Source organism: Kribbella sp. CA-247076 (genome assembly GCF_050942445.1).
In the GTDB taxonomy this organism is placed as follows: domain Bacteria; phylum Actinomycetota; class Actinomycetes; order Propionibacteriales; family Kribbellaceae; genus Kribbella.
Map to the genome: position 1 here is coordinate 3,033,455 of NZ_CP192051.1, position 228,554 is coordinate 3,262,008.

The 228,554-nt window shown below is 70.1% G+C and carries 205 protein-coding genes, 1 tRNA gene, 2 pseudogenes and 3 riboswitches (2 of these 211 running past the window's edge); of the genes and pseudogenes, 150 read left to right on the top strand and 58 right to left on the bottom strand.

Translation table 11 applies throughout. From position 1 onward, the window contains the following. From ACQPYZ_RS14400 to ACQPYZ_RS14420, 5 genes are all read left to right on the top strand, one after another. A protein-coding gene (locus tag ACQPYZ_RS14400) for an ATP-binding cassette domain-containing protein (RefSeq protein WP_433168311.1) crosses the window boundary here: on the top strand, window positions 1-753 show its final stretch. Its footprint begins 930 nt before the window's first position; the window shows 753 of its 1,683 coding nt (coding positions 931-1,683); its start codon lies off the left edge, out of view; its stop codon occupies window positions 751-753. 71 nt (window positions 754-824) lie between these two features. Further along, window positions 825-2,648, top strand: coding sequence for a hypothetical protein (locus ACQPYZ_RS14405; protein ID WP_433168313.1), 1,824 nt, complete (start codon window positions 825-827; stop codon window positions 2,646-2,648). A gap of 68 nt (window positions 2,649-2,716) precedes the next feature. Then, complete coding sequence (gene dapB, locus ACQPYZ_RS14410) at window positions 2,717-3,463, top strand: 4-hydroxy-tetrahydrodipicolinate reductase (protein WP_433168315.1); 747 nt, start codon at window positions 2,717-2,719, stop codon at window positions 3,461-3,463. Window positions 3,464-3,519: 56 nt separating this feature from the next. Next, entirely contained in the window at window positions 3,520-3,960 is a 441-nt protein-coding gene (locus ACQPYZ_RS14415; RefSeq protein ID WP_433168317.1) for a hypothetical protein, read from the top strand. A gap of 130 nt (window positions 3,961-4,090) precedes the next feature. Next, on the top strand, window positions 4,091-6,598 hold the full coding sequence (locus ACQPYZ_RS14420; protein ID WP_433168319.1) for an ATP-binding protein: 2,508 nt from the start codon (window positions 4,091-4,093) through the stop codon (window positions 6,596-6,598). A 430-nt stretch (window positions 6,599-7,028) separates the two neighbouring features. Here ACQPYZ_RS14420 and ACQPYZ_RS14425 read toward each other — a convergent pair whose 3' ends face one another. Next, window positions 7,029-8,753: an alpha/beta hydrolase gene (locus ACQPYZ_RS14425; RefSeq protein WP_433168321.1), complete on the bottom strand. Its 1,725-nt coding sequence runs from the start codon at window positions 8,751-8,753 to the stop codon at window positions 7,029-7,031. Window positions 8,754-8,889: 136 nt separating this feature from the next. Here ACQPYZ_RS14425 and ACQPYZ_RS14430 point away from each other — a divergent pair, with 136 nt between their 5' ends. From ACQPYZ_RS14430 to ACQPYZ_RS14440, 3 genes and pseudogenes are all read left to right on the top strand, one after another. After that, the gene (locus tag ACQPYZ_RS14430) at window positions 8,890-9,462 is read left to right on the top strand and encodes a DinB family protein (protein ID WP_433168323.1); all 573 of its coding nucleotides are present in this window, start codon (window positions 8,890-8,892) and stop codon (window positions 9,460-9,462) included. Further along, window positions 9,449-9,493: pseudogene (locus ACQPYZ_RS14435) on the top strand (hypothetical protein); the annotation flags it as partial. The gene ACQPYZ_RS14430 and the pseudogene ACQPYZ_RS14435, both read left to right, overlap by 14 nt. Before the next feature lie 34 nt (window positions 9,494-9,527). Beyond that, a complete protein-coding gene (locus ACQPYZ_RS14440; RefSeq protein WP_433168325.1) occupies window positions 9,528-9,884 on the top strand; it encodes a VOC family protein in 357 nt (118 codons plus the stop codon). Between the two features lie 9 nt (window positions 9,885-9,893). Here ACQPYZ_RS14440 and ACQPYZ_RS14445 read toward each other — a convergent pair whose 3' ends face one another. Next, entirely contained in the window at window positions 9,894-10,499 is a 606-nt protein-coding gene (locus ACQPYZ_RS14445) for a GNAT family N-acetyltransferase (protein WP_433168327.1), read from the bottom strand. An 18-nt stretch (window positions 10,500-10,517) separates the two neighbouring features. Then, window positions 10,518-11,702: a DUF418 domain-containing protein gene (locus tag ACQPYZ_RS14450; RefSeq protein ID WP_433168328.1), complete on the bottom strand. Its 1,185-nt coding sequence runs from the start codon at window positions 11,700-11,702 to the stop codon at window positions 10,518-10,520. Window positions 11,703-11,894: 192 nt separating this feature from the next. Between ACQPYZ_RS14450 and paaA the strand changes: the two genes are divergently transcribed. The 5 genes from paaA to paaE are packed head-to-tail and all read left to right on the top strand — an operon-like array spanning window position 11,895 to window position 15,391. Continuing rightward, on the top strand, window positions 11,895-12,815 hold the full coding sequence (paaA, locus tag ACQPYZ_RS14455) for a 1,2-phenylacetyl-CoA epoxidase subunit PaaA (protein ID WP_433168330.1): 921 nt from the start codon (window positions 11,895-11,897) through the stop codon (window positions 12,813-12,815). Then, window positions 12,812-13,093: a 1,2-phenylacetyl-CoA epoxidase subunit PaaB gene (gene paaB, locus ACQPYZ_RS14460; RefSeq protein ID WP_360146066.1), complete on the top strand. Its 282-nt coding sequence runs from the start codon at window positions 12,812-12,814 to the stop codon at window positions 13,091-13,093. The genes paaA and paaB overlap by 4 nt, the downstream gene beginning before the upstream one ends. After that, window positions 13,090-13,830 carry a 1,2-phenylacetyl-CoA epoxidase subunit PaaC gene (gene paaC / locus ACQPYZ_RS14465; protein ID WP_433168332.1) on the top strand — a complete coding sequence of 247 codons (741 nt, stop codon included), beginning with the start codon at window positions 13,090-13,092 and terminating at the stop codon, window positions 13,828-13,830. Before paaB ends, paaC begins: the two co-directional genes overlap by 4 nt. Further along, window positions 13,824-14,303, top strand: coding sequence for a 1,2-phenylacetyl-CoA epoxidase subunit PaaD (paaD, locus tag ACQPYZ_RS14470; protein WP_433168334.1), 480 nt, complete (start codon window positions 13,824-13,826; stop codon window positions 14,301-14,303). The genes paaC and paaD overlap by 7 nt, the downstream gene beginning before the upstream one ends. Then, window positions 14,303-15,391, top strand: coding sequence for a 1,2-phenylacetyl-CoA epoxidase subunit PaaE (gene paaE / locus ACQPYZ_RS14475; protein WP_433168336.1), 1,089 nt, complete (start codon window positions 14,303-14,305; stop codon window positions 15,389-15,391). The genes paaD and paaE overlap by 1 nt, the downstream gene beginning before the upstream one ends. Before the next feature lie 273 nt (window positions 15,392-15,664). Here the strand turns inward: paaE and argG are convergent, their stop codons facing one another. Continuing rightward, on the bottom strand, window positions 15,665-17,098 hold the full coding sequence (gene argG, locus ACQPYZ_RS14480) for an argininosuccinate synthase (protein WP_433168338.1): 1,434 nt from the start codon (window positions 17,096-17,098) through the stop codon (window positions 15,665-15,667). A 210-nt stretch (window positions 17,099-17,308) separates the two neighbouring features. Between argG and ACQPYZ_RS14485 the strand changes: the two genes are divergently transcribed. The 4 genes from ACQPYZ_RS14485 to ACQPYZ_RS14500 all read left to right on the top strand — a co-directional run bounded on the left by ACQPYZ_RS14485 (window position 17,309) and on the right by ACQPYZ_RS14500 (window position 21,955). After that, window positions 17,309-17,899, top strand: a complete 591-nt coding sequence (locus tag ACQPYZ_RS14485; RefSeq protein WP_433168340.1) for a metal-dependent hydrolase — start codon at window positions 17,309-17,311, stop codon at window positions 17,897-17,899. Between the two features lie 389 nt (window positions 17,900-18,288). Continuing rightward, window positions 18,289-19,203: a 4-hydroxy-tetrahydrodipicolinate synthase gene (dapA, locus tag ACQPYZ_RS14490; RefSeq protein WP_433168342.1), complete on the top strand. Its 915-nt coding sequence runs from the start codon at window positions 18,289-18,291 to the stop codon at window positions 19,201-19,203. Next, the gene (locus tag ACQPYZ_RS14495) at window positions 19,200-20,894 is read left to right on the top strand and encodes a ribonuclease J (protein WP_433168344.1); all 1,695 of its coding nucleotides are present in this window, start codon (window positions 19,200-19,202) and stop codon (window positions 20,892-20,894) included. The genes dapA and ACQPYZ_RS14495 overlap by 4 nt, the downstream gene beginning before the upstream one ends. 29 nt (window positions 20,895-20,923) lie before the next feature. Further along, window positions 20,924-21,955, top strand: coding sequence for a LacI family DNA-binding transcriptional regulator (locus ACQPYZ_RS14500; protein WP_132315415.1), 1,032 nt, complete (start codon window positions 20,924-20,926; stop codon window positions 21,953-21,955). A 1-nt stretch (window position 21,956) separates the two neighbouring features. Here the strand turns inward: ACQPYZ_RS14500 and ACQPYZ_RS14505 are convergent, their stop codons facing one another. Continuing rightward, on the bottom strand, window positions 21,957-23,036 hold the full coding sequence (locus tag ACQPYZ_RS14505) for a fatty acid desaturase family protein (RefSeq protein ID WP_433168346.1): 1,080 nt from the start codon (window positions 23,034-23,036) through the stop codon (window positions 21,957-21,959). Between the two features lie 165 nt (window positions 23,037-23,201). On the opposite strand from ACQPYZ_RS14505, the gene ACQPYZ_RS14510 reads away from it, so the two are divergent. Then, a complete protein-coding gene (locus ACQPYZ_RS14510; RefSeq protein ID WP_433168348.1) occupies window positions 23,202-24,725 on the top strand; it encodes an alkaline phosphatase D family protein in 1,524 nt (507 codons plus the stop codon). A 129-nt stretch (window positions 24,726-24,854) separates the two neighbouring features. After that, window positions 24,855-26,936: a prolyl oligopeptidase family serine peptidase gene (locus ACQPYZ_RS14515; RefSeq protein ID WP_433168350.1), complete on the top strand. Its 2,082-nt coding sequence runs from the start codon at window positions 24,855-24,857 to the stop codon at window positions 26,934-26,936. A 10-nt stretch (window positions 26,937-26,946) separates the two neighbouring features. Here ACQPYZ_RS14515 and ACQPYZ_RS14520 read toward each other — a convergent pair whose 3' ends face one another. Then, window positions 26,947-28,311 carry an aminotransferase class V-fold PLP-dependent enzyme gene (locus ACQPYZ_RS14520; RefSeq protein WP_433168352.1) on the bottom strand — a complete coding sequence of 455 codons (1,365 nt, stop codon included), beginning with the start codon at window positions 28,309-28,311 and terminating at the stop codon, window positions 26,947-26,949. A 16-nt stretch (window positions 28,312-28,327) separates the two neighbouring features. Further along, a riboswitch (SAM riboswitch) is annotated at window positions 28,328-28,441 on the bottom strand. Between the two features lie 100 nt (window positions 28,442-28,541). On the opposite strand from ACQPYZ_RS14520, the gene ACQPYZ_RS14525 reads away from it, so the two are divergent. The 9 genes from ACQPYZ_RS14525 (at window position 28,542) to ACQPYZ_RS14565 (ending at window position 37,738) form a co-directional block, all read left to right on the top strand. Beyond that, window positions 28,542-29,057, top strand: a complete 516-nt coding sequence (locus tag ACQPYZ_RS14525) for a DinB family protein (RefSeq protein ID WP_433168354.1) — start codon at window positions 28,542-28,544, stop codon at window positions 29,055-29,057. Window positions 29,058-29,192: 135 nt separating this feature from the next. Beyond that, window positions 29,193-29,981 carry a DUF4184 family protein gene (locus ACQPYZ_RS14530; protein ID WP_433168355.1) on the top strand — a complete coding sequence of 263 codons (789 nt, stop codon included), beginning with the start codon at window positions 29,193-29,195 and terminating at the stop codon, window positions 29,979-29,981. Window positions 29,982-30,032: 51 nt separating this feature from the next. Next, window positions 30,033-32,648 (top strand): DNA translocase FtsK 4TM domain-containing protein, encoded by a 2,616-nt coding sequence (locus ACQPYZ_RS14535; protein WP_433168357.1) that lies wholly within the window; start codon window positions 30,033-30,035, stop codon window positions 32,646-32,648. A gap of 1 nt (window position 32,649) precedes the next feature. Further along, window positions 32,650-33,216 carry a hypothetical protein gene (locus ACQPYZ_RS14540; RefSeq protein WP_433168359.1) on the top strand — a complete coding sequence of 189 codons (567 nt, stop codon included), beginning with the start codon at window positions 32,650-32,652 and terminating at the stop codon, window positions 33,214-33,216. A gap of 108 nt (window positions 33,217-33,324) precedes the next feature. Then, complete coding sequence (locus ACQPYZ_RS14545; protein ID WP_433168361.1) at window positions 33,325-34,083, top strand: helix-turn-helix domain-containing protein; 759 nt, start codon at window positions 33,325-33,327, stop codon at window positions 34,081-34,083. Window positions 34,084-34,190: 107 nt separating this feature from the next. Beyond that, on the top strand, window positions 34,191-35,909 hold the full coding sequence (locus ACQPYZ_RS14550; RefSeq protein ID WP_433168363.1) for a MiaB/RimO family radical SAM methylthiotransferase: 1,719 nt from the start codon (window positions 34,191-34,193) through the stop codon (window positions 35,907-35,909). Beyond that, window positions 35,906-36,523: a CDP-diacylglycerol--glycerol-3-phosphate 3-phosphatidyltransferase gene (gene pgsA / locus ACQPYZ_RS14555; protein WP_433168365.1), complete on the top strand. Its 618-nt coding sequence runs from the start codon at window positions 35,906-35,908 to the stop codon at window positions 36,521-36,523. The genes ACQPYZ_RS14550 and pgsA overlap by 4 nt, the downstream gene beginning before the upstream one ends. A gap of 293 nt (window positions 36,524-36,816) precedes the next feature. Next, on the top strand, window positions 36,817-37,287 hold the full coding sequence (locus ACQPYZ_RS14560) for a CinA family protein (RefSeq protein WP_433168367.1): 471 nt from the start codon (window positions 36,817-36,819) through the stop codon (window positions 37,285-37,287). A gap of 163 nt (window positions 37,288-37,450) precedes the next feature. Next, window positions 37,451-37,738, top strand: coding sequence for a helix-turn-helix domain-containing protein (locus tag ACQPYZ_RS14565; protein WP_433168369.1), 288 nt, complete (start codon window positions 37,451-37,453; stop codon window positions 37,736-37,738). A 179-nt stretch (window positions 37,739-37,917) separates the two neighbouring features. Here ACQPYZ_RS14565 and ACQPYZ_RS14570 read toward each other — a convergent pair whose 3' ends face one another. From ACQPYZ_RS14570 to ACQPYZ_RS14580, 3 genes are all read right to left on the bottom strand, one after another. Further along, the gene (locus ACQPYZ_RS14570) at window positions 37,918-38,415 is read right to left on the bottom strand and encodes a DUF4262 domain-containing protein (RefSeq protein ID WP_433168372.1); all 498 of its coding nucleotides are present in this window, start codon (window positions 38,413-38,415) and stop codon (window positions 37,918-37,920) included. Window positions 38,416-38,628: 213 nt separating this feature from the next. Beyond that, window positions 38,629-39,438 carry a DNA-formamidopyrimidine glycosylase family protein gene (locus tag ACQPYZ_RS14575; RefSeq protein ID WP_433168374.1) on the bottom strand — a complete coding sequence of 270 codons (810 nt, stop codon included), beginning with the start codon at window positions 39,436-39,438 and terminating at the stop codon, window positions 38,629-38,631. A 3-nt stretch (window positions 39,439-39,441) separates the two neighbouring features. Beyond that, window positions 39,442-44,145, bottom strand: coding sequence for an ATP-dependent helicase (locus ACQPYZ_RS14580; protein WP_433168377.1), 4,704 nt, complete (start codon window positions 44,143-44,145; stop codon window positions 39,442-39,444). Window positions 44,146-44,244: 99 nt separating this feature from the next. On the opposite strand from ACQPYZ_RS14580, the gene ACQPYZ_RS14585 reads away from it, so the two are divergent. Further along, window positions 44,245-45,492: an LppM family (lipo)protein gene (locus tag ACQPYZ_RS14585; RefSeq protein WP_433168379.1), complete on the top strand. Its 1,248-nt coding sequence runs from the start codon at window positions 44,245-44,247 to the stop codon at window positions 45,490-45,492. Further along, window positions 45,489-45,683, top strand: coding sequence for a DUF3046 domain-containing protein (locus ACQPYZ_RS14590; RefSeq protein WP_433168381.1), 195 nt, complete (start codon window positions 45,489-45,491; stop codon window positions 45,681-45,683). The genes ACQPYZ_RS14585 and ACQPYZ_RS14590 overlap by 4 nt, the downstream gene beginning before the upstream one ends. A gap of 16 nt (window positions 45,684-45,699) precedes the next feature. On the opposite strand, the gene ACQPYZ_RS14595 is transcribed toward ACQPYZ_RS14590, so the two are convergent. The 3 genes from ACQPYZ_RS14595 to ACQPYZ_RS14605 form a co-directional block, all read right to left on the bottom strand. Next, the gene (locus ACQPYZ_RS14595) at window positions 45,700-47,817 is read right to left on the bottom strand and encodes an MMPL family transporter (protein ID WP_433168382.1); all 2,118 of its coding nucleotides are present in this window, start codon (window positions 47,815-47,817) and stop codon (window positions 45,700-45,702) included. Window positions 47,818-47,982: 165 nt separating this feature from the next. After that, on the bottom strand, window positions 47,983-48,546 hold the full coding sequence (locus ACQPYZ_RS14600) for a GrpB family protein (RefSeq protein WP_433168384.1): 564 nt from the start codon (window positions 48,544-48,546) through the stop codon (window positions 47,983-47,985). A 28-nt stretch (window positions 48,547-48,574) separates the two neighbouring features. After that, entirely contained in the window at window positions 48,575-49,366 is a 792-nt protein-coding gene (locus ACQPYZ_RS14605; protein WP_433168386.1) for a hypothetical protein, read from the bottom strand. Between the two features lie 248 nt (window positions 49,367-49,614). Between ACQPYZ_RS14605 and recA the strand changes: the two genes are divergently transcribed. The 3 genes from recA to ACQPYZ_RS14620 all read left to right on the top strand — a co-directional run bounded on the left by recA (window position 49,615) and on the right by ACQPYZ_RS14620 (window position 53,202). After that, the gene (recA, locus tag ACQPYZ_RS14610; protein ID WP_433168388.1) at window positions 49,615-50,688 is read left to right on the top strand and encodes a recombinase RecA; all 1,074 of its coding nucleotides are present in this window, start codon (window positions 49,615-49,617) and stop codon (window positions 50,686-50,688) included. A gap of 1,273 nt (window positions 50,689-51,961) precedes the next feature. Continuing rightward, window positions 51,962-52,456: a regulatory protein RecX gene (locus ACQPYZ_RS14615; RefSeq protein WP_433168389.1), complete on the top strand. Its 495-nt coding sequence runs from the start codon at window positions 51,962-51,964 to the stop codon at window positions 52,454-52,456. Window positions 52,457-52,809: 353 nt separating this feature from the next. Beyond that, on the top strand, window positions 52,810-53,202 hold the full coding sequence (locus tag ACQPYZ_RS14620) for an MmcQ/YjbR family DNA-binding protein (protein WP_433168391.1): 393 nt from the start codon (window positions 52,810-52,812) through the stop codon (window positions 53,200-53,202). A gap of 417 nt (window positions 53,203-53,619) precedes the next feature. Here ACQPYZ_RS14620 and ACQPYZ_RS14625 read toward each other — a convergent pair whose 3' ends face one another. Continuing rightward, window positions 53,620-54,585, bottom strand: a complete 966-nt coding sequence (locus ACQPYZ_RS14625; protein ID WP_433168392.1) for a helix-turn-helix transcriptional regulator — start codon at window positions 54,583-54,585, stop codon at window positions 53,620-53,622. A gap of 62 nt (window positions 54,586-54,647) precedes the next feature. On the opposite strand from ACQPYZ_RS14625, the gene ACQPYZ_RS14630 reads away from it, so the two are divergent. From ACQPYZ_RS14630 to rny, 4 genes are all read left to right on the top strand, one after another. Continuing rightward, window positions 54,648-56,909 (top strand): ATP-binding cassette domain-containing protein, encoded by a 2,262-nt coding sequence (locus ACQPYZ_RS14630; protein ID WP_433168394.1) that lies wholly within the window; start codon window positions 54,648-54,650, stop codon window positions 56,907-56,909. Window positions 56,910-57,110: 201 nt separating this feature from the next. After that, a complete protein-coding gene (locus ACQPYZ_RS14635; protein WP_433168396.1) occupies window positions 57,111-57,944 on the top strand; it encodes an Rv0909 family putative TA system antitoxin in 834 nt (277 codons plus the stop codon). A gap of 223 nt (window positions 57,945-58,167) precedes the next feature. Further along, window positions 58,168-58,662 carry a hypothetical protein gene (locus ACQPYZ_RS14640; RefSeq protein ID WP_433168399.1) on the top strand — a complete coding sequence of 165 codons (495 nt, stop codon included), beginning with the start codon at window positions 58,168-58,170 and terminating at the stop codon, window positions 58,660-58,662. A 434-nt stretch (window positions 58,663-59,096) separates the two neighbouring features. Beyond that, on the top strand, window positions 59,097-60,761 hold the full coding sequence (rny, locus tag ACQPYZ_RS14645) for a ribonuclease Y (protein WP_433168401.1): 1,665 nt from the start codon (window positions 59,097-59,099) through the stop codon (window positions 60,759-60,761). Window positions 60,762-60,780: 19 nt separating this feature from the next. Here the strand turns inward: rny and ACQPYZ_RS14650 are convergent, their stop codons facing one another. Next, on the bottom strand, window positions 60,781-61,152 hold the full coding sequence (locus tag ACQPYZ_RS14650) for a nuclear transport factor 2 family protein (protein ID WP_433168403.1): 372 nt from the start codon (window positions 61,150-61,152) through the stop codon (window positions 60,781-60,783). Window positions 61,153-61,230: 78 nt separating this feature from the next. On the opposite strand from ACQPYZ_RS14650, the gene ACQPYZ_RS14655 reads away from it, so the two are divergent. After that, window positions 61,231-61,719 carry an N-acetyltransferase family protein gene (locus ACQPYZ_RS14655; protein ID WP_433168405.1) on the top strand — a complete coding sequence of 163 codons (489 nt, stop codon included), beginning with the start codon at window positions 61,231-61,233 and terminating at the stop codon, window positions 61,717-61,719. A gap of 52 nt (window positions 61,720-61,771) precedes the next feature. Here ACQPYZ_RS14655 and ACQPYZ_RS14660 read toward each other — a convergent pair whose 3' ends face one another. From ACQPYZ_RS14660 to ACQPYZ_RS14675, 4 genes are all read right to left on the bottom strand, one after another. Next, on the bottom strand, window positions 61,772-62,065 hold the full coding sequence (locus tag ACQPYZ_RS14660; protein ID WP_433168407.1) for a DUF6458 family protein: 294 nt from the start codon (window positions 62,063-62,065) through the stop codon (window positions 61,772-61,774). Between the two features lie 132 nt (window positions 62,066-62,197). Further along, window positions 62,198-63,361 carry an acyl-CoA dehydrogenase family protein gene (locus ACQPYZ_RS14665; RefSeq protein ID WP_433168409.1) on the bottom strand — a complete coding sequence of 388 codons (1,164 nt, stop codon included), beginning with the start codon at window positions 63,359-63,361 and terminating at the stop codon, window positions 62,198-62,200. A gap of 100 nt (window positions 63,362-63,461) precedes the next feature. Then, window positions 63,462-64,040, bottom strand: a complete 579-nt coding sequence (locus ACQPYZ_RS14670; protein WP_433168411.1) for a DUF1707 SHOCT-like domain-containing protein — start codon at window positions 64,038-64,040, stop codon at window positions 63,462-63,464. Continuing rightward, window positions 64,037-64,777, bottom strand: a complete 741-nt coding sequence (locus tag ACQPYZ_RS14675) for a type 1 glutamine amidotransferase (RefSeq protein WP_433168413.1) — start codon at window positions 64,775-64,777, stop codon at window positions 64,037-64,039. Before ACQPYZ_RS14675 ends, ACQPYZ_RS14670 begins: the two co-directional genes overlap by 4 nt. 87 nt (window positions 64,778-64,864) lie before the next feature. Here ACQPYZ_RS14675 and ACQPYZ_RS14680 point away from each other — a divergent pair, with 87 nt between their 5' ends. From ACQPYZ_RS14680 to trxA, 7 genes are all read left to right on the top strand, one after another. After that, window positions 64,865-65,704, top strand: coding sequence for an FHA domain-containing protein (locus ACQPYZ_RS14680; protein ID WP_433168415.1), 840 nt, complete (start codon window positions 64,865-64,867; stop codon window positions 65,702-65,704). A gap of 25 nt (window positions 65,705-65,729) precedes the next feature. Further along, window positions 65,730-66,974 carry a 1-deoxy-D-xylulose-5-phosphate reductoisomerase gene (dxr, locus tag ACQPYZ_RS14685; RefSeq protein ID WP_433168416.1) on the top strand — a complete coding sequence of 415 codons (1,245 nt, stop codon included), beginning with the start codon at window positions 65,730-65,732 and terminating at the stop codon, window positions 66,972-66,974. Then, window positions 66,971-68,281 (top strand): M50 family metallopeptidase, encoded by a 1,311-nt coding sequence (locus ACQPYZ_RS14690; RefSeq protein ID WP_433168418.1) that lies wholly within the window; start codon window positions 66,971-66,973, stop codon window positions 68,279-68,281. The genes dxr and ACQPYZ_RS14690 overlap by 4 nt, the downstream gene beginning before the upstream one ends. Window positions 68,282-68,305: 24 nt before the next feature. Then, complete coding sequence (ispG, locus tag ACQPYZ_RS14695) at window positions 68,306-69,457, top strand: flavodoxin-dependent (E)-4-hydroxy-3-methylbut-2-enyl-diphosphate synthase (RefSeq protein ID WP_433168420.1); 1,152 nt, start codon at window positions 68,306-68,308, stop codon at window positions 69,455-69,457. A 115-nt stretch (window positions 69,458-69,572) separates the two neighbouring features. After that, window positions 69,573-70,061 (top strand): nucleosidase, encoded by a 489-nt coding sequence (locus tag ACQPYZ_RS14700; RefSeq protein WP_433169684.1) that lies wholly within the window; start codon window positions 69,573-69,575, stop codon window positions 70,059-70,061. Between the two features lie 69 nt (window positions 70,062-70,130). Beyond that, on the top strand, window positions 70,131-70,499 hold the full coding sequence (locus ACQPYZ_RS14705) for a MerR family transcriptional regulator (protein WP_433168422.1): 369 nt from the start codon (window positions 70,131-70,133) through the stop codon (window positions 70,497-70,499). Then, window positions 70,496-70,828, top strand: a complete 333-nt coding sequence (gene trxA, locus ACQPYZ_RS14710; protein ID WP_433168424.1) for a thioredoxin — start codon at window positions 70,496-70,498, stop codon at window positions 70,826-70,828. Before ACQPYZ_RS14705 ends, trxA begins: the two co-directional genes overlap by 4 nt. Before the next feature lie 52 nt (window positions 70,829-70,880). Here the strand turns inward: trxA and ACQPYZ_RS14715 are convergent, their stop codons facing one another. Then, window positions 70,881-71,249: a VOC family protein gene (locus tag ACQPYZ_RS14715; protein WP_433168426.1), complete on the bottom strand. Its 369-nt coding sequence runs from the start codon at window positions 71,247-71,249 to the stop codon at window positions 70,881-70,883. Window positions 71,250-71,302: 53 nt separating this feature from the next. Here ACQPYZ_RS14715 and ACQPYZ_RS14720 point away from each other — a divergent pair, with 53 nt between their 5' ends. The 9 genes from ACQPYZ_RS14720 to ACQPYZ_RS14760 all read left to right on the top strand — a co-directional run bounded on the left by ACQPYZ_RS14720 (window position 71,303) and on the right by ACQPYZ_RS14760 (window position 79,116). Beyond that, entirely contained in the window at window positions 71,303-71,467 is a 165-nt protein-coding gene (locus ACQPYZ_RS14720; protein WP_433168428.1) for a ribbon-helix-helix domain-containing protein, read from the top strand. Beyond that, window positions 71,464-72,105 (top strand): VOC family protein, encoded by a 642-nt coding sequence (locus ACQPYZ_RS14725; RefSeq protein WP_433168429.1) that lies wholly within the window; start codon window positions 71,464-71,466, stop codon window positions 72,103-72,105. Before ACQPYZ_RS14720 ends, ACQPYZ_RS14725 begins: the two co-directional genes overlap by 4 nt. Then, entirely contained in the window at window positions 72,102-72,584 is a 483-nt protein-coding gene (locus tag ACQPYZ_RS14730; protein ID WP_433168431.1) for a GNAT family N-acetyltransferase, read from the top strand. Before ACQPYZ_RS14725 ends, ACQPYZ_RS14730 begins: the two co-directional genes overlap by 4 nt. 18 nt (window positions 72,585-72,602) lie before the next feature. Beyond that, a complete protein-coding gene (locus ACQPYZ_RS14735; RefSeq protein WP_433168433.1) occupies window positions 72,603-73,934 on the top strand; it encodes an MFS transporter in 1,332 nt (443 codons plus the stop codon). Window positions 73,935-73,961: 27 nt separating this feature from the next. Then, entirely contained in the window at window positions 73,962-74,786 is an 825-nt protein-coding gene (locus ACQPYZ_RS14740; protein WP_433168435.1) for a GNAT family N-acetyltransferase, read from the top strand. Window positions 74,787-74,840: 54 nt separating this feature from the next. Beyond that, entirely contained in the window at window positions 74,841-76,133 is a 1,293-nt protein-coding gene (locus ACQPYZ_RS14745; protein WP_433168437.1) for a M14 family zinc carboxypeptidase, read from the top strand. Window positions 76,134-76,156: 23 nt separating this feature from the next. Beyond that, complete coding sequence (locus ACQPYZ_RS14750) at window positions 76,157-76,528, top strand: DoxX family protein (RefSeq protein WP_433168439.1); 372 nt, start codon at window positions 76,157-76,159, stop codon at window positions 76,526-76,528. A 115-nt stretch (window positions 76,529-76,643) separates the two neighbouring features. Then, window positions 76,644-78,407, top strand: coding sequence for a proline--tRNA ligase (locus ACQPYZ_RS14755; RefSeq protein ID WP_433168441.1), 1,764 nt, complete (start codon window positions 76,644-76,646; stop codon window positions 78,405-78,407). 400 nt (window positions 78,408-78,807) lie between these two features. Next, complete coding sequence (locus ACQPYZ_RS14760; RefSeq protein WP_433168443.1) at window positions 78,808-79,116, top strand: hypothetical protein; 309 nt, start codon at window positions 78,808-78,810, stop codon at window positions 79,114-79,116. Between the two features lies 1 nt (window position 79,117). On the opposite strand, the gene ACQPYZ_RS14765 is transcribed toward ACQPYZ_RS14760, so the two are convergent. Continuing rightward, window positions 79,118-79,918, bottom strand: a complete 801-nt coding sequence (locus tag ACQPYZ_RS14765) for a GNAT family N-acetyltransferase (RefSeq protein ID WP_433168444.1) — start codon at window positions 79,916-79,918, stop codon at window positions 79,118-79,120. Between the two features lie 130 nt (window positions 79,919-80,048). On the opposite strand from ACQPYZ_RS14765, the gene ACQPYZ_RS14770 reads away from it, so the two are divergent. Beyond that, window positions 80,049-80,825: a TSUP family transporter gene (locus ACQPYZ_RS14770; RefSeq protein ID WP_433168445.1), complete on the top strand. Its 777-nt coding sequence runs from the start codon at window positions 80,049-80,051 to the stop codon at window positions 80,823-80,825. Here ACQPYZ_RS14770 and ACQPYZ_RS14775 read toward each other — a convergent pair whose 3' ends face one another. Next, on the bottom strand, window positions 80,826-81,302 hold the full coding sequence (locus tag ACQPYZ_RS14775) for a GAF domain-containing protein (protein ID WP_433168447.1): 477 nt from the start codon (window positions 81,300-81,302) through the stop codon (window positions 80,826-80,828). Between the two features lie 74 nt (window positions 81,303-81,376). Between ACQPYZ_RS14775 and ACQPYZ_RS14780 the strand changes: the two genes are divergently transcribed. Then, the gene (locus tag ACQPYZ_RS14780) at window positions 81,377-82,138 is read left to right on the top strand and encodes a methyltransferase domain-containing protein (protein ID WP_433168449.1); all 762 of its coding nucleotides are present in this window, start codon (window positions 81,377-81,379) and stop codon (window positions 82,136-82,138) included. Here ACQPYZ_RS14780 and ACQPYZ_RS14785 read toward each other — a convergent pair. Then, window positions 82,122-83,315 carry a cytochrome P450 gene (locus ACQPYZ_RS14785; RefSeq protein ID WP_433168451.1) on the bottom strand — a complete coding sequence of 398 codons (1,194 nt, stop codon included), beginning with the start codon at window positions 83,313-83,315 and terminating at the stop codon, window positions 82,122-82,124. The genes ACQPYZ_RS14780 and ACQPYZ_RS14785 overlap by 17 nt on opposite strands. A gap of 123 nt (window positions 83,316-83,438) precedes the next feature. Between ACQPYZ_RS14785 and priA the strand changes: the two genes are divergently transcribed. The 7 genes from priA to ACQPYZ_RS14820 all read left to right on the top strand — a co-directional run bounded on the left by priA (window position 83,439) and on the right by ACQPYZ_RS14820 (window position 91,537). Next, window positions 83,439-84,176: a bifunctional 1-(5-phosphoribosyl)-5-((5-phosphoribosylamino)methylideneamino)imidazole-4-carboxamide isomerase/phosphoribosylanthranilate isomerase PriA gene (gene priA, locus ACQPYZ_RS14790; protein WP_433168453.1), complete on the top strand. Its 738-nt coding sequence runs from the start codon at window positions 83,439-83,441 to the stop codon at window positions 84,174-84,176. After that, on the top strand, window positions 84,173-86,464 hold the full coding sequence (locus tag ACQPYZ_RS14795) for an HAD-IB family hydrolase (RefSeq protein WP_433168455.1): 2,292 nt from the start codon (window positions 84,173-84,175) through the stop codon (window positions 86,462-86,464). Before priA ends, ACQPYZ_RS14795 begins: the two co-directional genes overlap by 4 nt. Beyond that, window positions 86,461-87,660: a zinc-dependent alcohol dehydrogenase gene (locus ACQPYZ_RS14800; protein ID WP_433168457.1), complete on the top strand. Its 1,200-nt coding sequence runs from the start codon at window positions 86,461-86,463 to the stop codon at window positions 87,658-87,660. Before ACQPYZ_RS14795 ends, ACQPYZ_RS14800 begins: the two co-directional genes overlap by 4 nt. Window positions 87,661-87,705: 45 nt before the next feature. Further along, window positions 87,706-89,286 (top strand): lactate racemase domain-containing protein, encoded by a 1,581-nt coding sequence (locus ACQPYZ_RS14805; protein ID WP_433168459.1) that lies wholly within the window; start codon window positions 87,706-87,708, stop codon window positions 89,284-89,286. Next, the gene (locus tag ACQPYZ_RS14810; protein WP_433168461.1) at window positions 89,286-90,218 is read left to right on the top strand and encodes a lysophospholipid acyltransferase family protein; all 933 of its coding nucleotides are present in this window, start codon (window positions 89,286-89,288) and stop codon (window positions 90,216-90,218) included. Before ACQPYZ_RS14805 ends, ACQPYZ_RS14810 begins: the two co-directional genes overlap by 1 nt. Before the next feature lie 90 nt (window positions 90,219-90,308). Beyond that, window positions 90,309-91,070 carry an imidazole glycerol phosphate synthase subunit HisF gene (gene hisF, locus ACQPYZ_RS14815; RefSeq protein WP_433168463.1) on the top strand — a complete coding sequence of 254 codons (762 nt, stop codon included), beginning with the start codon at window positions 90,309-90,311 and terminating at the stop codon, window positions 91,068-91,070. Then, complete coding sequence (locus ACQPYZ_RS14820) at window positions 91,067-91,537, top strand: MarR family winged helix-turn-helix transcriptional regulator (RefSeq protein ID WP_433168465.1); 471 nt, start codon at window positions 91,067-91,069, stop codon at window positions 91,535-91,537. The genes hisF and ACQPYZ_RS14820 overlap by 4 nt, the downstream gene beginning before the upstream one ends. Before the next feature lie 26 nt (window positions 91,538-91,563). Here ACQPYZ_RS14820 and ACQPYZ_RS14825 read toward each other — a convergent pair whose 3' ends face one another. The 3 genes from ACQPYZ_RS14825 to ACQPYZ_RS14835 are packed head-to-tail and all read right to left on the bottom strand — an operon-like array spanning window position 91,564 to window position 96,179. Next, window positions 91,564-93,087 carry a right-handed parallel beta-helix repeat-containing protein gene (locus ACQPYZ_RS14825; protein ID WP_433168467.1) on the bottom strand — a complete coding sequence of 508 codons (1,524 nt, stop codon included), beginning with the start codon at window positions 93,085-93,087 and terminating at the stop codon, window positions 91,564-91,566. Continuing rightward, on the bottom strand, window positions 93,084-94,568 hold the full coding sequence (locus ACQPYZ_RS14830) for an O-antigen ligase family protein (protein WP_433168469.1): 1,485 nt from the start codon (window positions 94,566-94,568) through the stop codon (window positions 93,084-93,086). Before ACQPYZ_RS14830 ends, ACQPYZ_RS14825 begins: the two co-directional genes overlap by 4 nt. A gap of 6 nt (window positions 94,569-94,574) precedes the next feature. Further along, the gene (locus ACQPYZ_RS14835) at window positions 94,575-96,179 is read right to left on the bottom strand and encodes a Wzz/FepE/Etk N-terminal domain-containing protein (protein WP_433168471.1); all 1,605 of its coding nucleotides are present in this window, start codon (window positions 96,177-96,179) and stop codon (window positions 94,575-94,577) included. A 211-nt stretch (window positions 96,180-96,390) separates the two neighbouring features. Here ACQPYZ_RS14835 and ACQPYZ_RS14840 point away from each other — a divergent pair, with 211 nt between their 5' ends. Together ACQPYZ_RS14840 and ACQPYZ_RS14845 are read left to right on the top strand one after the other, a co-directional pair. Continuing rightward, window positions 96,391-96,903 (top strand): MarR family winged helix-turn-helix transcriptional regulator, encoded by a 513-nt coding sequence (locus tag ACQPYZ_RS14840; RefSeq protein ID WP_433168473.1) that lies wholly within the window; start codon window positions 96,391-96,393, stop codon window positions 96,901-96,903. Next, window positions 96,900-98,480 (top strand): MDR family MFS transporter, encoded by a 1,581-nt coding sequence (locus ACQPYZ_RS14845; protein ID WP_433168475.1) that lies wholly within the window; start codon window positions 96,900-96,902, stop codon window positions 98,478-98,480. Before ACQPYZ_RS14840 ends, ACQPYZ_RS14845 begins: the two co-directional genes overlap by 4 nt. Here the strand turns inward: ACQPYZ_RS14845 and ACQPYZ_RS14850 are convergent. Together ACQPYZ_RS14850 and ACQPYZ_RS14855 are read right to left on the bottom strand one after the other, a co-directional pair. Continuing rightward, complete coding sequence (locus ACQPYZ_RS14850; protein ID WP_433168478.1) at window positions 98,477-99,733, bottom strand: MFS transporter; 1,257 nt, start codon at window positions 99,731-99,733, stop codon at window positions 98,477-98,479. The genes ACQPYZ_RS14845 and ACQPYZ_RS14850 overlap by 4 nt on opposite strands. A 2-nt stretch (window positions 99,734-99,735) precedes the next feature. Then, the gene (locus tag ACQPYZ_RS14855) at window positions 99,736-100,320 is read right to left on the bottom strand and encodes an ArsR/SmtB family transcription factor (RefSeq protein ID WP_433168480.1); all 585 of its coding nucleotides are present in this window, start codon (window positions 100,318-100,320) and stop codon (window positions 99,736-99,738) included. A 144-nt stretch (window positions 100,321-100,464) separates the two neighbouring features. On the opposite strand from ACQPYZ_RS14855, the gene ACQPYZ_RS14860 reads away from it, so the two are divergent. Then, window positions 100,465-100,977, top strand: coding sequence for an RNA polymerase sigma factor (locus ACQPYZ_RS14860; protein ID WP_433168482.1), 513 nt, complete (start codon window positions 100,465-100,467; stop codon window positions 100,975-100,977). Then, complete coding sequence (locus ACQPYZ_RS14865) at window positions 100,970-101,581, top strand: hypothetical protein (RefSeq protein WP_433168484.1); 612 nt, start codon at window positions 100,970-100,972, stop codon at window positions 101,579-101,581. The genes ACQPYZ_RS14860 and ACQPYZ_RS14865 overlap by 8 nt, the downstream gene beginning before the upstream one ends. A gap of 55 nt (window positions 101,582-101,636) precedes the next feature. On the opposite strand, the gene ACQPYZ_RS14870 is transcribed toward ACQPYZ_RS14865, so the two are convergent. After that, window positions 101,637-102,038 (bottom strand): DUF6326 family protein, encoded by a 402-nt coding sequence (locus tag ACQPYZ_RS14870; RefSeq protein WP_433168486.1) that lies wholly within the window; start codon window positions 102,036-102,038, stop codon window positions 101,637-101,639. A gap of 246 nt (window positions 102,039-102,284) precedes the next feature. Here ACQPYZ_RS14870 and ACQPYZ_RS14875 point away from each other — a divergent pair, with 246 nt between their 5' ends. Both ACQPYZ_RS14875 and ACQPYZ_RS14880 read left to right on the top strand, forming a co-directional pair. Then, window positions 102,285-103,424: a sensor histidine kinase gene (locus ACQPYZ_RS14875; protein WP_433168488.1), complete on the top strand. Its 1,140-nt coding sequence runs from the start codon at window positions 102,285-102,287 to the stop codon at window positions 103,422-103,424. Continuing rightward, on the top strand, window positions 103,421-104,077 hold the full coding sequence (locus ACQPYZ_RS14880; RefSeq protein ID WP_433168490.1) for a response regulator: 657 nt from the start codon (window positions 103,421-103,423) through the stop codon (window positions 104,075-104,077). Before ACQPYZ_RS14875 ends, ACQPYZ_RS14880 begins: the two co-directional genes overlap by 4 nt. Before the next feature lie 282 nt (window positions 104,078-104,359). On the opposite strand, the gene ACQPYZ_RS14885 is transcribed toward ACQPYZ_RS14880, so the two are convergent. After that, on the bottom strand, window positions 104,360-105,289 hold the full coding sequence (locus ACQPYZ_RS14885) for a GNAT family N-acetyltransferase (protein ID WP_433168492.1): 930 nt from the start codon (window positions 105,287-105,289) through the stop codon (window positions 104,360-104,362). A 90-nt stretch (window positions 105,290-105,379) separates the two neighbouring features. After that, window positions 105,380-106,912 carry a D-alanyl-D-alanine carboxypeptidase/D-alanyl-D-alanine endopeptidase gene (gene dacB, locus ACQPYZ_RS14890; protein WP_433168494.1) on the bottom strand — a complete coding sequence of 511 codons (1,533 nt, stop codon included), beginning with the start codon at window positions 106,910-106,912 and terminating at the stop codon, window positions 105,380-105,382. 188 nt (window positions 106,913-107,100) lie between these two features. Between dacB and ACQPYZ_RS14895 the strand changes: the two genes are divergently transcribed. The 4 genes from ACQPYZ_RS14895 (at window position 107,101) to ACQPYZ_RS14910 (ending at window position 112,007) form a co-directional block, all read left to right on the top strand. Further along, window positions 107,101-108,390: a family 43 glycosylhydrolase gene (locus ACQPYZ_RS14895; RefSeq protein ID WP_433168496.1), complete on the top strand. Its 1,290-nt coding sequence runs from the start codon at window positions 107,101-107,103 to the stop codon at window positions 108,388-108,390. A 142-nt stretch (window positions 108,391-108,532) separates the two neighbouring features. After that, window positions 108,533-110,653: an alkaline phosphatase family protein gene (locus ACQPYZ_RS14900; RefSeq protein ID WP_433168499.1), complete on the top strand. Its 2,121-nt coding sequence runs from the start codon at window positions 108,533-108,535 to the stop codon at window positions 110,651-110,653. 3 nt (window positions 110,654-110,656) lie between these two features. Next, window positions 110,657-111,427, top strand: a complete 771-nt coding sequence (locus tag ACQPYZ_RS14905) for an MBL fold metallo-hydrolase (protein ID WP_433168501.1) — start codon at window positions 110,657-110,659, stop codon at window positions 111,425-111,427. After that, window positions 111,417-112,007, top strand: a complete 591-nt coding sequence (locus ACQPYZ_RS14910; RefSeq protein ID WP_433168504.1) for a DedA family protein — start codon at window positions 111,417-111,419, stop codon at window positions 112,005-112,007. Before ACQPYZ_RS14905 ends, ACQPYZ_RS14910 begins: the two co-directional genes overlap by 11 nt. A gap of 4 nt (window positions 112,008-112,011) precedes the next feature. Here the strand turns inward: ACQPYZ_RS14910 and ACQPYZ_RS14915 are convergent, their stop codons facing one another. Beyond that, a complete protein-coding gene (locus ACQPYZ_RS14915) occupies window positions 112,012-112,653 on the bottom strand; it encodes a TIGR03085 family metal-binding protein (RefSeq protein WP_433168506.1) in 642 nt (213 codons plus the stop codon). Window positions 112,654-112,749: 96 nt separating this feature from the next. Here ACQPYZ_RS14915 and ACQPYZ_RS14920 point away from each other — a divergent pair, with 96 nt between their 5' ends. Then, a complete protein-coding gene (locus ACQPYZ_RS14920) occupies window positions 112,750-114,600 on the top strand; it encodes an ABC transporter ATP-binding protein (protein WP_433168508.1) in 1,851 nt (616 codons plus the stop codon). Window positions 114,601-114,676: 76 nt separating this feature from the next. Next, complete coding sequence (locus tag ACQPYZ_RS14925; protein ID WP_433168510.1) at window positions 114,677-116,473, top strand: ABC transporter ATP-binding protein; 1,797 nt, start codon at window positions 114,677-114,679, stop codon at window positions 116,471-116,473. A gap of 151 nt (window positions 116,474-116,624) precedes the next feature. On the opposite strand, the gene ACQPYZ_RS14930 is transcribed toward ACQPYZ_RS14925, so the two are convergent. Both ACQPYZ_RS14930 and ACQPYZ_RS14935 read right to left on the bottom strand, forming a co-directional pair. Beyond that, window positions 116,625-116,945 carry a Fe-S cluster assembly protein HesB gene (locus tag ACQPYZ_RS14930; RefSeq protein WP_132325801.1) on the bottom strand — a complete coding sequence of 107 codons (321 nt, stop codon included), beginning with the start codon at window positions 116,943-116,945 and terminating at the stop codon, window positions 116,625-116,627. A 375-nt stretch (window positions 116,946-117,320) separates the two neighbouring features. After that, window positions 117,321-118,325: a hypothetical protein gene (locus tag ACQPYZ_RS14935; protein ID WP_433168512.1), complete on the bottom strand. Its 1,005-nt coding sequence runs from the start codon at window positions 118,323-118,325 to the stop codon at window positions 117,321-117,323. A gap of 249 nt (window positions 118,326-118,574) precedes the next feature. On the opposite strand from ACQPYZ_RS14935, the gene ACQPYZ_RS14940 reads away from it, so the two are divergent. Further along, window positions 118,575-119,441 carry a GNAT family N-acetyltransferase gene (locus ACQPYZ_RS14940; RefSeq protein WP_433168514.1) on the top strand — a complete coding sequence of 289 codons (867 nt, stop codon included), beginning with the start codon at window positions 118,575-118,577 and terminating at the stop codon, window positions 119,439-119,441. A 33-nt stretch (window positions 119,442-119,474) separates the two neighbouring features. Here ACQPYZ_RS14940 and ACQPYZ_RS14945 read toward each other — a convergent pair whose 3' ends face one another. Then, window positions 119,475-120,575, bottom strand: coding sequence for a dipeptidase (locus ACQPYZ_RS14945; protein WP_433168516.1), 1,101 nt, complete (start codon window positions 120,573-120,575; stop codon window positions 119,475-119,477). Window positions 120,576-120,639: 64 nt separating this feature from the next. On the opposite strand from ACQPYZ_RS14945, the gene hisI reads away from it, so the two are divergent. From hisI to ACQPYZ_RS15020, 15 genes are all read left to right on the top strand, one after another. Beyond that, complete coding sequence (gene hisI, locus ACQPYZ_RS14950; RefSeq protein ID WP_433168518.1) at window positions 120,640-120,969, top strand: phosphoribosyl-AMP cyclohydrolase; 330 nt, start codon at window positions 120,640-120,642, stop codon at window positions 120,967-120,969. Then, window positions 120,966-122,456: an anthranilate synthase component I gene (locus ACQPYZ_RS14955; RefSeq protein ID WP_433168521.1), complete on the top strand. Its 1,491-nt coding sequence runs from the start codon at window positions 120,966-120,968 to the stop codon at window positions 122,454-122,456. Before hisI ends, ACQPYZ_RS14955 begins: the two co-directional genes overlap by 4 nt. Next, window positions 122,456-122,977, top strand: a complete 522-nt coding sequence (locus tag ACQPYZ_RS14960) for a Trp biosynthesis-associated membrane protein (RefSeq protein ID WP_433168522.1) — start codon at window positions 122,456-122,458, stop codon at window positions 122,975-122,977. Before ACQPYZ_RS14955 ends, ACQPYZ_RS14960 begins: the two co-directional genes overlap by 1 nt. Before the next feature lie 68 nt (window positions 122,978-123,045). After that, on the top strand, window positions 123,046-123,300 hold the full coding sequence (locus ACQPYZ_RS14965) for an HGxxPAAW family protein (RefSeq protein ID WP_433168524.1): 255 nt from the start codon (window positions 123,046-123,048) through the stop codon (window positions 123,298-123,300). Between the two features lie 14 nt (window positions 123,301-123,314). Then, the gene (gene trpC / locus ACQPYZ_RS14970; RefSeq protein WP_433168526.1) at window positions 123,315-124,121 is read left to right on the top strand and encodes an indole-3-glycerol phosphate synthase TrpC; all 807 of its coding nucleotides are present in this window, start codon (window positions 123,315-123,317) and stop codon (window positions 124,119-124,121) included. A 78-nt stretch (window positions 124,122-124,199) separates the two neighbouring features. Continuing rightward, window positions 124,200-125,411 carry a tryptophan synthase subunit beta gene (gene trpB / locus ACQPYZ_RS14975; RefSeq protein WP_433168528.1) on the top strand — a complete coding sequence of 404 codons (1,212 nt, stop codon included), beginning with the start codon at window positions 124,200-124,202 and terminating at the stop codon, window positions 125,409-125,411. Beyond that, a complete protein-coding gene (gene trpA, locus ACQPYZ_RS14980; RefSeq protein WP_433168530.1) occupies window positions 125,404-126,231 on the top strand; it encodes a tryptophan synthase subunit alpha in 828 nt (275 codons plus the stop codon). The genes trpB and trpA overlap by 8 nt, the downstream gene beginning before the upstream one ends. A gap of 7 nt (window positions 126,232-126,238) precedes the next feature. Continuing rightward, window positions 126,239-126,901: an SCO family protein gene (locus ACQPYZ_RS14985; RefSeq protein ID WP_433168532.1), complete on the top strand. Its 663-nt coding sequence runs from the start codon at window positions 126,239-126,241 to the stop codon at window positions 126,899-126,901. After that, window positions 126,898-127,395 carry a MauE/DoxX family redox-associated membrane protein gene (locus tag ACQPYZ_RS14990; protein ID WP_433168534.1) on the top strand — a complete coding sequence of 166 codons (498 nt, stop codon included), beginning with the start codon at window positions 126,898-126,900 and terminating at the stop codon, window positions 127,393-127,395. Before ACQPYZ_RS14985 ends, ACQPYZ_RS14990 begins: the two co-directional genes overlap by 4 nt. Further along, window positions 127,392-128,111 (top strand): DsbA family protein, encoded by a 720-nt coding sequence (locus tag ACQPYZ_RS14995; protein ID WP_433168536.1) that lies wholly within the window; start codon window positions 127,392-127,394, stop codon window positions 128,109-128,111. Before ACQPYZ_RS14990 ends, ACQPYZ_RS14995 begins: the two co-directional genes overlap by 4 nt. Before the next feature lie 72 nt (window positions 128,112-128,183). After that, window positions 128,184-129,380, top strand: coding sequence for a prolipoprotein diacylglyceryl transferase (lgt, locus tag ACQPYZ_RS15000; protein ID WP_433168538.1), 1,197 nt, complete (start codon window positions 128,184-128,186; stop codon window positions 129,378-129,380). Next, the gene (locus ACQPYZ_RS15005; protein ID WP_433168540.1) at window positions 129,373-130,095 is read left to right on the top strand and encodes a VIT1/CCC1 transporter family protein; all 723 of its coding nucleotides are present in this window, start codon (window positions 129,373-129,375) and stop codon (window positions 130,093-130,095) included. The genes lgt and ACQPYZ_RS15005 overlap by 8 nt, the downstream gene beginning before the upstream one ends. Before the next feature lie 185 nt (window positions 130,096-130,280). Next, window positions 130,281-132,284, top strand: coding sequence for an MMPL family transporter (locus ACQPYZ_RS15010; protein ID WP_433168542.1), 2,004 nt, complete (start codon window positions 130,281-130,283; stop codon window positions 132,282-132,284). A 28-nt stretch (window positions 132,285-132,312) separates the two neighbouring features. After that, entirely contained in the window at window positions 132,313-133,488 is a 1,176-nt protein-coding gene (locus ACQPYZ_RS15015; RefSeq protein WP_433168544.1) for a sensor histidine kinase, read from the top strand. Further along, entirely contained in the window at window positions 133,485-134,129 is a 645-nt protein-coding gene (locus ACQPYZ_RS15020; protein WP_433168546.1) for a response regulator, read from the top strand. The genes ACQPYZ_RS15015 and ACQPYZ_RS15020 overlap by 4 nt, the downstream gene beginning before the upstream one ends. Before the next feature lie 42 nt (window positions 134,130-134,171). Here the strand turns inward: ACQPYZ_RS15020 and ACQPYZ_RS15025 are convergent, their stop codons facing one another. After that, window positions 134,172-135,182: a 1-aminocyclopropane-1-carboxylate deaminase gene (locus ACQPYZ_RS15025; protein WP_433168548.1), complete on the bottom strand. Its 1,011-nt coding sequence runs from the start codon at window positions 135,180-135,182 to the stop codon at window positions 134,172-134,174. A gap of 157 nt (window positions 135,183-135,339) precedes the next feature. On the opposite strand from ACQPYZ_RS15025, the gene ACQPYZ_RS15030 reads away from it, so the two are divergent. After that, window positions 135,340-136,569, top strand: coding sequence for a serine hydrolase domain-containing protein (locus ACQPYZ_RS15030; protein ID WP_433168550.1), 1,230 nt, complete (start codon window positions 135,340-135,342; stop codon window positions 136,567-136,569). Between the two features lie 19 nt (window positions 136,570-136,588). On the opposite strand, the gene ACQPYZ_RS15035 is transcribed toward ACQPYZ_RS15030, so the two are convergent. Further along, complete coding sequence (locus tag ACQPYZ_RS15035; protein ID WP_433168552.1) at window positions 136,589-137,395, bottom strand: phosphotransferase family protein; 807 nt, start codon at window positions 137,393-137,395, stop codon at window positions 136,589-136,591. Between the two features lie 249 nt (window positions 137,396-137,644). On the opposite strand from ACQPYZ_RS15035, the gene gltB reads away from it, so the two are divergent. From gltB to pyk, 4 genes are all read left to right on the top strand, one after another. Then, entirely contained in the window at window positions 137,645-142,183 is a 4,539-nt protein-coding gene (gene gltB / locus ACQPYZ_RS15040) for a glutamate synthase large subunit (RefSeq protein ID WP_433168554.1), read from the top strand. Then, window positions 142,183-143,649 (top strand): glutamate synthase subunit beta, encoded by a 1,467-nt coding sequence (locus tag ACQPYZ_RS15045; RefSeq protein WP_433168556.1) that lies wholly within the window; start codon window positions 142,183-142,185, stop codon window positions 143,647-143,649. Before gltB ends, ACQPYZ_RS15045 begins: the two co-directional genes overlap by 1 nt. Window positions 143,650-143,764: 115 nt before the next feature. Then, window positions 143,765-145,315 carry a metallophosphoesterase family protein gene (locus ACQPYZ_RS15050; RefSeq protein WP_433168558.1) on the top strand — a complete coding sequence of 517 codons (1,551 nt, stop codon included), beginning with the start codon at window positions 143,765-143,767 and terminating at the stop codon, window positions 145,313-145,315. A 99-nt stretch (window positions 145,316-145,414) separates the two neighbouring features. Further along, on the top strand, window positions 145,415-146,869 hold the full coding sequence (gene pyk, locus ACQPYZ_RS15055; protein WP_433168560.1) for a pyruvate kinase: 1,455 nt from the start codon (window positions 145,415-145,417) through the stop codon (window positions 146,867-146,869). Window positions 146,870-146,922: 53 nt separating this feature from the next. On the opposite strand, the gene ACQPYZ_RS15060 is transcribed toward pyk, so the two are convergent. After that, the gene (locus ACQPYZ_RS15060; protein ID WP_433168562.1) at window positions 146,923-147,633 is read right to left on the bottom strand and encodes a transcriptional regulator; all 711 of its coding nucleotides are present in this window, start codon (window positions 147,631-147,633) and stop codon (window positions 146,923-146,925) included. Window positions 147,634-147,704: 71 nt separating this feature from the next. Then, a tRNA-Leu gene (locus tag ACQPYZ_RS15065) sits at window positions 147,705-147,779 on the bottom strand. A gap of 162 nt (window positions 147,780-147,941) precedes the next feature. Here ACQPYZ_RS15065 and ACQPYZ_RS15070 point away from each other — a divergent pair. The 6 genes from ACQPYZ_RS15070 (at window position 147,942) to ACQPYZ_RS15095 (ending at window position 154,657) form a co-directional block, all read left to right on the top strand. Next, window positions 147,942-148,475 carry a response regulator gene (locus ACQPYZ_RS15070; RefSeq protein ID WP_233712257.1) on the top strand — a complete coding sequence of 178 codons (534 nt, stop codon included), beginning with the start codon at window positions 147,942-147,944 and terminating at the stop codon, window positions 148,473-148,475. Window positions 148,476-148,668: 193 nt separating this feature from the next. Beyond that, window positions 148,669-149,898 (top strand): branched-chain amino acid ABC transporter substrate-binding protein, encoded by a 1,230-nt coding sequence (locus ACQPYZ_RS15075; RefSeq protein ID WP_433168564.1) that lies wholly within the window; start codon window positions 148,669-148,671, stop codon window positions 149,896-149,898. 85 nt (window positions 149,899-149,983) lie between these two features. Beyond that, complete coding sequence (locus tag ACQPYZ_RS15080) at window positions 149,984-151,300, top strand: branched-chain amino acid ABC transporter permease (protein ID WP_433168566.1); 1,317 nt, start codon at window positions 149,984-149,986, stop codon at window positions 151,298-151,300. After that, entirely contained in the window at window positions 151,297-153,012 is a 1,716-nt protein-coding gene (locus ACQPYZ_RS15085; RefSeq protein ID WP_433168568.1) for a branched-chain amino acid ABC transporter permease, read from the top strand. The genes ACQPYZ_RS15080 and ACQPYZ_RS15085 overlap by 4 nt, the downstream gene beginning before the upstream one ends. After that, window positions 153,009-153,944 (top strand): ABC transporter ATP-binding protein, encoded by a 936-nt coding sequence (locus ACQPYZ_RS15090; RefSeq protein ID WP_433168570.1) that lies wholly within the window; start codon window positions 153,009-153,011, stop codon window positions 153,942-153,944. Before ACQPYZ_RS15085 ends, ACQPYZ_RS15090 begins: the two co-directional genes overlap by 4 nt. Further along, complete coding sequence (locus ACQPYZ_RS15095; protein WP_433168572.1) at window positions 153,941-154,657, top strand: ABC transporter ATP-binding protein; 717 nt, start codon at window positions 153,941-153,943, stop codon at window positions 154,655-154,657. Before ACQPYZ_RS15090 ends, ACQPYZ_RS15095 begins: the two co-directional genes overlap by 4 nt. A gap of 51 nt (window positions 154,658-154,708) precedes the next feature. Here the strand turns inward: ACQPYZ_RS15095 and ACQPYZ_RS15100 are convergent, their stop codons facing one another. Then, window positions 154,709-155,425 (bottom strand): DUF554 domain-containing protein, encoded by a 717-nt coding sequence (locus tag ACQPYZ_RS15100; protein WP_433168574.1) that lies wholly within the window; start codon window positions 155,423-155,425, stop codon window positions 154,709-154,711. Between the two features lie 149 nt (window positions 155,426-155,574). On the opposite strand from ACQPYZ_RS15100, the gene ACQPYZ_RS15105 reads away from it, so the two are divergent. Continuing rightward, window positions 155,575-156,204, top strand: coding sequence for an N-acetyltransferase family protein (locus ACQPYZ_RS15105; protein ID WP_433168576.1), 630 nt, complete (start codon window positions 155,575-155,577; stop codon window positions 156,202-156,204). Here ACQPYZ_RS15105 and ACQPYZ_RS15110 read toward each other — a convergent pair. Beyond that, window positions 156,167-156,556, bottom strand: coding sequence for a hotdog fold thioesterase (locus ACQPYZ_RS15110; RefSeq protein WP_433169686.1), 390 nt, complete (start codon window positions 156,554-156,556; stop codon window positions 156,167-156,169). The genes ACQPYZ_RS15105 and ACQPYZ_RS15110 overlap by 38 nt on opposite strands. 137 nt (window positions 156,557-156,693) lie before the next feature. Between ACQPYZ_RS15110 and polA the strand changes: the two genes are divergently transcribed. Beyond that, window positions 156,694-159,396, top strand: coding sequence for a DNA polymerase I (gene polA / locus ACQPYZ_RS15115; RefSeq protein ID WP_433169688.1), 2,703 nt, complete (start codon window positions 156,694-156,696; stop codon window positions 159,394-159,396). A 226-nt stretch (window positions 159,397-159,622) separates the two neighbouring features. Here the strand turns inward: polA and ACQPYZ_RS15120 are convergent, their stop codons facing one another. Beyond that, entirely contained in the window at window positions 159,623-160,096 is a 474-nt protein-coding gene (locus ACQPYZ_RS15120) for an NUDIX hydrolase (protein WP_433168578.1), read from the bottom strand. 221 nt (window positions 160,097-160,317) lie between these two features. On the opposite strand from ACQPYZ_RS15120, the gene ACQPYZ_RS15125 reads away from it, so the two are divergent. Genes ACQPYZ_RS15125 through ACQPYZ_RS15135 form a run of 3 tightly spaced genes read left to right on the top strand, consistent with a single transcriptional unit; the run spans window position 160,318 to window position 163,983 of the window. Then, the gene (locus ACQPYZ_RS15125) at window positions 160,318-162,072 is read left to right on the top strand and encodes an extracellular solute-binding protein (RefSeq protein ID WP_433168581.1); all 1,755 of its coding nucleotides are present in this window, start codon (window positions 160,318-160,320) and stop codon (window positions 162,070-162,072) included. A 50-nt stretch (window positions 162,073-162,122) separates the two neighbouring features. Next, window positions 162,123-163,004, top strand: a complete 882-nt coding sequence (locus ACQPYZ_RS15130; RefSeq protein ID WP_433168583.1) for a carbohydrate ABC transporter permease — start codon at window positions 162,123-162,125, stop codon at window positions 163,002-163,004. A gap of 4 nt (window positions 163,005-163,008) precedes the next feature. Then, a complete protein-coding gene (locus ACQPYZ_RS15135) occupies window positions 163,009-163,983 on the top strand; it encodes an ABC transporter permease (protein WP_433168585.1) in 975 nt (324 codons plus the stop codon). A 4-nt stretch (window positions 163,984-163,987) separates the two neighbouring features. Here the strand turns inward: ACQPYZ_RS15135 and ACQPYZ_RS15140 are convergent, their stop codons facing one another. Then, window positions 163,988-165,250, bottom strand: a complete 1,263-nt coding sequence (locus ACQPYZ_RS15140; RefSeq protein WP_433168587.1) for a polysaccharide biosynthesis protein — start codon at window positions 165,248-165,250, stop codon at window positions 163,988-163,990. Between the two features lie 40 nt (window positions 165,251-165,290). On the opposite strand from ACQPYZ_RS15140, the gene ACQPYZ_RS15145 reads away from it, so the two are divergent. Both ACQPYZ_RS15145 and ACQPYZ_RS15150 read left to right on the top strand, forming a co-directional pair. Continuing rightward, window positions 165,291-166,961, top strand: a complete 1,671-nt coding sequence (locus ACQPYZ_RS15145) for a hypothetical protein (RefSeq protein WP_433168589.1) — start codon at window positions 165,291-165,293, stop codon at window positions 166,959-166,961. A 46-nt stretch (window positions 166,962-167,007) separates the two neighbouring features. Continuing rightward, window positions 167,008-167,106, top strand: a pseudogene (locus ACQPYZ_RS15150) (DUF2613 family protein); the annotation flags it as partial. Here ACQPYZ_RS15150 and ACQPYZ_RS15155 read toward each other — a convergent pair. Beyond that, window positions 167,060-168,259: a glycosyltransferase family 4 protein gene (locus ACQPYZ_RS15155; RefSeq protein ID WP_433168591.1), complete on the bottom strand. Its 1,200-nt coding sequence runs from the start codon at window positions 168,257-168,259 to the stop codon at window positions 167,060-167,062. The pseudogene ACQPYZ_RS15150 and the gene ACQPYZ_RS15155 sit on opposite strands and share 47 nt — an antisense overlap. A gap of 116 nt (window positions 168,260-168,375) precedes the next feature. Between ACQPYZ_RS15155 and ACQPYZ_RS15160 the strand changes: the two genes are divergently transcribed. Then, entirely contained in the window at window positions 168,376-169,122 is a 747-nt protein-coding gene (locus ACQPYZ_RS15160) for a methyltransferase domain-containing protein (RefSeq protein ID WP_433168593.1), read from the top strand. After that, the gene (locus ACQPYZ_RS15165; RefSeq protein ID WP_433168595.1) at window positions 169,119-173,192 is read left to right on the top strand and encodes an alpha-(1->3)-arabinofuranosyltransferase; all 4,074 of its coding nucleotides are present in this window, start codon (window positions 169,119-169,121) and stop codon (window positions 173,190-173,192) included. The genes ACQPYZ_RS15160 and ACQPYZ_RS15165 overlap by 4 nt, the downstream gene beginning before the upstream one ends. On the opposite strand, the gene ACQPYZ_RS15170 is transcribed toward ACQPYZ_RS15165, so the two are convergent. After that, window positions 173,081-174,304, bottom strand: a complete 1,224-nt coding sequence (locus tag ACQPYZ_RS15170) for an acyltransferase family protein (RefSeq protein WP_433168597.1) — start codon at window positions 174,302-174,304, stop codon at window positions 173,081-173,083. The two genes, ACQPYZ_RS15165 and ACQPYZ_RS15170, sit on opposite strands and share 112 nt — an antisense overlap. Continuing rightward, window positions 174,301-176,067 carry a hypothetical protein gene (locus ACQPYZ_RS15175; RefSeq protein ID WP_433168599.1) on the bottom strand — a complete coding sequence of 589 codons (1,767 nt, stop codon included), beginning with the start codon at window positions 176,065-176,067 and terminating at the stop codon, window positions 174,301-174,303. Before ACQPYZ_RS15175 ends, ACQPYZ_RS15170 begins: the two co-directional genes overlap by 4 nt. 111 nt (window positions 176,068-176,178) lie before the next feature. Here ACQPYZ_RS15175 and ACQPYZ_RS15180 point away from each other — a divergent pair, with 111 nt between their 5' ends. Beyond that, window positions 176,179-177,282 (top strand): DUF3068 domain-containing protein, encoded by a 1,104-nt coding sequence (locus tag ACQPYZ_RS15180; protein WP_433168601.1) that lies wholly within the window; start codon window positions 176,179-176,181, stop codon window positions 177,280-177,282. On the opposite strand, the gene ACQPYZ_RS15185 is transcribed toward ACQPYZ_RS15180, so the two are convergent. Next, complete coding sequence (locus tag ACQPYZ_RS15185) at window positions 177,241-178,032, bottom strand: class I SAM-dependent methyltransferase (protein WP_433168603.1); 792 nt, start codon at window positions 178,030-178,032, stop codon at window positions 177,241-177,243. The genes ACQPYZ_RS15180 and ACQPYZ_RS15185 overlap by 42 nt on opposite strands. Before the next feature lie 9 nt (window positions 178,033-178,041). Next, window positions 178,042-178,794 carry a MerR family transcriptional regulator gene (locus tag ACQPYZ_RS15190; RefSeq protein ID WP_433168605.1) on the bottom strand — a complete coding sequence of 251 codons (753 nt, stop codon included), beginning with the start codon at window positions 178,792-178,794 and terminating at the stop codon, window positions 178,042-178,044. Between the two features lie 83 nt (window positions 178,795-178,877). Here ACQPYZ_RS15190 and ACQPYZ_RS15195 point away from each other — a divergent pair, with 83 nt between their 5' ends. Both ACQPYZ_RS15195 and rpsA read left to right on the top strand, forming a co-directional pair. Further along, window positions 178,878-179,765 (top strand): phosphotransferase family protein, encoded by an 888-nt coding sequence (locus ACQPYZ_RS15195; protein WP_433168608.1) that lies wholly within the window; start codon window positions 178,878-178,880, stop codon window positions 179,763-179,765. A 259-nt stretch (window positions 179,766-180,024) separates the two neighbouring features. After that, window positions 180,025-181,503: a 30S ribosomal protein S1 gene (rpsA, locus tag ACQPYZ_RS15200; protein ID WP_433168610.1), complete on the top strand. Its 1,479-nt coding sequence runs from the start codon at window positions 180,025-180,027 to the stop codon at window positions 181,501-181,503. A gap of 446 nt (window positions 181,504-181,949) precedes the next feature. Here the strand turns inward: rpsA and ACQPYZ_RS15205 are convergent, their stop codons facing one another. Then, a complete protein-coding gene (locus tag ACQPYZ_RS15205) occupies window positions 181,950-182,660 on the bottom strand; it encodes a hypothetical protein (RefSeq protein ID WP_433168612.1) in 711 nt (236 codons plus the stop codon). A gap of 56 nt (window positions 182,661-182,716) precedes the next feature. Here ACQPYZ_RS15205 and coaE point away from each other — a divergent pair, with 56 nt between their 5' ends. The 8 genes from coaE (at window position 182,717) to ACQPYZ_RS15245 (ending at window position 191,672) form a co-directional block, all read left to right on the top strand. After that, window positions 182,717-183,334 carry a dephospho-CoA kinase gene (coaE, locus tag ACQPYZ_RS15210; RefSeq protein ID WP_433168614.1) on the top strand — a complete coding sequence of 206 codons (618 nt, stop codon included), beginning with the start codon at window positions 182,717-182,719 and terminating at the stop codon, window positions 183,332-183,334. A 133-nt stretch (window positions 183,335-183,467) separates the two neighbouring features. Beyond that, on the top strand, window positions 183,468-184,673 hold the full coding sequence (locus tag ACQPYZ_RS15215) for a PrsW family intramembrane metalloprotease (protein ID WP_433168616.1): 1,206 nt from the start codon (window positions 183,468-183,470) through the stop codon (window positions 184,671-184,673). After that, entirely contained in the window at window positions 184,670-185,779 is a 1,110-nt protein-coding gene (locus ACQPYZ_RS15220) for a hypothetical protein (RefSeq protein ID WP_433168618.1), read from the top strand. The genes ACQPYZ_RS15215 and ACQPYZ_RS15220 overlap by 4 nt, the downstream gene beginning before the upstream one ends. Beyond that, window positions 185,776-186,687: a hypothetical protein gene (locus ACQPYZ_RS15225; protein WP_433168620.1), complete on the top strand. Its 912-nt coding sequence runs from the start codon at window positions 185,776-185,778 to the stop codon at window positions 186,685-186,687. Before ACQPYZ_RS15220 ends, ACQPYZ_RS15225 begins: the two co-directional genes overlap by 4 nt. A gap of 31 nt (window positions 186,688-186,718) precedes the next feature. Beyond that, window positions 186,719-187,573, top strand: a complete 855-nt coding sequence (locus ACQPYZ_RS15230; RefSeq protein ID WP_433168622.1) for a hypothetical protein — start codon at window positions 186,719-186,721, stop codon at window positions 187,571-187,573. Window positions 187,574-187,620: 47 nt separating this feature from the next. After that, on the top strand, window positions 187,621-189,726 hold the full coding sequence (gene uvrB / locus ACQPYZ_RS15235; RefSeq protein WP_433168624.1) for an excinuclease ABC subunit UvrB: 2,106 nt from the start codon (window positions 187,621-187,623) through the stop codon (window positions 189,724-189,726). Window positions 189,727-189,831: 105 nt separating this feature from the next. After that, on the top strand, window positions 189,832-190,176 hold the full coding sequence (locus ACQPYZ_RS15240; RefSeq protein WP_433168626.1) for an MmcQ/YjbR family DNA-binding protein: 345 nt from the start codon (window positions 189,832-189,834) through the stop codon (window positions 190,174-190,176). A 350-nt stretch (window positions 190,177-190,526) separates the two neighbouring features. Further along, entirely contained in the window at window positions 190,527-191,672 is a 1,146-nt protein-coding gene (locus ACQPYZ_RS15245; protein WP_433168628.1) for a TerC family protein, read from the top strand. Window positions 191,673-191,893: 221 nt separating this feature from the next. Here the strand turns inward: ACQPYZ_RS15245 and ACQPYZ_RS15250 are convergent, their stop codons facing one another. Genes ACQPYZ_RS15250 through ACQPYZ_RS15260 form a run of 3 tightly spaced genes read right to left on the bottom strand, consistent with a single transcriptional unit; the run spans window position 191,894 to window position 194,615 of the window. After that, on the bottom strand, window positions 191,894-192,757 hold the full coding sequence (locus ACQPYZ_RS15250; protein ID WP_433168630.1) for an NlpC/P60 family protein: 864 nt from the start codon (window positions 192,755-192,757) through the stop codon (window positions 191,894-191,896). Further along, window positions 192,754-193,815 (bottom strand): mandelate racemase/muconate lactonizing enzyme family protein, encoded by a 1,062-nt coding sequence (locus ACQPYZ_RS15255; RefSeq protein ID WP_433168632.1) that lies wholly within the window; start codon window positions 193,813-193,815, stop codon window positions 192,754-192,756. Before ACQPYZ_RS15255 ends, ACQPYZ_RS15250 begins: the two co-directional genes overlap by 4 nt. Further along, window positions 193,812-194,615, bottom strand: a complete 804-nt coding sequence (locus ACQPYZ_RS15260; RefSeq protein ID WP_433168634.1) for a serine hydrolase — start codon at window positions 194,613-194,615, stop codon at window positions 193,812-193,814. Before ACQPYZ_RS15260 ends, ACQPYZ_RS15255 begins: the two co-directional genes overlap by 4 nt. Window positions 194,616-194,659: 44 nt before the next feature. Between ACQPYZ_RS15260 and ACQPYZ_RS15265 the strand changes: the two genes are divergently transcribed. The 5 genes from ACQPYZ_RS15265 to surE all read left to right on the top strand — a co-directional run bounded on the left by ACQPYZ_RS15265 (window position 194,660) and on the right by surE (window position 201,843). Further along, window positions 194,660-195,595, top strand: a complete 936-nt coding sequence (locus tag ACQPYZ_RS15265; protein ID WP_433168636.1) for a cobalamin biosynthesis protein — start codon at window positions 194,660-194,662, stop codon at window positions 195,593-195,595. Further along, the gene (locus tag ACQPYZ_RS15270; RefSeq protein ID WP_433168638.1) at window positions 195,586-196,266 is read left to right on the top strand and encodes a histidine phosphatase family protein; all 681 of its coding nucleotides are present in this window, start codon (window positions 195,586-195,588) and stop codon (window positions 196,264-196,266) included. The genes ACQPYZ_RS15265 and ACQPYZ_RS15270 overlap by 10 nt, the downstream gene beginning before the upstream one ends. After that, window positions 196,257-197,225: a DUF3500 domain-containing protein gene (locus ACQPYZ_RS15275; protein WP_433168640.1), complete on the top strand. Its 969-nt coding sequence runs from the start codon at window positions 196,257-196,259 to the stop codon at window positions 197,223-197,225. The genes ACQPYZ_RS15270 and ACQPYZ_RS15275 overlap by 10 nt, the downstream gene beginning before the upstream one ends. Before the next feature lie 2 nt (window positions 197,226-197,227). Continuing rightward, a riboswitch (cobalamin riboswitch) is annotated at window positions 197,228-197,337 on the top strand. 33 nt (window positions 197,338-197,370) lie between these two features. Next, window positions 197,371-201,057, top strand: a complete 3,687-nt coding sequence (gene cobN, locus ACQPYZ_RS15280) for a cobaltochelatase subunit CobN (protein WP_433168642.1) — start codon at window positions 197,371-197,373, stop codon at window positions 201,055-201,057. A 12-nt stretch (window positions 201,058-201,069) separates the two neighbouring features. Further along, on the top strand, window positions 201,070-201,843 hold the full coding sequence (gene surE, locus ACQPYZ_RS15285) for a 5'/3'-nucleotidase SurE (protein WP_433168644.1): 774 nt from the start codon (window positions 201,070-201,072) through the stop codon (window positions 201,841-201,843). Here surE and ACQPYZ_RS15290 read toward each other — a convergent pair. Continuing rightward, the gene (locus tag ACQPYZ_RS15290; RefSeq protein WP_433169690.1) at window positions 201,834-202,520 is read right to left on the bottom strand and encodes a 3-keto-5-aminohexanoate cleavage protein; all 687 of its coding nucleotides are present in this window, start codon (window positions 202,518-202,520) and stop codon (window positions 201,834-201,836) included. The two genes, surE and ACQPYZ_RS15290, sit on opposite strands and share 10 nt — an antisense overlap. Window positions 202,521-202,579: 59 nt before the next feature. Then, a riboswitch (cobalamin riboswitch) is annotated at window positions 202,580-202,705 on the top strand. 64 nt (window positions 202,706-202,769) lie between these two features. On the opposite strand from ACQPYZ_RS15290, the gene ACQPYZ_RS15295 reads away from it, so the two are divergent. The 9 genes from ACQPYZ_RS15295 (at window position 202,770) to ACQPYZ_RS15335 (ending at window position 211,947) form a co-directional block, all read left to right on the top strand. After that, window positions 202,770-204,947, top strand: a complete 2,178-nt coding sequence (locus ACQPYZ_RS15295) for a magnesium chelatase subunit D family protein (RefSeq protein ID WP_433168646.1) — start codon at window positions 202,770-202,772, stop codon at window positions 204,945-204,947. Next, on the top strand, window positions 204,947-205,561 hold the full coding sequence (gene cobO / locus ACQPYZ_RS15300; protein ID WP_433168648.1) for a cob(I)yrinic acid a,c-diamide adenosyltransferase: 615 nt from the start codon (window positions 204,947-204,949) through the stop codon (window positions 205,559-205,561). Before ACQPYZ_RS15295 ends, cobO begins: the two co-directional genes overlap by 1 nt. Further along, the gene (locus tag ACQPYZ_RS15305) at window positions 205,555-206,895 is read left to right on the top strand and encodes a cobyrinate a,c-diamide synthase (protein ID WP_433168650.1); all 1,341 of its coding nucleotides are present in this window, start codon (window positions 205,555-205,557) and stop codon (window positions 206,893-206,895) included. Before cobO ends, ACQPYZ_RS15305 begins: the two co-directional genes overlap by 7 nt. Next, on the top strand, window positions 206,892-207,254 hold the full coding sequence (locus tag ACQPYZ_RS15310; RefSeq protein WP_433168652.1) for a cobalamin biosynthesis protein: 363 nt from the start codon (window positions 206,892-206,894) through the stop codon (window positions 207,252-207,254). The genes ACQPYZ_RS15305 and ACQPYZ_RS15310 overlap by 4 nt, the downstream gene beginning before the upstream one ends. 72 nt (window positions 207,255-207,326) lie before the next feature. Then, a complete protein-coding gene (locus ACQPYZ_RS15315) occupies window positions 207,327-207,953 on the top strand; it encodes a hypothetical protein (RefSeq protein WP_433168654.1) in 627 nt (208 codons plus the stop codon). A 139-nt stretch (window positions 207,954-208,092) separates the two neighbouring features. Further along, window positions 208,093-209,196, top strand: coding sequence for a LolA family protein (locus ACQPYZ_RS15320; RefSeq protein WP_433168656.1), 1,104 nt, complete (start codon window positions 208,093-208,095; stop codon window positions 209,194-209,196). Between the two features lie 2 nt (window positions 209,197-209,198). Next, the gene (locus ACQPYZ_RS15325) at window positions 209,199-210,140 is read left to right on the top strand and encodes an ATP-binding cassette domain-containing protein (RefSeq protein ID WP_433168658.1); all 942 of its coding nucleotides are present in this window, start codon (window positions 209,199-209,201) and stop codon (window positions 210,138-210,140) included. Continuing rightward, the gene (locus tag ACQPYZ_RS15330) at window positions 210,127-211,101 is read left to right on the top strand and encodes an ABC transporter permease (RefSeq protein WP_433168660.1); all 975 of its coding nucleotides are present in this window, start codon (window positions 210,127-210,129) and stop codon (window positions 211,099-211,101) included. Before ACQPYZ_RS15325 ends, ACQPYZ_RS15330 begins: the two co-directional genes overlap by 14 nt. A 12-nt stretch (window positions 211,102-211,113) precedes the next feature. Continuing rightward, window positions 211,114-211,947, top strand: a complete 834-nt coding sequence (locus ACQPYZ_RS15335; protein WP_433168662.1) for a putative RNA methyltransferase — start codon at window positions 211,114-211,116, stop codon at window positions 211,945-211,947. 75 nt (window positions 211,948-212,022) lie between these two features. On the opposite strand, the gene ACQPYZ_RS15340 is transcribed toward ACQPYZ_RS15335, so the two are convergent. Further along, entirely contained in the window at window positions 212,023-212,676 is a 654-nt protein-coding gene (locus tag ACQPYZ_RS15340; protein ID WP_433168664.1) for an FMN-dependent NADH-azoreductase, read from the bottom strand. A 125-nt stretch (window positions 212,677-212,801) separates the two neighbouring features. On the opposite strand from ACQPYZ_RS15340, the gene ACQPYZ_RS15345 reads away from it, so the two are divergent. Continuing rightward, a complete protein-coding gene (locus tag ACQPYZ_RS15345; RefSeq protein WP_433168666.1) occupies window positions 212,802-213,374 on the top strand; it encodes a MarR family winged helix-turn-helix transcriptional regulator in 573 nt (190 codons plus the stop codon). A gap of 71 nt (window positions 213,375-213,445) precedes the next feature. On the opposite strand, the gene ACQPYZ_RS15350 is transcribed toward ACQPYZ_RS15345, so the two are convergent. Further along, the gene (locus ACQPYZ_RS15350) at window positions 213,446-214,102 is read right to left on the bottom strand and encodes a response regulator (protein WP_433168668.1); all 657 of its coding nucleotides are present in this window, start codon (window positions 214,100-214,102) and stop codon (window positions 213,446-213,448) included. A 1-nt stretch (window position 214,103) separates the two neighbouring features. After that, window positions 214,104-215,453, bottom strand: coding sequence for a sensor histidine kinase (locus tag ACQPYZ_RS15355; RefSeq protein ID WP_433168670.1), 1,350 nt, complete (start codon window positions 215,451-215,453; stop codon window positions 214,104-214,106). Window positions 215,454-215,830: 377 nt separating this feature from the next. Here ACQPYZ_RS15355 and ACQPYZ_RS15360 point away from each other — a divergent pair, with 377 nt between their 5' ends. From ACQPYZ_RS15360 to ACQPYZ_RS15420, 13 genes are all read left to right on the top strand, one after another. Next, entirely contained in the window at window positions 215,831-216,847 is a 1,017-nt protein-coding gene (locus ACQPYZ_RS15360) for an ABC transporter substrate-binding protein (protein WP_433168672.1), read from the top strand. 10 nt (window positions 216,848-216,857) lie between these two features. Then, on the top strand, window positions 216,858-217,661 hold the full coding sequence (locus ACQPYZ_RS15365; protein ID WP_433168674.1) for an ABC transporter ATP-binding protein: 804 nt from the start codon (window positions 216,858-216,860) through the stop codon (window positions 217,659-217,661). Then, window positions 217,658-218,437, top strand: coding sequence for an ABC transporter permease (locus tag ACQPYZ_RS15370; RefSeq protein ID WP_433168676.1), 780 nt, complete (start codon window positions 217,658-217,660; stop codon window positions 218,435-218,437). The genes ACQPYZ_RS15365 and ACQPYZ_RS15370 overlap by 4 nt, the downstream gene beginning before the upstream one ends. Before the next feature lie 34 nt (window positions 218,438-218,471). Continuing rightward, window positions 218,472-219,560, top strand: coding sequence for an Ldh family oxidoreductase (locus tag ACQPYZ_RS15375; protein ID WP_433168678.1), 1,089 nt, complete (start codon window positions 218,472-218,474; stop codon window positions 219,558-219,560). Further along, window positions 219,560-219,955, top strand: a complete 396-nt coding sequence (locus tag ACQPYZ_RS15380) for a RidA family protein (RefSeq protein ID WP_433168680.1) — start codon at window positions 219,560-219,562, stop codon at window positions 219,953-219,955. The genes ACQPYZ_RS15375 and ACQPYZ_RS15380 overlap by 1 nt, the downstream gene beginning before the upstream one ends. 18 nt (window positions 219,956-219,973) lie before the next feature. Further along, window positions 219,974-220,828: a fumarylacetoacetate hydrolase family protein gene (locus ACQPYZ_RS15385; RefSeq protein WP_433168682.1), complete on the top strand. Its 855-nt coding sequence runs from the start codon at window positions 219,974-219,976 to the stop codon at window positions 220,826-220,828. Beyond that, window positions 220,825-221,544 (top strand): GntR family transcriptional regulator, encoded by a 720-nt coding sequence (locus ACQPYZ_RS15390; RefSeq protein WP_433168684.1) that lies wholly within the window; start codon window positions 220,825-220,827, stop codon window positions 221,542-221,544. The genes ACQPYZ_RS15385 and ACQPYZ_RS15390 overlap by 4 nt, the downstream gene beginning before the upstream one ends. Next, the gene (locus ACQPYZ_RS15395) at window positions 221,541-222,290 is read left to right on the top strand and encodes an SDR family NAD(P)-dependent oxidoreductase (protein WP_433168686.1); all 750 of its coding nucleotides are present in this window, start codon (window positions 221,541-221,543) and stop codon (window positions 222,288-222,290) included. The genes ACQPYZ_RS15390 and ACQPYZ_RS15395 overlap by 4 nt, the downstream gene beginning before the upstream one ends. Window positions 222,291-222,293: 3 nt before the next feature. Next, window positions 222,294-223,868 carry an FAD-dependent monooxygenase gene (locus ACQPYZ_RS15400; protein WP_433168688.1) on the top strand — a complete coding sequence of 525 codons (1,575 nt, stop codon included), beginning with the start codon at window positions 222,294-222,296 and terminating at the stop codon, window positions 223,866-223,868. Beyond that, a complete protein-coding gene (locus tag ACQPYZ_RS15405) occupies window positions 223,868-224,260 on the top strand; it encodes a cupin domain-containing protein (RefSeq protein ID WP_433168690.1) in 393 nt (130 codons plus the stop codon). Before ACQPYZ_RS15400 ends, ACQPYZ_RS15405 begins: the two co-directional genes overlap by 1 nt. A 1-nt stretch (window position 224,261) precedes the next feature. Further along, window positions 224,262-225,161 carry an amidohydrolase family protein gene (locus ACQPYZ_RS15410; protein ID WP_433168692.1) on the top strand — a complete coding sequence of 300 codons (900 nt, stop codon included), beginning with the start codon at window positions 224,262-224,264 and terminating at the stop codon, window positions 225,159-225,161. A gap of 67 nt (window positions 225,162-225,228) precedes the next feature. Further along, on the top strand, window positions 225,229-226,167 hold the full coding sequence (locus tag ACQPYZ_RS15415; protein ID WP_433168694.1) for an alcohol dehydrogenase catalytic domain-containing protein: 939 nt from the start codon (window positions 225,229-225,231) through the stop codon (window positions 226,165-226,167). Between the two features lie 143 nt (window positions 226,168-226,310). Beyond that, entirely contained in the window at window positions 226,311-227,003 is a 693-nt protein-coding gene (locus tag ACQPYZ_RS15420) for a GntR family transcriptional regulator (protein WP_433168696.1), read from the top strand. Here the strand turns inward: ACQPYZ_RS15420 and ACQPYZ_RS15425 are convergent. The 3 genes from ACQPYZ_RS15425 to ACQPYZ_RS15435 all read right to left on the bottom strand — a co-directional run. Next, complete coding sequence (locus ACQPYZ_RS15425; RefSeq protein ID WP_433168698.1) at window positions 226,966-227,652, bottom strand: PIG-L family deacetylase; 687 nt, start codon at window positions 227,650-227,652, stop codon at window positions 226,966-226,968. The two genes, ACQPYZ_RS15420 and ACQPYZ_RS15425, sit on opposite strands and share 38 nt — an antisense overlap. A 42-nt stretch (window positions 227,653-227,694) precedes the next feature. Then, the gene (locus tag ACQPYZ_RS15430; protein WP_433168700.1) at window positions 227,695-228,159 is read right to left on the bottom strand and encodes a PPOX class F420-dependent oxidoreductase; all 465 of its coding nucleotides are present in this window, start codon (window positions 228,157-228,159) and stop codon (window positions 227,695-227,697) included. A 112-nt stretch (window positions 228,160-228,271) separates the two neighbouring features. Then, window positions 228,272-228,554: the 3' end of an MBL fold metallo-hydrolase gene (locus tag ACQPYZ_RS15435; protein WP_433168702.1), read on the bottom strand. 527 nt of this gene lie beyond the right edge of the window; the window shows 283 of its 810 coding nt (coding positions 528-810); its start codon lies off the right edge, out of view; the stop codon is at window positions 228,272-228,274.

Below are 228,554 nucleotides of genomic sequence, written 5' to 3' on the forward strand. Positions count from 1 at the left end.
TCTGTGCCGGCGCAGGACGAGCAGAGCCTGGTGCCGAGCGTGCTGTCGGTCGCCTTGGACCACGTCAGTTTCAGTTACCGCGGCGAGCCTGCGTTGCGGGACGTCTGCATCGAGGCGAGGCAGGGGGAGCTGATCGCGCTCGTCGGCGCGAACGGAGCGGGCAAATCCACAGCGATCAACCTGCTCGTGGGCAGTCTGACGCCGGACCGGGGCCGGGTGCTGATCGACGGCAAGGACGCGGCGGATCTGACCGAGGGTGAGCGGCTCGGGCACTTCGGCCTGCTGGTGCAGGAGTTCGGGCGCTTCGAGTTCACCCTGCGCGATGCGGTGGCGCTGGGGTCACCGCAGCCGGTGTCCGATCGCGACGTACGGGCGGCACTGGCAGGCACGTTCGCCGCGGAGCTGGCGCTCGACACGCAGCTGGGACAGCAGTGGGGAGGAACCGGGATCTCCGGTGGTCAGTGGCAACGGCTCGCGCTGGCGCGGATCCGGTTGCGCGACGCCGGGGTCTGGATCCTCGACGAACCGACGTCGGCCATCGACGCCGAGGCCGAACAGGAGATCTTCGCCGAGTTGCGCCGTACCAGCGGCGGCCGCATCACCATCGTCGTGTCACATCGAGCCTGGACGTTGCGGGAGATGGACCGCATCTACGTCATCGATCACGGTGCTGTGGTGCAGCAGGGCACCTACACGCAGTTGATGTCCCAGCCGGAGGGCCGCTTCGCCCGGCTGTTCGCCGCGTCCGAGTGAGCCGCTGGCGCCGTTCGGGGTACGCACGCTCGCGACAGCTGTTGGTTTGGTGATGGCTTAGGGTGGCGGCCGTGGATTCGGTGGGTGGGGTGCGGCGGCGGTGGGGGCTGCTGGGCGTGCTCGTGGTGGCGGGTGCGGTGGCGGCGTGGTGGATCGTGAGCGCCGGCCGAGTCGCCAACGAGGGCTTCGACATCACCGATGAGGGTTACTACCTGCTGTCGTACCGGTGGTGGGACAGCAACCCGCTCGCGTTGACCGGGGTGCAATACCTGTACGGCCCGGTGTTCGAGCTGCTCGGGTACGACATCGTGCGGCTGCGGTTCTTCCGGTTGCTGACCGTGGTCGTCGTCCACCTGGCCTTCGGCTACAGCTTCATGCGCTGGCTCCGGGGGCGCCGGCCCGGCGCACCTCCGACGAGGCTGTGGGAGCTGGCCGGGATCGCGACCATCCTCGCAGCCGGTGGCATGTGTTACAGCTGGCTGCCGATGTCGCCCGGGTACAACGACGTCATCCTGCTCGGGTCGCTGACTCTGGTCGCCTGCGTGCTGTGGATGGCGACCGCGGTGGACCGCGACCGGCCGGCGCCGTTCTGGGTGCTGATGGTCGCCGGAGCGGTCATCGGCCTGATGGTGCTGGCGAAGTGGACGTCGGTCGTGGTGATCGGGCTGATCGTGGTCGCGGCGCTGGTCGTGCTCGCCGGTCAGGGTGCCCGGGCCGTCGCCCGAGGCATCGGGTACGCCGTCGCCGGCCTCGGGGTGGTCGCGCTCCTCGTCCAGGTGTTCGTGGTCAGCCTGGAGGTCGCGATCCCGGGGATCATGACCGTCAACCAGTTCATCGCGGAGACGTCGTACACCCCGACCGCGTTGCTGCACGTGTATTGGTCGACCGGTCTGGAGCTGGTGGAGACCACCCTCCGCCATCATGCGGTGCTGCTGGTCGCGGCCGCCGTGGCGGTGGTCGGCCGTTGGCCCTGGCTCCGGATCGTGGCCGCGGTCCTCGTCGCTGCCGGGTTCGTCCTTTCGGTACGGCGGGTTGTCGCCGACGACGCCGCGGTCGGGGGATCGGTGCACATCGCCGACTACACCGTGACGCTGCTGGCCGCCGTACTCGTGGCTCTCGTGACGGCCGTCGCGGCTGTGGTCGCGGGACGGTACGGTCTGACGCGACCATCGGCGTTGAGCCGGGAGAAGGCCCGGGGGTGGGTCGTGCTCGGGCTGCTCGTGGTGCTGCCGATGGTGCAGGCCTTCGGCACGAACAATCCGCTGTACACGATCGGCTTCAACGCGTTCGCCGCCTGGGCCGCGGTGATGATCGCGGTGGTGACCGGCATCTGGGCGGTCCCCGTGCTCGCCCGGCTCACCGTCGGCCTGGTCACGGTGGCGTCGCTGGTGGCGGTGGCGTCGATCTCGTACACCGGGATGTTCCTGCACCCGTACCGCTCGGTCGGCCACGCGCAACTGACCGAGCCGGCGAGCCCGGAGCCGCTGAAAGGCCTCTACGTGCAGCCGGCCGCGGCCCGCAACTACGCCGCGCTCGAGGCCGCGCTGCGGCCGTACCTCCAGCCGCCGGGCCGGCCGGTCCTCGCGTTCGACAAGATGGCCGGCCTGGTCCTGCTGCTGCAGGGCAAGCCGGTCGGCGAGGCCTGGGTGGCGCCGAAGGAACGCAACCGGACGGCGGCCGGAATCGAGGAGGCCTGCCGGACCGGGCAGCCGTGGAGTCCCGGCCGGCCGCCGGTCATCCTGCTGAACCGGCGGATCTCGGAGGTCGAGATCACCGCGCTGCGGGCGTGCGCGCTGGACTTCGCCGCCGACTACGAGCTGCTCGCGCCGCCGAGCCGGACGATGAACCTGCAGGTCTACGTACCGCGCGACGAACGGGCGACGGTGACCCCGTGAGGTCATGATCGGCCGCGTCCGCGCTGATGAGATCCTGGGGCGGTCGGAGTTCTGTCGAAAGGGTGCGGATGATCAAGGTCGGTGTGCTGGGAGCCAAGGGCAGGATGGGCGCCCAGACGTGCCTGGCGGTCGAGGAGGCCGCGGACTGCGAGCTGGTCGCGCGGCTGGACCAGGGCGACGAGCTCGACCAGCTGACCTCGGCCGGTGCCGAGGTGGTGGTCGACTTCACCCGTCCCGAGGTGGTGATGGACAACCTCGCCTGGTGCATCGAGCACGGTGTGCACGCCGTCGTCGGCACCACCGGTTTCGACGACGAACGGCTCGCCACCCTGCGCGACCTGCTGGCGAAGAGCCCGGGGACCGGCCTCCTGATCGCACCGAACTTCTCCATCGGGGCCGTCCTGATGATGCGGTTCGCCGCGAAGGCCGCGAAGTACTACGAGTCCGTCGAGATCATCGAGTTGCACCACCCGGACAAGGTCGACGCGCCGTCCGGGACGGCCCGCCGGACCGCGGAGCTGGTCGCGGCCGCTCGGCGGGAGGCCGGATCCGGGCCGGTTCCGGACGCCACCACGACCGCCCTGGACGGCGCCCGCGGTGCGGACGTCGACGGGATCCGCGTGCACGGCGTCCGGCTGCGTGGGCTGATCGCGCACCAGGAGGTGCTGTTCGGCGACGAGGGGGAGACGCTGACGATCCGGCACGACTCGATGGCCCGGGTCTCGTTCATGGCCGGCGTCCTGCTCGGCGTCCGCCGGATCGGTGACACCCCCGGGCTGACCGTCGGCCTCGAGCACTTCCTGGACCTCGACTGAGCTGCCCGAGCCGAGCTGACCGAGTTGAGATGCCGTGCTGAGATGAATGGGCCGAGATGACCGCGAAGCGGACCGCGCTGGTGCTCGCGGTCGTCTTCGTCGTGTACGCCGTCCTGCTCGGATGGCGCGGGGTCCTGCTGATCGGCACCGGCGACCCGGTCGCGGTCGGCCTCGGGATCGCCGTCCTGGTGATCCCCGTGCTCGGGGCGTACCTGGTGTGGCGGGAGTTCCGGTTCGGCCGCAGTACCGAGGTGCTGGCGCGTGAGCTGGAGGCGGCCGGCGGCCTGCCGGTGGACGACCTGCCACGGCGTCCGTCCGGGCGGATCGACCGTGCGGCCGCGGACGCGGCGTTCGAGAAGTACCGGGCCGAGGCCGAGGCCGCGCCGGACGACTGGCGGGTCTGGTTCCGGTTGTCGACGGCGTACGACGCGGCCGGCGACCGCCGGCGCGCGCGGGCCACCATGCGGACCGCGATCGCGCAACACGACCGCGGCTAGCCGGGAGTTCCCTGGGAGTTGGCTGTGAACGACGCCGGGGTGACTGACAACGCGGTGCGGAACGGGCTATTTTCAGTGGAGGCGCGTGGCAACCGCCACGTGTGGGTCGGAAACTGGGTGGAGCCGTCCTGTGCCATCTGACGGGTCTCGCCGCGGATCTGACGACACGCAAGGGGCGGGTTTCGGCGGGCTGTTGCGCCGGCACCGGCGTGAGGCCGGGTTGTCGCAGGAGGGTCTGGCCGAGCTCGCCGGCCTGAGTGTCGATGCGATCGCGGCGTTGGAGCGGGGTCGTCGGCGCGCGCCGCGCGCGCACACCCTGCGCCTGCTCGCGGACGCTCTCCGCCTGGGTACGACGGACCGCGCCCAGCTCACCGCCGCCGCGCGCCGCGACACCGAGTCCCCGCAACCGCAGCTGCGCCGCCCGCCCGCCCCGCCGAACGAACTCATCGGCCGGACCACCGAGCTGACCGCAACCAAACGTTTGCTGGGCCAGCGGCTCACCCGGTTGCTGACCCTGACCGGACCGGGCGGCGTCGGGAAGACCCGGCTGACCGTCGCGCTGGCGGCCGAGCTCGAGGACAGCTTCCAGGACGGCGTCTGCTGGGTTCCGCTCGCCTCGCTCACCGATCCGGCCGGCGTGGTCCCGGCGGTGGCGGCCGCGACCGGCCTGCACCCGATGGACAACGCCCGACTGGTCGAGGCGATCGCCGAGCAGATCGGCCGCCGGACCATGCTGCTGGTGTTCGACAACTGCTCGCACGTCGTAGCCACCGTCGGGCAGATCTGCGCCGCCCTGCTGGAGTACTGCCCCAACCTGTCGATCCTGGCCTCGAGCCGCGAGCTCCTCCGCGTCCCCGGCGAGAGTGTGTACGTCGTCCCGGCGCTCGCGCTGCCGCACGACGAGGACAACCTCGAGGCCTCGGCCGCCGTCCGGCTGTTCGTCGACCGGGCCACCGCGCGTGGGTACGACGTCGACGGACAACTCGACCAGGTCGCCCGGGTGGTCCGGCGGCTCGAGGGCATGCCGCTCGCGATCGAGCTGGCGGCCGCGCGGACGAACGTGATGACGATCGAGGAGCTCGCCTCGGAGCTGGAGACCTCGTTCGGGATCCTGGCCGGCGGCTCGCGCACAGCCTCTCCGCGACAGCAGTCCATGTACGGCGCGATCGAGTGGAGCCACGACCTGCTCACGCCGGCCGAGCGGGACGTGTTCGCCCAGCTGTCGGTGTTCGTCGGCGGCTGGACGCTGAGTGCGGCCGCCACGGTGATGTCCGGTCAGCCGTCACCGGGTCCGCTGGAGCGGGCCGAGGCGCTCGACCTGACCGGCCGGCTGGTGGACAAGTCGCTGATCCGGGTGATCCAGCGCAGCGGAGTCGCGCGGTACTACATGCTCGCGGTGATCCGGGAGTTCGCCGCCGACCGGCTGACGGCCGCCGGGATGGCGGAGGAGGCGGCCCGCCGGCATGCCCACTTCTACATCGGCCTGGCCGAAGAGGCGGAAGGCCAGCTGCGCGGGGTGAACCAGGCGCAGTGGATCGAGCGACTGGACGCGGAGCTGGACAACCTCCGGGCCGCGATGGCGTGGTCGCTGCGGACGCGATCGGTCGACGAGGCGCTGCGGCTGGCCGGCGGGCTGTGGCTCTTCTGCTACCTGCGCGGCCACTACGCCGAAGGCAGCCAGTGGCTGGAGCGCGCACTCGCGCTCGCGGAAACAGTCCCCGCGGCGGACGTCGAGCGGCTGGCCGCCGCCTGCGCGAAGGCCAACCTGGGCGCAGGGATGCTCGCCTTCCTGCAGTGTGAGTACGACGCCGCGACCGCACGGCTGCAGACCGCGCTGACGCAGTACAAGGAGCTCGGCGACACCGCTGGTACGGCGCTCGTGCTGCAACGGCTCGGCGGGGTCGCCCGGGAACGCGGGGACTACGCGGCCGCGGAGGACCTGCACTGCGAGAGCTACGACCTCTACGAAAATCTCGGCGACCGGTCGGGGATGGCATGGGCGCACAATCACCTGGGCTTCGTCGCCTGGTTGCGCGGCGACCTGGACGTCGGCGCACGCCGGTGCCGGCGGGCGCTGGACAGCTTCCGGGTGCTCGGCGACGGCGAGGGCAACGCCTGGTCGTTGATCAGCCTCGGCACGATCGCGCAGTACCGCGGTGAGCTGGTGGAGGCGGAGGACCTGCTGCAGGAGAGCCTGGCGTTGTCCCAGCGGCTCGGATACCGCGAGGGTGTCGCCTGGTCGCTGAACCAGCTCGGCATCGTCGAACGGCGGCGCGGGCTGACCGAGCGCGCCGTACACCTGCTGGACGAGAGCCTGGCCGAGCACCGCGACCTGGGTGACAGGTGGCGGTCGGCCAGTGTGCTCGAGGAGCTGGCCACGGTCGCCCAGCAGCGGGGGAGAGCCGAGTACGCCGCGTTCCTTCTCGGCGCCGCGGACGGGGTGCGGGAGGTGATCAGGGCGCCGGTGCCGGAGATCGAGAAGGCCGACCACCTGGCCACCCGGACCGCGGTCGAGCAGGCTCTCGACCGCCGGGCGTTCCGAACAGCCTGGTCGGCCGGCCGAGCCGCTCCGCTCGCCGCCGTCGCCGACGGATACCCACCGGCCCCGGCCAGCCCGAACCGCACCGGCCGGCTCTGACCCGGGACGTGCCGATCCGACCGGCGACCGCCGATCGGATGGTGCCTCGCGGAGCACCACGACCTGGGGGATCGACGGTACCCCGCGAGGGATCTGAGAGCGCGGGCCTGACGTGACGGACCCGGCCGGCTGTGTCCCTGTCTGACCCCCCAGGCAGTCCCCCCACCTCACAGCCGGCCGAAGCCACGTCGGCGATGTCACCTCGCGTCGAGCCCTCCCAGTCGACGGCCGGTTCCTCCGCGCTGACACAAGGTTGCCGAAATCACGCTCCGTCGCACAGGGACGGAACCCTGACATCCCCCTGACAAATATGTCCTGACAACGATTCTCCTGCGGGGTTTTCGCCGAAAGTGACCGCGGAATTCCCGTCCGTACCCGCTATCCGCAGGAATTCCTGCGCATTTCCAGCCCGGGCGGGACAAACGCAGGCTCAGTGCAGATATCCGGAGACGGCCTTGGTGAATCCAGCAATCCGGCGCAACGGCGTCCGGGCCTCCTGCCGGGCGCCTTCGCCGTACTCCAGCTCCGGCTGGGGAGCCGACGGCGCCGGGATGCCCTCGCCGGCGCAGGTGACGTCCTTGGCCGGTGCCTTACCGGTGGTCAGGAACTTGTTGACGATCGCGTCCGCGCACTTGTTCACGCCGCCGTACACGCCGTGGTCGCCCTCGCGGCTGACGGTGACCAGGCGGGAGCCGGCGTACCGGCTGTGGGCGGAAGCGGCGAGCTCGTACGGCGTCGCCGGGTCGTGTGCCGATTGCACCATCAATGTGGTCGGCAGTCCTTGGCCGGTCGGCTGCGGCATGGTCAGGTTCGGGCGGTCCCAGTAGAAGCACGGGTTCTCGTTCATGCCCCAGCCGATCAACGGGTACTTCGGCCCGAGCCGGGCAGCCAACTGGTCGCCGTACTCGCGGCCCTGCGGCCACGGGGTGTCGTTGCAGGTGACCGCGGTGAAGGTCGCACCCTCGGCGTCGTCGCCGACGATCCGGCCGAGGGGACGCAGGCCGACGGTGTCGCGGGCGGCCCGCCGCACCAATTCGCGTTGGCGTTCCGGTGACAGTGCGTCTACCTTGCGTTGCGCTGCGCGTGGTCCGCCTTTGCTCTGGGCCGCGGAAAGGTCGCGCAGAAATGCCAGGTCGGCGGCCAGTGACGGAAAGTCGACCTTTGTATACATATCCCCGGAAACGATCTCGTCCAGGGTGTTCTGGTCGTAGCCGATCTTGATCGATCCCTCGAAGTACTCCTCGATCGCCGGCTGCTTCTTCAGCGCCGCCCGGAGCTTCTCGTACGTCCTGATCACCGTGCGCGGCGACGAGCCGAGCTTCAGCCGGTCGTCGTACTTCGCCGCCCAGGGCGCGAAGTCCTCGCGGAACCGGCGTTCGAACCCGTGCGGCTGCGCGGTGAAGGTGTCGATCCACGGCCGGGTGAAGTCGGTGTTCGAGTCCAGCACGAAGCGGCCGACGTGCTGCGGAAAGTAGGTCTGGTAGTACGCGCCCATCCAGGTGCCGCCGGAGTACCCGACGAAGTCGATGGTGTCGTAGCCGAGCAGCCGGCGGATGAGGTCCATGTCCTGCACGGTCTGCGCGGTGGTGATGTAGGGGAGCAGGCCGCGGGACTGACCGTCGCAATACGGCTGGCTGAGGCGCGACGCCTCCGCGATCAGCTCGAGGTTCCGCGGGTCGCGGTCGCGGGCGTCCATGGTGTAGCCGGGCGCGCCCTGGCAGGTCACGTTCGTGCTGTCGCCGGTGCCGCGCGGGTCGAACCCCACGGCCAGGTGGTCCTTCGCCAACGGCGCCTGACTGGCCAGGTACGGCGCCATGCCGAGACCCGCCCCACCGGGTCCGCCCGGATTGCCGAAGACCACCCGGCTCGGCTTGCCCTTCGCCGGTGCGACCTTGCTGACCGCGAGTTGGATGTCATGACCGGAGTACTGGTTGGCCCAGTCGCGGGGCGCGGTGATCCTGGCGCAGTACGTCCGGAACTCCTGGTCGCCGCACGGCTTCCACACCGGCTTCTGCTCCAGGTACCGGTTGGCGACCCGGTGCGGCCGGTCGACCGCGGTCACCTGGTCCATCGACGCGGTCGCACCCGACCCGGGGACGACGAGGACGGCAGCGGCGGACAGCCCTAGGCCGACGGCCAGGGGAAGGTACTTCATCGATACTCCAGCGGATGGCCTTGCGTGACGGGACCGTGACAATCTGTCATGCCCGGTCCGGTCGGTCGAGCACCACCCCCGGCCGGTCGTGGATCAGGCCGCGTGCTATGTCGGCGACGGGCTCTACTGTCGTCCAATGGACTGCGGAGACTTGGTGATCGGGCAGCTGGAGTTCTACTGGGACTTCCATCTCTGGCCGCGGCTCGAGGGACTGACGGACGAGGAGTACTTCTGGGAGCCCGTCGAGGGAGCGTGGTCGGTGCGCCCGGACGAGAGCGGTCGGATGGTCGTCGACCACACGGAGCCGGTGCCGGATCCGCCGCCGGTGACCACGATCGCGTGGCGCCTGGTCCACGTCGCCGTCAACTACGCCACCCGGGTGAACACGTTCTTCGGTGACGGGAGCGTGCCGGACGACGCCGACATGTTCGACCCGCGGCACGTCCCGGCCGACCTGCCCGGGACGGCGGCGGACGGGCTGGCCTTCCTCGAGCACTGGTACACGCGGTGGCGCCAGGCGCTGCGGGGGCTGACCGAGGACGAGCTGGCCCGGCCCCTCGGCCCGAAGGGTGCGTACTACGCCGACGACTCCATGCTCGCCCTGGCCGTTCACGTGAACCGGGAGTCCATCCACCACGGCGCCGAGATCTGTCTGCTCCGCGACCTCTACCGCGCCGGCGTGGCAGGTGATCAACGTGCCCGCGTTTGACCTGCACATCGTCTTCGACTGCGCGGACCCGGACAAGGTCGCCCGGTTCTGGATGGCCGCGCTCGGTGGGTACGACTTCCCGATGCGTTCCGGACGGCTTCGCCACCTGGGACGAGTGGGCCGACGCGCACGACATCCCGGTCGATCAGCGCAACGCGGGCCGCACCCTGGTCGACAAGGAACGCGGCACCCGGCCGGACATCTTCTTCCTCCGCGTCCCGGAGTCCAAACAGGTCAAGAACCGCGTCCACCTCGACATCAAGGTCGCCCAGGGCCTCGACGCCGATGCCCGCCGGACGGCGATCGAGGCGGAGGCGGAGCGGCTGGTCCAGCTGGGAGCGTCGGTCGCGGAGCGGATGGAGGCCGACGGCTTCCACCTGATCATGCGCGATCCCGAGGGCAACGAGTTCTGCCTGGCCTGAGCCCGGCGGTCAGTCCGACGGGCTCGGGTCGGTGTGCAGCCGGATCTGCTTGATCCGGACGGACTCGTCGCCGTACAGGTCGAGCTCGCGGTGCGCGCCGTCGGGAGCCCAGCCGGCCTCGGTGTAGAAGGCGCGCAGGACGTCGTCGGTCGAGTTGACCCACACGGTGACCCGGCCGAAGCCGTCGGCGCGGACGGTGTCGACCACCGCGTTCAGCAGGCGCGAGCCGTGGCCGGCCCGGGTGGCCTCGGGCTTGACCGCGAGCTCGGCGATCAGCGCGTCCCGCTGCGGGTCGGTGTCCGGGTCGTCCGACGGCGTGATCGCGGCGAACCCGACCAACGTCCGGCCCGCCAGCGCGACCATCACCCGGTTCCGCGCCTCACCGGGCGCGATCAGCGCAGCCCGCCATTGTGCGGCGAACTGCGCCGGGTCGAGCTCGGCGAGGACGTCGGCCGGCAGCAGCCCGGCATACGACGTCCGCCAGGCGGCGACCTGGATCTCGCCGATCTCGCTCGCCTCGGCCGGAAGCGCCAGCCGCACACTCGTCTCGGCCACCGGGCTGTCGCCGGACAGGTCGGAGAGGTTGGCGGGTTCCGGGACGCCGAAGTCGCTCATACCCGCCATCCTCCCAAGTCAGTAGACGAGCTTCCGCAGCAGGGTCTCGGCCGGACCCCGGGAGGAACGCCGGCTCATCGCGTAGGCACCGAGGACGGAGACGAGCCACACCCCGAGCGCGACCAGCGCCGCGGTGTACGCCGTACTGCCGAGGTCGAGGTCGAGCGTGAAGGGCGCCAGCAGGACCATCCAGGCGACCGACTGGAACAGGTAGCCGGACAGCGAGCGCTGACCGAGGGCGGAGATCGCCTGGACCGGCAGCGTCCGGCTCTTCAGGCGGGCGACCAGCAGACCGAACAGGGCGACGTACCCAGGTCCGCCGAACATGCCGCTGACGTGCGACAGGTAGCTCAGCGAGTCGACCGCGGCCGCGTCGACGTGCAGCCAGCCGGCGCCGACGAGGGCGAGCGGCAGACCACCGATGATCGTGATGCTCAGGCCAGCGACGGCGACCCTGGTCAGCAGGCGCCGGTGGGTGGCCGGGTTCTCCAGGATCTGCCGGCGGGCGGCCCAGATCCCGAGCCAGACGACCATGACGAATCCGATCACGCTCGCCGTGTGCAGCGGGTACTCGTGCAACCTGGCGACCAGGCTCTCGCCGTACGAGCCGGCTGCGAGGGACGGGTTCGGGCTATTGGTGAGCGGAGCCGCCGGACCGGAGCTGTTGACCATGGCCGTGACTGCCTGGAAGCCCGTGAAGAGCACGTAGAGGATCTCGAAGACCCAGATGCCGAGCACGATCCGGTGGAACTTGTCGCCGCGGTTGAGCAGAACGAGGGTGCAAAGGATTCCGACGATGCCGTACGCACCGAGGAAGTCACCGAAGTACAGCAGCGTCGCGTGCAGGAGGCCGAAGGCGATCAGCCAGCCGTCCCGCTTCAGCAGGATCTTTCGGACGGTGCCGGTGGTCGCACCCGCGGACCGCTGCCGCCGGGCGAGTTGGACCAGGCCGTAGCCGAACATCACCGCGAAGACCGGGTAGGCCCGGGCGTCCACGAAGGTCAGCTTGAGGAGGTTGAGCACGCGCTCGAGGCCGTGCGGCGTGCTGTCGACGCCGGGCTGGCCGGCGAACGCGAAGTTGGCGCTGTTCGCCAGGCCGATCAGCAGCAGCATCGCGCCGCGGATCAGGTCCGGCGCGAGCGCCCGCTCGGCGCGTGTGACCGGTCCGCGGTGATCGGCGGCCGGGAGGGACGTCGTACTCATGGGATCCACCCTTGATCGGAAGCTGTTCGGAAACTGTGCAAGCCCTGCACTGAAAGCTTCGCGGGCAGACGGGTTCGACCCCAGCGCGCTGTCACCACTTCCCGGGGTGGGCCTAGCACCACCTGTCCGACTTTGTGACACTTGTGCGCTGATCTGGACAGGAAGTGTCACATCTCGGCTATGCTGGCCGGCATGGACGACAGCTTCCAGGCGACCATCGACGCCGACGGCCGGATCGAGCCGCGGGACGCGATGCCGGAGGGGTACCGCAAGACCCTGATCCGGCAGATCGCGCAGCACGCGCACTCCGAGATCATCGGCATGCAGCCGGAGGGCAACTGGATCAGTCGCGCGCCGTCGCTGCGCCGCAAGGCGATCCTGATGGCGAAGGTGCAGGACGAGGCCGGCCACGGGCTCTACCTGTACGCCGCCGCCGAGACCCTCGGCGTGGACCGGGCGGACCTGCTCGACCTGCTGCACAGCGGGAAGCAGAAGTACTCCAGCATCTTCAACTACCCGACCCTCACCTGGGCCGACATCGGCGCGATCGGCTGGCTGGTCGACGGCGCCGCGATCGTGAACCAGGTCCCGCTGTGCCGCTGCTCGTACGGGCCGTACGCGCGGGCGATGGTCCGGGTGTGCAAGGAGGAGTCGTTCCACCAGCGGCAGGGGTTCGAGATCCTGCACACGCTGTGCAACGGCACCGAGGCGCAGAAGGCGATGGCGCAGGACGCCCTCGACCGGTGGTGGTGGCCGTCGCTGATGATGTTCGGCCCGCCGGACTCCGCGTCCACGCACTCGGAGCAGTCGATGGCGTGGGGGATCAAGCGGCACAGCAACGACGAGCTGCGTCAGCGGTTCGTCGACATGACCGTGCCGCAGGCCGACGTACTCGGGCTGCGGGTGCCCGACGACGGGCTGGCGTACGACGAGGAGACCGGGCACTACCGGTTCACCGAGCCGGACTACACCGAGCTGTACGACGTGGTGAAGGGCAACGGGCCGTGCAACCAGCAGCGGCTGGCGCACCGGGTGAAGGCGCACGAGGACGGCGCCTGGGTCCGCGAGGCCGCGGCGGCCTACGCGGCGAAGCAAGCCGAGCGTGCCGCATGAGCGTCGAGCCCCTGTGGGAGGTGTTCGTCCGGTCGCGTCGTGGCCTGTCGCACACCCATGTCGGCAGCCTGCACGCGCCGGACGCGACCATGGCGCTCCGCAACGCGCGCGACGTGTACACCCGCCGGCAGGAGGGGGTGTCGATCTGGGTCGTGCGCGCGGCCGACATCACCGCGTCCAGCCCGGACGAGAAGGACGAGTTCTTCGACCCGGCCGGCGACAAGGTCTACCGGCACCCGACCTTCTATCAGGTCCCGGAAGGCGTCGAGCACCTGTGAACGACCTCTTCGTCTACACGCTCCGCCTCGGCGACGACGCGCTGATCTCCGCGCAGCGCACCGCCGAGTGGATCGCGGCCGCCCCGCAGCTCGAGGAAGACGTTGCTCTGGGCAACATCGGGCTGGACCAGCTCGGCCAGGCCCGCTCACTGCTGCAGTACGCCGGGCAGGTCGAGGGGGAAGGGCGCTCCGAGGACGACCTCGCCTACTTCCGGGACGAGCGGGACTTCCTCAACCTGCAGCTGTGCGAGCTCCCGAACGGCGACTTCGCGCACGCCATGGCCCGCCTGCTGTACTTCGCGACGTACCAGCAACTGCTGTACGAAGAGCTGCTCCGGTGTGCCGACGAGACGCTGTCCGGCGTGGCCGGCAAGGCGGTCAAGGAGGTCGCGTACCACGTCGACCACGCGACCCAGTGGGTGCTGCGCCTCGGCGACGGGACCGAGGAGAGCCACCGCCGGATGCAGGCCGGGCTGGACGCGCTGTGGCCGTACACCGGGGAGATGTTCGAGTCCGACGACCTCGTACGTCGCCTCGAGGTCGCCGTCGACCCGTCGTCGCTCCACGACGAGTGGGAGCGCCGGGTGCTGGCAGTCGTCGACGAATCCACGTGCAGTCGGCCGTCGGCGTCGTACCAGCACGGTGGCGGCCGGTCCGGTCGGCACACCGAGCACCTGGGGTATCTGCTGGCGGAGTTGCAGCACGTGGCGCGGTCGCATCCGGGGGCGACATGGTGAGCGACACGGCCATCCTCGAGGCCGTCGGTGAGGTGGCCGACCCGGAGGTGCCGGTGCTGACGATCGCGGACCTCGGCGTACTGCGCGGGGTCCGGCACGAGGGTGACGAGGTCGTGGTGACCATCACTCCGACGTACTCCGGCTGTCCGGCGATGGACGTGATCCGGCACGAGGTCGAGCTGACTCTGCAGTCGTTGCACGTCGACGGGCGGGTCGAGACCGTGCTGTCGCCGGCGTGGACGACTGACTGGATGAGTGACGAGGGCAAGGCGAAGCTGGTCGAGTACGGTATCGCTCCGCCGACCGGACGGCGCGCGGTCGGCGGTCCGGTGATGCTGAGCCTGACGATCCGCTGCCCGCTGTGCGGATCGCCGGACACGGTCGAGCTCAGCCGCTTCGGCTCCACGTCCTGCAAGTCGCTGTGGCGGTGCAACAGCTGCCGCGAGCCCTTCGACCACTTCAAGGCGCTGTGATGACGACGACCACCCTGCCGCGGCGGCGCGCCGTCTTCCACCCGTTGAAGGTGGCCGCGATCGAGGCGATCACCGACGACTCGGTGGCGATCACCTTCGCGGTGCCGCCGGAGCTCGCGGACGAGTACGAGTTCAGCGCGGGTCAGCATCTGACCATCCGGCGTACCGGTGAGGACGTCCGGCGCAGCTACTCGATCTGCTCGCCGGCCGGGTCCGGCGTACTGCGGATCGGCGTGAAACGGATCCCCGGCGGCGAGTTCTCGGCGTACGCCGCGCACGAGCTGAAGGTCGGCGACGAGCTCGAGGTGATGACCCCGCTCGGCCGGTTCGGTACGACGCTCGACCCGGCGAACGCCAAGCACTACGCCTTCGTGGCCGCGGGCAGTGGCATCACGCCGGTGCTCTCCCTCGTCGCGACGATCCTCGCGACCGAGCCGTCGAGCCGGGTCACGCTGCTCTACGGCAACCGGACCGCGGGGTCGGTGATGTTCGCCGACGAGCTGGCCGACCTGAAGGACCGGTACGCCGAGCGGTTCCACCTGGTGCACGTGCTGTCGCGGGAGACGACCGAGGTGGAGCTGTTCAGCGGGCGGATCGACGCCGAGCGCCTGGAGCGGATGTTCACCACGATCCTCCCGGTCGGGTCGGTCGACGAGTGGTTCCTTTGCGGGCCGTACGCGATGGTCGTCGGCGCGCAGGAGTTGCTGCTCGGCCAAGGCGTCGCGCGCGAACACGTGCACGCCGAGCTCTTCCACGTCGGCGACGAGGCGCCCGCGGCTCCGGTCGAGGAGGCGCCGGTCGACGAGGACGCCGCTCAGGTCACGGTGATCCTGGACGGTCGCCGGTCCACGTTCGCCCTGGCCGAGCACTCGAAGGCGGTCCTCGACGCGACCCTCGCCGTACGCTCCGACGCGCCGTTCGCCTGCAAGGGCGGCGTCTGCGGCACCTGCCGCGCGAAGGTCCTGGAGGGGTCCGTCCGCATGGACACCAACTGGGCGCTCGAACCCGACGAGATCCGCGCCGGCTACGTCCTCACCTGCCAGTCCCACCCCACCACCCCCGAAGTCACCCTCGACTTCGACGCCTAACCCCTTCGCCTGGTCAACCACGCCCGCCCCACTTGCGTGGTCACGACGCTCGACCCATTTGCCTGGTTAACCAGCCAAATGGCGGGTTCTCCACCCTGACTCCGGGTGGAGAACCCTCCAACTGCGTGGTTAACCAGCCAAATGGGGCGGGGGCGGTCGGTGCCGGGCACTGGATGCGGGCGGGGCGGTCCGTGCTGGGCTGGTGGTCGGGGCGGTCGGTGCTGGGCTGGTGTTCGGGGTGGGGGCCGGTGCCGGGGAGCCGGGTCGGGTGGGTCAGTCGGTGCCGGATTCCATGGCGGCGCGGTCCAGGAGTTCGTCCTCTTCGGAGGCCTCGCCGCGGGAGGCGATGGCCTCGGCGCCGCCGGTCGGCATCGCGCCGATCAGGTCGGTGGACGAGGCGAGCGCGGGGTTGGCGGAGCCGAACATGCCGAGGCCGGCGTACTGCTCGAGCTTCGACCGGGAGTCGGCGATGTCCAGGTTCCGCATCGTCAGCTGGCCGATCCGGTCGACCGGGCCGAACGCGGAGTCCTCGATCCGCTCCATCGACAGCTTGTCCGGGTGGTAGCTGAGCGCCGGGCCGGTGGTGTCGAGGATCGAGTAGTCCTCGCCCCGCCGCAGCCGCAGCGTGACCTCGCCAGTGACCGCCGTACCGACCCACCGCTGCAGGGACTCCCGCAGCATCAGCGACTGCGGGTCGAGCCAGCGGCCTTCGTACATCAGCCGCCCGAGCTTCCGGCCCTCGGTGTGGTAGCTCGCCAGCGTGTCCTCGTTGTGGATCGCGTTCACCAGCCGCTCGTACGCCGCGTGCAGCAGCGCCATCCCGGGTGCCTCGTAGATCCCGCGCGACTTCGCCTCGATCACCCGGTTCTCGATCTGGTCGGACATGCCCATGCCGTGCCGGCCGCCGATCGCGTTGGCCTCCAGCACCAGGTCGACCGCGGAACCGAACTCCTTGCCGTTGATCGTCACCGGCCGGCCCTGCTCGAAGCCGATGCTGACGTCCTCCGGCGAGATCTCGACCGCCGGGTCCCAGTGCTTGACGCCCATGATCGGGTCGACGGTCTCGATCCCGGTGTCGAGGTGCTCCAGCGTCTTCGCCTCGTGGGTGGCGCCCCAGATGTTCGCGTCGGTGGAGTACGCCTTCTCGGTGCTGTCCCGGTACGGCAGGCCGTGCGCGACCAGCCACTCCGACATCTCCTTGCGGCCGCCGAGCTCGGTGACGAAGTCCGCGTCCAGCCACGGCTTGTAGATCCGCAGGTACGGGTTCGCCAGCAGGCCGTAGCGGTAGAACCGCTCGATGTCGTTGCCCTTGAACGTCGATCCGTCGCCCCAGATCTGGACGTCGTCGTCGAGCATCGCCCGGACCAGCAGCGTCCCGGTCACCGCCCGCCCGATCGGGGTGGTGTTGAAGTACGTCCGCCCGGCCGACCGGATGTGGAACGCACCACACGCGAGCGCGGCCAGCCCCTCCTCGACCAGCGCCGCCCGGCAGTCCACCAGACGGGTGATCTCGGCGCCGTACGCCGTCGCGCGGCCGGGGACCGAGGCGATGTCGGGCTCGTCGTACTGACCGAGGTCGGCCGTGTAGGTGCAGGGGATCGCTCCCTTGTCCCGCATCCACGCGACCGCGACCGACGTGTCGAGACCACCCGAGAAGGCGATCCCGACCCGCTCACCGACAGGAAGAGACGTCAAAACCTTGGACACAGGAAAAGTATGCACTCCCCTGAATGATTATGCAAACCCGCCGACCGCGAGCCGGCCACTTTGGGCGTCGTCTGAGTACGCCGGGACGCGTACGACGGAAAGCCGGTGCACAAAGTGGCTGTGACTGGTGGGATCAGCGTGGCTGGTGGGGGAGGTGGGGCGTTGCTGGGAGGATGGGGCGAAGGTGAGCGAGGGGAGTGGGGCGCCATGATGGGGCGGTCGCATGCGTTGACGGGGTGGTGTGCGGGGCTGGTGGTGGCGCCGTTGATCGGGTTGGGGACGGTGGCCGAGGTGGTCCCGTTCGCGGCGGCGACCGCCGGCTACGCCCTCGTGCCGGATCTCGACCACCCGCACGCTCGCGCATCCCGGCTGGTCGGGCCGATCACGCGCATCGTCTCCGAGGCGGTCCGCGCGTTCTCCGGCGTGCTCTACCGGCTCACCAAGGGGCCGCGCGACGAGGACAGCACCGGCAAGCACCGGCACGCGACCCACACGCTCGTCGCCGCGATCCTGCTCGGCATGCTCGCCGCCAGCGCGGGAGACCGCGGCAAGTGGGCCGTCCTGGCGGTCGCCGTCACCGGTCTGCTGCTGGCCGCCGACGTACTCGGTGACTGGCTGATCGTCCTGGTGCTCGGCGCCACCGCGTGGACGGCGACCGGTACGGCGTTGCCCGGTACGACGACCGCGGACGCCGTACAGGCCGGCCTCACCGGGATCGGCGGCTGGATCGGCGTGGCCGTCGCACTCGGGATGTTCGTCCACTGTCTCGGTGACAGCCTGACCCGGTCCGGCTGCCCGTAGCTGTGGCCGCTGCCGATCCGCGGGGAGACCTGGTACGAGATCCGCCTGCCACGGCCGCTCCGTTTCCGTACCAACGGCTGGTTCGAGCGCCTGATCGTCGTACCCGTCCTCCTCGCCGCCGCCGTACTCCTCCTGCCCGGCGCCCTCCCCACCCTCGAACGCCTCACCACCGCGACCTCGATCTGGCTCGCCGGTCGGTGACAGTGAGCGATAGTGAAATCACAGAGCGTGGAAGCAGAAATTTTTCCGGACTTTTTTGAGGGAAGCTGTAACGCCTACCGAGTCCGGCCCGATAGGACGAGTGAGCCTGGTGGCTGCCCGGACCCCCGAGCGGACAGCCATCAGGCCTACTCATTTCTCAGAGGCTTCGGAGCGGTAATCTGACCCCCATGTCCTCAGCAGCTACCTCGGCCTCGCCGGCGCCGCCCTTCGGGCGGTTGACGACGGCGATGATCACCCCGTTCCGGCCCGACGGCTCGCTCGATCTCGACGCTGCGCAGAAGGTCGCGACGTACCTCGTCGACCGCGGAAACGAAGCGCTCATCGTCAACGGGACGACGGGCGAGGCCCCGACCACCTCCGACCAGGAGAAGGTCCAGTTGGTCGAGGCGGTGCTGGCGGCCGTCGGGGACCGAGCCACGGTGGTCGCCGGGGTCGGCACCAACGACACCCGGCACACGATCGAGTGCGCGCGGCAGGCGGAGGCCGCCGGCGCCCACGGGCTGCTGGTCGTCACGCCGTACTACAACAAGCCTCCGCAGGACGGGCTGCGCGCGCACTTCACCGCGGTCGCCGACGCCACCGGCTTGCCGAACATGGTGTACGACATCCCCGGCCGGGCCGGCGTGGAGGTCAAGACCGAGACGCTGATCGCGCTCGCCGAGCACCCGCGGATCGTCGCGGTGAAGGATGCCAAGGGCGACCTCGCCGGGACCACCAAGGTGCTCGCGAACACCGATCTGTTCTACTACTGCGGTGCCGACGAGCTGAACTTCGCCTCGCTGGCGATCGGTGCGGTCGGCATCGCCAGTGTCGTCGCGCACGTCGCGAGCCCGGAGTACCGGCAACTGATCGACGCCGTGGTGGCCGGCGACCTCGCCACCGCACGAGAGATCGACCGACGGCTGGTGCCCGCCGTCGAGGCGATCATGACCAGGACCCAGGGCGCCATCATGGTGAAGGCCGCGCTCACGCTGGCCGGCGTCATCGAGCACGCGACACTCCGGTCGCCGTTGGTTGAGGCGACCGTCGAGCAAGTGGACCGGCTCACCACCGATCTGAAACAGGCAGGACTGATTGCATGAGCCATCCCCATCCCGATCTCGACGCGCCCGGGCCGCTGGCCCCGGGCGCTTTGCGGGTCATCCCGCTCGGCGGCCTCGGCGAGGTCGGCCGCAATATGACCGTGTTCGAGTACGACGGCAAGCTGCTGATCGTCGACTGCGGCGTACTGTTCCCGGACGAGAACCAGCCCGGCGTGGACCTGATCCTGCCGGGCTTCCAGCCGATCCGGGACCGGCTCGACGACATCGTCGCGGTCGTCCTGACCCACGGCCACGAGGACCACATCGGCGGCCTGCCCTACCTGCTGCGTGAGCGGGGCGACATCCCGGTCGTCGGGTCGCAGCTCACGCTCGCGCTGCTCGAGGGCAAGCTGAAGGAGCACCGGCACCGCAACGTGCCGCAGCAGACTGTGGTCGAGGGCGAGTCGCTCCAGATCGGCCCGTTCGTCTGTGAGTTCATCGCGGTGAACCACTCGATCCCGGACGCGCTCGCGGTCGCGATCAAGACTCCGGCCGGCCTGGTGCTGCACACCGGCGACTTCAAGATGGACCAGTTGCCGCTGGACAACCGGATCACCGATCTGCGCGCGTTCGCCCGGCTCGGCGAGGAGGGCGTGGACCTGTTCTGCGTCGACTCCACGAACTCCGAGGTCCCCGGCTTCACCACCCACGAGCGCGACATCGCGCCGGTGCTGGACGGCGTCTTCACCAAGGCGAAGAACCAGCGGATCATCGTCGCCTGCTTCGCCTCGCACGTGCACCGCGTCCAGCAGGTGATGGACGCGGCCGTAAAGCACCGCCGCAAGGTCGCGTACGTCGGCCGCTCGATGGTCCGCAACATGGGTGTGGCCCGTGATCTCGGCTTCCTGAACGTCCCGGGCGACACGCTGATCGACATGCGCGAGCTGGACAACTACCCGCCCGAGCAGGTCGTGCTGGTCTCGACCGGTTCCCAGGGCGAGCCGATGTCGGCGCTGTCCCGGATCGCGGCCAACGACCACCACGTCGTTCAGATCCAGCCGGGCGACACCGTCGTACTGGCGTCCTCGCTGATCCCCGGCAACGAGAACTCGGTCTACCGGGTGATCAACGGGCTGACCCGGCACGGCGCGAACGTGGTCCACAAGGGCAACGCGCTGGTGCACGTGTCCGGTCACGCCAGCGCCGGCGAGCTGCTGTACTGCTACAACATCGTCAAGCCGCGCAACGTGATGCCGGTGCACGGCGAGATCCGGCACCTGCACGCGAACGCCGAGCTGGCCGTCCGGACCGGCGTACCGGCGCAGAACGTGGTGGTCGTCGAGGACGGGGTGGTGGTCGACCTGATCGACCGCAAGGCCGTCGTGGCCGGCAAGGTCGACTGCGGGTACGTGTTCGTCGACGGGTCGACGGTCGGCGACATCACCGAGACCTCGCTGAAGGACCGCCGGATCCTCGGCGACGAGGGTTTCATCTCGGTGATCGCGGTGATGGACTCCGTGACCGGCAAACTGACGGCTGGGCCGGAGATCCAGGCGCGCGGCTTCGCCGAGGACGACACCGTCTTCGACGACCTGAAGCCGAGGATCGAGGCCGAGATCGAGAAGGCGATCGGCAGCGGCGTGGACGACATGTACCAGCTGCAGCAGGTGATCCGCCGGGTGGTCGGCAAGTGGGTCAGCGACACCCACCGCCGCCGCCCGATGATCATCCCGGTCGTCGTCGAGAGCTGACCGGGACAACTGGGGAGAGAGGGGCGGCGATGACCATCAGCGGAGTGAACGGGACGGGCCAGCGCCGGCCCACCATGAAGGAGGTCGCGGCCCGGGCCGGGGTCGCGCTGAAGACCGTGTCCCGGGTGGTGAACGAGGAGCCGAACGTCAGCCCGGAGCTGACCGCCAAGGTCCAGGCCGCGATCAAGGAGCTCAACTACACCCCGAACGAGAGCGCCCGGATGCTGCGCCGGGGCAAGACCGGGACGATCGCCGTGGTGATCCGCGACATCGGCGACCCGTTCTTCGCCTCGCTCGGTCGGGCGGTCGAGCTGTGGGCCCGGTCGTCCGGGTCGGTGGTGATGATCGGCCTCACCGACGAGGATCCGGACCGGGAGCGCGACGTCTGCCTGGAGTTCGTCGCCCGTCGCCCGGACGCGCTGATCATGGCGCCGATCGGCGAGACCCAGGAGTACCTCGCGCCACACGTGGACGCCGGGATGGCGGTGGTCACGATCGACCGCCCGGCGCACGGGATCGAGGCGGACGCCGTACTGGCCGACAACGCCGGCGGGATCGACCAGGCGATCGACCACCTCGTCCGGCAGGGCCACCGGCGGATCGCGTACCTCGGCGACGACGAGCGGATCTTCACCGCTCGCGAACGCGTGGTCGCTTACCGGGCCGCGATGGCCAGGCACCGGATCGAGGTGGACGAAGATCTGGTCCACCTGTCCGAGCCGACGACGGAGGGCATCGGCATCACGCTGTCCGCCGTACTCGACCGGCCGGAGCCGGCCACCGCGTTGCTGTCGGCGAACAACATGACGACCGCCGAGGTACTGCGCGGTCTCGCCGGCCGGCGGGACCAGGTCGCGCTGGTGTCGTTCGACGACCTCGCCCTCGGCGACCTGCTCAGCCCAGGGCTGACCGCGGTCGCGCAGTCGGCCGACGTGATGGCCCGTACGGCGATCCAGTTGATGACGGAGCGCCTCCCGGAGCCCCACCGCCCGGGCCGCACGGTCCGCGTCCCGGTGAAGCTCACCATCCGCGGCTCGGGCGAGATCCCACCCGCCGGCTGAGCTATTTCCGGTAGGCCGTCACGAGGGGGCACTGGAACGGGTCGCGCGCCCGGAGACCGACATTGTTCAGGTAGTCGACGACGATCCGGTACGACGTGAGCAGTCCGACCTCGGTGTACGTGACGCCGTGCAGTTCGCAGTACTCGCGGACGATCGGCCGGACGTGGCGGAGGTTCGGCCGCGGCATGCTCGGGAAGAGGTGGTGCTCGATCTGGTAGTTCAGGCCGCCCATCGCGAAGTCGGTCAGGACCCCGCCGCGGATGTTGCGTGACATCAGCACCTGCCGCCGGAGGAAGTCGAGCTTCATGGTGGCGGGGACGATCGGCATGCCCTTGTGGTTCGGCGCGAAAGCGGCGCCGAGGCAGACGCCGAACACGGCCAGTTGGAGGCCGAGGAACGCGCTCGCCTTGCCGATCGGCAGGAGAACGTAGAGCGCGGTGACGTAGGCTCCGAGCCTCGAGACCACGACCGCCGCTTCGACGCGTTCGAGCCGGGTCGCCCCGCGGCGGAACAGGTACCGCAGGCTCGAGGCGTGCAGGCCGATCCCTTCCAGCGTCAGCAGCGGGAAGAACAGCCAGCCCTGCCGGGCCGCGATCCACCGGCCGAACGGTCCGCGCCGGGCGACCGCGTCCGGATGGAAGGCGATGGCGTCGAGCTCGACGTCGGGGTCCTTGCCCACCTGGTTCGGCGCGTTGTGGTGCCGGTTGTGCTTGTGCCGCCACCAGTTGACGCTCATGCCGGCGACCACGCCCGCGAGCACGCGCCCGGTCCAGTCGTTCAGCGTGGCGGAGTCGAAGATCTGCCGGTGTGCGCTGTCGTGGCTGAGGAAGGCGACCTGGACGAGGACGAGGGCGAGCGCGCCGGCGACCAGCAGTTGGTACCAGGAGTCGCCGACCAGGACGACGGCCGTGGCGATCGCGGCGAGCGCCACCGGCACGGACCCGAGCCGGATCGCGTAGTACCGGTACCGGCGGCGCAACAGCCCGAGATCCCGGACGGTGTGGAGGAGATCGCTGTAGAGGCTCGCGTGGCGCTGCTGTGCGCCCCGCGGATGAACGTCGTCGGCAAGCGAGTGCGACACGTGAACTGCTCCGTCCTGCGGGGCGGGGGTCGACGGGCTCGTCGGCGTCCACCGAACCATGCCCGGTACCGCCCGGCAACCGGGGGCCGGAGCGTCCCGGGTGAGTTGTCAGGGCGTTCGCTCCGAGGCCATACCGCTGTCATTCGGCTCGGCCACATTCGTCACATGAACCTGAGCCGCCGCCAGCTCCTGGCCGCATCGACCGTCGCGGGCGCGTCCCTGGCCCTGCCGGGGACCGCCGCCGCGACGCCCCACCTCGTCCGCCGCGGCCGCCCCGGGCTGCCGTCCGGGATCATGTCCGGTGACGTGAGCGCGAGCTCCGCCGTCGTCTGGTCCCGCACCGACCGCCGCGCCCGCCTGGTCGTCGACCTGACCAGCCACGGCCGGTTCGACCGGTCGATCCGGTTGCGCGGCCCGGTCACCGGACCCGAGCACGACTACACCGCGCAGCTCCCGCTGAAGGGCCTGCGCCCGGGGCAGCGCTACGACTACCGGATCGCGTTCGAGGACTCCGACGGCCGCCGCGGCGAGTCGCTCGAGGGTTCGTTCAGTACGCCGGGCCGCAACCGCGGACTGTCCTTCGTCTGGACCGGCGACACCGCCGGCCAGGGCTACGGGATCAACCCGGAGTTTGGCGGCATGATCGCGTACCGGGCGATGCACGACACCCGGCCGGACTTCTTCCTGCACTCCGGCGACAACATCTACGCCGACGGCCCGATCGCCGCCGAGGTGGAGGTTGCCGACGGCACCATCTGGAAGAACGTGGTAACCGAGGAGGTCGCCAAGGTCGCGGAGACGCTGGCCGAGTACCGCGGCCGGTACAAGTACAACCTGCTCGACGACCACGTGCGCGCGTTGTACGCCGACGTACCGATCGTCAGCCAGTGGGACGACCACGAGACGGTGAACAACTGGTACCCCGGGGAGATCCTGACCGACGACCGGTACACCGAGAAGCGGGTCGACGTGCTCGCCGCCCGGGCCCGGAAGGCGTTCCTCGAGTACCTGCCGATGGAATACACCGCGGGTCGTGGCCGGCTCTACCGGAAGGTGAGCTACGGGCCGCTGCTGGACATCTTCTGCCTCGACATGCGGACCTACCGCGACGCCAACCCGAAGCCGGACGTGCCGGGCGAGGTCGCGATCCTCGGCCGGGAGCAGGCCGAGTGGCTGGTCCGCGAGGTGTCCCGGTCGAAGGCGACCTGGAAGGTGATCGCCAGCGACATGCCGATCGGCGTGCTGGTCCCGGACGGCACCGAGATCGAGGCGGTCGCCAACGGCCTGCCGGGGGCTCCAGGTGGCCGCGAGCACGAGATCGCCTGGGTCCTGCGCCAGTTCAAGCGGCGCAAGGTCCGCAACGCGATCTGGCTGACCGCGGACGTGCACTACTGCGCCGCGCACCACTACGACCCGTCGCGGGCGTCGTTCACCGACTTCGACCCGTTCTGGGAGCTGGTCGCCGGGCCGGTCAACGCCGGCACGTTCGGGCCGAACGCGCTCGACCCGACGTTCGGGCCGAAGGTGGAGTTCGTCAAGGCCGCCGACTTCCCGAACCAGCCGCCGAGCGGCGGCAACCAGTTCTTCGGCCACGTCGACATCGACCCGCGCACCGGCGTCTTCACCGCGTCGCTGCGCGACCTGTACGGCAGCGTCCTCTGGACCAAGGACATCCACCCGAAGCGGTGAGCGATCGCGGGGAGGCCTCCTGGGGCCCGTCGTACTCACCGGCCCCGGCGCCTGTGCGGAATGCCGCCCACCGGAGGCCGGTGGGTACGACGCTCACCCGCGGAGGAACCGGCGGTTAGGTTTGTTCCCATGACCTACCCGGAGAGCCGCCGCGACGACGTGGTCGAAACCTTGCACGGGCGCCAGATCGCCGATCCGTACCGCTGGCTGGAGGACCCCGACGCGCCGGACACGCAGGACTGGGTGACCCGGCAGAACGCCTTCACCGAGGCCGAGCTGTCGACGTACCCGGAGCGCGCGTGGTTCCAGCGCACGATGTCCGCGATCCTGGCCCGGCCGCGGGCCGGCGTACCGGTGAAGAAGGCCGGCTGGTACTTCGTCGGCCGCAACGACGGCACCCAGGCGCAGGACGTGGTGTACGTCGCCGAGTCGCTCGACGAACTCGTCTCCGGCGGCCGGGTGCTGATCGACCCGAACACGCTGTCCGAGGACGGCACCGACTCGCTCGGCTCGTTCACGGTCAGCCCGGACGGCAAGTACTTCGCGTACGGCGTCAACGAGAGCGGCAGCGACTGGACGACGTTCCGCCTGCTCGACATCGCCACCGGCACACCGGTCGACGACGTGGTCAACGAGGCGAAGTTCTGCGAGGCCACGTGGCTGCCGGACAGCTCGGCGTACCTCTACCTGCACTACCCGGCCAGCGGGCGCAGCGAAGGCACCGAGACGGCTTCGCTCACCGGCGGCCGGCTGATGCTGCACAAGGTCGGCACGCCGCAGTCCCTTGACGAACTGGTGCTCAGCTTCCCGGAGAACGACCGGTACTTCATCACGCCGGAGGTCTCCGAGGACGACCGGTACCTCGTCGTCCACATCACCGAGGGCACCGATCCCGCCACCCGGTTGTGGGTCTACCCGATCACCTCCGACGGGCTCGGCGAGCCGGTCAAGCTGGTGGACGAGTTCGCCGACGAGCTCACCTTCGTCCGGATGTCGGGCGACGACCTCGTTCTGCGCACCGATCGGGACGCGCCGCGCGGTCGCGTGGTACTCGCCTCACTGGACGGCGCCTTCACCGACCTCGTCCCGGAAGGTGACGGCACGATGCAGGCCGTCCGCGGCACGGCGTCCGGCCTGGCCGTGCTGACACTGGCGGACGCGCAGCCGGTGCTGACCTTGTACGCGCTGGACGGCTCGGACGCACGTGTCGTCGACGCACCCGGCGGGGGAGTGGTCGGCCTGAACGCCTCGGCGGAGCACGACGAGGTCTTCGTCGGCCTGTCGACCCCGACGGACCCGACCCTGTCGTACGTCGTCTCCGCCTCGGCCGGCGAGGTCCGCGCCCTGCCCGAGCTCGTCCGCGGATCGGGCGGCTTCACCTCACCGACGATCTCCGTCGAGCGCCGGCTCGAGCCCGGCCGCGAGGTGCCGTACTTCGTCATCAGCCGAGCCGACCTGGACTACTCCGCACCGCGCCCGACCATGCTCTACGGGTACGGCGGCTTCCGCATCCCGATCCTGGCCGAGTACCGGCCCGGCTGGCCGGCCTGGCTCGCGGCCGGGGGAGTCCTGGTGATCGCGAACCTCCGCGGCGGCGGTGAGTACGGCAGCGAGTGGCACGACGCCGGCCGGCTGAAGAACAAGCAGAACGTCTTCGACGACTTCATCGCGGTCGCCGAGCACCTTCGCGACACCGGGATCACCACTCCGGAGCAGCTCGCGATCCACGGCCGCAGCAACGGCGGTCTGCTCGTCGGAGCCGCGATGACGCAGCGGCCGGACCTGTTCGCGGTCGCGCTGCCGGGCGTGGGCGTGATGGACATGCTTCGCTTCCACCTCTTCACGGTGGGCGCGGCATGGGTCTCGGACTTCGGCCACCCGGACGACCCCGACCAGTTCGCCGACCTGCTGGCGTACTCGCCACTCCACCGGTTGCGCGACGGAACGGCGTACCCGGCGACGCTCGTGGTCACCGGTGACCACGACGACCGGGTGGTGCCGTTGCACAGCCACAAGTTCATCGCCGCGTTGCAGCACGCCCAGTCCGCTTCCGTACCCGTCTTGACTCGTGTCGAGGTCAACACCGGCCACGGCTTCGGGAAGCCTGCTGCGATGATCGCGTCCGAGTGGGCGGACCTACTGGCGTTCGCTGCTCACCACGTAGGTCTCGTGCCACCTGAGCACGTCGGTCTGGTTCCTCCTGAGCAGTAGGAGGGGTGGGTCACCAGATCCGCGGGGCCTGGAGGTCGCGGGGGTCGTCGGCCGGCTGACAGCCGTGCGCCGACTCCTCGTACTCCGTCCGCGGTCCGCTGGTGGCCAGCGTCCGTACGGCGTCGACGAGCCGGTCGACGTGCTCCCGGGTCGTCCCGAGGCCGAGGCTCGCCCGGACGGCGGTGCCGTGCTCGGGGGAGTCGGCGAGCAGGTGACCGACCAGCGGGTGCGCACAGAACTTGCCGTCCCGGACACCGATCCCGTACTCGGCGCTCAGCGCGGCCGACACCAGCGTCGAGGTCAGCCCGGCGACGGTGAAACAGACCGTGCCCACGCGGTCGGCGTCCGCGCCGAAGATCGAGTACGTCGTCACGCCGGGAATCTGCGCGAGACCGGTACGGAGCCGCGCGAGCAGGCTGCGCTCGTGCTGCTCGATCGCGTCCCGGTGCTTGCTGATCGCGGCGCAGGCCGAGGCGAGGGCGATCGCGCCGATCACGTTGGGGGAGCCGCCCTCGTGCCGCGCCGGGCCGGTCGCCCAGACCACGAGATCGTCGGTGACCGCGGTGGTCGCGCCGCCGCCGTACAGGTAGGGCTCGGCGGCGTCCAGCCAGTCGGCGCGGCCGATCAGCGCGCCGGCGCCGTACGGGGCGTAGAGCTTGTGGCCGGACAGCGCGACCCAGTCGACGTCGAGCTCGGCGATGTCGACCGGCCGGTGCGGCGCGAGTTGTGCGGCGTCCAGGCAGACCCGGGCGCCGTGGGCCTTGGCGACGGCGGCGATCTCCGCGACCGGGAAGATCTCACCGGTGACGTTGGACGCGCCGGTCACGACGACCAGCCGCGGGCCCTCGGGCGCGTTCCGGAGCGCGTCGGCGACGGTGCTCACGGCATCGTTCGGCGTTCTGGGGGCCTTGAGGCGGACGGTCCGCTCGGCCGGCCAGGGGAGCAGCGCGGCGTGGTGCTCCGACTCGAACACGATCACGGTCGCGTCCGCCGGGAGGGTGTGCGCGAGCAGGTTGAGCGCGTCGGTGGTCTGCCGGGTGAAGATCACCTGGTCGTCGGCGCGGGCACCGACGAAGGCGTGCGCCTCGGCGCGCGCCCGCTCGTACCACTGCGTGGTGATCCGGGACGCGTACCCGTTGCCACGGTGCACCGACGCGTACGACGGCAGCGCGGCCTCGACACTGGCGCGGACCGACTCCAGACACGGAGCGCTCGCGCCGTGGTCGAAGTTGGCGTAGTCGGTGACGCGGCCGTCGGCCAGCGGGACCAGCAGGTCCGAGCCGACGGTGGCGGGGATGCTGCCGGTCGCGAGCCGGGCGGTGGTGGGCCGCGGGGTCGTCGTACTGGCAGGCTCGAGGATGGAGAGGATCGACATGCTGCTGCTCCCAGGAAGTCCGCACTTGCCGAACGGGGTATCCGCACGGCCTGGTCTTCACCCGGGGCACCCCACCGCGGAGGAGGGTTGCCGGCCAGCGAGCCGGGGCTTGGCGCTGGCACTCATGACCTGCCGAAGACGGTAACGAACGGGATACGGGGTACGCCAGCGCCTATCTCATGTGATGAGATTGGCGAACACATCGTGGACAGATTTCGAGTGAGGAACGCATGACCTGGACAGCACCTGCCGTCGAACGCCCGGACGGTTCACTGACGGCGCCCGAGTCCGAGCTGCTCCGGGGGTACCTGGATTTCTACCGCACCACCTTGCTGTTCAAGTGCGCCGGCCTGACCGCGGAACAGCTGGCGGAGCGGCCGTCGCCGCCCTCGAACCTGTCGCTGCTCGGGCTGATCCGGCACCTGACCAAGGTGGAGCGGATCTGGTTCCGGATCCACTTCGCCACCGAACCGGCCGACCCCGTCTTTCCGCCCGAGCTCGGCAAGGACGCGGACTTCGAGCTGATCGATCCCGCGCGCGCCGAAGCGGAGTACGAAGGGCTGATCGCGGAGTGGAAGCTGTCCGACGAGGCCGCGGCCGGACGCTCGCTCGACGAGCGGTTCACCTTCAAGGGCACGGAGTCGACGCTCCGGATGATCTACATCCACCTGATCGGCGAGTACGCCCGCCACTGCGGCCACGCCGACCTCCTCCGCGAACAACTCGACGGCACGACCGGCGCCTGACGCCTGACGCTGACGCCTGACGTCACCTGACGACTGATGTCGACCGGACGCCTGACGTCGACCGGAGCTGCTCGACGGCACGACGCCTGATTGTTGCCTCTGGCGACGACCTTGGGAGCTTCTAAGCTCCGGCCCATGCCGTTCACGCTCGCGCACCCGGCCGCCGTCCTGCCACTCGCCCGGCGCCCGCTGGTCGCCTCGGCACTGGTCGCGGGCGCGGTGGCGCCGGACCTGCTGTATCTCGATCCGCTCTACCGCTTCGCGACCCAGCAGATCCACGGCAGCCTGACGCTGACCCTCACCCACGAGTTCTCGTCGGCCTTCTGGCTCGACCCGCTGATCGCGCTGATCCTCCTCACGGTCTTCCACCTGCTGATCAGGCGCCCACTCGCAGCCCTCGCTCCCGCCGGTGTCGCTGCCCGTCTCCCTGTCCCGCCGCGCCTCACGATCATCGTCCTGTTCTGGACCACCGTCTCCGCCGTCCTCGGCGCCCTCACCCACGTGGTCTGGGATTCTTTCACCCACGGCGACGGCTACTTCGTCCGCCGGTTCCCCGACTTCTTCCGCGCCGAGGTGACCGCCACCTGGGACGTCAACCGCGTCCTCCAGTACGTCAGCACGGTCGGCGGCTGCCTGATCCTGGCGATCTGGCTCTACCGCTGGTACCGCCGGACCGCGCCACTGAATCCAACCGACCAGGTGCCGTCCTCGGTTCGGTACGTCGTACTCGCCGGCACAACCGCGGCGGGTGTCGCCGGGGCCGCCGTACAGGTCGGACGAGCCGAGGAACTCGCCGGTGAGACCGCTTTGCGGCTGGCCCTGACCGGGCTTGTCTTCGGCGGTCTGGCCGCGGTCGGAGGGTACGTCGTCCTCTGGCACCTGATGCGGTGGCGTCGTCGTGACGCTACGGATGGGGCAGCGTGATCGGCGTGTGACACGTGTGACTCGAGAGGTAATCGGGGTAGCCTGCTAAGCATGGCGACCCGCACGTCTTCCCCGGCGCGGGCGCAGAAGTCGGCAGCCAACCGGCCGAGTACGGCCCGGTCGGCTGCTGGTGGACGCTCCCGTCCGTCAGGCGCCCAGAAGCGTGGGCAGAGCGCGAAGCGCGGTGGCTCCACCGCCGCGCGGACCAGCACGCCCAAAAACAGCGGACCGGGCCCGTTCGCGGCCGCCATGATCGCCCTCGGCCGGGGCATCGTGAAGGTCTGGATCGGTATCGCGCACCTGCTCGGCAGCATGGTCCGCGGGATCGGCAACGGCGCCCGCGACCTCGATCCAGAGCACCGCCGCGACGGCGCCGGCCTGTTCCTGATCGGCTTGGCGGTCGTCGTGGCCGCCGCCATCTGGTGGGACCTGCCGGGGGCCGTCGGCAACGGCCTGCGGACCGTCGTCGGCGGCAGCGTCGGCATGCTCGGCTGGGCCGTCCCGCTGATGCTGCTGTTCATCGCGCTCCGCACCCTGCGCCACCCGGACCGCAACGGCCCGGCCGGTCGCCAGGTGATCGGCTGGACCGCCGTCTCGCTCGGGATCCTCGGCCTGGTCCACATCGCCAACGGCCTGCCGCGTCCCGGCAACCCGGCCGACGGCCCGCTGCAGGACGCCGGCGGCGCGATCGGGTACGTCGTCTCCTCGCTGCTGTCCGACCTGCTCACGCAGTACGTCGCCGCCCCGCTGCTCGTCCTGCTCTCGATCTTCGGCGCCCTGGTGATCACCGGCACCCCGGTCTACGCGATCCCGCTCCGCGTTCGCGCGGCCTTCGACGTACTGATGGGCCGGACGGCGCTGCCGGAGGACGCGCCGTCGGTGGCGGCCGCGCCGACCGACGACACCGTCCGGCTGACCCGCAAGGAGCGCCGGGCGAAGGCGGCCGCCGAGGAAGAGGACGGCGAGCCGACCGTCAAGCCGTACGACTCGCCGGTGCTCGAGGGGCGTGAGCTCACCAAGCGCGGGCGGAAGTCGAAGGCGGCACCGCCCGTGCCGGACGAGGAGCCGTTCGACGCCGACGCGGCCGCCGTACCGTCGCCGTCGCCGCTGGTTGCCCCCGGCAAGCCCTCGGAGTCGCCGCCGGAGCCGCCGCCGCACACGCCGCTGCCGCAGCGGGTGGAGCAGCTCAGCCTGTCCGGCGACATCACGTACACGCTGCCCGACGGGCAGATGCTCAAGCCCGGCTCGGTACACAAGGCCCGGACCAAGGCGTCCGACCAGGTCGTCGACCGGCTCACCGAGGTGTTCGAGCAGTTCGGCATCGACGCGCAGGTCACCGGCTACACCCGTGGCCCGACCGTCACCCGGTACGAGGTCGAGCTCGGCTCGGCGGTGAAGGTCGAGAAGGTCACCGCGCTGTCGAAGAACATCGCCTACGCGGTCGCGTCGGCCGACGTCCGGATCCTGTCGCCGATCCCGGGCAAGTCCGCGATCGGCATCGAGATCCCGAACACCGACAAGGAGATCGTCAGCCTCGGCGACGTGATCCGGAGCGCCACCGCCCGCAACGACCATCACCCGATGGTGGCCGGGCTCGGCAAGGACGTCGAGGGCGGCTTCGTCGTCGCGAACATGGCGAAGATGCCGCACCTGCTGGTCGCCGGCGCCACCGGTTCGGGTAAGTCGTCGTTCGTGAACTCGCTGATCACCTCGATCCTGATGCGGGCCACGCCCGACGAGGTGCGGATGATCCTGGTCGACCCCAAGCGGGTCGAGCTGAACAACTACGAGGGCATCCCGCACCTGATCACCCCGATCATCACCAACGCCAAGAAGGCCGCCGAGGCGCTGCAGTGGGTCGTCCGCGAGATGGACATGCGGTACGACGACCTGGCCGCGTTCGGGTTCCGGCACGTCGACGACTTCAACAAGGCGGTCCGGGCCGGGAAGGTGAAGCCGCCACCCGGGTCCGAGCGAGTGCTGTCGCCGTACCCCTATCTGCTGGTGATCGTCGACGAGCTGGCCGATCTGATGATGGTCGCCCCGCGCGACGTCGAGGACTCGATCGTCCGGATCACCCAGCTGGCCCGGGCGGCCGGCATCCACCTGGTGCTCGCCACCCAGCGGCCGTCGGTGGACGTGGTCACCGGTCTGATCAAGGCGAACGTGCCGTCGCGGCTGGCGTTCGCGACCTCGTCGCTGGCCGACAGCCGGGTCATCCTCGACCAGCCGGGTGCGGAGAAGCTGGTCGGCCAGGGCGACGGCCTGTTCCTGCCGATGGGCGCGAGCAAGCCGATGCGGATCCAGGGTGCCTGGGTGACCGAGTCCGAGATCCGCGGCGTGGTCGACCACTGCAAGGAGCAGCTGCAGCCGACGTACCGCGAGGACGTCACCGCCGCGGCCGGTCCGAGCAAGGAGCTCGACGACGAGATCGGCGACGACCTCGACCTGGTGGTGCAGGCGGCCGAGCTGATCGTTTCCACGCAGTTCGGCTCCACCTCGATGCTGCAGCGGAAGCTCCGGGTCGGTTTCGCCAAGGCGGGCCGGCTGATGGACATCCTGGAGAGCCGGGGCGTGGTCGGGCCGAGCGAGGGATCCAAGGCCCGCGACGTGCTGGTGAAACCCGACGACCTAGAGGACTTCATCGCCACCCTGCGAGGAGAGTGACGTGACCGCCGCGAGCGCTTTGCCCAGGCAAGAACGCTTCGACCTCGACCCGGAGCCGGTGCCGTTCACCATCCGCGCCTCCCAGAAGGTGCACGGCGGCCTGGCCCTCGGCGCCGGCCTGGTCGCGATCGGCTTCGCCGCGTCCGCGTCCACCACGCCGACCGGCGTACTGCGCTGGATCGCAGCTGGCGCCTTCGCCGTACTGGCCCTGGTCTGCGCGCGGGCGCTGACGGTGGGGGACATGCTGGTGGCCGACGAGGTCGGCATCCGGTTGCGGATCCGGAACGAGTGGATCGGTACCCGGTGGGAGGACATCGAGGAGGTGACGGTGCTGAAGCGCCGGCACCCGCTGGACGACGGGCGGATCGCCGTCCACCTGCACGATCCCGGACCGGTGCTGGGCGCGATGCCGAGTTCGACTCGCAAGACAACTGATGCGAATCGTCGGTTGACCGGCTCCTCGCTCGCGGTACCGTTCGGACTGACGGCGCGGCCGTCGCACGGGGAAGTGGTGCGGGCCCTGCACATGCTGGCAGACGCCAGATGCCCGGTCAGGGAACAACTCTGACTCGTCCGTGACCCCGCCGTACCAGGACCGTTGAGTTGATGTCGGCGGTCGTACCGCCGGAGTTTGTCGGCGGTTGAACAGTCGGGCTTTGGAGAGGACGGTGGGGACGTGAGCATCGGCAGCGAGCTCACGGCGGCCCGCGAACGGGCCGACATGACGATCGAGCAGTTGAGCGCCGCGACCCGGATCCGGACCGGCCTGCTCGTCGCCATGGAGGCCGACGACTTCTCCCGCTGCGGCGGGAACTTCTACGCCCGCGGGCACATCCGCGCGATCGCCCGCACGGTCAAGGCCGACCCGGCACCGCTGCTCGCCACCTTCGACGCCGAGCACGCCGTCGAGGAGGACAAGTCCCGCCGCGAGGAACGCGCCGCGGTCAAGGGCCCGACCCTGCACCCGGCCCGCCCGCGCTGGGCCGTCGTCGTCGGCGCGATCCTGATCGGCCTGATGGGCTGGGGCATGGTCCGCCTCTTCACGCTCCCTAGCGACGTCGAGGCCAACGCCTCCAAGACGGCCACCTCGACCCCGGTCGTCACCACCGTCGTCCCGAAGCCGGCCCCGAAGCCGACCGTCAAACCCACCAAACCGCCCAAGCCCACGAAGCCGCCCGTCCCGACCAGGACGAAGCTCACGCTGACCGCCAAGGGCGACGGCTCCTACGTCACCGTCCGGGACAAGAAGGGCAAACGCCTCTTCCAGGGCCTCCTCGGCCCCGGCACCTCCCAGACCGTCACCACCACCGGCGAGCTCCGCGTCTCCGTCGGCGTACCCGCCAACCTCTCGGTCACCGTCAACGGCCACACCCACTCCACCACCCTCTACCGCTTCACCGCCCGCCCCAACGGCACCCTCACCAAACCCACCTGACCCCCGCCGCAGGTCGCTCGGTTGCTGAATGAGAAGTGTGGATGTGCGTATGTGAGATGTGGCGGTGAGTTAGGTCGGGGAGTGGACGGCGAGTCATACTCGGAGGGATGACTACGTCACCCACCACCGTCGCCCTGGTCACGCTGGGCTGTGCCCGCAACGATGTCGACTCCGAGGAGCTGGCCGGCCGGCTCGAAGCCGGCGGTTTCCGCCTGGTCGAGGACGCCGCCGAGGCCGACACCGTGGTGGTGAACACCTGTGGGTTCGTCGAAGCCGCCAAGAAGGACTCCGTCGACACCCTCCTCGCGGCCGCCGACTACAAGGACTCCGCCCGCACGCAGGCGGTCGTCGCCGTCGGCTGCCTCGCCGAGCGGTACGGCGAACAACTCGCCGAAGCCCTCCCCGAGACCGACGCCGTCCTGAGCTTCGACGACTACACCGACATCTCGGACCGCCTCCGCTCCATCCTCTCCGGGACCAAGCACCAGCCCCACGTCCCCCGGGACCGCCGCAAACTCCTCCCGCTGGCCCCCGCCGACCGCGCCACCACCAGCCCCACCATCGCCATCCCCGGCCACGGCGACCACATCCCCCCACAACTCAAAGGCCGCCCCACACCCGCAACCGAGGCCCCCGCGACCACGGCCGAGGCTTCAGGCGCGCTGACCGGCCCGTCCGCAGCTGCGAGACGTGACCTCAGTTCGGCGTACGACGCACCGGGCACCGGCTCCGAGTTGAAGATCGAAGCTCCTGACCTGCAGTCGGCCCCCGCGAGCGGTCCGCGGGTGATGCGCCGGCGGCTCGACGGTGGTCCGATGGCTCCGCTCAAGCTCGCGTCCGGCTGCGACCGTCGCTGTGCGTTCTGCGCGATCCCGATGTTCCGTGGCGCCTTCGTCTCCCGCCGCCCGACCGAAGTACTCGGCGAAGCCCACTGGCTCGCCGAGAACGGCGTACGCGAACTCTTCCTCGTCTCAGAGAACTCCACCTCCTACGGCAAGGACCTCGGCGACCTCCGCCTCCTCGAGACGCTCGTCGGCGAGATCGCCGCCGTACCCGGCATCACCCGCGTCCGCGTCTCGTACCTGCAGCCCGCGGAGATGCGCCCGACGCTGATCACCGCGATGACGTCGACCCCCGGCGTCGTCCCGTACTTCGACCTGTCCTTCCAGCACGCCTCCGGCCCGCTCCTGCGCCGCATGCGCCGCTTCGGGGACGCCGAACGCTTCCTCGACCTGATCGCCCAGGTCCGCGCGGCCGCACCCTCGGCGGGCATCCGCAGCAACGTCATCGTCGGCTTCCCGGGCGAGACCGAGGACGACGTCGACATCCTGTGCGACTTCCTGTCCCGTGCCGGCCTCGACGCGATTGGCGTGTTCGGGTACTCCGACGAGGACGGCACCGAGGCCGAGACGTACGACGGCAAGCTCGACGAGGACACCATCGCGGTCCGCCTCGACCGCGTGACCCGCCTCGCCGAAGAGCTCACGTCCGCCCGAGCGGAGTCTCGCATCGGCGAGCTGATCGAGGTCCTCGTCGAATCCATCGACGGCGGCGAGGACGCCGACCGCGTCGACGATGCCGGGCGCGTCGATGCCGAGCGGGTCGATGCCGGTCGCGTCGAGGAGGCGACCGCCGAGGGGCGGGCGGCTCATCAGGGCCCGGAGGTGGACGGTTCGACCTCGGTGACCGGGCTTCCGGACGGCGTACGCGTCGGCGATCTGGTGTCGGCGAAGGTGGTTGGGAGCGACGGTGTCGACCTGATCGCCGAATTCGCGGCGCTCGTGAGCCCGCAAGGTGGCGCTGCGACGGCTAACCTGACCGCGTGACCAACCCGCCGAACCCGGTGCCGAGCGCAGCCGGCCCACTCAGCGCGCCCAGCGCGTGGAACGTGGCTAATGCGCTCACGGTCCTGCGGCTGATCCTGGTCCCGCTGTTCGTCTGGCTGCTGCTTCGTGAGGGCGGCACCAGTGACGGCAACCGGTTGCTCGCCACCGCCGCGTTCGTGGTCGCCATCGTCACCGACCGGTTCGACGGCGACATCGCCCGCCGCTGGAACCTGGTCACGAACTTCGGCAAGATCGCCGATCCGATCGCCGACAAGGCACTCACCGGAGCCGCCTTCATCGGCCTGTCCCTCCTCGGCGAACTGCCGTGGTGGGTCACCGTCGTCGTACTCGTCCGCGAGTGGGGCGTGACGCTGCTCCGGTTCTGGGTGATCCGGCACGGCGTCATGCCGGCCAGCCGCGGCGGCAAACTGAAGACGGTCCTTCAGGCGATCGCCCTCGGCCTCTACCTCCTCCCGTGGCAGGACGTCGCCGTCATCCACTGGACCGCGGTCGGCATCATGGGCGCCGCCGTCATCGTCACCATCGTTACCGGCCTGGACTACGTAGGCCGAGCCCTCCGCCTCCGAGCCGCCGCCAAACGCCCCCTCCCATGACGCACCCCACCCCCACCCCACCCAAACCTCCCCAGACCTCCTCCCCGCCCCCACCCTCCCCGAGCCCGCCGCTCCAGCCTTCCCCGAGCACACCGCTCCTGGCGTTCGCAGCTGCCCCGGCTGCCGTGGCGTCCCCAGCCACGCCGGCGGACGAGCGTCCCGTCGCGCCGACGGCTGGCTTGCTCGATGCGGCCCCGTCCGCCGGCTCCGCATCGCCTGACGTCCCCGACTCTTCGGACTCGGCTGGTCTGGCTGCCGCCTCGGCTGCGGCGAGTGGTGATCGGCTTCGGGTGGTGCTCGAGCGGTTGGTCGGGGTGTTGAAGGGACGGGGGGAGACGCTGGCGACGGCGGAGTCGTTGACCGGTGGGATGGTGGGGGCGGCGCTGACCGACGTACCTGGGGTCTCGGCGGTGTACCGCGGCGGAGTGATCGTGTACGCGACGGATCTGAAGGCTCAGCTGGCGGGCGTGCCGGACGACCTGCTCGCGGCTGTCGGTCCAGTCCACCCCGACACAGCCGTCGCACTGGCTCGGGGCGTGCGAGAGCGCCTGAACGCGACCTACGGGCTCGCCACGACCGGTGTGGCCGGCCCCGACCCCCAGAACGGCATAGAAGCAGGCACTGTGTACGTCGCAGCCGCTGGACCAGACGCCGTACAAGTGCGCAAGCTAGAGCTGAGCGGAGATCGGGCAACCGTCCGCAGGGGGAGTGTGGAAGCAGTTCTGGAACTCGCCGTGGCTCTGGTGGCGGAAGAACTCGACTGACCGGGGTGTTGAGACCAGCATGGGGACAGGTAGGGCAGACTGGCACGGCGCACCGAAGGTGGACATTGCGAGGAGTAGTGACCCAGCAACGGGTACCGTTGGTTCCTACGGTCGAGCTACCGTGCGAGTAGAGACGACCGGACAGGCGGAAGGGAGAAACCTCATGGTGCTGGTTCGTGGCCTACTGGGCGACGTCCTGCGGCGTAAGCGGCTGCGCCAGGGGCGCACCCTCCGCGAGGTCTCCGCCGATGCCCGGGTAAGCCTCGGCTACCTCTCCGAGGTGGAGCGCGGCCAGAAGGAGGCCTCCAGCGAGCTCCTCGCCGCGATCTGCATGGCCCTCGATGTCCCGCTGTCGACGGTGTTCGCCGAGGTCAGCGAGGATCTGGCCCGAGAAGAGGCCCTGGTCCTCACCCACCCCACCATCGAGCCCGAGGTGGCCTCCGCCGCCTGACGCCGCGGCCCGACCCTCACATCTGCGCCTCGCACTGATAGCCGCAGCCTCCCTGCCGCTCGTCACCGATCGAGCGCTTCTCGCCGTTCCGGAGCTCGGCAAGCCACCTGCCTCCGGCCGGCAGCCGCCCATGGCCCGAATGGGCGGCCTTGGCGACATGCGTGCGCTGACCTCACGGCTCAGCTTCCGGTGAAGCATGCTCGTCTCGGCCCGGAGACCTTGTGCGGGCGGGGTGGAGGAGGGGAGTGCGGGTTGGCCAGACGAGCTGGAGGGCGGGGAGGGGCGGGTCGTTCGGCTGGCGGAACATGGTGTTTGGCGGTGAAGAGATGTGAGGTCGAGTCGGGGAAGCGAAGGAGCTCGGCTCGCTCCGGTGGCGGGAAGTACGCGCTCAGGTCGTCGCCTTCATCGAAAACCTCGCCGCTCTGGACCGCCCAGGCCAGTGGCTTGAGGCAGAGGTAGACCCAGGCAGCGTCAGGATCGAACGCGATGATCTCCGGGTGGTCGTGCAGGCTGAGACCGAGCGTGTATCCGAAGGCGGGATTGCGATCGCCGTCGCCCTCGACGAACTGCATCGTCCAGCCGTAGGTCAGGATGTTCCGCTCCAGGCGATCCGAGTACTGGTCATCGGTGAGCCCGCCGCACATGTCACACATCAACCTCTCCTCTCGCTCGAACACATGTTCGATACACCAGAGAAGATACGGCGATTCCCGCCCACTTCCGCCGTTGTCCACAGCCCGACTTCGGCGAACAGAACGTGTGCCGCACGCGTCCCCCCGACGCGCCAGAACGGCTGATAAGAGCCGCGGATGCTCTCCGGCGAAGTCACCACGCGGGGGCACGACCGACCCGCAGATCTGGCAGCCGGTGAGTGCGCTGACGTACGTCCGCTACGAGCTGATGGTGGCGGCGTCTTCAAGTGCGGGCTGGCAGGTGGGGCACCAGTGCGTGACCCGCTCGCGCGGGGGAGTGCCGATCGTGTCGAACAGGATCGTGCTGCCGCATCGCCGGCATGCCTTTCCGGCGCGCTCGAACACCCATGTGCGCTGGCCGGGCTTGTTGATCCCCGTGCTGACCTGGGTGCCGTTGCGAAGGTTGGCCTTCAGCAGGCGTCGACTCAGGTCGACGGCGGCCGGTACGTCGACCGAGGAGACCGGACGCCACGGGTGCAACCCGAGCAGAAAGCAGACCTCGACCCGGTAGAAGTTGCCGATCCCGGCAAGATTGCGCTGGTCGAGGAGCGCTTCGCTGATCGTCTGCTCCGGCTGTGCTTCGATGTTGGCGATGGCCTGCGCTCGGTCGAATGACGGCGACAGTAGGTCCGGCCCGAGATGCCCAACGACGCTCTCCTCAGCGTCCGTCTGGACGAGCTCGAGCACGGGCAGCCGGTAGCCAACGGCAATCCACGACGCTGTCTCCAGCACGGCCCGAACCTGATGGTCAGGCCCACCGCGCCAGCGCTCACCCGGTCGGTACAGATGCCAACTCCCGTCCATCCGGAAGTGACTGTGCACGGTCACACCACCGGACATCCGCATCAACAGATGCTTGCCGCGTGGAACGACCTCGAGCACAGTCCGGCCGCTCAGGTCCGTTGTCGCAAGCGCTGGCACCCGGAAGTCGGTCCGGATCAGCTCCTGTCCGCTCAGAGCCTGGTCGAGCCGCTTGCAAGCCCGCCAGACGGTGTCGCCCTCTGGCATGGCTCAGGCCCGCAATCGCAAGCCTCGCGGCGTCGCGTGGAACCCGGCCTTGGCCAGCGCATCCCCGAATGCCGTATGTCTCACCTGCTCGCCATCAGCCGTCTCAACACTCAGCTTGCCCAGCTGTCCGTCTCTGATCGCCAGCGCGAGCGCGTCCACAGCGGGCTGAAGGAGGTCCGGATCCTCGGTGAAGCTGAGCACGGTCCGTCCACCGCGCTCGACGTACACGATCAGCTGCCCGTCCACCATCACGACCAGCGCGCCCGCCTTCCGCCCCGGTCGATGTCCGCCGGCGCTCTCGCGCTCGGGCCACGGCAGGGCTGCGCCGTACGGGTTCGCCGGGTCGGATGCTGCGAGTACGACGGCGCGCGCAGCCGGCTCCTCGTCCCGGCGCCCGCGCCCGGCACCCCCGACGCGACCAGGCCCGCCACCAACGCCACCAGGCCTGCCGGGCCCTCCGAGCCCACCGGCTCCTCCGCGGACACCAGGCCCGCCGGCGTCGTCGAATCCTCCGGAACCGCCAGTCGAGCCCGGTAACTCAGCCATCGCACGCAGCCGGTCGACCGCACCAGGCAAGGCGAACTGCGCCGCCCCGAGCCCGGCCACGAAGTACCCACGTCGGCAGCGCCCGGACTCCTCGAAGGCACTCAGCACCTTGTACACGGCCGCGAACCCACCTGGAGTCCGCTCGGTGATCACCGATCCCCGCGTCACGATCCCGTACCGGTCGAGGAGAGTCTCCGCCGCCGCGTGCGCCCGCCTGGTCGCGTCCGGATTGCGGGCCGGAAGCAACGACCACCTCCCGCCGGCCGTCGGCGGTCCACTCCGCGCCGGCATCGACGGTCGTCCAGGTCGCGTCGGGCGGCCGGGTCGCGCGCGCGGCGTCGTACGACGGCCTCGATGACTGCCGCGGCCGCCGCCGACCAGGGACCGGACCGGGGCAAGTGTGTCGTTGGTCAGGTGACCGGCCCAGACGAGGTCCCAGAGCACACCGACCAGGGTCTCGTCATTGACGATGCCAGCCGCCGCACCGACGACATCGCTCAGTTGCCGGAAGAAGAACGCGCCGCCACCCGACAGCGCGTCGAGCACCGCCTGATGCGTCTCGCCGATCTCGAACGCCGGATCCGGATCGGGAAGCGTCAGGTCACAGTTGTCCGCCAGGTGCAACGACACCCAACCATCCGTCCCCGGCAACGAGCCCGAACCTGCCCACACGAGCTCACCGGTCGCCGTCAGCTCATCCAGCATCGACGCCTGGTACCCGGGAACCCGCGACGGCAGCACGATCGACTCCAGCGCCGACGCCGGCACCGCACAGCCTGCCAACTGCTCGACCGCTCCGAGCAGTACGTCGTACCCGCGCCCGCGGCTGCTCGTGATGCCCTGCCACGCGGGGAGGAAGCGTGCCAACGCCGACGGATCGACAGGCTCGACCTCCTTGCGCAACGCAGCGAGTGAACGCCGACGCAGCAGCCGGAGGACCTCGGAGTCGCACCACTCCATCGCCATCCCGCCGGGCAGGAACTCGCCCTCGACGACCCGCCCGGCCGCTCCCAGCCGTCGCAGCGCATCGGTGACGACCGCTACGCCGATCCCCAGGTGCGTCGCGAGATCGATCGCCCGGAACGGTCCGTGCGTCCGCGCGTACCGCGACACCAAGTCTCCAAGCGGATCCGCGACCGGCTCGGCATGTGCCTCGGCGATCCCGGGCGGCAGCGGTACGCCGAGGGCGTCGCGCAGGCGAGCCACGTCCTCGACCACGGCCCACCGATGTTCGCCGGCGATCCGTACGCGGACGACCCGGCGGGCAGCGGCCAACTCTGTCAGCCACGACTCGGCGTCGGCGTCGTCCACGCACCGCTGCGACGCTTCCGACAACGACAACGGCCCGACCAGCCGCAGTACGTCGAACAACCCTTCGGCATCGCGAGCGCGGCGATCCTCGGCGAGGCGTTGCAGCTCGGCCTCGGTCCGCAGGACGACCTCGGCGTCGAGGAGCTCGCGCAACTCGGTCCGCCCGAGCAGCTCCGCGAGCAGGCTCTGATCGAGCGCGAGCGCCGCGGCGCGCTTCTCCGCGAGCGGCGTGTCGCCCTCGTACATGAACGCGCCGACGTAGCCGAACAGCAGCGACTTCGCGAACGGCGAGGCCTCCGACGTCTCGACCTCCACGACCGAGATCCGGCGTTCGCCGATCCCGGTCAGCAGATCCTTCAGTGCAGGTAGGTCGTAGACGTCCTGCAGCACCTCACGCAGCGTCTCGAGAACGATCGGAAACGACCCGTACTTGCTCGCGACACTCAGCAGCTGGGCCGACCGCTGCCGCTGCTGCCAGAGCGGCGACCGGCGACCCGGATTCCGCCGTGGCAGGAGCAACGCGCGCGCCGCACACTCGCGGAACCGCGCGGCGAACAGCGCCGAGCCGCCGACCTCCGCGGTGATGATGTCCTCGATCTCGGCCGGATCGAACAGCACCAGCTCCGCGCCCGGCGGTGCCTCGTCCGTCTCCGGCAACCGCAGCACGATCCCGTCGTCACCCGAGACCGACTGCGCGTCCATTCCGTACCGCTCGCGCAGCCGGGCCGCGATCGCCAGCGCCCACGGCCCGTGCACCTGTCCGCCGTACGGCGAATGGACGCAGACCCGCCAGTCACCGAGCTCATCACGGAACCGCTCGACCACCACGGTCACGTCGTCCGGCACCCGGCTCGTGGCGTCGCGCTGCTCGGCCAAGTACGACACGAGGTTGTTCGCGGCGTACTCGTCCAATCCGGCCGCCCGCGCTCGCTCGACCGCCTTACCGGCAGGCAACGCGGCCATCTTGCGGACGAACGCTCCGGTCGCGGCACCCAACTCGGCGGGACGGCCGACCGCGTCACCCTTCCAGAACGGCAGCCGGCCGGGCTGACCCGGCGCGGGGGAGACCAGCACCCGGTCGTGGGTGATGTCCTCGATCCGCCAGCTCGACGCACCGAGGGTGAAGACGTCGCCGACCCGCGACTCGTAGACCATCTCCTCGTCGAGCTCACCGACCCGATGGTTCGTCGACTCACCGACCAGGAAGACGCCGAACAGGCCGCGATCCGGGATGGTTCCGCCGCTCGTCACCGCGAGACGCTGCGCTCCCGGCCGGCCGGAGATCTCCCCGCTGACGCGATCGAACACGATCCGCGGCCGCAACTCGGCGAACTCGTCCGACGGGTAGCGACCCGACAGCATGTCCAGCACCCCGTCGTACGCCGATCGCGGCAACGTCGCGAACGGCGCGCAGCGTCGTACCAAGGCGAAGAGCTCGTCCGCATCGACTGTGTCCAGAGCCACGATCGAGACGATCTGCTGAGCCAGCACGTCGAGGGGGTTGGCCGGGATATGCAGGCTCTCGATCAGGCCGTCCTGCATGCGCTGCACGACGACCGCCGTGTCGATCAGGTCGCCGCGAAACTTCGGGAACAGCACGCCCCTCGACACCGCGCCGACCTGGTGGCCCGCACGACCGACCCGCTGCAGACCGCTGGCGACCGACGGCGGCGCCTCCACCTGGATGACCAGGTCAACCGCGCCCATGTCGATCCCGAGCTCGAGGCTGCTCGTCGCGACCACGCACGGCAGCCGTCCGGACTTCAGATCCGCCTCGATCAGCAGCCGTTGCTCCTTGCTGACCGAGCCGTGGTGCGCTCGCGCGATCAGAGGCGGAGCCGCGAGCGACGCTCCCGACTGAGCCATCAGCTCGGCCGGCGATCCGGCCTCCGGCAACTCCAGCTCGGCGCGCTCGGCGGCGATCTCGTTCAGTCTGGCGGTCAGCCGCTCGGCCAGCCGGCGCGAGTTCGCGAAGACGATCGTCGACTGGTGCTCCGCGATCAGATCGAAGACCTGCTCCTCGACATGTGGCCAGATCGACGCGTGCTGCGGGGGACCGGCGGCCGAACCGGAGGTCTCGATCTCGGTGCTCGCGAGCTCGGCCATGTCCTCGACCGGCACGACGACGCTCAGATCCCACTGCTTGGTGAACTTCGGCTGCACCACCGTCACCGGCCGCTCCCCGCCGAGGAAGCGCGCGACCTCCTCGACCGGCCGAACCGTCGCCGACAGCCCGATCCGCTGCGCGGGCTTCGGCAGCAGAGAGTCGAGCCGCTCCAACGTGAGCGCCAGGTGGGCGCCGCGCTTCGTCCCCGCGACCGCGTGCACCTCGTCGACGATCACCGTCTCCACGCCGCGCAACGACTCGCGCCCCTGCGACGTCAGCAGCAGGAACAAGGACTCCGGCGTGGTGATGAGTACGTCGGAAGGCCGGGTGGCGAACCGTCGTCGCTCACCGGCCGGCGTGTCGCCCGATCGCACCGCGACCTCGACGTCGACCGGCGCCTCGCCCAGCCGCTTCGCGGTCTCCCGGATCCCGATCAGCGGCGCCCGCAGGTTGCGCTCGACGTCGACCGCCAGCGCCTTCAGCGGTGACACGTACAGCACCCGGCAGCGCAACTTCGGGTCCTCCGGCGGCGGGACGGTCGCCAATCGGTCGAGCGCCCACAGGAAGGCGGCCAGCGTCTTGCCCGAACCGGTCGGGGCGACCACCAGCGCGTCCCGGCCCGCGGTGATCGCGTCCCACGCCTCGAGCTGGGCCGGGGTGGCCGACTCGAAGACGTCGCCGAACCACGCCCGGGTCGCGGGCGAGAACCGGCTCAACGCGCTGGTCTTCTTCACGCCGACCATCTTGCCGGGCGCCTCGGACAGTTTTCACGTTTCGGCCTCTGACCTGCGGTTTTCCGTCCGGTGACGGCGTTGTCCCCATCGCCTGGAATGATCGTCGCCATGATCAACCGCGTACGCGCAGCGCTCGTCCTCGTGGCCTGCCTGGTCGCCCTGACGGGCTGCGTGAAACTCGACGCCGACCTCAAGGTCAGCTCCAACGAGACGGTCTCGGGCGACATGCAGCTCGGGGTCGACAAGCAGCTGCTGGAGTCCTCCGGCCAGTCGCTCGACCGGGTCCGGGGGCAGATCGAGAACGGCATCAAGGAGACCACCACCGACGGGGTCACCTGCGAGGCGTTCGAGGACGACCGGTACGTCGGTTCCAAGTGCACGTTCGAGAGTGTGCCGTTCGACAAGATGGGCAGCTCGAGCGGTGAGGGCGTCGGCTTCCGCAAGGAAGGCGACAAGGTCATGGTCACCGTGAAGGGCGGCAACCTCGGCAGCAACGTGCCGTCCGGAAGCCAGCCGGCGGTGAACTTCAAGATCACCATGCCGGGCAAGATCATCGAGCACGACGACGGCGCCAAGGTCGACGGCCGGACGGCGACGTACGACAGCCTCGACAAGCTCAGCAACGTGTCACTGGCCTCCGAGGCGGGCAGCAGCTTCCCGCTCTGGGCGATCATCCTCATCATCGTCCTGGTCCTGCTGGTCGCCGGTGCGGCTGTGTTCTTCGTCCTGCGGAGTCGCAAGGCCAAGGCACAACAGGGCTACGGGCAATACGGGCAGTATCCGGGCCAGCCGCAGCAGGGCCAGTGGGGCCCGCAGTACGGCGGCCAGCCGGGGCAGTACCCGGGTCAGCCGGGCTACGGACAGCAGGGCTACGCCCAGTCCGGTCCAGGCGGTCAGTACTCCGGCCAGCCCGGTCAGTACGGCGGTCAGCCCGGCCAACCGGGTCAGTACGGCGGCCAGCCGGGGCCGTACGGCGGTCAGCCGGGTCAAGGTCAGCCTGGTCACGGTCAGCCGGGTCAAGGCCAGCCAGGTCACGGTCAGCCCGGTCCGGGTCAGCCGGGCCACGGTGGTCAGCCGCCGTACTCGGGTCAGCCTGGTCAGCCGCAGTACCCTGGACAGCCGGGACAGGGGCAGTGGGGCCCGCAAGGACAGCAGCCGCCTCAGCAGGGTCAGGGCGGTTGGGGCCAGCAGCCCGGCCAGCCCCCGCAGCAGGGCTATGGGCAGCCCCCGCAAGGCCAGCAGGGGCAGCCGCCGCAGGGCGGCTGGGGCCAGCAACAGCAGGGCCGGCAGCAGGGGCAGGACGAATCGCAGGGCGGTTGGGGACAGCCGCCGAAGGACGACGACGGGCAGGCATGAGACTGACGGAGTTCTGGGCGCGGATGGATCAGCATCTCGGTCCCGCCTACGCACGGACCTGGGCGGAGACCCAGGTGGTCCGGGAGCTCGGCGGCCGCACGGTCGTCGAGGCCTTGGCCGACGGCGAACACGCCAAGACCGTCTGGCGCGCCGTCTGGGCGCATCTGCAACTCCCACCCAGCGAGCGCTGACCCTCCCGGTGCGTGGCTAGGTCGCGGTCAGCTCCGGCTCCTGCTCCGGCAATTCCTCGATCGGCTCCGGATCGCGCTTCTTGGCCAGCTTGCTCGGCCACCACAGGTGCCGGCCGATGTCGAGGTTCAGCGCCGTCACCAGCACCGAGCGCACCACGATGGTGTCCAGCAGCACACCGAGTGCGACCGCGATGCCGATCTCGGCGAAGGCCACCACCGGCAGTGTCGCCAGCACCGCGAACGTCCCAGCCAGCACCAGTCCGGCGGACGTGATCACACCACCGGTCGCGGCGACACCTATCAACGCGCCGCGCCGGGTGCCGTGCGTCTTCGATTCCTCGTGCACCCTGGTCATCAGGAAGATGTTGTAGTCGATGCCCAGGGCAACCAGGAAGACGAACACGAACAACGGCAGCGACACGTCCGCACCGCCGAACCCGAGCACCAGGTCGAACACCAGAGCACTGATCCCCAGCGCCGCACCGAACGACAGCACGACCGTTGCCACCAGCAACACTGGTGCGAACAGTGACCGCAGCAGCACCATCAGGATCAGCAGCACGACCGCCAGGACCACCGGGATGATCATCTTGTTGTCCCGGTCGGCGGCTCGCTGGGTGTCCAGCAGGATCGCGGTACCACCACCGGCCTTGGCGTCCGCGCCGGGTACTGCGTGGACCGCCGTACGAACACGGTCCACCGTGTCCTTCGCGGCCTGGGTGTCCGCGGCGTCGGTCAGCGTCCCCTCGAGGTAGGCGATGCCACCGGCGACCCGTGGTTCGGCCACGGCCGCGATGCCTTCCGTCGATGCCATCGCCGTACGGACGGCTGCCGCTTGTTCCGCGTTGCTCACCACCACGAGCGGGTTGCCCGCACCGGCCGGGAAGTGGGCGGCCAGGACCTTCTCGCCGACCACGGACTCCGGCGTACCCACGAAGGACTCCTCGTTGCTGAGTCCGTTCGCGTCCAGGCGCAGTACGCCGAGCGCGGCGACGGCCAGTACGACGGTGGTCGCGACCCACGTCAGACGCGGGCGTACGGCGATCCGTCGGCCGATCCGACCCCAGACACTCCGTTCGGTGTGGTCGTCGGAGCCGTACGTCGGCCGTAGCGGCCAGAACACCCAACGGCCGCAAATGACGAGCACCGCCGGCAGCAACGTCAGCATGGCCGCCAGTGCGATGACGATGCCGACTGCGGCGACCGGACCGAGGCCACGAGTCGAGTTCATCGAGGCGAGCAGCAGGCAGAGCATGCCTGCGACGACGGTGGACCCGGAAGCGATGATCGCCGGACCGGACCGATGGAGTGCGAACGCCATCGCTTCGTGTCTGTCCTCATGCCTCCTGAGCTCTTCGCGATAGCGAGCCACAAGTAGCAGGGCATAGTCCGTGCCGGCGCCGAACACGAGCACTGTCAGGATGCCCGCGCTCTGAGCGTTGACGGTGAGGTCCGCCTCGGTTGCCAGGTAGTAGATGACAGCCTGCGCGACGAACAGCGCTGCGCCTGAGGAGACCAGTGGCAGCATCCAGAGCACAGGGCTGCGGTAGGTCAGCAGCAGGATGATGATGACCACTGCGGCCGCGGAGTACAGGAGCTTGCCGTCGATGCCGGCGAAGGCCTCCTGCGAGTCGGCCGCGTAGCCGCCCGGACCAGTCACGTGGAACGACATGCCGTCCGGTCGGTCCGCCGCCACCTGCCTGATCTCGTCCGCTCGCTCGCCGAGCGTCTCCCAGCCACCGGTGCCGGCGTTGATCGGTACGAGGACCTGTAGCGCCTTGCCGTCCTCGGACGGGATCGGTCCGACCACCTCGCGGTCGATGTCCGGCAACTGCGCGAACTCCGCGACGTGGCGCGCGACCGCCTGCTGGTCGGCGGGAGTGATGCCGGACGACCGCTCGTAGACGAGCACGGCCGGGATCTCGTCCGGCGGCGAGAACTGCGCGGTCGCGTTGAGGACCTCGGTGGACTCGGCCTTGCCGGGCAGCCAGGACACCGCATCGTTCTCCTGGGCACCGGTCAGCTTGCTCGCCGGACCGAAGGACACCGCCAGCGCGACGATCCACAGTGCCAGCACGATCCACTTCGACACCTTGCCGCACGGCAACGCCGCGAGCCGTCCTGCTCCGCCCACTCCGACCACGCCCCCTGGAGGGACGCCCGCCCGTACGTCGGACTGTCCGCGACGTACCCCCCGATCCAGCGTGCCGGGCAGCCCGCACAGGGTCAACGACCGCGTAGTAGTGCTCCACTCACCGTGCGTCCGGTGGTGGAGTCCGCCGGTCGTGAGCCCAGTCGGTCAGGGTGTCCAGCCGATCCGGCCTGCCCACTCCTCGGCCGGCAGGTAGATCAGGTCGCACACCGGGTCCTTCAGGTCGGCGTAGTCCGCGGTCGACTCGATCGGCAGTGCGGCCGCGCGGCGCTTGAACTCGCCGTACGCGGCGGCTGTGTCCGGATGGCTGCGCAGGTAGTCGCGGAACAGCAGGGGATAGCGCTGGTTGGCGCGGCCGGCGACTCGAACGTGCAGGTTCACCCGACGCCGGTACATCGGCTCCACCAGAAGACGCTTGACCCACTGCAGGTCCTCAGCCGGCAGTCCGGGCACCGGATGGTCCCGCCGGGGCGGCCGGACCTCCCAGTCGGCCGCGACCATCCGCTCCACGACGTCGTCCAACTCCGGCTCGGTCTCGACCGTCACCTGCATGTCGATGACGTCCTTGGCCGCCAGCCCTGGTACGGACGTCGAGCCGATGTGATCGATCCGCTGTGCCGTCTCCCCGAGCAGCTCGCCCACCGCACGCGCAATCTTCTCGTACTGCGCCGGCCAGCTCTCGTCCGCCCTCACGATGACGATCCCAGTCATGCCGGAATCATCCCAGCCACGGCTGTGGTCAGACAGGTTTCACCCGGAAGGCGCTGCTGGTGAGCAGCTCCGCCGCCTCGTACGCCGCCTTGCGGATGCCCTTGCGTTCGTCGAAGAAGCCACCGACCACTCCGACGGCGGGAAGCTTGCCGATGAACCTTGCGCCGAGGCTGCCGCGCGGACGCTCCTCGAAGACGTCGCCGAGCCCGCCGAACAGCTTGCTGATCCGCCAGACGAGTCGTACGCCCTTCCGCAGTCCCGTCTCCTCCGACTCGTCGCCCAGACCGAGTTGCTTGGCGACGTCCTGGCCGGCCGCGGTCGGGTCGTCGTACTTCAGGACCTCGTCCGGGGTGATCGGGCGGTCGGTCAGCACCCGGGCCATGACCGCCGTACGGTCGGCGTGCGCCTCGACGCCGTACTCACGGCAGACCGCACCGATCACCATGGCCTGGACGGCTGCGCCGAGGGTGTCCTTGACCGGCAGGCGATCCGCGGCGGCACCGCTGATGCGGGGGAGTCCCGCGATGACGGCGGCGAACCCGCCGAGCCGCTCGACCCACCAGTCGCAGCGCTCCGCCAGCGGCAGCGTCGGCCACTCGGCGTGCCCGGGCACTCTCATCTTCAGCAGCCGGTCGATCGCCAGGATCAGGCCCTTCTCGGCCAGGTTCGGCTTCTCCTGGGCGGAGTACTCGGTGAGGAGGCTGCGGATGCCGAACGGGTCGGGGGTCCGCAGCGAGTCGAGCACGGTGTCGATGCCGAACTCCACCCGGCTGAGCGCGAGGACGACGGCGGAGTCGGGGATGTCTGGACGGTCTGCCACGCCGCAAGGGTAGGGAGTCGGCGGTCCACGAACGTTGCCGGGGAAGACTTCGGCGTGTCAGTTGCGATTCGAACACGTGTTCGGGATAGTTTGGTCCCTGAAGGTGCTCCCGGCGGCCGGTTTGTCCACAGCTTTCAGGTGGCGGCGAAAACTGTCCGACGTAACCCGTACCTTCTCTGGCGACAAGGAAATCCTTCGGGCGGCTGGGACAGCGGCCCCGATACGTAGATGGGTCAGGTGGCAGTCACATGGCTGGTGCAGCGAGTGCGGAACGCGCGGTGGCGGATCGTGAGAAGGCGCTGGCGACCGCGCTGACGCAGATCGAGCGGCAGTGTGGCAAGGGTGCGGTGATGCGCCTGGGCGAGCAGGGCAAGGCTCCGATCGAGGTCATCCCGACCGGGTCGATCGCGCTCGACATCGCGCTCGGGATCGGCGGTCTGCCGCGTGGCCGGGTGGTGGAGATCTACGGCCCGGAGTCCTCGGGTAAGACGACGGTCGCCCTGCACGCGGTGGCGAACGCCCAGCGGGCCGGCGGGATCGCGGCGTTCATCGACGCCGAGCACGCGCTCGACCCGGAGTACGCGCGGAAGCTGGGCGTCGACACCGACGCGCTGCTGGTCTCGCAGCCCGATTCCGGTGAGCAGGCGCTCGAGATCGCCGACATGCTGGTCCGCTCCGGCGCGATCGACATCGTGGTGATCGACTCGGTGGCCGCGCTGGTGCCGCGCGCCGAGATCGAGGGCGAGATGGGTGACAGCCACGTCGGTCTGCAGGCCCGGCTGATGAGCCAGGCGCTGCGGAAGATGACCGGTGCGGTCAACGGCACCGGTACGACGGCGATCTTCATCAACCAGCTGCGCGAGAAGATCGGCGTCATGTTCGGCTCGCCGGAGACCACGACCGGTGGTCGCGCGCTGAAGTTCTACGCGTCGGTCCGCCTGGACGTGCGCCGGATCGAGTCGCTCAAGGACGGCACCGACGTGGTCGGCAACCGGACCCGCGTGAAGGTCGTGAAGAACAAGGTGGCCCCGCCGTTCAAGCAGGCCGAGTTCGACATCATCTACGGCCAGGGCATCAGCCGCGAGGGCAGCCTGCTGGACCTCGGCGTGGAGCAGGGCTTCGTCCGCAAGGCCGGTGCCTGGTTCACCTACGAGAGCGACCAGCTCGGTCAGGGCCGGGAGAACGCGCGGAACTTCCTGCGCGACAACCCCGATCTGGCCAACGAGCTGGAGAAGAAGATCAAGGAGAAGATGGGCATCGGCCCGACCCTCGACGCCCCGGCCGACGAGGCCGCCACGGCCGAGGTCGATGTCGACTTCTGATCGACCCGCTGCGGACGGCAGCGCTCCCCGGCCTCCCGCCGAGGACGCTGCCGCCCCCGCGGCCCTGTCCTTACCCCACGCCGACCGCCTGGCCCTGGCCCGGGCTCTCCTCGCCCAAGGGCCCAGCGCGGACCCGTCACCCGCCGACGGCGCCGACGTGAACACTCAGCGTCGGGCGCGGGCCGCCGATCCACAGGCTGAGGCGGCCGGCGCCATACCCGACGATCTGTCGGACACGCGTCGCCCCCGGCGAGCCAGTGGGGTTCGGCGTACTGCGAGAAGCGACGACGACCCGTGGGAGGACGAAGCTTCCGGCGAGTTCTCCGACTCCGGGCGAGCACGCCCTCGTGTCGGCCGAATCCGTCAGACACCTGCACCGCTAGACCCGTGGGGAGATGGTGGGGACGGCTTCGACGAACCCGACGACGAACCCGTCGAGCCGTTGGAGTCAGGTCAGGACGGCGGTCGTGCCGGTGGAGTTCGGCGTGCCGGGCGATCCCAGGATCATCGCGCCGCCGCTATGGCCTTCGCAGCCGACGACCCGCCGCCAACGAGCCCGACCCGAAGTAACCACAAGCCGGTCGCCCCCTGGGCTGATGAGCCTGACGCCGTACGCGATCACGGGGCGCAGGAACCACGGCTTACCTCTGACCAGAATGTCGACGCGACCGGAGCCGAGCAGCCACCGCGGCCTGTTGCTGACGCCGCAGACGCGCGAAACGCGGAGGACCAGGCACTCAGGAGCACGGTCACCACGACCGCCACGACCTCGGTGGCCTCGGTCAGAGACAAGCGCCGAACGGAAGCTGGATCGAACGTTGAACCTGATGCCGGCGCAACCCGAGAACCTCGGGGACGAGCCGACGCCGCACGTCCTCGTCGGGAGGCCAAAGCTCCGTCCAAGGCTCAACGCGATCCCGGACCGGCGCGGCCTCGGCGGGGTGCGGAGACTATGGCCGCGTCTCGAGGTGAGCCCGAGGCGGTGCGACCTCGCCGCGATGCAGAGGCTGAGTCCGAGGCTCGATCGGACTCCGAGTCGGCGCGGAGTCGCCGGGACGCGGGAGCTGAGTCTGAGGCTCAGGGTGAGCTCGAGGTGCGAGGGGAGCGCGGGGCTCGGCGGGAGGGCGGTGTAGGTGGTCGGGGTGGGAGCCGGAAGGTGGTGCGGCGGCGGGAGTTCGGTGGTGGATCCGGTCGGCGGGGAAGACGGCGGGGGGCTGACGGGCCGGAAGGAGTGCCGGACCCTGAGCTCGACTCAGAGGCAGATCCGCATTCGGTGGCGCGCACGATTCTCCTGGACAAGCTGACGGGCCAGCCGCGCACACGTGCTGAGTTGGCCGGCCTGCTGGCGGAGCGGGAGATCCCGGACGACGTCGCGGACGAAGTGCTTGATCGCTTCACGGATGTCGGCCTCATCGACGACGCCGCGTTCGCGAACGCCTGGGTCGAGTCGCGGCATCGCGGCCGCGGCCTCGGGAAGCGCGCGCTGGCCCAGGAGCTTCGCCGCCGCGGTGTGGACGATCAGTTGGCCCGCGACGCACTCGACGAATTGGATCCGGCGCAGGAGGAGGAGACGGCCCGCGCTCTGGTACGCCGAAAGCTCAAGTCCATGCGCTCCTTGGACCGCGAGGTCGCCATGCGCCGTCTGCTAGGCATGCTCGCCCGCAAGGGCTACCCCGGCGGCCTAGCCATGACCATCGTCAAAGAAGAACTCTCCGCCACCCACGAAGAACTCCCCCTCCTAGACCCCTCCGGCCTAGAACCCGACTAATCCCCCCAACCCAACAACCTCGCAGATTCGACCCGCTGACCATTTGGCTGGTTGACCCACCAACTGGTCGGTTCTCCAGCCGTCTCCCGGGTGGACAACCCACAAGCTCGTGGGTCCACCCCTCAAATGGTGGAAGGGGTGGGGGCGGTGATGGTGGTGGTGCGCGGGTCGGGGTGGGGCCGGCGGCGGGGCCGTTGCGTCCGCTGGCGTTGGCGACGCTGCTGAGCAGGCTCGGTAGCGGCTGCTGATGACGGTCACGACGTTCCCAGATCTCGGCCGGGTGCTCCGACGCCCCCGAGTCTCATCCGATTGGTGTCTCGGCAGAGACCGGGAGTGGGGAGTAGCTTGAGCGGATGGCGAGTCTTGAGGATGTGGAGCGGCTGGTGGGGGAGTTGCCGGAGACCGTCGAGACGACTCGGCACGGGAGTCGGACGTGGACGGTCGGCGGCAAGGCGTACGCGTGGGAGCGGCCGTTCAGCAAGGCCGATCTCCGGCGCTTCGGCGACGAGACTCCGCCGGCGGACCCGATCCTGGCGATCCGGGTCGAGGATCTTGCCGAGAAGGAAGCGGTGCTCGCGGCGCGTGCGGGGGACGGGTTCTTCACGATTCCGCATTTCGACAACTACGCCGCCGTACTGGTCGAGCTGGACAAGGTCTCGGAGCCGGTCCTGAGGGAGGCGCTCGCCGACGGCTGGCTCGTCTTCGCGCCGCCGAGCTTGGCGAAAGCGCACCTCGACCGGAAGTAGGCACCCGCGCGCGACCCGCGGAATACCGACGGGAAGCGGCGGCAGACCGAGGCCACAAACAGGACGGGACCGTCGGCTTCGCGCGCTGCTTGGTCTCGTCGGATTCGCGGTTGTCGTGCCCGACCGCACCGACCGGCCAAACCCACGGCCGTTCTCGTCATCGCGCTCTACGACCCGCTGGGGTAACCGATTGGCACCCGGGACGGCCTCGCGGGCTCGCTGTCGCGGCCCAGGCTTGGGGGTCCTCGTCACAACGGGTCTGCACGAACGTGCGTTGCCTTGGCTGCGTCCCAGAAACCAGAACTGCCCGACGGTGGCGGATCGGATGGCGACCGCTCGAGCGAATGGATCTGCGGCAGGTGGTTAGTGCCGGCGCTGGTGACCATCGGGCGGAGTCAGGATGCGGCAGTCAAGGAATCAGGATGCGGCAGTCAAAAGGCGGTGGGCGAAGGCCTGCAGTTGAGCGGCGAAGGGTGAGTTCGCCGCGAAGTGGAAGTCGGTGTCGAGGAAGGCGAGGTTGAGGAGGAGGTACTGCCAGGAGTCAGTGGCGAGGGTGACCGAGGTGTGGTTGGCATCGAGGGAGTGGACCTCGGCGTCTTGGTATCTGAGGGCGTCGATGACCGTGGTGGCGGGGGCATCGATGGTGAGGGTGATCGAGTGCTTGGCTCGGTTGAGGCCCTGCCGGAGGTACGCGGTTGCGGACTCCGCGGGGAGCGGGCGCGGGGTGTAGCGGGTGTTGGTACGGCGTTCGTCGGTGAGCCGGTCGAGTCGGAACACTCGCCAGTCGTCGCGGTCGAGGTCCCATCCGAGCAGATACCAGCGCAGGAGATGGTTGATCTGGCGGTAGGGCTCGACGCGGCGGATCGCCTGCTCGCCGCGGGCGTTGACGTAGGAGAAGGAGATCGTCTCCTGGTGGGCAATGGCTTCGGCGATGGTGCTGAGTTGTTCGGCAGCGACCGCAGGAGCGGGCTGGGGACTGGTCTCCAGACTCGAGCGGACCGAGACCACCCGGGCTCGAAGGCGAGCCGGCAAGAACTGGTCCACCTTGCCGTACGCGCGCGTCGCAGCATCGTCGATCCCACGCTCACTGGTGGGTTCGGACGGACCGACGGCGGCGAGGGACGCCAGCGCGAGCAGCGTCGCGACGGCCTCGTCGTCGTCCAGGACGAGCGGCGGGAGTGTGCGACCGGCTGCGAGCCGGTAGTACCCACCCGGTCCGGGCTGGGTGTCGACCGGGTAGCCGTATCCGCGCAGCCTGTCGACGTCCCGGCGTAACGTGCGCGGGCTCACGCCGAGCCGCGCGGTCAGTTCGTCGCTGCTGAACGACCGGCCCGACTGCAGGGTCGACAGCAACGCGAGCATACGTGCGGTGACATCAGCCATTCCTCGATGATCGCAGGAAATGCGGTCAGGATCCGGCCACATCTGGCCGTAGCGTCGTCGGCATGACGCAGCGAGCCATCACCCTTCGCCGAGCCCGCACGAACAACCTGGCCGATCTGGACCTCGACATCCCACGGAACCAACTCGTGGTGTTCGTCGGCAGATCCGGGTCAGGGAAGTCGTCGCTGGTGTTCGACACGATCGCCGCCGAGGCCGGGTTCCAGCTCAACGAGACCTTCCCGCCGTTCGCCCGGAACCGGCTGCCGAAGTGGACCCGACCGGACGTCGAGCACATCGGTGGCCTGACGCCGGTGATCGTCATCGACCAGCGCCGGATCGGCGGCAACGCCCGTTCGACCGTCGGCACGATCACCGATGCCTGGACCTATCTGCGACTCCTGTTCTCCCGACTCAGTACGCCGTACGTCGGTGAGTCGAACCACTTCTCGTTCAACGATCCGGTCGGCATGTGCCCGACCTGCTCCGGGCTCGGTGAGGTGGTGGTGAGCGCCGTCGACAAGTTCCTAGACCTGGACAAATCGCTCGCCGGCGGCGCGATCCTGCTGCCGGGCTTCGGACACGGTGGCTACTGGCATGCGCAGTACGCCGACATCGGCACGTTCGCCGTGGACACCCCGTTGCGCGAGTGGAGCGAGCGGGAACGACAAGCCCTGCTGTACGGCGGTGAAGCGGCGGCCGCGCTCGGCCGGAAGCTCCCGAAGGACTACGAGGGTGTCGTCGAGCGGTTCGAGCGGATCTACCTGCACACGTCCGACAACCTGTCCGAGCGCAAGCAGGACACGATTCGGAGATTCACCCGATCAGGGACCTGCCCGGACTGCGCCGGCGACCGCCTCAACCACGCCGCGCGGATGGCGATTGTCGACAATCACACAATCGGAGAGTTGGCACGACTCGAGATCTCCGAGCTGCTGGACGTCGTACGCACGATCGATGCGGCCGGCGTCGTACCGGTCGTGGAGGCGTTGACCGCTCGGTTGGAGGCGATGGTGACGATCGGGCTCGGGTACCTGACGTTGTCCCGGGCAACGACCACGCTGTCCGGCGGCGAGTCGCAGCGGATCAAGACCGTGAAGCACCTCGGGTCGAGCCTGACTGAGATGACGTACGTCGTGGACGAGCCGACCGTCGGCCTGCATCCAACCGATGTCGAGTCAATGATCGAGCTCCTCGAACGCCTGCGGGACAGCGGCAACAGCGTGCTCGTCGTCGAGCACGATCCGGCGGTGATGGCGCATGCGGACCAGGTCATCGAGGTGGGTCCGGACGCGGGGAGTGCGGGTGGGCGACTGGTGTTCCAAGGGACGTTCGCGGAGCTCGGTCGCGCTGGTACGGCGACCGGTCGGGCGCTGGCCCGGAAGCGGCCGCTCAAGACGGCACCGCGTCAGGGAGATGGAAAGCTGACGGTGGTCGATGCCAAGCGCAACAACCTCCGAAACCTGACCGTGAGCGTTCCGACCGGGGTGATGAGTGTGCTGACCGGTGTTGCGGGCTCTGGCAAGTCAAGTCTCGCGGAGGAGTTGGTGACGCAGCATGCCGCGGTGGTGATCGACCAGAAGCCGGTGAGTACGAACCGGCGATCGACGCCGATCACGTACACCGGGATCGCGCCGGCGATTCGCAGGATGTTTGCCCGGCACAACGACGTACCCGCGGGGTTGTTCAGTGCGAACTCCGAGGGAGCCTGCCCGGACTGCAAAGGATTGGGCGTGATCTATACCGACCTGGCGTTCATGGAGGGGCGGGAAGTGGTCTGCGAGACGTGCCGTGGGCGTCGCTTCACGCCGGAGGTGCTGGCACACGCCGTGGACGGGTTGTCGATTGCGGACGTTGACGAACTGACCATTGACGAGGCGATTGGGCAACTACCTGATGCCGGGATCGCTCGGGCGTTGCAGCAGTTGACTGCGGTCGGATTGGGGTATCTGCGGTTGGGGCAGTCGTTGAACACCTTGTCGGGCGGTGAGTGTCAGCGGGTCAAGATCGCCAAGGAGTTGCGGCAGGCTGACCAGCCGACCACCTACGTGCTCGACGAGCCGACGACCGGGCTGCATCTGAGCGACATCGACACGCTGCTGCACGTGCTCGACAGCTTGGTCGATCACGGGCATACGGTCGTCGTGGTGGAGCACAACCTCGACGTCATTCGGCGGGCCGACTGGCTGATCGACCTAGGGCCGGGCCCGGGGCGACATGGCGGGACGATCCTTTTCGAAGGGCATCCGGGCGACTATCAGGGCCGGGAGACTCCGACCGGTACGGCGTTGACGAGCGATGGTGGGTGGTCGGATGCGTTGGGGTGAGCTGGGCAACGGTTCGCTGCTTGCGGGAGGGGACTAGGCGGCTCCGGGGAGTCGCCGGACACGAATCGGTGGGGTCGTGGGCGGCGAGGGGCGTTGACGGGTGGGGGTTCACGGTGTGTCATCCGAAGTGGGGCCGGTGTTTGGGCCGGTCCGTAGGCTGGCATTTTCGGTCGATCCGCCCCTGACACCGCGGAGGGTGCAATGAGCGATTTCCAGGAACAGGCGAAGAACTGGCTCCGGAACGTCGTCAAGCAGAACCCGGACAAGATCAAGGCTGGCGTGGAGAAGGCCGGCGATCTGATCGACAAGCAGACCGGCGGCAAGTACGCCGAGAAGGTCGACACCGTCCAGCAGAAGGTCGGCACGTACGTCGACTCCCAGTCAGGCGAAGCGGCCAACACCACCCCCGACCAGCCAGGCGCGGACCAGCCGGCCGAGCAGCAGTCGAGCGGGCAGCAGCCGGGCGAGCAGCAGGCGGGCGGTCAGCAGGCGAGCGGAGAGACCGGAGGCACGAGCACGGCGGAATCGCAGGACGCGGAGCAGTCCACCGGTGAACCGGGCAGCGGTGGAGCGGGGAATGCGGGCGCCGAGCGGTCAGGCGGTCCAACCAGCGAGCAGGCGGGTGGGGATGCTGGGAGTGCTGCGGCTGAGTCGGGGCCGGATGATGGGGCGCCTGATGCTGCGGGGCAGGCTGGTACGTCGGGTCAGGGCGGCGGGGTGCCCGAGGCCGGAGGTGGCGGAGACCCGGCCGACCGTGGTGGAGCTGAGTCGGCGGGCGGTGACGGAGCACCGCGCGGCGACGGAACTGCGGGTGGCGACGAAGCACCGCGTGGTGACGGAGCTGCGAGTGGCGATGGAGCTGCGGGTGGTGGGGGAGTTGTTGGTGGGCAGGCTCCCGATCCGGCGGCTGAGCCGTCGAGTTCGGCGGGCTCGGTGCCTGACGGAACGCAGACCGGCGGCACCGTCACCGGATCGACCGAGTCCGGCGACTCGAACCCAGAGTCGGAAGGCGGCCTCCCCGGCCCGCGCCCGTAGCACCAAACGGGCCGCACCCAGCGCGATGATGGGTGCACCGTCTCAACCCGTTGTACGTGCGCAGCGTGCGACCCGTCGTAGGTGCGCGGCGTACAGCCCGTCGTACGTGCGCAGCGTGCGCGGCCCGGTCGAAGGGGCAGTGCGCTGTTGTCAAGGCGGCGCGCCGCGGTGGTCGCGGTGAGTAGTTGGTTGACTTTAGAGTGTCATCCTCAGGGAGGGTGGCATGGGGAGCTCGCGGCGGCGGATCCGGCGGCGTAAGCCGGCGCGGTTCAAGGCTTGGGGATTGCTTCTCACGGTACTCGCCGCGATAGCGGCGTATGGCGGCCAGTGGACCGCGGCTGTGGTCTTCGGCGGGATCCTGCTGTTCTATCTGCTCGCGGTCAGGCTGACCCGATGCCGGGTGGAGACCGTGAAGCATCGGCCGTGTCTCTGGATAGTTCGGGGTCTGGCGGGCACATGCGACTACCACGTGGGGTACAAGCGTGGTTTGCCGCGGCTCGTGCGGGGTGAGGGGTTCGGCGGGCTGCCGACCTTGATGTGGCCTCGGGACGATTTCGCCGGGCTGACGGCCATGCGGTTTGAGCCACAGCCGCAACCAGGCAGGGCGGTGACACCGCAAGCCGGCCGGCGTGGGTATGAGGGGCTGACGGTGCTGCTGACTGTCGGTGGTTTGCTGATTGCGTTGGTCGGGGTGGTGCGGGACTTCGTGGCGGGATGAAGGGACCGGGGGTGGGGTGTCCGTCTTGACCGGGGTGGGGGGCGCGCTTAGCCTCGGAAACAGTAAGGGATCACTCCACCTGATGGTGGCGGTTATAGCACCGGCAGGTCGGTTGATCACCGGCCGACCGGCCGGCGAGAAGACAGACACCACGCTCGACCGAGCTGAAGACTGACGACGGCGACTCGCAGCGCCGTCGATAGACGGGCACCGCGTTCGCGGTGGCGGCCAGTAGTTGGAATTGGGTGATGCACACCCAGAGGCCGCCGGAAGCGAAGCGGTACCGCCGCAACGGAAGGACATGCACCGCCGTACCCCGGTGGTGCGGTCAGCCGTACCGTCGGCGGTAGTCCGGTCAGCTGTACCTGTGGCGAATCCCTTCGACCGACCACAAAGTCCCGCCTGGTGCGTGACTCGAAAGAGGGGAGACGCCGATGAGCGCTACGTCAGTCGGGCTGTCTCTGATCGGACTGCTGATCGCCGGGTTGTTGGCCTGGATCGGTTTCACCCTCTCCCGCCGGAAGGCCGCCGAGGGGTCGGCGGCCGCCGAGCTCGAGGCTGCCACCATCACCGCCGGCGCGAAGTCCGCGGCCGAGGCGGTCCGCCGCCAGGCCGAGGAGGAGGCGGCGGTCCTGCGGGTCCGGGCCGAGGCGGCCGAGCAGCGGGCGGAGGAGATCCGTCGCGCCGCGGAGGACCGGGCCTCGGAGGTACGCCGGGAGGCGGAGCAGCGGGCGTCCGACGTACGGCGGGAAGCGGAGTCGGAAGCGCAGTCGATCCGGGACGACCTGCGCGAGCAGCGCCTGGAGATGGAACGCCGGGAGCACCGGCTGACCGAGCGGGAGGAGCGGCTCGACGAGCAGCACCGCGCGATCGAGGAGCGCCAGACCGAGCTGACCGCGCAGCTGGCCGAGCTGGATCGGCGCAAGGCCGAGATCCGGGACCTGGAGGACGAGCGCCGGCGGATCCTGGAGGGCGTCGCGAACCTGACCACCGAGCAGGCGAAGGCCGAGCTCGTGGCGGCGATCGAGGCGGAGGCGAAACGGCACGCGCACACGATCGTGCGCGACCTCGAGCGGCAGGCGCTGGACGAGGGTGAGACGAAGGCGCGCAAGATCATCACCGGGGCGGTCCAGCGGCTGGCGTCGGAGCAGACCAGCGAGTCGGTCGTCTCGGTCGTGCATCTACCCAGCGACGACATGAAGGGCCGGATCATCGGCCGTGAGGGCCGCAACATTCGGTCGTTCGAGCAGACCACCGGGGTCAATCTGATCATCGACGACACCCCGGAGGCAGTGCTGCTGTCCTGCTTCGACCCGGTACGGCGGGAGACCGCGCGGCTGACCCTGGATTCGCTCGTCCTCGACGGCCGGATCCACCCGAGCCGGATCGAGGAGATCTACGAACGCAGCAAGGGCGAGGTCGCTGAGCTGTGCGAGCGGGCCGCCGAGGACGCGATGGCGGAGGTCGGCATCACCGACCTGCATCCGGAGCTGGCCCGGACGATGGGGCTGTTGCGCTACCGGACGTCGTACGGGCAGAACGTGCTCAAGCACCTGGTCGAGTCCGCGCACATCGCCGGGATGATGGCGGCCGAGCTCGGGCTGGATCCGAAGCTGTGCAAGCGCGGCGCGTTCCTGCACGACGTCGGGAAGGCGCTGACGCACGAGTCCGAGGGCAGTCACGCGATCGTCGGGGCCGAGTTGGCCCGCAAGTACGGCGAGAACGACGACGTCGTCCACTGCATCGAGGCGCACCACAACGAGGTCGAGGTGCGGACGGTCGAGGCGGTGCTGACCCAGGCGGCGGACGCGGTCAGCGGTGGCCGGCCGGGCGCGCGGCGGGAGTCGCTGGAGGCGTACGTGCAGCGGCTCGAGCGGCTCGAGGAGATCGCGATGCACCACGACGGGGTCGAGAAGGTGTTCGCGATGCAGGCCGGCCGGGAGATCCGGGTGATGGTGCTCCCGGACGCCGTCGACGACATCGGCGCGCAGGTGATGGCGCGCGACATCGCCAAGCAGGTCGAGGAGGAGCTGACCTACCCCGGCCAGATCCGCGTCACCGTCGTCCGCGAGTCCCGCGCCACCGAGGTCGCCAAGTAAGGCGCCCGAAGGCGCACCTTCAGTCGGCGTACTTCGCTCGCCATGCGGGTCGCTCGAACGGGGCCCCGTAGATCCGGGTCTCCCGCGCGATCCGCCCGTCCCGGAACTCGACGACGTTCGCGACGAAGTAGATCTCCCCGTCGTAGTCGGACCGGCCGAGCAGGACGAAGTGGTCGCCGCTCCCGGTGATCCGCAGGACCTCGATCGACGGCGGGTTCGGGTACTCCCGCTGCATCTCCCGCATCGTGTCCCGCCCGACGATGCGCTCCCCGGACTGCGGCATCTCCAGCACGTAGTCCTCCGTACGCAGCTCGTGCTCGGCCTCGGCCGACAGCGCCAACTGCCCTTCAGCGGCCCACAACCGCTCCAGCAACTCCCGATTCCGGTCCATGCGTCTACGGTCCGCCCGACCCTTCAGGCAGCCTTAAAGCAGGTGCGGCTCGCCGCGACTGCGCCGTACGGTCGGACGATGGATATCAGGCCCGCCACCCAAGCCGACCTCGAGCGGCTGATCGCTTCGGCCGAGCCGGCCTCGCAGCACCACCTGCGCGAACGCTGGGAGACGCAGCACCGCGGCGACGGCCTGTTCCTGCTCGCGCACCGCGACGGCGAGGTCGTCGGCCACACGATGCTGTTCAGCCGGTCGAAGTACGCCGAGGTCCGCGCCGCGCACGACGTCGCCGAGATCAACGCACTGCACGCCTACGTCCCCGGGCAGGGCGTCGGTACGGCGATCATCCGCGCGGCCGAGGCGATCGCCGTCGACTGGGCCAAGCCCGCGATCGGGCTGGCCGTCGAGGCGGACAACGCGGGCGCCCGCAGGTTGTACGACCGGCTCGGCTACCGGCCGTGGGACGGCGCGGACGTCGTCGACACCTGGACCGAGAAAGATGCCGAGGGCAACGTCGTCCGGAGCCACGCAGACCCCTGCACCTACCTGCTCAAACCGCTCGTCTAGTCCCGGCGCTGTTCCTCGCAGATCCCTGCACCTACCTGCTTACGCCTCTGGGCTAGTCCCGGCGCTGTTCCTCGCGCAGGTGGGACGGGGTGACGTCGATCGGCCGGGTGGCGACCTGCTCCGGCGGGTCGGTGTTGTACTGCTTCTCCACCGACGGGTCGATCACGGTGAAGTCCTCCCGCTTGTGCGGGTTGGCGAGCCGGTAGGACACCCAGATGCCGGCCACGCCGGCGAGCATGATGATGATCCCGAGCGCGGTCAGGTTCAGCGACTCGGAGGTGTCCCGGACGGCGAAGGCGATGATGGCGCCGAGGGCGATCAGCGCGATACCGGCACCGATCCTCATGGTTGCTCCTTCCTGGCGTACGAGCGCCGCGGGCGGAGACGGGCACAGTGTGACACAGCGCGGGGTGTCGCGATGACTTTGTGTAGTCCCCGCTCACTCACGGTACCCAGGGCGGCAAACCTCATGCATGGTTCAGCGGAAGGCGGCCTGCCCGGTCAGCGCCTGGCCGATGACCAGCTGGTGGACCTCGGAGGTGCCCTCGTAGGTGAGCACGGACTCCAGGTTGTTCGCGTGCCGCATGATCGGGTACTCGCCGCTGATGCCGTTGGCGGCCAGGATCGTCCGGCACTCGCGGGCGATCGCGATCGCCTCGCGCACGTTGTTGAGCTTGCCCACGCTGACCTGCTCGGGCCGCAGCGTGCCCTTCTCCTTCAGCCGGCCGAGGTGGACGGCGAGCAGCAGGCCCTTGTTCAGCTCGACCGCCATGTCGGCGAGCTTCGCCTGGGTCAGCTGGTAGCCGGCCAAAGGCTTGTCGAACACGGTCCGCTCACCGGCGTACGCGAGTGCGGTCTCCAGGCAGTCCCGGGCCGCGCCCATCGCGCCGAAGATGATGCCGAAGCGGGCCTCGTTCAGGCAGCCGAGCGGGCCGGACAGACCGCGCGCCTCCGGCAGGAGAGCCGACCCCGGCAGCCGTACGTCGGCCAGCACCAGCTCCGACGTGACCGACGCCCGCAGCGACAGCTTCCCGGTGATCTCCGGCGCCGAGAACCCCGGCGTCGACGTCGGTACGACGAAGCCGCGCACGCCGTCGTCCGTCCGGGCCCATACGACGGCGACGTCGGCCACCGAACCGTTGGTGATCCACATCTTCGAGCCGTTCAGCACCCAGTCGTCGCCGTCGCGGCGCGCGGTCGTGCGCATCCCGGCCGGGTTCGAGCCGAAGTCGGGTTCGGTCAGCCCGAAGCAGCCGATCGCCTCGCCGGCGGACATCCGCGGCAGCCACTCGTTCTTCTGGTCCTCGCTGCCGTACTTCCAGATCGCGTACATCGCCAGCGAGCCCTGCACCGACACCAGCGAACGCATCCCGGAGTCGGCCGCCTCGATCTCCAGGCAGGCCAGCCCGTACGCGACCGGCCCGACGCCGGCACACCCGTACCCGGTCAGGTGCATGCCGAGGAACCCGAGGGCACCCAGCTCCTTCGCCAGCTCACGCGCCGGGATGCTCGCGGACTCGAACCATTCCGGCAGCGACGGCCGCAGCCGCTCGTCCGCGAACCGCCGCGCGGTCGCCCGGACGTCGACCTCCTCCGCGGTCAGCAGCGAGTCCACGTCCACAAGATCCAGCGAAGCCGTCATGAAGCTCACGCTAGCCGCTACGGCGACCTCCGGGAGCCACTCGGCGGTGTCGCCTGGTTCACGCCGCTGCACTCACGCCGCTGAACTCATGCACAGCGGCTCACTTCCGGTACCAGGGCCACCACCAGTGCCGCTTGCGCGCGTGCCGCACGATGATCGAGCCGTGCTTCGCCTGACCGGTCACCCGCAGCCGGACGCCGCCGGCCCGGGGCGTGGTCGCCTTGTTCTTCGCCGCCCCGTGCACGATGTCGACGGAGTCCAGGTCGATGCTCCAGCCCTCCGGCACGATCATGATCACGGAGCTGTGCTTGGCCTGCGCGTCGACATGAATCTCCGGCCACCGGACCAGCGCTTCGGTGAAGTCGAGGCGAACCGAGGAGTGCACGGCGACCGCGACCACGCGCTCGGGCACGGTCCACGGGCCTTCGCGCTTCTGCGCGCTGTACTTCGCCCGGATGGTCAGCTCGGCCGCGTTGCTGCCGTGCGCGACCGGGACCAGGTCCGCGGTCACGTTGCGCAGCTCGAGCTGGGTCTTGGCGGAGTAGATCTGGGTGAGCCGCTCGTCCAGTTCCTGGAAGTCGAGCCGCCCGTCGCTGTGCGCTTCCTGGACCATCGCGGCGGCTCGCTCACGGTCGTGGTCAGAGGCCCGGTGACCGGGCGGCGGCTGCTCCAGACTCATTCCCCAACGGTAGCGTTCCCACCGGTCGCGGCGGGCCGCACACCGACGTCCAGGAACCGGTCGAACACCGCGGACCAGGTGTGCTCCAGCTCATTCTCCCGCCGCTCCGCCTCGGCGATCACGGTGTCCGGGTCGAATCCCCACGACCGCATGCCGTCGGCGTCCCAGCGGCGTACCCGGTCGAGGGTGACCTCGGGATGGAACTGAACACCCCAGCTGCGGCCGATCCGCAGCATCTGGTGCTCGCAGCGTTCGCTCGACATCAGGGGTACGGCGTCGGCGGGCAGGCGGGTGATCTGGTCCTGGTGACTCTCGACCGCCCGGACTGTGGCCGGCAGCCCCGCGAGCAGTGGGTCGTCTTCGGCGGCCGGCAGCAGGCTGAGTTCGGTCACGCCCTTCTCGGGTAGACCGTGCTTTCCACGCACCTCACCACCGAACGTGTGCGCCAGCAGTTGCGCTCCGAGGCAGATGCCGACCACCGGCACCGTGCCGTCCTCCGTAGTCGCGCGCAGCAGCGCCCGCTCGGCCGGCAGCCACGGTGAGGCGTCATCGGCGTCGGGAAGCATCCCACCGCCGAGAAGGATCAGCGCGGCGTACGCATCGGCGCTGGGCGGAATCGGCTCACCGTCCCAGGCCCGGACGACGACCGGCTCCAGACCGCGGTCGTTCAGCCAGCGGAGCAGTCGGCCGGGGCCGCTGCCGGGGTCGTTCTCGACGATCAACACAGCGTCAGACACGGGCGCCCACGCTAGACCACGGGCGGCACACCGACGGACGCCGTACCGAAGTCGCGGTTCCGGAATACTGAACTGCCGGGGGTGAGGATGGAACCGATCAGTGGATTCGTGCGGGCCGTTGTCGGCGACGTGGCCTTCATCTTCGGCAAGGGGATGGTGGGTGCGTTCCTGCTCGCGCGCCGCAAGGTCCGGTCGTTGCGCCCGCGGCTCGACGTACTCGTGCGGTCGCCCGGTCAGTACGTGCCGCTGTCCCTGCCCACCGGCACTGTTCCCGTCGTCGACCGGCTCGTCGGGCTCGAGGGCCTCGGGCCCGCGCCGCTGCTGACCGTCGAGTTCACACCGGGCGACTCCGGCGCCGAGGCGCATCTGGAGGCCAACGACCCGGTCCTGATCACGATCACTGACGTCAGTCACCGCGAGTACGACGCTCTGGTGCTCACGACCACGCTCGGCGGGGCGGCGTACGCACAACTGCCACCGGGGTACTACCACGTGTCCGCGGTGGTGATCGACGAGTCCGACGACCTGCTGCAGGGGTACGGCGCTCAGCACAACCTGCGCGTGGACAAGGGGGACGACCTGATCGTCTCGCTGCCGATCCGCTCCGCCGGAGCCGGGCAGATCGCGTCGGCGCTGGACACCGGGACCCAGCCGGTCCTGGTCGGCACAGACGGGGACGTCGTACCGCTGCTCGATCTGGTGCGGATCGGGCGCGCGTCTGATTGCGACCTGATCCTGGACCGGCCGCAGGTGAGCCGGCACCACGCGGAGCTGCTGAAGATCGACGCGACCGGCTACGAGCTCCGCGACCTCGGCTCGACCAACGGGACCCGGGTGAACGGTGAGGCCGTGCGGACCGCGATGGTCCGCGACGGCGACCAGCTCCGCTTCGGACGCCAGCAGTTCACGCTCTACCTCGCCGGGTAACTACTTTCCGTGCCGACCTGGGACAATGGCTGGCGTGAATTCGCGAACCGTCGTCATCCTCGGCTCGACCGGCTCGGTGGGCACGCAGGCGCTCGAGCTGATCGGCCGCAACCGGGACCGCTTCCGCGTGCTGGCGATCTCGGCCGGCGGCGACAACGTGGCCTTGCTCGCCGAGCAGGCGCTGGAGTTCGGCGTCGAGGTGGTCGCGGTGGCGAAGGCCACAGTCGCCCAGGACCTGCAGTTGGCGTTCTACGCCGAGGCGCAGCGCAAGGGCTACGCGCAGGGCGAGTTCCGCATCCCCAAGATCGTCACCGGCCCAGAGGCGGCCAGCGAGCTCGCGGCGATGCCGTGTGACGTGGTTCTCAACGGCATCAACGGTTCGGTCGGGCTGCAGCCGACGCTCGCCGCGCTCGATGCCGGAAACACCCTCGCGCTCGCGAACAAGGAGTCCCTGGTCATCGGCGGTCCGCTGGTCACCCGCCGGGTGAAGCCGGGCCAGATCGTCCCGGTCGACTCCGAGCACAGCGCGATCGCGCAGTGTTTGCGCGGCGGGTCGGCCGACGAGGTGCACAAGCTGGTGTTGACCGCCAGCGGCGGCCCGTTCCTCGGCCGGGCCCGCAGTGAGCTCGCGGACGTCACGGTCGAGCAGGCCCTGGCCCACCCGAACTTCGCGATGGGCCCGGTGGTCACGATCAACTCCGCGAACCTGGTGAACAAGGGCCTCGAGCTGATCGAGGCCCACCTGCTGTTCGGCCTGCCGATGGACCGGATCGACGTCGTCGTCCACCCGCAGCAGGCGATCCACTCGATGGTCGAGTTCGCCGACGGGTCGACGATCGCGCAGATCGGCGTACCGACGATGACGGTGCCGATCGCGCTCGGGCTCGGCTGGCCTGACCGGATACCGGACGCGTCGCCGCCGTGGAACTGGGCCGAGGCGAGCACCTGGCAGTTCCTGCCGCTCGACGGCGAGGCGTTCCCGGCGGTGCAACTGGCCCGCGAGGCGGGCACCCGCGGCGGGACGGCGCCGGCGGTGTTCAACGCCGCCAACGAGGTCTGCGTGCAGGCGTTCCGGGACGGGCGGCTGCCGTTCCTGGCGATCGTCGACACCGTGGCCCGGGTGGTGACCGAGCACGACGTACCCTCGTATGAGGAACTGTCCGTCGACGACGTCCTCGCCGCCGACGACTGGGCTCGCGCCCGGGCCCGGGAGCTGACCGCCACGACCGACCGTAGGACCGACCACAGCCAGGAGACCACGAAGGCATGACCGCGCTTCTCACTGTTATCGGCATCGTGCTGTTCGTGGCCGGCATCCTGATCTCGGTCGGCCTGCACGAGCTGGGGCACATGCTGCCGGCGAAGGCGTTCGGGATGAAGGTGACCCAGTTCTTCGTCGGTTTCGGCCGGACGCTGTGGTCGACCAAGCGCGGTGAGACCGAGTACGGCATCAAGGCGATCCCGGCCGGCGGGTTCGTCCGGATCATCGGGATGATGCCGCCGGCCAAGGGTGAGGACCCGAGCAAGGTCCGGAAGGCGAACACCGGCCCGATCCAGTCGATGGTGGAGAACGCTCGCACCGCGGAGTACGAGACCATCGACCCGGCCGACAACGGCCGACTCTTCTACCAGAAGGTGTGGTGGAAGAAGCTGATCGTGATGGCGTCCGGCCCGCTGGTGAACGTGGTGATCGCGTTCGTGCTCTTCGGCGGCCTCTTCATGCTGTACGGCGCCAACGTCGCGCAGACGACCGTGGCCACCGTCACCGACTGCGTCGTACCCGCCTCCGAGGCGACCGCCGACCGCAAGTGCGAGGCGGGTGACCAGGTGTCGCCGGCCAAGACCGCAGGCTTCCAGGTCGGCGACCGGATCGTTGCCTTCAACGGCACCCAGATCACCAGCTGGGACCAGCTCACCCCGCTCATCCGGGCGAACACCGACAAGCCCGCGACGATCGTTGTCGAGCGCAACGGTGCCGAGCAGACGCTGCAGACGAACACGATCATCAACCAGGTCCGCGACGAGGCCGGCTCGGACAAGATCGTGTCCGTCGGGTTCCTCGGCGTGTCGCCGGAGATGAAAGTCGAGCGGCAGGACTTCGGCTTCGTCGTCAGCAAGATGGGCGAGCTGACCGTCGCGACGGTCAAGGCGATCGGCAACTTCCCGGAGAAGCTGGTCGGCGTGGCCAAGTCGATCGTCGGCGGCGATCGCGACGAGGACAGCCCGATGAGCGTCGTCGGCGCCAGCCGGGTGGCCGGCGAGATCGCCTCGAACCAGTCACTCACCGGCGGCGAGCGGATCGCGTTCCTGATCTCGCTGCTCGCCTCGCTGAACCTGTTCCTCGCCCTGTTCAACTTCATCCCGCTGCTGCCGCTCGACGGCGGCCACATGGCCGGCGCGATCTGGGAAGGCCTCCGCCGCGGCATCGCCCGGCTCTTCGGCCGGCCCGACCCCGGGTACGTCGACGTCGCCAAGCTGCTCCCGGTCGCGTACGTCGCGGCCAGTGTGATCGTGGTGATGGGCGTCCTGCTCGTCATCGCCGACATCGTCAACCCGATCAGGCTCTTCAACGGATAACGCTCCTCAACGGATAAAGGACCCATGAGCATCAACCTGGGCATGCCCGCGCTGCCTCCGCCGACCCTCGCTCCGCGCCGCAAGACCCGCCAGATCAAGGTGGGCAAGGTGCTGGTCGGTGGTGACGCGCCGATCTCGGTGCAGTCGATGACGACGACGCTGACCGCGGACGTCAACACGACGCTGCAGCAGATCGCGGAGCTGACCGCGGCCGGCTGCGACATCGTCCGGGTGGCCTGCCCGTCGCAGGACGACGCGGACGCGCTGCCGGAGATCGCGCAGCACTCGCAGATCCCGGTGATCGCCGACATCCACTTCCAGCCGAAGTACGTGTTCGCCGCGATCGAGGCGGGCTGCGCGGCGGTCCGGGTGAACCCGGGCAACATCCGCAAGTTCGACGACCAGGTGAAGGAGATCGCGGCCGCCGCCAAGGACCACGGCACCTCGATCCGGATCGGCGTGAACGCCGGGTCGCTGGATCCGCGGCTGCTGCAGAAGTACGGCAAGGCGACGCCGGAGGCGCTGGTCGAGTCGGCCGTCTGGGAGGCGTCGCTGTTCGAGGAGCACGACTTCCACGACTTCAAGATCTCGGTCAAGCACAACGACCCGGTCGTGATGGTGCGCGCGTACGAGCTGCTGTCCGAGGCCGGCGACTGGCCGCTGCACCTCGGCGTCACCGAGGCCGGGCCGGCGTTCCAGGGCACGATCAAGTCGTCGGTCGCCTTCGGTGCGCTGCTGTCCAAGGGCATCGGCGACACCATCCGGGTGTCGCTGTCGGCGCCGCCGGTCGAGGAGGTCAAGGTCGGCCTGCAGATCCTGCAGTCGCTGAACCTGCGCGAGCGCAAGCTCGAGATCGTCTCCTGCCCGTCCTGCGGCCGCGCCCAGGTGGACGTCTACACGCTGGCCGAGCAGGTCACCGCCGGCCTGGAGGGCATGGAGGTCCCGCTCCGCGTGGCCGTCATGGGCTGCGTCGTCAACGGCCCGGGCGAGGCCCGCGAGGCCGACCTGGGCGTCGCCTCCGGCAACGGCAAGGGCCAGATCTTCGTCAAGGGCGAGGTCATCAAGACCGTCCCCGAAGCCGCCATCGTCGAGACCCTGATCGAAGAGGCCATGCGCATCGCCGAGGAGATGGGCGAGTCCGTCGACCCAGGCGACCCCACCGTCACCGTCGGCTGAGCAGCACCAGTTCGCACCGGGATTTGGTGCCGTCGGCGAAAGGTTCGCTCTGAGGGTGACGGAGTACTTGGTGGTCAGCGCGGTTGCCGGCGAGGCCAGGTATGTGCCGGCGAGGGTGCCGGTGGTGGTGAGTGGGCTTGGGAAGACTGCGGCGGCGGTGGCTACTGCGCGGGCATTGGGGGAGCGGGATACGAATGACCTGGTCGTGTTGAATGTGGGGACGACCGGGGCGTTGCGGGATGGGATGGCGGGGTTGTACCTGCCGTCGCAGGTGATCAACCACGACATCAACGCGGACGCCGTACGGGCGTTGGGGATCGATCCGCAGGAGACGTTGCAGGTCGAGGGCGGGGACGGGACGGTGCTGGCGTCGGGCGATGTGTTCGTGACCGATCCCGCCGTACGGGCCCGGCTGGCCGAGCGAGCGCATCTGGTGGACATGGAGGCGTACGGCGTCGTCTACGCGTGCCGTGAGTACGGCGTACCGGTGCGGGTCGTGAAGCACGTATCCGACTCGGCCGACGAGAGCGCCCTCGACTGGCCGGCCCTGGTCGACGCCAGCGCGAAGGTGCTCGGGGAGTGGGTCACCGCCTACGTCTCCTGAGATCGCCGACTACGCTGGCTTGACCTTGACCCTGCGGGCAAGGTTTAGCGTCGGGGTGAAGGAGGCGGGATGCGGATCAGCGATCTGGCGGCCGAGGCCGGGGTGACGGTCAAGGCGGTGCGGTACTACGAGGCGCAGGGACTGCTGAAACCACGGCGGGAAGCCAACGGGTACCGGACGTACGACGCCGGCGACGTGGTCGTCGTCCGCGAGGTGAAGGCGTTGCTGTCCCTCGGGCTGACCGCGGAGCAGACGTACCCGTTCATCGAGTGCCTGCGCGCCGGGAACGAGCGGGCGGACGTGTGCCCGGCGTCGCTGACGGCGTACCGGACCCGGATCGCCGACGTGGACCGGCGGATCGCCGAGCTGACCGAGCTGCGGGCCCGGCTGACCGACCTCCTGACCGATGCCGAGAGCTGGAGGACGAGACAACGATGAGTGGTTTGCGAACGGTCGACGAGGCAACCTTCGACGAGCAGGTGCTGAACGCCGATCAGCCGGTGCTGGTCGACTTCTGGGCTGAGTGGTGCCCGCCGTGCCACCAGATCGCGCCGGTGCTCGCCCAGATCGATGCCGAGCGCAACGACCTGACGGTGGTCAAGCTGAACTCCGACGAGAACCCGGCGATCGCCGCCCGCTACCGCGTGATGGCCCTGCCGACCCTGATGCTGTTCCACCACGGCGAGATCATCTGGTCCGTCGTCGGCGCCCGCCCCAAACACAAACTAGTCAAAGACCTCGACGAAGCCCTGCACGCCGCTGTCTGAGCAGTAGGTGGTGGCGGGTGCGCACGGCACCCGCCACCACGCGCGTGCGGACTCAGGAGTTGAACTTGTAAAGCTCCACCAGGATGCCGTGCGGCCCCGCGACGTACGCCGACGTCGTCCCCCAGTCGGTCTCGGTCGGCTCGAGCACGATTCTGCCTCCGCGGCCGCGGATCTCCTCGACGTCGGCCCGGACGTTGTCGCTGCTGAACTGCAGCAGCGTGCCTCCGTGCGCGCCGTAGTCGTCCACCATCGCGCCGGTGTGCAGCGCGATCGTCATCGCGCCGGCCTTCACCTCGGCGTACCCCTCGGCGGCGTTCCCGGAGATCTCCAGGCCGAGGACGTCGCCGAAGAACGCGGCGATCTCCTGGTTCTTGGCGGTGGTGTCGGAGAGCAGGCCGAGGTGGTCGAAGCGGAGGTTCATTCGCCGGACCCTTCCGTTGACGATTGGCTATCTAGGATGCTAGCAATATGGCCATGCCTGAGGAGAGTAACAAGAAGGCGCAGTTCAATGTGTATTTGCCGGTGGGGTTGATTCGGCGGGTGAAGCACAAGGCGATCGACGAGGGGGCGAGTCTGTCGGCGCTGGTGGAGCAGGCGTTGGCGGAGTACCTGGACAAGCACGGGGAGGCCCGAGGATGAGTGGTGTGGTGATCCGGCCGTTGCGGTTCGCGGCGAACGTCAAGGCGATGCAGGCGTTCCTTGAGGAGCTCGGCCTGCGGGCGCGGATCGAGTCCGAACGCGGCGGCTGGGCGGTGCTGTCGGCCGGTCGCGGGGCGGTGTCCCTGCACGACGCCGCCACCAGCGACAACGGCAGTCCGGCCGGGCACACGACTCTCACGTTCGAGGCGGCGGACGTCGACGCGTTGAAGGTGACCTTGGAGAACGCCGGGTACGACGACGCGACGATCTTCGACGAGGCGTTCGGCCGGGTGCTGTCCGCGGCCGGACCGGACGGCACGAAGCTGTGGATCGACGAGCGCAACCCGGACCTGTACGGCTACAAGGTCCACGAGACCCGGCCGGACGAGCGCTGGTCGGTGACGCCGTGCCTGCTCGGTGCCGACCAGGCTGCTTGGGAGCGCCTGCTCGACGTACTCGGCACCGATCAGCGGGTCCACTTCGGTGCGGGCCCGGAGTTCGCCATACGGCTCGAGTTGACGACCACCGAGGATCTGGCGGACGTAGAGCGCCGGCTGGCGGACTACCGGGTGAGTCGAGTGGGGAACCGGCTGGAGATCGTGGATCCGGACGGGCAGACGGTGGTGGTGCACGGGTGATCGAGGTACGCCGGGCCGGGATCGGCGACGTCGAGGCGGTGCGGGAGATCGGGCTGAAGACCTGGCCGGTGGCGTACGGCGGTCTGGCCTCGGAGGAGTTCGTCGTCGACGGGCTGGCGCAGTGGTGGTCGCCCGAGGTGGTCGAGCGCGGGATCCGGAACGGGATCACCCTGGTCGCCGCGGAGGGAGACCGACTCGTCGGCATGGTCGGCCTCGGCCGTGAGGGCGACTCCTGGGTGATGTGGAAGCTGTACGTGCTCCCGGATCACCAGGGCCAGGGGATCGGCAGAGCCCTTCTGGACGCCGCGGTCGCGGCCCTGCCGGAGGGTACGCCGGAGCTCCTTCTGGACGTCCTGGTCGCGAACGAGAAGGCCGTCGGCTTCTACCGCGCGTACGGGTTCGGCAATCCCGCCAGGACTCCGGACCGGGACCTCGGTGACGAGTTGATGTGGATGAGCCTTGACCTCCAGCGGGCTTGATGATGCAGAGTGCCTCGCATGACGACTGAGGCAGCGCCTGCCCGGCTGCGGGACGACCCGGACTTCCGGCGGTACTGGCTGGCCCGGGTGCTGTCGGTCATCGGGTCGATGGTCACCGCGGTCGCGCTGCCGGTGCTCGTCTACCGGCTGAGCGGGTCGACGTTCCTGACCGCTCTCACGACCGCGCTCGAGGCGGCGCCGTACCTGCTGACCGGACTGTTCGCCGGGGCGCTCTCGGATCGGTGGAACCGGCAGCGCGTGATGGTGTCGTCCGACCTGGTGAACGCGGTGCTGATCGGATCGATCCCGCTCGCGCACCTGCTCGGCGTACTGACTGTCGCCCAGGTGCTCGTGGTCGGGTTCGCGGTGCAGGCGGTCTACACCTTCTTCGACGGCGCCAACTTCGGCGCGCTGCCGGTGCTGGTGGGTCGCGCCCGGGTCGCGCAGGCGAACGCCGCGGTCTGGACCGCGTCCAGCCTGGTCGAGCTGTTCGTCCCGGCGATCGCAGGCCTGGCCCTCGCGGTGCTGAACCCGGCCAGTCTGCTCGCCCTCGACGCGTTGAGTTTCGTCGCGTCCGCGATCGCCGTCCGCGGCATCGTCCGGGCGATGTCCGAGCGCCGCGAGGGCCAGTTGCCGCTGCGGCCGCGGGTGATCTTCGCCGACATCGCCGAAGGCGTCCGGTTCCTGGTCCGGCATCCCGGCGTACGGACGATGACGATCGTCGGCAGCCTGCAGTCGTTCGCCGGCGGCGGGTTCGTCGCGCTGATGGTGGTCTGGTGCGACCGCATCCTGCACATCGGTACGTCGGGACTCCGGTTCGGGCTCGTGTGGGGTGCCTGGGGGATCGGTGGACTGATCGCGGCGGTCGGACTGCCGCGGTTGCTGAAGCGGATGCCGCCGGCCGCGATCACGCTGTACGCCCTGCCGATGTCCGCGGTGCTCGGGATCGTCACCGCGCTGGCGCCGGGGTGGATCCTGGCCGCGCTGGCGTTGCTGCTGTGGGGGTCGGCGTACGTGCTGGTGATCGTCAACTCGATCTCGTACCGGCAGCAGGTCTCGCCTGAACACCTGCTCGGCCGGGTCAACACCGCCGGCCGGATGTTGGCGTGGGGCGTCGGCTGGACCTTCGGCTCGATCGCCGGCGGCCTGCTCGGCAACCAGTACGGCGTCCGGACCGCGATGGTGGTGATGGGCGCCTTCGGGTTCGTCGCGGTCGCGGTCGCGTGGACGTCCCCGCTGCGCCGGATCGCGGCCGGCCACGACACCGACCACGACACCGACCGCGACGCCGGGCAGAACGTCCGCCACGACACCGGTGAGGACTCCGAGCGCGACCCGTTGCAGGCCTGAAAGGCGATCATCCGCTAGGTTCTGCGCGTGGGCGTACGGGTTCTCGGTCCTCGTGACCTCGCGGCGGCGCGTGCCGTGATCGCTCGCGACCCGGTCGTCAACGTGTTCGTCGACAGCCTGGTGCAGGCCTCCGGACTCGATCCGCGGCGCGGTGCGGAGGTCTGGGGGTACGTCGACAAGGGCGTCCTCGAAGCGTTGTGCCACGCGGGCGGCAACATGGTCCCGGTCGGCGCCGACGAGGCGGCCCTGCGCGCGTTCGCGGCGTACGCGCTGCGGCGCGGCCGGAACTGTTTCCAGATCCTGGGCCCGGCGCGCGCGGTGGACCTGTTGTGGACCACGCTCGAGCCGCACTGGGGACCGGCGCGCGAGGTGCGCGACAACCAGCCGTTCATGGTGGTCGACGGCCCGCCGGCGATCGAGCCCGATGCGCTGGTCCGGCCGGTCGAGCCGGTCGAACTGCCGATCCTCTACCCGGCCTGCGTGGCGATGTACACCGAGGAGGTCGGCGTACCGCCGCAGACCGGTCCGGACGGGACGTTCTACCGGTCACGGGTGGCCGAGCTGATCCGCGCCGGGCGGGCGTTCGCGCGGATCGAGGACGGCCGGGTGGTGTTCAAGGCCGAGGTGGGCTCGGTCGGGACCGGGGTCTGCCAGATCCAGGGGGTCTGGGTGGATCCGGAGTTCCGCGGCCATGGGCTGGCCGCGCCGGGGATGGCGGCGGTGGTGAATCTCGCCCGGCAGATCGCGCCGGTGGTCACGCTGTACGTGAACGCGTTCAACCGGCCGGCCCGGGCGGCGTACGAGCGGGTCGGGTTCCGGACGATCGAGACGTTCGCGACAATCCTGTTCTGAGACTGGGCGCTCACCGTGATGTGCCGGTGACCGCCGGTGCGCTTTGTTGATCAGATGCGAAGACTTGTCGTCTCACTGGGCAGCCTCGCGGTGGTCGTGGTCGCGCTCACGGCCTTCAGACCGGCCGAGGACGTCGCGTACTACCCGCTCGAGCTGCCGGCCGGGATCACCGTCGCGGACCTGATCCGGGACGGGTACGACATCGGCCACGGGACCCGGCCGACGGTCGTCGCGACGGCGGCCGAGGCCGAGCGGTTGCGGGCGCGCGGCGTCGTACTCGGAAAGACCGGCAGCGTGTATCAATCGGTGCCGCGGTCGGAGCCGGGCGGGGCGACGTACTACGGCGGCTACCGGACGACCGCGGGACACGAGCAGCACAACGCGGAGGTGGCGACCGCCCACCCGGAGCTGGTGAGGCTGCTCGACATCGGCGACTCGTGGAAGAAGACCCAAGGTCAAGGCGGGCACGACATCCAGGCGCTGTGCATCACCAAGCAGCAGGCCGGGGATTGTGCGCTCGGCACGGCGGGCAAGAAGCCGAAGTTCGTGCTGCACACGCAGATCCACGCCCGGGAGATCGTGACCGGCGAGATCGCGTACCGCTGGATCGACCTGCTGGTGACCTCGTACGGCGTGGACCCGGAGCTCACCGCGTTGCTCGACACCCGCGAGCTGTGGGTCGTGCCGATCTCCAACCCCGACGGCGTGGACGTGGTCGCGTCCAGCCCGAACCGGCCGGTGCTGCACCGCAAAAACGTCGACAACAGTGCGGGCGGGTGTCCCGCGGCCGACGCGGGTGTCGACCTGAACCGCAACTCGTCGTTCCAGTGGGACGTGCGGCAGGGCGGGCCCTGCGACGAGACGTACCCGGGCGCCAAGGCGGTGTCGGAGCCGGAGACGGTCGCGATCCAGGGGCTGCTCGAGGCGATCTTCCAGGACACCAAGGACGGGGTGAACGATCCGGCCGCCGCGAGCACGACCGGGGTGATGCTCAGTCTGCACAGCTTCGGCAACGACATCCTCGCGCCGTACAGCTTCACGAACGCGGCTGCGCCGGACCACGCCAAGCTGGTTGCCTTGGGCAAGAAGATGGGTGCGCTCACCGGGTATCCGGTGTCTACCGGGGACGGCGGCGTCGGATACCTCGCTCCGGGTGCGACGGACGACTGGCTCTACGGGACGCGCGGCGTACCGGCGTACACGTTCGAGATCGGGCCGTCGGCCGGGGCGTGCGCGGGGTTCCTGCCGGCGTACTCGTGCGTGTCGTCGACGTTCTGGCCGTTGCTGAAACCAGCGTTGGTGTACGCCGCCCGCGCGGCGGCCGCGCCGTACGGTCCGCTGCCGTGATTACCCCCGGGTAAGCTCCGCGCATGACGTCTCGGAGCAGGACCACAACCGGTTTGGCACTGCTGTTCGGCGTACTCGGGACGTTGCACTTCGCGAAGCCGCGGCCGTTCGAGCGGATCGTGCCGCGGGCGCTGCCGCGGAAGAAGGAGCTCGTGTACGTGTCCGGCGTGGCCGAGCTGGCGTGCGCGGCCGGGTTGCTGCATCCCCGGACGCGGCGGGCGGCCGGGTTGGCCAGTGCGGGCCTGCTGGTGGCCGTGTTCCCGGCGAACGTGCAGATGGCGGCCGACCTGCAGCGGAAGGGGACCGGGCCGGCGAAGGCGGTCGCGTGGGCGCGGCTGCCGATGCAGATTCCGTTGATCAGGTGGGCGCTGAAAGCGGCGCGCGAGGGCCGCTGACGCCGTCCGCCCTGCCGTGACCTGTGGATAACGTGGTGAGAGCATGCCCGCGGGGCGGATATCCTCTGTGACGTCCGTTGTTTCGTTCTTCTCTCTTTCAGGCTTGGAGACTCCCGTGATTCTGCGCATGTCGTCGATGTTCCTCCGCACCCTTCGCGAGGACCCGGCGGACGCGGAGGTCCCGAGCCACAAGCTGCTCGTCCGCGCCGGCTACATCCGGCGGGCCGCGCCCGGCATCTACACCTGGCTGCCGCTGGGTCTGCGGGTGCTGCGCAACGTCGAGCGGATCGTGCGCGAGGAGATGGACGCGATCGGCGCGCAGGAGCTCGTGTTCCCCGCGCTGCTGCCCCGTGAGCCCTACGAGGCGACCGGCCGCTGGACGGAGTACGGTCCGAACATCTTCCGGCTGAAGGACCGCAAGGGCGCCGACATGCTGCTCGGGCCGACGCACGAGGAGATGTTCACGCTGGTCGTGAAGGAGCTCTACTCGTCGTACAAGGATCTGCCGCTGTCGATCTACCAGATCCAGAACAAGTACCGCGACGAGGCCCGTCCGCGCGCCGGGGTGCTTCGCGGGCGCGAGTTCGTGATGAAGGACTCGTACTCCTTCGACGTCGACGACGACGGGCTGGCGGCGTCGTACGAGCGGCACCGCGAGGCGTACATCAAGATCTTCGACCGGCTCGGCTTCGACTACGTCATCGTCAAGGCGATGTCGGGGGCGATGGGCGGCTCGCGGTCCGAGGAGTTCCTGGCGATCGCCGAGAACGGTGAGGACACCTTCGTCCGCTCGCCGGGCGGGTACGCCGCGAACGTCGAGGCGGTCGTGGTCCCGCAGGCCGAGCCCGTGGACGCCTCCGGCGTCCCCGCGGCCGAGGTCGTGGACACCCCGGACACGCCCACGATCGACACGCTGGTGGACGCGCTGAACGCGAAGCACGCGCGCGCGGACGGTCGCGAGTGGACCGCGGCGGACACGCTGAAGAACGTGCTCGTCATGCTGGTGCACCCCGACGGGACCCGCGAGCCGCTGGCGATCGGCGTGCCGGGCGACCGGGCGATCGACGAGAAGCGGCTGGGCGCGCAGTTGGAGCCCGCCGAGGTGGTCGCGTTCGAGGAGGCGGACTTCGAGAAGTTCCCCGCGCTCGCGAAGGGCTACATCGGCCCCGGCGTGCTCGGTGCGGAGAACACGTCCAAGATCCGCTACCTGCTCGACCCGCGGGTCGCCGAGGGGTCGGCGTGGGTGACGGGTGCGGACAAGTCCGGCTTCCACGTGATCAACCTGGTGTACGGCCGCGACTTCACCGCCGACGGCACGATCCAGGCCGCCGAGGTGCGCGACGGCGACCAGGCGCCCGACGGTTCGGGTCCGCTGTCGTCGGCGCGCGGGATCGAGATGGGCCACATCTTCCAGCTCGGCCGGAAGTACGCCGACGCGCTCGACCTGAAGGTGCTGGACCAGAACGGCAAGCTCGTCACGGTCACGATGGGGTCCTACGGGGTCGGCGTCACCCGCGCGGTGGCCGCGATCGCCGAGGGCAACCACGACGAGCTCGGCCTGATCTGGCCCCGCGAGATCGCGCCCGCCGACGTCCATCTAGTGGCCACCGGCAAGGACTCCGAGGTGTTCGAGAAGGCGGCCGAGCTGGCCACCGAGCTGGAGTCCCGCGGCCTGACGGTGATGTACGACGACCGCGAGAAGGTCTCGCCGGGCGTCAAGTTCAAGGACGCCGAGCTGCTCGGCGTCCCCACCATCGCCGTCGTCGGCAAGGGCCTCGCCGAAGGCACCATCGAGGTCAAAGACCGCCGCACCGGCACCCGCACCGACGTCCCCCTCCCCGACGTCGCAGACCACCTGGTCACCGCCGTCCGCGGCTGACCCATCACACCGGTGGGCCGTTCTCCTGAGCGAGAGCGGCCCACGGTTCTGCTAGCGGGAGAACGCCGGCGCGGGCAGAGGGGATCGTGCGCACTGAACCGACCCCAGAAAAAGTCGTGGCCCCGGCGACATGACCAAAGTCAGCGGTCCACCGGGGCTTCCGGAGCAAGAGTACCACCGATGAGGAGACACCCGTGGAGCCCGGCCCACAGACCCCGCCGCCGGCCGGACCTTGGATGCAACGGTGGCTGAGCACCGCGCGCCTGGCGAAGTACCGCGCCGCGGCCGGCGGTGAACTGCAGCGCTGCGCGACGGCGAGGCGGTGGATATCAATCGTCAGCAGCGGGCGCAGTTGGAAGAGGCGTGCGCACGGGTGGGACCCGCTGGTCCGCCGGGGAAGGTGATCGCCGAGCTCACCTTCGGTTTCTGGCGCTTTCTCAGTTCGTCGGCGCACGAGAAGACGGTCTGGGTGCCGTTTCTGCATCGTGCGTATCCACCCGGCACCGATCGGAAGCGTGATGTCGACAGCAATGTGGCGACTCTCAACCGGCTCCGCAACCGGGTCGCACATCACGAACCGCTCATCGGTGAGAACCTGCCGCGGGAGACCGCGAAGGTGAGTGCATTGGCCGGACTGCTCGATCGGGAGCTCGGTGCCTATGTGGCGGCCACGTCTGAGGTGGCGGGGTTGTTGGTGAAGCGGCCGTAGGTTACGGGCGGAGCCAGATTGTCCAGCGTTCTAGGGGGCGGTAGGTGAGGCGGGTGTAGGTGGGTTGGCCGGCGTCGGAGGCGAGGAGGACGGCGGGGTCAGCGGGGTGGTGGGTGGTGGCGGCCCAGGTGAGGGCGGCGCCGGCGGAGCGGCCTCGGGCGGTGGGCATGACGGCGACGTTCTCGACCACGGTGACGCCGGCCGCGTGGTGGGCGATCGCGGTGGCGAGGGGTACGTCGCCGTCGTACCCGACCCAGACGGTGGAAGGGCTGTCGAGCAGGGTCGCGTGGTAGAGGATCCCGGGCTCGACGGGTTGGAGCTCGGGGAGTGGATAGCCCTCGATGATGACGCGTTCGGCGTCGGCGAGACCGGCCTCGTCGGTGACCTGGCGGATCTCGAGATCGGTGACCGGCGGCGTGGTCGCGGTCTCCGGGAAGCGCACCATCAGTGGGGGATGGCCGACCAGGCCGAGGCCGTGTTCGCGCAGGTCTCGCGTCGGCCAGGGACTGACGAAGAGGTACGGGACGTTATTCGGCAGCTCCCGCGCGACCTCGGCGATCACCTCGGCCGGATCGACCGGCTGCTTCTGCACGACCAGGTTGGTCAGTGGGCCGCGGTCGCCGAGGAAGCCGCCGGCCCACGCGTCGCCGTCGTACCAGGGCTTGCCCGCCCGACGGGCCGGATCAGTCGCCCAGGACGCGTGCGCGAGCACCGCCTGCCGGACGAGCGAGTCGGCCGGCGGCAGGTCCGGCTCCCAGCCGGTCGCCAGGGCCTCGTCTTCAGGGGGCAGCATGGACGCCATGCGCCCACTGTGACAGCGACCCGACGGGCGCGGAAGTGGGGTGGGTCACGTCCGCCGGTGTAAGGGTTTATCTGAATAACGGCCTTACCGGATGATGTCCGGGTGAGTGCTTTCCGCCTGGTGTGCCGCCGTGCCTGACATCTCGTTGTGGACCCTGCTCTTCCTGGTGGTCGCGGCGTTCGCGGCCGGCTGGATCGACGCGGTGGTGGGCGGCGGCGGGCTGATCCAGCTCCCGGCGATGCTGCTCGGTCTCCCGGCCGCGACCCCGGCGCAGATCCTGTCGACCAACAAGATCTCGTCCCTGTGCGGTACGACGACCAGCGCGGTCACGTTCGGCGTCAAGGTGCGGCCGGACAAGCGGACCGTGATCCCGCTGGCGATCCTGGCCGGGCTGGGATCGGCGGCGGGTGCGCTGGTCGCGACGAAGATCCCGATGTCCTGGTTCAAGCCGATCGTGCTCGTGCTGCTGATCGGAGTTGCGATCTACACGGCGATGAAGCCGTCACTGGGTGCACGGACGGCGTTACGCTTCGACGGCAGGGACCACTACCTCGCGGCCTGCGCGGTCGGCGTACTGATCGGCTTCTACGACGGCGCGGTCGGGCCGGGCACCGGGTCGTTCCTGATCTTCGCGCTGGTCGGGTTCCTCGGCTACAACTTCCTGCAGGCCAGCGCCAAGGCGAAGATCGCCAACGTCGCCACCAACCTCGGCGCGATCGGCGTCTTCGCGCTCAGTGGCGCGCCGCTGTGGATCCTCGGCCTGATCATGGGCGCGGCGAACATGCTCGGTGGCCTGCTCGGCGCCCGGACGGCGGTGGCGCGCGGCAGCCGGTTCGTCCGGATCGTCTTCCTGGTCGTCGTCTCCGCCCTCATCCTCCGGCTGGCGTACGACGTCTTCCGGGGCTGATCAGCCGTTCGTGAACGTCGGCGCCCACGGCGCGTCCGCGAGCCCGATCCGGCGGATCGCGTCGGCGGCCCGGCCGGCGAGCGCCTGCAGGTCGTCGATCTGACGCTGCGTCGCCCGGTGGTTGCGGGACCAGTAGGCGCCGATCGCGGCCACCGGGGTCGGGGAGCCGACCGGCACCATCAACAGGCTGCGGACGAACGTCGGCATGTACGCCTCGAGCGGGATCCGCTCGTCCAGCTCGATGTTCGGGACGACCGCGGGCTCGTCGTGCAGCATCGCCCAGCCGCTGATGCAGGCGGTGATCGGGAACCGCTGGCCTTTCCACAGCGGGGCGATCGCGTCCTCGTCGGCGTAGAAGCAGCGGTCCTGTTCGCGCAGTACGAAGGTCGCGCCCTGCGCCCCGGTGACCCGCCGCGCCTCGACCCGGACGATGTCGCCGACATCGGCCAGGGTCTGCGCCGCCGTGAGGTTGGTCATGTCGCCATTGTGCTGCCGCCAGCCACACCGCACCAGTACCCAGTGCCCCGCATCGGGTGACTAGTGTCCGCATCATGGTCGACTACGACGGACGGTTGAGCAGGGTGTACGCCGCGGGACGGGGGATGACCGGGGACGAGGTACGGCGGTGGACAGCTGCGTTCGCGGAGTACCTGCCGGCCGGGCGACCGCTGGCGATCCTCGACCTGGGTAGCGGGACCGGGCGGCTGACACCCGGTCTGGCCGACGCTTTCGGCGGACCGGCGTACGGCGTGGAGCCGTCGGACCGGATGCGCGTGATCGCGGAGGAGACCGCCGCGCACCCGGCCGTGACCTACCTGCGGGGCGCCGCCGAGGAGATTCCGTTGCCGGAGGCATCGGTTGACGGCGTGCTGATGTTCCTGTCGTTCCATCACTTCCGCGATCAGCCGCGGGCGCTGCGGGAGGTCCGGCGGGTGCTGAAGCCCGGGGGAGTGGCGCTTCTGCGCAGTCAGTTCGCGGACCTCATGCCGGACCTGTTCTGGTACGACTACTTCCCGTCGGCCCGGGTGGTCGACGCCGGCATGTACCTGACGGTCGAGGAGGTACGGCGGCTCGCGGAAGCGGCCGGCCTGTCGGCGGCCGACGAGCCGGTCTGGGTGGACACCGAGCAGGCACGCACTTTCAGCGAGGTCCACGAGCGGCTGAAACTGCGGGCGTTGTCGACGTTCGAGCATCTGCCCGCGGCGGAGCTCGAGGACGGCTTCAGGCGTCTGGCCGCCGACGCCGAGCGGGATCCGGACAAGGTCATGCCCCTTCATCCGGCGGCGATGCTCGTGCTCAGCCGTCCCAGGTGACGTTGAGCGCGGACGGTTTGCGGAAGACGAGGCCGCGTGGGGGCGGTGAGTCCGGCGCGAGGCGGAGACCCGGGAGGTCGAGCAGGGCGTCGACCGCGGTCTGGGCTTCCAGGCGGGTCAGGTGCATGCCCAGGCAGATGTGCGGGCCGCTGGCGAACGCGAGATGGCGCCGGGCGTTGGCTCGTCGTACGTCGAAGGTGTCGGGCGCCGGGAAGACGTCCGGATCGCGGCCCGCACCGGCCAGTGAGACCGTGACCAGATCGCCCTTCCGGATCTGGGCGCCGGCCAGGTCGACGTCGCGCGTGGCGTAGCGGTCGACGACGGCGGCGGCCGGCTCCAGGCGGAGGGATTCCTCGAGTGCGTTGGGCAGCAGCGTGCGGTCGGCGAGCACGAGGTCCAGCTGGTCGCGGTGGTTGAGGAGATGCCAGAGGGCGTTGGTGATCATGCCCTCGGTGGTTTCGATGCCGCCGAACATGAGTACGGCGGCGTTCGCGACCACCTCGTCGACGCCGAGACCGGCGTGCGCGGCCGCGGCGATGAGGGAGTCGGCGGAGTCGATGCCGGAGGCAACATGTGCGTGGAGTTGGGCGAAGGCTGCGGCGCCGTCTTCGGTCACCGGGCGTCCAGCGGAGACGCCGGTGACGGAGTCGGAGATCGCCGTGTACCAGTCGAGCACGGTCGCCGCCGAGGCCTGCGGCAGGCCGAGCGAGTACGCCACGACGGCCACCGACAACGGCCCAGCCACCGCCCGCCGGAGATCAACAACACCCGCACCAGCAACACCGCGCATTCCTGCGGAGTCAGTCGTGCGTGCGCCGTCCGCCCGGCCAACGGGTGTTGCGGGGGTGGGGTGGGTGGCGGCGATGAGGTCGTTGACGGTTTGCTGGACGAGGGTGGTGAAGCGGCGCCGGGTCTCGGCGAGGCCGAAGGGGGACTCGAACGGGTCCCGGTGTGCCTTGTGCGCGGCGCCGTCCAGCGAGAGCATCGACGGCCCGACGACCTGCGCGGTGGAGAACCGCGGATCGTCGACCGTGAACGCCTCCGGGTCCCGCATCACCGCGAGCGCGAGCCCGCGGCTCGCCACGACCCAGCTGTTCAGCGCCTCCACCCACCCGATCGGCCGCAGTGCCGCGAGCGCCGGGTGCGGGTCCGTCTCGAGCTCCTCCAGGGTGACCATTCCGCCACCCTAAATCGTGCAGACCACCGGCCAGGGTGGTATTGCTGAGACAGATCGGATCACAACGACTCAGCAGGGCAGCGGGTTACGGGCGCGGAACCGCCGCCATCTAGGGTGTGCCACATGTCTGAGAACCTGGTGCTGCTGCCTGCCGTCGACGTGGCGGACGGGCAGGCGGTCCGGCTGGTGCAAGGGGAGGCCGGCAGCGAGACGTCGTACGGCGACCCGCTGGCCGCAGCGATGGCCTGGCAGGAAGCCGGCGCGGAGTGGATCCACCTGGTCGACCTGGACGCGGCCTTCGGCCGGGGCTCGAACCGTGAGCTGCTCGCCGACGTTACCGGCAAGCTGGACGTCCAGGTCGAGCTGTCCGGCGGCATCCGCGACGACGACTCGCTCGAGGCCGCGCTGGGGACCGGCGCACGACGGGTCAACATCGGCACCGCCGCGCTCGAGGACCCGGAGTGGTGCGACCGGATCATCCAGCGGTACGGCGACCGGGTCGCGATCGGGCTCGACGTCCGGGGCCGGACCCTGGCGGCCCGCGGCTGGACCAAGGAGGGCGGCGACCTGTACGAGGTGCTCGAGCGCCTGGAAGCGGCCGGCTGCGAGCGGTACGTCGTCACCGACGTGACCAAGGACGGCATGCTCCAGGGCCCCAACCTCGACCTGTACCGCGACCTGTGCGCGCGCACCGACAAGCCGATCATCGCCTCCGGCGGCGTCTCCAGCCTGGACGACCTGAGGGCGTTGAGCACGCTGGTCAACAGCGGCGTCGAGGGCGTCATCGTGGGTAAGGCTCTGTACGCCGGCGCGTTCACCCTGGAAGAGGCACTCGAGCTCACGCGTGGAGGCGACAAGTGAGTCTGGCCGACAAGCTCAAGGACAAGAAGGTCCTGGTTACCGGCGTCACCGGGTTCGTCGGTGAGGCGCTGCTGCACCGGATCCTCGGCGACCTGCCGGGCACCACGGTCGCGGCGATCATCCGCCCGAAGGGCTCGATGACCGGCACGGACCGGATGGCGCAGCTGCTCAAGAAGGACATCTTCAAGCCGTTCTACGGCGAGGGCACCGAGTACGCCGACGCCGAGGCGCTGACCGCGGCCCGGATCCAGGTCATCGACGGCGATCTGTCCGACGTACCGGAGCTGCCGAAGGATCTCGACATCGTCGTGCACTGCGCCGGCGACGTCAGCTTCGATCCGCCAATCCACGAGGCGTTCACGACCAACGTGCTCGGCACCAAGAGCCTGCTCGAGCGGATCGTGGAAACCCAGCGACCGGTGCACTACGTGCACATCTCGACCGCGTACACGGCCGGCCGCCGCCGCGGCGCGATCCCGGAGGCGCCGGTCGAGCACACCGTCGACTGGCGGACCGAGGCCGAGGCCGGGATGGCGATGAAGGCCCGGATCGAGGAGCAGTCCCGGTCGGCGCCGATGCTGGCGAAGTTCCGCAAGGAGGCCGAGAAGCTGCACCGCCGCGCCGGTCACCTGACCGCCGCGGCCGACACCGAGCGGCGCCGGACCGAGTGGGTCGCGAAGAAGCTGGTCGAGACCGGCACCGAGCGGGCCCGCAGCCTCGGCTGGACCGACTGCTACACCTTCACCAAGGCGCTCGGTGAGCGCGTGGTCGAGGAGTTCGCGAAGACGCTGCCGACCTCGATCGTCCGGCCGGCCATCATCGAGTCCGCGGTGCAGAGCCCGCACCCGGGCTGGATCGAGGGCTTCAAGATGGCCGAGCCGCTGATCCTCGCCTACGGCCGCGGCGAGCTGCCCGAGTTCCCGGCCAGCCCGGACTCGGTGATCGAGATCATCCCGGTCGACCACGTGGTCGGCGCGATCTGCGCGGTGATGGCGACCGAGCCGGAGCTGAGCAAGCCGGAGTACTACCACATCGGCTCCGGCGCCCGGAACCCGCTGACCTTCGAGCAGCTGTACGCCGGCGTGCGCGCGTACTTCTCCAAGCACCCGTTCGACCTGGGCGAGCGCGGCGCGGTCCGGCTGCCGGTGTGGAAGTTCCCCGGCGGCGACTCGGTCGAGAGCATGCTCCGGTACGGCGAACGCGCGCACAAGATCGCCGACAAGATCATCACCACCGTCCCGCGTGGCGAGCGGACCCGGAAGTACGCCCGCGAGCTCGACGTACAGAAGCGCCGGCTGGACTTCCTCCGCCGCTACATGGACCTGTACTCCGAGTACGCGCAGGCCGAGCTGCAGTTCGTCGACGACAACGTGCTGGCGCTGCACAACGCGCTCGAGGGCGACGACCGGGAGAAGTTCGCCTGCGACACCTCCGTGGTCGACTGGCAGCACTACCTGCAGGAAGTGCACTGCCCGAGCGTGACCGACTCGCTCCGCCGGCTGGACGTGGTCCGGAAGAAGCGGAACAAGGCGCTGGCCGAGTCCGCCGGCGTACTCAAGAAGGTGGAACCGCAGCAGGACGGCGAGGTGATCGCGGCCTTCGACATGGACGGCACGCTGCTGTCCTCGAACGTGATCGAGACCTACCTGTGGATGCGGCTGCCCGAGCTCGACAGCCACCAGCGGATCGGTGAGATCGGCTCGATGCTGCGCCGGCTGCCGAAGCTGATCTCGGCCGAGCGGAAGGACCGCGGCACGTTCCTGCGGACGATCTACCGCCGCTACGAGGGCGCCGAGCTCGAGGAGCTGAACCGGATCGTCGACGAACTGCTCGCCGAGCACGTCCTCGAGCGGCTCAGCGGGGACGCCGTACGCCGGATCCGCGAGCACCGCGCGGCCGGGCACAAGACGATCCTGATCACCGGTGCGATCCGGCCGCTGACCCGGCCGCTGGAGCCGTTGTTCGACGAGATCGTGGCGGCCGAGCTGGCCGTCGACGACCGCGGCCGGTGCACCGGGTTCCTGTCCGGGCCCCCGTTGGTGGGCGAGTCCCGGGCGGCGTGGATCAAGCACCGCGCCCGCGGCACGGCCATCGACCTGTCCAAGTCGTACGCGTATGCCGACAGCCACTCGGACCTGCCGATGCTGTCGGTGGTCGGCAACCCGGTCGCAGTCTCGCCGGACGTCTCGCTGTTCCGGGCCGCCCGGGCCGCGCGCTGGCAGATCGTCGACTGGAAGACCCCGTCCACCTCGTCCCGTCTGGAGCTGCCTGGGGTGAACGCCCGATGATGCTCGCTCTCGAGATGTACCGGTCGCCGGCGAAGTACCTGGCGGCCAAGGCGGTCGGCGGCCGGATCCCCGGCATCCTGACCGGTCCGGCCGCGCCGCTGCGGCTGGTGACCATCAACGAGCCGAAGGCCGACCGGGAGGGCTGGGCGCGGATCCGCCCGATCCTGTCCGGCATCTGCGGCTCCGACCTCGGCATGGTGACCGGCAGCACGAAGATGTACTTCTCCGCGCTGGTGTCGATGCCGTTCGTGCCGGGCCACGAGATCGTCGGCGAACTCCTCGACGACTGTGAAGACCTGCCGGCCGGGACCCGGGTCGTGATGGACTCGGTGCTCACCTGCGCCGCCCGCGGCGTCGAGCCGTGCGTGAACTGCGCGTCCGGCGCGACCAACCGCTGTGACCGGATCACGGTCGGCCACGTGACGCCCGGTCTGCAGACCGGATTCTGCAGCGACACCGGTGGCGGCTGGGGCAAATTGATGGTCGCGCATCGCAGCCAGCTGTACGCCGTACCGGACGGGCTGAGCGACGAGCGTGCGGTGCTCACGGAGCCGCTGGCCGGCGCAGTGCACGCCGCGTTGCGGGCCAAGGTCGAGCCGGGCCAGTCGGTGCTGGTGAGTGGTGCGGGCGCGGTCGGCCTGTTCGCCACCCTCGCCCTGCGTGAGCTGACGCAGGCCGGCCGGATCACCGTGGTCGCGAAGCACGCCAAGCAGCGCGAGCTCGCCCGGGCGTTCGGGGCCAGCGACGTGGTGGCGCCGGACGAGGTGTTCCGCGGAGTCCGCCGGTCGACGGGCGCGTTCCGCCTCAAGCCGGAGCTCGGCGCCAAGGAGTTCCTGCTCGGCGGGGTCGACATCGCCGTGGATGCGGTCGGCAGCAAGGACTCGATCGACACCGTCCTGCGGGTGACCAAGGCCGGTGGCCGGGTGGTGCTGTCCGGGATGCCGGCCAGTGGCGCCGACCTGTCACCGGTGTGGTTCCGCGAGCTCGAGCTGACCGGCACCTACGCCTCCGCGCGGGAGGAGCCGAACGACCGGCCGGCTTTCGAGACCGCGCTGGAGCTGGCCGCGAAGGCCCCGCTGGACGGGATCGTCGGGGCCCGCTACCCGCTGTACCGCTGGCGCGAGGCGATCGACCACGCGCACTCGGCCGGCCGACTGGGCACGGTCAAGGTTGCTTTCGATGTGAGGGCCTCATGAGGGCCGCGGCACACGCGCCGTACGTACGACGAGAGAGGTTCTGACATGTCTCGGCCAGGTTTCGTGCTTGAGGTGGACGACCGGACGCCGCCGCTGATCGTGCACTCGGGGGAGGGCTTCCAGCTGGAGCGCTTCCCGCTCGGCACCCGGGTGGTGTACCCGCCGGAGGCGCTGCCGCCGGTGCGGGACGTCGAGGAGGCGATCCAGAACGCGCTGCTGCACCCGATCGAGTCCGAGCCGCTGCCGGAGCTGCTCCGGCCGGGGATGCGGCTGACGATCGCGTTCGACGACATCTCGCTGCCGCTGCCGCCGATGCGGAAGCCGGACATCCGGCAGCGGATCATCGAGGCCGTGCTGACGCTGGCGGCCGACGCGGGCGTGGACGACGTCGAGATCATCTCGGCGAACGCGCTGCACCGCCGGCTCACTCCGAACGAGTTGCGCGACATCGTCGGCGAGCGCGTGTTCCGGTCGTTCTTCCCCGACGGCAAGCTCTACAACTTCGACGCCGAGGACCGCGACAACCTGACCCACCTGGGCCAGACCCGGCACGGCGAGGACGTGGAGATCTCCAAGCGGGCGGCCGAGTCCGACCTGCTGGTGTACGTGAACGTGAACCTGGTGGCGATGGACGGCGGTCACAAGTCGACGTCGATCGGGCTGGCGTCGTACAAGTCGCTGAAGCACCACCACAACAGCCACACGATGATCCACTCGCGGTCGTTCATGGACCACAAGGCGTCGAAGATGCACCACTCCGCCTGGCGGATGGGTGAGGTGCTGACCCAGAACGTCAAGGTGTTCCAGATCGAGACCACGCTGAACAACAACATCTTCGGCGGCGGCCTGGAGTTCCTGCAGAAGCGCGAGTGGGAGTGGTCGATCAAGGACCAGGCCTCGATGCTCGCGACCAAGCGCGGGCTGGCGGCGGCGCCGGCCAAGCTGCGGCACAAGATCTTCACCGACGTGCGCGCGAACTACGAGCTCACCGGGGTGAACGCCGGCGCGATCGAGCCGGTGCACGAGAAGACCCTGGAGATGGTGCACCGCCAGCACCTGGTCGAGGTGCAGGGCCAGTCCGACGTCGGCATCATCGGCGTGCCGTACCTCGGCCCGTACAACGTCAACTCGGTGATGAACCCGATCCTGGCCGCGTGCATGGGCCTGGGCTACCACTTCAACGCCTACCGGGGGAACCCGATCGTCCGCAAGGACGGCGCGGTCATCCTCTACCACCCGGTGCCGTACGAGTTCAGCCAGCTGCACCACCCGTCGTACGTCGACTTCTTCGAGGAGGTGCTGTCGGAGTCGACCGACCCGGCCACCATCGAGGCGAAGTTCGAGAAGCAGTACGCCGAGGATCCGTGGTACATCCACCTGTACCGGACGTCGTACGCGTACCACGGCGTGCACCCGTTCTACATGTGGTACTGGATCTCGCACGCGCTGGACCACTGCGGTGACATCGTCTGGGTCGGCGCGAACCGGAAGACGGTCGAGCGGATGGGCTTCCGGTCGGCGTCGACGCTGCAGGACGCGCTCGAGATGGTCAGCCACTCGGTCGGCCGGTCGCCGTCGATCACGTACCTGCACAACCCGCCGCACCTGCTCGCGGACGTGCGCTGATGGGGACGAGCCTGGTCAAGTTCGGCCGCGACACCGCGCGGGACGTGAAGCAGGTCGCGCGCGGGTGGCGGTGGGGCCGGCGGCCGCAGGTGCCGCGGTCGGCCGAGCCGTACGTGATCCCGAAGGAGACCTCGGTCTTCCCGACGAAGTGGGCCCGCACCCCGGCCGCGATCGCGGTCCGCGACCTGATCCAGAAGGGCCCGCTGTCGGCCGTCCTGCGGTTCGAGGTCAATCCGCGGGTCAGCGGGCTGGACTCGCTGCTCAAGGTGAACGGCCCGGCGCTGATCGTCGCGAACCACTCGTCGCACCTGGACACCCCGCTGATCCTGTGCACGCTGCCGGACGCGATGCGGCGCAAGACCGCCTTCGCGGCCGCGGCGGACTACTTCTTCGACACCTGGTGGCGGGCCACCACGTCGGCGATCGTGTTCAACACGTTCCCGATCGAGCGCCGCGGCGGCAACCTGAGCTCGACGCCGGGCGACCTGCTCGAGCAGGGCTGGAACGTGGTCGTGTTCCCGGAGGGCACCCGCTCGCCGGACGGCTGGATCCAGCGGTTCCGGATGGGCGCGGCGTACCTGGCCGTCGAGCACGGCGTGCCGGTGATCCCGGTCGGCATCAAGGGCTCGTTCGCCGCGATGCCGCGCGGGCGGGGCTGGCCGGTGCCCGGCCGCCCGACGGTCGCGGTTCGGTACGGCGACCCGCTGACGCCGGCCGAGGGCGAGAGCCCGCGCGAGTTCGCGCCGAAGATCGCTGCCGCGGTGTCGGCGTTGCTGGACGAGGAGTCGACCACCTGGTGGGACGCCCGCCGCCGGGCCGCGGCCGGCGCGTCACCGTCCCAGTCCGGCCCGGACGCCGCGCACTGGCGCCGGGTCTGGGAGTCGACCGCGCCGATCAAGGCCGCCGGCAGCAAGCGCCGCGCCTGGAAGTGACCTGACCGAGGGGGCCGCGGGAGACCGCGGCCCCTTGGCGTGTCTGGACAGGTGCGGAGCCGGTTGGGTGTGACTCGGTACGCTGACCGCGTGAGTCTTGCCGTGCGAGTGATTCCCTGCCTGGACGTCGATGCCGGGCGGGTCGTCAAGGGTGTCAACTTCACCGATCTGCGCGACGCCGGTGACCCGGTGGAGATGGCGCAGGTGTACGACGCGGAGGGTGCCGACGAGCTCACCTTCCTCGACATCACCGCGTCCTCGGGATCGCGGGAGACGACGTACGACGTGGTCGCGCGGACCGCCGAGCAGGTGTTCATCCCGCTGACCGTCGGCGGCGGGGTCCGCGAGGCGGCCGACGTGGACCGGCTGCTCCGGGCCGGCGCGGACAAGGTCGGCATCAACACCGCCGCGATCCACCGGCCCGAGGTGATCGGCGAGATCGCCACCCGGTTCGGCAGCCAGGTGCTGGTGCTGTCCCTCGACGTACGGCGGGCCGACGACCAGCCGAGCGGGTTCGAGGTGACCACGCACGGCGGCCGGAAGTCGTCCGGCCTGGACGCGATCGCGTGGGCCCGGCAGGGGTGCGAGCTCGGTGCGGGCGAGATCCTGCTGAACTCGATGGACGCCGACGGGACCCGGCAGGGGTTCGACCTCGAGCTGATCCGAGCGGTCCGGGCGGTGGTCGACGTACCGCTGATCGCCAGCGGGGGAGCGGGAGCGCCCGAGCACTTCCCGCCCGCGGTCGAGGCCGGTGCGGACGCCGTGCTGGCCGCGAGTGTGTTCCACTTCGGCGACTTCCGGATCGCGGACGTGAAGAAGGCGTTGCGCGACGCCGGGATCGTGGTCCGGTGACCGTGCAGACCCCGGAGACGGAGCGATCAGGGCTGGTCGCCGACATCGAGCAGGAACTGTCCGCGCTGTTCCGGCGGTCGCGCTCGGCGTCGCTGCGGCTCGCGCGCCGGGTGCACCCGGACATGGACGCGGCCGGGTACGCGCTGATCTCCCAGATCGAGCTCGGTACGTCGGGCAACGGCGCGGGCGTGCGCGCCTCCGACGTCGCGCAGGCCCTCGGCCTGGACAAGTCGACCGTCTCCCGCGGCATCACCCAACTGGAGAACCTCGGCCTGATCGAACGCATCGGCGACCCCGACGACGGCCGCGCGCGCCTGCTCCGGCTGACCGACGTCGGCGCGGAGCGGTACGGCGCGATGCGGACCCTGCGGCAGACCGAGTTCCGGGCGATCCTCGACCGCTGGAACCCGGCCGACCTGGCCGACCTCGGCCGCCTCCTGTCCCGCCTCAACGACGACCTGAGCTGACCCGGCGGCTGACCGAGGCAGCGGAGTCAGCGGCGTTCGGCGCGACCGTCCACGTCGTTGCCCTGCGCGCGCCACTCGTCCCAGGTCAGCTCGGTGTCGTTCCAGGCGAAGTGGGCGCCGGCGAGCGACGGCAGGTCGTAGGTGTTGTCCTCGAAGCGGTTGTTGCTCTCGGCGTAGACCGCGGTGTCGCCGATGTCCTGGACGGCGCCGGTGAGCTCACCTGCCGCCATCGTGACGTGGTTGTGGTGCACAAGGACGTTGCGGACGACGTGCGGCCCGTGCGGCGCCGGGTCCTCGGCCTGACGGTTCCCGCTGTCGATGAGGGCGATCCCGTTCGCGTTGCCGGTGACGACGTTCCCGGTGACCTCGACGAGTCCCGTCGTACCGCCGGAGGACTGGATCTGGATGCCGGCGCCCCAGGCCCACCCCTTGGCGCGGTCGCCGTTCCCGGAGATCTCGTTGTCCCGGATGGTCGCGTCGTAGCTGATCTCGTGCTGGATGCCGGCGCCGCGGTTGCCGATGATCCGGTTCAGCGAGTACTCGGTGTGCAGGTTGCCTCCGTCGGTCCACAGGCCGGGACCGAGGTTGTCGTGCACGTAGTTGCGGGTGACCGTGTGCCGCTCGGTCCGCCAGCTCTTGCTGCCGCCGGCCTCCCAGTCCGGGGAGTAGCCGGCCACGCCGTTCGCCGCGATCTCGTTGCCGCTGACGACGGATCCGTTGCCCCAGGCCCCGAAACCGAGCTGGCCCTGGTGGTGGACGAAGTTGGCGGTGACGACGGCGTCGTCGGCCAGGCCGAGGCCGACCCCGTGGTTGTGCCGGACCTCGTTGTGATGGATCCGCCAGCCCGATCCGGACGCGTGCGGGGTGACCTGACGGCTCTCGACCGCGGCCACCTGGGCTTCGTTCGCCGCCTGCTCGAGGACGAGGTTGGCGACGGTGACGTCGTCGACCACGGCCTGGACGAGGCTGGGTGCGACCGCCTGCTCCACCAGTCGGCCGGCCGGATCGTCTCCGATCGTGATCGTGTTGGTGGCGTAGTCGGCGTGGAAGGTGCCGGAGGTGACGGCGGCCGCCTCGTTCACCCGTCGGAGCGGCTGCTTGTCCAGGAAGACGTCTTCGGCGTACGCACAGGTCGGCACGGAGTCCAGGCACTCGCCGTGGGTGCCGGGCGTCGCCGGGAGGAAACCCTTGGCCGACCACGTGCTGCCGGAGTTGTGCCAGCCGGACAGCACCTTCGAGCCGCTGATCACGGCGCCCAGGTGACCGATCAACGAGTCGCCTTCCTTCGGCACCAGCGGTTGCTCGAGGCGATGCGTGCCGGGGGAGAGGCAGTACGTCGTGCCTGCCGCGTGGGTGTCGATGATCGGCTGGAGGTCGTCGGACGGATCGACCGGGACGCCGTCACAGGATCGGGACACCGGGCCGACGGGTTCAGTCGGGCCGGCGCGCACGGATGGTGCCGACCCGGTCCGGTCGAAGGACCACGACGCGGCGAACACCGCCACCAGCACGCACCCGGCCGCAATCCACCGCCGCCGGACCGTCGTCACCGCAGACCCCGACCCGCGGCCCCACCCCGACCCGCGGCCCCACCCCGACCCGCGGCCCCACCCCGACCCGCGGTCCCCGAGTCACCCCGGCTCGCGTCCCCGGCCCCGCGCCGGCCTTCGGGGACGGCGCGGAACCACGGCCGGATCGTGGTCACGGCCACGCCGATCCCGACCGCTGTCCATAGCAGAGCCGCCACCTGAGGTCCTTCGAGCTGCGGATCGAAAATGCACGACACCAGCACGGCCGTCGTCACCATCACCGACAGCACAGCCACCTGCCGTCTGGTGTGTTCCCCTTCCCGGGCCAGCCGCCGGCAACCGGTGATCATCCGCCAGTACCAGGCCAGCCACAGCCCGATCCAGAGCGCCAGTCCGACCACGCCCATCCGGGCGAGGATGTGCAGGTGCGAGTTGTGCGGACTCCGCAGGGTGTCCTTGCCGGCGTCGTACACGCCGACCTCGGTCGCCAGGTTCTGTCCGAAGCCGGAGCCGTCGACGAGGTGGCCGTCGGTCATTTGCTTGTCGAGGATCCGCGTCCACAGCTCCTGGCGCCCCTCGACGGTGCCGCCCAGGTTGCCCGGTGTCTCCTCACCGCCGAGGCTCACCACGTTGGCGACCAACTGGGACGCCGAGAAGTCCCGGCCCTGCAGGCCGCCGAGCGGCACCTTCAACGACAGCAGCGACGCCATGCCGAGCCCGATCGTGACCACGAGCACGAGACGGACGACGAGACCCGCGCGCCGGCGCATCAGCGCCAGGCCGATGGCTCCTCCGGCCAGCACACCCAGTAGGCCGCCGCGGTTCTGGGTCGCGGCGAGCGCGATGACGGCGAGGGCCAGGAGACTCCAGCCGGCGCGGCTGCGCGGGCTGCGTTCGCCGGGCAGGAGCCACATGCAGCCGAGGACGAGCAGCGCCGCGATCGCTGCGCTCCCGGGCTTGTGCGACAGCACCGACACGGTGGTGAACGGAACCTTCGGAGCGTCCTCGGCGAGTGGTGACAGCACCACGGCGAACGGCAACCACAGCAGCAGCCACGGGACGAACCGGGACAGCTGGGAGATCAGCCGGTCCAGCAGGTCCGGCGACTTGGCGAGCGCCGCGATGACGAAGTACGCGAACAAGCAGTAGAACCAGAGCGCGGCATCGCGCAGCGCGTCCAGCTGGTAGGTGGCGACGCCGGGGACCGTGCGGATCAGCCCCCACAGAGCGAACGCGGTCAGCAGGGCGAGCACCGGCTCGTCCCTGGCCGGCACCAGGAAGTACCTCGTGGCCGCGAGCGTCGCGACCACGCCGAGCCCGAGCATCAGCTCGCCGACGTACAGCGAGCTGCCGGGCAGATGCAGGTAGGCGAAGGCCCGGTCGAACAGCAGGTAGCCGCCGAGCAGCGGACCGAGCAGCCGGCCGTAAAGCACGAAGAGGCGGCCACCGGTGTCCGGCGGCTGCAGGGCGACCGGTCGGTACTGCGCCGCGGGCGACGGCATCCCGCGTCAACCCCGGGAGACGCGCGCGTTCTTGGACGACTGGAAGGCGAACTGCCGGGTCGGTACGGCGTACTCCGGACGCCGAGCAGTCCGCGCGAGCAGCCGGCGAACGAACTTCGGCCCCCGGCCCGTCCGCCGGTAGACGTACCCGACGAGACCGGACTGGACCTGGTCCAGTTGCTCGACCATCCGGACGTGGTCCTGGATCCGTTCACCCGACTCGAGGACGACCACGGCCGCGTCGGAGTCCTGCACCAGGTCGACGGCGTTCGCCAGCCGCAAGGGCGACGGACTGTCGATCAGCACGAGCTCGAACGCCGACTTCGCCTCGGCGATCAGCTTGTCCACCGCCTCGGCGTACGCCGCACCCGTGGTCCGGCTGACGCGGACAGGACCCGCGCGAAGGACGGTGACGTCGGCGTGGAGCGGACTGGTCTCGACGCAGTCCGACACCGGCCGGCAGCCGGCGACCACCTGTTCGAAGCCGTCCGCCTGCGGGCTGCCCGGCAGCAGGAGCCCGGTGAGCGAGGCCGAGGACGCGTCGGCGTCCACCGCCAGCACCGGCGTCCCGCTCTCGGCGACCGCGAGCGCGACGTTGGCGACGACCGTACTGCGCTCGACGTCCGAGCCGGCGGAGACGAAGGCGACGGCCAGCCGGTCGTCCTTCGCGGCGCGGAGGCGTTCGACCGAACCGGCGGTGAACCGGAACGCCTCGGCCGCCGGAGACTGCGGGTCGGTCGCCACCGGCAGCGGATCGGTAGCGGTCGAGAGGTTGGACAGCAGCTGCTTCGGCCCGGCCGGCGGGATGTCGCCGATGAGCGGCGCGTCGTAGATCGCGACCGGATCGAGCCGGTCGTCGAGTCGCCGCCGGCGGGCCGCCCGGAGGTACGCGATCGCACCGCCCAGCACGAGACCGGCGGCGATGCCGATCGCGCCGGCCCGCTTGGAGTTCGCGTTGATCGGCACCTGCGGCTCGGCGGCCCACGCGATGGTCGGATGGGTGGCCAGGTCCAGTTGCAGCTGGACCAGGGTCTGGGTCCGCTGGTTCTGCAGGTCGGTCAGCTGGCCGGCGGTGCGGGTGTCCCGGATGGCCCGTTCGAGGGCGGCGACCTCGTCCGCGCCCTGAGCGGCGATCGCGGCGGACCGGGCCTCGTCGAAGGCCTGCAGGAACGCGTTCGCGCCGGTCTGCGCCACCCGGGCGCTCGGCCAGGTGAACGTCACGGCGACGATGCTTGCCCCGAACGCCCCGGGCTGGGCGCCCTCGGGCGGCGTGATCTCCAGCGACTTGCTCTCACCGGTGAAGTCGCGGATCGACAGCACCGTGTCGTTCAGGCCAGCGTTCGCGATCCGCACCGCCCGGTCGGCGACGTCCTGCGACTGCAGGAGCAGCACCTGGCTGTCGAAGTACTGCTCGCGGGAGTCGCCCTGCGCGAGGGCGCTCTGCGGCACCGTGACGGTGGCGTAGGCGCGGTAGACCTCGGTCTGCGTGAGTGAGTACCCCACTGCCGCCGCGGCCACCAGCACCGTGATGATCGCGACCATGAGCCGGTAGCGGCGCATCGCGCCGAACACGGTCGGCTCGAACCGTCCCCCTTCGATGGTGGTGGCCATCAGGCCTCACCTCAGTCCCTCCCCTGGACTTCGGTACACCGCCCCAACAACAGTGCGCCCCCTCTCCGGCGATGATAGACGGACAGTCGCCCAAAGTGACACCTTTGATCGAAAAAATCACACTCCGTAAACGAAACCGCCCAGTCTGCTGATCACTCAACCAGATGAGGAAGATGGTTGCAGAAACCAACTATCTAGGTATAGTTGGGTTATGCAACTAGCTCAGGAACCCCTCGTCCCGGGGGTGGAGCGGGACACGCCCGCGCAGGAGCTGCTCGAAGGGGTCAGTTCGCTGATTCGCGCCGTACGGTGCGTGGATCATCGGCACCTCGCACCCGAGGGCGGGCTCAAGCGCGCGGACGCGAGCGTGCTCAAGATCCTGCTGCGGGACGGTGAGCAGCGCGGCGGGGAGCTCGCCGCCAAGCTCGGCGTCGACGCGTCGGTCGTGAGCCGGCAGTTGAGTGCCCTGGAGGCCGACGGACTGGTGAGCCGCCGGCCGGACCCGGCCGACGCGCGGGTCGGGCTCGTCAGCCTGGCGCCCCGCGGCAAGGCCCAGCTGGACGCTCTGTACGCCTCCTACACCCACCATCTTCGCGCCGTCCTCGCCGATCTCGACGACGATGCGCTGCTCGCCGCTGCCGACACCATGCAGCGGATCGCGCACGCCATCACCGAGGTCAACCGAGGCGTCCGGCGTACCACGCAATCGACTGGAGACCGATGACTGTCACCGAGACCCGGCGTGCGGTGCCCACCGCGCCGGAACTCACCCACCGCGAGATCCTCGAGATCCTGATCGGCCTGCTCGCCGCGCTGTTCACCGCGATGCTGAGCTCCACGATCGTCAGCAACGCGTTGCCGACGATCATCGCCGACCTCGAGGGCTCCCAGACGCAGTACACCTGGGTGCTGACCGCGAGCCTGCTGGCGACCACGGTGTCGACGCCGGTCTGGGGCAAGCTCGCCGACCTGATGAGCAAGAAGCTGCTGGTGCAGCTGGCGATCTCGCTGTTCGTGGTCGGTTCGGCGCTGGCCGGGCTGGCCCACAACGTGCCGTTCCTGATCGGTGCCCGGGTCCTGCAGGGGCTCGCGATGGGCGGCCTGATGGCGCTGGCGCAGGCGATCATCGGCGCCGCGATCCCGCCGCGCAACCGCGGCCGGTACTCCGGCTACATGGGCGCGGTGATGGCGGTCGCGACCGTCAGCGGTCCGCTCATCGGCGGCGTCATCGTCGACACCTCGTGGCTCGGCTGGCGCTGGTGCTTCTACGTCTGCGTCCCGCTGGCCGTGATCAGCCTGGTGATCCTGCAGAAGTACCTGCACCTGCCGATCATCAAGCGCCGGGTCCGGATCGACTACCTCGGCGCCGTGCTGATCAGCGTCGCCGCGAGCCTGCCGCTGATCTGGGTGACGTTCGCCGGTCACGACTTCGGCTGGCTCTCCTGGCAGTCCGCGCTGTTCGTCGGCGGCACCCTGCTGTTCGGCGTCCTCGCCGTCGTCGTCGAGAACCGGGCCGCGGAGCCGCTCGTCCCGTTGAACGTCGTCCGGGAACGCACCACCGCGCTGGCGATCGTGGCCAGCCTCGCCGTCGGCGTCGCGATGTTCGGCAGTGCGCTGTTCCTCGGTCAATACTTCCAGGTGGCCCGCGGTTACAGCCCGACCGAGGCCGGCCTGCTCACCATCCCGATGATGCTCGGCTCGTTCCTCGGATCGGTCGGCTCCGGTCAGCTGATCACCCGGTACGGGAAGTGGAAGCGCTACCTGGTTGCCGGAGGCATCCTCCTGGTCGGCGGCCTGGTGATCCTCGGGACGATCGACCACACCACGCCGTACTGGTACGTCGGTCTCGGCATGCTCGCGATGGGTCTCGGTATGGGCATGACCATGCAGAACCTGGTGCTCGCCGTACAGAACACCGTCGACGTGTCGCAGATCGGTGCGTCGAGCGCGACGGTCGCGTTCTTCCGCAGCCTGGGTGGCGCGGTCGGCGTCTCCGCGCTCGGCGCCGTACTCGCGGTGCGGGTGAAGGACCTGATCGTCCAGGGCCTGCTCGCCGGTCCCGGTGGAGCCGAGGCGGCGCGGAAGCTGGAGGAAGGGGGTTCGGGTACGAGCCTGCTCGACGTCAACCACCTGCCGCCGCAGCTGGCCGAGCTCGTGCGGCAGTCGTACGGCGACGCGACCGGCCGGATCTTCCTGATCGCGGCGGCCTGCGCCCTGGTCAGCCTGATCGCGGTCCTCTTCATCAAGGAGGTCCCCCTCCGCAAGACCGTCGCCAAACTCGACGTCGACCTGGACGACTAGCTCTCGGGTGGGTGCAGGCCGTCGAGCGTGCGGGTCCGCAGGTTCGGTGACCGCACCAGCCAGAGCACGGCGAGCAGGCCGCCCGCGGCGGAGACGAGGAGGGTTTCCCGGACACCGATCCAGGTGCCGAGGAACCCTCCGACCACCGCGCCGAGCGGCCTGATGCCGTAGTTGATGCTGCTGTACGCGCCGGACACCCGGCTGCGCATGTGGTCGTGCGTGACCGCGGCCTGCAGCGAGTTGTTCGGTACGTCGAAGCACATCACCGCGAACGCGCCGACGAACTCGGCCGCGGCCAACGCCGTCGCCTTGACCCAGGTCGGTCCGTCGGCGAGCGCGGCGATCGCGACCGAGCCCGGGAAGACGACGGCTCCGGCGGCGATCAGCGGCCCGACACCGATGAGCCGGCTCAGGGGAGCGGCGGCGACCGCGCCGACCAGCCCTCCCGCTGCTCCGATGCCGAAGGCCAGGCCGATCGTCCCGGCCGACAGTTGCAGCTCGCGACTCGCGAACAGGACGAGCAGCGCGGTGCTGATCAGGTTGAAGAAGTTGACGGTGGTCGAGCAGCCCAGGCTGCGGCGGAGGTACGGGTGCCGGAGCAGGTACCGCATCCCCGCCCGGGCCCGGCGCAGCAGCGGTTCCGGCTGCTCGTCAGCCGCGCCCGGGACGACGTCCATCCGGCTGAGCTGGATCGCGGAGAAGACGAACGTCGCGGCGTCCACGACGATCGCGACCGGCGCCGTCAGCCACTGGATCAGGCCGCCGCCGACCGCGGGGCCGCCCATGAAGGACAGCGAGCGGGTCGCCGAGAGCTTGCTGTTCGCCTCGAGGAAGTGCTCGCGGTCGACGAGCCGGACGAAGAAGGCGGCGTACGCGGTGTTGAACACGACATGCGCCGCGCCGGCCAGGATCGCGACCGCGTACACGTGGCCGAGGGTCAGCAGGTCGAGCCAGAAGGCCACCGGCAGCGTGAGCAGCAGAACCGTGCGGGCGAGGTCGGCCGCGATCATCAGCGGGCGTTTGTCCGCCCGGTGGTCGACCCAGGTGCCGATGAACAGCGACGCGATGTTGGGCAGCCAGACCGCGGCGGTCAGCAGGCCGACCTGGCTGGGGGAGGCGTCGAGCATCGTCACGGCGATCAGCGGTAGCGCGAGCTCGCTGATCCGGTCGCCGAACTCGGACACGCCCTGGGCCGACCAGAAGCGCCGGAACCGGCGGTCACGCCACAGGCTGGTGACTGCTTGCGTGGCCACGATCAGTCCGTCGCCTCAGGCAACGACAGCCGGATGAGCCGGAGTGAGCGCGCACCGTCGGGGGTCTGGCCGGCGTCGCGGCGCCGGACGTACGGCGCGAGCAGCTCCTCGATCGCGGACTCGATCGCCTCGGCCTCCGCCGCCGTCACCAGCAGCCGGGTGTTGGCCGATCCGGCTACCCGGCTCCACTCCGGCTCGAGATTCGGCTCGGTCTCGGCCAGCCACCGCTGAGTCGTCTCGAGCGATTGGTTCATCATCTCGGTGCGGAGGAGGCGGCCGGCTTCGGCGCCTTCGGGGGTGTCGGGCATCTCGTAGCGGAAGCCGCGGGCGACCGCCTTCCACCAGCGCTGCCGCTTGTCCCCGTCCGGTGACGGCTCGTCGACGACCAGGCCGAAGGTCGCCAGGTGGCGCAGGTGCCAGCTCGTGACCGACGGTGACGCGCCCACGTGCTCGGACAGCCGGGTCGCCGTCGCCGGGCCGTTCTTCTGCAGCCAGCTGAGCGCGGCGAGCCGGACGGGGTGCGCGAGCGCCCGCATGGCCTGCGGGTCGGTGATCTCGAAGTCGCCGTACGGATTCCTGAGAGACATGTTTCGAGAGTAATCTCTCAGATCTCGCCGGGGCAACACCTACCGTGGCGGCGCACGCCGGTGGAAACTTCTTCGGACCGGGAAGGAACCGGGTGCCGTGGTCGCGCGTGTTAGCCGTGAGACGACCGGTGGGGAGGGGCGAGCGTGCAGGACTTCGACGGCGATCCGGCGGCCGACGTCGCCGCGCTGTACCGGCGGACCTGGCCCCGGCTGATCGGCGTACTCGTGTCGATCGGAGGTTCCCGGGCGGACGCCGAGGAGGTCGCCCAGGACGCGTACGTGAAGCTGCTCGGTCGTTGGGAGTCGATCCGCCGGTACGACGACCCGGAGGCGTGGGTGCGGGCGGTCGCCGTACGGACGCTGATCAGCCGGTTGCGGCGGCAGCAGGTCGCGACCCGGGCGCTGGCGCGGCTCAAGGGGCGACCGGCCGAGGTCCGCGGACCGGACGGGGACGCGCTCGACGTGGCCGCGGCGCTGGCCCGGATCACGCCGGCGCAGCGGGCGGTCGTCGTACTGCACCACGTCATGGATCTGCCGATCGAGCAGATCGCCGAGGAACTGCAACTGCCACCCGGCACGGTGAAATCGCGGCTTGCCCGGGCGCGCCAGGCGCTGGCGCCGTTGCTTGTCGTGAAGGAGGTCCCGGATCATGCGTGAGCTGCCGACCAAGGTGCTCGTCCAGTACGTCGACGAGCACACGCCGGAGGAGGCTCCGCCGTTCGAGTACGTCGAGCGTGCCGTCCAGGCGCGGCGTCGCCGGCGTACCGTGCTGACGACCGCGGCCGCGGTGGTCGCCGTGGCCGGTGCAGTCGTGGCGACCGTGGACCTGCCGCGCGCCGAGCAGGAGCCCGCCGGACCCGAGACGACACAGACCACACCGACGCCGAACTACCTCGACGACGGCCCGCCACCGGCGCAGTTCAAGGTCGGTACGACGCTCCTGGTGCTGGCGGCGGAGGTGCCGATCTCGTCCGCGGAGGTGGATCCGCTCAGCCCGACGGAGCTCGTGCTCGAGGTGCCGCGCGATCCGTACGTCGCGGAGCCGTGCGTGCCGACCACCGTCGTACGCATCCTGTCGCAGGACGCGTCGACCGTGCGGGTGGCGGCGTACCGCTACACGGTCGGGCCGGATCAGAGCGAGGGCCGGCAGTGCGTCAAGCCGCGCGAGACCCCGACTGTCGTCCACCTCGACCTGCGCACACCCGTCGGCGACCGCACGGTGTACGCCGGCAGCACCGGCTACCGCACCCTCCTGAACTGACGCCTCGCCGGGGTGGACCGCGACCACCCCGGCGAGGACGTCTAACCACACCCCCTCACGTGCGCTGGGCGCGGACGGATTCGCGGTTGGGGCGGGGCGCGGTGGTCGCCGACGGGGCGGTGTGGGGCCAGGTCCAGGCGTAACGCAGGATCAGGGCGAGAAGGATCACTTCCAGGGCGATGCCAAGGCCGTAGAAGAACAGCCAGGACTCGCCCAGGGCGTTGAATGCCGTGACGGGGACGTACAGCGACGCCACGATCAGGTTCGCGATGCGGTTCGACCTGGCGGGCAGCGTCACCGACAGCACGATCATGAGGATCGGGACGGCCACGAGGGCCAGTGCCGTGGTCGAGAAGGTCTGGGAGAGGTCGAACTCGAAGACCCGGCCGGCGAGGATGTCTTCGACGACGCCGGGCGTGAAGAAGTTGAGAATGTCCACGTAGACGTACAGGAACATGAAGCTCGTCCACGCTGCGGCGAGCTTGGCTCTCACCGGGACCGGCTGGTCGTCCAGTGTGGTGGTGGGACGGGGTGTTCTCATCATGGGCTCCGTTGTTCTGCTGAGGATCGGTAGGTCCACGATCGGTGAGCCCGGCGGCGGGTACGTCGGCCTGGGGGCCGGAGTTCGCCTGGCCGATGGCATGGTCTGTCCCTCGTACTTTCGGCCAGTACGCCGAGGCGCACCGATCCCTAGACTGAAGCCGTGGTCACTGTCCGGCGCTCCATCTGGCATGAGCCGCGGCCTGCTGGCGCCCCACCCATCGGTCGTCTCGACTGGCTGCTGGTGGGCGTGTTCACGGCCGCCGCCTTGGTCGAGGGCATCGCGCGGCCGGGCTTGGCCTGGCGACCGCTGGTGACGGTGCTCGCCCTGGCGCTGATGCCTGCCCTGCTCTGGCGGCGGGCCCGCCCCCTGATGGCTGCCCTGGTCGGGTGGGGCGTCGCCGGGCTGCTGTCGGCCCTCCAGTTGACCACGCCCGCCGGGGACCTCGGCCTCTACGCGATGATGGCCGACCTGATCCTGCTCTACTCCCTGGTGCGGTGGGGCTCGGGACGGGAGATTGTCGTGGGGACGGCGTTCGTGGCAGTCGTCGTCGGCCTGGGGATGTACGCCTCCTCCGCGGGCTGGGCCGATGCTTTCGGCGGGAGCGTCCTCTTGCTGTTGTTCGTCGCCCTCGCGGCGGTGTTCCGCTACCGCGCGGACCTCTGGCATCGCCAGCAGCGCGAGATCCGCAATCAGGAGCGGGTGGCGTTGGCGCGAGAGCTGCACGACACCGTGGCCCACCACGTCTCGGCCATCGCGGTGCAGGCGCAGGCCGGTGGCGTGGTCGCCGGCCTCCAGCCCGAGAAGGCCGCCGAGGTCCTGGCCGCGATCGAGTCCGAAGCGTCGCGAACCCTGGCGGAGATGAGATCCATGGTCCGGGTGCTACGTGAGGAGGACGACGTCGCCTACTCACCGCAGCCCGGTGTCGCGGACCTGCCCGCCCTGGCGCGCGCCGACGCGACGCCCACCGTCGAGGTCTCGCTGGACGGTTCGTCGGCCCGGCTGGCACGACCCGTGGACGCCGCGCTCTACCGGCTCGCGCAGGAGTCGCTGACGAACGCCGTACGGCACGCCCGGAGCGCGACCCGCGTCCAGATCGACGTACGCCGGGAGGGCGACGCCGTCAGGCTGCGTGTCAGCGACGACGGGCAGACCGAGCTGGGGCCGGCCCCGGTGCCTGGGTTCGGCCTGCTTGGCATGGCCGAACGCGCCCAGCTCCTCGGCGGATCGCTCTCCGCGGGACCGGCGCCCGAAGGTGGCTGGGTGGTCGAGGCCGTGCTGCCGGTGGAGGCGCCGGCATGAGCATCCGTGTTGTCGTGGCCGACGACCAGGACCTGGTCCGGACCGGGTTGGTGATGATCCTCGGCGCGCAACCCGACGTGGAGGTCGTGGGGGAGGCAGCAGACGGGCTCGCAGCACTCGACCTGGCGACCCGGCTGCGTCCCGATGTCCTCCTCGTCGACATCCGGATGCCCGGGCTCGACGGCGTCGAGGTCACGCGGCGCCTGGCCGGGCCGGACGTGCGGGACCCGATGGCGGTCGTCGTGATCACCACCTTCGATCTCGACGAGTACGTCCTCGGCGCCCTCCGCGCCGGCGCCCGCGGCTTCCTGCTCAAGGACGCCGGGCCGGCGCTCCTCGTGCAGGCCATCCACGCGGCGGCCACCGGCGACGCGCTGATCGCCCCCAACGTCACCCGCCGGCTGCTGGCGACCTTCGCCGACCAGGCGCCGGTAGTACCCTTCCAGCCCGTCGACCCGCTCACCGAGCGCGAGGAGGAGGTGCTCGCGCTGGTGGCACGGGGCCGGACCAACGCCGAGATCGCCACCGAGCTCTACGTCGGCCTGAGCACTGTCAAGACCCACATCGCATCGTTGATGACCAAACTCGGCGCCCGCAACCGCGTCGAGATCGCCATGTGGGCCCACGACACCAAACGCGTCCGAGCCGGTTAGCGGGTGCAGCTCGCAGCGTTCGGACCGGCCGCGGACGGCACCGTCGATGGCCCGACCCGCTCGCGGTGACGCTTCACGACCACGCGGAGGCCTTCCTCGCGCCACTGCGGTGAGTGCATGTGCGGTTGACGCGAGGGCGGTTGCTGGTTGGGGCGCGCCGCTCCAGCGTCCGTCGGCTCCACATCTCATCCGCCGGAGATGGTGATCGGCATCCCCGGTCCGCGCTCGCCGGAGGCGCAAGAGAACAGCCGCCGCGTAGCGGTGTCCTTTGAGCGGTGTCCTTCAGGTGCGGAGCGTGCGGCGCCAGATGGTGCTGGTCAGGTCGGGGTGCATGCCTAGCGAGGTGTAGAGGCGTAGCGCGGGGGTGGGGTTGGAGGTGTCTACGTGGAGGATGGTGCCGGAGCGGCCGGTGGAGGAGTCGGTGGCGAAGGCGTCCCGCAGGAGGAACTTGGCCAGGCCGCGGCCGCGGGCGGAGGGGATGACGGCGAGGCGACCGATGTACCCGCAGTTGTCGGTGCTGACGAAGTTGTCGTTGCACTCGGCAACGGCTACGGCGCGGCCGTCGAGCTCGACCGTGGTCAGTTGGGACCAGTCGAACGTGGACCGGCTCTCGCGGGACGCCGCCCAGTCGTCGTACGGCCGGGTATCGGCGCCCGGCTGGCTGCTGAACGCTTCCACGAGTATGGCGTGCGCGGCCCGGCGGGTCGTGTCGTCGAAGGCTCCGCGGCGTACGACGGCGCCGGGTGGAACGGGCGGCCGCTCGACCGGGCCGTCGAAGGTGATACGCATGCGGTGGATCGACGTACCGATCGTGAAGCCTCGATCGGCCACGATCTTCGCCAGGAATTCGTCCTGCTGGATCACCCCGACGCTCACCACCACCTCACCGGGACCCGCCTGCCGGGCGCGCTCGACGCAGCGGTCCAGCAGCCACCCGGCCACCTCGGGGAGCTCGCTCAGCACCTCGAGACCGACCCTCGTGCCGTCACTGTTCACCGCGGCCGTCGCCGACCCGGCGAACTCCCCACGGCGATCGAGCACGACCCACCCGTCGGTCTCCGGCGAGAACCCCGGATCGCGCAGGTAATTCGCCACATCTTCGGCACTGTGCTTGGCGAACCCGAGCAACGCCCGCGTGTACGCCGAACTCCGCTCACCGATCAACCCGGCGTCGTCGACGGACATCGCCCGCACCGTGAAGCCCCGCAGCACGCGACCACCTCCCGCCGCCGGACGGAGGACGAGGGTGAGCCGGCGGTCATCCCGACATCGTGGTGAATGACCGCCGGGCTGTCGAACTGATTAGCAGGCCTTGTCCCAGTCGAGGTCGCAGGTGGGTTGGGCGGTCTTCAGTGTGCTGACCGTGGGGATCGCGGCCTGGTCGGACCAGGAGGCGAGGGTGACGCCGACGGCGTCCTCGATCGAGCGTGGGCTGACCAGGTAGTTGTTGCTCATCATCGAGAACACCAGCTTGCGGCCGTCGGCGTTGGTGACGTACCCGGACAACGCCGTGACGCCGGTGAGCGAGCCGGTCTTCGCGTGCAGGTTGTTGGCGGCCGGGGTGTTCGCCATCCGGCTGCGCAGCGTGCCGCCGGTGAAGCGGTCCGGGTTGCCCGCGATCGGCAAGGCGTCGTACCACTGCTGCCACCACGGCTCCTGCTGAACCGCGATCAGCAGGTCGGTGATGCTGTCGGCGGTGACGTTGACCTTGCGGGACAGGCCGGAGCCGTCGGACAGCCGGATCGTGCTGGTGTCGACGCCGACGCTCTGCGCGTAGTCGGTGACCACGCCGAGACCCGCCGGCCAGCTGCCCTCCGCTTCGGCGACCGCACCCATCGCCTTTACCAGCGTCTCGGCGTGCATGTTGTTGGACAGCTTCATGAACGGGTTCATCAGTTCGCCGACCGTCATCGACTCGTCCCGGGCGAGCACCCGGGCGGTGGCGGGGGACGCGGCGCTCTTGATCCGGCCGATGACGCTGATGCCCTCGGCCGCGAGCGCCCGCCGGAACACGTCGGCCGCGTAGACCTGCGGCTCCCAGACCGTCACCCACTCCGTACCGACCGACGCGCCGAGCGGCACGGAGCCGGTGACCCGGACGATGTTCGTGCCGTGCTCGCGCTCGATGGACAGCGTGTTCGACGACCCGGCCGCACCGGTCTTCGCGGTGCTGACGAGCTTGAGTACGCCGTTCGCCGGCACCAGCGTGAGCTTCACCGGAGCGCCGACCGTGGCGCCGGGCCGGCTCTCGACGATCGCCGTACCCGAGTCGTAGTCGGTGTTCGGGGCCAGCGTCAGCGCGGAGATCTGGGCCGAGTAGTAGAACGGCTCGTCGTCCCACGCCCAGCTGTCGCCGAGACGGATGTGGTCGAAGTACGTGTCGTCCGCGACCAGGTCGCCGATGACGCGCTTCACGCCGGACTGCGCGAGTTGCTTGGCCAGGCCGGCGTAGTCGGACTGCAGGGCCGTCGGGTCGCCGTACCCCTTGAGGTAGAGGCTGCCGAGCAGCGTGCCGCGGTGGACCGGCCCGGTGGCCAGGACATCGGTGCGGAAGCGGTACGACGGGCCGAGGACGTCCATCGCGGCCGTCGAGGAGAACAGCTTGGTGTTGGACGCGGGCAGCATCCGCTGGCCGCCGTTCCGGTCGTAGAGCGTTTCGCCGGTCGTCGCGTCCCGGACCACCAGCGCGACCTGTGAGCCGTCGTAACGGCTGTCGTCCAGCAGCGTGTCCAGGCGCGTTTGCAACGGCGTCGCCTGGACGGCGGTCGGCGCCGTACCCGACTGCAGCGCGACCCCGCCGGCGGCCGTCGCCAGAACGGCTACGGCAGTGACCACCCCACGCCCCGACACTCTCGGTAAGAACTTCACGAGAACTCCCCTCAACCCAGGCGGAAACCAACTAGCGGGAGTCAACACCCCGGAGGCCCCTGGGTCCAGTGATCAGCCCGATCGACCTCTGGTCATCCAGGTGAATCGATGGAAAAGTTCCCTCCACAGGTATCCGCCCCACCTGAGGAGTCCCCATGCGACGACTTCTGACCGCCCTGCTCGTGGTGCTCGGCCTCTCCACCCTGCTGTCACCGCCGGCCCACGCGGCGGCTGTCTTCCCCGCCCAAATCATCGGCGAGGACTTTCCGGACCCGGATGTGTTCGAGAAGAACGGCACTTGGTACGCGTACTCGACGAACAACGGCCGCGGCCACGTGCCGACCGCGACCGCTCCGAGCCCCAACGGTCCGTGGACGATCCGCGGCGACGCGATGCCGGGCGGCCCGTCGTCCGGCTGGGCGCAGCCCGGCCGCACCTGGGCGCCGGACGTCCACCCGAACCCGGACGGCAGTTACACACTCACCTACACGGCTTGGCACAAGGCGTCCGGCCGGCAGTGCATCGGGGTCGCGACCGCATCCTCGCCACTCGGCCCGTTCGCCCCGGTCGGCAGCCAGCCGCTGATCTGCCCGCTCGACCGCGGCGGCGCCATCGACGCGAACACCTTCGTCGCCAACGACGGCACCCGCTACCTGGTCTGGAAGAACGACGGCAACGCCATCGGACAGCCGTCGACGCTGTGGCTCACGCGTACGGCGAACAACGGCACGACCCTGGTCGGCGGGAACGCCGTGCTGCTCACCTCCAGCGGGATCATCGAGGCACCCGACCTGGTCCAGCGTGGCAGCCAGTACGTGCTGTTCTTCTCCAGCGGCGGCTACACCGACTGCAACTACCTCACGTCGTACGCGACGGCTCCGAGCCTGGGCGGTCCTTGGACGACGGCGTACCGGCCGTTGATGACGACAGCGACGTTCGACAACCACATCTGCGGGCCGGGTGGCGCGGACTTCGTCGGCGACAAGGTATTCGTGCACGGGTGGGTCGGCGGGTCGCGGCACCTGTACGTCGCCGACCTCGGCTGGGCCAACGACTACCCGGTCGTCCGCGGCAGCCGGGTCCGGTACGAGGCCGAGCGCGGGACGTTGAACCACTGCGTCGTCCGGTCGAACGCGGCCGGGGCGTCGGACGGGAAGGTGGTCGCGTACATCGACTACGCGGACTCATGGGTCGAGAACACCGTGTACGCACCGAGCGCGGGCGGTTACACGCTGCACGTCGGATACGCGAACGGCTCGGGCGCCACCGCCAGCCACGGCGTCGTTGTCAACGGCAACAGCCAGGGATCGGTCAGCTACCCGGCGACCGGCTGGGACAACTGGCGGCAGAGCTCGGTGCCGGTCACGCTGAACGCCGGCTGGAACACGATCCGCCTCACGAAGGGTGAGCTGTACGCCGAAGTGGACTACCTCGAGGTTCAGTAAGGGCTCAGGGAAGTGCCGGGTGGGTCCCGGACCGGACCCGGGATCCACCCGTCCCGGTGCGTGGCGCACCGCCTCCGTGCTGCACGATGCCTCGTAGGCTCGGTAGAGCACAGCGGCAGCGACGGGGAGCACGATCCAGGAGATGGCGAAACCACCTGAGCAGGTGTCCGGGGACCGGCGACGACCACGTCGCCCGGTCTGGCTGGACCTCGGCCGCCGGACCGGCCGGGGCCTGCAGGCGATGCTGTTCGGCGGACTCGCCTCGCTGGTCTCGCTGATGATCACCTTCTGGACGCTGCCGCAGATCAGCAGCGACGGCCGGCTGCCGATCCTGCGCCTGGTCGTCCTGCTGGCCGTGTTCAGCATGCTGATGCGCTGGGTGCTGGCCGGGATCGCGATGCTGATCGGCTCGATCGGCGTCCTGGTCGGCGGCCTGCTGTCGCAGTTCGGCGTGGTCTACCTCGGCATCACCGTCGACCCCGGCGTGAACCTGCACGGTGGCGTCGAGGCACCGGTGATGGTCGCCGTCGTGATGGCGTCGGTGAGCGCGTTCGTCGGCTGGATCGCGTACGCCGGCAGCGACGACGCGTACGTCGCCGAGGTCATGCGGGTCGTCCACCGGCGGGCCCGCAAGATCACGCCCGCCCCGAAGACCGGCCTGCTGATCATCCAGATCGACGGACTGTCGGCGCCGCTGCTGAACTGGATGGTCCTGGCCGGCAACCTGCCGAACCTGGGCGGCTGGATCCGCGACGGCCGGCACTCGATGGTCGGCTGGCACACCGGCGTACCGTCGACGACCCCGGCCAGCCAGGCGGGCATCCTGCACGGCGGCTCGGGGCAGATCCCGGCGTTCCGGTGGTACGAGAAGGAGACCGCCCGGGTGATGGTGACCAACCGCGGCCGGGACGCGGCCGAGCTCGAGAAGCGGATGTCGACCGGACGCGGCCTGCTCGCCGACGGCGGCGTCAGCATCAGCAACAACTGGTCCGGGGACGCCGAGCGGTGCGAGTTGGTGTTCAGCCGCGCCTCGCTGCCGAGCCACCGCAGCCGCGGGTACGTCCGGTTCTTCTCCAGCCCGCAGGGTGCCGCCCGCGGTCTGGTGCTGTGTGTCGCCGAGATGGTCAAGGAGTTGCACCAGGCCCGCCGCCAGCGAGCGCGGCACCTGGTCCCGCGGGTCAAACGCGGCGGCGCGTACATCGTCCTCCGCGCGATCACGAACGTGCTGCTGCGCGACCTGAACGTCTCGCTGATCACCGACGAGCTGGTGAAGGGGACGCCGGTGATCTACTGCGACTTCGTCGACTACGACGAGGTCGCCCACCACGCCGGCCCGACCCGGGCCGAGTCACTGCAGACCCTGGAGGGTCTCGACCGTGTGCTCGGCGCGCTGCAGCGGATCATCGACATCCTGCCGCACTCGTACGAGATCGTCGTCCTGTCCGACCACGGCCAGAGCCAGGGCTCGACGTTCCAGCAACGGTACGGCCGGACGCTCACCGAGGTGGTCGACGACCTGGTCGACACCACCAAGGAGCCGGTGGCGGCGGTCGGCAGGACCGAGGGCTGGGGCCCGGTGAACGCGTTCCTGACCGAGCTCTCGCTGGGTGGCAGCGTGGCCGGCTCGGTGACCCGGAAGGCACTGCACGGCAAGGCCCGGGACGGCGAGGTCGAGCTCGGCCCGAAGGACTGCGAGCCGCAGGTCGCCGCCGACGAGCAGATCGTGGTCACCTCGTCCGGCAACCTGGCGCTGCTCTACCTCGCGACCACTCCCGGCCGGGTGCCGCTGGAGGAGATCGAGCTGCTGCACCCGAAGCTGATCCCGGGCCTGGCGACCCACCCCGGCATCGGCTTCGTCGTCGTCGACTCGCTGGCCGAGGGGCCGGTCGCGATCGGGCGGGCCGGAGTCCACGTGCTGCGGACCGGCCGGATCGAGGGGGAGGACCCGCTCGCGTCGTACGGACCGTTCGCGGCCGCGTCGATGCTGCGGCAGGCGGAGATGCCGCACAACGGCGATCTCGTGGTGGTCAGCCGGCTGGACGACTACACCCACGAGGTGGCCGCGTTCGAGGAGCTGGTCGGGTGTCACGGCGGGATCGGCGGCTGGCAGACCGAGGCGGTGCTGGTGCACCCGAGTCGTTGGGCGGTGGACGAGCCTCCCGTAGGCTCCGACGCGGTCCACGCGCTGCTGATCGACTGGCTCGAGCTGCTCGGTCACCGCAAGGACCTCCGGAAGCCGGTCGAGACGAGGGTGGAGGCCTGACGCGTGCGGATCACCTGGTGGGGGCATGCCACCACCACCATCGAGGAGAACGGCACGCGGCTCCTGACCGATCCCGTCCTGACGGCGCGGATCGCGCACCTGCGCCGGCGTCGCGGTCCGGCGCCGTTGCCGGCCGCGGCCGAGTGCGACGCCGTACTGATCTCGCACATGCATGCCGACCACCTGCACCTGACGTCGATCCAGCTGGTCGCTCCGGGCGCCGCGCTGGTGGTGCCGCGGGGAACGGCCCGGCTCATCCAGCAGGAGTTCGGCCGCGAGGTCGCGGACCGGTGCATCGAGGTTGCTCCGGGCAACCAGGTGCGGATCGGTGCGCTGGACATCACCGCCGTGACCGCGCACCACGACGGCCGCCGGCTGCCCTGGTCGTCGTTCAGCGGGCCGGCGCTCGGCTTCCGGGTCGAGGGCTCGCCGAGCGTGTGGTTCGCCGGTGACACCGACCTGTACGACGACTTGGCCGCGGAGGCCGGCCCGGTCGACCTGGCGCTGGTGCCGGTCGGCGGGTGGGGCCCGTCGCTCGGTCCCGGTCACCTGGATCCGGTCCGGGCGGCCGAGGCTGTCCGGCTGGTCGGCGCGCGAGCGGCGATCCCGGTCCACTTCGGGACGTTCTGGCCGATCGGGTGCGACTGGCTGAAGCCGGACCTGTTCCTGCCGCCGGGCGAACGCTTCAAGGACGCGATGGCCGAAGTCGACCCTGCCGTCAAGGTGCAGGTCCTAGAGCCCGGCGAGTCCACCGAGGTCGCCCATGACCGGTGAAACCCACTTCGACGTCTGGTACCTGTTCGCGCTTGCCGGGGCGGTGCTGCTCGGTGCTGTGCTGCCGGTGCTGCCGACGGGGGCGGCGGTGTCGGCGGGTGCCGTGCTGGCGTCGCACCACAATCCGATCGGGCTGGTCGGCGTACTGATCGCGGGGGCGGGCGGGGCGTACGTCGGGGACCTGATCGTGTACGCCGGCTGCCGGTTCGGCGGGGAGCGGCTGGCCAAGCGGGTCGGGTGGTTGCGCGACAACGAGACGCTCGACGCGCTGCGGGACCGATTGGCCGAGCACGAGATCGGGGTGTTGCTGACGTCCCGGCTGATCCCGGGCGGCCGGGTGCCGGTGCTGCTCGCGGCCGGCCTGGCCGGGTACCGCTGGGAGCGGTTCGCGCTCGTGGACCTGGCCGCGTCGTCGCTGTGGGCGGCGGTCTACATGGCGATCGGGCTGATCGGGTACGCGTTGTTCGACGAGCCCTGGCAGGGTGTGCTCGCGGCCATCGTGCTCGTCGTCCTCACCACCGTGGTCAGCACGGTGATCCAGCGCCGGCGCCGCCGGAAGCGCCGGTCGGACGCCGGATGACGCGCTAGACGCCGAAGGACGCGCTGCGGAGCCGCTCGATCGTCTCCGCGTCGCCCTCGAACCGTACGTCGGCCACCTGCTGCCGGCCGAAGCAGAACAGCACCAGCTCCGACGGCTCGCCGGTCACCGTCACCGACCCGAGCTCGGTCGGCTTCTTGGCGACCGACTCCGACCCGTCCGTCGACCGCAGGACGAGGCCGCTCGGCGCCTTCCGGGTCATCGACTTCGCCGCCAGCCGGACCGCCTTCCACAGGCCTGCCTGCTGACCGGGTGGCAGCGTGCGGACGTCGTACGACGGCTGGGCGCGGCGGACGTCCTCGTGGTGGACGAAGTACTCGGTCGTGTTCAGCTGGTGGCCGAACTTGGGCACCGAGTAGATCGAGAACGTCGGCGGCCCGGTGCGGACCTTCTCCACGATCTCGGTGAAGCTGTACTGCGCCTTGGCCCGGGCCATCCGCTTCTCGGTGGTGTCCGACAGTGCCGGGATCATGATCCCCGGCCCGGCCATCAGGTCGGCCTCGCGGACGTACAGGTGCACGGCCAGGTCGTGGGTCGTCCAGCCCTCGCAGAGCGTCGGCCGGTCAGGACCGAGCTGGTCGAAGAGGTCACACAGGGCGAGTCGTTCTCTCCGGCTGTAGTCGGTCACACGTCGATCGTAGTTGTCGGAGTGGAATGGCAGAATGTCAATCGTTGTCATGACTGTGTCCGATGGATGCACCTGAATGCCTGGAGCGTGTTGCCCGTGCCGCCGAAAGTCCCGGACAAGGGGAGCGTGACCCGGAGGGGCTTCGCGGTCCTGAAGGTCGCGATCTGGGAGGAGCCGTGGATCTTCGCCCTGTCGGTGCTCGCGAGCATGCTGTACGGCGCGATGACGGTGGCCGACGGGTGGGCGCTCGGCTGGGCGACGGACCACGTGGTCCGGCCCGCGCTGGAGCGCGGTGACACCACCGGCGGCGCGATCGCGGCGCTGATCTCGCTGTTCCTCGGGATCGCGGTCCTGCGGGCGATCGGGGTGGTCGGCCGGCGGATCGGGGCCGGCATCATGCAGTTCCGGCTGCAGGCGACGTACCGCCGGCGCGTCACCCGGCAGTACCTGAAGCTCCCGCTCGAGTGGCACCACAAGCACCCGACCGGGATGCTGCTGTCGAACGCCAACGCCGACGTCGAGTCGATCTGGTTCGTGATCGCTCCGCTGCCGATGGCGATCGGGGTGCTCGCGATGCTCGCGTTCGCGACCGTCGCGATGTTCCTGGCCGACGTCTGGCTCGCGCTCGTCGGCTGCCTCGTGTTCCCGCTGGTGTTCGTGGCCAACGTGATCTTCCAACGCTACCTGCAGCCGCTCGCGACCCGGGCGCAGCAGCTCCGCGCGGACGTCTCCGAGGTCGCGCACGAGTCGTTCGACGGGGCCCTCGTGGTGAAGACGCTGGGCCGCGAGGCCGCCGAGACCGAGCGCTTCCGCGGCCCGACGTACGCCCTGCGGGACGCCAACATCGCGGTGAACAAGGCCCGCGGCATGTTCGACCCGGTGATCGACGGGCTGCCCCGGCTCGGGGTGCTCGCGGTGCTGCTGGTCGGCGTCGGCCGGGTGCGGTCGGGCGCCGCCGATCCCGGTGACGTCGTCCAGGTGGCGTTCCTGTTCACGTTGATCGGCTTCCCGATCCGCGCGCTCGGCTGGGTGCTCGGCGAGCTGCCGCGCTCCGTCGTCGGGTGGGACCGGGTCCAGCGGGTGCTGACCGCCGAGGGCGGGATGGAGTACGGCGACCAGCGGCTGACGTCTCCGAAGGCGGCGCGGCTGGACGTCTCCGGCGTACGGTTCGGGTACCTGCCCGAGCGGGACGTGCTCACCGGGGTGGACTTCACCATCGAGCCCGGCAAGACGGTCGCGATGGTCGGTCCGACCGGCGCCGGCAAGTCGACGCTGACCACGCTGCTGACCCGCCTCGTCGACCCGGAGGAGGGGGCGGTCAAGGTCGACGGTCTCGATCTGCGCGACCTCGCCCGGGACGAGCTCGCCGGCTCGGTCGCGCTGGTGGCGCAGACCGCGTTCCTGTTCGACGACACGGTCCGCGGCAACATCACGCTCGGCGGCGACTACAGCGACGAGGACGTCTGGGACGCGCTCCGGATCGCCCAGGGCGACGGCTTCGTCAAGGGGCTGCCGGAAGGGCTGGACACCAAGGTCGGTGAGCGCGGGACGACGCTGTCCGGTGGCCAGCGGCAGCGGATCGCCCTGGCCCGCGCGCTGGTACGCCGTCCGCGGCTGTTGATCCTGGACGACGCGACCAGCGCGGTCGACCCGCAGGTCGAGGCGCGGATCCTGGCCGGACTGCGGTCCGCGGTCCAGGACGCCGAGGCCGCGACCACCGTGCTGGTGATCGCCTACCGCAAGGCGACGATCTCGCTCGCGGACGAGGTGGTGTTCCTGGACGAGGGCCGGATCGCGGCGCAGGGGACGCATACCGAGCTGCAGCGGACGTCCGCGGCGTACCGCGAGCTGGTGGACGCCTACGAGAAGGACGCGGCCCGCCGCCAGGAAGAGGCGGAGCTGGCCGCGGAAGTCGACGACCTGGACGCGGAAGGAGCATCCGCGTGAGCGAGCGGAGCGAGTTCACCATCAAGTACAGCGCGCCTTGTGTCTCATCCGCGCCCGGAGCGAAGCGAGGACGCGGATGAGCACGGCGGAGACGACGAGACTTGACCACGGGGACGACGCGGGTGGTCTGGAGACGCTGCGGCAGGGGATCCGGGTGTCGCCCGAGCTGGCGCAGGGCTGGTGGATCACCGGGCTGCTCGCGTTGTTGATGACGGCCGGGCGCATCGTCGTACCGATCGCGGTGCAGCAGACGATCGACAAGGGGCTGTCGGGTCCGGGCGGGCCGGACATGTCCTTCGTGGCGTGGATGTGCCTCGTGTGTGCGCTCGGCGTGCTGGTCACCGCGGTAGCGTCGTACCTGACGACCGTTCGGCTCGCGATCAACTCCGAGCGTGGTCTGGCGACGATGCGGATCAAGGCGTTCCGGCACGTGCACGACCTGCCGGTGCTGACCCAGAGCACCGAGCGGCGCGGCGCCCTGGTCAGCCGGGTCACCTCGGACGTGGACACAGTCTCGCAGTTCCTGCAGTTCGGTGGGTTCATCTTCCTGGTCAGCATCGGCCAGATGCTGCTCGCGACCGTGGTCATGTTCGTCTACTCGTGGCAGCTCGCGCTCGTCGTGCTGATCTGCTTCATCCCGCTGTTCGCCAGCCTGAAGTACCTGCAGCGGCTGATGTCCGCGGCGTACGGCGTGGTCCGGGCGAAGGTCGGCGAGATGCTGTCCGCGATCGCCGAGCCCGTGGTCGGGGCACAGGTGGTCCGGGCGTACGCGATCGAGAAGCGCACCCAGGAGCGGATCGACGGCTCGATCGAGGACTACCGGCGGCAGGCGACCAAGGCGCAGGCGATCACCGGGCTGACGTTCTCGATCGGCGGTCTGGCGGCCGGCCTGGCGAACGCCGGGGTGCTGACGGCCGGCGTACTGCTCGGCATCGACGGCCAGGCGACGCTGGGGGAGATCCTCGCGTTCATGTTCCTGGTCGCGCTGTTCTCCGACCCGGTGCAGATCGCGACCCAGGTGCTCACCGACGCCCAGAGCGCGTTCGCCGGCTGGCGGCGGGTGCTCGGCGTGATCGCGACCCCGGCCGACGTGGTCGACCCCGGCGAGTCGGGTGTCGTCCAGGCGCGCGGGCCGATCTCGGTGGACTTCGCCGACGTGGACTTCGCGTACCCGGACGGTGATCTCGTCCTGCGCGACGTCGACGTACGGCTGGAGCCGCATCGGCGGGTCGCGGTGGTGGGCGAGACCGGGTCGGGGAAGACGACGTTCGCGAAGCTGCTGACCCGGTTGATGGATCCGACCTCGGGAGCGGTCCGGCTGGACGGCGTGGACGCGCGGGAGATCTCGTTCGCGTCGCTGCGGGAGCGGGTCGTGATGGTGCCGCAGGACGGGTACCTGTTCGACGCCTCGCTGGCTGAGAACGTGCGCTTCGGCCGGCCGGACGTGACGGACGGGCAGCTGCTCGCGGCGTTCGAGTCGCTGGGGCTGACCGACTGGCTGGAGTCGTTGCCGGACGGTCTGGAGTCCCCGGTCGGGCAGCGCGGCGAGTCGCTGTCGGCGGGTGAGCGTCAGCTGGTCGCGCTCGTCCGGGCGAACATCGCCGACCCCGACCTGCTGGTTCTCGACGAGGCGACCTCGGCGGTCGACCCCGGGACCGAGGTCCGGGTGAATGCGGCGCTCGAGCGGTTGATGGCCGGCCGGACGTCGGTGACGATCGCGCACCGGCTGTCGACGGCGGAGGCGGCCGACGAGGTGCTGGTCTTCGACGACGGCAGGATCGTCGAGCGCGGACCGCACGCGGAGCTGGTCGGCGCCGGCGGCGTCTACACCCGCCTGCACGACAGCTGGATCGCCCAACGCAGCGCGCTCTAGCCGCGGCGCTCGGTCCGGCGCTCACCGGCCCGAGTGCGTGGCGCTCAGGACGGCGCTGTCGGGCGTGACGTGCTCGGAGCCGGCTGTGGACGTGCAACGGCCGGGACCGTGGAAAGGGGCTGGTCCCGGCCGTTCACATCAGACGGTCGACTCAGGAGGTCGGGGCAGCACCGTTCTCCCGTCCGGTCCCCGGCTGGGGTACCAGCAGGAACTCGACGCCGCCCTTGTCGTCGACCGCCGCGTCCAGGATCTTGTCGTCCAGCGCGTTCGCTGCGTTCTCCTCGAGGAAGACCCGCGCTCCGCTCTCCTCGACCACCTGGTCACCCGGTCGTGGCGCCTCCGTGGTCGTCACCGCCAGCGCGGGGTTGGCCGGATCCTCCTGCGAGATCCGCACCCCGGCGCCGTCCGGCGCACCCTCGACCCCCGTGATGCTCTTGATCACCAGAGTCGCGTTCTCGGTCAGCGTCAGCACAACTACTCCAACCTGTAGACATCAGGAGTTCGCCCCGTGCCCGATCGCCCCAACCCCAAACACACCGTGTCCCAGCTCACCCCAGCCACCCCGACTTCGTGCACCCACCATCCACGTCTGCGGCGTAATTCTGGCTACTGGCTGCTCGAAGCGGACGACCCGCCCGGCCCGCCGTACGTTCGTCGTGCCGCGCGGGCTGCCATCGAGGCGCTGTCCGCCACCTGGGATCGCCCGCGTGTCTTTGTGCACGCACCACCCACCCGGAGCGCGTGATTGTGGTTGGTGGGTGCTCAAGGTGGTGCGGGCGGGGATGAGGTCGCGGGGCGTACGGCGTGGTCAGGCGCCGACGGGTATACGTCAGCGGCGGTGGATGGGTCAGGCGGCGTGGGGGTTGGGGGTGAGGGAGCGCCAGGTTGGTTCGTCGCCGGTGCGGGCGGCGCCACGGCGGAAGGCGGCGCGGAAGCGGCCGGCGAGAGCCAGGGGGTTGACGACTACGTCCTCCCACCCGAAGTGCACGAGTTCGACACCGCGGTCGCTGAGTCGTTGGTCCCGCAGATGACTCTGCCGCAGTCGCCGCCGGCGTTCTTCCGGTGTGTCGCCGTCGTACTTGGCGAGCCCGTCTGCCTCTCCGACGGTCCGGAACCACGGCCACCAGAAGTCAACGCGTTCCGGCAGCCAACGGAAGCCGTCGAAGAACTGAACCTGCAGTACGGGCGCCGGCAGTCCGGCCGCGGCGAACGCCGCGCGAGCGATCGACTCCAGCGCCGATTCCGAGCGGGGGTCGCCGAACGCGATCGCGGTCCGGGCCCGCCGTACCCCGGGCCAGTGGTGCTGTAGATCGAGTACGGCGGTCAGCGCCTCGATCGGCGTACCGGTGCGTAGCGCGTGGTCGATCGTGACGATCGCCTCGCGGAACTCCAGCTCTCGCGCGAGGTCGACGACGGTCCTGGCCACGGTCGTCACCGGCAACCACAGTGACCTCGTGACATCGTATGGCGGCAGGCCGGCTCGTCGTACGACGATGTCGGGGCGCCGTTGGTTGCGTTTGGCATTGGGTGGCCGAGTCAGCCAGACGGCGTCGGCCGGCGACGCGTTCGGGCGACGGCTGTCTGTCCACGTCCGGAGTCCTGCGAGCCCGGCCGCGCTGAGATGACTGATCACCGATCCTGGGTACGACGCGCGGGCACACGCGATCGCCGCGAGTTCCTCGTCCAGGCCTCCGTCGATGTAGAACCCGTGATGATGTTGCAGTTCGCGCCGACGTACCAGGCGTCGAATATCGGCATCGCTCAGTCCGAGTTCGCGCAGGGTTCGCCGGCGCTGTGGACGCCGCCGGGCATCCATCAGCCGGGTACGCGCGATGTCCGGAAGTCGATCCACGACACCAGCGTCTCCCGGCTGCAGCGACGTACGCATCCCCTCATCGCCGACCTGTGGACAACTGGCCGAACCTTAAGCACCAGCCAGTCACTTCTGGCCGCGAAGAATGGTTGTCCGGTGCTCAAAGTCGGTACACAGCGGGCGGGGAGGGGCGGGGGCGGGGAAGGTGCCGGGGGAGGGAGCGGGTAGAGAAGGGGTGCGGTGGAAAGTGGGGTGCGTGGGGGGCGTCGGGTGGTGTGTGATCGGGGGATGGCGATCGAGATGGGGATGCCGGGGGTCGACGGGCTGGGCGCGGCGGTGGGTGCGCTCAGGGAGTGGCAGTACGACGGGGCGCGGTCACAACTGCATCCCGGGGACATCGGCTGGTACTGGCGCTTCGGTGCCGAGAAGACCGCGGCGTCGGTGCGGACGTGGAGCCGCGCGGGGGAGATCGTGGCGGTCGGCCTGCTGGACGAGCCCGACCTGCTGCGGATGACGATCGCGCCGGACCTGCACATCGACGAGGAGCTCGCGCGCCAGGTGGCCGAGGACGTGTCGGCACCGGAGCGCGGCGTACTGATCGAGGGCAAGGTGTACGTCGAGGCGCCGATGGGCGCGCTGGTCCGGGACCTGCTGGTCAAGGACGGCTGGGAGGTCGACGACCCGTGGATCCCGCTGCGCCGTGACCTCGCCGAGCCGGTGGAAGACCCCGGTCTGCGGATCGAGGTGGTCGGCCCGGAGCAGGTGTCCGAGCGGACGGCGGTCCAGCGGGCGTCGTTCGACGGGTCCACGTTCACCGACGAGCGCTGGCACGCGATGGCGTCCGGACCGGCGTACGCCGACGCGCGGTGCCTGATCGGGCGGAACGAACAGGGTGACGCGGTCGCGGCCATCACCGTCTGGTCGGCCGGTCCGGGCAGGCCCGGGCTGATCGAGCCCATGGGCGTGCACCGGGGCCACCGCGGTCACGGTTACGGCCGGGCGATCACGGTGGCCGGGGCGCGCGCCCTGCGGGAGCTGGGCTCGTCGAGCGCGATCGTCTGCACGCCGGGCTTCAACGTCGGCGCGGTCGCCACCTACCAGTCGGCCGGTTTCGTCCCGCAGCCCGAGACCCGCGACGTCTACCGCAAAGCCTAGGCACGGGCTGGGCGACGGGCCGAGCAGCAGCGCTCAGGCAGCGGCCTCGTCAGCGGCCCGGAGGACGCGCAGGATGTTGCCGCCGGCAAGCTTCGCGAGCTCGTCGTCGCTCCACCCGCGGCCGGCCAGCGCCTCGAACAGGGCCGGGTACGTCGACACGTCCTCGAGCCCGACCGGGAGACCGGGGCAGCCGTCGTAGTCGCCACCGAGGCCGAGGTGGTCCACGCCGGCCACCTCGCGGACGTGCTCCACGTGCCGGACGACGTCCGCGAGCGTGGCCTCCGGCCGGGGCCGCCCGACCAGCGCCTCCAGCTTCCCGGCCTTGTCCAGCTCGGCCGTGGTCGCGCCGGCCTCCTCGGCCTTGGCGGCCGCCTCCTCGGACCAGTCGGCGTACTCCTGGGAGACGAACGCCGGCACGAACGTCACCATGCACACGCCCTCGTTCCGCGCGAGCGTCTCGAGTACGTCGTCCGGCGCGTTCCGCGGTACGTCGCACACCGCCCGCGCGGACGAGTGGCTGAAGATCACCGGCGCACTCGTCACCCGGAGCGCGTGCCGCATGGTGTCCGCGGAGACGTGCGACAGGTCGACCAGCATGCCGATCCGGTTCATCTCCCGGACGACCTCCTCGCCGAAGTCGTTCAGCCCGCCGAGCACCGGCTCGTCGGTCGCCGAGTCCGCCCACGACACGTTGTGGTTGTGCGTCAACGTCAGGTACCGGACACCGAGCGCACGCATCACCCGCAGCACGCCGAGCGACTCACCGATCGAGTGGCCGCCCTCCATCCCCATCAGCGACGCGATCCGGCCGGCCTTGATCGCGGCCTCGACCTCGTCCGCGGTGGACGTCAGCGCGAGCTCCGACGGGAACCGCTCGACCAGTCGCCGGACGAAGTCGAGTTGCTCGAACGTCCGGCGTACGGCGTCGGCGTCCTGCGGCACCCAGAGCGACCAGAACTGGGCGCCCACCCGGCCCTGCCGCAGCCGGGGCAGGTCGGTGTGCAATTGCGGAACCGGCCCGTTCAGGTCGTACGCGTCCAGGTCGTAGCCGCACAGCTCGTAGAACGCGATCGGCAGGTCGTTGTGCCCGTCGATGACGGGGTGGGCACGCAGCAGTTCGTCGATCCTCGGCATCGGGCCATCCTCGCAGTTCCGGACCATGGTCAGCAGGCCACCCGGGATCGGCGACAATGGGTGGGTGAGTATCGACGAGCTGACCTTCGACGCGGCCGGGCTGATCCCGGCGGTGGTACAGCAGTACGACACGCGTGAGGTCCTGATGGTGGGCTGGATGAACGCCGAGGCGGTCCGCCGGACCGCGGAGACCGGGCGGAACACGTTCTGGTCCCGCAGCCGGCAGGAGTACTGGGTGAAGGGCGAGACCAGCGGCCATCGTCAGCACGTCAAGCAGATCCTGGTCGACTGCGACGCCGACACCCTGCTCGTCCTGGTCGACCAGGAGGGCCCGGCCTGCCACACCGGCACCCGCAGCTGCTTCGAGCACGGCCAGATCGAGGTGAAGGGATGACCGCCCCCACCATCGAGACCTTCCGGGAGTACGCGAAGGACCGCCGGGTCATCCCGGTGACGCGCCGGCTGCTCGCGGACGCGGAGACGCCGATCGGTGTCTACGGCAAGCTCGCCGCCGAGCGCCCGGGCACGTTCCTGCTGGAGTCGGCCGAGAACGGCGGCGTCTGGTCGCGCTACTCGTTCGTCGGCGTCCGGTCCGCGGCGACGCTGACCGAGCGCGACGGCCAGGCCGTCTGGACCGGCAACCCGCCGGTCGGCCTGCCGCAGACAGGTGATCCGCTGGCGGCGCTGCGGGAGACGCTGGAGATCCTGCACACCCCGCGGCTGCCGGACCTCCCGCCGCTGACCGGCGGCATGGTCGGCTTCCTCGGGTACGACGCCGTCCGCCGGCTGGAACGGTTGCCGGACACAACGACCGACGACCTCGGCCTGCCCGAGCTGACGTTTCTGTTCGCCACCGACCTGGCCGCCCTCGACCATGAGACCGGCGAGATCTGGCTGATCGCGAACGCGGTCAACTGGGACGACTCCGACGAGCGCGTGGACGAGGCCTACGCGGACGCGGTCCGCCGGCTGGACGCGATGGAGCGCGACCTGGCCCGGCCGACCCCGTCGTACGTCGTCCGCGCCGACCGGGGCGCGCAGCCGGATCCGCACCGGCAGCGCTCAAGCGCGGAGTACCGGGAGGCGGTCGAGCACGCCAAGGAGGAGATCCGGGCGGGCGAGGCGTTCCAGATCGTGGTGTCGCAGCGGTTCGAGCTGCAGACGACCGCGAGCGCGCTGGACATCTACCGGGTGCTCCGCCGGTCGAATCCGAGCCCCTACATGTACCTGGTCCGCCTGGACGGGTTCGACATCGTCGGCTCCAGCCCGGAGGCGCTGGTCAAGGTGACCGACAACAAGGTCATCCTGCACCCGATCGCCGGCACCCGCCGCCGCGGGACGACGCCCGAGGAGGATCACGCGCTGGAGGAGGAGCTCCGGGCCGACGCGAAGGAGCGGGCCGAGCACCTCATGCTGGTCGACCTCGGCCGCAACGACGTCGGCCGGGTGTGCGCGCCGGGCACGGTCGAGGTGGTCGACTTCATGGACGTCCGGCGGTACAGCCACGTCATGCACCTGGAGTCGACCGTGACCGGGCAGCTGGCGGCCGGCAAGACCGCGTTCGACGCGCTGACCGCCGCGTTCCCGGCCGGAACGTTGTCCGGGGCACCGAAGCCGCGGGCGATGGAGATCATCGACAAGCTCGAGGTCACCCGCCGCGGGGTGTACGGCGGTGTCGTCGGCTACCTCGACTTCGCCGGCGACGCGGACACCGCGATCGCCATCCGGACCGCGGTGCTGCGCGGCACGACGGCGTACGTGCAGGCCGGTGCGGGCATCGTCGCCGACTCCGACCCGGCCGCGGAGGACGCGGAGTGCCGGACGAAGGCGGCCGCCGTGCTCAACGCGATCGCGGTCGCGGGAACGTTCAGCGAGGTGTGATGCGGCCGCAGCGACTCGTCGACGTCCTCACGCTGGCAGCGCTGGTCCTGCTTGCGCTGTCGGCGTACCTGACCTGGACGACCGTCAACGACGAGGCGTTCAAGGGGTACGACCTGACCCGCGCACCGGTCTTCCTCGCGCTGGCCGGCGTCGCGGCGGTGATCGTGATGAAACTGGCCGGTACGGCGCTGCGTCGCGTGCTGGCCGCTCTGGTCGTCGTGCTGGGTGTGCTGGCGGTCGTGGTCGCGTTCGGGGTCCGTCCGGAGCTCGAGGAGCTGACGCGGATGCGCCCGGCGCTCACGTTGGGGACGGACTCGTTCGAGATCGTCACCGGGCCGGCTCCCTGGTTCGCGCTGGCCGGGGGAGTGGCACTCGGGGCCGCGGGGGTGGTCGGCGTACTGACAGCGCACCGCTGGCGGCGTGCTACTACGCGGTACGAGCGTGATCCGGCGCCGGCGAAGGCGGATTCCGGAGCCGACCAGTGGAAGGCGATCGACGCCGGGGAGGACCCGACTCTCTGATCGCGGCGGGGTACCGACACAATAGGACGGGACGACGACGAGGAGTGGCGCCAACCATGGACAAGACGATGGCTGATCAAGGGGCGGATCAACCGGTGGAGCAGGTGGGCCAGGAGGCTCACGACCTGCACGGCAACAGCCCGGCGGCCTGGACCGCGGTGACCATCGTGCTGATCGCCTTCACGGTGGGTGCCGTCGCGATGGTGCTCGGGCCGAACTGGCTGCTGTTCTGGATCTCGGTCGCGATCGCCCTGGTCGGTGCGCTGACCGGCAAGGTGATGCAGCTGCTGGGCTTCGGGGTTCCGACCGACGACCGGCACTGAGGGGCGGACAGACGATGACTGTGCTCGACGACATTCTCGCCGGCGTCCGGGAGGACCTCGCCGAGCGCCAGGCGCGGGTCAGCCTGGACGACCTGAAGCTCGAGGCGCAACGCAAGCCCGACGCCAAGGACCCGATGCCGGTGTTCCGCGGCGACGGCATCGCGATCATCGCCGAGGTCAAGCGGTCCAGCCCGTCCAAGGGCGACCTGGCCGAGATCACCGACCCGGCCGCGCTGGCGGGGGAGTACGAGGGCGGTGGCGCGGCGGCGATCTCGGTGCTGACCGAGCAGCGCCGGTTCAACGGCAGCCTGGACGACCTGAGGGCGGTCCGCGGCCGGGTCGACGTACCCGTGCTGCGCAAGGACTTCATCGTGTCCTCGTACCAGCTGTGGGAGGCGCGCGCGGCCGGCGCCGACATGGTGCTGCTGATCGCCGCGGCGCTCGAGCAGGAGGCGCTGGTCTCGCTGATCGAGCGGGCCCAGTCGATCGGGCTCTGCCCGCTGGTCGAGGTGCACGACGAGGAGGAGACCCGGCGTGCGGTGGACGCCGGGGCCCAGCTGATCGGCGTGAACAACCGCAACCTGAAGACGCTCGAGGTCGACCGGGACACGTTCGCCCGGGTCGCGCCGACGATCCCGTCCAACCTGATCCGGGTGGCCGAGTCCGGCGTCCGCGGCCCGCATGATGTAATCGAGTTCGCGCGCGCCGGGGCCGATGTCGTCCTCGTCGGTGAAACCCTGGTGACCGGCCGCGATCCCCGCGCCTCGGTCGCCGACCTCGTCGCTGCCGGGTCGCACCCCGCCATCCAGCAGCGGCACTAGTACATCCGGGCCGGTCCACACGGCACCGGGACAGCAACTCTCCCGCGCCGTCAGGGCCGGGCTTGGAAGGTTTGTCGGATGTCCACAGTGCTGCCCGACCAGTTCGGGCACTTCGGCCGTTTCGGCGGCAGGTTCATGCCGGAGGCGCTGATCGCCCCGCTCGACGAGCTCACCACCTCGTGGCGGGAGGCGATGGCCGACCCGGAGTTCACCGGTGAGTTCGAGCGGATGCTGCGCCAGTACGTCGGCGCGCCGAGCCTGTTGTACGACGCGACCCGGCTGTCGGACGTGGCCGGTGCCCGGATCCTGCTGAAGCGCGAGGACCTGAACCACACCGGCGCGCACAAGATCCGCAACGCCATCGGCCAGGCCCTGCTGACCAAGCGGATGGGCAAGACCCGGGTGATCGCCGAGACCGGCGCCGGTCAGCACGGCGTCGCGACCGCGACCGCCTGTGCGTACATGGACCTCGAGTGCGTGGTCTACATGGGCGAGGTCGACACCGAGCGGCAGGCGCTGAACGTCGCCCGGATGAAGCTGCTCGGCGCTGAGGTGATCCCCGTCAAGACCGGCAGCCGGACGCTGAAGGACGCGATCAACGAGGCGCTGCGCGACTGGGTCGCCAGCGTCGACAAGACGCACTACATCCTCGGCACCGCGGCGGGTTCGCACCCGTTCCCGGCGATGGTCCGCGACTTCGTCCGCGGGATTGGCGACGAGGCCCGGGAGCAGTCGCTCGAACTGCTCGGCAGGCTTCCGGACGCCGCGGTCGCCTCGGTCGGCGGCGGGTCGAACGCGATCGGCCTGTTCGCCGCGTTCATTCCGGACACCGACGTGAAGTTGTACGGCGTCGAGCCGGGCGGCGAAGGCTTCGACACCGGGCGACACGCGGCCACGATCAGCGCCGGGCAGGTCGGCGTACTGCACGGCGCGCGGTCGTTCCTGCTGCAGGACGAGGACGGGCAGACGGTCGAGTCGCACTCGATCTCGGCCGGGCTGGACTATCCCGGCGTCGGGCCGGAGCACGCGTGGCTGGCCGAGACCGGGCGGGCGTCGTACCGGCCGATCACCGACGCCGAGGCGATGGAGGCGTTCCGGGTGCTGTCCCGGACCGAGGGCATCATCCCGGCGATCGAGTCCGCGCACGCGGTCGCCGGCGCGCTCGACATCGCCAAGGAGCTGGGGCCGGAGGCCACCATCCTGGTGAACCTGTCCGGCCGCGGTGACAAGGACATGGACACGGCCGCGTCCTGGTTCGGCCTGGCGGGCGAGGAGGCCGGTCGTGAGTGAGCTCGTTGCCCTGGGCAAGGCCGGGACCGCGATCCGGGCGGCGAACGCCGAAGGCCGCGGCGCCCTGGTCGGGTACCTGCCCGCCGGTTTCCCGACGTACGACGGTGCGCTGGACGGTTTGAAGGCGCTGGTCGACGGCGGTGCCGACGTGCTCGAGCTCGGCCTGCCGTACAGCGATCCGGTGATGGACGGCGTCACCATCCAGCGCGCGACCGAGGCCGCCCTGGCCGGCGGACTGCGGACCCGGGACGTGCTCAGTACGGTCGAGAAGATCGCGGCGTACTCCGACGTCCCGGTGCTGGTGATGACGTACTGGAACCCGATCGAGCGGTACGGCGTGGACCGGTTCGCGGCGGACTTCGCGAGTTCCGGGGGAGCGGGCCTGATCACTCCCGACCTGATCCCGGACGAGGGCGCGGAGTGGATCGCCGCGGCGGACAAGCACGAGCTGGACAAGGTCTTCCTGGTCTCGCCGTCGTCGACCGACGAACGGATCGCGATGACGACGGCCGCCTGTCGCGGATTCGTCTACGCGACCGCCGTAATGGGCGTCACCGGGGCTCGGGACAAGCCGTCCGAGCTCGCGGCGCCGCTGGTGGCTCGGGTGAAGGCCGCGACCCAGGTGCCGGTCGGCGTCGGGCTCGGGATCTCGAACGGCGAGCAAGCGGCCGGCGTGGCGGCGTTCGCGGACGCGGCCATCGTCGGCGCGGCGCTGGTCAAGGCGCTCGGGGACGGCGGCCCTGCCGCGGTCCGCGAGCTGACCGAGGAGCTGGCCGAAGGTGTCCGGCGGCGGGAACCCAGCGCGACCACCGGTCGTTGAACACGCCGTGAGTCGAACCAGGAGCGCGGCCGTTCTCCTCGCCGCGGTGGCTCTGCTCGCCCTCGCGGGCTGCAGCGGCGGCAAGGACAAGGAGCAGGCGGACAACCCCGGTGGTGCGGTCATCCGCACCACCCAGGACCCGCACGGACTGCGGGGCGCGACCCTGGACCGGCCGTACTCGTTGCCGTCGGCGACGCTGACCGACACCGGCGGCAACAAGTTCAACCTGGTCACCTCGACCAAGAAGCCGGTCACGCTGATCTTCTTCGGCTACACCAACTGCCCGGACGTCTGCCCGACCGTGATGGCCGACGTGGCGTCCGCGCTGACCAAACTGGACGAGCCGGTCCGCGACCAGGTGCAGGTGCTGTTCATCACCACCGACCCGGCCCGCGACACCGGTCCGGTGATGCGCAAGTACCTCGACCGCTTCGACCCGGCCTTCGTGGGGCTGACCGGGTCGCTGACCGAGATCAAGGACATCGCCAAGGCCGTCGGCGTCGCCGTGGAAGGCATGAAGAAGCTGCCGTCCGGGGGCTACGAGGTCGGCCACGGCGCCCAGGTGCTCGGTTTCGGCAAGAACGACAAGGCGAACGTGCTCTGGTTGTCGAACGCCGCCATCGGCGACCTCGCGCACGACTTCGGGAAACTGGTGGAGGACAACCAGTGAAGGTGCTGTTCCAGGAGCGGCCGTGGTTCCCGTGGGTGTCGCTGGCGGCCCGGCTCGTGCTCGGCGGCGTCATGCTGGTGGCCGGGGCCCTGAAGGTGACGGATCCGGAGACCGCGTCCCAGGCGGTCCGGGCCTACGACCTGCTGCCGTCGGCACTGGTCGCACCGGTCGGCTGGGGGCTGCCGTTCCTCGAGATCGCGATCGGGTTGCTGTTGATCGTCGGTTTCGGTGTCCGCGCCGCGGCCGTGGCCGCGGGTGTTTTCATGATCGTGTTCATCGCCGCGGTGGCCTCCGCCTGGGCGCGCGGCCTGGCGATCGACTGCGGCTGCTTCGGCGGTGGCGGCGCGGTCGCCCCGGGCGAGACGAAGTACCTGCAGGAGATCCTGCGGGACGTCGGTCTGCTGCTGCTGGCCGTCTGGTTGTGGCTGAGCCCGGTCAGCAAGTTCGCCCTCGAGTCCGATCCGCACACCCCGACAGGAGTCACCGCGTCGTGAGCAAGGCCAAAACCCCCGTGAACCCGCTGCTGCAGCAGAAGAAGCGGCGGATCACCCCCGGGATCATCGTGGTGCTCGTCCTGGTGCTCGCCCTCGGCGCCGGTGTCGGCGTGCAGTACTGGCGCAGCAACTCCGCCGTGGAGGTCAGCTCGAACGGCCGGCCCGAGCCGGCGGTCATCGAGGGCCCGGGCACCGCCGGCAAGGGCGTCACCGTCGGCAAGGAAGGCGCCAAGGCGCACATCGACATCTACCTGGACTTCCGCTGCCCGCACTGCGCGGAGTTCGAGGAGCGCACCGGCGCGACCGTCGACAAGCTGGTCCAGGACGGCACCGCCACCCTGACCTACTGGCCGCTGGCGTTCGTGAACCCGGACGCCTCGCCGCGGCTGGCGAACGCGTTCGCGGCCGCCGCCGCGAACGGCAAGGCGCTCAGCTACGCCGACGAGATGTACGCCGACTTCAGCAAGTCCTGGACGACCGACCAGCTGATCGAGTTGGGCAAGCAGCTGGGCATCGACGACGCCAAGTTCGAGCAGGCCGTCCGGGACAACACGTACGGCGGCTGGCTGGACACGGTCGCCAAGGCCGCCGACGACCGCGGGGTCAGCGGGACGCCGACGGTCTACGTCAACGACAAGCAGCTGGACGCCGACAACCTCACCGGCGAGGGCCTGCAGAAGGCCGTCGACGAGGCCGTGGCGGCCGCCGCGGGCTGACGCACCGAGTCCCCATCGTGACCATGAGTTCCTGGTCGCGCCGGGGCCGGTCGAGTAGCGTTCCTGGTTGCCATGTCTGATCTGATTCCCGCCGTGATCGTTCCGGCGTTCATCCCCAGTCCCAGCCAGGGTGTCTGGCACCTCGGTCCGCTGCCGCTGCGCGCGTACGCGCTGTGCATCCTGGCCGGCATCTTCGCCGGCTACTGGCTCGGCCGGAGGCGCTGGGTCGCCCGCGGCGGCTCGCCGACGGTACTCGCCGACATCATGTTCTGGGCCATCCCGTTCGGCCTGGTCGGCTCCCGGATCTACCACGTCATCACCGACGCCGAGCTGTACTTCGGCGAGGGCCGCAACCCGGTCGACGCGCTGAAGATCTGGCAGGGCGGGCTGGGCATCTGGGGTGCGGTCGGCTTCGGCGCGCTCGGCGCGTGGATCGCCTGCCGGCGGGCCAAGGTGCCGTTCCTCGCGGTCGCGGACGCGATGGCGCCGGGGATCGCGCTGGCGCAGGTGCTCGGGCGGTTCGGCAACTACTTCAACCAGGAGCTGTTCGGGAAGCCGACCGACCGGCCGTGGGGCCTGGAGATCGACCCGGCGCACCGGCCCGAGGGGTACGCCGACTTCGCCACCTTCCACCCGACGTTCCTGTACGAGGCGATCTGGAACCTCGGCGTGATCGCGCTGGTCATCCTGGCCGGCCGCCGCTTCCAGCTCGGCCACGGCCGCGCGTTCTTCCTGTACGTCGCCGGCTACACCCTCGGCCGCGCCTGGATCGAGAACCTGCGGATCGACACCGTCAACCACTTCCTCGGCCTCCGGCTGAACGTCTGGACGTCGATCGTCCTGTTCGTCCTCGCCGTCGCCGCCTTCGTCGTCAGCGCCCGCCTCCGCCCCGGCATCGAAGACATCTCCACCGGGCCCGCCGCCGGCACCCCGTCCGACGACGACAAGCCCACGGCCACGACCCCCGACACCCCCTCCGAGCCAACCACCTCCGCCGAAGACCAGCCCGCCGCGGCGTCGGGCGAGAGCGGCTCGGCGTCCGGCGACAGCCCGACTGTCGAGCCGTCGGCTCCGAAGGCCTCCTCCGAGCAGGACCCCACCGCCGAGCAGGACCCCACCGCCGAGCAGGACCCCACCGCCGAGCAAGAAACCACCGCTGTGGTGGAAACCCCCGCCGAGGCGGAGCCGACGGGAGGCGCGGCCGCCGAGGCGCACCGTCCGAAGGTGCAGGCGGGGAACGGGTCCGAGACCGATGGGGCTCGTGACTGAGGGGCCTGGGGTTTCGGCCGAGCATCACGGCGACCACACGCACCGTGATGTGAACGGCGGCTGGCTGCGGCCGGCGGTGTTCGGCGCGATGGACGGACTGGTCTCGAACTTCGCCCTGATCGCCGGTATGGACGGCGGCACCGAGTCCGGCTCGCGGTTCATCGTGCTCGCCGGCCTGGCGGGTCTCGCCGCGGGTGCGTTCTCGATGGCGGCCGGGGAGTACACCTCGGTCGCCTCCCAGCGTGAGCTCGCCCGCGCCGAGATCGAGATCGAACGCAAGGAGATCCAGCGGCACCCGGTCGACGAGGAGATCGAGCTCGCCGAGACCTACCGCGCGAAGGGCCTCGATCCCGACCTGGCCGGCAAGGTCGCCAAGCAGTTCCACACCGACCCGGACCAGGCCCTCGAGGAACACGTCCGCGAGGAGCTCGGAATCGACCCCAACGACCTGCCGAACCCGCTGGTCGCGGCCGCGTCGTCGTTCATCTGCTTCGCGATCGGCGCGTTCGTCCCGCTGCTGCCGTACCTCCTCGGCGCCGGCAACGTCGTACCCGCGCTGATCATGTCGCTGACCGCACTCTTCGTCTGCGGTGCCGTCGTCTCCCGCGTCACCACGCGGTCCTGGTGGTACTCCGGCCTCCGCCAACTGATCCTCGGCGGCCTCGCCGCGGCCCTCACGTACTTCGTCGGCACCCTGGTCGGCCCGAGCCTCTAGGCCCGGAACGGCCGCCCGTCGTACTCCGCGCGGAGTACGGCGAAGTGTCTGCTGTGGCGCGACGCGTCGACCCCCGCCTGGTTGACAGCGTGACTGCTATGACTTCTCAACTACGGACGCCTGACCGCACCGGTGCCCATACCGGACCGACGAGATCACGAACCAAGACCCTGCTTCCCTGGCTCATGCTGGCGGTGTGGATCGGGCTGGCGGTGGGCGGCTACTCACTCGCCGGCAAGCTCGACTCGGTGACCCGCGATGGCCAGGTCGACTATCTGCCGGCCAGCGCCCAGTCGACCAAGGTGCTCCAGGCCGAGGCCGGGCTGCCCGGCGGTGAGAACGGCCTGCTCGTGGTCGCCTACGAACGACCCGGTGGCCTGGAACCGGGCGATCGGGAAGCGGCCGTACGCGGCCACGCCGAGCTGGCGAAGCGATTCGGCACCGACGCCGACGCACCGCCCGAGATCGTCGGCTCCGACGACGGCACGGCCCTGATGTACGCGCTGCCGCTCGACCGTGATGCGGTCGCCGAGGAGGCCCGCGTCACCGCGGACGCGCGAGCCGTTCTCGCCGACCGACCGGACGGCCTGAACGCCTACGTCACCGGACCGACCGCGCTGGGGGCCGACATGGACGAGGTCTTCGATGCCGTCGACGCGAGGTTGCTGCTCGCAACTACGGTGGTTGTGGCGCTCCTGCTCATCCTGACGTACCGCAGTCCGCTGCTGTGGCTGGTCCCGCTCGCCTCGGTCGGGGTCGCGGCGGTTGTGTCGATGGGTGTCGTCTACGCACTCACACAGCTCTTCGACTTCACCATCACGAGCATGAGCTCAGCGCTGCTGATCGTGCTGGTCTTCGGCGCGGGCACCGACTACGCCCTGCTTCTCGTGTCGCGCTACCGCGAGGAGTTGCACCGCCACGAGCGGCCGATCGACGCGATGCTGGCGGCGCTGCGTGGAGCCGGCCCGGCCATCCTCGCCTCGGCCGGGACGGTGGTCGCCGGCCTGTTGTGCCTGTTGGCCGCGGATCTCAACAGCATCAGCAGTCTCGGCCCGGTGGGTGCGGCGGGCATCGGGGCCGCAGTGCTGGTCATGCTGACGTTCTTCCCGGCCCTGCTGGTGGTGCTCGGGCGCCGGGTGTTCTGGCCGTTCGTGCCGCGACTTGGAGTTGAGGCGCGCACATCTGGATCGCGGTGGGCTCGGCTCGGCGAGCTGGTCGCGCGGCGCCGCGTCGTCGGTTGGGTGGTGCCGCTGGTGATCCTGGGCGGTCTCGCGCTGGGCACAGTGGGTGCCAGCGGCTCGCTTCCGCAGCTGGACCAATTCGCCCGTTCGGCACCGGAGTCGGTGACCGGGGCGAAGCTGATCGAGGCACGCTACCCCGACCAGAGCGGCCAGCCGCTGACCGTGATGAGTCGACCGGACCGTAGCCGCGAGGTCCTGGCTGCCGTCGAACGTACGCCGGGGGTCGCCGACGCCGAGCTCGGCCGGGCCGGCGAGGACTGGGTGGAGATCTCCGTGATCCCGGTCGACTCGCCGGAAAGCGCGGGGGAGACGGCAACGATCAAGCGGCTGCGGGAGAACGTGCGCCAGGTCGCCGGTGAGGCCGTGCTGGTCGGCGGGCCGAGTGCCGAGAAGCTCGACGAGGCCGAGACCAACAAGACCGACCGCAATCTGGTGATGCCGCTGATCCTGCTGGTGGTGCTCGCCATCCTCGGGCTGCTGCTGCGGGCGATCGTGGCTCCGCTGGTGCTGGTCGCCACCGTCGTGGTGTCGTACTTCGGAGCGCTCGGACTGTGCAACCTGTTGTTCGACCGGGTGCTCGGTTTCGCCGGGTTGGAGTCGTCGGTTCCGCTGATCGGATTCCTCTTCCTGGTCGCGCTCGGTGTCGACTACAACATCTTCCTGATGACCCGGGTACGGGAGGAAGCCGTCCGGCACGGCACTGTCGACGGCACGAAGCGGGGACTCGCGGCGACAGGTGGCGTGATCACGTCGGCGGGCGTCGTGCTGGCGGCGACATTTGCGGTGCTCGCCTCGCTGCCGCTCGTCATGCTCGTCGAGATTGGGATACTGGTTGCCGTCGGCGTGCTTATCGACACCTTGCTGGTGCGGTCCGTCGTGGTGCCCGCACTGACGATGTCGCTGGGTTCGCGGATCTGGTGGCCCAGCAAGCTCTCGCGCGCGGAGTAAGGACAGTGTCGATGACCGTGGTTCAACGATGACGGCGCTCCGTCCGCCAGTGGCCGACCGGCTGCTGGCGGCGGGGTCGTTCGTGCTCGGCGTCGTCGCCGCGATCACGCTCGAGGCGGTCGATTTCGACGGCGAGCGAAGCGTGGATGTGTGGGCGATCGTCCTCCTCGGCGCGATGTCGGCGCCGTTACTGGCCCGCCGGCGCTGGCCGATCCCCGTCGTACTCGCGGTCCTCGTGGTGTCGACGCCGTACCACCTCCTCGACTATCCCCACGAGGCCACGATGCCGCCCTCACTGGTGGCGGCGTTCACGGCGGCGCGCTACAGCAGTCCGCCGCGGCGGGCCGTTGCCGCCTTGGTGGCGGTGGGTGCGGTGAGCGTGCCTGTCGTCGCCGACGAGGTGTCGGGGTCACCTGGCGATGCTGTCCTCGGTATCGGCTGGCTGTTCATGGCCTTCTTCGCCGGGCTGGCGGTCCGCTTCCATCAAGACTGGAGGGCCGCCGTCACCGCGCGACTCGAACAGGAGCGTGCCGACGAGGTCGAGCGGCGGGTCGCCGAAGAGCGGGTACTGATCGCTGCCGAACTGCACGACGTCCTCGCGCACGGCCTCGCGGTCGCGAACGTGCAGGCGTCCGTCGCTGTTCACCTGATCGACCAGTTGCCGGGTCGGGGCGAACCGCCGCTGCGGGAGCTGTCGAGCACATTGCATGACCTGTCGGACGCGAGCCGGGCCACGCTTCACGAGTTGCGTGCCGTTCTGGACGTGCTGCACGGTGGCGAGGCCGAGCCGACCGAGCCGGCGCCGCACCTCGGCGAGTTGCAGCGTCTGGTGGAGATGGCCGAGGAGGCCGATGTCCGGGTCGACGTGCAGGCCTCGGGGCTGCCGGACGAGTTACCGTCGACGGTGTCCGTCGTGGGTTATCGGATCATCCAGGAGTCGCTCATCAACGTCATTCGCCACTCGACGGCCAAGCAGGCAACCGTCCGGCTCGACCAGGACGGCCACCGGCTGCGGATCGCGGTCATCGATCATGGGCCCGCGCGACCGGGGTCAGGCATGACCTCGGCCGGCTTCGGGATCATCGGGATGACCGGGCGGGCGCAGGCAGTCGGCGGCGAGCTGTCCGCCGGGCCGGGCGAGTCCGGAGGATTCGAGGTGTGGGCCAGCCTTCCGCTGCCGGAGACCCGGCAGGTGCCTTCGTGATCCGGGTCCTGCTCGCCGACGACCAGGCTCTGCTGCGCGGCGCGTTCGCGCTGCTGGTCAACTCCGCTGACGACATGGAGGTCGTCGGGGAGGCCGGCACCGGCGACGAGGCGGTGACACTGACCCGGGCCCTGCGCCCCGACGTCGTTCTGATGGACATCAGGATGCCGAGCACCGACGGTATCGAGGCGACCCGGCAGATCGTCGCCGATGACGGACCGAGCGGCAGCAAGGTGCTGATCCTGACCACGTTCGAGACGGACACCAACGTGCTGCGCGGTCTCCGCGCGGGGGCGTGTGGGTTCCTCGCCAAGGACACGCGTCCAGACGTGCTGCTGGACGCCGTCCGCACCGTCGCCGCGGGGGAGGCGCTGCTGTCGCCCGGCGCCACCAGGGCGGTCATCACCCGCGCGCTGAGTCGCCCGGACGCCCCTGCACCCGAGCGGCTGGCCAGCCTGACAGCACGCGAACGCGAAGTGCTTCGGCTGGTCGCAGCGGGCCGAAGCAACCAGGAGATCGCGGACGAGCTGGTCGTCAGCCCGCTGACCGCCAAGACTCACGTGGGCCGCATCCTCGCGAAGCTGGGCGCCCGCGACCGGGTGCACCTCGTGATCGCCGCGTACGAAGCCGGACTCTCCTAGGCGCACCGCGAAGCATGATCCGCCCGGAAGAGTGCGGACGAACTAGGCCCGGAACAGCCCGCTGTACGCGTTCAGCGCGGGCTGGCCGCCGAGGTGGGCGTAGAGCACCGTGGAGTCCTTCGCGATCTCGCCGTTGCGGATCAGGTCGATCAGCCCCGCCATCGACTTCCCCTCGTAGACCGGGTCGATGATCATCCCCTCGAGCTCGCCGGTCAGCCGGATCGCGTCCAGCGTCGACTGCACCGGGATCCCGTACAGGTCACCCGCCCAGCCCTCGAGGACGACGATCTCGTCGTCCCGCAGCTCCCGCCCGAGCCCGATCAGCTGCGCGGTGGCGCGCGCGATCCGCTCGACCTGGTCCCGCGTCTCCTCGAGCTTGGCGCTGGCGTCGATGCCGATCACCCGTCGCGGCCGGTCCTGCCCGGCGAAGCCCGCGATCATCCCGGCCTGGGTCGACCCGGTCACCGCGCAGACCACGATCGTGTCGAAGAACACGCCGAGCTCCCGCTCCTGCTGCGCGACCTCGTCGGCCCACCGCGCGAACCCGAGCCCGCCGAGGCGGTGGTCCGACGCACCGGCCGGGATCGCGTACGGCGTACCTCCGCGCGCCTCGACGTCCGCCAGCGCCTGCTTCCAGCTGTCCTTGAACCCGATCCCGAACCCGGCCGGGTCGAGCCGGACCTCGGCGCCCATGATCCGGCTGAGGAGGATGTTCCCGACCCGGTCGTTGAGCGCGTCCGGCCAGTCGACCCAGTTCTCCTGCACCAGCACGGCCTTGAGCCCGGCCTTGGCTGCGACCGCCGCGACCTGTCGCGTGTGGTTCGACTGGTAGCCGCCGATCGACACCAGCGTGTCCGCGCCCTGGGCCAGTGCGTCCGGCACGAAGTACTCCAGCTTGCGGGTTTTGTTCCCGCCGTACGCCAGCCCGGAGTTGCAGTCTTCGCGCTTGGCCCAGATCCGCGCGCCGCCCAGGTGCGCGCTCAACCGCTCGAGCGGATGCACCGGACTCGGACCGAACAGCAGCGGATACCGCGGAAAGTCAGCCAGTTCCATCGTTCCTCCGCATCAGGTCGCCTGCGTACATCTTCGCGCCTGCGGTGACCGGAGTGTCAGCGGTCGTGTCAGGGCCGTGTCAGCGGCCTCGGCGAAGGTTGTCTCCGTGACGCCGGGACGGGTCACGACAACGAACACACGACGAAGGAGCTTGATGATGGAAACGGGCACCCGCGGTCTCTCCGAGGCTGGGAAGCGCCGGCTGCGTGACGTGCTGGCGCAGTACGTCGACTCGGGGAAGGTTCCCGGGGTTGTCGCCCTGGTCGGCTACGGCGACGAGACGTACGTCGAAGCGCTCGGCACGATGCAGCACGGCGGCGGAGCCCCGATGCGGCGGGACACGATCTTCCGGATGGCCTCCACCTCGAAGCCGGTGTCGGTCGCGGCGGCGATGGTGCTGCTGGACGAGTGCCGGCTGCGGCTGGACGACGCGGTCCAGGAGTGGCTGCCGGAGCTGGCCGACCGGCAGGTGCTGAAGCAGATCGACAGCCCGCTGGACGACACCGTGCCGGCGCGGCGGCCGATCACCGTCCGCGACGTACTGACCTCCACGGTCGGGATCGGCATGGACATGACGTCGCTGGGCACGCCGATCATGAACGCGGTCTTCGAGCAGGGACTCACCCCGAACCTGCCGGAGCCGATGCCCGAGCCGGACGAGTGGATGCGCCGCCTCGGCGCGCTGCCGCTGATGCACCAGCCGGGTGAGCGCTGGCAGTACCACATCAGCAACGACCTGCTCGGCGTACTCGTGGCCAGGGTGACCGGCCAGTCGTTCGAGGCGTTCCTGCGGGACCGCATCTTCGACCCGCTCGGGATGAACGACACCGGCTTCCACGTGCCCGCCGAGAAGATCGACCGGCTGCCGACGCTGTACGCGCCGGACCCGCAGACCGGTGAGTTCCACGCCTGGGACGAGCCTGTGGACGGCCGGTGGAGCAAGCCGCCGGCGTTCGAGGGTGGCGGTGGCGGGCTGGTGTCGACCGCCGACGACTACCACGCGTACTTCCGGATGCTGCTCAACGGCGGCATGCACGGCAACGAGCGGATCCTGTCCCGGCCGGCGGTCGAGCTGATGACCACCAACCGCCTCTCACCCGAGGTGCAGGCCGCCCGGCACGCGATGGCGGTCGACAACGTGCACATCTCGCACGGCCAGGGCCAGCACGGCGGCTGGGGCTTCGGCATGGCGGTGCGCACGTTCCGCGGCGACTACGCGCCCATCGGCCAGTTCGGCTGGGACGGCGGCAGCGGCACCTCGACGTACGCCGACCCCCACAACCACCTCACCGGCATCCTCCTCACCCAACTCGGCGCCTCCGTCCCCACCCCCATCCACCTCATGCACGACTTCTGGACAACCCTCTACCAATCCATCGACAACTGACCGACCCGGCCGCCCGAGCTCACCCTCGGGCGGCCGCGGCCTCGTCGATCACGTCCGACAACGTCTCCAACCGCTCGAGGTGATCCCCGGGGTCAGGCTGGGTCAGCGCCCACGCCGCCCGCGACACCGCGGTGTACGCCGCCACCAGCACAGCCCCACGCCGTACGGCGTCCGTCTGCCCTCCGTGCGCGTCCAGCAACTCGTTCAGTGGGGTGTCGACCGCCAGGAGCAGGTAACCGAGGTCGAACCCGGCCGGGCCGAGCCCGAACTGCTCCCAGTCGATAGCCAGTACGTCGTCCCCGTCCCGCCCGAGCAGGTTCACCGGATGCGCGTCACCGTGGGTCGGCACCCGCGGCAGCGCATCCAGCTCCGCCAGTGCCGCGTCCCGCCGTACCCACAAGGCCTCGTACTGCGGCAGCGCCGACCAACCGCCGCGACGCTCCACGGTCCGCAGACGGTCACGAAGTACCTCACGAGCACCCCAAGTCGGCTCGTCCACCTCCGCTCCGGCGAACCGGCCCAGCGCGGCAGCCAACGCCTGTGGAGACCAGGTAGCAGCCTCTACCCGGGCGAGGCGCAGAGTGATTCCGTCCGGATCCTCCTCGACACCGAGACAGGCCGGGGAGCGGAGGCCTGGGGTCGTGGTGACCAGTCCGGAGGAGGCGACCAGCGCCTGCCGTCGCCAGTAGGCGTGGTGTCTGGCGTTCTCCACGCCCGATACCAGGCGTTTGACCACCACACCATCGTTCGTGAGCCAGACGCCGCCGGTGGCCTGTCCGGTGCCGGTCGTCAAGGGATACCACTCGGGGGAGGGCCGCCAGGTCATGTGCAGGAGTTAACCGGCAACGGCGGTCTCAATAGGTGAATTTTCGGGTGGGTGGTTGGTTGGGGAGCGGGGTTGTTGGGAAGATGGTGGGGCAGGTAGTGAGCGCTTGCTTACTGTGGGTGAGACAGGTGTGTGACGGTGGAACGGGCGTCCATCAGGCGGGCGCTATGAGGTAGTCTCGGGACTCCCGGCTTGGGCCAGTGTTGTCCCGCGGCCAGTTGTTGACCGTAGGACGACGGGAGCTCCTGAATGTTTGGTCGCCCGCCCCTGAAAAGCTGGCACAGGCCGAGCGAGGGTCTGTACGACGGACAGCACGAGCACGACGCGTGTGGTGTCGCCTTCGTCGCGACCCTGACCGGTGAACCCAGCCACGACATCGTGGCGAAGGCTCTGACCGCCCTGCGCAACCTCGAGCACCGCGGCGCGTCCGGCGCCGAGCCGGACTCGGGTGACGGTGCCGGCATCCTGATCCAGGTCCCGGACGCGTACTACCGCAAGGTGTGCGCGTTCGAGCTGCCGGTGCAGCGCAGCTACGCCACCGGCATCGCCTTCCTGCCGGCCGACGCGGACGACGCCGCCAAGGCGGTGGCCCGGATCGAGGAGCTCGCCGCCGAGGAGAACCTGACCGTCCTGGGCTGGCGCGACGTCCCGACCACGCCGGACCTGCTCGGCGCCACCGCCCGCTCGGTGATGCCGACCTTCAAGCAGCTGTTCGTGGCCGCCAAGGCCGGCCGGGTGCTCGGCCTGGCGCTGGAGCGGATGGCCTTCCGGCTGCGCAAGCGGGCCGAGAAGGAGACCGAGACCTACTTCCCGTCGCTGTCCGGCCGGACCATCACCTACAAGGGAATGCTGACCACCGACCAGCTGGACAAGTTCTTCCCCGAGCTGACCGACCCCGACCTCGCCTCCGCGATCGGCGTCGTGCACTCGCGGTTCTCCACCAACACCTTCCCGTCCTGGCCGCTGGCCCACCCGTACCGGTACATCGCGCACAACGGCGAGATCAACACCGTCCAGGGCAACCGCAACTGGATGCGGGCCCGGGAGGCGCTGCTCGCCAGTGACCTGATCCCCGGCGACCTGGAGCAGCTCTACCCGATCTGTACGCCGGGCGCGTCCGACTCGGCGTCGTTCGACGAGGTCCTGGAGCTGCTGCACCTGGGCGGCCGCTCGCTGCCGCACGCGATGCTGATGATGATCCCGGAGGCGTGGGAGAACGCCACCACGATGGATCCCCGGCGGCGCGCGTTCTACGAGTTCCACTCGACCCTGATGGAGCCGTGGGACGGCCCGGCGTCGGTGGTCTTCTCCGACGGCACCAAGGTCGGCGCGGTCCTGGACCGCAACGGTCTCCGTCCGTCCCGCTACTGGGTCACCGAGGACGGCCTGGTCGTGCTCGCCTCCGAGGCCGGCGTACTCGACCTCGACCCGGCGACCGTGACCGAGAAGGGCCGGCTCGAGCCCGGCAAGATCTTCCTGGTCGACGTCGACGCGCACCGGATCGTCACCGACGCCGAGGTGAAGAACGCGCTCGCCGCCGAGCATCCGTACGACGAGTGGCTGCACGCCGGCCTGATCCGGTTCGAGGACCTGCACGAGCGTGAGCACGTGGTCCACAGCCACGCCTCGGTCACCCGCCGCCAGCAGGTGTTCGGGTACACCGAGGAGGAGCTGCGGGTCATCCTGACCCCGATGGCGAAGACCGGGGCCGAGCCGATCGGCTCGATGGGCACCGACACGCCGATCGCCGTCCTCAGCGACCGGCCGCGGCTGCTGTTCGACTACTTCGCCCAGCTGTTCGCGCAGGTCACCAACCCGCCGCTGGACGCGATCCGCGAGGAGCTGGTGACCTCGCTGTCGTCGTCCCTCGGCCCGGAGGCGAACCTGCTCAGCCCGACCCCGGCGTCCTGCCGGCAGGTCGTGCTGCCGTTCCCGGTGATCACCAACGACGAGCTCGCCAAGCTGCGGCACATCAACCTGGACGGCGACATGCCGGGCCTGGCGACCACGGTGCTGCGCGGCGTGTACGACGTCGAGGGCGGCGGTCAGGCCCTGGAGGCCCGGCTCGCGGAGATCTGCGCCGAGGCGTCCGCCGCGATCGAGGACGGCGCCCGCATCCTGGTGCTGTCCGACCGGCACTCGAACGCTGAGAACGCGCCGATCCCGTCGCTGCTGCTGACGTCCGCCGTTCACCACCACCTGGTGCGGGAGAAGACCCGCACCCAGGTCGGCCTGGTGGTCGAGGCCGGTGACGTCCGCGAGGTCCACCACGTCGCGCTCCTGATGGGGTACGGCGCGGCCGCGGTCAACCCGTACCTCGCGCTCGAGTCGGTCGAGGACCTCTGCCGCCAGGGCACGTACCTGCCCGGCGTCGAGCCCGAGCAGGCCGTCCGCAATGTGGTGAAGTCGCTCGGCAAGGGCGTGCTCAAGGTGATGTCGAAGATGGGCGTGTCGACGGTCGCGTCGTACACCGGGGCCCAGATCTTCGAGGCCACCGGGCTGGCGCCGGAGCTCGTCGACACCTACTTCACCGGTACGTCGTCCAAGCTCGGCGGCGTCGGCCTGGACACGATCGCCGAGGAGGTCCGCCGCCGGCACCTGCGCGCGTACCCGGCCGACGGCATCCTGGCGGCGCACCGCAAGCTGGAGATCGGCGGCGAGTACCAGTGGCGCCGTGAGGGCGAGCCGCACCTGTTCGACCCGGAGACGGTGTTCCGGCTGCAGCACAGCACCCGGACCGGCCGCTACGACATCTTCAAGCAGTACACGTCCCGCGTGGACGAGCAGTCCGAGCGGCTGATGACGCTGCGCGGCCTGTTCGGCTTCGCCTCCGACCGCGAGCCGATCCCGGTCGAGGAGGTCGAGCCGGTCAGCGAGATCGTCAGGCGGTTCAGCACCGGCGCGATGAGCTACGGCTCGATCAGCGCCGAGGCGCACACCACGCTGGCGATCGCGATGAACCAGCTCGGCGGCAAGTCGAACACCGGCGAGGGCGGCGAGGACTCCGACCGCCTGCACGACCCGGTACGCCGGAGCTCGATCAAGCAGGTGGCCTCGGGCCGGTTCGGCGTGACCGCGGAGTACCTGACGAACTCCGACGACATCCAGATCAAGATGGCGCAGGGCGCGAAGCCCGGCGAGGGCGGCCAGCTCCCCGGCAACAAGGTGTACCCGTGGGTGGCGAGCACCCGGCACTCGACGCCGGGGGTCGGCCTGATCTCGCCGCCGCCGCACCACGACATCTACTCGATCGAGGATCTCGCCCAGCTGATCCACGACCTGAAGAACGCCAACCCGTCCGCCCGCATCCACGTGAAGCTGGTGTCCGAGGTCGGTGTCGGGACGATCGCCGCCGGTGTCAGCAAGGCGCACGCGGACGTCGTCCTCATCTCCGGGCACGACGGCGGCACCGGCGCGGCGCCGCTGACGTCGCTGAAGCACGCGGGTGGTCCGTGGGAGCTCGGCCTGGCCGAGACCCAGCAGACGCTGTTGCTGAACGGGCTGCGGGACCGCATCGTCGTGCAGACCGACGGTCAGCTGAAGACCGGCCGGGACGTGATCGTCGCGGCGCTGCTCGGCGCCGAGGAGTACGGTTTCGCGACCGCGCCGCTGGTTGTGTCGGGCTGCATCATGATGCGCGTCTGCCACCTGGACACCTGCCCGGTCGGCGTCGCCACCCAGAACCCGGTGCTCCGCGACCGGTACTCCGGCAAGCCCGAGTTCGTGGTGAACTTCTTCGAGTTCATCGCCGAGGAGGTCCGCGAGTACCTGGCGCAGCTGGGCTTCCGCTCGCTGGACGAGGCGATCGGGCACGCCGAGGTGCTGGACATCCGGCGCGCGGTCGACCACTGGAAGGCCGACGGTCTCGACCTGTCTCCGGTCCTGCACGTGCCGGCGCTGCCGGAGGGCGCGGCCCGGCACCAGACCGTGCTCCAGGACCACGGCCTCGACAAGGCGCTCGACAACGAGCTGATCCGGATCTGCGAGCCGGCCCTGGAGACCGGCGAGCCGGTCCGGGCGCAGCTGCCGATCCGCAACGTCAACCGGACCGTGGGCACGATGCTCGGGCACGAGATCACCAAGCGGTACCGGGCGGCCGGCCTGGCCGACGGCACCATCGACCTGACCTTCACCGGCTCGGCCGGCAACTCGTTCGCCGCCTTCGTCCCGCGCGGCGTCACGCTGCGCCTCGAGGGCGACGCCAACGACTACGTCGGCAAGGGGCTGTCCGGTGGCCGGGTGGTGATCCGGCCCGACCGCCGGGCCCGGTTCGACGCGGCCGACCAGATCATCGCCGGCAACGTGATCGCGTACGGCGCGACGTCGGGCGAGCTGTTCATCAGCGGCGGCGCCGGGCAACGGTTCTGCGTCCGGAACTCCGGGGCCACCGCGGTCGTCGAGTCGGTCGGCGACCACGCCTGCGAGTACATGACCGGTGGGCGCGTCGTCGTACTCGGCGCCGTCGGCCGGAACTTCGCGGCGGGCATGTCGGGCGGCGTGGCCCACGTGCTCGACCTGGACCACGCCCTGGTGAACCCGGAGCTGGTCGATCTGCACCCGGTCACCACGGACGAGTCCGAACTGCTGCACGACCTGGTCCGCAGGCACTTCGAGGAGACCGGTTCGGAACGGGCGGCCAAGCTGCTCGCCGACTGGCCCGCCGCGGCCGCCAGGTTCACCACGGTGATGGCCCGCGACTACGCCCGGGTGCTGGCGGCCAAGGCGGCCGCCGAGCGCGACGGGCTGGACGAGGACGCCACCACGCGAGCGATGATGGAGGCCATCTGATGGCTGACCCGAAGGGATTCCTGACCACGCAGCGCGAGGTCGCCGAGCGGCGGCCGGTCGACGAGCGGGTCAAGGACTGGAACGAGGTCTACCCCGGCGGGCCCGGCAAGGCGCTGCTGCCGATCATCACCAAGCAGGCCGGCCGCTGCATGGACTGCGGCATCCCGTTCTGCCACAGCGGCTGCCCGCTGGGCAACCTGATCCCGGAGTGGAACGACCTGGTCTGGCGGGACGACTGGTCCGGTGCGATCGAGCGGCTGCACGCGACCAACAACTTCCCGGAGTTCACCGGCCGGCTCTGCCCGGCCCCGTGCGAGCCGGCCTGCGTGCTCGGCATCAACCAGGAGCCGGTGACGATCAAGAACGTCGAGGTCGCGATCATCGACAAGGCCTGGGACGCCGGTGACGTCAAGCCGCAGCCGCCGGAGTGGCTGACCGGCAGGACGATCGCGGTCGTCGGCTCCGGCCCGGCCGGGCTCGCCGTCGCCCAGCAGCTCACCCGCGCCGGCCACACCGTCGCGGTCTACGAGCGGGCCGACGCGCCCGGTGGACTGCTGCGGTACGGCATCCCCGAGTTCAAGATGGAGAAGGTCCAGGTCGACCGCCGGATCCAGCAGATGAAGGAGGAGGGCACGGTCTTCCGCTCCGGCGTCAACGTCGGCGTGGACGTCACCGGGACCCAGCTCAAGCAGCGGTACGACGCCGTCGTCATCGCCACCGGCGCGACCGCGGCCCGCGACCTGCCGGTGCCGGGCCGCGAGTACGGCGGCATCCACCAGGCGATGGAGTACCTGCCGCAGGCCAACCGGGTCGCCCTGGGCGAGCCGGTCGCCGACCAGATCGTTGCTACCGGCAAGGATGTGGTGATCATCGGCGGCGGCGACACCGGCGCCGACTGCCTGGGTACGGCGCACCGGCAGGGGGCCCGCTCGGTCACCCAGTTGGAGATCATGCCCCGTCCGGGCGACGACCGGCCGGCCGGGCAGCCGTGGCCGACGTACCCGATGATCTACCGGGTGGCCTCGGCGCACGAGGAGGGCGGCGAGCGGGTGTACTCGGTCTCGACCGTCAACTTCGAGGCGGATGCCGACGGCAACGTGTCCGGGCTGAACCTGGTCGAGGTCGAGTTCAAGGACGGCAAGTTCGTCCCGGTCGAGGGCACCGAGCGGACCATCCCGGCGCAGCTCGTGCTGCTGGCGATGGGCTTCCTCGGCCCGGAGCGCGAGGGCTTCCTCGAGCAGCTCGGGGTCGAGCTGGACGAGCGCGGCAACGTGAAGCGCGACCAGCAGTACCGGACCTCGGTGGACGGCGTGTTCGCCTGCGGTGACGCCGGCCGCGGTCAGTCCCTGATCGTCTGGGCGATCGCCGAGGGCCGCTCCTGCGCCAACGGGGTGGACACGCACCTGACCGGGTCGTCGACGTTGCCGACCCCGATCCCGCCGACCGCCCGCCCGCTGGCGGTCTGATCCGGGCGCCTGATCCGCGCCGCTGTCATGATCCGGGCCGTAGGCAACGAAACGGTGCCTACGGCCCGCGGCAGGTCAAGATGCGACGGCTTGCCCGGACCAATACGGTTGACCCATGGCTAGCCGCCTCGTGACCAGAGCCCGGCTCCGAGCGATCGCGCCGTGGGCCGCGCTCAGCCTGCTCTGGCTGGTGACGTCGGTGTCGGTCGGGATGTTCGGGTTCGCGAACGACTCCGAGCGGGTCACCATCGGTGCGCACGCGGCCACCGTCTCGCCGACGTTCGACGGCCACGCCACGGTCGACCTGGGCGCCGTACTGCCGCGACTGCGGATCCCGGCGAGCGCGCCGCTCGGCATCGGCGTCAACATCGACGTCCAGGAGACCGACGCCGGCAACCTGACCGAGTTGCTCAACCGCGACGCCCTGATCGCCTCCCAGCCGGACGGTGAGATCGCCCGGATCCAGCAGGTGATCGAGGAGATGGCGGTCGACAACGCCGTCGCCGGCGCCGGGAGCGGACTGCTGGTCGCGGTCGTGGTGGCAACGGTCTGGACCGCTCTGGGTCCACGGCGGCGGCGTGAGCTGTGGGACCTGGTGCACAAGCACGAACGCCGGGTCGAGCACCGGGCGATCGTCGTCCTGGTCGCGATGCTGATCACGATCGCGTCGATCTTCGGCCCCGGTCAGATGCGGCAGGCCGAAGTACCGCCGACCGAGTGGCGGCCGCTGCACGAGTTGCTGCCCGAGTTGTCGTTCGACGAGCGGCTCAAGAGCGTCGAGGTCGCGTCCGGGTTCTCCACCACCGGCGGTGTCGGCGTCATCCGTACGGCGGTCGAGACGTACGAGCGCTCCACCGACTTCTACGGCCGGCTGCAGGAGCGGGTCGGCCAGGTCGGCGGCCGCATCCGCCAGGCCGGCGAGGAGGAGACCGTCGCGCTAATGGTCTCGGACCGGCACGACAACATCGGCATCGACCGGTTCGCCTCGGAGGTGGCCAGGGTGGCCCGCGCCAAGGTGCTGATCGACGCCGGTGACGACACCTCGGCCGGGCAGTCGTGGGAGGTGTTCAGCATCAACTCGCTGCGCCAGCACTTCAAGGACCTGAAGGTGGTCGCGGTGGCCGGCAACCACGACGCCGGCGGGCACATCGAGGCCGCGATGCGCAAGAACGGGTTCACCGTGCTCGACAGCAAGCCGGTCGAGGTCGAGGGGATCCGGTTCCTCGGGGACAGCGACCCGACCCGGACCGGTCTCGGCAGCGCCGACTCGCCCGGCGACGAGACGATCGCCGAGCAGTCCGAGCGGCTCGCGGAGATCGCCTGCAACCAGCCCGAGGACGAGCGGATCTCGACGTTCGTCGTCCACGACCCGTCGTCGTTCGCCGACACGGCCGCCCGGGGGTGCGCGACCTTGCTGCTGTCCGGTCACCTGCACCGTCAGGTCGGGCCCGAGCACAAGGTGGTCGACGGTCTCCCGGTGACGACGTACACGAACGGGACGACCGGGGGAGCGGCGTACGCGTTCGCCCTCGGGTACACGCTGCGCCGGCCGGGCCAGGTCACCCTGATCACCTACTCCGAAGGCCGGCCGATCGGGCTGCAGACCGTCACCGCGGAGCTCAGCGGCGAGGTCACCGTCGGGGCCTACACCCCCTTGCCTTCTTGACGATTCAGCCTTCGCGGCGAAGTGTCACGACCTGTTAACCGACCGGTAACGGGGGCGGACCAGCGGGCCCAGTGGTTTGTAGGAGTAGGGTTTTGTGACGTGCGTCGCGCAAAGATCGTTTGTACGCTCGGCCCGGCTACGGCCGCCCCCGAGCGCATCCTGGAACTCGTCCAAGCAGGTATGGACGTCGCAAGGCTCAACCTGAGCCATGGTGCCCATGCCGAGCATGAGCGCATCTATCAGCGGATCCGCACCGCAGCGGCCGAGACCGGCCAGAACGTCGGCATCCTGGTCGACCTGCAGGGCCCGAAGATCCGGCTGGCCGAGTTCGCCGAGGGCAAGGTCACGCTGACCTATGGCGAACGCTTCACCATCACCACCCGAGAGGTCCCCGGGGACGCGACCATCTGCGGTACGACGTACGACGGTCTGCCCGGTGACGTGAAGCCCGGCGACCAGCTGCTCATCGACGACGGCCGGATCGCGCTGGTCGCCGAGGAGGTGACCGAGACCGACGTGGTCTGCCGGGTCACCGTCGGCGGGCCGGTGTCGAACCACAAGGGGATCAACCTGCCCGGGGTCGCGGTCAGCGTGCCGGCGCTGTCGGAGAAGGACGCCGAGGACCTGCGCTGGGCGCTGCACCTGCCGGCCGACATGATCGCGCTGTCGTTCGTCCGGGACGCCGCCGACGTCCAGCTGGTGCACAAGATCATGGACGAGGAGGGCCTGCGGGTCCCGGTGATCGCCAAGATCGAGAAGCCGCAGGCGGTCGCCAACCTGGACGAGATCGTCGAGGCATTCGACGGGTTCATGGTGGCCCGCGGCGACCTCGGCGTGGAGCTCCCGCTCGAGGAGGTCCCGGTGGTGCAGAAGCTGATCATCGACCAGGCCCGGCTGAACGCGAAGCCGGTCATCGTCGCCACCCAGATGCTGGAGTCGATGATCTCCGCGCCGCGGCCGACCCGGGCCGAGGCGTCCGACGTCGCGAACGCCGTACTGGACGGCGCCGACGCGGTGATGCTGTCCGGCGAGACCAGTGTCGGCCGGTTCCCGATCGAGACCGTGAAGACGATGGCGCGGATCGTCTCGTCCACCGAGCAGCACGGCCTGAGCCGGCTCAAGGAGATCGAGTGGGAGCCGCGCACCAAGGGCGGCGTGATCGCCCGGGCGGCCGCGGACGTGGCCGAGCGGCTGGACGCGAAGTTCCTGGTCGCGTTCACCCAGAGCGGCGACACCGCGCTCCGGCTGGCCCGCTACCGCACCGAGATCCCGGTGCTCGCCTTCACGCCGGTGCCGTCGGTGAGCGCCTGGCTGAGCGTCGTCTGGGGCATCGAGACGCACATCGTCCCCACCGTCGACCACACCGACGAGATGGTCCGCCAGGTCGACCAGCGCCTGCTGGAGCTCGGCAAACTCGACAAGGGCGACCTCGTCGTCATCGTCGCCGGCTCCCCACCCAGCATCCCCGGCTCCACCAACGCCCTCCGCGTCCACCGCATGGGCGACGCCATCCAAGGCATAGCCCCCGCCTACCGAAACCCCGAACCCAACTAACCGGCTCAACCCCGAGGCGGACGGCCAACCGTCCGCCTCGAGTGCGTTCCGGGCTAGGACTTCGGTCCGACGAAGTCGTCGAGCTTGGCCACTCCGTCCCGCCGCGCAACGGACAGCGCGTTCGGCCGAGGCATCCGCCACGGGATTCCCAGCAGCCCGAGCGCCCACTGACACAACCGCATGATGTCCGCGGATTCATTGGAGAACAGGTAGCGCGGATAGACGTATCTCTTGACCTCGCCGCCGACCACGCGAGTGGTCCAGTTCGCGACGCGACAGCCATCGGAGTTGAACAAGCCGCGCACGAAGAGCCCAGGGTGCTGGAGGACGATCTCGCGCTGCCACTCGGCCAATTCGATCGACCGTCGGTGCTTGGGTCCTGGCCCGTGCTGCGGGAACAGACACGGCCAGTGCTTCCAGTAGGACAGGACCGCCGTATAGCCCACAGCCTGAACCCGATGCACTGGACGGCTCGGATGTACGTCGGCGATCGCGGCCGCCGCCTCGTCGATCAGCCGCGGGTACGCGTCGTCGCACGCGATCCGCAGCGCGTACACGTCTCTCTTGTGCTTCGACAGACACCCGTCGCCGAGGTAGAGCCCCAGCAGGTGCGAGTACGCCGAAGCCTCCAGAGGCTCGTCGGTGCAGCGCGGACACCGGCCCGCGGGAGACTCGCGTGCCCCACGATCCCGCCACTCCCGAAGCGCCGCCCGACTGATCCCCAGCCGCCTGCTGACCGAGCTCAAACTCTCGCCAGACCCCATGGCCGCAAGAGCGAGCCCCCGCGTCTCCCCGTCGTACACAACAAGAGAGTCGCACCCACCACCGACATCCGTGCCCTGGGTGGGACTCGAACCCACACTGTGCGGGTTTTGAGTCCGCTCTCTCTGCCGAATTGGAGTACCAGGGCCCTGCAGGACCTAGATCCTAGCCCATCGCCCCCGTCCCTCCGCCAATCGGATTGCTGCGTGTGCCGTGCTCACCTCGGGCCTTCGACCGCGGTCCGGATCGATAAGGTGTCGGTGTGACTGGGAAGCGTGTGGTGATCGCTGAGGACGAGGCTTTGATCCGGATGGATCTGGCCGAGATGCTGGCTGAGGAGGGGTACGACGTCGTCGGGCAGGCGGGGGATGGTGAGGAGGCGATCCGGCTGGCGACCGAGCACCGTCCGGACCTGGTGATCCTCGACGTGAAGATGCCGAAGCTGGACGGGCTGAGCGCGGCCGAGAAGATCGCCGGTGAGCGGATCGCGCCGGTGCTGATGCTGACCGCGTTCTCGCAGCGCGAGCTGGTCGAGCGGGCGCGCGACGCCGGCGCGATGGCGTACCTGGTGAAACCGTTCTCCAAGGCCGATCTGCTGCCCGCGATCGAGATCGCGGCGTCCCGGTACGTCGAGCTCGCCGAGCTGGAGCGGGAGGTCGCCGACCTGGCCGAGCGGCTGGAGACCCGCAAGCTGGTGGATCGGGCGAAGTCGATCCTGCAGACGAAGTTCGGGTTGTCCGAGCCGGACTCGTTCCGGTGGATCCAGAAAACCGCCATGGACAAAAGAGTTTCCATGCGACAGGTCGCGGAGTTGGTCGTTGACGAGGCGGGCGGTAGCGACTGAGTCACTCTCCGCGTGCGGCGCTGAGCGTGCGTACAGCAATCACAACCTCCCACGCTGCTTACCGCTGTAACGACCTCACAACACACGCTCGGTGACATCGCATCCGGAGCCACCAGAGGTCTAACCTGCGGATGCTCGCGGCATTCGCGGGGGTCCGGGGATCTGCTCGGACTATCCAGACAAGGGAGGAACAGTGCAACAGCGTTCCGTAGTACGGGTCGGCGCGTCGCTGATCGTTGCGTCGTTGGCCCTGACTGCCTGCGGTTCACGCAGTGGCGACGACGGTGGCGGGGGCTCCGGTGGAGAGACGAAGACCGCCAAGATCGGCGTGATCGCGCCTTTGTCGGGAGACCTGTCGGCGCTGGGTCTGGGTATCCAGCACTCGGTCGAGCTGGCCGTCAAGCAGGCGAACGACTCCAACGCGATCCCGGGCTGGAAGCTCGAGGTGGACGCCAAGGACGACGAGGCGAAGCCGGACACCGGGAAGAACGCGGCCACCGCGCTGGCCAGCGACGCCGACGTGATCGGTGTCGTCGGCACGCTGAACACCAGCGTCAGCCAGCAGGTGCAGCCGGTGCTCGCGCCGAAGAACATCGTGCAGGTCTCGCCGGCCAACACCGGCCCGGGCCTGACCCAGGGCGCGAACTGGCAGACCGAGCCGAAGCGGCCGTACCCGACCTACTTCCGGACCTGCACCACCGACGCGATCCAGGGCCCGTTCGCCGCTCGCTACCTGTACGAGACGGCGAAGATCACCAAGGTCGCGACGATCCACGACAAGAAGGCGTACGGCCAGGGTCTGGTCGGCACCTTCACCGAGGAGTTCAAGAAGCTGGGTGGTCAGGTCGTCGCGGCCCAGACCATCAACCCGGACGACTCGAACTACCAGGCCGTCATCTCGGCGGTCAAGCCGTCCGCGCCGCAGGCCGTCTACTACGGCGGTGAGTACCCGCAGGCCGGGCCGCTGTCGCAGCAGATGAAGGCCGCCGGCCTGGCCGTGCCGCTGATGGGTGGCGACGGTATCTACGACCCGAAGTTCATCACCCTGGCCGGTAAGACCAGCGACAACGACCTGGCCACCTCGGTCGGCGCCCCGGTGGACGCCCTCGACTCGGCGAAGAAGTTCGTCGAGGACTACAACGCGGCCGGGTTCAAGGACCCGTACGCGGCGTACGGCGGCTACTCCTACGACGCCGCGAACGCGATCATCAACGCGCTCAAGGAGTCCCTGAAGGACGCGTCGGACGTCGAGTCCGCGCGCCAGAAGACGGTCGAGGCGCTGGGTAAGGTCTCGTTCGACGGCGTGACCGGCAAGGTCGCCTTCGACGAGTACGGCGACACCACCTCCAAGGTGCTCACCGTCTACAAGGTGGCCGGCGGCAAGTGGAGCACCGTCGAGACCAAGGACTTCGAGTCCAAGTAATCGAGTCGACCTCATGCGTCGGGGGTGGGAGCGGATCCTCCCACCCCCGTGGCATGTTCGGATCTGAGGCAGTTGGGAGGTCGACGTGGACCAGTTCCTCCAGCAGCTCGTGAACGGGCTGACCCTGGGATCGCTGTACGCCCTGATCGCAGTCGGGTACACCGTCGTCTATGGCATCGTGCAGCTCATCAACTTCGCCCACGGCGAAGTGTTCATGATCGGTGCGTTCGGCGCACTGACGACATACTTGTTGTTCTTCGACGGTCAGACCGGCGTGTGGATCCTGCCGATCATGATCGTCGGCGCCATCATCGCGTCGGTCGGCACCGCGGTGGCGATGGAACGTGTCGCGTACCGTCCCCTGCGGAACGCGCCACGACTCGCACCGCTGATCACCGCGATCGGCATCTCGGTGTTCCTGCAGGAGTTCGTCCGGCTGTTCTACGAGCGCCCGGGCTGGACGGTCGTGGTGTTCGCGTTCCTGGCCGTCGTCCTCGGGTACGTCGTCGGCGCGCGGTTCTCGGACGCCGAGCTGAACCACCCGGTGACCAAGTGGTACGACCGCGCCCCGCTGATCGGCGGCGCCGTCGGCGCGGTGGCGCTGTGGACCGTCGTCCGGCTGGTCGAGCGTGAGCTGTCCGTCCTGGTGACCCCGGGCGTCGTCATCGTCGGTGCCCTGGTCGGCGCCGGGATCGGCTGGCTGCTGTCCCTCGCCGTACGGACCAAGGCGCGCACCGAGGTCAAGCCGGTGCACGTCCTCTGGGCCGCGGCCGTCGCGGTGGCCGCCGCGGAGGTCGGCTGGGTCGTCTTCCGGACCATCATCAGCAGCATCGAGTGGCCGAGCGCCAAGCAGCGCATCCCGTTCCCGCAGATCGACGTGGTCACCGGCACCGCGCTGGACGTCGGCGGCGTGACCATCCAGCGGTCGGCGATCTTCACGGTCGCGGCGCTGCTCGTGTGCGCGGTGCTGCTCTGGTTCTTCATCAACCGGACCCGGCTGGGCCGCGGTATGCAGGCCGTCTCGCAGGACCCCGACACCGCCCGCCTGATGGGCATCAACGTCGACCGGATCATCGTGGTCGCGTTCGCGCTGGGCGCCGTACTGGCCGCCGTCGCGGGGGTCTCCCAGGGTCTGCAGAACAACAACATCGAGTTCCGGATGGGCTTCCTGGCGGGCCTGAAGGCGTTCACCGCCGCCGTGCTCGGTGGCATCGGCAACGTGTACGGCGCCGTCGTCGGCGGGCTCGTCCTCGGGGTCGTCGAGGCGATGGCCACGCAGTACATCCCCGGCCAGTTCGGCGGTAGCACCTGGAAGGACGCCTGGGCGTTCGTCATCCTGATTCTGGTACTGGTCTTCAGGCCGCAGGGCCTGCTCGGCGCAAGGGTGGTGGACCGGGCATGAGCGAGGTCAAGACAACGACTCCGGCCCAGCCGGAGACCGCGGCGCAGCCGCCCGCCAGGCCGATCGCCTGGCCGCTGGGGCTCGCCGGCGTGGCGCTGGTGATCGTCGGTTCGTTCCTGTCCTGGAGCTACGACGGCACGATCCTGAACGACCTGTCGATCAACCTCTACCCGGGTGGTCTGCAGATCCTGGCGATCATCATGGCCGTGCTCGCGCTGGTCCTGCTGCTGGCCGAGCGGGGCCCGCTGAGCCGGCTCGGCGTCTGGCTCGACGCGGCCCTCGGCCTGCGCATGCTGGGCAGCGGCCTGGCGCTGTACATGGTGCTGATCGTGGTGGCCATCTCGGTCGAGTCCGACGGCCTGATCAACGTGAACCCCGGCGCCTACATCTCGCTGGCCGGTGCCATTCTGCTCACGGTCAGTGCCTGGATGCTGCCGCTGCGGCAGCTACGGGACATGAGCCGGGCGAAAACGCCGGGCTGGGTCGAGATCGTTGCCATCGCCGCCTTGATGGCGTCGGTGCTGTTCGTCGCGGCGTACGCGCTCGGCCTGGAGGACGCCTGGTCGTTCATCCTGTGCCTGGTGTTCATCGGCGTGGTGGCGGCCGGCCTGTTCCGCTCCGGCGCGATGACCTGGGTCGGGCACGCCGCCCAGCGCAACCGCAAGGTGCTCACGCTGTCGGCGTTCGTGGTGGCGTTCCTGTTCCCGTTCACCCAGGGCGGGTCGGACGCGAACATGTCGATCGCGACCCAGGTGCTGGTGTTCGCGGCGACCGCGATCGGCCTGAACATCGTGGTCGGCCTGGCCGGCCTGCTGGACCTCGGGTACATCGCGTTCCTCGGGTCCGGTGCGTACGTGGCGGCGATCCTGTCGCAGTCGGCGTTCGCGACCATCGACTGGCACCCGCCGTTCCTGGTGGTGACGCTGATCGGTGCGTGCGTGGCCGCCACCTTGGGCCTGATCATCGGTTCGCCGACGCTGCGGGTCTCGGGTGACTACCTGGCCATCGTGACGCTGGGCTTCGGTGAGATCTTCCGGTTCGCGATGTTCAACCTGGACGGCAACAACGGGCCGAACCTGACCAACGGTCCGAACGGCGTGCCCGGCATCCCCGACCTGGTGGTGCTCGGCTTCAACTTCGGTGACGAGCACACCGTCGCCGGCATCGAGCTGGGCCGCTACTCGAACTACTACTTCCTGCTGCTGCTCCTGATCGGCCTGATCATCCTGGTCTTCGCCCGGCTGAACGACAGCCGGATCGGGCGCGGCTGGGTGGCGATCCGGGAGGACGAGAAGGCGGCCGAGGCGATGGGCGTGAACACGTTCGGGCTGAAGCTGCTCGCGTTCGCGGTCGGTGCGTTCCTGGCCGGTCTGGCCGGCACCATCAAGGCGCACCAGGACGGTGCGGTCAGCCCGGACCAGTACATCTTCCTCGAGTCGGCGTTCCTGCTCGCGGCCGTCGTCCTGGGCGGTATGGGCACCATCGCCGGCGTGTTGCTGGGAGCAACGATCCTGAAGCTGCTGCCGGAGAAGCTGCGGTTCTTCTCGGAGTACCGGCTGATGCTGTTCGGTCTGCTGCTGGTGCTGATGATGCGGTTCCGGCCGGAAGGCCTGGTCGCGAGCCGGCGCCGTCAGCTGGAGTTCCACGAGGAGGACGAGGCCCTGGCCGTCGCGGTCGAGGAAGAACGCCTGGTCGTCGAGGAGGCGAAATGACCGTCACCGAAACACCGTCGACGACCGCTCACCCGGGCGGCGGCCGGCCGGTGCTGGAAGCCTCCGGCGTGACCATGCGGTTCGGTGGTCTGCTGGCGGTCAACGACGTCAACCTGACCGTGCGGGAGGGCGAGATCGTCGGTCTCATCGGCCCGAACGGCGCCGGCAAGACGACGTTCTTCAACTGCCTCACCGGGCTCTACAAGCCGACCGGTGGCGTCGTCCGGTTCGCCGGTACGCCGCGCAGGCCGGAGTCGGCCCGGCGCCAGGTGACCGAGGCGGACGACGCGGTGGCGGTGCAGCCGCTGGACGCGCTGACGCCGTTGCCGCCGAAGCCGCGGGCCGTGGTCCGGGCCGGGATGGCGCGGACGTTCCAGAACATCCGGTTGTTCGCCAACATGACCGCGCTCGAGAACGTGATGGTCGGCCGCTACTGCCGGACCAGCTCGGGCGCGCTCACCTCGGTCCTGCGCGGGCCGAAGTTCCGTCGCGAGGAGGCGGCCACCCGGCTCCGGGCGCAGGAGTTGCTGGACTTCGTCGGTCTGGGCAGGTCCACCGAGCACTTGGCCCGGAACATGCCGTACGGCGACCAGCGCCGGCTCGAGATCGCGCGGGCGCTGGCCACCGACCCGAAGCTCATCCTGCTGGACGAGCCGACGGCCGGTATGAACCCGCTGGAGACCAAGCAGGCCAGTGACCTGATCTTCAAGATCCGGGACTCCGGCCTGTCGGTCGTGGTGATCGAGCACGACATGCGGTTCATCTTCAACCTCTGCGACCGGGTGCTCTGCCTGGTCCGCGGCGAGGCCCTGATCGAGGGCACGCCGGCCGAGGTCCAGTCCGACCCGCGGGTGATCGAGGCCTACATCGGCACCGGCGAGGACGACGAGGACGAGCGTCCGCAGGACACCGTTGGAGAGGAGACCCCGTGACCGCGATGCTCGAGGTCCGTGACCTGGAAGTTGCCTACGGCAAGATCGTCGCGGTGAAGAAGATCAGCTTCAGCGTGGAGCAGGGGCAGGTGGTGTCGCTGATCGGCACCAACGGCGCCGGCAAGACCACCACGCTGCGGACGATCTCCGGCCTGCTCCGGCCGACCGCCGGCGAGATCCTGTTCCAGGGCGAGCCGATCCACCACACCGCGGCGCACGACATCGTCGCCAGCGGGCTGGCGCACTCGCCGGAAGGGCGGCGGATCTTCCCGAAGCTCTCGGTCGAGGAGAACCTGATGCTCGGCGCGTTCGCCCGCCGGGACCAGGGCGGCATCCGCACCGACCTGAACGCGGCGTACGAGCTCTTCCCGATCCTGGGGGAGCGGCGCAAGCAGCCGGCCGGGACGTTCTCCGGCGGTGAGCAGCAGATGCTGGCGATGGGCCGGGCGATGATGAGCCGGCCGAAGCTGCTGATGCTGGACGAGCCGTCGATGGGGCTGTCGCCGATCATGATGAAGCGGATCATGTCGACGGTCACCGAGCTGCAGCGGCAGGGCACGACCATCCTGCTGGTGGAGCAGAACGCGCAGGCCGCGCTGAAGCGGGCCGACTACGGCTACGTGCTCGAAGTCGGCAAGATCGTGCTGTCCGGCACCGGTCGCGACCTGCTGGTCAACGAGGACGTCCGCAAGGCCTACCTCGGCGAGGACTGACCACGAAGTAGTTGCCGAGAGCCCCCGGTCCGCACAGGGCCGGGGCTCTCGTCAGCTCCGGATCACGACCAGCAGCTGCACCAGCAGTGGTGCGACGATCAGTGCCGGCAGGAGGTCCGCGACGGCGATCTGCTTGAGCTTCAGCAGCCGGAGGGCGACGCCGATCAGCATCACGCCGCCGGTCGCGCCGAGCGCGGTCACGTGCGCCTCCGGCAGTACGTCGCCCAGCACCGCGCCGACCGCGGTCATCAGCCCCTGGATCACGAGTACGACGAGCGCGGACGCCGCCACGCCCCAGCCGAACGACGCGGCGAAGGCGATCGAGGCGAACCCGTCCAGCACCGCCTTGAGGAACAACTGGTCCGCACCCCGGCCCAGCCCGTCGGACAACGCGCCCAGAAACGTCAGCGGCCCCACGCAGAACACCATCGAAGCGGTCACGAAGCCCTCGACGAAGGTGCTCTCGCTGTCGCCGCGGCTGAACCGGTGCTGCATCCAGGCGCCGAAGTCCTCCAGCCGCTGCTCGATCCGCAGCAGCGAGCCGGTGATCCCGCCGATCAGCATCGCGCCGAGCACGATCAGCACCGGCGCGCTGTCGCCGACCGCGTCGCTGAGCACCGCGTCGCCGACGGTGAGTGCCGAGGTGATCGCGATCAGCAGCGTCACCAGGCCGAGCGCGTCGGTGACCAGGTCGCGCGTGCGGTGACTGAGCCGGTGGCCGATGAGTACGCCGAGTACCGATCCGGTGAGTACCGTCGCGACGTTCACGACCGTACCGATTCCGATGAACAAACCTGGTCTCCGATCAGCCCGGGGGGCAGCTTTGCAAGAGACCCCCGAGGGCCTACTGTTGCGCGAGGACGAGCGTATCCGCACGTCCCGTTCACCTCGGGGGTGGACCAGACCAGGAGGTCGCTGTGGCAGCAGCCATCGAGGTGAGGGACGCCCAACCGGGTGATGCCGGCGTCTTGGTGGCGTTGTGGCGGGAGATGGCCACCGGCGCCGGGCATCCGCCGCGCCTGCCGGCGACGCCGTCCGCGGCCGCGGTCGAGGTTGCTGTCGGCAAACACCTGGACGACCCGTTCGGCCGGTTGCTGGTCGGCGAGCTGGACGGCGCCGTCCACGGCATGGCCTACCTGCGGCGCACGGCGATCAGTCCGCTGCACGACGACTTCACCGTCACGGTGGAGTACCTGCACGTCAGCGACGAGGCCCGCCGGCACGGCCTGGGCAAGGCGCTGATCGCGGAGGCGGCCGCCTGGGCCGAGCACGAGAACTGCGCCCACCTGGCCGCGGTCGCGCCCGCGGTCGCCCGGGAGGCGAACCGTTTCCTCGCCCGGCTGGGTCTCGGGCAGGTCGGCGTACTGCGGTTCGCGAGCACGCACACAGTGCGCCGCCGGCTCGCGGCCGAGCACGCGCCGAACCTGCTGGCCCTGCTGTCGTCGCGACGGTCCGTGATCGCCCGGCGCGCCCAGCTGGCGCGGCCACTGCCGGTCGACCCCGCCGACGTCAGCTACCCGGCGGCGCCGGAATCAGCTGGCACGTGATCCGCGCGGTGCAGACCCGCTTGTCCCGCTCGTCGGTGACGACGACCTCGTACGACGTGGTCGTCCGGCCGAGGTAGATCGGCGTGGCCACCCCGGTGACGACGCCCTCGCGGACCGCGCGGTGGTGGGTGGCGTTGATGTCGACGCCGACCGCGACCTTGTCGTAGGCGGCCGCGTGCAGGGCGGAGCCGATCGAGCCGAGGCTCTCGGCGAGCACGCAGGACGCGCCGCCGTGCAGCAGCCCGTACGGCTGGGTGTTGCCCTTGACCGGCATGGTCGCCACCACCCGCTCCGGCGCGGCCTCGGTGACAACGATTCCCATCAATTGGAGGAGCGTCCCCTCCGTGCCCATGCCCGGTCCGAGGTTCGTCTGATCAGTCACAGCACGCAGACTACGGCAGCCGTCCGGGCGGCCCGAGGCACTGTGACGAAACTGTCGGAGGGAACCACTAGAGTCTGTGTGTGGCTCCAGAGACGAACACCTCGACGATGACCAAGGACGCACCGCAGCCCGGCGCCGGCCGGCCGCGGATCCTGCTGCTGGACGGGCACTCGCTGGCGTACCGGGCGTTCTACGCGCTGCCCGTGGAGAACTTCTCCACCACCACCGGGCAGCACACGAACGCGGTGTACGGGTTCACCTCGATGCTGATCAACATGCTCCGCGACGAGCAGCCGACCCACGTCTGCGTCGCGTTCGACGTGTCCCGCAAGACCTTCCGCTCCGAGCAGTACGCGGAGTACAAGGCCGGCCGGTCGAAGTCGCCGGACGAGTTCAAGGGGCAGGTCTCGCTGGTCAAGGAGGTGCTGGAGGCGCTCCGGATTCCGACCACCGAGATCGACGGCTGGGAGGCCGACGACGTCATCGCCACGCTGGCCACGCAGGCGTCCGAGCAGGGCTTCGAGGTGCTGATCAGCAGCGGCGACCGGGACGCGTTCCAGCTGGTCAGCGACGACGTCACGGTGCTGTACCCGAAGCGTGGCGTGTCCGAGATCGCCCGGATGGACCCGGCCGCGGTCGAGGAGAAGTACGGCGTCGTCCCGCGGCTGTACCCGGATCTCGCCGCGCTGGTGGGGGAGTCGAGTGACAACCTGCCCGGCGTCCCGGGGGTCGGGCCGAAGACCGCGGCCAAGTGGCTGAACCAGTTCGGCTCGCTGAACGACGTGGTCGACCGGGTGAACGAGATCAAGGGCAAGGCCGGCGAGTCGCTGCGCGAGCACCTGGCCGACGTGATCCGGAACCGGCAGATCAACGAGCTGGTCCGCGACCTGACGCTGGACGTCACCGTGGACGACCTGGTCCGCAACCCGTGGGACCGGGACAAGGTGCACACGCTGTTCGACAGCCTGGAGTTCCGGGTGCTGCGCGAGCGGCTGGTCGCCGAGCACGAGGAGGTCGACGCGACCGTCGACCACGGTTTCGAGCTGGACGGCGTCCAGCTGAAGCCCGGCGAGGTGGCCGCCTGGCTCGAGGATCAGGTCAGCACCGGTGAGCGGGTCGGCGTCGCCGTCCAGGGCAGCTGGGGCCGCGGCACCGGCGAGATCACCGGTCTCGCGCTCGCGAACACCTCGGGTGCGGCCGCCTGGTTCGACCCGGCCACGCTGACACCGGACGACGACACGGCCTGGCAGGCCTGGCTCGCCGACCCGAAGCAGCCGAAGGCGCTGCACGACGCGAAGGGTCCGCTGCTCGGCTTCCTGGAGCGCGGCTGGACGCTGGCCGGGCTGAGCTCGGACACCCAGCTCAGCGCGTACCTGGCGCGGCCCGACCAGCGGTCCTACGACCTCGCCGACCTGACCGTGCGGTACCTCAAGCGCGAGCTGCGCAACGAGGAGGCCGACAACGGCCAGCTCAGCTTCGACGACGTCGAGGGCGGCCCGGCCGCGGACCATACGATGCTGCGGGCCCGCGCGATCGCCGACCTCGCCGACACCCTGGACGCCGAGCTCGAGAAGCAGGCCGGGACGGCGTTGCTCGCGGACGTCGAGCTGCCGCTGATCGACGTGATCGCGAGCATGGAGCGGGACGGGATCGCCGTCGACCGGCCGTACCTGGAGGAGCTCGAGTCCCGGTTCGCCACCGGGGTGCGGGAAGCGGCCACCTCGGCGTACGAGGTGATCGGCAAGGAGATCAACCTCGGATCGCCGAAGCAGCTGCAGGTGGTGCTGTTCGACGAGCTGCAGATGCCGAAGACCAAGCGGACCAAGACCGGTTACACCACCGACGCGGACTCGCTGCAGGCGCTGTTCGAGAAGACCGAGCACCCGTTCCTGGCGTACCTGCTGGCGCACCGGGACGCGACCAGGCTGCGGCAGACGGTCGAGGGGCTGCTGAAGACGATCAGCCCGAAGGACGGCCGGATCCACACCACGTTCAACCAGACGATCGCGGCGACCGGGCGGCTCAGCTCGACCGACCCGAACCTGCAGAACATCCCGATCCGGACCGAGGAGGGCCGCCGGATCCGGCAGGCGTTCGTCGTCGGCGAGGGCAACGAGTCGCTGATGTCGGCCGACTACAGCCAGATCGAGATGCGGATCATGGCGCACGTGTCCGAGGACGACGGGCTGATCTCGGCGTTCAACTCCGGGATGGACTTCCACTCGGTGACGGCGTCGCGGGTGTTCTCGGTGGAGCCGTCGGCGGTGACGCAGGAGCAGCGGGCCAAGATCAAGGCGATGAACTACGGGCTCGCGTACGGCCTGTCGGCGTACGGGCTGAGCCAGCAGCTGAAGATCGGCGTGGACGAGGCCAAGGGCTTGATGGAGGAGTACTTCGAGCGCTTCGGCGGCGTCCGTGACTACCTGCGCAGCATTGTCATCGACGCCGGCAAGAGCGGGTACACCGAGACGATCCTGGGGCGCCGGCGCTACCTGCCGGACCTGACCAGCGACAACCGGCAGCGCCGGGAGATGGCCGAGCGGATGGCGCTGAACGCGCCGATCCAGGGGTCGGCGGCGGACGTGATCAAGATGGCGATGCTGAAGGTGGACGCGTCGCTGCGGGAGTCCGGGCTGAAGTCGCGGATGCTGCTGCAGGTGCACGACGAGCTCGTGTTCGAGATCGCGCCGGGGGAGCGCGAGGCGCTCGAGGAGCTGGTGCGCCGGGACATGGGCCACGCGGTCGAGATGGCCGTCCCGCTGGACGTCTCCGTCGGCGTCGGCCGCACCTGGCACGAAGCCGCCCACTAGCACCCAGCCGGCTCCCGACCCAGCACAAGCCGCTCGACCCGGCCCACAACACCCGCCGGTCGGCCGGGCCCACCACACCCAGCCGGTCGGTCCGGCCCACAACCCCAGCCGACCGGCCCGGCCCGCAAGGCCAGCCGGTCGGACGGGCCCACAACACCAGCCGGTCGGACGGGTCCGTAGCACCAGCCGGCCGGCCCGGTCCAGAGCGGCAGCCGGTCGGGCGGTTTCAAGGGCGTTCGAAGATGGGGAGGGGGTCGGGGGAGAGGGCGTTGGTGATGCACTCCTGGTCGTGGGCCGGGAGGTCGGGCAGGTTGGACAGCGGGAACCAGGCGACCTCGAGGGACTCGTCGTCGTTGACCCGCGGTTCACCGTGCAGCGCGCGGCACCGGAAGCAGAGGTCGAGGAACTGGACCTGGTCGCCGTTGGGGTAGCTCGACGGCGGCAGCGCCTCGGTGCTGACCAGCCGCTCGACCTCGACCGTGACCGCGGTCTCCTCGTGCACCTCGCGGGCCAGTGCGACGGCCGGTTGCTCGCCCGGCTCCAGGATGCCGGCGACCAGAGCCCAGCCCCCGGTGTCCGCGCGGCGTACCAGCAGGACCTCCCCGGCGTCGTTCAGGACCACGCCGCTGATGCCGGTCAGCCACAGCAGGTCGTGACCGATCTTCGCGCGCAGGTCGAGGATGAACTTCGGCGTCGGCATGGTGCGAACCCTATCGAGCCCCCGATCACGGCTTAGTTTCCGCAAGAAAGTTGGACGTTCAGCCGCAAGCGGCAAACGCTTGCCCTGCAAGATGCGGACAGTGTCCGTCCGACCCCGGCAAGTTACGACCAAACCCTTCCGAAAGACATCCGATCTGTGTCATCCTCCCGCAAGGATCCGAGATCCTATCGGATATGGCATCACCGGCACCGGGAGGCAGCATGCACGACGACCTCGGAACGACGACGGTGAAGCGGCGGTCGTTCGTCGCCGGCGCGGCCGCGATCGCCGCCACCGGCGGCAGCGGCCTGCTGAGCGGCTGCGGCTCAGGTACGGCGGAAACCGGTGCCGCCCCCGAGAGCCTGGCCCAGCCTCCGGGCGAGCTCGGCCCGTTGAAGAGCGGGATCAACTACCCGCCCGGGTACGTCGGCCCGAAGGCGCGCCGGCAGACGGCGATCGTCAGCGAGCCGGTCACGTTCACCGTGGTCGTCCCGCAGAGCCTGACCGTCGGCGACTGGTCGAAGAACGAGTTCACCCGCTGGCTGGAGCAGCAGACCGGCATCCGGATCCGGTGGCGCCAGGTGGCCGGCAAGGGCGACGACGCCGAGACGATGACGAAGGTCAACGCGATGATCGCGGCCGGCGACGTACCGGACGCCTTCCTCGGCATCACGTTCACGCGCTCCCAGCTGTACCTGTACGGCGCCCAGAACCTCTTCCTCGACCTGTCGCCGTACCTCGACCGGTACGCGCCGAACCTGCAGGACGCCAAGAAGGACTACCCGGAGGCGGGCAAGCTGATGGTGTCGCCGGACCAGGGCACCTACAGCTTCCCGGACATCAACGACTGCTACCACTGCCGCGCCTCGAACGGCCGGGCGCTGCTGAACACCGAGTGGCTCCGCAAGGTCGGCCTGGCGATGCCCACGACGACCGACGAGTTCCGCGAGGTGCTGACCGCGTTCAAGAAGGCCGATCTCGCCGGCGGCGGCCGGACGATCCCGTTCGGTGGCTACAAGGACGCGCCGCTGGACACGTACTTCATGAACGCGTTCCTCTACAACCCCGGCGAGCCCTGGCTGGTGGTCGACGACGGCAAGGTCCGGGCGAACTACGTCCGCGACGAGTGGCGCGAGGGGCTGAAGTACCTACACGGCCTGTACGCCGACGGCCTGCTGGCGAAGGACATCTTCACCGCCAACGAGGACCAGATCAAACGGTACGGCGACAACCCGGGCGGGCCGATCCTCGGTGGCGCGCGGGTGTACTACTGGGGCACGTTGATGACGCTGGACCTGGTCGACCCGAAGGCCCGCTGGCACCAGTACCGGACGATGGAGCCGCTGAAGGGTCCGGCCGGTGTCCAGGTCGCGCCCTGGGACTACCTCGACGTCGGCCTCGAGGTGTCCACCCTGGTCGTCACCCGCAAGTGCCGGCGTCCCGACCTGCTGGTGCGCTGGGCCGACTACCAGCTGGATCTCGAGGTGGTGCTGCGCTCGTACGCCGGACCGGACTTCCGCTGGTCGGTCAAGGGTGACAAGGGCATCAACGGGAAACAGTCGATCTACGGCTACGACTCCTGGGACACCGACGAGACCAAGGGCAAGACCTGGGACCAGTACGGCGTGATGTACCGGTCGGGCGACTTCCGGCTGGCCGAGCGGGTGAACCCGAAGCGGCCCACGTTCGAGTCTCCGCTGTACGAGGAGACCCGGGACCACCTGTTCCCGCACCGGCAGCCGATGGAGCAGCAGTTCCCGCCGGTGACGCTGGAGGCCGACCAGGCCGCGCTCGACGCCGAGATCGGGCTGAACCTGAAGACCGAGGTGACCACGTCGCTGGCGAAGTTCGTCACCGGCCGGCTCGATCCGGCCGACGACGCGCACTGGAACGACTATCTCGACCGCATCCAGCGCATCGGGCTGCAGCCGTACCTGGAGATCCAGCAGGCCGCCTACGAGACCTACCAGGGGTGATGACTGTGGCCACCACGACACCCAGCACACCGACCGGGGCCCCTGCGCCCGTGCGCGAGACCCGGTCCGACCGGATCGTGATGATCTGCAACTACACCGCCCTCGGCCTGTTCACGCTGGCCGTGCTCTACCCGCTGGTCTATGTGGTCAGCGCCTCGCTCAGCGATCCGAAGAACGTGGTCTCCGGCGAGGTCTGGCTGTGGCCGGTCGGCTGGAGCGTGGACGCGTTCCGGGCGATCTTCGACTACGACTCGATCGTCAGCGGGTTCTCCAACTCGATCGTGTACGCCGTCGGCGGGGCGCTGATCGCGACCGCGCTGACCCTGCTCGCGGCGTACCCGCTGTCCCGGAAGGGGTTGCCGGGCAAGGGCCTGATCATGGCGCTGTTCGTGTTCACGATGATGTTCAGCGGCGGACTGATCCCGACGTACCTGGTGGTCGACCGGCTCGGGCTGCTGAACACGCGCTGGGCGATCGTGCTGCCGGCCGCGCTCGCGGTCTGGAACATGATCATCACCCGGACCTTCTTCCAGACCACGATCCCAGAGGAGCTGGCCGAGGCCGCGAAGGTCGACGGGTGCACCGACTTCGGTTTCTTCTGGCGGATCGTGCTGCCGCTGAGCAAGCCGATCATCGCGGTCAACCTGCTGTTCTACGCGGTCGCACAGTGGAACTCCTGGTTCAGCGCGCTGATCTACCTGACCAACGAGCACCTGTTCCCGCTCCAGCTGGTGCTGCGCCAGATCCTGATCCAGAACAACTTCGACCCGTCCCAGGTCCGCGACACCGCGGAGCTGATCCGGATGAAGGAGTTGCAGGAGCAGCTGAAGTTCTCGCTGATCGTGATCGCCACCATTCCGCCACTGCTGATCTACCCCTTCGTGCAGAAGCACTTCGTCAAGGGGGCCATGGTCGGCTCGTTGAAGGGCTGACCCCATGGCTACAGACACCCTGGTACGACGGACGCCCGCGCACAGCACCGCCCGGCCGAAGAAGCAGGCGCTCGGGCTCGGTGCGCGGATGCGGCGCAACTGGCAGCTCTACGCGATGCTGGCGGTGCCGCTGCTCTGGCTGGCGATCTTCGCCTACTGGCCGATGTACGGCGCGATCATCGCCTTCAAGGACTACAACGTGGTCGACGGCATCCTGGGCAGCCGCTGGGTCGGCTTCAAGCACTTCGAGCGGTTCGTCGAGTCGTACCAGTTCTGGCGGCTGCTGAAGAACACGCTGATCCTGCACGTGTACGAGCTGCTGGCGACGTTCTGGCTGCCGATCCTGCTCGCGCTCGGGCTGAACATGGCCCGGCGGCGCTGGTACCGGCGATCGGTCCAGCTGATCACGTACGCGCCGCACTTCATCTCGACCGTGGTCGTCGTCGGGCTGATCGTCGTGATCGTCGACCCGAACAGCGGCGTGCTGAACCAGTTCCTCGGCGTGCTGGGGATCGGGCCGATCGACGTCCTGAGCAACCCGGACTACTTCCGGCACCTGTACGTGTGGTCGGGCGCGTGGCAGACGATGGGCTTCTCGGCGATCATCTACCTGGCCGCGCTGACCAGCGTCGCGCCGGAGCTGCACGAGGCCGCGATCGTCGACGGCGCGTCCCGGCTGCGCCGGCTCTGGCACATCGACCTGCCGGCGATCCGTCCGGTCGCGGTGATCCTGCTGATCCTGAACATCGGCTCGATCATGTCGGTCGGGTTCGAGAAGGTCCTGCTGCTGCAGAACACGCTGAACCTGCAGACGTCCGAGGTGCTCGACACCTACGTCTACAAGCTCGGGTTCGCGTCGCAGGTGCCGCAGTTCAGCTACGCGGCCGCGATCGGTCTGTTCAGGTCCGTGGTCGGCTTGGCCCTGTTGGTGCTGGCGAACGCCTTCGCCCGGCGCTTCGCCCGCAGCAGTCTCTGGTAAGGCGTCAGTCGTCGGAGGTCTGGCGGTGCAGTCCGGCCGCCAGACCCACCGACAGCAGCACCGCGCAGCCGCTGGTCATCGCGACCAGCGCCTTCACTCCGGCCATCCCGTCGGCGAGATCGGTTCCGAGCACGATCCCGGCGCCGATCGCGAGCACGATCAGCCCGATCCAGATCAGCAGCGCGGCCCGCTTCTCCTGCTGCGCGATCGCCGCGTAGACGACCAGCTGCAGTACGGCGTACGCCGAGCCGGCGATCGCGAACAGCCAGGTGTACGGGCCGAGTGGCGCGTAGTCCTCCTTGCCGCCGATCACGGCGAGCACCAGATCGGGCAGGACCAGCGCACCGATGACCGTGCACGCACCGAGCCCCGCGACGGCCTGGATCGCCCGGCGCAGGCGGATCGTGTCGCCAGGCGAGCTGGCGAGCGATGGGAACACAATCACGATCACGAACTGCGGCAGGAACAGGCACGCCTTCGCGACGATCACCCCGGCCGCGTAGTACCCGCTGTGCCGGCCGTCGAGCAGTGCCCGGGCGAACAGCACGTCGGCGTTCGCGATCGCGAAGAACGCGAGGAGCGTGTGCGTGCCGTGCACCGTCTCCCGGACGACGTCCCTGACCTGCGCGGGGGTGCCGCCACTGGACCCGCGCACCAGGAAACCACCCAGCGCAGCCGGTACGGCGGCTCCGAGTGCGAGACCGATCATGGCCGCATCGAGCGACGGATGGATCAGTAGCGCACCGCCGCCCAGGACCAAACGGCCCACACCGACCGAGGTGTAGACCGCGGCCAGCTCGGTCCAGCGTTGACTGCCCTGCAGAACGCCGAGCTGCGAGCCCATCAGCGTCAGACAGCCGAGGGTGGGCGCGAGCAGCAGGATCGCTACCACCGAGTCGATGTGCAGCAGCCAAACGAACAGCGGCGTCGCGAGCGCACACACCAGCGTGAGTCCGAGCGCCGCGCGACGCCCGGCCTTCAGCATCGCGTCGGCCAGGGCTGCGGCGCCCTCTCCGGTGTGCGTGGCGAGCCGGCGTGCGCCGGTGGCCTGCAGGCCGAGTGACGCAACGTTGCCGATCAAGAGCAGCCCGAGCAGGGCCGTGATGGCGCCGAACTGCTCCGGTACCAGCCGGTGGACGCCAATCAGGGTGAAACCGTAGGCGGCAACGTTCATGATGGCCATGCCGACCGCAACCACGGTCGCGCTGCGCAGGAACACCAGGCGTGGGGTCTTGGGCTCTTGCTCGGGGGTGGTTTCTGCGCTCATGCTCTACTGCCTCGTGACGGAACGGGAGGGGAACGGGTTCATGTCAGAACGTGCCGTGCGCGTCCTGGCCTGGCTGTGGCCTGTCCTGCTCACCCTGGTGATCACCGCTCCGCTGCTCGCTCCGGGCTACGTGGTCGGCTACGACATGGTGTTCGTGCCGGACCTCACGGTACGGCTTGACCTGTTCGGTGTCACAACGGCCATGCCCCGGGCGGTCCCGTCCGACGTCCTGGTCGCCGTACTGGACGAGCTCGGCGGCGGCCAGGTCCTGAACAAAGCGGTCCTGGTGGCCATCCCGCTACTGTCCGGGCTCGGGATGACCGCGCTGTGGCGAGAGCTCCGGCTCGGCACCGCGTTGCCGGGCGCCGCGGCCGTCACCCTCTTCGTCTGGAACCCGTTCGTCGCCGAGCGTCTCCGCCTCGGTGCGTGGGCCCTTCTGCTGGGGTACGCCGCTCTGCCGTGGCTGGTGCGGTCCGCTCTACGACTGCGGAAGGGCAAGGGCTGGCCTGGCTTCCTGCTGGCGTCAGCCGGGTGTGCGCTGACTGCCTCGGGCGGCATCACCGGACTGATCGTTGCCGCGCTCATCCTGCTGTGGCCTGGCCGCGGTCAGGTGTGGCCGCTCGGCGGAGCGGTATTGCTGAACGCACCCTGGCTGGTGGCAGGTCTGGCGCACGGTGGCAACGCGACAGTCGACCCGGCGTCGGTGACGGCCTTCGCCGCTCGGGACGAAGGCTACGGCGGAGCCCTGCCTACTCTGCTCACCCTTGGTGGTGTCTGGAACGCGGACGTTGTCCCCGGCAACAGAGGTGACCTGCTCCCGGTGATCTTCGCGTTCGTCATGCTGTTCATGTCAGCGGCCGGTGTGGTGCTGTGGTGGCGCCAGGACCGCATCGCCGGTGCCCTGGTCGTGGCGGCGGGTATCGCTGTGGTGATCGCAATGGCTGGCGTCGTTGCCCCAGGCTTCTTCGCGGACGTCGTGGCGAACGTTCCCGGGGCCGGGCTGTTCCGCGACGGTCAGCGCTACCTGCCTCCACTGGTCCTGCTCGAGTCCATCGGTTTCGGTGTGGCCGTTCACGCTCTGCTGCAACGTGCACCGCTGCACCGGGTCGTCGGCGCGACCGCCGTACTGCTGCCGATCGCGGCGTTGCCCGCACTCGTCGGCGGTCCAGGGCTGAACGTGTCGCAGTACCCGTCCGACTGGGACCGGGCGCAGCAGGCACTCGCCGGGCCCTTCGTCCCGTGGCCGTTCGAGTCCTATCGCGCACCGGTGTGGAACGACCGCCGCCCGGTGCTGGACCCGATGCCGCGGTACTTCGACCAGTCGGCGATCGTCCCGGACGAGTTGATCGTCGGCGGCCACCGCCTCGCCGGTGAGGACCCACGAGCGACCGCGGTCGCAACGGCCGTCCGGACGGCGATGCGCACCGGAGCGGACCCGACGCCGGTCCTGCTGGCGCAGGGCGTCGGCTGGCTGGTCGTCGACCGTGAGGCCGGCGGGCCGCCGCCGCGCGACTCGATCGCCGGCCTGACCGAGGTGTACGCCGGTCCGACGGTGAGCGTCTACCGCCTCGCCGGAACGCCTGCTCCACAACGCCCTGAGGCCTGGCGGACCGTCGTGGTCCTGGCCGCGTGGGTCCTTGCCGGGGCGACTCTGCTGGCCGCGCTGGCAGGCCTGGCGAACCGTCGCGCCATGGTCTGGCGGAGTCGCTGACCGGTTGTTACTCTTCGGTTCACTTATCGAGGAGGGGACACGCTTCATGGGATCACTGATCGGTGCGGCCATCGCCGTATTCGCCGGGCTGGCGGTGGCTACGACCACGGTTGTCGGAGTCGTGCAGTCGGTGCAGGACGAGCCGACGCCGCCGCCGGGGCAGACCCAGGGACAGGCCGACGTCCCGATCGTCGGCTACGGCTCGAAGTAGCAGGGCTCGACGTCGAGAGCAGCCGGTCGAAGGCCAGTGCGGTCGCACCCCAGGTGTAGGTGCCCGCACTGGCCATCGCCCCCGCCGACAACCGCCGGCGGATGACCTCGTCGGCCAGCAACTCCGTGATGGCGGCGCAGAACTCCTCCCGGCCGTCCACCAGTACACCCGACACTCCGTCGTGCACCGACTCGGTCGGACCGCCCGCACTCCGGTAGGCGACCGTCGGTACGCCGTGACCGGCCGCCTCACCGACGACGAGGCCCCAGCCCTCCTTGAGGCTCGGCAACGCCAGCAACCACGCCTCGTCGTACGCCGCGTGCTTGTCGTCCTCGCTGACGTGACCCCGGAACTCGACCGCGTCGTTCAGGCCGCGCTCGGCGACGTACTCGCGTAACGAGTCCTCCCACCAGCCCGAGCCGACGACGACCAAGCGCGCGTCCGGAAGGACCTTGCGGGCTTCGGCGATCGCGTCGACCGCGTGCTCGAGCTGCTTGTGCGGCACGATCCGCCCGACGCACACCACGGTCGGCACGGATGCCTGCGGTCGCTGCCGAGGCGGCGCCGGGTCGGTCCCGTTGTGGATCACCTCGATGCCGTGCACGCCGAGGCCCACGAGCTCGTCGCGGGAAGCCGACGACACGGTCACGTAGCGGCAGTCGTCGTACAGGCGGGGTGCGACACGGGACTCCAGCCACCAGCCGAGCCGGCCGCGCCAGCCCGGGTACACCACCTGCCACTGCTCCTGGTGCACGTGGTGCACGAGGACGACGACGCCGGTACGACGTACGAGGCGGGTAAAGAATGGCAGGCCGTTCTGCACGTCGATGACGTGGTCGGGACGGCGCAGCCAGGTGTGCAGCAGGCCACGCAGGTACACCGTCACCTTGGTGCCGCGGTACAGGTACCGCACGTCGAAGCGCCGTGCCTCCCGCGGACTGCCCGGGTACGCCGCGCAGAGCACGGTCACGCGCCAGCCCAACGCGGCAAGGCCTCTGGCCACCTCCTCCACATATCGCTCGGATCCACCACCCTCAGGGTTCGTCGTGTCCCGCCAGTTCAGCAACAGCACGCTCTGAGCACGCACTCGGTCAGCCCCACCCTCCGGTCACCTCCCCCGAGGTAATGGGCGGGGACGTTACCAAGGAGTAACGATGTCCGCCAGACCTGGCGAGATCCGTTAATGTCCCGCCTGTGCGCGTGATGACGAACCCCACAGCGAACGGCGTGTGGACAGCCGACCTCGGTCGTGCCGTCCGGCTGTTCCGGGCGTTCGGGGTCGAGCAGACCGACCCGGATCTCTTCTACGGCACGCTGGCCACGGACTCGGTCGGCCATGTCCAGCAGTACGCCGACCTGCACGGCTCGCTGATGCTCGACGTCGGCGGTGGTCCGGGCTACTTCGCGGACGCGTTCCGGCAGGCCGGGGCGACGTACTACGCGATCGACTCGGACCTGGGTGAGCTGAGTGGTCGCGGCGAGCCCGCACCGGGCACAGTCCTCGGCAGCGGGATGGCACTGCCGGTGGCGGACGCGTCCGTCGACATCTGCTTCTCGTCGAACGTGCTGGAACACGTCCCCGATCCGTGGCTGATGGCCGACGAGCTGGTCCGGGTCACCAAGCCGGGTGGCACGGTCTTCCTGTCGTATACGGGCTGGTGGGGTCCGCACGGCGGCCACGAGACCGCGCCGTGGCACTACCTCGGCGGACACCGCGCGGCCCGGCGGTACGAGCGACACGAGGGCCACCCGCCGAAGAACCGTTTCGGCGAGTCGCTCTTCCCGATCACCGTCGCCGGCGGACTGCGCTGGGCGCGCTCCAGCCCGGACGCCGACCTGGTGGCCGCGGTCCCGCGGTACCACCCGCGCTGGGCGTACGGCGTCCTCACGCTTCCCGGCGTACGGGAGGTCCTGACCTGGAACCTCGTGCTGGTGCTGCGGCGGCGATGAGGAGGCTGAAGACAGGCAGCACGGAACAGGTGGTCTGGCGAGCGCGGCTCGTGCTCGGCTGCCTGGTCCTGATCGCCCTGTGCTTCCACCAGGCACCGGGCAAGATCGTGCCGGACACCAAGCTCGACCTGACCGCCGGACCGGGCGGCTTCCTCGCCCGCTCGCTGCACCTGTGGGACCCGCAGGGAGCCTTCGGCCAGCTGCAGAACCAGGCGTACGGCTACCTGCTGCCGATGGGACCGTTCCACTGGCTGCTGCACTCACTGTCGGTGCCCGACTGGGTGACCCAACGCCTCTGGTGGTCGGTCGTCCTCTGCGTCGCCTTCCTCGGTGTCTGGAAGCTGTGCAACGCACTCGACCTCGGAGTGCCCTGGACGCGGTTCGCCGCGGCGCTGCTGTACGCGCTGAGTCCGCGCATGCTCGGCGAGGTGTCGATCACCTCGATCGAGGTATGGCCGATGGCGATGGCGCCGTGGGTGCTGCTGCCGCTGGTGACCCCACGGGCTCGCTCGGGTTGGTGGCGCGTCGGCTGGTCGGCAGTTGCCTTCGCGCTGGTCGGGGGAGTGAACGCGGTCGCCACGGGCGCGACGCTTGTACTCCCCGCACTCTGGCTGATGACCCGACGACTGGACCGGACGACGGTCAAGGTCGCCCTCGGCTGGCTGGGCTGCGTGGTCGCCGTATCGGTCTGGTGGCTCGTCCCGCTCCTGCTGCTCGGGCGCTACAGCCCGCCGTTCCTGGACTGGATCGAGGACGCTGCCGTCACCACCGCGACGGCGAGCGTGTTCGAGTCGTTCCGCGGTACGTCGCAGTGGCTCAACTTCCTGACCGGCGCCGACGGACCCAGCTGGCCGGCCGGCTGGCTCTACGTCACGCAGCCGATGCTGATCCTGACCACCGCAGCGATTGCGCTGCTGGGCTTGGTCGGGCTGGCGATGGGATCCCTGAAGCATCGCGGGTTCCTGCAGCTGTCACTCGTCGTCGGACTGCTGCTGGTGACGCTCGGCCACGCGGGAACGGCAGGCTCGCTGCTGGCACCGCAGGTACAGGATCTGCTCGACGGGCCGCTCGCCGCACTCCGCAACACGCACAAGTTCGAGCTCGTCGTCCGGCTGCCGCTCGCACTCGCGGCGGCCCATGCCCTGAGCAAGCTCTCGCTCTGGGCGTTGGCTCGAGGTCTCCACCGCCGGATCGTCCCGGTGCTGGTCGCCTGTCTGGTCGTTTCGGTGGCGACGCCGGCGGTCTTCGGGCAGTTGCCCCGGGACGAGGGGTACGACGCCATCCCCGCGCACTGGCGTGAGGCCGCGACCTGGCTCGACACCCAGACCGCGAGCGGCAGCGTCCTCGTCGTACCGGCGGCGTCGTTCGCGGACTTCACCTGGGGGTCGACGAAGGACGAGCCGTTCCAGGCGCTGCTGAAGCGGCCCATGGCCGTGCGGGACGCCGTACCGCTGGGGTCGGCCGGGGCTACGCGATGGCTGGACGAGGTGGAGCGCCGGCTCGGCAGCGGGGTCGGTGACCGGACGCTGCGGCAGGCACTCGTCCGGGCCGGCGTCAGGTACGTCGTCGTGCGCAACGACCTGCGGTACGACGCGCAGGTCACGCCGACCGTGGCAGTCCACGAGAGCCTGGCCGAGTCCGGCCTCCAGCGGGTCGCGCACTTCGGACCGCCGACCGGCAGCACCATCGAGCAGCCCGGGGTGACGCTCGACGGACGCACCCGACTGCCGTATCCGTCGGTGGAGATCTACGACGTCGGCGACGCGAGCTCGGCCCGGCTGGTCCCGAAGTCACAACTCGTGGAGGTCCGCGGTGCCGCCGAAGACGTGCCGACCGCGCTGACTGCGCTCGGTGGCGACCGCGAGGCGGTCACGAGCGCCGACGCGGCCGGCAAGCTCACCGGACTCCCGCTGATCCAGACCGACGGCATGCAGCGGCGAGAGGTCGCCGTCGGCCGCCCGGCCGAGAACTACTCACCTGTCCTCGCCGCCTCGGAGGGAAGCCGGCAAGGCCGCCGCACCCTCGGGTACGACGTCAACGCGACCGCACCGAGTACGACGCGGACCTGGGGCGGCGGCATCGTCGACGTACGGGCGTCGTCGTCGGCAGCCGATGCGAACGCGACCCTGCGTACCGGTCCAGGCAACGGGCCGTTCGCGGCCGTGGACGGTGATCCGTCGAGTCGGTGGATCTCGGGCACGTTCGGTCGCAGCAGCGGCGAGTGGCTCGAGCTCAGGTTCGCGCAGCCGCGGACGGTGGACGGGCTGAAGGTCCAGTTCTCGCTGGCGCCGCCGACCACCGAGCCGGTGCGGACGCTGCAGGTGGAGACCGACGCGGGCACGCTGACCTCGGTCGTGACCGGCTCGACAGAGCCGCAGAACATCCCGGTGCCGCCCGGCCCGACGCAACGCCTGCGGCTCGGCGTCGGCATCACCGACGGCAAGAACCCGAACGGGGTGTCGATCGCCGAGGTCAGCCTGCCGGGACTGCTCGCGGTCAGCCGGTTGGCCGTGCCGGACGAGGCCCGCCGGCCGAGTGCGCTGGTGTTCAGGAACCAGCAGATCGGCCGGTCGGCCTGCCTGCACGTGGACACGCGCCCGCTGTGCCGGCAGAACGTCGCCAAGGATTCCGAGGAACCCACCGGACTCCAGCGCAGCGTGAAGTTGCCGACCAGTGCGTCGTACCAGCTGCAGGGGACCGCCTTGCCGAAGGACGGGCCGGCGCTGGAGAAGCTGCTGACCGTTCCGGGCGCCATCACCGCGACAGCTTCGTCCCGGGCGGTCGACGCGCCGGAGGGCCGGCCTGGGGCGGCGGTGGACCGCGACCTGGGGACGGGCTGGGTCGCCGATCCCTCCGACGGTCGCCCGACGCTGACCTTGAAGTTGCCGGTGGCAAGGAAGGTGAGCGGGCTGCAGTTCCTCACCGACCCGAACCTGACCGCGTCGCAGCCGACCGAGGTGTCGCTGCGGATCGACGGTGGGCCGCCGGCCGCCAGCACGGTCGACCCGGAAGGCTACGTCCGGTTCGCCGAGCGGACGCTGCACACGATCGAGCTCAACTTCACCAGCACCCGGCCGCTGATCGACGTGGACTCGGCGACCGGCATCGCGCGGAACGCGCCGGTCGGCGTGGCAGAGGTACGGGTGCTGGGAGCGGACCATCGGCGCAAGGCACTCGACCTGGACGGCCCGACCGGCGCGTTCTGCGGCTTCGGGCCCGGTGTGCGGGTGGACGGCGTACCCGCCGACACTCAGGTCACGGCGACCATCCGGGACCTGTTGCAGCGGCGGCCGGTGACGTTCACGACGTGCGGGAAGGACAGCACGGTCGCGCTGCCGGCCGGACGGCACAACCTCGACGTGCTGGCCGGTGGCGGGTTCGTACCGGTCGAAGCGGCCTGGACGAAGGCCGGCTTCGGCAACGTGTCGAAGACGCCTGTGCAGGACGTTGACGTCTGGCGGTCGGACCCTGCCGAGCTGACGGCCGAGGTGCCCGCCGCCGACGAGCAGTCGGTGCTGACGATCGCCCAGAACTTCAACGAGGGCTGGGAGGCGTACGACGGCAGCGGCCGCAAGCTGACGCCGGTCCGGGTCGGCGGCTGGCAGCAGGGCTGGATCGTGCCCGAAGGAGCCGAGCAGGTCGTCACAGCGCGGTTCATGCCCGACCGCGTGTACCGAGCGGGTTTGCTGGTCGGTCTGCTCGCCCTGCTTGCGGTCATCGCGATGGCGGCGTTCTTCCGGCGCAGACCCAGGCAGTCGGGACACCGGTTGCGTGAGGGACGCTACGTCGGCCGGTGGGCGGCCGTGGCGGCCGCACTCGTGGCGGGCGCCTTCATGTCGGGCTGGATCGGGTTGGCGTCAGTCGCGGTCGCGGCGGCGTGTACCTGGTTGCTGTCCGGCCGGCGGGTGATCGCCGCCGCTGCCGGAGTGGTGGGGATCGGCGCCCTGATCGCGGCGGTTCAGCCCTGGCCGGACGGGGGAGCGGGGCTGACCTCCGGGGTCGTCCAGGCCTCGGTGCTGTTCGGCTGTGCGTTGGTGCTGTTGTCCCGGCCGACCGGTGAGACGTCGTAGTTGCGGTCGCGTCGGCCGAGTCGCATGATCGGTCGCTCCATCCCGTAGTAGCTGGCCGCCGCGAGAACCGCGGACACGACCAGCGTCGGGAAGAACAGCAGGGCGAACCGGCCACTGAAGAGCGTGTAGTCGGTGACCTGCTCCACCACGCTCAGCACGATCACGTGGTACGCGAAGACGCCGTACGAGATGTCACCGGCGACGTGGCCGACCCTGCCGCCGAGAACGCGTGCGGCTCGAGCGGTCGGGGACAGCGCGGGGAACAGCACGCACGCTGCGATCGCCGTGTAGAGCAGGCATTTCACGAACGCCTGGCCCGGCGTCGGCGCCGACAGGTTGTACGGACCGGCCACCGGGCTCGCGGCGAGCACGAGCAGCGCGACCGCGACGCCCCAGACTGTGCCGGGGATCTTGGTCAGCGTGTCCAGTGCCGACGGACCGAGCCGTCCGCTGCTGCGCGCCACCTGCCATAGCGCGAACCCCATGCCGACCGCGAACCAGCCGACGTACCCCGGCAGCCAGAGACCAGCGCGGGCGTGCTCAGTCGCGTTGGCGCCGGCCATCCAGACGGGACCGAGCAGCATGAAGGCACCCAGTACGGCGAGCCGCCAGCGCACACTGCGCCGGGTCGGACGCTCGTACCCGGTCAGCAGCTTCGCCAGCACCGGCAGCAGCAGGTAGAACGCGACCTCGGTCGCCAAGCTCCACAGCTGAGTCAGGCCGTCCGCGGCTCGCCCGTCGAAGTAGATCTGGGTCAAGGTCGCGTGCTGTAGGTACGTCGTCCAGGTGATGTCGTCCTTGTGCGGGACGAGGAGCGCGGCGAGTACGACGGCGACCCAGAGCGCCGGCAGGATGCGCAGCGCGCGGTTGCGCAGGTACGGCAGCGTCAGTGGCGGCAGGGTGCCCTCGAACCACGCGACCACGTGCGGCCGGTACAGCAGGAAACCGGAGATCGCGAAGAAGATCGCCACTCCGACGTCGAGCCGCGCGAGCAGGCCGGCGAACGGACCGTTCAGCGACGCGCCGCTGTGGAACCCGACGTGCGTGGTCAGGACGGCGAGCGCGCCGATCGCACGCAGCCCGTCGAGGGCCGGGAATCTGGTCCGCGTCACTGGGGCGATCCGATCTCGAGGTTTTCCACGCACAGGTTCGTCGCGGGATCGGAGGAGCGTAGCCGAACCGCGGTCGCGGTCATCCGCTGCGACGGGCCGAGGTACATGCTGCCGACTCCGGCGGGCCACTCCCTGGACGCGGGCAGCCCGGCGACGGTGCCGTCGGCATCGACGAGCTCGACCGACACATCGTTCTCCCGGTTGGAGAAGTACGCCGCCTTGACGAACCACTCGGCGGTCGCGGACCCGAGCTGGGTCGGGACCAGCGGGACAGTGAGCGGCTCGGTGCCGTGCAGCAGCAGGTTGCAGAACGCGTTGCTGCGGGACGCCGGCTCGCCGCGCGACCACACCGCGAACTGCGCGGGCCGGAGCTTCCCGCTGTCGTCGACGAGCAACGGCTCGCTCCCCGGTTCCTGCAGCCGGAAGGGGATCCGGGCGGTCCGCAGTACCGGCGACAACCGGGGGTCGTCCATCAGGGCGGTGGCGATCGGTGGCGGCATCCTCGTGTCCCACAGGTTCACGGTCGGCCCGGCCTCGTCCAGGCCGGCGGTGACGTTGGCGAAGTACGCCTTGGCCGGGTTCTTCGCCCACTCCCTGGCGAACCCGGCGTCGGACACGACGGTGGCCGCCACGAGCCCGGTCACCGCGGCCACCGGCACGGCCAGTCGCATCCGCAGTGTCCGAGCCGACAGTACGACGGCCAACGTCAACGGGATCGAGAGATCCGACCAGTAGTGGTAGTGCACGGTGAACACGATCCCGAAGAGCGAGAACCGGCCGTACGACACGAGCAGCACGGTGACCAGCACGTAGACGACGACCGAACCCCACAGCAGCAAGGCACGCCGGTCCCGCCGCCAGGCGGCCAGCAGGAGCACACCGGCCACGACCGCACCGACCACGATTTCCCCAGCGCCGGCCGAGGCGAAGCTGAAGCCGTAGTCCGAGGCGTCCCACGTCCACGGCCCGCCGGCCAGCGCGGCCAACGGCACCCGGAAGCCACGCGCGAGCAGCCCGCCCAGCTCACCCACCGGCAGCCGGCCGCTCGACGGGTCGCCGTTGGTCAGGTACAGGATGCCAAAGGCAACGACCGCGACCGCCAGAGCCGCCGCGAACATCCAGGTACGGCGCAGCCACACGCGGACGGGCTGGTCGCGGAGATAGAGCGCGAGGGCGACGGCCGTGACCAGGATCAGGGCGGACTTCTCCCAGCAGGCCAGGGAGACGAGCAGCGAGAGCGGGCCGCAGGCGAGGGCCCGGCGGCGACGGCCGTCGTACCAGTCGATGGTTGCGTGCAGCAACAGCAGGCCGAAGATGTGAGCCGGCAGGTTGTTCACCCCGCTGGACAGCGACATGAACGACGGCATGCTCAGCGGGGTGAGCGCGTAGAACAGCGTGCCGGCCACCACCCACCAGGTCGGGCCGAGGAGGCGCAGGAGCAGCCGGCCCATCAGGACGATCGCGACGGCCTGCATCAGCACCCGCCAGGCGACGGTGACGTCGTGGTTCAGCGGCGCGACCTCGGCGAAGACGGCGTAGACGAAACGGAGGCCGGGCGCGATGTGGTCGTTGACCGGCGTGAGCAACTCGGACGGTGCGAATCCGCGTCCGCCCTGCACGAGGAAGCTGAGGTCGTCGGTGAGCCACGAGCCTCGCCGTGCGAGCAGCCCGAGCACGGCCGCCTGGACGACCGCGACGGCCACCACGACGGCCTGCAGCACCGACGACTGCGGCGCGCTCGGCAGCCCGGAGATCCCCCTCATGCGGCGCGACTATATGACAGTTCGGACACCGGCGAATTTGTTGACCCTGGCGTCTTCTCAAGGGTGGCTACCCGCTGGTAGCGTCCCGCGGACAGACCGGGAGGGGTAGTTGTGGGGAATCGCAGTCGGGCACTGATGATCGGGCTCGGGGTGTTCTTCGTCGGCGTCGCGGCGCTGGCCAGGTTCTACGCGTATCCGACGCTGGCGGTGGCGCCGGCGGACCAGATCGCGCACACGGTGTCGGCCGGCCAGCACGCCACCATCTTCAGCATCGCCGAGCTCAAGGAGAAGGGCGGCGTCGAGCTGGAGTCGCGCCGGACCGTCCGCGGTGACGTGGCCGCGGCCGAGAAGATCAGCAAGGCGCTCGACCGCAAGGTCGTGGTGTTCGACACCGCCGTCGTCACCGACGACTCGAAGAACTACCAGTTCCCCGACGACGCGTCGAAGACCGACGAGATGCCGCTGAGCTTCGTCCAGGAGCGGGTCGTGCTCGACGCGCACACCGGCGAGGCCGTGCGCTGGAACCCGTCGGGTGACGACAACAGCGGCGAGTACATCGCGACCACGCTGGAGAAGGCCGACCGGCTCAAGCCCGACCAGAACAGCCCGTTGTTCAAGGGCCACGAGGGCCTGGTGCTGAAGTTCCCGTTCGGCACCGAGAAGAAGACGTACCAGTTCTGGGACTCGACCCTGCGCAAGGCCTTCCCGATCCACTACAAGGGTGAGGACGACCAGCAGGGCCTCAAGGTGTACGTCTTCGAGCAGGAGGTCCCGAGGTCGGACGTGCCGCTGGCCAAGCCGCTGCTCGTGCCCGGCAACCTGGTCGGCGAGCCGGGCCGGGACTCGGTCGAGGTGCAGCGCACGTACAAGAACACCCGGACCCTGTGGATCGAGCCGGTCACCGGCGCGATCATCAAGGGCCAGGAGCAGCAGAACGCCACCATCGCCTACAACGGCGAGGACAAGCTGGTCGCGACCCAGGTGACGATCGCGTACGACGACGCGACCGTGACGAAGAACGTGAAGGGCGCGACCGAGAACGGTGTCGCCGAGGGCGGCTACCAGTCGAAGGCGGCCCAGCTGCACCTGATCGGCTTCTGGGTTCCGCTCGTCGCGTTGATCCTCGGCCTGCTGCTGTTCGCGGTGGTTGCCTTCTTCCAGCTGCGGCCGCGGTCAGCGCCGGTGGGCCGACCAGATGGCGGTGCCGGGGACTAGCTGCCCGCGGTCCGGGCCCCAGCCGCCCCAGACGAGGTCGTGACCGGCCGGCCACTCCGGCTCCAGCAGGTCGTCGACGACGAAGCCAGCTGCGGTGAGGGCGCGGATCCAGTCGCCGGTCGTCCGGTGGTGCTCGGCGTAGACCGGCGTACCGGAGTCGTCGACCTCGACGTACGGCGTGCGGTCGAAGTAGGAGTGGGTGATGCGCAGGCCGGACGGCGACGGGTCGTCCGGCATCGTCCACCGGAACGGGTGGGTGACCGAGAACACCAGGAGCCCACCAGGCTTGAGGGTTCGCGCGATCTCGTCCAGCGCGGTCTCCGCATCAGCCACGAACGGCAGCGCGCCGAACGCCGAGCAGACGATGTCGAAGGTGGCGTCCCGGTAGGGGAGGGCGGTGGCGTCGGCGGCGACCGTCCGGACGGCGGTGCCGGTCAGGGCGTCGAGCTCCCGCGCGATCCGGAGCTGCTCGACCGAGATGTCGAAGGCGACCACGTCGGCGCCCTGGCCCACCAGCCAGCGTGAGCACTGGGCGCCGCCGCAGCCGACCTCGAGGATCCGCTTGTTCCGCACCGGGCCGAGCAACCGGGCCTGCTCCTCGTCGACCCCTTCCGGGCACCAGACGAACCGGTCGTCACCGAGGAACTCACCGTGCTCCGCGAAGTACTCCGTCGCGGCCGAGTCCCAGTAGGTGCGGCTGGCTCGTGAGGTCTGCGATTCGGTCAGTTCGACCCTGCGCGGCTCGGCCACCCGGTCAGGTTACGCGTCCAGCCGGTTGTCGGCGTACACGGTCATCGCGTCCCGCAGGTACTCGACCAGCGAGTCGTCCCCGCCGCCGACGTTCTGCCGGAAGCGCTCGTCGTCGACGTACATCTGACCGAGCCCCTTGTACGCCTCGCGCGTCGGCGTCCAGAAAAGGCACGTGACCTCGTAGTGCAGCTGGATCAGCTCCTGCACGCTCAGCTCGGTCACGTCGACTCCGTCCGCCTTGAGTGTGGCCAGCCCCTCGTGCACGCGGGTGTAGCCGGTCCGCGCCTTCTCGGCGTCCGCGTCGGTCCAGCCCTGCATCCGCCGGTAGCTCACGTCGACGGCCTCGTCACCCCAGCGCTCGCGGGCCTCGGCCTCGTACGGGTTGTGCTCGAATCCTTCGAAGACCTTCTCCGGTGACATCTCTCCTCCTTTCCTCAGGTTCTCGATGGTCGTGTCGACGGTCCGGACCAGCTGGCCGAGGCGCAGCTGCTCGCGCAGCAGCCAGTCCTTGTGCCGGGCGAGCACCTCGATCGTGTCGTGGCTGCTCCGGTGCGCGATGACGTCGGCCACCACGTCCAGGCTCAGCCCGAGGTCCCGCAGCAGGAGGATCTGCTGCAACCGCAGCAGTTGCTCCTGCTCGTAGTACCGCCGCCCGTTGGGTGCAGTGCGGGCCGGCTCGAGCAGTCCGATCGCGTGGTAGTGCCGCAGGGTGCGCGAGGTGACGCCGGACGCCCGGGCCACCTCCGCGATCGACCACGCCATCGTGCTGCTCCTTCCCGTCGACGAGCACGACCGTAGATGTTGCCGCTACGTCAACTTCAAATGTATTTGGCAGGATCACCCGCATGACTGATTTCGCGGCCAGTGCGGTGCCGCTGACGGGCGGGTACGGCGGCCAGACGTACGCCGTCAGCGCCGCGGGTGAGGACGCCGTCCTCAAGCTGTACGTCAAGGACCCGGGGCGGGCGGAGGTCGACGCTGCGCTGCTGCGGCTCGTCCGCGGGCTGCTGCCGGTGCCGCGGATCCTGGACGTGAAGCGCGAGGGCTCGGCCGAGGATCCGCCGTTCGTGCTCACCGAGCGACTCCCGGGAACGAACCTGCAGGTCTTCCTGGAGTCGGCGGGGGAGGAGGACCGCCGGCGGATCGGTGAGCAGCTGGGTGAGTTGCTCGCGCGGCTGAGCGGGATGCCGTTCCTGACCGCGGGGATGTTCCGCGACGGCGACCTGACGATCGAGCCGTTCGGTCTCGGCGACCTCGAGAGCTACGCGGACGGTCTCGACCTCGGGTTCGACGAACGGCAGCGGGAGCGGTTCGCCGGCGTGATCGCGGAGGCCGAGGACGTGCTGGCCGAGGACGGCGTCGACCGCGTGTGTCTCGTGCACAGCGACTTCAATCCGAAGAACCTGCTCGTCGATCCGGCGACCGCCCGGATCACCGGGTTGATCGACTGGGAGTTCGCGCACGCCGGGTCGCCGTACGCCGATCTGGGAAACCTTCTCCGCTTCTCCACCGACCCGGTGCTGGCCGGCGCGGCGCTGGGCGTGCTGCGCCGGATGGATCTGGGGGAGCGCTTGGTGGATCTCGGCCGGGCGGCGGATCTGTGGGCGCTGCTCGACCTGGCCGGGCGGTCGCCGGCGCACGAGATCGCGGTCGCCGCGCACGACCTGGTCTCCCGGATGTCGGACACCGGAACGCTCGCCGGCGGCAGGCCGTCGCCGGACGTCGTACATTGAGATCAGTGGCACGTCGGGAGACCTCGGCGGGCGGCCGGCCGTCGGCTTCGTGGCCGGGTGCCCCAGGTTGTGCTGCCTTCGTCAAGACCGGTACCCTGTGATGTGCGCTATGGGCCCGCGCGACCTCGGACGGAGCAGGCTCGTGCTCGCAGCAGTCGGTGGTGAATCTGTCGTCTTCAGGCAATCCAGCGGTTTGGTGCGATCCAACGGTTCATGACGCAACCGCACGACACCACCAGTCCACGGAGCAACCCACCACATGACGGCCAGCATCGAGGCACCTCTCGACCCCGCAGTGCGCAACACCCCGCAGGTAGCGGTCAATGACATCGGGTCGGAGGAAGACTTCCTCGCGGCGATCGATCAGACCATCAAGTACTTCAACGACGGCGACATCGTCGAGGGCACCATCGTCAAGGTCGACCGGGACGAGGTCCTGCTCGACATCGGTTACAAGACCGAAGGCGTCATCCCCTCGCGCGAGCTGTCGATCAAGCACGACGTCGACCCGAACGAGGTCGTCAACGTCGGCGACCACGTCGAGGCCCTGGTTCTCCAGAAGGAGGACAAGGAAGGCCGTCTGATCCTCTCGAAGAAGCGCGCCCAGTACGAGAAGGCCTGGGGCACGATCGAGAAGATCAAGGAAGAGGACGGCGTCGTCACCGGCACCGTCATCGAGGTTGTCAAGGGTGGTCTCATCCTCGACATCGGCCTCCGTGGCTTCCTGCCGGCCTCGCTCGTCGAGATGCGCCGGGTCCGCGACCTCCAGCCGTACGTCGGCCAGGAGATCGAGGCCAAGATCATCGAGCTGGACAAGAACCGCAACAACGTGGTCCTGTCCCGCCGGGCGTGGCTGGAGCAGACGCAGTCCGAGGTGCGGATGAACTTCCTCACCCAGCTGCAGAAGGGCCAGATCCGCAAGGGTGTCGTCTCCTCGATCGTCAACTTCGGTGCGTTCGTGGACCTCGGCGGCGTCGACGGCCTGGTGCACGTGTCGGAGCTGTCCTGGAAGCACATCGACCACCCGACCGAGGTCGTCGAGGTCGGCCAGGAAGTCACCGTCGAGGTGCTGGACGTCGACATGGACCGCGAGCGCGTCTCGCTGTCGCTGAAGGCGACCCAGGAAGACCCGTGGCAGCAGTTCGCCCGGACCCACCAGATGGGCCAGATCGTGCCCGGCAAGGTCACCAAGCTGGTTCCGTTCGGTGCGTTCGTCCGCGTGGAGGAGGGCATCGAGGGTCTGGTGCACATCTCCGAGCTGGCCGAGCGGCACGTCGAGATCCCGGAGCAGGTCGTCCAGGTCAACGACGACGTCATGGTCAAGATCATCGACATCGACCTGGAGCGGCGCCGGATCTCGCTGTCGCTGAAGCAGGCCAACGAGGGTGTCGACCCGGTCTCGGACGACTTCGACCCCACGCTCTACGGCATGGCGGCGACGTACGACGACCAGGGCAACTACGTCTACCCGGAGGGCTTCGACCCGGAGACCGGCGAGTGGCTCGAGGGCTTCGACAAGCAGCGTGAGGAGTGGGAGCGGCAGTACGCCGAGGCCCACGCGCGCTGGGAGGCTCACAAGAAGCAGATCGAGGACGCCAAGACGGCGGACGTCGAGGCCGGCGAGGCGTCGACGTACTCCTCCGCGGCGGCCCCGAAGGACGACGCTCCCGTCGAGGGCGCGCTCGCTTCCGACGAGGCCCTGCAGGCCCTCCGCGAAAAGCTCACCGGCCAGGGCTGACCCACCCCGCAACAACCCGAGACCCCCGCACCCCACCGGGCGCGGGGGTCTCGCACGTCCCCACCTGTGCTCCCCACTCCACCTCCACCACGCCCACCCCCACCCACGCCCGCCTCCACCCACTCGGCCGCTCCCACCGCCGGCCTCCTCCCACCCCTCCCGGGTTTGCTCCCCGCGCGCGGCGTTTGGACGGATAACCCCCGGATTTGCCGGTTCTCCTGTCCGTATTCGAGGGGAGAACCGGCAAATCAAGGGGTTATCCGTCCAAAATGCCCGGTCGTGGGCGGGAAGCCGGCGGCGCCGGGTCGGCGGGGAGGGCGCAGGATCGGCGTGGGGTACTGGGTCGGGGTGGAGGGAGCCTGGGTCGGCGGGGGGTACTGGGTCGGTGGAGGAGCCCGGGGCGGCATGGGGTGCGGGAAGGGCGTGGGGAACGGCGGGTGGGGTGGTTAGTCGTAGTAGCGGTGGCGGCGGGGGTTTTCGAAGCCGTTGCCCCAGCGACCGCCGCCTTCGCCTTGGATGCGTGAGCGCAGCTCCCACACGTGGGCGCGGGCGAAGCTGGAGGCGAAGAAGCACATCCGGTACGACTCGAGCGACGAGCCCACGTCGCACAGGGGCACCCGCTGCTCGGCGTACCAGCCCTGGTCGAACGTCGGGTCCTCGTCGGCGCGGACCCGGGCCGCGTCCTGGGCGCAGGCGGCCACCGTTCGCGTCGGGCCATTGTGCGGGGTCCAGTCGACCTCCGTGCTCGACGGTCCGTGGTACGGGTCGAAGAAGCACGGGGTACGGCGCTCTGGCAGTGGCGCACCCGTGATTCGGGCCCGGACGCACGCCAGCGCGTGCCGCCCCGATGCCAACGTGTCGACGACGACGCTGACCGTCTCGGCCGACGACATCCGGTCGACAGCACGTTTGGCCGACTCGTAGGCGTCGAGTGCTCGCTGGTAGTCGTCCCGTGCACGCGCGTCGAGTCGGTGAGTGGTGGTACTGCGGCCGAACCGGGTCAGCTCCTCGCCGAACCGGATCGCGTCCGCCTCCGCCGCCACCCGGATCGTCCGGAGCTCGCGGGCGGACCGGCGTCGACGTGCCGTCCGGAACCAGGCGTACCGTCCGGCCGCCGCCGTACAGCCACCGCCGAGGACCAGCAGCAACCACTCCATATCCCATGCTAGGCAGGTGGCGCCGGTGGGGGCATGGTCTTTTGTAAGGTGCTGGCGTGCTGAGAGTGGGACTGACCGGCGGAATCGGGTCCGGCAAGAGTGCGGTGTCGTCGCGGCTGGCCGACCGTGGAGCGGTGGTGATCGACTCCGACGTGCTGGCGCGCGAGGTGGTCGCGAAGGGGACCGACGGGCTGGCCGAGGTGGTGCGCGCGTTCGGCGACGGCGTACTGACGGCCGCGGGGGAGCTGGACCGGCCGGCGGTCGGGCGGATCGTCTTCGGCGACGAGGCGGCCCGGCGGACGCTCGAGGCGATCATCCATCCGCGGGTCCGGGCGCGGGCGGCCGAGATCGAGGCCGCCGTACCGGCCGGCGCGGTGGTGGTGCACGACATCCCGCTGCTGGTCGAGACCGGTCAGGCGGACGCGTTCGACGTCGTCCTGGTCGTCGACGTGCCGGTCGACGTACAGCTCGAACGGCTGACCGCGCAGCGCGGGATGGCTGAGGCGGAAGCGAAACAGCGGATGGCCAGCCAGGCGACCCGGGAGCAGCGGCTCGCGGTCGCCGGACTGGTCGTGGACAACTCCGGCACGCTCGCGGACCTGGACCGGCGGATCGCGGAGGTGTGGGCCGAGTTACAGCGGCGCGCAGGGCACGGTCCGGACACGAAAGGGTGACCCTCGCGCGGTAAATGATGAATCCAGGGCGGGCTGTACGAGAATCTGTCCCGGTTCGGCCCGGGTGACCGGGCCGCCAGCACCGTCGGCGCGGCCCCGCGCCGGTCCGGACGTCCGAGGTTGGGAGGATGGCGTGGTCTGTCCGCGCTGCAACTCAGACGTCCCCGAGGTGTCGCACTTCTGCCACCACTGTGGCAACGACGTGCGCACCGGGGACGCCGAGCGGAAGAAGGCGTACGCCGCCAGGCCGGATGAGCCGGTGGCGTCGTTCCGGCTGGTCTCGACGATCATGCCGCAGGGCGCCGGCCGGCAGCCCTACACGTACAAGGTCGCCCTGGGCGTCGCGCTGCTGCTGACCGTGGTCACGGCCGCGCTCGGTGCCCTGCCGGTGGCGATCATGGTGGCCGCCTTCTCCATCCCGATCGTCTACATCCTCTACCTGTACGACGTGAACCTGTGGGAGGACGAGCCGGTCCCGGTCGTCGCCGCGGCGTTCGTGCTGACCGGTGTCCTGGCCGCGGTCTTCACCTGGCTGTGGTCGGACCGGCTCACGCTGTCCATCGACACGATCGGCGGCAACGACGCCGGCCCGGCGCTGCGGGACCTGCTCATCCTGGTCCTGCTGGTCCCGGTCGTGTCCGAGCTGGTCCGCCAGATCGGCCCGCTCTACCTGGCTTCCCGGCCGCGGTACGACGACCTGATGGACGGCTTCACCTTCGGCGTGGTGGCCGGCGTCGGGTTCGCCTGCTTCGAGACGCTGGTGCTGCACTGGGGCTGGATCAGCGGCGGCTTCGCCGGTCCGGGCAGCAGCGCGGGCACCTGGATCTCGATCGTCGTCCTGCACGGCTTCATCAAGCCGCTGATCTACGGCTCGGCCACGGGTCTCGCCGCCGCCGAGTTCTCCGGCCTGGGCGAGGGGTACGACGGCTTCACCCCGCGCTGGGTGGCCGGCGTGCTCCAGGCGATCGCGGTGAACGCGCTCTTCCAGGCCGGTGTCTACCTGCTCGGCTTCGTCGGCGGCCACGGCTCGACGATCGGCGCGATCCTCGCCGTCGTCTGGGGTCTGCTGCTGCTCGGCGCGCTGATCATCCGGGTCCGGACCGTGCTGCACAAGGGTTTGCTCGAGGCGGCGCTGGAGGCCGCCGCGCGCGGCGGTTCCAACCACGCGTCCGGCGACCTGGCGTTCTGCTCGCGCTGTGAGATGCCGCTGCTGCCGCACTCCGACTTCTGCTCCGCGTGCGGCAACTCGGTGCGGTCCGTGCCGAAGTCCGCCCGCGGCGTGACCGCGCCGGCGGGAGCAGGTTCGTACGAGGCGACGACCGGGGAGACGCAGGCATGAGCAACCAGCAACCGCCCTACGGACAGGGCGGCCAGGGGCAGCAGCCGTACGGCGGCCAGCCGGGCTACGGACCGGGTCAGCAGCCCGGCCAGCGGCCGCCGCAGCAGCCTGGCTACGGTCAGCCCGGTCAACAGCCCAGCCAGCAGCCCGGTCATCAGCAGCCTGGCTACGGCCAGCAGCCGGGCCAGGGCCAGCCCGGTCAGGGTCAGCCGGGTCAGGCGCCGCCTGGGTACGGGCGTCCGCAGCAGCCGCCCCCGGGCTACGGTCAGCCGGGCCAGCCGCCGTACCAGGGCCAGCAGCCGGGCCAGCCCTATCCGGGACAGCAGTACCCCGGCCAGTCGCAGCACCCGGGCCAGCAACAGCAGTACCCGGGCTACCCCCAGCAGCAGGGCTACCCGGGTCAGCAGCAGCAGTACGGCGGCCAGCAACAGCAATGGGGTCAGTACGGCGGCCAGACCCCGCGTGGCAAGGGCGGGAACAAGATCCTGTTCCTGGCCGGCGGCGCGCTCGCCGTCGTCGCCGTGATCGGTGTCGTCCTGGCGCTGATCTTCGGCGGCGGTGACGACAACGAGGCCGGCCCGGGCCCGAACCCGCAGCCGACCACGACCGGTAGCGAGAGCCCGTCGCCGGAGCCGACCGGCAACGTCGACGAGGGCATCGAGGTCGCCGAGGGCGTCTACGTGAAGCCGCGGCCCGGCTACGTCCGCAAGAGCCTGGACAACTTCAAGGGCGTCTACCTGCTCAAGCAGGGTGAGGCGTACTTCATGGTGAACGCGTTCAAGGCCGAGGGTGAGACCACGTCGACCGTGCTGCCGGAGCTGCTGAAGATCGAGACCAAGGGCCTGTCCCAGGTCAAGACCGGCCAGCCGAAGGAGACCAAGCCGGGGGAGAACGACAAGACCGAGGTCAAGGTCGTCACCACCCAGGCCTTCCAGGCCGTGTCCACCACCCAGAACGGCAGCCTGCCGGTGGTCGGGTTCGTCGGCGTGATCGAGCGCAACGACGGCGTGATCACGATCATCCGGGTGTACGGGCGCAAGGACAAGATCGCCACCGTCGAGCCGGACACGACGGAGATGCTGAAGTCGGTGGTCAGGAGCCAGTGACTGGGAAGCGCGACAAGGGTTCCGGCGGAGGCAACCCCTGGGTCAGCCGGCCCGGGCCGGACGACGACGAGGCGGCGGCGCCGAAGGAACCGGCGCCGCCGGTGTCGCCGTGGGATCTCGAGGTTCAGCCTCCGCCGAGTCCCTGGACCGACACCCCGCCCGGCCCCGGCGCCGGGCCTGGTCCGGGAGGCGGCCTCGGGACCGGCCCGGCGACCGAGACGAGCTCGGCGTGGGGCGACAAGGTCGGGCCGCCGTCGCTGCGGCGGCCGCCGCCGGAGAAGAAGGGGCCGCGGATCCCGGCACTGGTGATCCCGATCGGCGCCGGGCTGCTCGTGGTCGTCCTGGTCGCGGTCGCGCTGATCCTGCTGTCCGGTGGCGACGACACCGCCGAGCCGCCGGCGCAGTCGCCGGCGCCCACGGTCAGTACGCCGGGGACGACGTACGCCCCGCCGGCGAACGCGCTCCAGGTCGGGTTCGGCGTCTCCGTCGTACCGGTGCAGGGCTGGAGCCTGCTGGAGAAGGAGACGCAGGGCAAGGAGCTCGTCACCTACGCGCCGAACGGCGAGGCCCGGGCGTTCTTCTGGGTCCGGCAGAAGCAGAACGTGTCCGCGCAGGCGTACCTGCTGGCGATCGTCGAGGGCGAGACCGAGAACGAGATCGCCCAGCTCGGCAACACCCGGAACCTGCCGTGCCCGAAGGACGTCTTGGAGGAGTGCGTCGCGATCAGCTACACCTCCACCGCCAAGGACAAGACCGGTGCGGACGTGAAGGTGCAGGGGTACGTCGAGGTGTACCGGCGCAAGGACAACGTGGCCACCGCGCTGGACTTCCGGACCCGGGTCGACTTCGCCCAGAAGGCCGAGGCGGACGCCGAGCAGATGAAGAAGTCGGTGCTCGACTCCCTCTGATGACGAACCACAGACACCGCGAGGAACAGCTATGAGTCAGCAGTACGGGCCGCCCCCGGGACCGCCTCCCGCCCCCTCGGCCGGCGGCTGGGGATCGGCCCCCACCGGCCCCGGCGGGCCTGGTCCCGGCCCGGGCGGGCCTGGTCGGGGTGGGCCTGGTCCGGGTGGGCCTGGTCCGGTCGGCTGGGGGAGCGGGCCGCAGCGGCCGCAGCAGCGGCGCGGGAAGTCGAACCGGACGCAGTGGATCATCGTGGGCTGTGCGGTGCTGGCCGTCGCGCTGGTCGCGGTCGGCGTGGTCCTGCTGGTCACCGGGGGCGGCGACGACGACACGCCCGCGGCCGGCGAGACGCCGTACTCGACGGGGACGATGTACACCCCGCCGACGCCGACCAAGCCGGTGGTCACCAGGGGCCCGAACGACGTCGGCGTCGAGGTCGGCGGCGGGATCTGGTTCACCCCGGCCAAGGGCTGGCTGCCGGACTGGGACAAGTCCAAGCACGGGAAGAACTACATCCTGCAGCAGTTCAACCGGCGCGGCCTGATCGACGGGTACTACTGGGTCCGCCAGACCGATCTGTACGACGCCAAGGGGTTCGCCGAGCACCTGGTCGACATCGAGTCGAACAGCATGAAGAACGTCCGGATCAGCAAGGGCGTCGCCTGCAAGCCCGCCAACGAGGCGATCAAGGCCTGCTACGCGCTGTCGTACTCCGCCTACGTCCCGACCAAGAGCGGCAAACTGCTCCCGTTCAAGGGCTTCGTGACCGCCTACCAGGACCAGTTCGGCAAGGTCACCGCCACCGACGCGGGCCTGGAGGCCACCGTCTACAAGCGCCGGGTCAACGAGCTCATCTACATGAACAACACCCTGGTGAAAAGCTTCTGACCTGGGGTTTTTAGAAACTGTCGGCGGCGGGCCGTACGGTGGGGGGCATGAGACAGGTCTCGGATCTCCAGCGTATGGTCGCGCCGTTGAAGGTCGTGTCCGACTTCGAGCCGGCGGGCGACCAGCCGACCGCGATCGCGGACCTCGAGCGCCGGATCAACGCCGGCGAGCAGGACGTCGTCCTGCTCGGCGCGACCGGTACGGGCAAGACCGCCACCATCGCCTGGCTGGCCGAGCGGATCCAGCGCCCGATGCTGATCCTGCAGCCGAACAAGACCCTCGCGGCCCAGTTCGCCAACGAGCTGCGGCACTTCTTCCCGGCCAACGCCGTCGAGTACTTCGTCTCCTACTACGACTACTACCAGCCGGAGGCGTACGTCCCGCAGACGGACACCTACATCGAGAAGGACTCCTCGATCAACGAGGAGGTCGAGCGGCTGCGGCACTCGGCGACCTGGTCGCTGCTGACCCGCCGGGACGTGATCGTGGTCGCGACCGTCTCCTGCATCTACGGCCTGGGTTCCGCGGACGAGTACCTGAACCGCATGATCCACGTGAAGGTCGGCACGGAGATGGACCGCGACGGCCTGCTCCGCAAGCTGGTCGGCGTGCAGTATGCGCGGAACGACCTGGCCGGCACCCGCGGCACGTTCCGGGTCCGCGGCGACACGCTCGAGGTCTTCCCGGTGTACCAGGAGCTCGCCGTCCGGGTGGAGTTCTTCGGCGACGAGATCGAGCGGCTGATGACGCTGCACCCGCTCACCGGTGAGGTGCTGAGCGAGGAGGACGAGCTCTACATCGGCGCCGCGACGCACTACGTGACCGCGCCGGAGAAGATGGAGCGCGCGATCAACAGCATCGAGGCCGAGCTGGCCGAGCGCCTGGCCGAGCTGGAGCGCGGCGGGCAGTTGCTCGAGGCGCAGCGGCTGCGGATGCGGACGACGTACGACATCGAGATGATGCGCCAGATCGGCACCTGCTCCGGCATCGAGAACTACTCCCGCCACACCGACGGCCGCGAGCCGGGCTCGGCGCCGCACTGCCTGCTGGACTACTTCCCCGAGGACTTCCTGCTCGTCATCGACGAGTCGCACGTGACCGTCCCGCAGATCGGCGGGATGTACGAGGGCGACATGTCCCGCAAGCGGACCCTGGTGGAGCACGGGTTCCGCCTGCCGTCGGCGATGGACAACCGGCCGCTGAAGTGGGAGGAGTTCCTGGAGCGGATCGGTCAGACCGTCTACCTGTCCGCGACCCCGGGACAGTACGAGCAGGACAAGTCCGACGGATTCGTCGAGCAGATCATCCGGCCGACCGGTCTGGTCGACCCCGAGGTGATCGTGAAGCCGACCAAGGGCCAGATCGACGACCTGATCCACGAGATCCGGATCCGGGTCGAGCGGGACGAGCGCGTCCTGGTCACCACGCTGACCAAGAAGATGTCCGAGGACCTGACCGACTACCTGCTCGAGATGGGCATCCGGACGCGGTACCTGCACAGCGAGGTGGACACCCTCCGCCGGGTCGAGTTGCTCCGCGAGCTCCGCATGGGGGAGTACGACGTCCTCGTCGGCATCAACCTGCTTCGTGAGGGCCTCGACCTCCCGGAGGTGTCGCTGGTCGCAATCCTGGACGCCGACAAGGAAGGCTTCCTGCGCTCCGGCCGGTCGCTGATCCAGACCATCGGCCGCGCCGCCCGGAACGTGTCCGGCCAGGTGTTCATGTACGCCGACAAGGTCACGCCGTCGATGGAGCAGGCGATCGACGAGACGAACCGGCGCCGCGCCAAGCAGATCGCGTACAACAAGGAGGCCGGGATCGACCCGCAGCCGCTGCGGAAGAAGATCGCGGACATCACCGACATGCTGGCCCGTGAGGACGCCGACACCGCCGAGCTGCTCGGCTCCGGCCGGACCCAGTCGCGCGGCAAGGCGCCGGTGCCGGGCGGTGGCAAGCAGAAGGCGGGCGAGAAGGCGAAGGAGCTGGCCGGCGGTCTCCCGTCGTCCGACCTGGCCGACCTGATCCAGCAACTCACCGACCAGATGCACAACGCCGCCGCCGAGCTCCAGTTCGAGGTCGCCGCCCGCTACCGCGACGAGATCTCCGAGCTCAAGAAGGAGCTCCGCCAGATGACCGCTGCCGGCGCCCGCTGATCCACCTCCCAGCCAACCCGCCGGCGTGGTCTGGGACAGAATGCGGTGTCGGTGTCGGGCTGCTCGGTGCGGCGCGACGACACGCCGCGGGACAGGGGAGTGTGGATGAGTGGGTTGGCGAGTGGGGACGTGCTGGCGTACTGCCTGGGGAAGCCGGGGGCCTGGCAGGACGAGCCGTGGGAGGGGGACGTGGTCGCGAAGGTCGGCGAGAAGATCTTCGCGTTCCTCGGCGGCGACAGCGTCGGGCTGAAGTGCGGGAACAACCGCGAGGAGGCCGACGAACTGGTGGACACCTATCCGGAGGACGTCACCAAGATGGCGTACATCGGGCGCTCCGGCTGGAACACGATCCGGCTCGGCGGCGCCGTCCCCGACGACGAGATCCTGGAACTGATCGACTCGTCCTACGAGACGATCGTCGCCAAACTTCCGAAATCCCGGCGCCCCTGACGACTACCCTGCGTGAGGTCGGCACTAGAACCCGCCGTATACAGTACGCCGTACACAATCTCACCTGGTGTGACCGGAGCGACATTCGTCTACAGCGCGTGACGAAACCGGGTTATTCCCATCGCGAGCCGTGATCATTCCGACAAGTGGGAGGCGCGCTCCGGATTTGGTGACTTGGACATCGACCGGTCAGAATGGGGGCGGAGAAGGGGAGTATTCCTTCGCGGCGGTATCGTCATCACGGTCAAGGGTTCGTTCCCCTCGCCCGGTGCCGCCGGCCAGGCTCGGAGCACGAGCCAGGCGGAAGAGACCTTCGGGGTCCCGTTCCGTCTGCGCTCCGGAGGTTTCCTGTGCACGTTGCTGACTACGTTTGGTACATCACCGTCGGCGTGCTGCTCGCGCTGCTCACCTTCGACGTCTTCGTCATCGGACGGCGCCCGCACGAACCGTCGACCCGGGAGTCCGCGACGGCGATCGCGTTCTACGTCGGTCTCGCGATCATCTTCGGCCTCGGGGTCTGGGTGTTCTCCGGTGGTCAGTACGCAGGAGAGTTCTTCGCCGGCTGGCTGACGGAGTACAGCCTGAGCGTCGACAACCTGTTCATCTTCCTGATCATCATGTCGAGATTCGGCGTACCACGGCAGTTCCAGCAGACGGCGCTGCTCGTCGGCATCATCCTGGCGCTGGTCTTCCGCGGCATCTTCATCGCCGTCGGCGCGGCCGCGATCAACCAGTTCTCCTGGGTCTTCTACCTGTTCGGCGCGTTCCTGGTCTACACCGCGGTCCACCTGGCGATGCAGGGTGAGAACGACGACGAGGACTACAAGGAGAACGCGATCATCCGGTTCGCCAAGAAGCGGCTGAACGCGACCCATGAGTACAACGGCGTCAAGCTGACCGTGGTCCAGAACGGCAAGCGCCTGGTCACCCCGATGGCGATCGTGATCATCGCGCTCGGCACCACCGACCTGCTGTTCGCGCTCGACTCGATCCCGGCGATCTACGGGCTGACCCAGGAGCCGTTCCTGGTGTTCACCGCGAACGTGTTCGCCCTGATGGGTCTGCGGCAGCTGTACTTCCTGCTCGGTGACCTGCTGAAGCGCCTGATCTACCTGTCGATCGGTCTGTCCGTCGTACTCGCCTTCATCGGCGTCAAGCTGGTGCTGCACGCGATGCACGTGAACGAGCTGCCGTTCATCAACGGTGGTCACCACATCGAGTGGGCGCCGGAGATCCCGATCTGGTTCTCGCTGGGCTTCATCATCATCACGCTCGGCATCACCACGGTCGTCAGCCTGCGCACCTCCCGCAAGCGCTCCCGCGAGGAGGCGGCCCACGGCGGGTCCGCCGGCGGTGGCGAGCTGGACGAGTCCACTCCGGTCGAGACGCAGAACGGTACGGCGGGCGACCGCCCGCAGGACGTCCTCGACGACAAGACCAAGGCCGAGCTCGACGCACTCCGCGAGCCCGAGGAGTCGGACGCGAAGAAGCGCTGACATCCGAACAACCACATCGCCCCGGACCTGCGGTCCGGGGCGATGTGATTTTGGGGGGCCAAACGGGCAACCGAGGTGACCCCGGGTGTGCGGGGGGCAATGCGGCGCGCGGATGGGGGCCGCGCTGCCGTGGGTAGGGCGCGACCATGCTCGCTTGAGGCCCGGTGCTGTGCGGGGGTGTGCGGGTAGGGCGTGGAGCTGGTGCGGTGGGGTGGTGCCTGTCAGAGGCGGGCGGCGGTTTTGAGGGTGGCTTGGCGGTCGGGGGTGAGGGGTTCGTTCTCGAGGCGTTTGCCGGTTTCGGAGGCGTGGAGCATGCCTTCGGGGGAGACGAAGCCGACGTGATGGACGGTTTTGCCGGGGCGGGCGAAGAAGTACAGGTCGCCGGGCCGGGCCTCCTCGGCGGGGATGTTCTCGAGCGTGTCGGCCTGGTCGTGCGCGTCCCGCGGCGTCCGCAGTCCGAGCACCCGGTTCACCGTGTGCACCAGCCCCGAGCAGTCCAGCCCGTACGCCGACGTACCACCCCACAGGTACTCGAGCCCGAGGAACTGCGACCCCAGCCGCAGCCGGTCCTCCGCCGTACCCGCGCCGCCCGACCACAGCACGTCGTCCGCCAGCCAGCCGGAACCGCCGTCCGGCGTCGCGACCCGCGTGTACCCGTCGGCGTGCTCGGTCGACGCGAGCACCGTGGCGAACGACAACTCGGCGAACGCACCGGCCCCGGGCTCGGCGTACAACGGCGCCGTCGGTACGGCGACCGCGACCGGATCCGACGCGGCACCGGGCAGCTCACCGAGGTGGCTCGACGGCACCCAGCCCGGGTACCCGAGGGCGTCCTGCGACGACGGCTGCCAGGGCGCGACGATCTCCGACCACCCGTCGCGCTCCGACCGCACCAGCACCGGCTCGGCGAACAGCAGTTGGGTCAGCGTGCGGCCGTGCAGGCCGAGGCGGGTCTCGGTGTCCATCGACTTCGCCCAGGCGGCGACGTCGGGCTGGGCGGCGATCGCGGGGGCGTCGATGTCCCGGGGCGCGTCCGGTGCGGTCCACACCGTGCTGACCGGGACCTTGGCGGCGACTAATTTCATGCGGTCAAGCCTGTCACGCCGAGTCCAGGAGCCGACGGCAGGTGGATCAGCGCGCCCTCGTACCGGACCCCGCCGGTCACCGGCGGTTCGCGCAGCCACCACGCGGCGTCGAGGTCGTTGACCGCCGACGTCGGGTACGCCGACACCAGCGCGGCCGCCGCGCCGATGCCGACCGGGCCCTCCATCATCGAGCCGACGATCGTCCGGATGCCGTGGTCCCGGGCGAGTTCGAGCAGTGTCCGGGCCGGCGCGAGCCCGCCGCACTTGGCCAGTTTCACGTTCACCATGTCGGCAGCGCCGTGCCGGATGACCGCCACCAGATCGCGGACGCCGTACACGGACTCGTCGGCGAGGATCGGCGTGTCGACCCGGTCGGTCACCCACGCCATGCCTTCGAGGTCGGCGGCGGCGACGGGCTGCTCGACCAGCTCGAGGTCGCAGTCCTCCAGGGCCCGGATCGCGGTGACCGCGTCGCGACGCGACCAGCCCTGGTTCGCGTCCAGGCGCAGGCGCGGACCGGGACCGATCGCCTCCCGGATCCGCCGCACCCGGGCAGCGTCGGCGGCCGCGTCACCGGTCCCGACCTTGACCTTGAGTACGTCGAACCCGTCGGCAACGCGGTCACGCGCGGCCGCGGCCAACGCGTCGGCGTCGCCCGCGGACAGCGTCACGTCGGTGGCCACCGTGTCGATCGTCGATCCGAGGAAGCCGTGCAGCGTCTGCCCTCGTCGCCGGGCGGCCAGATCGTGCAACGCGACGTCGACCGCGGCCTTGGCACCGAAGTTGCCGACGGCAGCGGTCTGCACCCGCCGCAAGGACTCGGTCAGGTCGTCCGGCTCGAGACCGTCGAGTGCCGCGGCGATCGGGCCCTCGACGCAGGCCTGCGCACCGGCGAGCGATTCCCCGGTGACCTTCCAGACCTGCGGCGCCTCGCCCCAACCGGTCAGGTCGCCGTCGCTGACCGAGACCAGCAGCGAGTCGGCGTGCGTCGCCGTCCGGAGCGCGGTCACGAACGGGGTGTGCAGCGGCGCCGACACCAGGTGCGTGGTGAGCTTCATCGAACGTCTCCCAGGGCGTGCCGGTGGTTCCAGGCCACGAGCGCGATCGAGGCGATCAGCTTCTGCGCGTCCGCGTCGGCGAGGTCGGACGTCGTACACACGACCAGCACGAACGGCTCCGCGTCCGGCGGGCGGACGATACCGCCGTCGTGCCTGATCCGGGTGTCCCAGCCGTTCTTGTGCTCGACCCGGGTGCCGGCCGGCAGCAGGGCGGGGATCTCGCCGTTCCACTGGTTGCCCGCGAGCAGGTCGCGCAGGTAGTCGCCGGACGCACCGTCCTGGTTGCCCACTGCAACCAGTACGCCGGCCAGCCCCGCCGGACTCATCTCGTTGCTGATCCCGGCCGCTCGCGCCGGCAGGTCGTCGATCCCGCGACGGATCGCGCTCGGCCCCGGCCTGAGCACGGCGTCGGCCGCGTCGACGCCGACCAGTTCGAGCACCAGGTTCGTGGCGAGGTTGCTGGAGCGGGTGATCATCTCGGTCACCAGCCACCCGAGCGGCACCTCCGAGCCGAGCTTCTCCCAGGTCGCCGGCGCCTCGTCCTCGTCCGGGTTCACGCCGAAGCGACCGCCGGCCGCGGAGGCGAAGTCGTTGTGCACGGTCACCGGCTGGTCGAGTGCCAGCTCACCCGCCTCGACCTTGCGCATCATCGCGATCGCCACCGGCAGTTTCATCGTGCTGGCGGAGTAGTGCGTCGTCTCCGCCTCGTGCTCGAACACCGGTACGCCGTCCAGCCGGCCCAGCCACACCCCGAACTCGCCGCTCCCGTCGACCTCCCGGAGCAACTCCGCGATTCCCATGCCGCTCACCCTTACACACCCCCGCGCCTGGCAGACTTCCCAGGGTGTCCAGAGCGCTGGGTCTGATCCTCGGGTTCGCCGCCGACCGCGTCCTCGGCGATCCCCGCCGGTACCACCCGGTCGCCGGCTTCGGTCAGGCCGCGACCCGCCTCGAGGATCGCTGGTACGCCGACTCCCGGGCAGCCGGTACGACGTACGCCACCGTCCTCGTCGGTACGGCGACCGCGGCCGGAGCACTCGTGGAGCGCCTGACCCGGGACCGCCCGCTCGTCCACACCGTGGTCACCGCGGCCGCGACCTGGACCGTCCTCGGCGCCCGCAGCCTGGACCGGGAGGCCGAGGTCATGGCCGGCCTGCTCGAGGAGAAGGACCTCCCGGCTGCCCGTGGCCGACTCAGCCACCTGTGTGCCCGGGACGCCACCGACCTCGAGGCCGACGAACTCGCGCGGGCGACTGTCGAGTCGCTGGCCGAGAACACCTCCGACGCCTGCGTGGCGCCGCTGCTCTGGGGCGGTGTGCTCGGCATCCCCGGGCTGCTCGGCTACCGGGCGGCCAATACCCTGGACGCGATGGTCGGCTACAAGTCGGCGCGGTACCGCAACTTCGGGTGGGCGGCGGCCCGGCTGGACGACGTACTCAATCTGCTGCCGGCGCGGGCGTGTGCCGTGCTGACCGGGCTGGCGTCCGGACGTCCCCGGCAGGCGATGACGACCTGGCAACGCGACGCGGGCAAGCATCCGAGCCCGAACGCCGGGCCGGTGGAGGCCGCGTTCGCCGGTGCGCTGGACCTGCGACTCGGCGGGCGGAACAGCTACGGGGATTACCAGGAGGACCGTGGCACGCTGGGGGACGGACCCACGCCGACGGTCGCGGACGTCCGCCGTACCGCCGCACTCGCGCGGCGGGTCGGGGTCGCGGCCGCCGGTCTCGCGGGGATCGTGGCACTGGGCGGGCGACGGAAGGGGCGGCGATGGACCTGAGCCGACGGCCGCTGCGGATCGCGCTGATCCGGCACGCGGAGTCCGAGGCGAACCTGGACAAGCGGATCTTCGAGCGCGTCCCCGACCACGCCATCCCGCTCACCCGGCACGGCCACGAGCAGGCGGCCGAGGCCGGGAAGCGGCTGCGGGACCTGTTCGAGAACCAGCCCGTCCGCGTCTACGTCTCGCCGTACCTGCGGGCCTGCCAGACGCTGGAGTCGCTCGGCCTCGACGACCTGATCGGCATCGTCCGGGAGGAGCCGCGGCTGCGGGAGCAGGACTGGGCCAACTTCCAGGACACCGAGGACATCGAGCGGCAGCAGCAGTTGCGGGACTCGTTCGGGCACTTCTTCTACCGGTTCACCCACGGCGAGTCCGGCTCCGACGTGTACGACCGGGTGTCCACCTTCCTGGAGACGATGCACCGCGACTTCGAGCAACCGGACGCGCCGCGGAACGTGCTGCTGGTGTCGCACGGGCTGACCATGCGGCTGTTCTGCATGCGCTGGTTCCACTGGTCGGTCCGGTTCTTCGAGTCGCTGCGCAACCCGGACAACGCCGAAACACGCGTCCTGCTGCGGCAGCCGGACTTCCGGTACAAGCTGGATCGGCCGTTCGAGCAGTGGGCACCTTACGTACCGACGGAACGGGAGCGATCGGCATGGTTGTAGAGCAGACCCGGGAAGCGGTCCTCGACCTGCTGGCGAGTCTCTCGGAGGCTCAGCTGGACAAGATCAGGGCGGCGTTCGACACCCCGGACCACAAGGAGTGGACCTACCTGCCCGGCGACCGCCCGGGGCTACCGCTGTCCGAGCTGACGCCGACGCAGCAGCGGCTCGCCGAGCGACTGGTGGAGATCGGCTGCAGCGAGCGCGGCGTCGCCGACTCGTGGGCGGTGCTGGAAGCTGAGGTCATCCTGCGCGACATCCCCGCCCTGCCGCCGACGGGTGAGTGGGAGGGATCGGTGCTCGGCGGGCGGTACTTCCTCCGCGTGCTTGGTGATCCGGCCGGGACAGAGCCGTGGGCCTGGCGGCTGAACGGTCACCACCTGGCGCTGCACGTGACCCTGGTCGACGGCGCGATCGCGTTCACCCCGCAGTTCATCGGCTCGAATCCGGCCGAGGTGCGGTCGGGTCCGCAAGCCGGCCGACGCTTCCTGGCCGCCGAGCAGGACCTCGGCTTCGAGCTCCTGCACTCACTCGATCCCGGCCAGCGGGCGGTCGCGGTGGTGTCCGACCAGGCGCCCGACGACATCCTCACCCGGCGCGACCCGGTCGCCGACCCGTCCCGCCTCTACCAGGGTCTCGCGTACGGCGACATGGCGCAGGAGCAGCGTCAGCTGTTCAGCCTGCTCGTCGGCCAGTACGTCGGCCGCGCCGCCGGGCCGATCGGGCTGCAGACCTGGCAGGACATCACCGACCACGGCATCGAGCGCCTCACGTTCGCCTGGGCCGGCGACACCGAGCCCGGCCCCGGTCACCCGCACTACTACTCCGTCGCCGGCCCGACCTTCCTGGCCGAGTACGACAACACCCAGGACGACGCCAACCACATCCACTCGGTCTGGCGTGATCTCCGCAACGACTGGGGCACCGACCTCCTGGCCGCGCACTACGCGATGCACCGCTAGAGTCGGCAGCGTCAATCGACGGCAACCAGCAGGAACCCGGTGTGAGTCCGGGACGGTCCCGCCACTGTGACCCGACAGGGGAGTCAGGAACTGCCGCCGTCGTACCTCCGTTCGGGGCGTGGACACCCCGGGAAGGAAGGCGCGCGTGCCCGCGAATCTCCTGCTGCTCTCGACCGCCGACACCGACCTGCTCGCGGCCGCCGAGGCGGATGCGGGCTGGAAGGTCGCGAACCCCGCCCGGCTCGACCTCGGCGGCCTCGCTCCACTCCTCGACGCCGCCGAGATCGTGGTGGTCCGGCTGCTCGGCGGTCGCCGGGCCTGGGAGGAGGGGCTGGACGCGGTCATCGCCTCCGGCAAGCCGGCCGTGGTGGTCAGCGGAGAGGCCGCTCCGGACGCGGAGCTCATGTCGCTGTCGACTGTGCCCGCCGGTGCGGTCACCGAGGCGCTCGCCTACCTGCGGGAAGGCGGCGCGGACAATCTCCGCAACCTGGCCGGCTTCCTGCGCGACACGCTCCTGCTGACCGGCGACGAGTTCGACCCGCCGCGGGCGCTGCCGACGTACGGCGTCCGCGGAACGCTCGTCGCGGACGAGCGGCCCGTGGTCGGCATCGTCTACTACCGCGCGCACGAGATCTCCGGGAACACCGCCTTCGTCGACGCGCTGGCGACCGCGGTCGAGGCGGCCGGTGCCCAGCCGTTGCCGGTGTACTGCGGCACGCTCCGCGGCCTGGATCCGACCTCGACCGAGAACGCCGGCCTGTTCGACCTGCTGCGGAAGTGCGACGTACTCGTCACCACTCTGCTCGCAGCCGGCGGGTCGGTGGCGGCCGACGCGAGCGCGGGCGGCTCGGACGACGCGTGGGACGCGGGAGCGCTCGCGTCCCTCGACATCCCGTTGATCCAGGGCCTCGCGCTGACCTCGACGCGCGAGCAGTGGCTGGCCAGCGACGCGGCGGTCAGTCCGCTGGACGCGGCGACCCAGGTGGCGATCCCGGAGTTCGACGGCCGGCTGATCACGATCCCGTTCTCCTTCAAGGCGTACGACGAGGACGGGCTCGCGCGGTACGCACCGGACCTGGAGCGGTGCCGGCGGCTCGCCGGGATCGCGGTCGCGCACGCCCGGCTCCGGCACGTTCCGGTCGCCGAGAAGCGGATCGCGCTGGTGCTGTCGTCGTACCCGACCAAGCACGCGCGGATCGGGAACGCCGTCGGTCTCGACACGCCGGCCTCGGCGGTCGCGCTCCTCGGGCGACTGCAGGAGGCCGGGTACGACCTCGGTGACCTGGACGTCGGCGAGCTCGAAGGCGACGGGCTGATCCACCGGCTGATCGCGGCCGGCGGGCACGACGTCGACTGGCTGACCGACGAGCAGCTCGAGACGGCGGTCGCGAAGATCCCACCGGCGACCTACGCCCAATGGTTCGGCTCCGTGCGGGAATCGTTGCGTGAGGCAATGAGCGAGGCCTGGGGAGCGCCGCCGGGGGAGTTGTACGTCGCCCCGTCCGGTGAGATCGCGCTGGCCGCGCTGCGGTTCGGGAACGTCGTCCTGATGATCCAGCCGCCGCGCGGGTTCGGCGAGAACCCGGTCGCGATCTACCACGACCCGGATATGGCGCCGTCGCACCACTACCTGGCGGCGTACCGGTGGCTCGAGGCCTCGCCGTCGGATGGGGGCTTCGGCGCGCACGCCGTCGTACATCTGGGCAAGCACGGGACGCTGGAGTGGTTGCCGGGCAAGGGCATCGGGCTGGCGGCCGACTGCGCGCCGGACGCCGTCCTCGGGAACCTGCCGATGGTGTACCCGTTCATCGTCAACGACCCGGGTGAGGGCACGCAGGCGAAGCGGCGGGCGCACGCGACCGTCGTCGACCACCTGGTCCCGCCGATGGCGCGGGCCGAGACGTACGGTGACATGGCGAAGCTGGAGTATCTGCTCGACGAGTACGCGACCGTCTCAGCTCTGGATCCCGAGAAGGTGCCGACGCTGCGGGCGCAGATCTGGACGCTGATCCAGGCCGCTCAGCTGCACCACGACCTGCACACCGCCGAGAAGCCGGCGGACGACGACTTCGACGAGTTCGTCCTGCACCTGGACGGCTATCTCTGCGAGATCAAGGACGTGCAGATCCGCGACGGCCTGCACGTGCTCGGTGGTACGCCGACCGGCGAGGCGCGGATCAACCTGGTGCTCGCCGTACTGCGGGCCCGGCAGTTGTGGGGTGGTTCGTACTCGATCCCCGGGCTGCGGACCGCGCTCGGCGACACGTTCGGCGTGGACGAGGCGGAGCTCCTCGCGAACCCCGGGCAGGCCGCGGACCTCGCCGACCTCGCCACGCTCGCGGATCTGCCCGCGGTCAGCGGGGCCGATGGCGTCGACCTGCTGGAGGCGGTCGCGCGGAAGCTCGTCGTGGGGATGGAGACGCTGAGCTGGGACGCGGCGAAGGTGCCGGTGGTCGTGACCGAGGTGCTCGGCCGCTCGTCGGCCGGGGTCGAGGCGTCGCTGACGTTCGCCGCCACCGAGGTCGTGCCGCGGCTGGCGCGGACCGGCGACGAGTTGGCGAACGTCCTGCGCGCCCTCGACGGCCGGTTCGTCGAGGCCGGCCCGTCCGGATCGCCGACCCGGGGGCTGGTCAACGTGCTGCCGACCGGCCGCAACTTCTACGCCGTCGACCCGAAGGCGATCCCGAGCCGGAACGCCTGGGACGTCGGCGTCGCCCTGGCCGACTCGCTGCTGGCCCGCCACCGGGCGGAGACGGGGGAGTGGCCGCGGTCCGTCGGCCTGACGGTCTGGGGGACGTCGGCGATGCGCACGCAGGGCGACGACCTCGCCGAGGTGCTGTGGCTGCTCGGCTGCCGCCCGGTCTGGGACGACGCGTCCCGCCGGGTGACCGGCTTCGAGGTGGTTCCGGTCGAGGAGCTCGGCCGGCCGCGGGTCGACGTCACGGTCCGGATCTCGGGCTTCTTCCGGGACGCCTTCCCGCACGTGGTCGCGCTGCTCGACGAGGCCGTCCGTACTGTCGCCGCGCTGGACGAGCCGGCCGGTGACAACTACCTGCGCGCGCACGTCGACGCCGACGTTGCCGCGGGCAACGACGTACGGTCGTCGACCGCGCGCGTCTTCGGCTCCAAGCCCGGCTCGTACGGCGCCGGGCTGCTGCCGCTCGTGGACGCGCGGAACTGGCGGACCGACGCCGAGCTGGCCGAGGTATACGCCGTCTGGGGTGGGTACGCGTACGGCAAGGATCTCGACGGGACCGAGGCGCGCGGATCGATGGAGCGCGCGTACGCCCGGATTCAGGTGGCGGCGAAGAACGCGGACACCCGCGAGCACGACATCATGGACTCCGACGACTACTTCCAGTACCACGGCGGCATGATCGCCATGGTCCGCCACCTGACCGGGACCAACCCGAAGGCGTACGTCGGCGACTCCGCCGTTCCCGCGCAGGTGAAGACGCGCACGCTGGCGGAGGAGACCAAGCGGGTCTTCCGGGCCCGGGTGGTCAACCCGCGCTGGATGGCCGCGATGCGCCGGCACGGGTACAAGGGCGCCTTCGAGATGGCCGCGACGGTGGACTACCTGTTCGGGTACGACGCGACCGCGGGCGTGGTCGACGACTGGATGTACGAGACGCTGACGACGGAGTACGTCGCGAACCCGGAGATGGCGGAGTTCTTCCGCACGTCGAACCCGTGGGCCCGGCACGGGATCGCGGAGCGGCTGCTCGAGGCGGCCCAGCGCGGGCTGTGGGCGGAGCCGTCCGCGGAGGCGCTCGAGACGCTCCGCAGCGCGGTCCTCGAGACGGAGGGTGACATCGAGGATCGCGGCTGATTGGGTAGAGGCATGGCGCCGGAGAAGCTGCGAGTCCTGATCACGAACGACGACGGCTACCAGGCTCCGGGCATCCGGGCGCTCGCCCCGGCGATCGCCGAGCTCGGGCACGACGTCCTCGTGGTCGCTCCGCTGGACGACCAGAGCGGGGTCGGCTCGGCCCGGGCCGGGATGGTCGGCCGCCCGATCCGGACCTCGGCCGAGGACGAGGGCGGCATCACCTACCACGGCATCGACGGGACGCCGGCGCTCGCGGTCACGCTGGCCACGGTCGGTGCGTTCGGCGCGAAGCCCGACGTCGTCGTGTCCGGAATCAACCGCGGGCTCAACATCGGCGTCCCGATCTTCCACTCCGGCACGGTCGCCGCCGCGCTGACCGCGGCCGGCCAGGGTCTCTCGGCGGTCGCGGTCAGTATCGACTCCGACGACCCGGCGCACTGGCAGACCGCCGGCGCGGTCGCGGCCGAAGCGCTGACCTGGATCACGCCCGAGCCGGCCGGGACCGTGCTGACGATCAACGTCCCCGATCTCCCGCTCGACCGGCTGGCCGGTGTCCGGCACGCGTCGCTGGCGCCGATCAAGCGGTCCCGGATCACCGGCACGACGGCGCCGACCGGCGAGCCGATGATCGAGCTCGAGCCGCCGGCCGCGAACCCGGTCGCCGGTTCGGACGAGGCCCTGCTCGCCGCCGGCTTCGTCACGGTCACGCCGATCGTCGGCATCCGTGAAGTCAAGGACGACGCGGCCGCCACCGCCCTCGCGAAACGCCTCTCCAGCTACAGGTAGCCCAGGAGGTCCGCCGTGTCCCGGACCGATTCGCCGTCGGGCCCGGTCACCATGTCCTCCAGGCCGACGCGTACGTCGTGCCCCTGCGCCTGAGCCCACCGCAGCACCGGCCAGGCCCACTCGTTCTCGCCGTGCACGAGGACATCGGTCGTCGGCAGGACGTCGAGGACTGCCCGAGCGGCCGCGACGCCGTCCTGACCCGGTGACACGCCAGGGATCGCTTCGACCAGCACGCGGACGACCGGACCCGCCCACGCCACGTAGTCCCCGGCCGCGGCGGGCGTGAACAAACCGGCCTCGACCTCGATCCCGCGTTCGATCAACAGGTCGGCGACCTGTTCGGCACCCTCCTCGTGGAAGTTCACACTCGCGAAGTCCGGCCCACGGTCCCACTCCGCGATCAGCTCGAGCCGTTGCCACAGATCCGGCAGGATCTCCGCCCGGGTCGACACTCCGACCGGTACGCCGGGACATCGCTCCCGCACCGCGTCCACGGCCGCGCGGATGTCCGGCCAGCGCAGGCTCTCCCGCTCGTCCGGTCCGCGGGGATGGAGGTGCACCGCCTGTGCGCCCGCGCGAACTGCTGCCTCCGCGGCCGACGCGAGCTCGGCTGGCGTGATCGGCACTCCGGGGTGGTCGGCTCGCGAGCGGTCACCGTTCAGGCACGCTTTCACCATCACGACTCCACGCTAGCGGCGGTGTGAACCTGGTCGCTGAGGGTGGGGTGGGGTTGTGCCATGATCGAGCGGACGGTTGTGGAGGAACACCGGTGACCGGCTGCGGCCGGGAGTCCGGGGCGGTCCCGCCACTGTGACCGGGGTGACCCGGAAGCCAGGACATCCGCGTCCGTCCGCCGGCCTCGCGTGGTCCGGCGTACCAGCTGCCGAAGCGGGCGTGGACACCCGCTGGACGAAGGGATCCGCCCGATGCGGCCTGTTCCGACCAGCCTCACTCCTCGCGCGAGTGCCGGATTCCCCTTCACCGCGGTGGTCGGAATGCCGGAGCTGCAACTGGCGCTGGTCCTCGCGGCCATCTCACCGGCGATCGGCGGCGTCCTGATCCGCGGCGAGAAGGGCACCGCCAAGTCGACCGCGGTCCGGGCGCTCACCGAGATCCTGCCGGCCGTCGACGTCGTCCCGGGCTGCCGCTTCTCCTGCGATCCCGACCACCCCGACCCCGCGTGTCCCGACGGTCCGCACCCGTCCGCCGGGGAGTCCGGGTCGGGTCCCGGGGTGGGCACGCGGCCGGCGCGGTTGGTCGAGTTGCCGGTGGGTGCGACCGAGGACCGCGTGCTCGGGTCGCTGCACCTGGAGAAGGCGCTGGCCGAGGGCGTCACGGCGTACGAGCCAGGTCTGCTCGCGGCCGCGCACCGCGGGCTGTTGTACGTCGACGAGGTCAACCTGCTGCACGACCACCTGGTCGACGTACTCCTCGACGCGGCCGCCATGGGCCGCGCGACCGTCGAACGTGACGGCGTCTCGGTCACCCACCCGGCGCGGTTCGTCCTGGTCGGCACGATGAACCCGGAGGAAGGCGAGCTCCGCCCGCAACTGCTCGACCGCTTCGGCCTGACCGTCGACGTCGTCGCCAGTCGCGACCCCGCCGTCCGGGTCGAGGTGATGCGTGCGCGCCTCGCCTACGAGGCGGACCCGGCCGGCTTCACCGCACAGTACGACGCCGCGCAACGTGAGCTCGCCGAGCGCATCGTCAAGGCGCGCGATCTGCTGTCCGAGGTGATTCTGACCGACGGCGCCCTTCGGCAGATCGCGGAGATCTGCGCGTCCTTCGACGTCGACGGGATGCGCGCCGACCTGGTCACCGCGCGGACGGCGGTCGCGCACGCCGCCTGGTCCGGCCGGACGGTCGTCGAGGTGGACGACGTCCGCGCGGCCGCCAAACTCGCGCTCCCGCACCGCCGACGCCGCAACCCCTTCGATGCTCCCGGCCTGGACGAGGACCAACTCGAAGACGCCATCAACAACAGCACCCCACCCGACCCGGATCCCGACGACGACCCGGACGATCCTAACGGCCCCGGCGGCGGTGCGGACCCGTCGGATCCGTCCGACCCGGACGCCGGCCCTGCCGACCCCGCCGACCCCGGTTCCGCCGGGGCCGACCGCGCGGACGCCGACCGAGCGGACCGCGCTGAGGGGGACCGCGACCCAGCCGACCGTGACGAGACGGACCGCGACAAGGCGGACCATGGCAAGGCGGACCGTGAGAAGGCCGACCGTGATGAGGCGGGGCGGAAGGGCTCGGGGGTTGCTCCGGTGGGCGAGGTGGTCGGGAGCTCGGAGCCGTACAAGGCCCGGTTGCTGAGTGTTCAGGCCGCCGGTGCGGGTGTGGCCGGGCGACGTTCCCGGGCGATCACCGACGCCGGCCGCGTGGTGGGGGACCGGCCGCGCCTCGGTCGTGAGTCCGGTCGGCCGCATCTCCTTGCCACCATCCGTTCGGCGGCCCCACACCAGCACTCGCGCCACCACAGCGGCCCTGGCCTTGCCGTGCGTGCGTCCGACGTGCGGCTCGCCGTACGGGAGGGGCGTGAGGGCAACCTCGTGCTGTTCTGCGTCGACGCCTCCGGCTCGATGGGCACGAAGAAGCGCATGGGCGAGGTGAAGACGGCGATCGTCTCGCTGCTCCTGGATGCCTACCAGCGCCGCGACACCGTCGGCCTGGTCACGTTCGCCGGCGCGACCGCCACGGTCGCCCTCCCACCGACCGGCAGTGTCGATGCCGCCGTACGCCGCCTCGAGTCGCTCCCCACCGGCGGTCGGACTCCGCTCGCCGAGGGCCTGCTCCAGGCGGCCGAAGTACTCCGGATCGCCGCGATCCGGGACCCGCGTCGCCGCCCACTGCTGGTGCTCGTCACCGACGGCCGGGCGACCCACGGGGACAACGCCTTCGCGCGTGCCAAGCAGGCCGCCGGCTGGATCGCGCAGCAGGGGATCGCCACGGTCGTGGTCGACTGCGAGCCGCGCCGCGGCGTACGGCTCGGGCTGGCGGCCGAGCTCGCCGCCGACCTGTCCGCCGAGTACCTCGACCTCGGTGAAGTTGCTGCTGGCAACCTCATCCGGGCGGTCAGCGAGCGGAGGGCGGCCTGATGCCGAAGGGGCAGCCGAGCGTCGTACCGCAGGACGGCCTGACCACCCGGCAGCGGCGCAACCGCCCACTGCTGATGGTGCACACCGGCGAGATGAAGGGGAAGTCGACCGCCGCCTTCGGGATGGCGTTGCGCGGCTGGAACCAGGGCTGGAACATCGGCGTGTTCCAGTTCGTCAAGAGCGCGAAGTGGAAGGTCGGCGAGGAGAGCGCGTTCAAGGCGCTCGGTCAGCTGCATGCGGCGACCGGTCAGGGCGGCCCGGTCGAGTGGCACAAGATGGGCGAGGGCTGGAGCTGGTCGCGCAAGGCCGGCACCGAGGAGGACCACGCCGCCGACGCGCTCGAGGGCTGGCGGGAGATCCAGCGCCGGATCGCGGCCGAGACGCACGATCTGTACGTCCTCGACGAGTTCACGTACCCGATGAAGTGGGGCTGGGTCGACGTCGACGAGGTCGTCGACACCCTCGTCAACCGCCCCGGTCACCAGTACGTCGTCATCACCGGCCGGAACGCCGACCAGCGGCTGGTGGACGCGGCCGACCTGGTCACCGAGATGACCAAGGTCAAGCACCCGATGGACGCGGGACAGAAGGGCCAGAAGGGCATCGAATGGTGATTCCCCGGCTGGTCGTCGCGGCTCCCGCGTCGGGTGCCGGGAAGACGACGGTCGCCGTCGGCCTGATGGCGGCGTTGCGCCAGGCCGGGCACACGGTCGCGGGCTTCAAGGTCGGGCCCGACTACATCGATCCCGGCTTCCACGCGGTCGCCACCGGTCGTCCGGGCCGCAACCTGGACCCGATGCTGCAGGGCGAGGAGCGGGTCGCACCGTTGTTCGCCCACGGCGCCGCGAATGCGGACCTCGCCGTGGTCGAAGGAGTGATGGGCCTGTACGACGGCGCGCTCGGCACGGAGGGCTACGCGTCCACGGCTCACGTCTCGAAGTTGCTCCGCGCACCTGTCGTGCTGGTGGTGGATGCCTCCGCGGCCGGTCGCAGCGTCGGGGCCGTGGTCAACGGATTCGTTGCCTTCGACACCGCGGTGCGGATCGTCGGCGTGATCCTGAACAAGGTCGGCTCGGACCGGCACGAGGCCGAGGTCCGGGCCGGCGTCGCGCCCACCGGCGTACCCGTCCTCGGCGTCCTGCGCCGCGACTCGCGCCTCACCGTCCCCAGCCGCCACCTCGGCCTGGTCCCCGCCGACGAACAACGCACCCAGGCGGCCACGGCCGTCGAGGCAGCCGCCGAGCTCGTCCGCCACGGCGTCGACCTGGAGGCCTTCATCGCCGAGGCCCGCAAGGCGCCGGAGCTCGAGGTCCAGGCCTGGGACCCGACCACCGAGGTGGAGCCGGTTGGGAAGGGCCGGCCGGTGGTGGCGGTTGCCGGGGGACCGGTCTTCTCGTTCCGGTACCCCGAGACGGCCGAACTGCTGACCGCGGCCGGTGCCGACGTGGTCGCCTTCGACCCGCTCACCGACACGTTGCCAGAGGCAACCGCAGCGCTCTACCTCGGCGGCGGCTTTCCGGAGCTGCACGCCGAGGCGCTGTCCGCGAACAAGGAACTCCGTCGGCAGGTCGCGACCGAGATCGCGGCCGGCCTCCCGGTCGTCGCGGAATGTGCCGGCCTGCTGTACCTCTGCCGCGAGCTCGACGGACACCCGATGACCGGAGTCCTGCCAGCGACCGGACGCATGACCGGCAGCCTGACGCTCGGCTACCGGACGGCGATCGCCGCGACCTCGACCGCGTTCTTCGACGAGGGCCGCCGCGTCCGCGGCCACGAGTTCCACCGGACCACGGTCGACCTCGACACCGAGGTCCGGCCGGCCTGGCATCTCCCGGGCGGGGTCGAGGGAATCGCGCAGCCTCGCGTGCACGCGTCGTACCTCCACCTCCACTGGACGGCCACGCCCGACGTCCCCGCCCGCCTGGTGGCCGCCGGACTCGACAGATGAGTCTCGTCGTCGGCGTCGGCCTCCGCGCCGGTACGTCGTACCGCGAACTCCGCGACCTGGTCGACACGACCCTGGCTGCGGCAGGTGGAGGAGACGTCCGCGTCGTCGTCACGGTCGAGGGCCGCGAAACCGAGCCAGGACTGCAACGACTGGCAGCCGCCCTCGATGCGGACCTCCGCACAGCCTCGATCGAGCGGCTCGGCCAGCAGCCGGCGCCGACCCCGAGCGAACAGGTCGGCCGCCTGACCGGTACCAAGAGCGTGGCCGAGGCAGCCGTGCTCGCGACCGGCGCCGAACTGATCGTCACGAAGCACCGCTCCGCCAACGCCACCGCCGCCGTCGGCCGCTGCACGCGCTGAAGCTGGACGTCCTGAAAACGGACGCCCTGACTATGGACGGCGTGAACTGGTCGGGGTGACAGACTCGGTCGCATGACTGTTCCACCCCAGGGCCCCAGCCCGGATCAAGCCGCCATGTACGTGCCCGCGTTCTCGATGAAGCAGCGGATCACGATGATGGCGAACAAGTACGAGCTGATCGCCACCAACCCGGACGGGAGCGACGGGCCGGTGCTGGCGTTCGCGCAGCAGAAGCGGATGGCCTTCAAGGAGCAGGTCACCTTCTACAGCGACGACACCAAGTCGCAGCCGGTGTTCTCGTTCAAGGCGCGCAAGACGATCGACCTCGGCTCCGGGTACGACGTCTTCGACGCGAACGGGCAGTCGATCGGCTGGTTCAAGAAGGAGTTCGGCAAGAGCCTGCTGCGGTCGAGCTGGCTGCTGTCGAGCGGTCACCTGCACGCGAGCGGCACGGAGCGTAACCCGACGGTCGCGATCGTCCGCCGGGTCTGGGAGTTCGTCCCGTTCGTCGGCGAGATCCCGCTGCCGTTCATCTTCCACTTCGACTTCACCGAGGCCGAGACCGCCAAGCCGGTGCTCTCGGTCGAGCGCAAGGTCTCGGTCCGTGACCGCTACCGGATCACCGTCCAGGATCCGCGCTTGGACTTCCGCGTGGCCGCGGCCATGACAGTCGCCCTGGACGCGCTCCAGAGCCGCTGACCCCGGCCGGGTCCTACGACCGGTGCGGTACGTCGGGACGCCCGGCGTACCGCGCTCGTCGTACGCGCTCCTCACTCTTTTGGGGGAAGTGACCCTGAGAGCACTTGGTTCCGCCCGGTCGCGGTGCGAGTCTTGTTGCATGGGTGTAGCGCAGCGCAGTCGACGGTGGTTGGTACCGGTCACGGCAGTCGCGGTGGTCGCGGGGGTGGGGACGCTTGGTCCGGTGGTCGCGGACGCGTCGCCCAACCTGCCCGACATCACCGCGCAGGAGCTGCTGACCAGAGTCCAGACGGCGAAGGTCGACGGTCTCAGCGGGACCGTCCGCTCGGCCGCGGACCTCGGCCTGCCCGCGCTCCCCGGGGTCGACGGCGGCAACCAGATCCCCGACCTGCTGCTCGGTGAGCACACCGCCCGGGTCGCCTTCGCGGCGCCGGACAAGGCGCGCGTCTCGGTGCTCGACAACATGGCCGAGCGGGTGCTGACGACCGACGGCAAGACCGCGTGGGTCTACGACTCGGCCGAGCGTGAGGCCGTCAAGCTGACCCTGCCGGCCCGGACGCAGCGCCCGCAGAAGCCTGAGCTGAAGCCCGAGTCCTACAACCCGGCCACGCTGGCCAAGCAGTTCCTGGACGCGATCGACCCGACCACCAAGGTCGAGGTGAGCGGGACCGACAAGGTCGCCGGCCGGGACGCGTACAAGCTGCGCCTGGTGCCGAAGACCGACAAGTCGACGGTGGGCTCGGTCACGCTGGCGATCGACTCGAAGAACTGGGTGCCCCTCGAGGTGACCGTGATGCCGCGGACCGGCGAGGACCCGGCGGCCCAGCTCGGCTTCTCCTCGGTGTCGTTCGACATCCCGTCGGCGAGCACGTTCGCGTTCACCCCGCCGAAGGGTGTGAAGGTGGAGGAGAAGACGGTGCCCGCCGCCCGGCAGGCGCCGACGCCGGTGAAGCCGCCGAAGGGGGTCACCCCCAAGCGTCCCGCGCCGGGCGCCGACGGCAAGCCGACCGTGATCGGCGAAGGCTGGGAGAGCGTGGTCGCGTTCCGTGACGTGGACGTCCCGCGCACCGGCCCGGTCGGCCAGTTGCTCGCGAACGCCCGGACGGTCGAAGGCTCCTGGGGCAAGGGCAAGATCCTGACCACCAAGATGGTCAACGCCCTGATCACCGACGACGGCCGGGTCCTGGTCGGCCTGGTCAGCCCGGACACCCTGGTCGCGGCCGCACCGAAGGCCCCGCGCTGACCGTGGCCGGTCCGTCCTCGCCGGTGGTCACCCGGGGGCTGACCAAACGGTTCCGGGGCGGGCAGGTCGCCGTCGACGCGGTCGATCTGGAGGTGCCGGCCGGGACGGTGTTCGGGTTCCTCGGGCCGAACGGCTCCGGGAAGACGACCACCATCCGGATGATGCTCGGGCTGATCACGCCGACGGCGGGCGCGGTCGAGCTGCTCGGCGAGCCGATGCCGAAGGCGCAGCTGCGGGTGCTGCCGCGGGTCGGTGCGCTGGTCGAGGGGCCGGCGTTCTACCCGTTCTGGACCGGCCAGGCGAACCTGCTCCGCTTCGACGCAGCCGACCGGACCGCTGACCCGCGCTCCCGGAAGGCCCGGGCGGGCGAGGCCCTCGAGCGGGTCGGCCTGTCGAACGCGGCGACCAAGAAGGTGCGCGCGTACTCGCTCGGCATGCGGCAGCGGCTGGCGATTGCGGTCGCCCTGATGCAACGCCGCGAACTGCTGGTGCTCGACGAGCCGACCAACGGTCTCGACCCGCAGGGCACCCGCGAGGTCCGGCACTTGATCCGCGACCTCGCGAGCGACGGCACCACGATCTTCACCTCGACGCACCTCCTGGCCGAGGTCGAGCAGGTGTGCACACACGCCGCGGTGATGAGCCGCGGCCGCCTCGTCCGCCAGTCCACGGTCGCCGAGCTCCGCGCCGAGCTGCGTCCCCGGCTCGTCGTCCGTACGCCGGACGTCGGCCAGGCCGCCGAGACGCTGAAGAGCCTCGGGGTGACCGACCTCAAGACCACCGGCGAGACCGTCGAGGGTGACGCCGGCGAGCTCCCGATCGACAAATTCGCGGCCGCGCTGGTCGCCGCCGACGTCCGCATCCACGGCTTCGGCCTGGAACGCCCCAGCCTCGAGGACGCTTTCGTGGCCCTGACCGGAGAAGGCTTCGATGTCGCCGAGTGACCCGACCGCGGCCGAGACCGTGGACGTCGGCCGGCCCGGCTCCGGCGTCGGTGATTCCGGCACGGGTCTGGGCGTCCGTGATTCTGGCGCCGGCTCCCATGATTCCGGGGCCGGATGGGGCGGGACCGCGGTCGGTCGGCCGAGCGCGGGGCGGCACACGCTGGCGCTGTTCCGGTCCGAGCTGCACCTGGTCTTCGGGCGGGCGCGGACCTGGGTGCTGCTCGCCGTCCTGGCCGCGGTCCCGGTGATGATCGGGGTCGCGATCAGGCTGTCCGGCTCCGACGGCGACGCCGAGGGGTTCATCGGCCAGGTCGCCGGCAACGGGTTCTTCCTGATCGTGGCCAGCCTGGCGATCTCGCTGCCGTTCTTCCTGCCGACCGCGATCACGGTGATCTCGGGGGAGTCGCTCGCCGGCGAGTCCAGCCTCGGGACGTTCCGCAACCTGCTCACCGCGCCGGCCGGCCGGTCCCGGCTGCTCGCCGCCAAGATGGTCGCGCTGGCCGTGTTCTGTCTGGTCGCGACGCTGGTCATCTGGCTGTCCGGGCTGATCGCCGGCTTCGTGCTGTTCCCGGTCGGCGACGTCCTGCTGCTCTCCGGGACGACGGTCTCGCTGGCCGACGGACTCGTGCGCGCTCTCGGCATCGCCGTACTGATCGCGCTGTCGATGCTCGGGCTGGCCGGGATCGGGTTGTTCGTGTCGTCGCTGACCTCGACCCCGCTGGCCGCGATGGCGGCGACGTTCGGCTCGTTCATCGTCTGCGGGATCCTGGGGGCGATCCCGCAGATCGAGGTGATCCACCCGTGGCTGCTGATGTACGGCTGGCCGTCGTTCGCCGATCTGTTGCGCGACCCGCCGTACTGGGATGCGATCGGGCGCAACCTGCTGCTCCAGGCCGGCTACCTGGCCGTCTTCTACGCGGCCGCCTGGGCCCGGATCACGAGTCGCGACATCAACGGCTGAGACACTGGTCCGGTGGATCCCGACCTCGTCGCCGTGCTGCGCTGCCCGGTCTGCGCCGACGCGCTCGCGTTGACGGTCCGGACGGCGCGCTGTCCGCGCGGACACGCCTACGACCTGGCCAAGCAGGGGTACCTCAACCTGTTGCCTTCGGCATCGACCGGGATCGAGGGCGACTCGGCCGCGATGATCGGCGCCCGCACGGTCTTCCTCGGCGGCGGTCACTACGCGCCGATCCGGGACGCGCTGATCCTCGCTGCCGCTGGGCTGCGGGACGACGACCTGGTGGTCGAGGTCGGCGCGGGCACCGGCTACTACCTGGCCGGCGTCCTCGGTACGGCGGCCGGCCGGCGGGGGATCGCGCTGGACGTCTCCCGGTACGCCGCCCGCCGCGCGGCCAAGGTGGACCCGCGGATCGGCTCGGTCGTGTGCGACGCCTGGCGGGAGCTACCGCTGCTGGACGACTCGGCACAGCTGATGCTGAACGTGTTCGCTCCACGGAACGCCGCGGAGATGGCTCGCGTGCTCGCGCCCGGAGGCACGCTGCTGGTGATCACGCCGAACCAGGAGCATTTGGCCGAGCTGGTCGGCGTCCTCGGATTGGTGAAGGTCGACGAGGAGAAGGATCGACGGCTGCACGAGTCGCTCGCCGGGAAGTTCGAGCAGACCGGCAGTGAGGTGGTGAAGGAGACGATGCGGCTCGACCGGACCGCGATCGAGCAGTTGGTGCTGATGACGCCGAGCGCTCGGCACGTGAGTCACCGGGAGCTCTCGGCGCGGATCGCCGTACTCCCCGAGCCGGCGATGGTCACGCTGTCGGTCACCCTCTCCAGCTGGCGGGTCGCCTAGCCCGAACGCTGGATCGGCGGGCGCGGGCTGTGATGCCGGCTCGAGCTCGGCACCACCGGATCCGCGCCGGTGGGATCAGGCGACGTTCGCGATGAGTTCGCGCGCCACCTGGGCGCCGTGCTGCTCAGCGGTGGCGTGCGCCTCGGTCTCCGACACCTTGGAGGCGTCGATGAGCTGCTCCATGCCCGGGGTGACCGGGGCCAGGGTGAGCTCGGCGGCGGCGACCCGGACCTTCATGCCCAGGCTGTCGCCGAAGATCCGCTCCAGGTACGGCGTGGCGTAGTCCCAGCCGTGCTTCGGGGCGCCGGGGCTGTAGCCGCCGCCGCGGGCGAGCGTCAGGATCGCCGGACGCCCGGCGACCGGGCTGGGCCCGTACGCCATCTCGGGATCGGTGAACAGCAGGTCGATCCAGGTCTTCACGTGCTGCGCGATGCCGTAGTTGTACAGCGGTACGGCGAGCAGGACCGCGTCGGCCTTCCTGACCTCGGCCGAGATCTCCGCCGCCAGCGCGGCCGCCTCGGCGTGGTCCGGCCCGGGCTCGGCGCCCAGCTTGACCGCGACGAGCGCCGGCCAGGCGGTCGCCGGCAGCGGGTGCTGACCGAGGTCACGGCGGATCACGACGCCGTCCGGGTGCTCCGCCTTCCAGGCGGCCTCGGCGCTGTCCGCCAGGGCGCGGCTGACCGAGCCTTCCTGCCGGAGGCTGGCGTCGACGCGTAGCAAGGTGGTCATTCAGGGATCTCCATCATCGTGAGGGGGCGAGCTCGTATTCGAGCTGCTCTGAAGATAGTCTGTGCAGCAGAACATATTCAAGCCAGATCGTATTCCACGTGGCGTACACCACGTACGATGGGGACATGACCAGTACTTCGCCGGACGTCAAGGGCCGGATCGCGCGCGAGGTCGCGCGCCGCGGCGCCGCCGGGACGGACTCCCGGGCTGCCGGCGGTGCCCCGGTCGAGTCGGACCTGGGCTGGGCGCTCGGGGTGGTGTTCCGCCGGTACGCGAAGACGGCGGCCGCCGCGCTGGACGACGTACCCGGTGGCCCGCGGGGTTACCAGGTGCTGGCGACGACCGTCGCCGAGGGGCCGCGGCGGCAGCTCGACCTCGCGGCGCAGCTCGGTGTGGACCGGACCGTGATGACGTACCTGCTGGACGACCTGGAGAAGGCCGAGCTCGTGCAGCGGCAGGCCGACCCGTCCGACCGCCGGGCACGGCTGATCGTGCCGACCGCCGAGGGCAAGGACGTGCTCTGTGAGTTGGAGCGTCGCCTCGAGACCGCCGAGGACGAGGTCCTGGGCAGCCTGGAGCCGGCCGAGCGGGCGAGCTTCCGGGTGCTGCTGCAGCGCGTGGCGATGAAGGCGAACGCGGCCGACCCGCTGCACAACGCCTGCACACTGGCCGAGGCCGACGACCCGACCACGACCTGAAGCCGAGCCTCAGGTCGGCGTCACCCGGACCACCCTCCAGCCGAACGCAGTCCAGCGGGAGGGAGCCGGCCTCAGGTCAGCGGGACGAAGCCGGACTCGTAGGCGCGGATCACGGCCTGGGTGCGGTCCCGGGCGTTCAGCTTCGCGAGCACGTTGGCGACGTGCGTCTTGACCGTCTGCAGGCCGAGGATCAGCTCCTCCGCGATCTCCGCGTTGGACAGCCCCTTCGCCATCAGCCGCAGGACCTCCTGCTCGCGTTCGGTCAGCTGGTACTCGTCCAGGCCGGTCGGGCGGGACGGCTGGGCGCCGACGTGGGCGAGGGCCAGGGCGCGGATCGCCTCGGGGAACAGCAGTGACTCGCTCCCGGCGACGGTCCGGATCGCGGCGATGATGTCGTCCGGCGGGGTCCGCTTCAGCAGGAACCCGGACGCGCCGGCGCGGAGCGCGTCGTACACGTAGTCGTCGTTCTCGAAGGTCGTCACGACCAGCACCCGCGGCGCTGGGTCGAGGCTGTCCAGCAGGAGCCGGGTCGCCTGGATGCCGTCGACCGCGGGCATCCGCACGTCCATCAGCACCACGTCGGCGCCGGTACGGCGGACGACCGGCAGCACCTCGGCGCCGTCACCGGCCTCCCCGACGACCGTCAGATCGGGCTCGGCGTTGATGATGGCGCGCAGGCCGCTGCGGATCAGCGGCTCGTCGTCGACCACGACCACCGACAGGTTCATGTCATCCCTTCGTCGTCACCGCGACCGGCAGTGTCACCGCGAGCCGCCACAAATTGCCGTCCAGGCCGGCCTCCACGGTGCCCCGCAGTACGGCGACTCTTTCACGGATACCGGCCAGGCCACGCCCGCCGCCGGAGTGATCCGAGCTGCCGCTGACCGGATTGGTGAGCTCGAGCCGGAGTCCGGAGGTGTCCAGGCGGATCGACAGGTCGACGGTCAGCTCACCGGCCGGGCGGCCGGCGTGCCGGATCGCGTTGGTCAGGCCCTCCTGGACGATCCGGTACGCCTCCCGGGAGACCGCGGCGGGCAGTTGGGTCAGGTCGCCCTCGCTGTGGACGTCGACAGTGATCCCGCCGGCCCTGGTGGCTTCGACCAGTCGGGACAGGTCAGCGAGCGTCGCCTGGGGCGCCGTCTCGGTGCCCGGCCGCCGGTCGTCGCGCAGAAGGCCGAGGACGTGGTCGAGGTCGGCGAGCGCGCTGCGGGCCGACTCTTCCATCGCCGCCAGCGCGGTCTCGGCGAACTCCGGGTCGCTCGCCAGCACCCGGCGGGCAGCGGCCGCCTGGATGGTGACCAGGCTGAGGGCGTGACCGACGCTGTCGTGCAGCTCCCGGGCCAGACGGTTGCGCTCGGCAAGGGTCGCCGTACGCCGCTCGAGCAACTCGATGCGCTCGGCCGGTGTCGGTCCGAGGACGCGGGGCGCGAGGTACACGAGCAGCGCGCCGACGGCGGCGGACAGGTAGAATAGCCCGACGATCCCGACCAGCGCGGCCACGGGCATCCAGAGGTCGGTCCAGTTGCCCCTGATTTCGTACGAGAGGTCCGGGACCAGTTCGTGCCGGCCGGGGGAGCGGAAAGGGGCCGCGAGCAACACGGCGCCGATACCGACGACGATCGTACTGACGGTGCCGACGACGCCGCCGGTGACCAGGTGCAGGCAGAACCACGTCGACGTACGCCGGCGCTGCGGCCAGGTGCGGGCCGGGCCGAGCGGGCGCTCCTCGAACCGTACGCCGAGCAGCGACTCCACCGCGATGCCCTCGACCTCACGGACGGCGGGCAGCGTGCCGACGGCGATCGGGGGACCGACCACCAGGATCGCGATCACGATGCCGCTCAGCACGGCCGGCAGGTCGAGATCCTGCGCGAGGGCGCCGAGCGCGCTGTCCACGAGCACGAACGCCAGCACGAGCGCCGCGCCGAGCAGCAGGTAGACCCACCGCAGGTACGTCGACGCGCGGCCGAGCGCTCCGAGTCCACGGACCAGCGCCGACGCGGACCGCGCGAACCGGCCCGCCGGCTGCGTCGCGTCACCCCGGGAGCCCGCCGACCCCCGCATCAGCCCGTCCACCACCCCCACATCGTCCCAAACCCCCAGCCCACCCACCTCCCTCCCCGGAGTGAACACCTCCTGGAACGTCGGTTGGCGGTGGGGGTGCCGGGTGGGGTGAGTCACTTGGGAGGGTGGGTTTACGCAAATTTGACAAGGGAAGGACCGGTTCGGAGCCCATCGGCGTCGCGATCTGCTGCTCAGGCGGGTACGGTCTGTGGTCGGGGCGGGATGCCCGTCCGGTATGGACAGGTATTGGGGAAACGGCTCCAGGACGGGTGGCAAGCGGGCTCTGCGGGGACCCGGTGCAGTGGACGTAAAGTCACTGTGAAGTCCCCGAGGGCCGATTGACCACCCCTCCATATTTGATGTTTGATCAAATATCGAGGAGAGAGGTCGATATGAGGTTGAGGCGTTCCGTCGCCGCGGTGGCGGCGGTCCTGGGGCTCGCCCTGGTCAGTGCGTGCAACAGCGGTAACAACGAAGGCCAGGGGGAGGACCCCGGCCTGCAGAAGGTCAGTTACCTGACCTCGTTCAACGCCTTCGGCCGGGAGGCCTACGCGTACGTCGCCCTGGAGAAGGGCTACTTCAAGGACGCGGGTTTCGACGTCACCATCAACCTGGGCTCCGGCACGGTCGACGTGATGAAGCTGGTGGCCGGCGGCCAGGCCGACTACGGCATCGGTGACTTCACCGCGACCGTCATCACCCTGGGCAAGCAGAAGCTGCCGGTCACCACGGTCGGGATGATCCACCAGCGCTCGCTGGCCGCGATCGTCGCGCTCGAGGACGGCACCATCAAGAAGCCGGCCGACCTGGCCGGCAAGCGGATCGGTGACCAGCCGGGCTCGACCAACCAGGTGATGTTCCCGGTCTACGCCCAGGCCATCGGCATCGACCCGGCCTCGGTCAAGTTCGTCCCGTCGCCGCCGCCCGCGCTGCCGCAGCTGCTCGCGGCCAAGAAGGTCGACGGCATCGGGCAGTTCGTGGTCGGCGTACCGCTGGTGGAGAAGGCGGCGAAGAAGAAGGCCGTCACGCTGTCGTACGGCGACAAGCTGCCGGAGCTGTACGGCAACGCGATCATCACCCGGTCCGACCTGGCCAAGGACCACCCGGACCAGGTGAAGAAGTTCACCGAGGCGCTGCTCAAGGGTCTGCAGGACACCGTCAAGGACCCGGCCGAGGCCGCCGAGATCCTGAAGAAGCACAGGCCGCAGACCGACGTCGAGGTGGCGACCGATGAGCTCAAGCTGATGGCGAAGTTCGTCCAGCCGAACCCGAACGACACGCTGGGCGCCGTCGACGAGGCCCGGGTGCAGACGATCATCAAGCTGCTGGACGAGGCCAAGGCGATCAAGCCGGCCGGCGCGGTGACGCTCGCCGACGTCGTCACGCTCGACCTCGCGCCGAAGGGCTGAGTCGGCACCGATGATCCGGCTTGACGGTGTGGGGCAGGTCTTCGAGGGTCGCGAGGGCCGGGTCGTCGCCCTCGAGGAGATCGACCTGCACGTCAAGCCGAACGAGTTCGTCACGCTGATCGGCCGGTCCGGGTGTGGCAAGTCCACCCTGCTCCGGCTGATCGCGGGACTGCTGCCGCCGACGTCCGGCGCGGTCTCGGTGGCGGGGGAGCCCGTCACCCGGCCGCGCCGGGACGTCTCGTTCATGTTCCAGCGGCCGGCCCTGCTGCCGTGGCGCTCGGTGTTGTCGAACGTCATGCTGCCGGTCGAGATCGACGGCGGGGACGGTGACCGGGGCCGGGCGGCGTACCGGGACCGGGCCCACGACCTGCTCGACCTGGTCGGCCTGAAGGGGTTCGAACGGCGGCTGCCGTACGAGCTGTCCGGCGGGATGCAGCAGCGGGTGTCGTTGTGCCGCTCGCTGATCCGCGACCCGCAGGTGATGCTGATGGACGAGCCGTTCTCCGCGCTCGACGCGCTCACCCGGACCGAGCTGTCCGAGGAGCTGCAGCGGATCAAGATGGAGCTGGCGACGACGATCGTGTTCGTCACCCACTCGATCGAGGAGGCGGTCGTCCTGGCCGACCGGGTGGTCGTGCTGACCCCGCGGCCGGGTCGGCTGCGTGAGGTCGTCGACATCGACATCCCGCGGCCGCGCAGCCTCGGCCAGAACGCGCACCTGACCGAGGTCGCCCAGATCAGCGGCTTGCTGCACGGCCTGCTCGCCGAGAAGAGCGTCGACGACCTCCGGCCGGTCGACGAGGTGCGGCCGTGACCAAGCGCTCCTGGCTGACGACGTCGCCGACCGCGGCGGTGCTGCTGCCGATCCTCGGCCTGATCGGCGCGATCGCGCTGTGGTGGCTGGCCACGATCGTGTTCTCGATCGAGGCGTACCTGCTGCCGACGCCCGGCGACGTGGTCCGGACGTTCGCCGACCAGCCGGCGTACCTGCTGCGGGAGACCGGGATCTCGTTCCTGGAGACGATCGAGGGCTTCCTGCTCGCGATCGTGATCGGGGTGCCGATCGCGCTGCTGATCGTCCGCTCGGTGATCCTGGAGCGGCTGGTCTACCCGCTGCTGCTGATGGTGAACGCGATCCCGAAGATCGCGGTCGCGCCGCTGCTGGTGGTGTGGATGGGCTTCGGCCAGTGGCCCAAGGTGGTCATGGTGCTGCTGATGTGCTTCTTCCCGATCGTCATCTCGACCGCGCAGGGGATGAAGTCGACGCCGGCCGAGCTGGTCGAGCTGCTCCGCTCGCTGAACGCGAGCCGCGCGCAGGAGTTCTTCAAGCTGCGGCTGCGGTACGCGATGCCGCAGATCTTCACCGGGCTGAAGGTCGCGATCTCGCTGGCCGTCATCGGTTCGGTGATCGCCGAGTTCGTCGGTGCGACCCAGGGCCTGGGCTACGTGATCCAGCAGTCCGGCGCAAGTGCGGACACCGCGCTGGCGTTCGCCGCGATCACGCTGCTGAGCATCATGAGCATCATCTTGTTCTACGGGCTGGTCCTGCTGGAGTACCTGTTCCTGCCGTGGGCCCAGGAGACCCGGTGACCGGGCCTTCGGCCGGGCCGGCGCGGGAGGCCCGATGACCGCACAAGCCTCCGACTCCGACCGCCGGGTGCTGGTCCGTCCCGCGTGGCTGGAGGCGACCGTCTCGGCCGTCTTCAGCGCGCTCGGCTTCGACCCGTCCGACGCCGCCAGGATCGCCGCCGCGCTCGTCGAGGCGGACTTACGCGGAGTAAGCTCGCACGGCATCATGCTCGTCCCGATGTACGTCGAGCGGCTGAACTCCGGCGGTGTCACCCGGGAACGCGAGCTGGACATCCTGTACGACGCCGGCGCCGCGCTGGTCGTGGACGCGCGCGGCGGGATGGGGCAACTGTCCAGCCCGCAGGCCATGGGCCACGCGATCGACCGGGCCGGCCGGTACGGCATCGGCCTGGTGTCGGTCCGCAACGCCCACCACTTCGGCGCGGCCAGCCGCTGGGCCATGCAGGCCGGCGAGGCGGGCTGTGTCGGCATCGCGATGTCCAACACCACCCCGCTGATGCCGGCTCCCGGTGGGGCGGAGCGGATCGTCGGCAACAATCCGCTGGCGATCGCCGTACCCACCTCGGCCGGGGTCGAGATCGTGCTCGACATGGCCCTGTCGGCTGTTGCCCTGGGCAAGATCCGGCTGGCGGCGTCGGCCGGCCGGCCGATCCCGGAGACCTGGGCGACCGACCCGTCCGGGACGCCGACCACCGACGCGGAGGAGGCCGTCCTCGGGATGCTGCTGCCGGCCGCGGGGCACAAGGGCTTCGGGCTCGCGCTGATGATCGACGTCCTGACCGGGGTGCTGAGCGGTGGCGGCTGGGGCGACCAGGTGCGGCCGCTGTACCGGGAGCCGGACCGGCCGAACGACTGCGCGCACCTCTTCCTGGCGATCGACCCGGAGCTGATGGGTGGCGTGGAGAGCTTCCGGCGCCGCTCGTCCGGGCTGGCCGCCCGGGTCCGCAGCAGCGCGACGGCGCCCGGAGTCAACCGGCTGTACCTGCCGGGGGAGATCGAGGCGGAACGGGAAGCACACCAGCGGCGTCACGGCGTACTGATCGAACGATCGGGCCTGGACGGACTGCTGGCGGCCGCGCGGGCGGTCGGTGCGGTCGTTCCGGCGGGAGGGGTGCTCGACTGATGGCGAAGACACAGGTCTCGACGACCGACCTGCACACCCCGAACGGGGTGTTCTCGCAGGCCACCACGATCGAGGCGACCGGCCGGCTGGTGTTCGTCTCCGGGATGACCGCGCGCCGCCCCGACGGCAGCATCGCGGGCGTCGGTGACGTCCGCGAGCAGACCCGGCAGGTGTGCGAGAACGTGCAGGCCGCGGTCCGTGCCGCCGGCGGCACGATGGCCGACGTCTGCCGGGTGGACGTGTACGTGCGCAACATGGAGGACTTCGCCACGATCCACGAGATCCGGGCGCAGTACTTCGCCGAGCCGCTGCCGGCGTCGACCATGGTCGAGGTCAGCAAGCTCGCCCATCCCGACTACCTGATCGAGATCAACGCGATCGCCGTACTGCCATGACCGAGGGGGAGCGCATGCGTGGCGTCGAGTGGACCTGAGATGCGGTACGTGATGGTGGAGCACGCCGGCCGGGAGCGGCCGGGATTGCTCGATGGTGATGTCGTCCGGTTGCTGTCGGCAACTGACGTGACCGAGGTGATTTCCGCACCGGCCGCGGTGGTCGGTGAGATCCCTTTCCGGGAGGACATCCTGCGGCCGCCGCTGCGGCGGTTCCGGCGGGACATCCTGTGCACCGGGTGGAACTACTGGGACCACTTCGAGGAGGGCCGCGGCAAGCGCGAGGGCCAGGACGTGGACCGGCCGGAGCACCCGACCTTCTTCACCAAGGGCCCGGACGTGGTGATCGGTCCGTACGACGACATCGCTTGGGACCCGGGGATCTCGGCCAAGTGGGACTACGAGGCCGAGCTGGCCCTGGTGATCGGCCGGACCGGCCGCAACATCCCGGTCGCCGACGCGCTGGACCACGTCTGGGGCTACACGCTGGCCAACGACGTGTCGCAGCGCGACCTGCAGCGGGCGCACGGTGGTCAGTGGCTCAAGGGCAAGAGCATCGACAACACCATGCCGCTCGGCCCGTGGATCGTCACCGCCGACGAGCTCGGTGACCCGCAGGACGTCCGGCTCCAGTGCCTCGTCAACGGTGAGGTCCGGCAGGACGCGTCGACCAAGCAGATGGCGTTCGACGTCGCCACGCTGATCAGCGAGCTGTCCTTCGGCATGACGCTGCGTCCCGGCGACCTACTGCTGACCGGCACTCCGGCCGGCGTCGGCAACGCCCGCGAGCCCCAGGTGTTCCTGCAGGAGGGTGACGTGGTCGTCACCCGCGCCGACAAGATCGGTGAGCTTCGCAACCGGGTAGCGCGCGCATGAGCGGGCCCCTGGAACTGCTGCCGGGAGGTGGTCGGGGAGGACGTCGTACCCTCGCCGAGCATGCGGCTGCCGAGCTGCACCAGCTCATCCTGTCCGGCGAGCTGCCCAGTGGTACGCCGTTGCGCCTGGTCGAGCTCGCGAGTCGCCTGGAGATGAGTCAGATGCCTGTCCGGGAAGGACTCCGGCGGCTGGAGGCGCTCGGACTGGTCGAGATCATCCCGCACCGGGGCGCGTGGGTCCGTGACCTGTCGCTGGACGACCTGCGGGACACGCACGAGACCAGGCTGGCGCTCGAGAGCCTCGCCGTCCGCGCGGCCGCCGAGCACTTCGGCACCGACGACCTGGAGAAGGCGGGGGCCGCTCTGTCCGAGCACCTGCGGCTGTCCCGGGCCGAGGACTCGGTAGGCGCCCGGCAGGCGCATGCGGACTTCCACTTCGCCATCTACCGTGCCGGCGGGTCGCAGTGGCTCGCCCGCGCGATCGAGCCGGTCTGGCAGAACAGCGAGCGGTACCGGTTCGGCAGCCGGCCGACCGCGGTCCTGATCGAGCGGAACCGTGCGGAGCACCAGGCGATCCTGGACGCATGTGTCGCCCGCGACCCGGACGCGGCCGAGCGGGCGCTGCGCGACCACCTGGCCGGTGCGTTCCAGCGGATCACCGAAACCATGACGAGACGGGCCGAGGGCGGCCGGTCGAAGCGCGGGGAGACGTCGTGAAGGTGCGCTTCGACGCGACCGGAGAGGTCGTGGTGATCACCGGTGGCGCACAGGGCATCGGTGCCGCGCTGGCGCGGGCCGTGACCGCGTGCGGCGGGACTGCGGTGGTCTTCGACGTGGTGAAGCCGGACTGGGACGTCGAGTACGTCGAGGTGGACGTCGCGGACCGTACGTCGGTGGAGTCGGCTGTCGCCGCGGTGATGGCCCGCTATGGTCGCATCGACGGGCTGGTCGCGGGAGCGGCTGTGCAACCGCGGTCGCCGGTGCTGGAGACGGACCCTGCCGAGTGGACCAGGGCGCTACAGGTGAACCTGGACGGCGTGGTGTGGACGTGCCAGGCCGTCGTACCGCAGATGGTCGCGCGGCGGTCCGGGTCGGTGGTCGTGTTCACGTCCGGGATGGCTGTCACCGGTTATCCGGGCGCGGCGGCGTACGCGTCCAGCAAGGCGGCGCTGATCGCCTTCGCGAAGACGCTGGCCGCCGAGGTGGCCGAGCACCGGGTGCGGGTGAACGTGGCCGCGCCGGGGGTGATCGACACCGAGCAGTTCCGGAGTGCGAACGCCGGTGCGGATCGGGAACACTGGCAGGACACCATAGGTATCGGAGACCCCGAGGACGTGGTCGGTCCGCTGCTGTACCTGCTGTCCGACGCGGCCGCGATGACCGGGTCGGTGCTGACCCGGGAACGCGCCTTCGCCAAGTTGACGACCTTCGCGCCGCGAGAAAACGACTACCGCACGGAGTGATGAGTGACTGCTGACCAGCTGCCCGTCGCCATCGTGGGTGCCGGGCCGATCGGCCTGACCACGGCGCTCGGCCTGCAGCACTACGGCATCCCGTACGTGCTGCTCGAGGAGGACGCCGTCCTGTCGTCCGACACCAAGGCCGGGACGACGCTGAGCCGGACCTTGGAGATCTGGAACCGGTACGGCGCGGTCGAGGGAATCCTGGCGGCCGCCCTGCGGATCGACGAGATCGGTGACATCGACCGAGCCACCAACACGCCGCGCGCCTCGGTGCGACTGGCCGAGCTGGCCGACGACACCCAGTTCCCGTTCGTGATCAACCTGCCGCAGCAGAAGATGGAGCCGATCCTCGCCGGCGCGCTGCGGCAGCCGGTGTCGACCCAGCACCGGCTGCAGTCGTTCGAGGTCCGGGACGACCGGGTCGTGCTTCAGGTGGACACGCCGGACGGGTCGCGGTCGCTGGAGGCCTCGCACCTGCTGGCCTGCGACGGCGGCCGCAGCAAGATCCGGGACGCGCTCGGCGTCACCGTGGTCGGGGAGACCCTGCCCGAGCGGTACATGCTGATCGACGTAGTCGTCGACCTGGACGTCGACAACGCCCGCGACTACCCGTACCTGGCGTACTTCGCGGACAAGTCCGAGTGGATGGTGCTGATCCGGCAGCCGGACAACTGGCGGTTCCTGTTCCCGCTCGGCCCGGGCGCCGAGCCGCCGGGCGACGAGGACCTGCTGGTCAAGGTGAAGCAGTTCATCGGCGAGGTGGACCGGATCGAGCTGCTCGGTTCGGTGGTCTACAACGTGCATCACCGGGTCGCGGACCAGTGGTCGATGGACCGCAAGGTGTTCCTGATGGGCGACGCGGCCCACCTGATCACGCCGATGTGGGCCCTGGGCCTGAACACGGGTGCTCTGGACGCGTCCAACCTGCCCTGGCGGCTGGCCTGGGTACTGCGAGGCTGGGCGGACGAGACGCTGCTCGACGGGTACGAGCAGGAGCAGCGGCCGGTGGCGATCAACGGATCCGGCGAGATGGCCGAGGCGGCACGCAAGTACATGTCCCACCAGCGCGGTGCGGTCACGGCCGACACGAGTGCGTGGGCCACGGCGTACACGCGCACGCTGCTCAGCGTCCGGCTCGACGTGGAAGGCCACGGCGACTGGTCGATGGTCGCAACCAGCGCCACCCCGCCCGCGGTCCGGGCCGGTGACCGAGCTCCGGACCAGGCACTGCAGGGGACCGCCGGAAGGGTGACGGTCCACGACCTCTGCCGGGACTCCTTCGTCGCGCTGTACTTCACCGACGTACGCCGTCGGCCGGACATCCCGGTCAACGAGTCGCCGGCGCTGAAGCACTACGCGGTCTCCCGGTGGGACGCGCCGCACGACTCCGGTCTGCGGGACCGCGCGCTGTTCGACCCGGGCAGCGTGGTCACCGACCGGTACGGCGTACCGGCTGAGAGCGTCGTACTGATCCGGCCTGACGGCCACATCGCGGCCGTGGCTCCGATGGGTGCCGGCGTGGCCGAGGAGCTGTACACGCACGTCACGGGCCGGCCTGTTCCCCGGAAGGAGAGCTGATGGCGTCGTTCGACGAGCCACTGCGTGAGGTGTTGCTGCAGACGGACGACCTCGAGTGGGTGGAGAAGTCGCTGGCCGGGCTGTCCCACAAGATGCTGTGGCGGGACGAGGAGACCGAGGCGTCGATCGCGCTCGTGCGGTTCGAGAAGGGGTCGGGGATCCCGTCGGCGCACCAGCACGCGTCGAACCAGTTCATGTTCTGCCTGTCCGGGCGGTACGTCTACCTGCCGACCGGGACGACGCTGACCAAGGGCAGCTTCTACTGGAACCCCAAGGGCAGCGTGCACGGCCCGACGCTCGCGGAGGAGACGTCCGTCCTGCTGGAGGTGTACGACGGGCCGCACTACCCGGAGCGGCCGTCGTTCTACGACAACGACGAGGACGCCCGCTGACATGGCCGGCTGGGACGTCCACACTCACCTCATCCCGCCGACTGTGCTGTCGGCCGCGCACAGGGGTGAGTTCGGGCTGCACGTCGACCGCGGCGCGCTGCTCGTCGATGGACAACGACTGCCGTTGGGACGCCTCGCCGACCCCGCGGGACTGCTGCACTGGGTCGCCGAGCAGGACCTGGACGGTGCTGTCGTCTCCATACCGCCCGCACTCTTCCGGTACGACGCCGGCGTCGAGTGGGCCGAGTTGGTGAACCAAGGCCTGCGTGAGCTCGCGACCCCGCAGTTGCGCGTGCTGGGTCACCTGCCGCTGCTCGATCCGGACGCACCGGCCGTTGCTGCGTCACTGGCTCGTGAGGGCGTCTTCAGCGGCTTCGCTCTCGGTACGCCGAGCTACGAGGGACTCGACCCGGTGTGGCAGGTGCTGCACTCGCTGGAGGCCTTCACGCTGATCCACCCCGGACACAGTGACGACAAGCGGCTTGAGTCGTTCTACTTGACGAATCTGTTGGGGAATCCGTACGAGACCGGGCTGGCAGCGGCCACCCTCGTCTTCGCGGATGTGCCGGGGCGGTTTCCGGGGATCCGGTTCTGCCTGTGCCATGGGGGTGGTGTGACGGCGGCGCTGGCCGGCCGTTGGCAGCGGGGGATCGACACGGCCCGGCCGGGGATCGAGCCACCGTCGCTGGCGGTGGCGGACGCGTTGCGCCGGTTCTACGTGGACGATCTGGTGCACGACGACGCCGTACTCAAGTTGCTGGTCGCGACGTTCGGCGCCGAGCGGGTGCTGGCCGGAAGCGACTGGCCGTTCCCGATGGGCGGCGACACCGTGACCGCCGCGCGGGCGGTGGCAGCCGGTGAGCTGACCCTGCCGCTGGCCAAGGAGGTCGTCGCGCCGTGAGACGCGGTTTTCGTTATGACCTAGCTGTGATCAGATATCAAATTGTGTGGACGAACGGGGTGGGGAGATGAGCGCGCTGACGGGGGTCGTGCTGCGCAGCTACGGGCCGAGCGAGCCGTTGCGGGCCGAAGAGCTCGAGTTGGCCGCCGGACCGGGCGAGACGGTGGTCGAGATGCGGCTGGGCGCGGTGAGCCCGGCTGATCGGTCGGTGCTGGCCGGCAAGCAACCGACGACACCGTTCGTGCCCGGCTCCGAGGGCACCGGAGTCGTGGTTACGTCGTCGGTGATCGAGGCCGGGACGCCAGTGATCGTCCGCGGTCAAGGTGTCGGCGTGACCCGGCCCGGCCTCTGGGGTCGGTACGCCGTGGTGCCGGACGCCGCCGTACATCCGCTGCCGGCCGGAGTCGACCCGGTCGCTGCCCTGGCTTTGCTGACACCTGCTCTGACCGCCCATACCGCCGTACGACGGGTGGCGGGTGTGGTGGAAGGCGAGACGGTCGTGGTCACCGGGATCACCAGCCTGCTCGGTCGGCTCTGTGCCGCGGTGGCTCGGTCGGCGGGTGCGAAGAAGGTGATCGGGCTGGCGTGGTTCGGTGAGACCGTGGACCCGGCGCTGGCCGACCAGATCGTGCGGGTGGACGAGCTGGGTCAGGTCGGCCGCGAGCTGTCGTGGTGTGACGCGGCGATCGACACTGTAGGCGGTCCGGTGACCAGTGGGGTGCTCGGACACATCACTCCGGGCGGACGGGTCGCAGTGGTCGGCTACAAGGCCGGCGAGTTCACCACCATCGACCTGCACCAATTGATCGGACGCGACCTGCGGCTGCTGCCGGTCAACCTGCAGCGAACGGTCCTCGAGCCCGGCGCGGTCAGTGCGGCGCTGGCGGACACAGAGGCCGCACAGGTACGCCCGGACGTCGAGCTCGTGCCGGCCCGGCGGGTGGGCGACGTACTGGAGCGAATCCCTGCTGAGCGCCGGGTTTTCCTCGATCTGACGGCGTTCTAGCCGGCCTGCCTGTTCGGTCCGCTGGACTAGACCAATCGGCGTTCGCTAGGCAACTTGCTGTCGGAGCGCCCCAGAGCCACCTGCCGGCCGCTACGGTTACCTCCCAGAGTTGTGCAGTGGAGGAGAGAGGCAGCCCGCACCCAATGACCCGACGACTCGAGCTCACGCCCGGGGGACCGACCGGCCGTCGTACTCTCGCCGAAGAGGCGGCGGCCGAACTGCACGAACTGATCCTGTCCGGCGAGCTTCCGAGTGGTACGGCGCTGCGGCTGGAGGAGCTCGCGAAGCGGCTGGACATGAGCCAGATGCCGATCCGCGAGGGGTTGCGGCGGATGCAGGCGCTCGGGCTGGTCGAGATCGTGCCGCACAAGGGCGCGTGGGTCCGCGAGCTGTCGCTGGAGGACCTGCGGGACACCCACGAGACCCGACTGGCGCTGGAGTCCCTCGCCGTCCGGGCCGCTGCCACCCGCTTCAGCGACGCGGACGCCGCCACGGCCAAGGCGGCGCTGGCCGAGCACGTCCGGCTGTCGAAGGCCGGTGACAACATCGCCTCCCGGCAGGCGCACACCGAGTTCCACTTCGCGATCTACCGCGCCGGCGGCTCGCGCTGGCTGCCGCGGGCGATCGAGCCGGTCTGGCAGAACAGCGAGCGCTACCGCTTCGGCTCGCGGCAGACCAAGGCCCGGATCGAGCAGACCCGGCGTGAGCACCAGGCGATCCTGGATGCCTGTGTCGCACACGACGAAGACGGTGCGGAGGCCGCACTGCGCGAACACCTCGAAGGTGCGATGCAGCGCATCACGGAAACGATGGAACGTCGCTACCAGAAGAGCTGAGCACCTCGAAGCGGTCGGTGTCCCAACCACTCACGTCGAAGATCGCCCGCAGCAGCAGGGAGTCACCACGGCGGCCGTACGTCGTGAGTAGCTCGGGGATGTCGGTGGTCCCTAAGCCTGCGTAGTACTGATCGAGGGCTTGTCGGCGCTGGCTTTCCGGTGCTTTGCCGATCTCTCGTAGCGGAAGCGTGCAGCCCGTCACGAGACCCGAGCCGACCTTCTCGCCCGGGAGCAGTTGCTCCATGAGCTCGTAGCCCACTTGCACGTCCTGCGCCCTCAGCCGTGCACCCAACGCGTGGATCTTTTGCTGTTGCACGGCTCTGGACACGGCGATGTGGTCCGGGTGACCCGTGAGTCCGTCTCGGCCGACTGTCAGCACCAGCTGAGGCCTTGTCTCGGTGATGGCTTGCTCTACTGCGGCTGCGAGGTCACTGGGGTCAGCTGCTGCCAGCGTGCGCGGGCCAGACGCGCCACCGTCGTCGATCCAGCGGTCCTTGGTGCCCAGCCAGCCCCACTCGTCGATGCCCAGCAGCTCGCAGGACGCCGAGAGCTTGTCCGCCGCGTCCCCGATCCCTTGCGTGGCAACTCGCAGTACCACGCGCCACCCCGCCTCACTCAGCAGTGCAGTGGCTGCACCGGTGGCGAACACCTCGTCATCGGGGTGCGCGTGGACTACGAGAGCTGTGCGCACTCAGTCGGCCAGCCGGGCCGGGAAACCGCCGGTCGCGACCGGACCCCAGCGCTCCGGGGTGATCCGGATCAGGCACTTGCCCTGCGTCCGCATGGCCTCGCGATACTCGTCCCAGTCCGGGTGCTCGCCGGAGATCGACCGGTAGTACTCCACCAGGGGCTCCACCGCGTCCGGCAGCTGGATCACCTCGCCACTGCCGTCCACCTGCACCCACGGGCCGTTCCATTCGTCCGACAGCACGACCACGCTCGTCCTCGGGTCCCGCTCGACGTTGGTGCTCTTCGCCCGCTCCGGGTACGACGAGATGACGATGCGGCCCTCGGTGTCGACCCCACCGGACACCGGCGACGCCTGCGGCGTACCGTCCGCGCGGGTTGTGATCAGCAACATGTGGTGACGCGGCCGGACGAACTCCAGCAGCTCGTCCAGCCCGACCTTGGTGTTGGTGGCAATAGTCCTCGGCATGGCTCCACCCTATGTTCCGGCGTGCAGCTCGGCCCGAGTCAGGAGGTGTTCGAGCTGGTCGTCGGTGAGCTTGTCGACGAGGTCCTTCAGCCGTTGAGCCTGCGGACTCGCGCTACCGAGCGAAGGTCTGGAGTTGCCCGGTGTGGATGTCCTTCACCCATTCCCACTCCGGCGCGACCGAAGGGCCGATCCGCGGGTCGTCGAACTTGCCACCGTCACGCAACGCCTGCACGTACGCGCGATCCAGGTCGAGCCGTCGACGGACCTCACCTGCCCGACCGGCGGACCCGTGCCCGGGGATGACGGCCTCGGCGTCGCCTGCCGCGTCCTCGAGTTGCCGCAGCCCGGCGAGGTAGTCCTCGATCGGGTCGTTGGTGCCGCGCAGGTCGTCGAGC

Bases quoted from the DNA above. Each gene is read 5' to 3' on its own strand.
- dapB (WP_433168315.1), top strand. From the start codon at position 2,717: ATGATCAAGGTCGGTGTGCTGGGAGCCAAGGGCAGGATGGGCGCCCAG.
- ACQPYZ_RS14415 (WP_433168317.1), top strand. From the start codon at position 3,520: ATGACCGCGAAGCGGACCGCGCTGGTGCTCGCGGTCGTCTTCGTCGTG.
- ACQPYZ_RS14425 (WP_433168321.1), bottom strand. From the start codon at position 8,753: ATGAAGTACCTTCCCCTGGCCGTCGGCCTAGGGCTGTCCGCCGCTGCC.
- ACQPYZ_RS14430 (WP_433168323.1), top strand. From the start codon at position 8,890: ATGGACTGCGGAGACTTGGTGATCGGGCAGCTGGAGTTCTACTGGGAC.
- ACQPYZ_RS14445 (WP_433168327.1), bottom strand. From the start codon at position 10,499: ATGAGCGACTTCGGCGTCCCGGAACCCGCCAACCTCTCCGACCTGTCC.
- ACQPYZ_RS14450 (WP_433168328.1), bottom strand. From the start codon at position 11,702: ATGAGTACGACGTCCCTCCCGGCCGCCGATCACCGCGGACCGGTCACA.
- paaA (WP_433168330.1), top strand. From the start codon at position 11,895: ATGGACGACAGCTTCCAGGCGACCATCGACGCCGACGGCCGGATCGAG.
- paaB (WP_360146066.1), top strand. From the start codon at position 12,812: ATGAGCGTCGAGCCCCTGTGGGAGGTGTTCGTCCGGTCGCGTCGTGGC.
- paaD (WP_433168334.1), top strand. From the start codon at position 13,824: ATGGTGAGCGACACGGCCATCCTCGAGGCCGTCGGTGAGGTGGCCGAC.
- paaE (WP_433168336.1), top strand. From the start codon at position 14,303: ATGACGACGACCACCCTGCCGCGGCGGCGCGCCGTCTTCCACCCGTTG.
- ACQPYZ_RS14485 (WP_433168340.1), top strand. From the start codon at position 17,309: ATGGGGCGGTCGCATGCGTTGACGGGGTGGTGTGCGGGGCTGGTGGTG.
- dapA (WP_433168342.1), top strand. From the start codon at position 18,289: ATGTCCTCAGCAGCTACCTCGGCCTCGCCGGCGCCGCCCTTCGGGCGG.
- ACQPYZ_RS14495 (WP_433168344.1), top strand. From the start codon at position 19,200: ATGAGCCATCCCCATCCCGATCTCGACGCGCCCGGGCCGCTGGCCCCG.
- ACQPYZ_RS14500 (WP_132315415.1), top strand. From the start codon at position 20,924: ATGACCATCAGCGGAGTGAACGGGACGGGCCAGCGCCGGCCCACCATG.
- ACQPYZ_RS14510 (WP_433168348.1), top strand. From the start codon at position 23,202: ATGAACCTGAGCCGCCGCCAGCTCCTGGCCGCATCGACCGTCGCGGGC.
- ACQPYZ_RS14515 (WP_433168350.1), top strand. From the start codon at position 24,855: ATGACCTACCCGGAGAGCCGCCGCGACGACGTGGTCGAAACCTTGCAC.
- ACQPYZ_RS14520 (WP_433168352.1), bottom strand. From the start codon at position 28,311: ATGTCGATCCTCTCCATCCTCGAGCCTGCCAGTACGACGACCCCGCGG.
- ACQPYZ_RS14525 (WP_433168354.1), top strand. From the start codon at position 28,542: ATGACCTGGACAGCACCTGCCGTCGAACGCCCGGACGGTTCACTGACG.
- ACQPYZ_RS14530 (WP_433168355.1), top strand. From the start codon at position 29,193: ATGCCGTTCACGCTCGCGCACCCGGCCGCCGTCCTGCCACTCGCCCGG.
- ACQPYZ_RS14535 (WP_433168357.1), top strand. From the start codon at position 30,033: ATGGCGACCCGCACGTCTTCCCCGGCGCGGGCGCAGAAGTCGGCAGCC.
- ACQPYZ_RS14550 (WP_433168363.1), top strand. From the start codon at position 34,191: ATGACTACGTCACCCACCACCGTCGCCCTGGTCACGCTGGGCTGTGCC.
- ACQPYZ_RS14565 (WP_433168369.1), top strand. From the start codon at position 37,451: ATGGTGCTGGTTCGTGGCCTACTGGGCGACGTCCTGCGGCGTAAGCGG.
- ACQPYZ_RS14575 (WP_433168374.1), bottom strand. From the start codon at position 39,438: ATGCCAGAGGGCGACACCGTCTGGCGGGCTTGCAAGCGGCTCGACCAG.
- ACQPYZ_RS14580 (WP_433168377.1), bottom strand. From the start codon at position 44,145: ATGGTCGGCGTGAAGAAGACCAGCGCGTTGAGCCGGTTCTCGCCCGCG.
- ACQPYZ_RS14585 (WP_433168379.1), top strand. From the start codon at position 44,245: ATGATCAACCGCGTACGCGCAGCGCTCGTCCTCGTGGCCTGCCTGGTC.
- ACQPYZ_RS14590 (WP_433168381.1), top strand. From the start codon at position 45,489: ATGAGACTGACGGAGTTCTGGGCGCGGATGGATCAGCATCTCGGTCCC.
- ACQPYZ_RS14600 (WP_433168384.1), bottom strand. From the start codon at position 48,546: ATGACTGGGATCGTCATCGTGAGGGCGGACGAGAGCTGGCCGGCGCAG.
- recA (WP_433168388.1), top strand. From the start codon at position 49,615: ATGGCTGGTGCAGCGAGTGCGGAACGCGCGGTGGCGGATCGTGAGAAG.
- ACQPYZ_RS14620 (WP_433168391.1), top strand. From the start codon at position 52,810: ATGGCGAGTCTTGAGGATGTGGAGCGGCTGGTGGGGGAGTTGCCGGAG.
- ACQPYZ_RS14625 (WP_433168392.1), bottom strand. From the start codon at position 54,585: ATGGCTGATGTCACCGCACGTATGCTCGCGTTGCTGTCGACCCTGCAG.
- ACQPYZ_RS14630 (WP_433168394.1), top strand. From the start codon at position 54,648: ATGACGCAGCGAGCCATCACCCTTCGCCGAGCCCGCACGAACAACCTG.
- ACQPYZ_RS14635 (WP_433168396.1), top strand. From the start codon at position 57,111: ATGAGCGATTTCCAGGAACAGGCGAAGAACTGGCTCCGGAACGTCGTC.
- ACQPYZ_RS14640 (WP_433168399.1), top strand. From the start codon at position 58,168: ATGGGGAGCTCGCGGCGGCGGATCCGGCGGCGTAAGCCGGCGCGGTTC.
- rny (WP_433168401.1), top strand. From the start codon at position 59,097: ATGAGCGCTACGTCAGTCGGGCTGTCTCTGATCGGACTGCTGATCGCC.
- ACQPYZ_RS14650 (WP_433168403.1), bottom strand. From the start codon at position 61,152: ATGGACCGGAATCGGGAGTTGCTGGAGCGGTTGTGGGCCGCTGAAGGG.
- ACQPYZ_RS14655 (WP_433168405.1), top strand. From the start codon at position 61,231: ATGGATATCAGGCCCGCCACCCAAGCCGACCTCGAGCGGCTGATCGCT.
- ACQPYZ_RS14660 (WP_433168407.1), bottom strand. From the start codon at position 62,065: ATGAGGATCGGTGCCGGTATCGCGCTGATCGCCCTCGGCGCCATCATC.
- ACQPYZ_RS14665 (WP_433168409.1), bottom strand. From the start codon at position 63,361: ATGACGGCTTCGCTGGATCTTGTGGACGTGGACTCGCTGCTGACCGCG.
- ACQPYZ_RS14670 (WP_433168411.1), bottom strand. From the start codon at position 64,040: ATGAGTCTGGAGCAGCCGCCGCCCGGTCACCGGGCCTCTGACCACGAC.
- ACQPYZ_RS14680 (WP_433168415.1), top strand. From the start codon at position 64,865: ATGGAACCGATCAGTGGATTCGTGCGGGCCGTTGTCGGCGACGTGGCC.
- dxr (WP_433168416.1), top strand. From the start codon at position 65,730: ATGGCTGGCGTGAATTCGCGAACCGTCGTCATCCTCGGCTCGACCGGC.
- ACQPYZ_RS14690 (WP_433168418.1), top strand. From the start codon at position 66,971: ATGACCGCGCTTCTCACTGTTATCGGCATCGTGCTGTTCGTGGCCGGC.
- ispG (WP_433168420.1), top strand. From the start codon at position 68,306: ATGAGCATCAACCTGGGCATGCCCGCGCTGCCTCCGCCGACCCTCGCT.
- ACQPYZ_RS14705 (WP_433168422.1), top strand. From the start codon at position 70,131: ATGCGGATCAGCGATCTGGCGGCCGAGGCCGGGGTGACGGTCAAGGCG.
- trxA (WP_433168424.1), top strand. From the start codon at position 70,496: ATGAGTGGTTTGCGAACGGTCGACGAGGCAACCTTCGACGAGCAGGTG.
- ACQPYZ_RS14715 (WP_433168426.1), bottom strand. From the start codon at position 71,249: ATGAACCTCCGCTTCGACCACCTCGGCCTGCTCTCCGACACCACCGCC.
- ACQPYZ_RS14720 (WP_433168428.1), top strand. From the start codon at position 71,303: ATGCCTGAGGAGAGTAACAAGAAGGCGCAGTTCAATGTGTATTTGCCG.
- ACQPYZ_RS14725 (WP_433168429.1), top strand. From the start codon at position 71,464: ATGAGTGGTGTGGTGATCCGGCCGTTGCGGTTCGCGGCGAACGTCAAG.
- ACQPYZ_RS14735 (WP_433168433.1), top strand. From the start codon at position 72,603: ATGACGACTGAGGCAGCGCCTGCCCGGCTGCGGGACGACCCGGACTTC.
- ACQPYZ_RS14745 (WP_433168437.1), top strand. From the start codon at position 74,841: ATGCGAAGACTTGTCGTCTCACTGGGCAGCCTCGCGGTGGTCGTGGTC.
- ACQPYZ_RS14750 (WP_433168439.1), top strand. From the start codon at position 76,157: ATGACGTCTCGGAGCAGGACCACAACCGGTTTGGCACTGCTGTTCGGC.
- ACQPYZ_RS14765 (WP_433168444.1), bottom strand. From the start codon at position 79,918: ATGGCGTCCATGCTGCCCCCTGAAGACGAGGCCCTGGCGACCGGCTGG.
- ACQPYZ_RS14775 (WP_433168447.1), bottom strand. From the start codon at position 81,302: ATGACCAACCTCACGGCGGCGCAGACCCTGGCCGATGTCGGCGACATC.
- ACQPYZ_RS14780 (WP_433168449.1), top strand. From the start codon at position 81,377: ATGGTCGACTACGACGGACGGTTGAGCAGGGTGTACGCCGCGGGACGG.
- ACQPYZ_RS14785 (WP_433168451.1), bottom strand. From the start codon at position 83,315: ATGGTCACCCTGGAGGAGCTCGAGACGGACCCGCACCCGGCGCTCGCG.
- priA (WP_433168453.1), top strand. From the start codon at position 83,439: ATGTCTGAGAACCTGGTGCTGCTGCCTGCCGTCGACGTGGCGGACGGG.
- ACQPYZ_RS14800 (WP_433168457.1), top strand. From the start codon at position 86,461: ATGATGCTCGCTCTCGAGATGTACCGGTCGCCGGCGAAGTACCTGGCG.
- ACQPYZ_RS14805 (WP_433168459.1), top strand. From the start codon at position 87,706: ATGTCTCGGCCAGGTTTCGTGCTTGAGGTGGACGACCGGACGCCGCCG.
- ACQPYZ_RS14810 (WP_433168461.1), top strand. From the start codon at position 89,286: ATGGGGACGAGCCTGGTCAAGTTCGGCCGCGACACCGCGCGGGACGTG.
- ACQPYZ_RS14830 (WP_433168469.1), bottom strand. From the start codon at position 94,568: ATGCCGTCGCCCGCGGCGCAGTACCGACCGGTCGCCCTGCAGCCGCCG.
- ACQPYZ_RS14835 (WP_433168471.1), bottom strand. From the start codon at position 96,179: ATGGCCACCACCATCGAAGGGGGACGGTTCGAGCCGACCGTGTTCGGC.
- ACQPYZ_RS14840 (WP_433168473.1), top strand. From the start codon at position 96,391: ATGCAACTAGCTCAGGAACCCCTCGTCCCGGGGGTGGAGCGGGACACG.
- ACQPYZ_RS14845 (WP_433168475.1), top strand. From the start codon at position 96,900: ATGACTGTCACCGAGACCCGGCGTGCGGTGCCCACCGCGCCGGAACTC.
- ACQPYZ_RS14855 (WP_433168480.1), bottom strand. From the start codon at position 100,320: ATGTCTCTCAGGAATCCGTACGGCGACTTCGAGATCACCGACCCGCAG.
- ACQPYZ_RS14865 (WP_433168484.1), top strand. From the start codon at position 100,970: ATGCGTGAGCTGCCGACCAAGGTGCTCGTCCAGTACGTCGACGAGCAC.
- ACQPYZ_RS14870 (WP_433168486.1), bottom strand. From the start codon at position 102,038: ATGTTCCTGTACGTCTACGTGGACATTCTCAACTTCTTCACGCCCGGC.
- ACQPYZ_RS14880 (WP_433168490.1), top strand. From the start codon at position 103,421: ATGAGCATCCGTGTTGTCGTGGCCGACGACCAGGACCTGGTCCGGACC.
- ACQPYZ_RS14895 (WP_433168496.1), top strand. From the start codon at position 107,101: ATGCGACGACTTCTGACCGCCCTGCTCGTGGTGCTCGGCCTCTCCACC.
- ACQPYZ_RS14900 (WP_433168499.1), top strand. From the start codon at position 108,533: ATGGCGAAACCACCTGAGCAGGTGTCCGGGGACCGGCGACGACCACGT.
- ACQPYZ_RS14910 (WP_433168504.1), top strand. From the start codon at position 111,417: ATGACCGGTGAAACCCACTTCGACGTCTGGTACCTGTTCGCGCTTGCC.
- ACQPYZ_RS14925 (WP_433168510.1), top strand. From the start codon at position 114,677: ATGAGCACGGCGGAGACGACGAGACTTGACCACGGGGACGACGCGGGT.
- ACQPYZ_RS14940 (WP_433168514.1), top strand. From the start codon at position 118,575: ATGGCGATCGAGATGGGGATGCCGGGGGTCGACGGGCTGGGCGCGGCG.
- ACQPYZ_RS14945 (WP_433168516.1), bottom strand. From the start codon at position 120,575: ATGCCGAGGATCGACGAACTGCTGCGTGCCCACCCCGTCATCGACGGG.
- ACQPYZ_RS14955 (WP_433168521.1), top strand. From the start codon at position 120,966: ATGACCGCCCCCACCATCGAGACCTTCCGGGAGTACGCGAAGGACCGC.
- ACQPYZ_RS14960 (WP_433168522.1), top strand. From the start codon at position 122,456: ATGCGGCCGCAGCGACTCGTCGACGTCCTCACGCTGGCAGCGCTGGTC.
- ACQPYZ_RS14965 (WP_433168524.1), top strand. From the start codon at position 123,046: ATGGCTGATCAAGGGGCGGATCAACCGGTGGAGCAGGTGGGCCAGGAG.
- trpC (WP_433168526.1), top strand. From the start codon at position 123,315: ATGACTGTGCTCGACGACATTCTCGCCGGCGTCCGGGAGGACCTCGCC.
- trpB (WP_433168528.1), top strand. From the start codon at position 124,200: ATGTCCACAGTGCTGCCCGACCAGTTCGGGCACTTCGGCCGTTTCGGC.
- lgt (WP_433168538.1), top strand. From the start codon at position 128,184: ATGTCTGATCTGATTCCCGCCGTGATCGTTCCGGCGTTCATCCCCAGT.
- ACQPYZ_RS15010 (WP_433168542.1), top strand. From the start codon at position 130,281: ATGCTGGCGGTGTGGATCGGGCTGGCGGTGGGCGGCTACTCACTCGCC.
- ACQPYZ_RS15015 (WP_433168544.1), top strand. From the start codon at position 132,313: ATGACGGCGCTCCGTCCGCCAGTGGCCGACCGGCTGCTGGCGGCGGGG.
- ACQPYZ_RS15025 (WP_433168548.1), bottom strand. From the start codon at position 135,182: ATGGAACTGGCTGACTTTCCGCGGTATCCGCTGCTGTTCGGTCCGAGT.
- ACQPYZ_RS15030 (WP_433168550.1), top strand. From the start codon at position 135,340: ATGGAAACGGGCACCCGCGGTCTCTCCGAGGCTGGGAAGCGCCGGCTG.
- ACQPYZ_RS15035 (WP_433168552.1), bottom strand. From the start codon at position 137,395: ATGACCTGGCGGCCCTCCCCCGAGTGGTATCCCTTGACGACCGGCACC.
- gltB (WP_433168554.1), top strand. From the start codon at position 137,645: ATGTTTGGTCGCCCGCCCCTGAAAAGCTGGCACAGGCCGAGCGAGGGT.
- ACQPYZ_RS15045 (WP_433168556.1), top strand. From the start codon at position 142,183: ATGGCTGACCCGAAGGGATTCCTGACCACGCAGCGCGAGGTCGCCGAG.
- ACQPYZ_RS15050 (WP_433168558.1), top strand. From the start codon at position 143,765: ATGGCTAGCCGCCTCGTGACCAGAGCCCGGCTCCGAGCGATCGCGCCG.
- ACQPYZ_RS15060 (WP_433168562.1), bottom strand. From the start codon at position 147,633: ATGGGGTCTGGCGAGAGTTTGAGCTCGGTCAGCAGGCGGCTGGGGATC.
- ACQPYZ_RS15070 (WP_233712257.1), top strand. From the start codon at position 147,942: ATGGATCTGGCCGAGATGCTGGCTGAGGAGGGGTACGACGTCGTCGGG.
- ACQPYZ_RS15085 (WP_433168568.1), top strand. From the start codon at position 151,297: ATGAGCGAGGTCAAGACAACGACTCCGGCCCAGCCGGAGACCGCGGCG.
- ACQPYZ_RS15090 (WP_433168570.1), top strand. From the start codon at position 153,009: ATGACCGTCACCGAAACACCGTCGACGACCGCTCACCCGGGCGGCGGC.
- ACQPYZ_RS15110 (WP_433169686.1), bottom strand. From the start codon at position 156,556: ATGGGCACGGAGGGGACGCTCCTCCAATTGATGGGAATCGTTGTCACC.
- polA (WP_433169688.1), top strand. From the start codon at position 156,694: ATGACCAAGGACGCACCGCAGCCCGGCGCCGGCCGGCCGCGGATCCTG.
- ACQPYZ_RS15120 (WP_433168578.1), bottom strand. From the start codon at position 160,096: ATGCCGACGCCGAAGTTCATCCTCGACCTGCGCGCGAAGATCGGTCAC.
- ACQPYZ_RS15125 (WP_433168581.1), top strand. From the start codon at position 160,318: ATGCACGACGACCTCGGAACGACGACGGTGAAGCGGCGGTCGTTCGTC.
- ACQPYZ_RS15135 (WP_433168585.1), top strand. From the start codon at position 163,009: ATGGCTACAGACACCCTGGTACGACGGACGCCCGCGCACAGCACCGCC.
- ACQPYZ_RS15140 (WP_433168587.1), bottom strand. From the start codon at position 165,250: ATGAGCGCAGAAACCACCCCCGAGCAAGAGCCCAAGACCCCACGCCTG.
- ACQPYZ_RS15145 (WP_433168589.1), top strand. From the start codon at position 165,291: ATGTCAGAACGTGCCGTGCGCGTCCTGGCCTGGCTGTGGCCTGTCCTG.
- ACQPYZ_RS15160 (WP_433168593.1), top strand. From the start codon at position 168,376: ATGACGAACCCCACAGCGAACGGCGTGTGGACAGCCGACCTCGGTCGT.
- ACQPYZ_RS15165 (WP_433168595.1), top strand. From the start codon at position 169,119: ATGAGGAGGCTGAAGACAGGCAGCACGGAACAGGTGGTCTGGCGAGCG.
- ACQPYZ_RS15175 (WP_433168599.1), bottom strand. From the start codon at position 176,067: ATGAGGGGGATCTCCGGGCTGCCGAGCGCGCCGCAGTCGTCGGTGCTG.
- ACQPYZ_RS15190 (WP_433168605.1), bottom strand. From the start codon at position 178,794: ATGGCGTGGTCGATCGCGGAGGTGGCCCGGGCGTCCGGCGTCACCTCG.
- ACQPYZ_RS15195 (WP_433168608.1), top strand. From the start codon at position 178,878: ATGACTGATTTCGCGGCCAGTGCGGTGCCGCTGACGGGCGGGTACGGC.
- rpsA (WP_433168610.1), top strand. From the start codon at position 180,025: ATGACGGCCAGCATCGAGGCACCTCTCGACCCCGCAGTGCGCAACACC.
- ACQPYZ_RS15205 (WP_433168612.1), bottom strand. From the start codon at position 182,660: ATGGAGTGGTTGCTGCTGGTCCTCGGCGGTGGCTGTACGGCGGCGGCC.
- ACQPYZ_RS15220 (WP_433168618.1), top strand. From the start codon at position 184,670: ATGAGCAACCAGCAACCGCCCTACGGACAGGGCGGCCAGGGGCAGCAG.
- ACQPYZ_RS15230 (WP_433168622.1), top strand. From the start codon at position 186,719: ATGAGTCAGCAGTACGGGCCGCCCCCGGGACCGCCTCCCGCCCCCTCG.
- uvrB (WP_433168624.1), top strand. From the start codon at position 187,621: ATGAGACAGGTCTCGGATCTCCAGCGTATGGTCGCGCCGTTGAAGGTC.
- ACQPYZ_RS15240 (WP_433168626.1), top strand. From the start codon at position 189,832: ATGAGTGGGTTGGCGAGTGGGGACGTGCTGGCGTACTGCCTGGGGAAG.
- ACQPYZ_RS15250 (WP_433168630.1), bottom strand. From the start codon at position 192,757: ATGAAATTAGTCGCCGCCAAGGTCCCGGTCAGCACGGTGTGGACCGCA.
- ACQPYZ_RS15255 (WP_433168632.1), bottom strand. From the start codon at position 193,815: ATGAAGCTCACCACGCACCTGGTGTCGGCGCCGCTGCACACCCCGTTC.
- ACQPYZ_RS15260 (WP_433168634.1), bottom strand. From the start codon at position 194,615: ATGGGAATCGCGGAGTTGCTCCGGGAGGTCGACGGGAGCGGCGAGTTC.
- ACQPYZ_RS15270 (WP_433168638.1), top strand. From the start codon at position 195,586: ATGGACCTGAGCCGACGGCCGCTGCGGATCGCGCTGATCCGGCACGCG.
- ACQPYZ_RS15275 (WP_433168640.1), top strand. From the start codon at position 196,257: ATGGTTGTAGAGCAGACCCGGGAAGCGGTCCTCGACCTGCTGGCGAGT.
- surE (WP_433168644.1), top strand. From the start codon at position 201,070: ATGGCGCCGGAGAAGCTGCGAGTCCTGATCACGAACGACGACGGCTAC.
- ACQPYZ_RS15290 (WP_433169690.1), bottom strand. From the start codon at position 202,520: ATGGTGAAAGCGTGCCTGAACGGTGACCGCTCGCGAGCCGACCACCCC.
- ACQPYZ_RS15295 (WP_433168646.1), top strand. From the start codon at position 202,770: ATGCGGCCTGTTCCGACCAGCCTCACTCCTCGCGCGAGTGCCGGATTC.
- cobO (WP_433168648.1), top strand. From the start codon at position 204,947: ATGCCGAAGGGGCAGCCGAGCGTCGTACCGCAGGACGGCCTGACCACC.
- ACQPYZ_RS15305 (WP_433168650.1), top strand. From the start codon at position 205,555: ATGGTGATTCCCCGGCTGGTCGTCGCGGCTCCCGCGTCGGGTGCCGGG.
- ACQPYZ_RS15310 (WP_433168652.1), top strand. From the start codon at position 206,892: ATGAGTCTCGTCGTCGGCGTCGGCCTCCGCGCCGGTACGTCGTACCGC.
- ACQPYZ_RS15315 (WP_433168654.1), top strand. From the start codon at position 207,327: ATGACTGTTCCACCCCAGGGCCCCAGCCCGGATCAAGCCGCCATGTAC.
- ACQPYZ_RS15320 (WP_433168656.1), top strand. From the start codon at position 208,093: ATGGGTGTAGCGCAGCGCAGTCGACGGTGGTTGGTACCGGTCACGGCA.
- ACQPYZ_RS15330 (WP_433168660.1), top strand. From the start codon at position 210,127: ATGTCGCCGAGTGACCCGACCGCGGCCGAGACCGTGGACGTCGGCCGG.
- ACQPYZ_RS15340 (WP_433168664.1), bottom strand. From the start codon at position 212,676: ATGACCACCTTGCTACGCGTCGACGCCAGCCTCCGGCAGGAAGGCTCG.
- ACQPYZ_RS15345 (WP_433168666.1), top strand. From the start codon at position 212,802: ATGACCAGTACTTCGCCGGACGTCAAGGGCCGGATCGCGCGCGAGGTC.
- ACQPYZ_RS15350 (WP_433168668.1), bottom strand. From the start codon at position 214,102: ATGAACCTGTCGGTGGTCGTGGTCGACGACGAGCCGCTGATCCGCAGC.
- ACQPYZ_RS15360 (WP_433168672.1), top strand. From the start codon at position 215,831: ATGAGGTTGAGGCGTTCCGTCGCCGCGGTGGCGGCGGTCCTGGGGCTC.
- ACQPYZ_RS15365 (WP_433168674.1), top strand. From the start codon at position 216,858: ATGATCCGGCTTGACGGTGTGGGGCAGGTCTTCGAGGGTCGCGAGGGC.
- ACQPYZ_RS15375 (WP_433168678.1), top strand. From the start codon at position 218,472: ATGACCGCACAAGCCTCCGACTCCGACCGCCGGGTGCTGGTCCGTCCC.
- ACQPYZ_RS15380 (WP_433168680.1), top strand. From the start codon at position 219,560: ATGGCGAAGACACAGGTCTCGACGACCGACCTGCACACCCCGAACGGG.
- ACQPYZ_RS15390 (WP_433168684.1), top strand. From the start codon at position 220,825: ATGAGCGGGCCCCTGGAACTGCTGCCGGGAGGTGGTCGGGGAGGACGT.
- ACQPYZ_RS15405 (WP_433168690.1), top strand. From the start codon at position 223,868: ATGGCGTCGTTCGACGAGCCACTGCGTGAGGTGTTGCTGCAGACGGAC.
- ACQPYZ_RS15410 (WP_433168692.1), top strand. From the start codon at position 224,262: ATGGCCGGCTGGGACGTCCACACTCACCTCATCCCGCCGACTGTGCTG.
- ACQPYZ_RS15415 (WP_433168694.1), top strand. From the start codon at position 225,229: ATGAGCGCGCTGACGGGGGTCGTGCTGCGCAGCTACGGGCCGAGCGAG.
- ACQPYZ_RS15420 (WP_433168696.1), top strand. From the start codon at position 226,311: ATGACCCGACGACTCGAGCTCACGCCCGGGGGACCGACCGGCCGTCGT.
- ACQPYZ_RS15430 (WP_433168700.1), bottom strand. From the start codon at position 228,159: ATGCCGAGGACTATTGCCACCAACACCAAGGTCGGGCTGGACGAGCTG.